Annotated in this window: 222 protein-coding genes, 2 tRNA genes and 1 pseudogene (2 of these 225 running past the window's edge); 124 read left to right on the top strand and 101 right to left on the bottom strand. The window is 34.0% G+C overall.

The window, feature by feature from the left end; genetic code table 11:
* The 5 genes from HM990_RS14730 to HM990_RS14710 all read left to right on the top strand — a co-directional run.
* A protein-coding gene (locus HM990_RS14730; RefSeq protein ID WP_178989800.1) for an adenylate kinase crosses the window boundary here: on the top strand, positions 1-302 show its final stretch. It extends 808 nt beyond the left edge of the window; only the last 302 of its 1,110 coding nucleotides appear in the window; the start codon falls outside the window, past its left edge; its stop codon occupies positions 300-302.
* A gap of 96 nt (positions 303-398) precedes the next feature.
* Entirely contained in the window at positions 399-1,397 is a 999-nt protein-coding gene (gene obgE / locus HM990_RS14725; RefSeq protein WP_178989798.1) for a GTPase ObgE, read from the top strand.
* Positions 1,398-1,412: 15 nt separating this feature from the next.
* Entirely contained in the window at positions 1,413-2,126 is a 714-nt protein-coding gene (locus HM990_RS14720) for an ion transporter (protein WP_178989796.1), read from the top strand.
* A 50-nt stretch (positions 2,127-2,176) separates the two neighbouring features.
* Positions 2,177-2,704: a DUF4136 domain-containing protein gene (locus HM990_RS14715; RefSeq protein ID WP_178989794.1), complete on the top strand. Its 528-nt coding sequence runs from the start codon at positions 2,177-2,179 to the stop codon at positions 2,702-2,704.
* 83 nt (positions 2,705-2,787) lie between these two features.
* Positions 2,788-3,513, top strand: coding sequence for an SDR family oxidoreductase (locus HM990_RS14710; protein WP_178989792.1), 726 nt, complete (start codon positions 2,788-2,790; stop codon positions 3,511-3,513).
* Between the two features lie 226 nt (positions 3,514-3,739).
* Here HM990_RS14710 and HM990_RS14705 read toward each other — a convergent pair whose 3' ends face one another.
* Entirely contained in the window at positions 3,740-4,198 is a 459-nt protein-coding gene (locus tag HM990_RS14705) for a GAF domain-containing protein (protein ID WP_178989790.1), read from the bottom strand.
* Positions 4,199-4,290: 92 nt separating this feature from the next.
* Here HM990_RS14705 and xrtF point away from each other — a divergent pair, with 92 nt between their 5' ends.
* The 6 genes from xrtF (at position 4,291) to HM990_RS14675 (ending at position 9,625) form a co-directional block, all read left to right on the top strand.
* On the top strand, positions 4,291-4,842 hold the full coding sequence (xrtF, locus tag HM990_RS14700; RefSeq protein WP_178989788.1) for an exosortase family protein XrtF: 552 nt from the start codon (positions 4,291-4,293) through the stop codon (positions 4,840-4,842).
* Positions 4,835-5,263 (top strand): exosortase F system-associated membrane protein, encoded by a 429-nt coding sequence (locus tag HM990_RS14695; protein ID WP_178989786.1) that lies wholly within the window; start codon positions 4,835-4,837, stop codon positions 5,261-5,263. Before xrtF ends, HM990_RS14695 begins: the two co-directional genes overlap by 8 nt.
* A 398-nt stretch (positions 5,264-5,661) precedes the next feature.
* A complete protein-coding gene (locus HM990_RS14690; protein WP_178989784.1) occupies positions 5,662-6,075 on the top strand; it encodes an HYC_CC_PP family protein in 414 nt (137 codons plus the stop codon).
* 76 nt (positions 6,076-6,151) lie between these two features.
* Positions 6,152-6,886, top strand: coding sequence for a heavy-metal-associated domain-containing protein (locus tag HM990_RS14685; RefSeq protein ID WP_178989782.1), 735 nt, complete (start codon positions 6,152-6,154; stop codon positions 6,884-6,886).
* A complete protein-coding gene (locus HM990_RS14680) occupies positions 6,883-9,117 on the top strand; it encodes a TonB-dependent receptor (RefSeq protein ID WP_178989780.1) in 2,235 nt (744 codons plus the stop codon). The genes HM990_RS14685 and HM990_RS14680 overlap by 4 nt, the downstream gene beginning before the upstream one ends.
* A 136-nt stretch (positions 9,118-9,253) precedes the next feature.
* On the top strand, positions 9,254-9,625 hold the full coding sequence (locus HM990_RS14675) for a heavy-metal-associated domain-containing protein (protein ID WP_178989778.1): 372 nt from the start codon (positions 9,254-9,256) through the stop codon (positions 9,623-9,625).
* Between the two features lie 201 nt (positions 9,626-9,826).
* Here HM990_RS14675 and HM990_RS14670 read toward each other — a convergent pair whose 3' ends face one another.
* From HM990_RS14670 to miaB, 9 genes are all read right to left on the bottom strand, one after another.
* Positions 9,827-10,465 carry a DUF6090 family protein gene (locus HM990_RS14670; protein WP_178989776.1) on the bottom strand — a complete coding sequence of 213 codons (639 nt, stop codon included), beginning with the start codon at positions 10,463-10,465 and terminating at the stop codon, positions 9,827-9,829.
* A 518-nt stretch (positions 10,466-10,983) separates the two neighbouring features.
* Positions 10,984-12,612: a chaperonin GroEL gene (groL, locus tag HM990_RS14665; protein WP_178989774.1), complete on the bottom strand. Its 1,629-nt coding sequence runs from the start codon at positions 12,610-12,612 to the stop codon at positions 10,984-10,986.
* Positions 12,613-12,827: 215 nt separating this feature from the next.
* Complete coding sequence (locus HM990_RS14660) at positions 12,828-13,103, bottom strand: co-chaperone GroES (protein WP_178989772.1); 276 nt, start codon at positions 13,101-13,103, stop codon at positions 12,828-12,830.
* A 299-nt stretch (positions 13,104-13,402) separates the two neighbouring features.
* A complete protein-coding gene (gene secG, locus HM990_RS14655) occupies positions 13,403-13,747 on the bottom strand; it encodes a preprotein translocase subunit SecG (protein WP_178989771.1) in 345 nt (114 codons plus the stop codon).
* Positions 13,748-13,749: 2 nt separating this feature from the next.
* Entirely contained in the window at positions 13,750-14,721 is a 972-nt protein-coding gene (locus HM990_RS14650; RefSeq protein WP_178989769.1) for a hypothetical protein, read from the bottom strand.
* A gap of 3 nt (positions 14,722-14,724) precedes the next feature.
* Entirely contained in the window at positions 14,725-15,228 is a 504-nt protein-coding gene (locus HM990_RS14645) for an LptE family protein (protein ID WP_178989767.1), read from the bottom strand.
* Positions 15,229-15,426 (bottom strand): hypothetical protein, encoded by a 198-nt coding sequence (locus tag HM990_RS14640; protein ID WP_178989765.1) that lies wholly within the window; start codon positions 15,424-15,426, stop codon positions 15,229-15,231.
* 89 nt (positions 15,427-15,515) lie between these two features.
* Complete coding sequence (locus HM990_RS14635; RefSeq protein ID WP_178989763.1) at positions 15,516-16,781, bottom strand: sigma-54 interaction domain-containing protein; 1,266 nt, start codon at positions 16,779-16,781, stop codon at positions 15,516-15,518.
* 43 nt (positions 16,782-16,824) lie between these two features.
* Positions 16,825-18,270 carry a tRNA (N6-isopentenyl adenosine(37)-C2)-methylthiotransferase MiaB gene (miaB, locus tag HM990_RS14630; protein ID WP_178989761.1) on the bottom strand — a complete coding sequence of 482 codons (1,446 nt, stop codon included), beginning with the start codon at positions 18,268-18,270 and terminating at the stop codon, positions 16,825-16,827.
* 269 nt (positions 18,271-18,539) lie between these two features.
* Here miaB and HM990_RS14625 point away from each other — a divergent pair, with 269 nt between their 5' ends.
* The 9 genes from HM990_RS14625 (at position 18,540) to HM990_RS14585 (ending at position 29,704) form a co-directional block, all read left to right on the top strand.
* The gene (locus HM990_RS14625; RefSeq protein ID WP_178989759.1) at positions 18,540-19,331 is read left to right on the top strand and encodes a hypothetical protein; all 792 of its coding nucleotides are present in this window, start codon (positions 18,540-18,542) and stop codon (positions 19,329-19,331) included.
* 47 nt (positions 19,332-19,378) lie between these two features.
* Positions 19,379-19,813 carry a hypothetical protein gene (locus tag HM990_RS14620; RefSeq protein ID WP_178989757.1) on the top strand — a complete coding sequence of 145 codons (435 nt, stop codon included), beginning with the start codon at positions 19,379-19,381 and terminating at the stop codon, positions 19,811-19,813.
* Positions 19,814-19,973: 160 nt separating this feature from the next.
* A complete protein-coding gene (topA, locus tag HM990_RS14615) occupies positions 19,974-22,505 on the top strand; it encodes a type I DNA topoisomerase (RefSeq protein WP_178989755.1) in 2,532 nt (843 codons plus the stop codon).
* Between the two features lie 6 nt (positions 22,506-22,511).
* Positions 22,512-23,678 carry a formimidoylglutamase gene (locus tag HM990_RS14610; RefSeq protein WP_178989753.1) on the top strand — a complete coding sequence of 389 codons (1,167 nt, stop codon included), beginning with the start codon at positions 22,512-22,514 and terminating at the stop codon, positions 23,676-23,678.
* A 165-nt stretch (positions 23,679-23,843) separates the two neighbouring features.
* The gene (gene porK / locus HM990_RS14605) at positions 23,844-25,193 is read left to right on the top strand and encodes a type IX secretion system lipoprotein PorK/GldK (protein ID WP_449489503.1); all 1,350 of its coding nucleotides are present in this window, start codon (positions 23,844-23,846) and stop codon (positions 25,191-25,193) included.
* 86 nt (positions 25,194-25,279) lie between these two features.
* Positions 25,280-25,909: a type IX secretion system motor protein PorL/GldL gene (gene porL, locus HM990_RS14600; protein WP_178989749.1), complete on the top strand. Its 630-nt coding sequence runs from the start codon at positions 25,280-25,282 to the stop codon at positions 25,907-25,909.
* A gap of 45 nt (positions 25,910-25,954) precedes the next feature.
* Positions 25,955-27,529 (top strand): type IX secretion system motor protein PorM/GldM, encoded by a 1,575-nt coding sequence (gene porM, locus HM990_RS14595; protein WP_178989747.1) that lies wholly within the window; start codon positions 25,955-25,957, stop codon positions 27,527-27,529.
* 59 nt (positions 27,530-27,588) lie between these two features.
* Positions 27,589-28,500: a type IX secretion system ring subunit PorN/GldN gene (gene porN, locus HM990_RS14590; protein WP_178989745.1), complete on the top strand. Its 912-nt coding sequence runs from the start codon at positions 27,589-27,591 to the stop codon at positions 28,498-28,500.
* 148 nt (positions 28,501-28,648) lie between these two features.
* The gene (locus HM990_RS14585) at positions 28,649-29,704 is read left to right on the top strand and encodes an NAD(P)/FAD-dependent oxidoreductase (RefSeq protein WP_178989743.1); all 1,056 of its coding nucleotides are present in this window, start codon (positions 28,649-28,651) and stop codon (positions 29,702-29,704) included.
* A 78-nt stretch (positions 29,705-29,782) separates the two neighbouring features.
* Here HM990_RS14585 and HM990_RS14580 read toward each other — a convergent pair whose 3' ends face one another.
* Positions 29,783-30,184, bottom strand: a complete 402-nt coding sequence (locus tag HM990_RS14580) for a DUF983 domain-containing protein (RefSeq protein WP_178989741.1) — start codon at positions 30,182-30,184, stop codon at positions 29,783-29,785.
* Between the two features lie 84 nt (positions 30,185-30,268).
* Here HM990_RS14580 and HM990_RS14575 point away from each other — a divergent pair, with 84 nt between their 5' ends.
* The 10 genes from HM990_RS14575 to HM990_RS14530 all read left to right on the top strand — a co-directional run bounded on the left by HM990_RS14575 (position 30,269) and on the right by HM990_RS14530 (position 41,914).
* Positions 30,269-32,179 carry an ABC-F family ATP-binding cassette domain-containing protein gene (locus HM990_RS14575; RefSeq protein WP_178989739.1) on the top strand — a complete coding sequence of 637 codons (1,911 nt, stop codon included), beginning with the start codon at positions 30,269-30,271 and terminating at the stop codon, positions 32,177-32,179.
* A 65-nt stretch (positions 32,180-32,244) separates the two neighbouring features.
* The gene (locus HM990_RS14570) at positions 32,245-33,381 is read left to right on the top strand and encodes an efflux RND transporter periplasmic adaptor subunit (RefSeq protein ID WP_178992008.1); all 1,137 of its coding nucleotides are present in this window, start codon (positions 32,245-32,247) and stop codon (positions 33,379-33,381) included.
* Positions 33,381-36,581, top strand: coding sequence for an efflux RND transporter permease subunit (locus HM990_RS14565; protein WP_178989737.1), 3,201 nt, complete (start codon positions 33,381-33,383; stop codon positions 36,579-36,581). The genes HM990_RS14570 and HM990_RS14565 overlap by 1 nt, the downstream gene beginning before the upstream one ends.
* Positions 36,571-37,890 carry a TolC family protein gene (locus HM990_RS14560; RefSeq protein ID WP_178989735.1) on the top strand — a complete coding sequence of 440 codons (1,320 nt, stop codon included), beginning with the start codon at positions 36,571-36,573 and terminating at the stop codon, positions 37,888-37,890. Before HM990_RS14565 ends, HM990_RS14560 begins: the two co-directional genes overlap by 11 nt.
* A gap of 12 nt (positions 37,891-37,902) precedes the next feature.
* Positions 37,903-38,085 carry a CPXCG motif-containing cysteine-rich protein gene (locus HM990_RS14555; RefSeq protein WP_178989733.1) on the top strand — a complete coding sequence of 61 codons (183 nt, stop codon included), beginning with the start codon at positions 37,903-37,905 and terminating at the stop codon, positions 38,083-38,085.
* 130 nt (positions 38,086-38,215) lie between these two features.
* Positions 38,216-39,052 (top strand): leucine-rich repeat domain-containing protein, encoded by an 837-nt coding sequence (locus tag HM990_RS14550; protein ID WP_178989731.1) that lies wholly within the window; start codon positions 38,216-38,218, stop codon positions 39,050-39,052.
* A gap of 168 nt (positions 39,053-39,220) precedes the next feature.
* Positions 39,221-39,293: transfer RNA gene (locus HM990_RS14545), tRNA-Met, on the top strand.
* Positions 39,294-39,346: 53 nt separating this feature from the next.
* Positions 39,347-40,489 (top strand): tyrosine-type recombinase/integrase, encoded by a 1,143-nt coding sequence (locus HM990_RS14540; RefSeq protein WP_178989729.1) that lies wholly within the window; start codon positions 39,347-39,349, stop codon positions 40,487-40,489.
* Positions 40,490-40,682: 193 nt separating this feature from the next.
* Entirely contained in the window at positions 40,683-41,378 is a 696-nt protein-coding gene (locus HM990_RS14535) for a hypothetical protein (protein WP_178989727.1), read from the top strand.
* A gap of 23 nt (positions 41,379-41,401) precedes the next feature.
* On the top strand, positions 41,402-41,914 hold the full coding sequence (locus HM990_RS14530) for a hypothetical protein (RefSeq protein WP_178989725.1): 513 nt from the start codon (positions 41,402-41,404) through the stop codon (positions 41,912-41,914).
* A gap of 596 nt (positions 41,915-42,510) precedes the next feature.
* Here the strand turns inward: HM990_RS14530 and HM990_RS14525 are convergent.
* The 4 genes from HM990_RS14525 to HM990_RS14510 all read right to left on the bottom strand — a co-directional run bounded on the left by HM990_RS14525 (position 42,511) and on the right by HM990_RS14510 (position 44,146).
* Positions 42,511-42,810 (bottom strand): hypothetical protein, encoded by a 300-nt coding sequence (locus HM990_RS14525; protein ID WP_178989723.1) that lies wholly within the window; start codon positions 42,808-42,810, stop codon positions 42,511-42,513.
* Positions 42,811-42,961: 151 nt separating this feature from the next.
* Complete coding sequence (locus tag HM990_RS14520; protein WP_178989721.1) at positions 42,962-43,414, bottom strand: hypothetical protein; 453 nt, start codon at positions 43,412-43,414, stop codon at positions 42,962-42,964.
* Between the two features lie 214 nt (positions 43,415-43,628).
* A complete protein-coding gene (locus tag HM990_RS14515; protein ID WP_178989719.1) occupies positions 43,629-43,892 on the bottom strand; it encodes a DUF1871 family protein in 264 nt (87 codons plus the stop codon).
* The gene (locus HM990_RS14510; protein ID WP_178989717.1) at positions 43,889-44,146 is read right to left on the bottom strand and encodes a hypothetical protein; all 258 of its coding nucleotides are present in this window, start codon (positions 44,144-44,146) and stop codon (positions 43,889-43,891) included. Before HM990_RS14510 ends, HM990_RS14515 begins: the two co-directional genes overlap by 4 nt.
* Positions 44,147-44,535: 389 nt before the next feature.
* Between HM990_RS14510 and HM990_RS14505 the strand changes: the two genes are divergently transcribed.
* Positions 44,536-45,507 (top strand): IS110 family RNA-guided transposase, encoded by a 972-nt coding sequence (locus HM990_RS14505; RefSeq protein ID WP_178989714.1) that lies wholly within the window; start codon positions 44,536-44,538, stop codon positions 45,505-45,507.
* A gap of 48 nt (positions 45,508-45,555) precedes the next feature.
* Here the strand turns inward: HM990_RS14505 and HM990_RS14500 are convergent, their stop codons facing one another.
* The 39 genes and pseudogenes from HM990_RS14500 to HM990_RS14310 all read right to left on the bottom strand — a co-directional run bounded on the left by HM990_RS14500 (position 45,556) and on the right by HM990_RS14310 (position 78,579).
* Entirely contained in the window at positions 45,556-46,284 is a 729-nt protein-coding gene (locus tag HM990_RS14500) for a hypothetical protein (RefSeq protein ID WP_178989712.1), read from the bottom strand.
* Positions 46,285-46,430: 146 nt separating this feature from the next.
* The gene (locus HM990_RS14495; protein ID WP_178989710.1) at positions 46,431-46,922 is read right to left on the bottom strand and encodes a hypothetical protein; all 492 of its coding nucleotides are present in this window, start codon (positions 46,920-46,922) and stop codon (positions 46,431-46,433) included.
* A gap of 201 nt (positions 46,923-47,123) precedes the next feature.
* The gene (locus HM990_RS14490; RefSeq protein WP_178989709.1) at positions 47,124-47,534 is read right to left on the bottom strand and encodes a lysozyme inhibitor LprI family protein; all 411 of its coding nucleotides are present in this window, start codon (positions 47,532-47,534) and stop codon (positions 47,124-47,126) included.
* Between the two features lie 187 nt (positions 47,535-47,721).
* Positions 47,722-48,216, bottom strand: coding sequence for a hypothetical protein (locus tag HM990_RS14485; RefSeq protein WP_178989707.1), 495 nt, complete (start codon positions 48,214-48,216; stop codon positions 47,722-47,724).
* A 645-nt stretch (positions 48,217-48,861) separates the two neighbouring features.
* Complete coding sequence (locus HM990_RS14480; RefSeq protein WP_178989682.1) at positions 48,862-49,716, bottom strand: aldo/keto reductase; 855 nt, start codon at positions 49,714-49,716, stop codon at positions 48,862-48,864.
* A gap of 167 nt (positions 49,717-49,883) precedes the next feature.
* Entirely contained in the window at positions 49,884-50,522 is a 639-nt protein-coding gene (locus HM990_RS14475; protein ID WP_178989705.1) for a hypothetical protein, read from the bottom strand.
* A gap of 165 nt (positions 50,523-50,687) precedes the next feature.
* Positions 50,688-51,167 (bottom strand): annotated as a pseudogene (locus HM990_RS14470) (dihydrofolate reductase family protein).
* A 250-nt stretch (positions 51,168-51,417) separates the two neighbouring features.
* Positions 51,418-51,807, bottom strand: a complete 390-nt coding sequence (locus HM990_RS14465; protein WP_178989703.1) for a nuclear transport factor 2 family protein — start codon at positions 51,805-51,807, stop codon at positions 51,418-51,420.
* Between the two features lie 70 nt (positions 51,808-51,877).
* On the bottom strand, positions 51,878-52,768 hold the full coding sequence (locus tag HM990_RS14460; RefSeq protein ID WP_178989701.1) for an MBL fold metallo-hydrolase: 891 nt from the start codon (positions 52,766-52,768) through the stop codon (positions 51,878-51,880).
* 88 nt (positions 52,769-52,856) lie between these two features.
* Positions 52,857-53,435: a Crp/Fnr family transcriptional regulator gene (locus HM990_RS14455; protein WP_178989699.1), complete on the bottom strand. Its 579-nt coding sequence runs from the start codon at positions 53,433-53,435 to the stop codon at positions 52,857-52,859.
* Positions 53,436-53,597: 162 nt separating this feature from the next.
* Positions 53,598-54,179: a hypothetical protein gene (locus tag HM990_RS14450; protein ID WP_178989697.1), complete on the bottom strand. Its 582-nt coding sequence runs from the start codon at positions 54,177-54,179 to the stop codon at positions 53,598-53,600.
* Positions 54,180-54,328: 149 nt separating this feature from the next.
* The gene (locus HM990_RS14445; RefSeq protein ID WP_178989695.1) at positions 54,329-54,655 is read right to left on the bottom strand and encodes a hypothetical protein; all 327 of its coding nucleotides are present in this window, start codon (positions 54,653-54,655) and stop codon (positions 54,329-54,331) included.
* Between the two features lie 4 nt (positions 54,656-54,659).
* Positions 54,660-55,115 (bottom strand): hypothetical protein, encoded by a 456-nt coding sequence (locus HM990_RS14440; protein ID WP_178989693.1) that lies wholly within the window; start codon positions 55,113-55,115, stop codon positions 54,660-54,662.
* Positions 55,116-55,242: 127 nt separating this feature from the next.
* Positions 55,243-56,058 (bottom strand): IS3 family transposase, encoded by an 816-nt coding sequence (locus HM990_RS14435; protein WP_229719274.1) that lies wholly within the window; start codon positions 56,056-56,058, stop codon positions 55,243-55,245.
* A 58-nt stretch (positions 56,059-56,116) separates the two neighbouring features.
* Positions 56,117-56,602, bottom strand: coding sequence for a helix-turn-helix domain-containing protein (locus tag HM990_RS14430; protein ID WP_178989692.1), 486 nt, complete (start codon positions 56,600-56,602; stop codon positions 56,117-56,119).
* Positions 56,603-56,712: 110 nt separating this feature from the next.
* On the bottom strand, positions 56,713-57,378 hold the full coding sequence (locus tag HM990_RS14425; RefSeq protein ID WP_178989690.1) for a hypothetical protein: 666 nt from the start codon (positions 57,376-57,378) through the stop codon (positions 56,713-56,715).
* A 509-nt stretch (positions 57,379-57,887) separates the two neighbouring features.
* Positions 57,888-58,295, bottom strand: coding sequence for a DUF3997 domain-containing protein (locus HM990_RS14420; RefSeq protein ID WP_178989688.1), 408 nt, complete (start codon positions 58,293-58,295; stop codon positions 57,888-57,890).
* A 152-nt stretch (positions 58,296-58,447) separates the two neighbouring features.
* On the bottom strand, positions 58,448-59,335 hold the full coding sequence (locus tag HM990_RS14415; protein WP_178989686.1) for a hypothetical protein: 888 nt from the start codon (positions 59,333-59,335) through the stop codon (positions 58,448-58,450).
* A gap of 147 nt (positions 59,336-59,482) precedes the next feature.
* Entirely contained in the window at positions 59,483-60,031 is a 549-nt protein-coding gene (locus tag HM990_RS14410; RefSeq protein ID WP_178989684.1) for a hypothetical protein, read from the bottom strand.
* A 167-nt stretch (positions 60,032-60,198) separates the two neighbouring features.
* Positions 60,199-61,053 carry an aldo/keto reductase gene (locus tag HM990_RS14405; protein ID WP_178989682.1) on the bottom strand — a complete coding sequence of 285 codons (855 nt, stop codon included), beginning with the start codon at positions 61,051-61,053 and terminating at the stop codon, positions 60,199-60,201.
* 167 nt (positions 61,054-61,220) lie between these two features.
* Positions 61,221-61,799: a hypothetical protein gene (locus HM990_RS14400; protein ID WP_178989681.1), complete on the bottom strand. Its 579-nt coding sequence runs from the start codon at positions 61,797-61,799 to the stop codon at positions 61,221-61,223.
* A 164-nt stretch (positions 61,800-61,963) separates the two neighbouring features.
* Complete coding sequence (locus HM990_RS14395) at positions 61,964-62,407, bottom strand: DUF4262 domain-containing protein (RefSeq protein WP_178989679.1); 444 nt, start codon at positions 62,405-62,407, stop codon at positions 61,964-61,966.
* 7 nt (positions 62,408-62,414) lie between these two features.
* Positions 62,415-62,798: an FEKKY domain-containing protein gene (locus HM990_RS14390; protein WP_178989677.1), complete on the bottom strand. Its 384-nt coding sequence runs from the start codon at positions 62,796-62,798 to the stop codon at positions 62,415-62,417.
* A gap of 792 nt (positions 62,799-63,590) precedes the next feature.
* On the bottom strand, positions 63,591-64,247 hold the full coding sequence (locus tag HM990_RS14385) for a pentapeptide repeat-containing protein (RefSeq protein ID WP_178989675.1): 657 nt from the start codon (positions 64,245-64,247) through the stop codon (positions 63,591-63,593).
* A 167-nt stretch (positions 64,248-64,414) separates the two neighbouring features.
* Positions 64,415-64,738, bottom strand: a complete 324-nt coding sequence (locus HM990_RS14380) for a hypothetical protein (protein ID WP_178989673.1) — start codon at positions 64,736-64,738, stop codon at positions 64,415-64,417.
* Positions 64,739-64,898: 160 nt separating this feature from the next.
* Positions 64,899-65,105, bottom strand: coding sequence for a hypothetical protein (locus HM990_RS14375; protein WP_178989671.1), 207 nt, complete (start codon positions 65,103-65,105; stop codon positions 64,899-64,901).
* Positions 65,106-65,332: 227 nt separating this feature from the next.
* Positions 65,333-65,710, bottom strand: a complete 378-nt coding sequence (locus HM990_RS14370) for a hypothetical protein (protein ID WP_178989669.1) — start codon at positions 65,708-65,710, stop codon at positions 65,333-65,335.
* Complete coding sequence (locus HM990_RS14365; RefSeq protein ID WP_178989667.1) at positions 65,697-67,532, bottom strand: ATP-binding protein; 1,836 nt, start codon at positions 67,530-67,532, stop codon at positions 65,697-65,699. Before HM990_RS14365 ends, HM990_RS14370 begins: the two co-directional genes overlap by 14 nt.
* Before the next feature lie 3 nt (positions 67,533-67,535).
* On the bottom strand, positions 67,536-68,744 hold the full coding sequence (locus HM990_RS14360) for a hypothetical protein (RefSeq protein ID WP_178989665.1): 1,209 nt from the start codon (positions 68,742-68,744) through the stop codon (positions 67,536-67,538).
* Between the two features lie 654 nt (positions 68,745-69,398).
* Complete coding sequence (locus tag HM990_RS14355) at positions 69,399-69,953, bottom strand: hypothetical protein (protein WP_178989664.1); 555 nt, start codon at positions 69,951-69,953, stop codon at positions 69,399-69,401.
* Entirely contained in the window at positions 69,950-70,792 is an 843-nt protein-coding gene (locus tag HM990_RS14350; protein ID WP_178989662.1) for a TIR domain-containing protein, read from the bottom strand. The genes HM990_RS14355 and HM990_RS14350 overlap by 4 nt, the downstream gene beginning before the upstream one ends.
* A 233-nt stretch (positions 70,793-71,025) precedes the next feature.
* Positions 71,026-71,463 (bottom strand): PaaI family thioesterase, encoded by a 438-nt coding sequence (locus HM990_RS14345; RefSeq protein ID WP_028284032.1) that lies wholly within the window; start codon positions 71,461-71,463, stop codon positions 71,026-71,028.
* A 171-nt stretch (positions 71,464-71,634) separates the two neighbouring features.
* Entirely contained in the window at positions 71,635-73,089 is a 1,455-nt protein-coding gene (locus tag HM990_RS14340) for a hypothetical protein (protein ID WP_178989659.1), read from the bottom strand.
* 172 nt (positions 73,090-73,261) lie between these two features.
* Positions 73,262-75,073 carry an AAA family ATPase gene (locus HM990_RS14335; RefSeq protein ID WP_178989657.1) on the bottom strand — a complete coding sequence of 604 codons (1,812 nt, stop codon included), beginning with the start codon at positions 75,071-75,073 and terminating at the stop codon, positions 73,262-73,264.
* A 164-nt stretch (positions 75,074-75,237) separates the two neighbouring features.
* Complete coding sequence (locus tag HM990_RS14330; protein ID WP_178989656.1) at positions 75,238-75,612, bottom strand: hypothetical protein; 375 nt, start codon at positions 75,610-75,612, stop codon at positions 75,238-75,240.
* A 2-nt stretch (positions 75,613-75,614) separates the two neighbouring features.
* Positions 75,615-75,806, bottom strand: coding sequence for a hypothetical protein (locus tag HM990_RS14325; protein ID WP_178989654.1), 192 nt, complete (start codon positions 75,804-75,806; stop codon positions 75,615-75,617).
* 153 nt (positions 75,807-75,959) lie between these two features.
* The gene (locus tag HM990_RS14320; protein ID WP_178989652.1) at positions 75,960-76,607 is read right to left on the bottom strand and encodes a hypothetical protein; all 648 of its coding nucleotides are present in this window, start codon (positions 76,605-76,607) and stop codon (positions 75,960-75,962) included.
* Positions 76,608-76,851: 244 nt separating this feature from the next.
* A complete protein-coding gene (locus HM990_RS14315) occupies positions 76,852-77,646 on the bottom strand; it encodes a cation transporter (protein ID WP_178989650.1) in 795 nt (264 codons plus the stop codon).
* A gap of 165 nt (positions 77,647-77,811) precedes the next feature.
* The gene (locus HM990_RS14310; protein ID WP_178989648.1) at positions 77,812-78,579 is read right to left on the bottom strand and encodes a hypothetical protein; all 768 of its coding nucleotides are present in this window, start codon (positions 78,577-78,579) and stop codon (positions 77,812-77,814) included.
* A 322-nt stretch (positions 78,580-78,901) separates the two neighbouring features.
* Here HM990_RS14310 and HM990_RS14305 point away from each other — a divergent pair, with 322 nt between their 5' ends.
* Positions 78,902-79,348 carry a hypothetical protein gene (locus tag HM990_RS14305; protein ID WP_178989647.1) on the top strand — a complete coding sequence of 149 codons (447 nt, stop codon included), beginning with the start codon at positions 78,902-78,904 and terminating at the stop codon, positions 79,346-79,348.
* Here HM990_RS14305 and HM990_RS14300 read toward each other — a convergent pair.
* The 5 genes from HM990_RS14300 to xerA form a co-directional block, all read right to left on the bottom strand.
* Positions 79,334-79,534, bottom strand: coding sequence for a hypothetical protein (locus tag HM990_RS14300; protein ID WP_178989645.1), 201 nt, complete (start codon positions 79,532-79,534; stop codon positions 79,334-79,336). The two genes, HM990_RS14305 and HM990_RS14300, sit on opposite strands and share 15 nt — an antisense overlap.
* A 154-nt stretch (positions 79,535-79,688) precedes the next feature.
* Positions 79,689-80,525 carry an HNH endonuclease gene (locus HM990_RS14295; RefSeq protein ID WP_178989643.1) on the bottom strand — a complete coding sequence of 279 codons (837 nt, stop codon included), beginning with the start codon at positions 80,523-80,525 and terminating at the stop codon, positions 79,689-79,691.
* 324 nt (positions 80,526-80,849) lie between these two features.
* Entirely contained in the window at positions 80,850-81,929 is a 1,080-nt protein-coding gene (locus HM990_RS14285) for an HpaII family restriction endonuclease (RefSeq protein ID WP_178989639.1), read from the bottom strand.
* Entirely contained in the window at positions 81,926-83,191 is a 1,266-nt protein-coding gene (locus HM990_RS14280) for a DNA cytosine methyltransferase (protein ID WP_178989637.1), read from the bottom strand. The genes HM990_RS14285 and HM990_RS14280 overlap by 4 nt, the downstream gene beginning before the upstream one ends.
* A gap of 252 nt (positions 83,192-83,443) precedes the next feature.
* Entirely contained in the window at positions 83,444-84,571 is a 1,128-nt protein-coding gene (xerA, locus tag HM990_RS14275) for a site-specific tyrosine recombinase/integron integrase (protein WP_178989635.1), read from the bottom strand.
* Between the two features lie 87 nt (positions 84,572-84,658).
* Between xerA and HM990_RS14270 the strand changes: the two genes are divergently transcribed.
* The 9 genes from HM990_RS14270 (at position 84,659) to HM990_RS14230 (ending at position 100,902) form a co-directional block, all read left to right on the top strand.
* A complete protein-coding gene (locus HM990_RS14270) occupies positions 84,659-85,042 on the top strand; it encodes a hypothetical protein (RefSeq protein WP_178989633.1) in 384 nt (127 codons plus the stop codon).
* A 497-nt stretch (positions 85,043-85,539) separates the two neighbouring features.
* Positions 85,540-88,260 (top strand): hybrid sensor histidine kinase/response regulator transcription factor, encoded by a 2,721-nt coding sequence (locus tag HM990_RS14265; RefSeq protein WP_178989631.1) that lies wholly within the window; start codon positions 85,540-85,542, stop codon positions 88,258-88,260.
* A 357-nt stretch (positions 88,261-88,617) separates the two neighbouring features.
* Complete coding sequence (locus HM990_RS14260; protein WP_178989629.1) at positions 88,618-89,946, top strand: sugar porter family MFS transporter; 1,329 nt, start codon at positions 88,618-88,620, stop codon at positions 89,944-89,946.
* 4 nt (positions 89,947-89,950) lie between these two features.
* Complete coding sequence (locus tag HM990_RS14255) at positions 89,951-91,570, top strand: glycoside hydrolase family 32 protein (protein WP_178989627.1); 1,620 nt, start codon at positions 89,951-89,953, stop codon at positions 91,568-91,570.
* An 11-nt stretch (positions 91,571-91,581) separates the two neighbouring features.
* On the top strand, positions 91,582-94,728 hold the full coding sequence (locus HM990_RS14250) for a SusC/RagA family TonB-linked outer membrane protein (RefSeq protein ID WP_178989625.1): 3,147 nt from the start codon (positions 91,582-91,584) through the stop codon (positions 94,726-94,728).
* A gap of 13 nt (positions 94,729-94,741) precedes the next feature.
* Positions 94,742-96,484: a RagB/SusD family nutrient uptake outer membrane protein gene (locus tag HM990_RS14245; RefSeq protein WP_178989624.1), complete on the top strand. Its 1,743-nt coding sequence runs from the start codon at positions 94,742-94,744 to the stop codon at positions 96,482-96,484.
* Positions 96,485-96,596: 112 nt separating this feature from the next.
* Positions 96,597-98,255 (top strand): glycoside hydrolase family 32 protein, encoded by a 1,659-nt coding sequence (locus HM990_RS14240; protein WP_178989622.1) that lies wholly within the window; start codon positions 96,597-96,599, stop codon positions 98,253-98,255.
* A gap of 59 nt (positions 98,256-98,314) precedes the next feature.
* The gene (locus tag HM990_RS14235; RefSeq protein ID WP_178989620.1) at positions 98,315-99,820 is read left to right on the top strand and encodes a DUF4960 domain-containing protein; all 1,506 of its coding nucleotides are present in this window, start codon (positions 98,315-98,317) and stop codon (positions 99,818-99,820) included.
* A 200-nt stretch (positions 99,821-100,020) separates the two neighbouring features.
* The gene (locus HM990_RS14230; RefSeq protein ID WP_178989618.1) at positions 100,021-100,902 is read left to right on the top strand and encodes a carbohydrate kinase family protein; all 882 of its coding nucleotides are present in this window, start codon (positions 100,021-100,023) and stop codon (positions 100,900-100,902) included.
* A gap of 54 nt (positions 100,903-100,956) precedes the next feature.
* Here HM990_RS14230 and HM990_RS19980 read toward each other — a convergent pair whose 3' ends face one another.
* The 3 genes from HM990_RS19980 to rho all read right to left on the bottom strand — a co-directional run bounded on the left by HM990_RS19980 (position 100,957) and on the right by rho (position 104,208).
* Entirely contained in the window at positions 100,957-101,166 is a 210-nt protein-coding gene (locus tag HM990_RS19980) for an HAD hydrolase family protein (RefSeq protein ID WP_394351756.1), read from the bottom strand.
* Positions 101,167-101,616: 450 nt separating this feature from the next.
* The gene (locus HM990_RS14220) at positions 101,617-101,775 is read right to left on the bottom strand and encodes a fasciclin domain-containing protein (RefSeq protein ID WP_178989616.1); all 159 of its coding nucleotides are present in this window, start codon (positions 101,773-101,775) and stop codon (positions 101,617-101,619) included.
* A gap of 720 nt (positions 101,776-102,495) precedes the next feature.
* Positions 102,496-104,208: a transcription termination factor Rho gene (gene rho, locus HM990_RS14215; protein WP_178989614.1), complete on the bottom strand. Its 1,713-nt coding sequence runs from the start codon at positions 104,206-104,208 to the stop codon at positions 102,496-102,498.
* 217 nt (positions 104,209-104,425) lie between these two features.
* Here rho and HM990_RS14210 point away from each other — a divergent pair, with 217 nt between their 5' ends.
* Positions 104,426-104,836 (top strand): DUF4293 domain-containing protein, encoded by a 411-nt coding sequence (locus HM990_RS14210; protein WP_178989611.1) that lies wholly within the window; start codon positions 104,426-104,428, stop codon positions 104,834-104,836.
* Positions 104,837-105,045: 209 nt separating this feature from the next.
* Here HM990_RS14210 and HM990_RS14205 read toward each other — a convergent pair whose 3' ends face one another.
* On the bottom strand, positions 105,046-105,537 hold the full coding sequence (locus HM990_RS14205; RefSeq protein WP_178989609.1) for a metallophosphoesterase family protein: 492 nt from the start codon (positions 105,535-105,537) through the stop codon (positions 105,046-105,048).
* Between the two features lie 197 nt (positions 105,538-105,734).
* Here HM990_RS14205 and truA point away from each other — a divergent pair, with 197 nt between their 5' ends.
* Both truA and HM990_RS14195 read left to right on the top strand, forming a co-directional pair.
* Positions 105,735-106,478 carry a tRNA pseudouridine(38-40) synthase TruA gene (gene truA / locus HM990_RS14200; protein WP_178989607.1) on the top strand — a complete coding sequence of 248 codons (744 nt, stop codon included), beginning with the start codon at positions 105,735-105,737 and terminating at the stop codon, positions 106,476-106,478.
* A 72-nt stretch (positions 106,479-106,550) separates the two neighbouring features.
* A complete protein-coding gene (locus tag HM990_RS14195; RefSeq protein WP_178989605.1) occupies positions 106,551-108,317 on the top strand; it encodes an ABC transporter ATP-binding protein in 1,767 nt (588 codons plus the stop codon).
* Positions 108,318-108,668: 351 nt separating this feature from the next.
* Here the strand turns inward: HM990_RS14195 and HM990_RS14190 are convergent, their stop codons facing one another.
* The 4 genes from HM990_RS14190 to folP form a co-directional block, all read right to left on the bottom strand.
* Positions 108,669-109,460 carry a DUF3667 domain-containing protein gene (locus HM990_RS14190; RefSeq protein WP_178989602.1) on the bottom strand — a complete coding sequence of 264 codons (792 nt, stop codon included), beginning with the start codon at positions 109,458-109,460 and terminating at the stop codon, positions 108,669-108,671.
* Positions 109,460-110,242, bottom strand: a complete 783-nt coding sequence (cdaA, locus tag HM990_RS14185) for a diadenylate cyclase CdaA (protein WP_178989601.1) — start codon at positions 110,240-110,242, stop codon at positions 109,460-109,462. The genes HM990_RS14190 and cdaA overlap by 1 nt, the downstream gene beginning before the upstream one ends.
* 274 nt (positions 110,243-110,516) lie before the next feature.
* Positions 110,517-111,257: a hypothetical protein gene (locus HM990_RS14180; RefSeq protein WP_178989599.1), complete on the bottom strand. Its 741-nt coding sequence runs from the start codon at positions 111,255-111,257 to the stop codon at positions 110,517-110,519.
* Positions 111,258-111,307: 50 nt separating this feature from the next.
* Positions 111,308-112,132 (bottom strand): dihydropteroate synthase, encoded by an 825-nt coding sequence (gene folP, locus HM990_RS14175; protein WP_178989597.1) that lies wholly within the window; start codon positions 112,130-112,132, stop codon positions 111,308-111,310.
* A gap of 247 nt (positions 112,133-112,379) precedes the next feature.
* Between folP and HM990_RS14170 the strand changes: the two genes are divergently transcribed.
* The 12 genes from HM990_RS14170 to HM990_RS14115 all read left to right on the top strand — a co-directional run bounded on the left by HM990_RS14170 (position 112,380) and on the right by HM990_RS14115 (position 127,893).
* Positions 112,380-112,922 (top strand): DUF1599 domain-containing protein, encoded by a 543-nt coding sequence (locus HM990_RS14170; RefSeq protein WP_178989595.1) that lies wholly within the window; start codon positions 112,380-112,382, stop codon positions 112,920-112,922.
* Positions 112,923-112,928: 6 nt separating this feature from the next.
* On the top strand, positions 112,929-114,029 hold the full coding sequence (locus tag HM990_RS14165) for a BT_3928 family protein (RefSeq protein ID WP_178989593.1): 1,101 nt from the start codon (positions 112,929-112,931) through the stop codon (positions 114,027-114,029).
* A gap of 102 nt (positions 114,030-114,131) precedes the next feature.
* Positions 114,132-115,208: an ABC transporter permease gene (locus HM990_RS14160; protein WP_178989591.1), complete on the top strand. Its 1,077-nt coding sequence runs from the start codon at positions 114,132-114,134 to the stop codon at positions 115,206-115,208.
* A gap of 190 nt (positions 115,209-115,398) precedes the next feature.
* Positions 115,399-116,148 carry a triose-phosphate isomerase gene (gene tpiA, locus HM990_RS14155; protein WP_178989589.1) on the top strand — a complete coding sequence of 250 codons (750 nt, stop codon included), beginning with the start codon at positions 115,399-115,401 and terminating at the stop codon, positions 116,146-116,148.
* A gap of 64 nt (positions 116,149-116,212) precedes the next feature.
* A complete protein-coding gene (locus HM990_RS14150; protein WP_178989587.1) occupies positions 116,213-117,340 on the top strand; it encodes a helix-turn-helix domain-containing protein in 1,128 nt (375 codons plus the stop codon).
* A gap of 91 nt (positions 117,341-117,431) precedes the next feature.
* The gene (locus tag HM990_RS14145) at positions 117,432-118,991 is read left to right on the top strand and encodes a T9SS type A sorting domain-containing protein (RefSeq protein WP_178989585.1); all 1,560 of its coding nucleotides are present in this window, start codon (positions 117,432-117,434) and stop codon (positions 118,989-118,991) included.
* 12 nt (positions 118,992-119,003) lie between these two features.
* Positions 119,004-120,923 carry a tail fiber domain-containing protein gene (locus HM990_RS14140; RefSeq protein ID WP_178989583.1) on the top strand — a complete coding sequence of 640 codons (1,920 nt, stop codon included), beginning with the start codon at positions 119,004-119,006 and terminating at the stop codon, positions 120,921-120,923.
* 313 nt (positions 120,924-121,236) lie between these two features.
* Positions 121,237-123,933, top strand: a complete 2,697-nt coding sequence (locus HM990_RS14135; RefSeq protein ID WP_178989581.1) for a tail fiber domain-containing protein — start codon at positions 121,237-121,239, stop codon at positions 123,931-123,933.
* A gap of 65 nt (positions 123,934-123,998) precedes the next feature.
* Entirely contained in the window at positions 123,999-125,936 is a 1,938-nt protein-coding gene (locus tag HM990_RS14130) for a tetratricopeptide repeat protein (RefSeq protein ID WP_178989579.1), read from the top strand.
* Positions 125,926-126,561: a response regulator gene (locus HM990_RS14125; RefSeq protein WP_178989577.1), complete on the top strand. Its 636-nt coding sequence runs from the start codon at positions 125,926-125,928 to the stop codon at positions 126,559-126,561. Before HM990_RS14130 ends, HM990_RS14125 begins: the two co-directional genes overlap by 11 nt.
* A gap of 162 nt (positions 126,562-126,723) precedes the next feature.
* A complete protein-coding gene (gene prmA / locus HM990_RS14120; protein WP_178989575.1) occupies positions 126,724-127,560 on the top strand; it encodes a 50S ribosomal protein L11 methyltransferase in 837 nt (278 codons plus the stop codon).
* Between the two features lie 60 nt (positions 127,561-127,620).
* Entirely contained in the window at positions 127,621-127,893 is a 273-nt protein-coding gene (locus tag HM990_RS14115) for an ATP-dependent Clp protease adaptor ClpS (protein ID WP_178989573.1), read from the top strand.
* Positions 127,894-127,944: 51 nt separating this feature from the next.
* Here HM990_RS14115 and HM990_RS14110 read toward each other — a convergent pair whose 3' ends face one another.
* The 7 genes from HM990_RS14110 to HM990_RS14080 form a co-directional block, all read right to left on the bottom strand.
* Positions 127,945-128,217, bottom strand: coding sequence for a heavy-metal-associated domain-containing protein (locus tag HM990_RS14110; RefSeq protein WP_178989571.1), 273 nt, complete (start codon positions 128,215-128,217; stop codon positions 127,945-127,947).
* A gap of 6 nt (positions 128,218-128,223) precedes the next feature.
* A complete protein-coding gene (locus tag HM990_RS14105; protein WP_178989569.1) occupies positions 128,224-128,427 on the bottom strand; it encodes a YgaP family membrane protein in 204 nt (67 codons plus the stop codon).
* 35 nt (positions 128,428-128,462) lie between these two features.
* Positions 128,463-129,869, bottom strand: coding sequence for an MBL fold metallo-hydrolase (locus HM990_RS14100; RefSeq protein WP_178989567.1), 1,407 nt, complete (start codon positions 129,867-129,869; stop codon positions 128,463-128,465).
* Between the two features lie 71 nt (positions 129,870-129,940).
* Complete coding sequence (locus HM990_RS14095; protein WP_178989566.1) at positions 129,941-130,741, bottom strand: sulfite exporter TauE/SafE family protein; 801 nt, start codon at positions 130,739-130,741, stop codon at positions 129,941-129,943.
* Complete coding sequence (locus tag HM990_RS14090) at positions 130,742-131,158, bottom strand: DUF6691 family protein (RefSeq protein ID WP_178989564.1); 417 nt, start codon at positions 131,156-131,158, stop codon at positions 130,742-130,744. It abuts the gene before it with no gap.
* A 2-nt stretch (positions 131,159-131,160) separates the two neighbouring features.
* The gene (locus tag HM990_RS14085) at positions 131,161-131,718 is read right to left on the bottom strand and encodes a YeeE/YedE family protein (RefSeq protein ID WP_178989562.1); all 558 of its coding nucleotides are present in this window, start codon (positions 131,716-131,718) and stop codon (positions 131,161-131,163) included.
* A 58-nt stretch (positions 131,719-131,776) separates the two neighbouring features.
* On the bottom strand, positions 131,777-132,412 hold the full coding sequence (locus tag HM990_RS14080) for a Crp/Fnr family transcriptional regulator (protein ID WP_178989560.1): 636 nt from the start codon (positions 132,410-132,412) through the stop codon (positions 131,777-131,779).
* 85 nt (positions 132,413-132,497) lie between these two features.
* Here HM990_RS14080 and HM990_RS14075 point away from each other — a divergent pair.
* Positions 132,498-132,574 (top strand) — tRNA-Arg (locus HM990_RS14075).
* A gap of 336 nt (positions 132,575-132,910) precedes the next feature.
* On the opposite strand, the gene HM990_RS14070 is transcribed toward HM990_RS14075, so the two are convergent.
* Entirely contained in the window at positions 132,911-133,498 is a 588-nt protein-coding gene (locus HM990_RS14070; protein ID WP_178989558.1) for an RNA polymerase sigma factor, read from the bottom strand.
* A 112-nt stretch (positions 133,499-133,610) separates the two neighbouring features.
* Between HM990_RS14070 and HM990_RS14065 the strand changes: the two genes are divergently transcribed.
* The 14 genes from HM990_RS14065 (at position 133,611) to HM990_RS14000 (ending at position 154,239) form a co-directional block, all read left to right on the top strand.
* A complete protein-coding gene (locus HM990_RS14065; protein ID WP_178989556.1) occupies positions 133,611-134,774 on the top strand; it encodes a FecR family protein in 1,164 nt (387 codons plus the stop codon).
* A gap of 214 nt (positions 134,775-134,988) precedes the next feature.
* Positions 134,989-138,369 carry a SusC/RagA family TonB-linked outer membrane protein gene (locus HM990_RS14060; protein ID WP_178989554.1) on the top strand — a complete coding sequence of 1,127 codons (3,381 nt, stop codon included), beginning with the start codon at positions 134,989-134,991 and terminating at the stop codon, positions 138,367-138,369.
* Positions 138,370-138,379: 10 nt separating this feature from the next.
* Positions 138,380-139,750 carry a RagB/SusD family nutrient uptake outer membrane protein gene (locus tag HM990_RS14055; protein WP_178989553.1) on the top strand — a complete coding sequence of 457 codons (1,371 nt, stop codon included), beginning with the start codon at positions 138,380-138,382 and terminating at the stop codon, positions 139,748-139,750.
* Complete coding sequence (locus HM990_RS14050) at positions 139,737-141,077, top strand: YdcF family protein (protein WP_178989551.1); 1,341 nt, start codon at positions 139,737-139,739, stop codon at positions 141,075-141,077. Before HM990_RS14055 ends, HM990_RS14050 begins: the two co-directional genes overlap by 14 nt.
* 19 nt (positions 141,078-141,096) lie before the next feature.
* The gene (locus HM990_RS14045; RefSeq protein WP_178989549.1) at positions 141,097-143,016 is read left to right on the top strand and encodes an outer membrane protein assembly factor BamB family protein; all 1,920 of its coding nucleotides are present in this window, start codon (positions 141,097-141,099) and stop codon (positions 143,014-143,016) included.
* Positions 143,017-143,207: 191 nt separating this feature from the next.
* Entirely contained in the window at positions 143,208-144,608 is a 1,401-nt protein-coding gene (locus tag HM990_RS14040; protein ID WP_178989547.1) for an outer membrane protein assembly factor BamB family protein, read from the top strand.
* Positions 144,609-144,684: 76 nt separating this feature from the next.
* Positions 144,685-145,581 (top strand): DUF6528 family protein, encoded by an 897-nt coding sequence (locus HM990_RS14035; protein WP_178989545.1) that lies wholly within the window; start codon positions 144,685-144,687, stop codon positions 145,579-145,581.
* Positions 145,582-145,599: 18 nt separating this feature from the next.
* Positions 145,600-146,553: a glycerophosphodiester phosphodiesterase family protein gene (locus tag HM990_RS14030; RefSeq protein ID WP_178989543.1), complete on the top strand. Its 954-nt coding sequence runs from the start codon at positions 145,600-145,602 to the stop codon at positions 146,551-146,553.
* A gap of 88 nt (positions 146,554-146,641) precedes the next feature.
* Positions 146,642-147,946, top strand: a complete 1,305-nt coding sequence (locus HM990_RS14025; RefSeq protein WP_229719273.1) for an MFS transporter — start codon at positions 146,642-146,644, stop codon at positions 147,944-147,946.
* A 263-nt stretch (positions 147,947-148,209) separates the two neighbouring features.
* Complete coding sequence (galK, locus tag HM990_RS14020) at positions 148,210-149,358, top strand: galactokinase (protein WP_178989541.1); 1,149 nt, start codon at positions 148,210-148,212, stop codon at positions 149,356-149,358.
* A gap of 19 nt (positions 149,359-149,377) precedes the next feature.
* Entirely contained in the window at positions 149,378-150,397 is a 1,020-nt protein-coding gene (locus tag HM990_RS14015) for a UDP-glucose--hexose-1-phosphate uridylyltransferase (protein ID WP_178989539.1), read from the top strand.
* A gap of 107 nt (positions 150,398-150,504) precedes the next feature.
* Positions 150,505-152,151, top strand: coding sequence for a sodium/sugar symporter (locus tag HM990_RS14010; RefSeq protein ID WP_178989537.1), 1,647 nt, complete (start codon positions 150,505-150,507; stop codon positions 152,149-152,151).
* Positions 152,152-152,189: 38 nt separating this feature from the next.
* Positions 152,190-153,224, top strand: coding sequence for a UDP-glucose 4-epimerase GalE (galE, locus tag HM990_RS14005; RefSeq protein WP_178989535.1), 1,035 nt, complete (start codon positions 152,190-152,192; stop codon positions 153,222-153,224).
* Between the two features lies 1 nt (position 153,225).
* Positions 153,226-154,239: a LacI family DNA-binding transcriptional regulator gene (locus HM990_RS14000; RefSeq protein WP_178989533.1), complete on the top strand. Its 1,014-nt coding sequence runs from the start codon at positions 153,226-153,228 to the stop codon at positions 154,237-154,239.
* 282 nt (positions 154,240-154,521) lie between these two features.
* Here the strand turns inward: HM990_RS14000 and HM990_RS13995 are convergent, their stop codons facing one another.
* The 10 genes from HM990_RS13995 to HM990_RS13950 form a co-directional block, all read right to left on the bottom strand.
* On the bottom strand, positions 154,522-155,712 hold the full coding sequence (locus tag HM990_RS13995; protein ID WP_178989531.1) for a primase-helicase family protein: 1,191 nt from the start codon (positions 155,710-155,712) through the stop codon (positions 154,522-154,524).
* A gap of 2 nt (positions 155,713-155,714) precedes the next feature.
* Positions 155,715-156,029: a hypothetical protein gene (locus HM990_RS13990; RefSeq protein ID WP_178989530.1), complete on the bottom strand. Its 315-nt coding sequence runs from the start codon at positions 156,027-156,029 to the stop codon at positions 155,715-155,717.
* An 8-nt stretch (positions 156,030-156,037) separates the two neighbouring features.
* Positions 156,038-156,262: a hypothetical protein gene (locus tag HM990_RS13985; protein ID WP_178989528.1), complete on the bottom strand. Its 225-nt coding sequence runs from the start codon at positions 156,260-156,262 to the stop codon at positions 156,038-156,040.
* 251 nt (positions 156,263-156,513) lie between these two features.
* Positions 156,514-156,849, bottom strand: a complete 336-nt coding sequence (locus HM990_RS13980) for a helix-turn-helix domain-containing protein (protein WP_178989526.1) — start codon at positions 156,847-156,849, stop codon at positions 156,514-156,516.
* Positions 156,850-157,042: 193 nt separating this feature from the next.
* Positions 157,043-158,020, bottom strand: coding sequence for a hypothetical protein (locus HM990_RS13975; protein ID WP_178989525.1), 978 nt, complete (start codon positions 158,018-158,020; stop codon positions 157,043-157,045).
* Positions 158,021-158,022: 2 nt separating this feature from the next.
* On the bottom strand, positions 158,023-159,267 hold the full coding sequence (locus tag HM990_RS13970; RefSeq protein ID WP_178989523.1) for a tyrosine-type recombinase/integrase: 1,245 nt from the start codon (positions 159,265-159,267) through the stop codon (positions 158,023-158,025).
* Positions 159,268-159,441: 174 nt separating this feature from the next.
* Positions 159,442-161,046 (bottom strand): recombinase family protein, encoded by a 1,605-nt coding sequence (locus HM990_RS13965; RefSeq protein ID WP_178989521.1) that lies wholly within the window; start codon positions 161,044-161,046, stop codon positions 159,442-159,444.
* Positions 161,047-161,050: 4 nt separating this feature from the next.
* Positions 161,051-161,224: a hypothetical protein gene (locus HM990_RS13960; protein ID WP_178989519.1), complete on the bottom strand. Its 174-nt coding sequence runs from the start codon at positions 161,222-161,224 to the stop codon at positions 161,051-161,053.
* Between the two features lie 124 nt (positions 161,225-161,348).
* On the bottom strand, positions 161,349-161,627 hold the full coding sequence (locus tag HM990_RS13955) for a hypothetical protein (RefSeq protein WP_178989518.1): 279 nt from the start codon (positions 161,625-161,627) through the stop codon (positions 161,349-161,351).
* Positions 161,624-162,319: a hypothetical protein gene (locus HM990_RS13950; RefSeq protein WP_178989517.1), complete on the bottom strand. Its 696-nt coding sequence runs from the start codon at positions 162,317-162,319 to the stop codon at positions 161,624-161,626. The genes HM990_RS13955 and HM990_RS13950 overlap by 4 nt, the downstream gene beginning before the upstream one ends.
* A gap of 515 nt (positions 162,320-162,834) precedes the next feature.
* Between HM990_RS13950 and HM990_RS13945 the strand changes: the two genes are divergently transcribed.
* From HM990_RS13945 to HM990_RS13895, 11 genes are all read left to right on the top strand, one after another.
* On the top strand, positions 162,835-164,076 hold the full coding sequence (locus HM990_RS13945) for a replication/maintenance protein RepL (protein WP_178989516.1): 1,242 nt from the start codon (positions 162,835-162,837) through the stop codon (positions 164,074-164,076).
* A 3-nt stretch (positions 164,077-164,079) separates the two neighbouring features.
* On the top strand, positions 164,080-164,565 hold the full coding sequence (locus HM990_RS13940; protein WP_178989515.1) for a hypothetical protein: 486 nt from the start codon (positions 164,080-164,082) through the stop codon (positions 164,563-164,565).
* Entirely contained in the window at positions 164,565-164,837 is a 273-nt protein-coding gene (locus HM990_RS13935) for a hypothetical protein (RefSeq protein WP_178989514.1), read from the top strand. Before HM990_RS13940 ends, HM990_RS13935 begins: the two co-directional genes overlap by 1 nt.
* Positions 164,837-165,988 (top strand): glycosyl transferase family 2, encoded by a 1,152-nt coding sequence (locus HM990_RS13930; protein WP_229719272.1) that lies wholly within the window; start codon positions 164,837-164,839, stop codon positions 165,986-165,988. The genes HM990_RS13935 and HM990_RS13930 overlap by 1 nt, the downstream gene beginning before the upstream one ends.
* 264 nt (positions 165,989-166,252) lie before the next feature.
* Positions 166,253-168,997, top strand: coding sequence for an N-6 DNA methylase (locus tag HM990_RS13925; RefSeq protein WP_178989513.1), 2,745 nt, complete (start codon positions 166,253-166,255; stop codon positions 168,995-168,997).
* Entirely contained in the window at positions 168,994-169,419 is a 426-nt protein-coding gene (locus tag HM990_RS13920; protein ID WP_178989512.1) for a hypothetical protein, read from the top strand. The genes HM990_RS13925 and HM990_RS13920 overlap by 4 nt, the downstream gene beginning before the upstream one ends.
* Positions 169,412-173,671 carry a strawberry notch C-terminal domain-containing protein gene (locus HM990_RS13915; RefSeq protein WP_178989511.1) on the top strand — a complete coding sequence of 1,420 codons (4,260 nt, stop codon included), beginning with the start codon at positions 169,412-169,414 and terminating at the stop codon, positions 173,669-173,671. Before HM990_RS13920 ends, HM990_RS13915 begins: the two co-directional genes overlap by 8 nt.
* Positions 173,672-173,884 (top strand): hypothetical protein, encoded by a 213-nt coding sequence (locus HM990_RS13910; protein ID WP_178989510.1) that lies wholly within the window; start codon positions 173,672-173,674, stop codon positions 173,882-173,884.
* A gap of 2 nt (positions 173,885-173,886) precedes the next feature.
* Positions 173,887-174,837, top strand: a complete 951-nt coding sequence (locus HM990_RS13905; protein ID WP_178989509.1) for an AAA family ATPase — start codon at positions 173,887-173,889, stop codon at positions 174,835-174,837.
* A 156-nt stretch (positions 174,838-174,993) separates the two neighbouring features.
* Complete coding sequence (locus HM990_RS13900; RefSeq protein WP_178989508.1) at positions 174,994-176,577, top strand: hypothetical protein; 1,584 nt, start codon at positions 174,994-174,996, stop codon at positions 176,575-176,577.
* Positions 176,574-178,265, top strand: coding sequence for a hypothetical protein (locus tag HM990_RS13895; protein ID WP_178989507.1), 1,692 nt, complete (start codon positions 176,574-176,576; stop codon positions 178,263-178,265). The genes HM990_RS13900 and HM990_RS13895 overlap by 4 nt, the downstream gene beginning before the upstream one ends.
* Positions 178,266-178,373: 108 nt before the next feature.
* Here HM990_RS13895 and HM990_RS13890 read toward each other — a convergent pair whose 3' ends face one another.
* On the bottom strand, positions 178,374-178,655 hold the full coding sequence (locus HM990_RS13890) for a hypothetical protein (RefSeq protein ID WP_152556246.1): 282 nt from the start codon (positions 178,653-178,655) through the stop codon (positions 178,374-178,376).
* A gap of 136 nt (positions 178,656-178,791) precedes the next feature.
* Between HM990_RS13890 and HM990_RS13885 the strand changes: the two genes are divergently transcribed.
* From HM990_RS13885 to HM990_RS13860, 6 genes are read left to right on the top strand one after another with little or no spacing between them, the layout of a single operon-like run.
* Positions 178,792-179,805 (top strand): DUF7192 family protein, encoded by a 1,014-nt coding sequence (locus tag HM990_RS13885; RefSeq protein WP_178989506.1) that lies wholly within the window; start codon positions 178,792-178,794, stop codon positions 179,803-179,805.
* Positions 179,798-180,124: a hypothetical protein gene (locus HM990_RS13880; protein ID WP_042269993.1), complete on the top strand. Its 327-nt coding sequence runs from the start codon at positions 179,798-179,800 to the stop codon at positions 180,122-180,124. The genes HM990_RS13885 and HM990_RS13880 overlap by 8 nt, the downstream gene beginning before the upstream one ends.
* 3 nt (positions 180,125-180,127) lie before the next feature.
* Entirely contained in the window at positions 180,128-180,442 is a 315-nt protein-coding gene (locus tag HM990_RS13875) for a hypothetical protein (RefSeq protein WP_178989505.1), read from the top strand.
* Positions 180,443-180,451: 9 nt separating this feature from the next.
* Positions 180,452-181,072: a hypothetical protein gene (locus tag HM990_RS13870; protein WP_178989504.1), complete on the top strand. Its 621-nt coding sequence runs from the start codon at positions 180,452-180,454 to the stop codon at positions 181,070-181,072.
* A 2-nt stretch (positions 181,073-181,074) separates the two neighbouring features.
* Positions 181,075-181,320 (top strand): hypothetical protein, encoded by a 246-nt coding sequence (locus HM990_RS13865; protein ID WP_042269991.1) that lies wholly within the window; start codon positions 181,075-181,077, stop codon positions 181,318-181,320.
* A gap of 4 nt (positions 181,321-181,324) precedes the next feature.
* Positions 181,325-181,801, top strand: coding sequence for a hypothetical protein (locus tag HM990_RS13860; protein ID WP_042269989.1), 477 nt, complete (start codon positions 181,325-181,327; stop codon positions 181,799-181,801).
* Positions 181,802-181,871: 70 nt separating this feature from the next.
* Here HM990_RS13860 and HM990_RS13855 read toward each other — a convergent pair whose 3' ends face one another.
* The 10 genes from HM990_RS13855 to HM990_RS13810 all read right to left on the bottom strand — a co-directional run bounded on the left by HM990_RS13855 (position 181,872) and on the right by HM990_RS13810 (position 196,603).
* A complete protein-coding gene (locus HM990_RS13855) occupies positions 181,872-182,444 on the bottom strand; it encodes a GIY-YIG nuclease family protein (RefSeq protein WP_178989503.1) in 573 nt (190 codons plus the stop codon).
* 164 nt (positions 182,445-182,608) lie between these two features.
* Positions 182,609-183,262: a DUF4391 domain-containing protein gene (locus HM990_RS13850; protein WP_178989502.1), complete on the bottom strand. Its 654-nt coding sequence runs from the start codon at positions 183,260-183,262 to the stop codon at positions 182,609-182,611.
* Positions 183,263-186,490: a helicase-related protein gene (locus HM990_RS13845; protein ID WP_178989501.1), complete on the bottom strand. Its 3,228-nt coding sequence runs from the start codon at positions 186,488-186,490 to the stop codon at positions 183,263-183,265. It abuts the gene before it with no gap.
* 3 nt (positions 186,491-186,493) lie between these two features.
* Complete coding sequence (locus HM990_RS13840) at positions 186,494-188,920, bottom strand: AAA family ATPase (protein ID WP_178989500.1); 2,427 nt, start codon at positions 188,918-188,920, stop codon at positions 186,494-186,496.
* Positions 188,910-189,104 (bottom strand): hypothetical protein, encoded by a 195-nt coding sequence (locus HM990_RS13835; RefSeq protein WP_178989499.1) that lies wholly within the window; start codon positions 189,102-189,104, stop codon positions 188,910-188,912. The genes HM990_RS13840 and HM990_RS13835 overlap by 11 nt, the downstream gene beginning before the upstream one ends.
* A gap of 6 nt (positions 189,105-189,110) precedes the next feature.
* Positions 189,111-189,566: a hypothetical protein gene (locus tag HM990_RS13830; RefSeq protein ID WP_178989498.1), complete on the bottom strand. Its 456-nt coding sequence runs from the start codon at positions 189,564-189,566 to the stop codon at positions 189,111-189,113.
* A gap of 3 nt (positions 189,567-189,569) precedes the next feature.
* Positions 189,570-192,695 carry a type III restriction-modification system endonuclease gene (locus tag HM990_RS13825; RefSeq protein ID WP_178989497.1) on the bottom strand — a complete coding sequence of 1,042 codons (3,126 nt, stop codon included), beginning with the start codon at positions 192,693-192,695 and terminating at the stop codon, positions 189,570-189,572.
* A complete protein-coding gene (locus HM990_RS13820) occupies positions 192,695-194,461 on the bottom strand; it encodes an RNA-binding domain-containing protein (RefSeq protein WP_178989496.1) in 1,767 nt (588 codons plus the stop codon). Before HM990_RS13820 ends, HM990_RS13825 begins: the two co-directional genes overlap by 1 nt.
* Positions 194,462-196,315: a site-specific DNA-methyltransferase gene (locus HM990_RS13815; RefSeq protein ID WP_178989495.1), complete on the bottom strand. Its 1,854-nt coding sequence runs from the start codon at positions 196,313-196,315 to the stop codon at positions 194,462-194,464.
* A 9-nt stretch (positions 196,316-196,324) separates the two neighbouring features.
* Positions 196,325-196,603 (bottom strand): helix-turn-helix domain-containing protein, encoded by a 279-nt coding sequence (locus HM990_RS13810; protein WP_042269972.1) that lies wholly within the window; start codon positions 196,601-196,603, stop codon positions 196,325-196,327.
* Positions 196,604-196,723: 120 nt separating this feature from the next.
* Here HM990_RS13810 and HM990_RS13805 point away from each other — a divergent pair, with 120 nt between their 5' ends.
* The 12 genes from HM990_RS13805 to HM990_RS13750 all read left to right on the top strand — a co-directional run bounded on the left by HM990_RS13805 (position 196,724) and on the right by HM990_RS13750 (position 211,022).
* On the top strand, positions 196,724-197,344 hold the full coding sequence (locus HM990_RS13805) for an alpha-ketoglutarate-dependent dioxygenase AlkB family protein (protein WP_178989494.1): 621 nt from the start codon (positions 196,724-196,726) through the stop codon (positions 197,342-197,344).
* Positions 197,344-199,845, top strand: a complete 2,502-nt coding sequence (locus HM990_RS13800) for an Hsp70 family protein (protein WP_178989493.1) — start codon at positions 197,344-197,346, stop codon at positions 199,843-199,845. The genes HM990_RS13805 and HM990_RS13800 overlap by 1 nt, the downstream gene beginning before the upstream one ends.
* Positions 199,846-199,858: 13 nt before the next feature.
* A complete protein-coding gene (locus tag HM990_RS13795) occupies positions 199,859-201,025 on the top strand; it encodes a 3'-5' exonuclease (RefSeq protein ID WP_178989492.1) in 1,167 nt (388 codons plus the stop codon).
* A gap of 12 nt (positions 201,026-201,037) precedes the next feature.
* Positions 201,038-202,600 carry a hypothetical protein gene (locus HM990_RS13790; RefSeq protein WP_178989491.1) on the top strand — a complete coding sequence of 521 codons (1,563 nt, stop codon included), beginning with the start codon at positions 201,038-201,040 and terminating at the stop codon, positions 202,598-202,600.
* A complete protein-coding gene (locus HM990_RS13785; RefSeq protein ID WP_178989490.1) occupies positions 202,593-202,970 on the top strand; it encodes a hypothetical protein in 378 nt (125 codons plus the stop codon). The genes HM990_RS13790 and HM990_RS13785 overlap by 8 nt, the downstream gene beginning before the upstream one ends.
* Positions 202,960-203,976, top strand: a complete 1,017-nt coding sequence (locus tag HM990_RS13780) for a hypothetical protein (RefSeq protein ID WP_178989489.1) — start codon at positions 202,960-202,962, stop codon at positions 203,974-203,976. The genes HM990_RS13785 and HM990_RS13780 overlap by 11 nt, the downstream gene beginning before the upstream one ends.
* Before the next feature lie 8 nt (positions 203,977-203,984).
* On the top strand, positions 203,985-205,562 hold the full coding sequence (locus HM990_RS13775; RefSeq protein ID WP_178989488.1) for a hypothetical protein: 1,578 nt from the start codon (positions 203,985-203,987) through the stop codon (positions 205,560-205,562).
* Positions 205,559-208,252 carry a phospholipase D-like domain-containing protein gene (locus HM990_RS13770; RefSeq protein ID WP_178989487.1) on the top strand — a complete coding sequence of 898 codons (2,694 nt, stop codon included), beginning with the start codon at positions 205,559-205,561 and terminating at the stop codon, positions 208,250-208,252. Before HM990_RS13775 ends, HM990_RS13770 begins: the two co-directional genes overlap by 4 nt.
* 3 nt (positions 208,253-208,255) lie before the next feature.
* Positions 208,256-208,513 (top strand): hypothetical protein, encoded by a 258-nt coding sequence (locus HM990_RS13765; RefSeq protein WP_042269959.1) that lies wholly within the window; start codon positions 208,256-208,258, stop codon positions 208,511-208,513.
* Positions 208,514-208,613: 100 nt separating this feature from the next.
* Positions 208,614-209,066, top strand: a complete 453-nt coding sequence (locus tag HM990_RS13760) for a hypothetical protein (protein ID WP_178989486.1) — start codon at positions 208,614-208,616, stop codon at positions 209,064-209,066.
* Between the two features lie 4 nt (positions 209,067-209,070).
* Positions 209,071-210,093 (top strand): hypothetical protein, encoded by a 1,023-nt coding sequence (locus tag HM990_RS13755; protein WP_042269957.1) that lies wholly within the window; start codon positions 209,071-209,073, stop codon positions 210,091-210,093.
* Positions 210,093-211,022 carry a zonular occludens toxin domain-containing protein gene (locus tag HM990_RS13750; RefSeq protein WP_178989485.1) on the top strand — a complete coding sequence of 310 codons (930 nt, stop codon included), beginning with the start codon at positions 210,093-210,095 and terminating at the stop codon, positions 211,020-211,022. Before HM990_RS13755 ends, HM990_RS13750 begins: the two co-directional genes overlap by 1 nt.
* Position 211,023: 1 nt before the next feature.
* Here the strand turns inward: HM990_RS13750 and HM990_RS13745 are convergent, their stop codons facing one another.
* Positions 211,024-212,061 carry a hypothetical protein gene (locus tag HM990_RS13745; RefSeq protein ID WP_178989484.1) on the bottom strand — a complete coding sequence of 346 codons (1,038 nt, stop codon included), beginning with the start codon at positions 212,059-212,061 and terminating at the stop codon, positions 211,024-211,026.
* Positions 212,062-212,141: 80 nt separating this feature from the next.
* Between HM990_RS13745 and HM990_RS13740 the strand changes: the two genes are divergently transcribed.
* The 24 genes from HM990_RS13740 to HM990_RS13625 all read left to right on the top strand — a co-directional run bounded on the left by HM990_RS13740 (position 212,142) and on the right by HM990_RS13625 (position 224,617).
* A complete protein-coding gene (locus HM990_RS13740) occupies positions 212,142-212,312 on the top strand; it encodes a hypothetical protein (protein ID WP_178989483.1) in 171 nt (56 codons plus the stop codon).
* A 73-nt stretch (positions 212,313-212,385) separates the two neighbouring features.
* Positions 212,386-213,297: a hypothetical protein gene (locus tag HM990_RS13735; RefSeq protein ID WP_042269951.1), complete on the top strand. Its 912-nt coding sequence runs from the start codon at positions 212,386-212,388 to the stop codon at positions 213,295-213,297.
* Between the two features lie 102 nt (positions 213,298-213,399).
* Entirely contained in the window at positions 213,400-214,041 is a 642-nt protein-coding gene (locus HM990_RS13730; RefSeq protein ID WP_178989482.1) for a hypothetical protein, read from the top strand.
* Positions 214,031-214,669: a hypothetical protein gene (locus HM990_RS13725; RefSeq protein ID WP_178989481.1), complete on the top strand. Its 639-nt coding sequence runs from the start codon at positions 214,031-214,033 to the stop codon at positions 214,667-214,669. The genes HM990_RS13730 and HM990_RS13725 overlap by 11 nt, the downstream gene beginning before the upstream one ends.
* Position 214,670: 1 nt before the next feature.
* Positions 214,671-215,231: a hypothetical protein gene (locus HM990_RS13720; RefSeq protein ID WP_042269947.1), complete on the top strand. Its 561-nt coding sequence runs from the start codon at positions 214,671-214,673 to the stop codon at positions 215,229-215,231.
* Positions 215,206-215,433, top strand: a complete 228-nt coding sequence (locus tag HM990_RS13715) for a hypothetical protein (RefSeq protein ID WP_042269945.1) — start codon at positions 215,206-215,208, stop codon at positions 215,431-215,433. Before HM990_RS13720 ends, HM990_RS13715 begins: the two co-directional genes overlap by 26 nt.
* A 9-nt stretch (positions 215,434-215,442) precedes the next feature.
* Positions 215,443-215,916, top strand: coding sequence for a hypothetical protein (locus HM990_RS13710; protein WP_042269944.1), 474 nt, complete (start codon positions 215,443-215,445; stop codon positions 215,914-215,916).
* Complete coding sequence (locus tag HM990_RS13705) at positions 215,913-216,671, top strand: hypothetical protein (RefSeq protein ID WP_042269943.1); 759 nt, start codon at positions 215,913-215,915, stop codon at positions 216,669-216,671. The genes HM990_RS13710 and HM990_RS13705 overlap by 4 nt, the downstream gene beginning before the upstream one ends.
* A complete protein-coding gene (locus HM990_RS13700) occupies positions 216,664-218,253 on the top strand; it encodes a YncE family protein (protein WP_178989480.1) in 1,590 nt (529 codons plus the stop codon). The genes HM990_RS13705 and HM990_RS13700 overlap by 8 nt, the downstream gene beginning before the upstream one ends.
* Positions 218,237-218,674 carry a TIGR02594 family protein gene (locus HM990_RS13695; protein ID WP_042269937.1) on the top strand — a complete coding sequence of 146 codons (438 nt, stop codon included), beginning with the start codon at positions 218,237-218,239 and terminating at the stop codon, positions 218,672-218,674. The genes HM990_RS13700 and HM990_RS13695 overlap by 17 nt, the downstream gene beginning before the upstream one ends.
* 10 nt (positions 218,675-218,684) lie before the next feature.
* Positions 218,685-219,179, top strand: coding sequence for an N-acetylmuramoyl-L-alanine amidase (locus tag HM990_RS13690; protein WP_178989479.1), 495 nt, complete (start codon positions 218,685-218,687; stop codon positions 219,177-219,179).
* Positions 219,180-219,368, top strand: coding sequence for a hypothetical protein (locus HM990_RS13685; RefSeq protein ID WP_042269933.1), 189 nt, complete (start codon positions 219,180-219,182; stop codon positions 219,366-219,368).
* Positions 219,368-219,814 carry a hypothetical protein gene (locus tag HM990_RS13680; protein ID WP_178989478.1) on the top strand — a complete coding sequence of 149 codons (447 nt, stop codon included), beginning with the start codon at positions 219,368-219,370 and terminating at the stop codon, positions 219,812-219,814. The genes HM990_RS13685 and HM990_RS13680 overlap by 1 nt, the downstream gene beginning before the upstream one ends.
* Entirely contained in the window at positions 219,811-220,299 is a 489-nt protein-coding gene (locus HM990_RS13675; RefSeq protein WP_178989477.1) for a hypothetical protein, read from the top strand. Before HM990_RS13680 ends, HM990_RS13675 begins: the two co-directional genes overlap by 4 nt.
* Positions 220,300-220,327: 28 nt before the next feature.
* Positions 220,328-220,822, top strand: a complete 495-nt coding sequence (locus HM990_RS13670) for a hypothetical protein (RefSeq protein ID WP_081908501.1) — start codon at positions 220,328-220,330, stop codon at positions 220,820-220,822.
* Between the two features lie 9 nt (positions 220,823-220,831).
* Complete coding sequence (locus HM990_RS13665; protein WP_178989476.1) at positions 220,832-221,335, top strand: peptidoglycan-binding domain-containing protein; 504 nt, start codon at positions 220,832-220,834, stop codon at positions 221,333-221,335.
* Positions 221,335-221,838: a hypothetical protein gene (locus tag HM990_RS13660; protein ID WP_178989475.1), complete on the top strand. Its 504-nt coding sequence runs from the start codon at positions 221,335-221,337 to the stop codon at positions 221,836-221,838. The genes HM990_RS13665 and HM990_RS13660 overlap by 1 nt, the downstream gene beginning before the upstream one ends.
* The gene (locus tag HM990_RS13655) at positions 221,816-222,064 is read left to right on the top strand and encodes a hypothetical protein (RefSeq protein ID WP_042269925.1); all 249 of its coding nucleotides are present in this window, start codon (positions 221,816-221,818) and stop codon (positions 222,062-222,064) included. Before HM990_RS13660 ends, HM990_RS13655 begins: the two co-directional genes overlap by 23 nt.
* Positions 222,061-222,384, top strand: coding sequence for a hypothetical protein (locus tag HM990_RS13650; protein WP_042269923.1), 324 nt, complete (start codon positions 222,061-222,063; stop codon positions 222,382-222,384). Before HM990_RS13655 ends, HM990_RS13650 begins: the two co-directional genes overlap by 4 nt.
* On the top strand, positions 222,384-222,734 hold the full coding sequence (locus HM990_RS13645) for a hypothetical protein (protein WP_178989474.1): 351 nt from the start codon (positions 222,384-222,386) through the stop codon (positions 222,732-222,734). The genes HM990_RS13650 and HM990_RS13645 overlap by 1 nt, the downstream gene beginning before the upstream one ends.
* Positions 222,735-222,753: 19 nt before the next feature.
* A complete protein-coding gene (locus HM990_RS13640) occupies positions 222,754-223,059 on the top strand; it encodes a hypothetical protein (protein ID WP_178989473.1) in 306 nt (101 codons plus the stop codon).
* The gene (locus HM990_RS13635) at positions 223,059-223,592 is read left to right on the top strand and encodes a hypothetical protein (RefSeq protein ID WP_178989472.1); all 534 of its coding nucleotides are present in this window, start codon (positions 223,059-223,061) and stop codon (positions 223,590-223,592) included. Before HM990_RS13640 ends, HM990_RS13635 begins: the two co-directional genes overlap by 1 nt.
* Positions 223,593-223,634: 42 nt before the next feature.
* Positions 223,635-223,967, top strand: a complete 333-nt coding sequence (locus HM990_RS13630; protein WP_178989471.1) for a hypothetical protein — start codon at positions 223,635-223,637, stop codon at positions 223,965-223,967.
* Positions 223,968-224,086: 119 nt separating this feature from the next.
* On the top strand, positions 224,087-224,617 hold the full coding sequence (locus HM990_RS13625; protein WP_178989470.1) for a D-Ala-D-Ala carboxypeptidase family metallohydrolase: 531 nt from the start codon (positions 224,087-224,089) through the stop codon (positions 224,615-224,617).
* 3 nt (positions 224,618-224,620) lie between these two features.
* Here the strand turns inward: HM990_RS13625 and HM990_RS13620 are convergent, their stop codons facing one another.
* The 4 genes in view from HM990_RS13620 to HM990_RS13605 are tightly spaced (at most 10 nt apart) and all read right to left on the bottom strand, a layout consistent with a single transcriptional unit that may run on beyond the window.
* Complete coding sequence (locus tag HM990_RS13620; protein ID WP_178989469.1) at positions 224,621-226,186, bottom strand: sigma 54-interacting transcriptional regulator; 1,566 nt, start codon at positions 226,184-226,186, stop codon at positions 224,621-224,623.
* A complete protein-coding gene (locus HM990_RS13615) occupies positions 226,176-227,720 on the bottom strand; it encodes a phospholipase D-like domain-containing protein (protein WP_178989468.1) in 1,545 nt (514 codons plus the stop codon). Before HM990_RS13615 ends, HM990_RS13620 begins: the two co-directional genes overlap by 11 nt.
* A 10-nt stretch (positions 227,721-227,730) precedes the next feature.
* Positions 227,731-228,789, bottom strand: coding sequence for a hypothetical protein (locus HM990_RS13610; protein ID WP_178989467.1), 1,059 nt, complete (start codon positions 228,787-228,789; stop codon positions 227,731-227,733).
* 4 nt (positions 228,790-228,793) lie between these two features.
* Positions 228,794-230,686, bottom strand: the 3' portion of a protein-coding gene (locus tag HM990_RS13605; protein ID WP_178989466.1) for a DEAD/DEAH box helicase. Its footprint extends 777 nt past the window's final position; 1,893 of the gene's 2,670 nt are visible here — the last part of the coding sequence; its start codon lies off the right edge, out of view; the stop codon is at positions 228,794-228,796.

Below are 230,686 nucleotides of genomic sequence, written 5' to 3'. Positions count from 1 at the left end.
ATGCACAAGCCAAAGCGTTAGATGAATTAATGGATAGCAAAGATTCCCAAATTAATGCCATGGTAGCGTTGGAAGTTGATGATGAGGTACTTGTAAAACGTTTACTCGAAAGAGGAAAAACCAGCGGAAGGGCAGATGATGCTGATGAAAGCATTATTAGAAATCGAATTAAGGAATACTACAATAAGACAGCGATTCTGAAAGATTATTACGACAAACAAGATAAATACTTTGGTGTTGATGGTGTTGGGAGTATTGAGGAAATTACGGTACGATTAAGTAAGGTTATCGATAAGCTTTAATTCTTCACCTGCCTGAGTTCAGAGAGGCAAATCAATAATCCAAATGAATAAATCTTAGATTTTAATTAAAAGGATTCCCTTTTTAGGGAAGTAAACATGACTGAAGGAAATTTTGTAGACTACGTAAAAATGCACGTGACATCCGGAAATGGAGGTAAAGGCTCTTCGCATTTACATCGTGAAAAATATATTGCTAAAGGCGGACCAGATGGAGGCGATGGTGGACGAGGTGGCCACGTAATTCTTCGTGGAAATTCTAACCTGTGGACACTGATTCACTTAAAGTTTAAACGTCATGTTAGAGCTGGCCATGGCGAACATGGTAGTTCAGGTAGAAGTACAGGAGCCGACGGTGAAGATATGTATGTTGATGTCCCTTTAGGAACTGTAGTTAGAGATTCTGAAACCAATGATATCCTCTTTGAAATTACAGAAGATGGCGAAGAAAAAATTGTGGTCGAAGGTGGTATGGGAGGACGAGGTAACTGGCATTTTAAAAGTTCAGTAAATCAAACGCCACGTTATGCACAGCCAGGTATTCCACATGAAGAAAGAGATATTACTTTAGAGCTTAAAGTTTTGGCAGATGTGGGATTGGTTGGTTTTCCTAATGCGGGAAAATCGACGTTATTATCTGTTTTGACGTCTGCAAAACCTAAAATTGCCGATTACGAATTTACCACGTTAAAACCGAATTTAGGCATTGTTGAATATCGCGATTTCCAATCGTTCGTTATGGCAGATATTCCCGGGATTATTGAAGGTGCAGCCGAAGGCAAAGGTTTAGGCTATTATTTTTTAAGGCATATAGAACGGAATTCAATCCTCTTATTTTTGATTCCGGCAGATGCAAAGGATATTGTTGAACAATACGAAATTTTAGAAGACGAGCTAAGACGTTACAACCCTGAAATGTTGGATAAAGAACGACTCGTTGTCGTTTCAAAATCCGATATGTTGGATGAAGAGTTAAAATCTGAAATATCCACAATTTTAGACAAAGATTTAAAAGCTGATTATATGTTTATTTCATCTGTGGCGCAACAAGGACTGACAGAATTGAAGGATAAACTTTGGAAGTTGTTGAATGATTAATCTTTCATCCTTAATATGAAAGCATACCTAAAAAACCTCGTGGAGCTCAACGATAATAAGCGAAGCAGACGATTTGCTTATTTTATTCAGTTTCTCATTGTTTTTTCGGTCATTACCTTTTCTATTGAAACTTTACCAGACTTGAAACCCAAAACAAGGGTGGTTTTAAATGCTATTGAAGCATTTTGTGTGTTCATTTTTACCTTTGAATATTTAGCCCGAATCTATGTGGCAGATCACAAACTGAAATTTATGTTTAGTTTTTTTGGTATCGTAGATTTTTTGGCAATTCTTCCTTTTTATTTAGCATTCGGTATTGATTTAAGATCTTTACGTTTACTTAGAATGTTCCGCTTATTTAGGTTATTCAAGTTAGTTCGTTATAATAAAGCGATGCGCCATTTTGCGAATGCTATGATGATGGCGAAGGAACAAATTATATTATTTATGATTATAACCATAATGCTCATTTACTTCACAGCAGTTGGCATTTATTATTTTGAAAACGAAGCACAACCAGAACATTTTTCTTCCATATTTTCTAGCCTTTGGTGGTCTATCGTTACGTTAACAACGGTTGGTTATGGCGATGTGTATCCGATTACGGTTGGAGGTCGTATATTTACTTTCTTTATGTTGTTGATAGGTTTGGGTGTTGTAGCCATTCCAACAGGTATTATTTCGTCATCTTTGACGAAGGCTGTAGAACCTAATGAGGAAGAGGAATAGTTAAAATACACTTTTAGGTTTCAATTTTTTTATACCTTTAAAATAAAAAGATGAAAAATTTAAAATTTCTAGTTGTCGCATTTTTGATGACTTCCTGCGGCACAATAGTCCACTACGATTACGAAAAGTCAACTGATTTTTCAACTTACAAAAGCTACAATTATTATGATGATATGAAAACGGGTTTAAGCCAATTGGATACCAAACGCTTAATCAGAACCATGGATTCCAAACTTAAAACTATAGGTTTAACAAAATCGGATACTCCAGATTTCTTCATTGATATTCAAAGTCGAGATATTCAAAATCGAAACAACAGCAATGTGGGTATTGGCGTAGGTGGAGGAGGAGGCCGAGGTTTTGGTGGTGTTTCTGTAGGTATTCCTGTTGGTCAGAACAGTCACACACGAGAAATCATTATTGATTTTGTTGATGATAGTAAAGGTGAGAAATTATTTTGGCAAGCTGTAGCTGAAAGTAGTTATAATGCTAATGCAACACCAGAAAAACGTGAAGCCCAATTTGTTAAAATCATTGAAAAGGTCTTTGCTGCCTATCCGCCGAAAAACACTAAGTAATTTTATAATTTTCATAACAGTTTAAAATGCCACTTTCAGTTCATGTTTTGTAAATTTGGTAGGAACCAAAAAAAAAGAACAATATGGATGATTTAAAAGGAAAAGTAGCATTGATAACTGGAGGTACTAAAGGCATTGGGTATGGTGTTGCAGAAGCGTTGCTTAGTCAGGGTCTAAAAGTGGTCATAACCAGTCGTGATTTAAATGCGGCCAATGAAGCAGCAAAATCACTAGCTTCCAAAACCAATACAACAGGCTCCGTGATTGGCGTAAAGGCTGATGTAAGACAGTTGAGTAGTCAGAAAGAAGCTGTAAACCAAGCCATAAGTACTTTTGGGAAATTGGACATTGTCATTGCCAATGCAGGTTTGGGACATTTTGCAAGTATTGAAGATCTGACCGAAGACCAGTGGAATGATGTTATTGATACCAATCTCACAGGAGTTTTTAATTCCATTAAAGCAAGTGTTGACGCACTCAAAATATCAAAAGGCTATTATATTACCATTTCGAGTTTAGCTGGCACCAACTTTTTCACAGGAGGTTCCGCCTACAATGCGAGTAAATTTGGGGTTACCGGTTTTACTCAAGCCGTGATGTTAGATTTAAGACAATACGGTGTAAAAGTGAGCACTATTATGCCTGGTTCCGTTTCCACCCATTTCAATGGCAACGAACCCAATGAAAAAGGCGCATGGAAGATTCAGATTGAAGATATTGGCGAATTGGTAATCGACCTTTTGAAAATGAATCCAAGAACCTTACCAAGTAAAATTGAAGTGCGACCAACGACGCCTCCGAGTAAGTAAGAAATTCCATGTCTAAAATTTTAAATTCTTGTAATAACTCTTTTCCCTGCCTAAGAGCTAGCTCTTTTTAGTGAAAAGTGTAAAGTAAGAAGTCTGAAATAGAAAAGTTCCATTTGACCTTTATTAGTCATTTTGGAACTTTTTGCTATAGCTTAAATATAAAGCAATGAGGATTTCAAAAGAAAAAATTTTAACCGAACCCACTTGGAATTTTAATTATTGGAATTTATGAAATAAGCGAAGCGACTTGAGTACAAACAAACTCCAAAAACCGTTCATCGTCCGCTGTAAAAGGATCAGGCGTATTGGAATCAATATCGATTTGCCCAATGTTTTCCTCATTCACAAAAATCGGAACCACAATTTCTGCCTTTACCGTAATGCTACAAGCAATATAGTTATCCTGAGCGGTCACATCGGGAACTACGAAATTTTGATTGCTAATAGCCACCTGTCCACAAATACCTTTTCCAAAAGGGATTATAGTATGGTCGGTTGGCTCACCAACGTATGGTCCTAGTTTCAATTCGTTTTTATCGCCATTTTTAAAATAAAAACCAACCCAATTGTAATACGCTATTGTCGTTTCGAGAGTTTCACAAATTTTGAGCAATCGTTCGTCAACAGTAAGATTATCATTCGAAATAATGGATTTTATTTTGGGTTTTAAGTCTTGAAATGTCATAAGTGTAAATAAGTTTTGGTAAAAGTATTTAAAATGCGCTATTTTGAATTACTGTTTTTATAAATTTAACACGAACTTAGTTTCCAGATGACTTGAGAGCACTTTTAGTAAAATACAAATCCGTAATTCGTTTTATAGTCACATTTCTGGTAGTATATGGAGTGATGACCACTGGTTATAACTTTTATTTGAATGGTTCTGATGGGTCTAAATTTTATCCAGATTACTTAACCAATTTAGTGGCCGAGCAAACCAAGGCGTTATTAAATGGTTTTGGTTATGAAACGAAGGTATTGCCACATCCCAATGAGCCTTCTATGAAAATCGTCATAAACGGAAAATATGTAGCTCGCGTAATTGAAGGCTGCAATGCCATAAGTATTATCATTTTATTTATTTCATTTATCGTCGCCTTTGCTGGTAGATGGAAGTCAACACTCTTTTACTGTCTTGCGGGCAGCATTCTTATTTATGCTTTTAATCTGATTAGAATCGTTATTCTTTCCGTTGGATTATACCATTACCCTTGGCGACAGGAAATTATGCATACCGTGATTTTCCCTATGCTCATTTATGGTGTGGTTTTTTTACTTTGGATGGTCTGGGTCAATCGGTTTTCTAAAACTATAAAGTCTAATGCCTAAATTAACCAGATACATATGCGTCGTTTTTATGTTTCTACTTTTGGTGGCGATTAGAGGTTTTGAAGATGAACTGTTCTACGATCCCTACCTTCAGTTTTTCGAAAACGATTATTTATACATGGATAGTCCAAGACGGGAAATAGCGAAGCTGGTTTTCAATACCACATTAAGGTTTGCTTTTAATTCCGCGATTTCCTTAGGCATATTATATCTTATTTTTAACGACAAGAATATCATAAAATTTTCTACCATTATCTATGTTACTGCTTATATTCTGTTGATTATTCCGTTTTTATATTTTGTAATCAATCCAACGCAGGAAGATTATTATATGTTTTTTAATGTGAGACGGTTTTTAATCCAGCCCATTGGATTAATATTGCTGTTGCCAGCTTTCTATTACTATAAACTGAATCGTTGAGATTTTTTTTAGACACGAATTCCACGAATTAGCACAAATTTTCAGAACCTATGTTTTTTTATTGTTGAATTTAGTACATAATAAAAGGGCCCTCAATTTTTGTTTCGTCAGGGACTTTATATAGGTAAAACCTGCAATGCTTGTGTTAAAGTGTGCCTTTCGGTTCACCATAAGCAATTACAATTTAAAAAAAATAGGTTAATCAGGATAAGATATTTTTTTAATGTTCTTACGCTTATGGGCTCATTTTTAAAGTGCTAACCCTAAATTAAAATAAACTTAATTTATCAATTAGTGTGTAATAGTGAAATTAGTGTTTTGACATTTTTAACGGATTTTTGGTGTTAATAGTTTATCAATTCCTCCGCAACAAATCAGGAATTTCGTAACTTTGCATCGTGAAAATTTCAAACACACATAAAATCTTTTCCATCGCACTATCATTTTTGGTATTGTTTTCAACATTGTCATTAACGATTGAGAAGCATTTTTGTGGCGATACGTTGATAGATGTGGCTATATTTTCTGAAAGTGAAAAGTGTTCCGATGATATTTCTTATAGCGACAATGATAGTATCATGGAAAAGAGCTGTTGTAAAGATGAGATTGATGTCATTGAAGGCTTGTCTAACGTGACCCTTAATTCGTTTGAAGACTTAGATCTTATTCAGCAATATCTATTATTTGCTTACAGTTATTCCTATATTAACCTTTTTGAGGACTTATCGAACTCGATTGTTCCGCATAAGGATTATTCTCCACCAATACTCATCAAGGATCTTCAGGTTTTAGATGAAACTTACCTTATTTGATTTTATTTGAAATTCTATGATTTTAAGCATCGCAATTTTTGATGCCAATTATTAATATTTCAAATTTAAATTTAAAATGACACACACCTATAGAGTTTCAGGTATGACTTGTAACGGTTGTAAAGCTTCAGTTGAAGAATCACTTTCAGCATTACCAAATGTTGATATTGTTTCTGTTGATTTAGAAAGCAAAACAGCCACTATAAAAATGAAAACCCATGTTGAAGTGGACACCCTTCAAGATGTATTATCCGATAAATATAAAATTTCAGAACAAAAGGAGACCAACGTATTTAATTCGGTTTCTACTGAAACTAATGAAAAAAAGAGCGAGCTAAAACAACTGTTTCCGTTGTTTCTAATCTTTGGTTATATCATTATAGCTTCCATTTTATTAAATTATAGGCCTTGGGATTCCTCTAGCTTTATGCTCGATTTTATGGGCTTGTTTTACATTGTTTTTAGTTTTTTCAAATTATTGGACTTAAAAGGCTTTCCAGAAAGTTTTAGAATGTACGATCCTTTGGCAAAGGCAGTTCCAGCTTATGGTTGGATCTATCCTTTTATTGAGCTAACCTTGGGCTTAATGTTTTTAATGCGCTTTCAAATTAATATCGCGCTAATTGTAACACTTATAGTTTTAGGGATTACAACTGTTGGAGTAACCAAAGCATTGTTTAGTAAAACAACCATTCAATGTGCATGTTTGGGTACCGCCTTAAAATTACCAATGACCAAAGCGACTTTTATTGAAAATTCCATTATGCTTGTAATGGCCTTCATAATGTTATCTAAAACCATTGCGGCATGAGAAAGTTCATAATCTTAATAGTACTTTGCCCTATATATCTATTCTCGCAAGACCAATTAAAAGGAATTGTTTTAGAAGCGAGTAGTGCTAAAGAAATGCCTTTGCCTGGGGCAAATGTGTATTGGTCAGGATCTTCAGTTGGAGCCATCACAGCAGATGATGGCACATTTTCGCTACCTTATAAATTCTCATATAATGAATTGGTAATTAGTTATGTGGGTTTTAAAACGGATACGATTACGGTTAACGAAAACAAGTATATAAAACATGTACTTGAGGCTTCGGATGAACTAGATGCTGTGGTGGTAAAATCGAGAAATCAAGCCACTTCAAAATCATATTTAAAAGCGACCAACACCCTTTTTGTGAGTAGTGACGAACTGTTAAAGGCGGCTTGTTGCAACCTTTCCGAAAGTTTTGAAACTAACCCGTCTATCGATGTGAATTTCGCAGATGCGGTTTCTGGAACACGTCAGATAAAAATGTTGGGTTTAAACTCACCTTATATATTAATTGCGACTGAGAATATTCCGGCAATTCGTGGTGCTTCACAGGCATATGGATTGAGTTTTATTCCTGGAACTTGGGTAGAAAGTATTCAAATTACCAAAGGCACGGGAAGTGTGGTCAATGGTTTTGAAAGTATTGCTGGCCAAATCAATGCTGAATTGGTAAAACCTTCCACAGACAATCGCTTATTCGTAAATCTATATGGAGCATCAAGTGAACGTTTGGAGTTGAATACGCACCTAAATACAAAAGTTTCCGATAAGTGGAGTACAGGTTTGTATTTGCATGGCAACACGCATCAGCAAAAACATGATGTCAATGACGACGGATTTTTAGATATGCCATTATACAATCAAATCAACGTTATGAACCGTTGGCAATATACCAATCCTGAAAAAGGGGTGGTTAGTTTTATTAATTTTAGATATCTCAATGACGAAAAACAAGCAGGACAAGTCAATTTTGATCCAGAAAGAGATAGAGCAACTACTAATTTTTGGGGAAGTGAAATCAATACAGAACGTTTCGAAGTGACCACTAAACTCGGTTACGTAAATCCTGAAATCCCCTACCAAAGTATTGGTTTTCAGACCGCGTTTAGCCATCATAAACAAGATTCGTATTTCGGTTTGAACCTGTACGATATTCAACATAATAGTTTTTATTCCAACTTGGTGTATAACACGATTATTTCAGATTCTCGGCATAAAGTAAAAACAGGATTGAGTTTTACCTACGATCATTATGATGAGTTGGTAAATACAGATACCTACGAACGTACCGAAAATTCAGTCGGAGGATTTTTTGAATATGCTTATGATAATTTAGATAAACTGACCATGACAGCTGGTGTGCGCGTCGATCAGCATAACAGACTTGGATTTTTTGTAACGCCACGTTTACACGTGCGTTATACGCCTTGGGGGAAATCGGCGTGGCGATTTTCTGTCGGTCGCGGGAAACGAAGTGCCAATATTTTTGCAGAAAACCAAAATATGTTTGCGAGTTCTAGACAAATCAATATTTTGAATTCAGGTGGAAAAATTTATGGTTTAGATCCTGAAATTGCATGGAATTATGGAATTAGTTATTTACAAGGCTTCAATTTATTCGAGAGAAAAGCAGATATCACTTTTGATTTTTATAGAACCGATTTTAAAAATCAAGTAGTTGTCGATTGGGAAAATCCTTATGAAATTAATTTTTATAATTTGGAAGGCGATAGTTATGCCAATAGCTTTCAGTTTGAATTTAATTATAATGTTTTTGAGCATTTTGATATTAGAACTGCTTATAAATATTACGATATTAAAACGGATTATAATTCTGGCAAATTGGAAAAGCCGTTAATTCCAAAACATCGGTTGTTTGCCAATGCCTCTTATGAAACAAATCAAAAAGAAAATGGTGCTCAATGGAAATTTGATGCGACTTATAATTGGTTGGATTCGCAGCGTTTTCCGAGTACGGATTTAAGTCCTGTAGAATTTCAGCTAGATGATTATTCGCCAACCGTTGGAACATTGAATTTACAAGTCACGAAAGTATTTTCTCCTAAATTTGAAGTATATTTAGGTGGAGAAAACGTGACCAACGTAAGACAAGGCAATCCAATTGTAAGTGCGGAAAACCCATTTGGTTCAAATTTTGATAGTAATTTTGTCTACGGCCCCATTTTTGGAAGTATGTATTACGCAGGATTACGATATAAACTGAAATAATAGTTGTAACGTCATTGCGAGGAAGAATGACGAATCAATCCTTATAATTGAAAAAAAATCAATAAAACTGTAACACTGAGCGCCTGTCTTACGAACAGGCAGGCAGTCGAAGTGTCTTAATAAAAAACAATAAAATATGAAACGTATAATTATAATATTAACCGTATTGCTAACGACAGCAACATTCGCCCAAAACAAAAATGCAAAAGCAAGTATCGAAGTTGATGGTGTTTGCGGTATGTGCAAAGAGCGCATAGAAAAAGCAGCCATTAGAACCAAAGGCGTAAAATCTGCGGTTTGGAATGTGGATACGCATGAGCTTAAACTCATTTTTGATGAGCGTAAAACGGACCTGACCACCATTTCTAAAAAGATAGCCTCAGTTGGTCACGATACCAAAGAAATCAAAGCCACAGAAGAACAATATAACTCCATGCATCCTTGTTGCAAGTATCGTGATGAAGAGGTTCAGAACGATCACAAAAAGGAAAAAGGACAAAGGAAATAAGTTTTGAAGCCTGAATTTAGATTCAGGCTTTTTTATACGCTTAGTTGTCATTCTGAATTTTATTCAGAATCTTATTTAATTGATTTGACTTTCTAAATATTTTAACCAAACTTCTTTATTAGTGCTAAATTTGATTCAGGAATGACTTATGTAAATCATAGAAACTGATTTGTATCATTAAAGACAACAGAGTCAACTCACTTACTCCAAAACCTCCAAAATACTATCACAACTCTTAATCCCAAGTTCAGTAGCTTCTTTCTTAATGATAAAAGAACCACGTATGGATTGCATAATGTTTTTGAGAAGTTTTTCATCTTTAAAAGGGGATTTACCTTCACGAATTAAATCATAATCAGTATTATAAATAAAATAGTTTCCTAAATAGTCTTTGTTGATAGTTTCTTGTCTTTCGTAAGCCTTTGCTATAGCTTTATATTTCGCGTAGTGTTTTTCAATAGCTTTTTTGAGTTCAAAATTATCGATGAGTTTTAAATCTCCAGAATTCACTAAAGCTTGATATGTAAAATCTTTTGGAGTAAAACTAGTGAGTCTGGCAACCGTGTATACACCACGTAATTTAGTTTGTTTTTGTGGGTCGTTAGAACCTAACACGGGAATGAGACTTGCGCTTATTGCAATCTTTTCGTTGATTTGTTCGAGATTAGTTTCCAGTTGTTTTTTGTCTTCATTAATATCTTGTTCCAAATTAGCTAGGTATTGTTTTTTTTGAACAGCATTTTTCGAATTGTCAGCGCATTTATTCATACTAAAGGCAATCGAGATACCAACAATAACTATAAGTATTTCACCAAAGGCGTATATGAGTTTCTTTTTCATTAGTTTGGTTAATTGACTAAAGCTAAGAAAATTATTGTAATAAAAGTCAGGCTCAAAAGATTTAGTCTTACAGGTAAATTAAACGATTGAATATTTTAGTTAAATTTTAGCCAATGAAAGTATCTTAAACCTATATTATAATCTACTTTTAATATGTTCTTTTTAATACATATAAAATTATGGGACAGACAAAGTCAAAAAGTGCGTCTAAAGCGGCTAAACCAGCAGCGAAAAAGACGCCACAGGCTTCTCCAAAGAAGAAGTAATTTGTGGCAGGTTTATCTAAATAAACCACTTTTTTATAGTTTTAATTAATAAGAAAAAATTTTGGTTTGTCATGGAAAACAACCCTAATCCTGATAGTTGTCGACACTCGAGGGGCGTATTCTATATAGAAAGTATTATAATTTTAAAAAGCGAAAGCCTCTGATTCTCATCAAAGGCTTTTCAATTTTAAAATAATTTTTCTCACTAATATTATCCATAACAGTGAGTTAATTGCCTGTCCGTGCTACGGACTACATCATTCCTGGCATTCCACCGCCACCCATTGGCATGGCTGGAGCATCCTCTTTAATATCAACTAAAGCACATTCAGTTGTTAAGATCATACCAGCTACCGAAGCGGCATTTTCTAATGCGATACGTGTTACTTTCTTAGGGTCGATAATACCAGCTTTTAGCATATCTACATAAGTTTCAGTTTTGGCATCATAACCGAAGTCTTTTTTACCTTCCAGTACTTTGTTAATCACCACTGAGCCTTCGCCTCCTGCATTTTCTACGATAGTTCTTAATGGAGATTCAATCGCTTTATTCACAATTTGTACACCAGTAGTCTCATCAAGGTTTTCGGTAGTCAATTTTTCTAAAACCTTTTTAGCTCTTACAAAAGCAACGCCTCCACCAGCAACAATTCCTTCCTCTACTGCAGCTCTAGTTGCATGTAAAGCATCATCAACACGGTCCTTCTTTTCTTTCATTTCTACTTCAGAAGCAGCACCAACATAAAGTACAGCAACACCTCCAGCTAATTTTGCCAAACGCTCTTGAAGTTTTTCTTTGTCATAATCAGAAGTAGTCGTTTCTATCTGAGCTTTAATTTGGTTCACTCTAGCCTTAATGTCTGAAGCTTTTCCGGCACCATTTACAATGGTTGTGTTGTCTTTGTCAATTGTTACCGTTTCGGCAGTTCCTAACATAGATAGATCAGCATTCTCAAGAGAGAACCCTCTTTCTTCAGAAATAACAACACCACCTGTTAAAATAGCGATGTCTTCTAACATAGCTTTACGTCTGTCTCCAAATCCAGGTGCTTTTACAGCCGCAATTTTAAGGCCTCCTCGTAATTTGTTCACTACTAAAGTTGCTAAAGCTTGTCCTTCTACATCTTCAGCGATGATTAATAACGGACGACCGGATTGTGCAACTGGTTCTAAAATCGGAAGAATCTCCTGTAAGTTAGAAATTTTCTTATCGAACAATAAAATATATGGATTTTCTAAATCAGCAATCATTTTATCAGAATCGGTAACGAAATAAGGTGACAAATAACCTCTATCAAACTGCATACCTTCCACCACGTCAACATACGTTTCCATGCCTTTAGCTTCTTCAACAGTAATCACGCCTTCTTTACCAACTTTGCCGAATGCTTGAGCGATTAATTCGCCAATTGTATCATCGTTATTTGCTGAAATTGCAGCTACTTGTTTAATCTGATCAGAATCGCTTCCTACTTTTTTAGATTGTTTGTCTAAATCTTTTACAATTGCTTCAACAGCCTTGTCAATACCACGTTTTAAATCCATAGGATTTGCACCAGCAGCTACGTTTTTTAAGCCTTCTTTTACGATTGCCTGTGCTAAAACTGTAGCGGTTGTTGTACCGTCACCAGCTAAATCGTTAGTTTTGGAAGCGACTTCTTTTACCATTTGCGCTCCCATATTTTCAAGCTCGTTTTCAAGCTCAATTTCTTTTGCTACAGAGACACCATCTTTAGTGACTTGAGGTGCACCAAATGATTTTCCTATAATGACATTACGACCTTTTGGTCCCAATGTTACTTTTACTGCGTTTGCTAAAGCATCAACACCACGTTTAAGGCCGTCGCGTGCTTCAATATCGAATTTTATATCTTTTGCCATTGTTAAATTTTAATTTTAGTATTCCCGTGAAAACGGGAATCTGTTTGTTAATATTTTTTTCAATTGCATTTCGACTACACTCAATGAGACAGTTGAAATACAAGTTTTAATTTTGATTGATAGTTCCTTCCCTCTGCGAAGGCAGCAATCTATTTTATTTAAGTTTGAAATGTTTTGGTCAGATTCATGAGATTCCTGCGAAAGCAGGAATTGGATTAAATAATCGCCAGAATATCGCTCTCACGCATCATCAGATAATCTTTACCCTCTAGTTTAAGTTCAGTTCCACCGTATTTTCCATAAAGTACGGTGTCACCAACTTTTACAGTAATAGGTTCGTCTTTAGTACCTTTTCCTGCGGCAACTACCGTTCCTCTTTGTGGTTTTTCTTTTGCATTATCTGGAATGATAATACCAGATGCAGTTTTAGTTTCAGCTTCCTTTGGTTCTACAAGAACACGGTCTGCTAATGGTTTAATGTTTAAGCCCATTTGTTATATGTTTTTTAGTTGTTTAATTAAATTACGCTTTAGCGTAGTTCGAAAATTATGCCAAGTCAGAAAGTCTGACAAAGTTTCAGACAAAATCATTTATAGTCAGCCCTTGGTCTGTCGAAACAGATGACGTGCGAGTGTATTTAGGTACTCAGAAATATCGAAACAAGTCCAGCACCTGTAAATTAAAGGACTCTGAAATATTGAAACAGGTTCAGTACAGGTAAAATGAGAGTAAATAAAAAAGCCAACTTAAAAAGCTGGCTTAATGTCTTTTGAAAAATATCAATTTGATATTATTCAGATGTACCGTCCGTTGTTGCAGAATCGTCAGTTGCTGGCGCTACTGGAGCTGGCATTTCAGTTGGTTCGTCAGTATCCAATGCTTTTGAATCAATGCTTCCACCAGAACTAATGGTTAAGTTGGATGCTAAGATTAAAACGATCAATGCTGTTGCTAAAAACCAAGTACTCCTATCTAAAAAGTCTCCTGTTTTCTTAACGCCACCCATTTGTTGTGTACCACCACCACCAAAAGATGATGATAATCCTCCACCTTTAGGATTTTGAACCATAACAACTACGACTAGTAAAAAGGCAACGATTACGATTAGTATCAAAAATATTGTAAATGCACTCATTATTATATTGTATTATTAGCTTTTAATTCTTTGACCAATTTTATTTGGTGTGCAAAGAAACTACTTTTTTCTGGATATTTCAAACTTAAAATTTTGTAAGATTGAATTGCTTTATCATAGTTTTTTTGTTCCAAATAAATTCGCGCCAAAGTTTCGGTCATTAAACTGTCAGAAATTCCATCATCATTATTTACCAGCTTTGGTTTAGGAGCATTATTGGATATAGGTTTGATTTTTGGATTTTCACTTATAAATTTATCTATAATATCGAGTTTGCTTTGGAATGGGCTAGTAGTTTCACTTTCTGAAATTTCAGGTTTCGATTCTGTTTGAACTCTATTTTCGATTTCAGATTCAACTTCGAATTCAGCCTCATCGCGCACAATAGGTTTAAAACTTGTGATCTTTAACCATTCTGTAAATGAGTGGTTTTCTGTTTTATCAAACTCTAGAGGTTCGCCAATTTTTAATTGTTTTTCGGCGGTAATGTTTTTAACATCAACAGCTATAATTGAATCTTCTATTTTTGGATCTCGAAGTTCTAATTTTGGTTTTGGCATTGGTTTTACCTCAAACAAACCTGGATCTAAAACACCTTCAGTGGCTTTAATATGCTCTTTTAAAGCGTCGTCTATGGTCACACTTTTGTTAACGGAAATATCGTCAACCTCATTGACTTCAATAGATTTTATATGTTCTATATTTTGCTTTATCTGTTCAGATATTTCATTTTGATTAAACACATCTGATGTGATATAATCAAACAACACACTGCGATCTGCCGTATGTGCCGCTGTAATTTTTAAAGCATTATTATATTTGTAGCTTTCCTTTTGTTTTAGTCCTTTAAGATATAAAGCTCTCAACGATTGAAAATAAGGATATTCCTTAATCGCAGAAGATAGTACTTCGGTTTGCGAAGCTGTAACGGCTTCTGGATGCTCTAACAAATATGTGAGTTCTTGCAGTTGCATAATTTACCAATCGGCTAGTGTAGCGTTCAGAATATCTTGTGTGAGTCGCTCTAAAATTTCTTCAAACGCCGTATCTTTTATAGTCCCATTAAGTTGGGCGTTTGCAGGATAATCATAAAAAAATGAAAAGCGTTGTTCCATATCCTTTTCTTCATCTTTAGTATTGATATAGCGCACATTGACACTCATGGTTAACCTGTTTTCAGCGGCTGTATTTTCTGCCGTTGCAGTCATTGGGGAAATACGATATTCTACGATTTCACCTTCATAAATTACTTCGCCTCCTGAGTTGACCAATTGTGCACTGGTTTGGTTGACTATACGGTCTTGAAGTGCGTTGGTGAATAAACGATCCAATCCTGGTTCTACCAAATCTGCATTATTCTCAAAGAAATTGACTTGAAACGTATCTGGTGTTTCAGTGATGCCTGTAAACGAATAATTCACTTTACAAGCAAAACTTGAAATGCAAATAAAGCCAATTAAGATGTATTTAAAAGTTTTCAATTAATAGGAATTTGGTTTTTTCATGGTTATGAAAGCATAAATGTAGCCTGCATTATCAGCAACGTCAAAATCTACATTTATTAGGCGGTAACCTTTATAGTGTTTTTCGTTTATCATTTCCTCAGCTTCTTGTCTTATAGCTTCAGAACTGTTTCTGGTAAACGACTTTCTTATCATAAATATTTCTACAGCCTTCATCAGTTGTTGCTATAATGTTTTATTGAGGCTTTAATTTAATTAAAACCTTCAAATTTGAATTTTGTTATACGTACAATCCTAATCTTATCTTAAAGATCGAATTGTTTGATTTTTCTATATAAGGTACGTTCACTGATACCAAGTTCGGCAGCTGCTAATTTACGTTTTCCGTTGTGCCGTTCCAGCGATTTTTTAATCAACTCTAGTTCTTTATCATGTAAAGATAGGGTTTCCTCTTCTTCTATTTCTTCAGCAAAATGATATTTATCATCTGCATCTGATCTCTCAGATTCATTTTTTTCTGAATGTTCGGGTATCGATAAAACTTCAAGATCTTCTACAGCTGCTTCAAATTCTTCGTCCTTATCGTCACCGTAGATTTTTTGGATTAAATTCTCGTTATCTTTTTGAACATCAGAAACATTTCCGGTTTCCATGAGCTTCATAGTCAATTTTTTCAGGTCGTTCAGATCACTTTTCATGTCAAATAAAACCTTATATAAAATCTCTCGCTCGCTACTAAAATCACTTTCAGATTTAGAACTGTTGACCACTGCAGGCAAATTACTGCCAGTGTTTGGTAGGTAATTTTGAAGCGCTGCACCGCTTATGGTTCTATTCTGTTCTAAAACAGAAAGTTGTTCTGCCACATTTCGTAACTGACGAATATTACCGTTCCATCTGAATTTTACGAGTAAGTTAACCGCATCGTCCGTTAACTTAACCGTTGGCATTTTATATTTTAAAGCAAAATCACTCGCAAATTTTCTAAACAATAAATGGATGTCTTCTTTGCGCTCTCTGAGTGGAGGCAAATGAATTTCAATAGTGCTCAATCTATAATATAAATCTTCCCTGAATTTTTCTTTTTTAATGGCTTCAAACATATTGACATTTGTAGCGGCTACAATCCGAACATCTGTTTTTTGCACCTTACTGGAACCGACCTTAATAAATTCGCCATTCTCCAAAACACGCAGTAAACGTACTTGAGTGGTTAAAGGTAGTTCGCCAACTTCATCTAAAAAAATAGTTCCACCATCTGCGACTTCAAAATAGCCGGAACGCGTGGAAGTTGCCCCTGTAAATGCCCCTTTTTCATGGCCGAATAATTCACTGTCAATCGTGCCTTCTGGTATGGCACCACAGTTGACGGCAATATATTTGTTATGTTTTCTGTGAGATAATTGATGTATGATTTTTGGAATGCTCTCTTTACCAACACCACTTTCTCCAGTAACTAAGACTGAAATATCAGTAGGAGCAACCTGTATCGCCTTTTCTATAGAGCGATTAAGTTTTGGGTCGTTTCCTATAATCCCGAAACGTTGTTTTATGGCTTGAATAGATTCCATAGTAATTTCCCTTTTAATGGGACAATCTTTTTAAGTTAATACCTTAATTATTTTTTGAATAGCCAACGGCTTTTCCAATGAGCGTTGCACTTGTACAATCCGTAATATGAACATCCACAAAATCCCCAACTTTATAATCTTCTTTTGGAAAAACAGCAACGGTGTTGTCCGAAGTTCTTCCTGACCAATCTAAATCAGATTTTTTAGAGGCTTTTTCTATTAATACTTCTACTGTTTTGTTTAAATGTTGGTGTGTTTTTATGGCACTGTATTTTCTTTCTATCGCTATTATTTCACTTAAACGACGTTTTTTCGTTGCTTCGGGTACATCATCTTCCATTTTCCTTCCAGCTAAGGTTCCAGGGCGTTCAGAATAGGTAAACATATAACCGAAGTTGTATTTTACATATTCCATTAAACTCAAAGTGTCTTGGTGGTCTTCTTCAGTTTCGGTTGGAAAACCAGCGATTAAATCGACACTAATTGAACACTCTGGAATAATCCGTTTAATATTGTCGACAAGCTCAAAATATTCTTCGCGTGTATGGAGACGGTTCATTTCTTTAAGAATACGATCACTTCCACTTTGTACAGGTAAATGAATGTGTTTACAGATATTATCGTACTTCGCCATAGTTTCAATAACATCCATTGTGAAATCTTGCGGATTGGATGTTGAAAACCGAATACGCATTTTTGGTTGTGCTTTGGCACATAATTCTAAAAGTTTGGCAAAATTAACGGCAGTTGCTTTTTGGAATTCTGAAGCATTGTTGAAATCTTTCTTTAATCCACCACCATACCATAAATAACTATCAACATTCTGTCCTAAAAGGGTAATTTCTTTAAACCCTTTAGACCATAGATCGTTTACTTCTTCAATAATACTTTGCGGATCTCTACTGCGTTCTCGACCTCTTGTAAAAGGAACCACGCAAAATGTGCACATATTATCACAACCACGAGTTATGGATACAAAGGCTGTAACGCCATTAGTATTAAGACGAACAGGGGAAATATCTCCGTAAGTTTCTTCTTTAGAAAGGATAACATTGATGGCATCTCTTCCTTCATCAACTTCTGCAAGAAGGTTTGGTAAATCTTTGTAGGCATCGGGTCCTACAACTAAATCTACAATTTTTTCTTCTTCGAGAAATTTAGTTTTTAAACGTTCTGCCATACAACCCAAGACACCCACTTTCATTTTTGGATTCGTCTTTTTTACGGCATTATATTGTTGCAGACGTTTTCTTACGGTCTGCTCTGCTTTGTCTCTAATAGAACAAGTGTTAACTAAAACTAGGTCAGCTTCTTCAAGGGTCTGCGTTGTATTAAAACCTTGTTCGGAAAGTATGGAAGCTACGATTTCACTGTCGCTGAAATTCATAGCGCAGCCATAACTTTCTATAAAAAGTTTGCGTTGGTTGCCCTCTCTTTTATCTAAGACCAAAGTTTCCCCTTGTTTATTTTCGTCTATAATTTTTTCCATAACATTTCCCACAAATGCGGGAATTTCATAATTGTATAGAAAGTTAGCTTTCTATAATAATTCGTAATTTTCAATAAGGATGCAAAGATACTATTATTTTAGAGACTGTGACAAAGTGGCAGTTATAATTTCGTTAAGATTTTGTGTTCAAAATATGTCGATAGCATTGAAATTGAAAAAGAATTTTCTATTTACAGCGGGTTTTTACTTGAATATTTCTAAAAAATAGATTTAATTTGATAGATACTAACCAACCAAATTAATTAAAAATGGACATTACAGAAATACAAAATCGAATTCAGAATGCGAAAGATCTAGACTTTGGAACAATTTTTAATCAATCCATAGAATTGTTCAAGAAAGTATGGGTACAAGGACTGGTAACATTACTGCTCAACATGGTATTGGCGATACCATTTATTATGATTATTTACATACCTCTTATTTTTACTGGTTTTATGGATCTCAATTCAGGATCTTATGATCCATACGAACCTTATGTCCAGTCAGATGTTAGTCCTGTTTTCTTTATCGTAATGGCTGTGGTCTATATTTTTATGATTGTAGCAATGAGCACAATTGGACTTGGTCTTAAAGCCGCTTTTTATAGAATTTGTAAGTTGAAGGATTTAGAGCAAATGGGTAAGGAAGATTATTTTTATTTCTTTAAAAAGCCGTATTTAGGTAAGACAGTTAAGTTAGGACTTGCATATTCAGGTATTTCCGTTTTGGCAACTTTGTTGTGTGTTTTGCCTATAATCTATGCTGTAGTTCCATTATCATTTATGGTGGTTGTATATGCGTTTAATCCAGATTTGTCAATTTCGGAAATCATTAAATTGTCTTTTGATTTAGGTAATAAGAAATGGCTCATTTCATTTGGATTGCTGTTTGTTTCAGGATTATTAGCTGGAATAGTTGGTATGTTAATGTGTTTTGTTGGTATTTATGTTACGGCTTCATTTAGTTATTTGCCTCCATATTTTATTTATAAGGAAATCATTGGTTTCGATGAGGAAAGCGATCAAATGGACCGATTAGAAAAATTATCTGCAATTTAGTGCAACCTTTTTGAGATTTTTTCATCTATTAAGTAAATAGTAATTTTATGAAACTCAAAAAAAATTTAATGCTGTCATTCTTGTGTATAATTTTAATGAATACACAATGCAGTGACGACGATGTTACGATATTAACCGACTGTTCGGAAGTAATAATTGATAATAATGCTTATGAAACAGCCGAATCGGATTATTATAGTGTGGTAAATATTGTTTTCAACGGAGATTGCCTCACCTTAGACCTATCAGCAAGCGGATGTGATGGAAATACATGGGAATTTACCTTAATTGATTCTGGAAATATAGCAGAATCCATGCCTCCACAGCGTTATTTGAAACTGTCGCTTTTTAATAATGAAGCTTGTTTAGCGGTGTTTTCCAGGGAAGAATCTTTTGATTTGACACCACTTAGAGTTGACGGTACAAATGAGGTTTTGTTGAATATTGAGGGATTTGAAGAACCTATACTATATGCATATTAATTAGACTTATAAATTTTTATAAACAGTAGAAGCCTTACAATTCGTAGGGCTTTTTCCATTATATATAGTGAATAAATCACGATAAAACGCGTCGTATTTACGACCAAATTAGGATTGTATCTTAATTTTCATATACATTTGTAAACGCAAAAAATTAAGAATGTCGAAGAATCTAGTAATTGTTGAGTCACCTGCAAAGGCTAAAACCATTGAGAAATTTTTAGGAAAGGATTATAAGGTGGAGTCCAGTTTTGGGCACATTGCCGATCTGCCATCTAAGGAATTAGGTGTAGATGTTGAGGGAGATTTTGAGCCAAAGTATCAAGTGTCGAAAGATAAGAAAGATGTCGTTAAAAAGCTGAGGGATTTAGCAAAGAAGGCAGACATTGTTTGGTTGGCGAGTGATGAAGATCGAGAAGGAGAAGCGATAGCTTGGCATTTAGCCGAGACATTAAAATTAGATAAGAATAAAACAAAGCGTATTGTATTCCACGAGATTACAAAATCTGCCATAAACAAAGCGATCGAAAACCCAAGAAGTATCGATTATAATTTGGTAGATGCACAACAAGCAAGACGTGTTCTAGACCGTATTGTGGGTTATGAATTGTCTCCTGTTTTATGGCGAAAAGTAAAAGGTGGTCTATCTGCTGGGCGTGTACAATCCGTTTCCGTGCGTTTAATTGTTGAGCGCGAACGCCATGTACACGCATTTGAAGCAACGGCGTCTTACAGAGTTGATGCAGAATTTACTAATGAAGATGGAAATTCATTCAAAGCGAAACTGCCAAAGAATTTTGATTCTGAAAAAGAAGCGTTAAAATTTCTAAACGATAATATTGGCGCATCTTACGAAGTTTCGGACTTACAGAAAAAACCGGCAAAAAAATCGCCTGCTGCACCATTTACCACATCAACACTTCAACAAGAAGCGTCACGTAAACTAGGGTTTTCAGTGAGCAGAACCATGACCAATGCGCAGCGTTTGTATGAGGCTGGTCTTATTACTTATATGAGAACAGATAGCGTCAACTTATCTGATGAGGCTAAAAAAGGTGCAGAGAATGAAATTATTTCTGCTTATGGTTCAAAATTTAGTAATCCAAAGAATTATAAAGGAAAATCGAAAGGTGCTCAGGAAGCTCACGAAGCGATAAGACCTACAGATTTTTCAAATCATACAGTGAACGCGGAACGTGACCAAGCTAGGTTATACGATTTAATATGGAAACGTGCCATTGCGTCTCAAATGAGTGATGCCAAATTAGAACGTACCAATCTTAAAATTCAGATTAATTCTAAAAATAAGATTAGTGAGCAATTTACAGCCAATGGTGAAATCATCACTTTTGAAGGTTTTCTTAAGGTTTATTTAGAAGGAACTGATGATGAAGATGCAGAACAGGAAGGAATTTTACCAGATTTGAAAATAGGTGAAGCACTTCAGAATAAGTACATCACGGCAACCGAGCGTTTTACGCGTCCACCAGCAAGATTTACGGAAGCGTCTTTGGTGAAGCAGTTAGAAGAATTAGGTATTGGTCGTCCGTCAACGTATGCACCAACAATTTCTACGATTCAGAATCGGAATTATGTGGAAAAAGGCACACATGAAGGAGACGAAAGAAAATATAAGCAACTCGTTTTTGATGATCAGAAGATAAAGGATAATACACTTTCTGAACAAACAGGTTCAAATAAAGGAAAATTAGTACCTACAGATATAGGGATGATTGTTACTGATTTTTTGGTCAATCATTTTGAAAGTATTTTAGATTACAACTTTACAGCTAAAGTAGAGGATAAGTTCGATGATATTGCTGAAGGCAAGGAAGATTGGCGAGAAATGATGAAAGATTTCTATAAAGGGTTTCATCCGCAGGTCGAAGATGTTCAAGAGAATGCAGAACGCGAATCTGGAGAGCGAGTTTTGGGCACAGATCCAAAATCGGGTCGCCAAGTGAGTGTGCGTCTAGGGAAATTTGGACCAATGGTACAAGTAGGAACCATGGAAGATGAAGAGAAGCCAAAGTTTGCCAGCTTGTCTCCAGACCAACAGCTTAATTCCATTACTTATGAAGAAGCGATGGATTTATTTAAACTTCCAAAAGCTTTAGGGCATTACAAAGATGAAGAGGTAGAAGTTAATAATGGACGTTTTGGACCCTATGTACGATTTGGTAAAAAGTTTGTCTCACTTCCGAAGGGTGTGGATCCCTTAAGTGTAGAGATGGATGAAGCATTAGTATATATTAAGGAGAAGGAAAAAGCAGATGCTCCTATATATATGTATAAAGATTTAGAAGTTACAAAAGGAAAAGGGCGTTTTGGACCATTTATTAAATGGAACAATATGTTTATAAACGTTAATAAAAAGTACGATTGGGATAATTTGTCTGAAGAAGACATTGTTACTTTGATCGAAGAGAAGATTCAGAAGGAAATTGACAAAGTTATCCATAATTGGGAGGACGAAGGCGTAAGAGTAGAGAAGGCAAGATGGGGAAGGCACAATATTATCAAAGGCAAACAAAAAGTGGAGTTAGCCAAAACAGTAGATGTTAGTAAAATGACCTTGGAAAAAGCACTCGACTTGCTCGAAAAAAATGCGCCTAAGAAAAAGGCAACAAAAAAGAAAGCCACTAAGAAAAAAACGACGGCCAAAAAGAAAACTACAACTAAAAAGAAATAGTATCCTATGAATTTTAATTTTCTCACGCCTGTATCAGATGCGGTCTTGGCTCATAATGAACTAACGGCGCAACAATCGTTAGGGAAAAAGATTAAAATTCATTCGCGTCAAAATGGAATTCCAGATTTGGAAGACGTCCAAATGGCAATTATCGGCGTTCAAGAAAATAGAAATGACGTTAATTATATAGGAGCAAAAATTAATTTCGATACCATCCGTAAAACCCTTTATACATTATTTCCTGGTAATTGGCATACTACTTTAGCAGATCTTGGTGATATTGAACAAGGAGAAACTGTAGAAGATACTTATTTTGCTATTCGTACAGCCATAACGGTTTTAGTTGAAAAAAATATCATTCCTATTATATTAGGTGGCAGTCAAGATTTAACTTATGCTAATTATCGTGCTTACGATTCTCTTTTACCTATGGTAAATATTGTAAGTGTAGATACCAATTTTGATTTAGGCGATGCCAATCTTCCTATAAAGAACAATAGTTACGTAGGAAAAGTGATTGTAGAGGAACCTTATAACCTATTTAATTATTCTACAATTGGTTACCAAACGTATTTTAACTCTCAAGAAGAAATAGATCTCATTGAAAAGTTGTATTTTGAGGCCTATCGTTTAGGAGAGATTTCTGGAGACATTAATAAGGTAGAACCATTAATGCGAGATGCACATGTGGTATCGGTAGATTTAAAATCGGTAAGAGCGGCTGAGGTAAGCGATGCTCAAAAGTATTCTCCAAATGGTTTTTCGGGAAAAGAGATTTGTGCCATAAGTAGATATGCAGGTATAAGTAATAAGGTATCGTCTTTTGGTATCTATGAATATAACGTTTCGAAAAACGATAGTGCAACTTCAATGTTGGTGGCACAAATGATATGGTATTTTGTTGAAGGCGTTAATTGCCGTGTTAAAGATGATGAGTTTAATAACGAAAAACAATACCAAAAGTATAATGTATTGGTTGAAGATGACGAGTTAATTTTTTATAAGAGTTTGAAGACAGGACGTTGGTGGATTGAAATTCCTTTTTTGCCAAACGTTAATAATAAATTAAAAAAGCATACGTTATTACCATGCATGCATTCCGATTATGTGCATGCAACCCAAGGTGAAATACCAGAACGCTGGTATAAAGCCTATAGGAAGAACAGCTTCTAAAATGTGCGCTTAATCGGATTTTAACGTTTTTTTTATCGATGAAATGCACTTTATTAGGGTAAAGTGTAAAAAAAAGATAAAAAAAGTTGTTTATTCGGAAATATATAAATATGTTTACGTCCTCAAAATTAATAAGGACTAATTTAACCTAGAGTTACTATGAATATTAAGAAGTTTATTTTACTAACCGCAGTACTAGTTATGGTCGCCAGTTGTAATTCCGGAGATCGGGGACAATTGGTAGGTGTTAAGGGTAAGAAATGGCATCCAGAAAAGCCCTATGGGATGACATTAGTGCCTGGCGGAGCTTTTATTATGGGTAAATCCGATGATGATTTAGCTGGTGTACAAGATGCACCCACAAAGACAGCAACAGTTCGTGCGTTCTATATGGACGAAACAGAAATTACAAATAGCGAGTATCGTCAATTTGTTGAATGGGTAAGAGATTCCACGCTAAGACTAAAGTTGGCTGAAATGGCTGACTTAGAAGGAAAAACAGCAGGCAGTGGAGATATTGGAGAATTTGCTTATGTAGATTCAGATCCAAATAATCTCAATGCTTATGAGAGTTACATGGTAAATACCTATGGTAACGAGCAAAGAAAAATTAATCGTGATGTTGATTTGTACTTTGACACCGATGATTATCCAGATGAATTGTATGCTGAAGTTATGGATGGTATGTATTTACCATTAGAAGAATCCTATAATGGACAGCGTACTTGGGATGTGAAGCAATTCAAATTCCAATATACCTATATGGACATCGCAAAGGCTGCTAAAAACAGAGGTTTAAAGCGTTCTGAAGTTATTATTCAGCAAGAAGTTGAAGTATATCCAGATACAACCGCTTGGATTAGGGATTTTGCTTATTCTTATAATGAACCAATGCATAACGATTATTTTTGGCATGATGCTTATGGTGCATATCCAGTAGTTGGTGTATCGTGGAAACAAGCGCAAGCCTTCTGTCAATGGAGAACTTTATATCACAATGCTGACAGAAAGAAAAGAGGAAGACATGCAGTAAACTCATACAGATTACCTTCTGAAGCAGAATGGGAATATGCAGCAAGAGGCGGTCTGCAAGGTGCATCATATCCTTGGGGAGGTCCTTATACAAAAAATGACAGAGGTTGTTTTATGGCTAACTTTAAACCATTAAGAGGTGATTATGCCGCAGATCAAGCGTTGTATACTGTGGAAGCAGATGCTTATGACCCAAATGATTTCAACTTATATAATATGGCAGGTAACGTTTCGGAATGGGTAAACGGTTCTTACGATCCTGCATCTTATGAATATATGTCCAGCATTAATCCAAATGTAAATGATCCTAACAATACACGTAAAGTGGTAAGAGGAGGGTCTTGGAAAGATGTTGCCTATTTCTTGCAAGTGAGTTCTAGGGATTATGAATATGCGGATTCTGCAAGAAGCTACATTGGTTTTAGAACAGTTCAAGATTATATGGGAACTGAAGTTACTAGACCAAATTCGGCAACTAACTAAAAATTAAACTTAACTTAAACTAAATATTAATCCTAAATGAGCATAACTTAACCAAAAGCTCATTTGAAAACAAAAAAATTAAAATCATGGCAAAAAAGAAATTATCATCAATGAATATGGTCTATGGACTAGGAGCTGCAATTGTAATTATTGGAGCATTATTCAAAATTCAACACTGGCCTTATGGATCATTAATTCTTACCATAGGTATGATTGTTGAAGCTATTGTATTTACGATATCAGCATTCGAAAAACAAGGCGATGACTTAGATTGGTCATTAGTGTATCCTGAATTAGCTGGAGGTCAAACTTTAGGTAAGAAAAAAGTTGAGGCACCTAAAGATGCAGAAGGTTTATTATCCAAAAAATTAGACAACCTATTAAAGGAAGCTAAAATTGATGGAGCACTTATGGCAAGCTTAGGAGATAGTATCAAGAACTTTGAAGGTGCTGCCAAAGGCATTTCTCCGACAGTTGATGGTATCCAAGCTCAAAAGAAATATAGCGAAGAAATGTCTTTAGCAGCAGCTCAGATGGAATCTTTAAATAGCCTTTATAAGGTACAAATGGAAAGTGCCAACCGTCAAGCAGCTATTAACGAAGAAGCAGTTGAAAATGCTACTAAATTAAAAGAACAAATGCAATCCTTAGCGTCTAATCTATCATCATTAAACGGTGTATATGGTGGTATGTTATCTGCAATGAACAAAAACTAATTGGTTTTTAAAATCAAATTAATTAACATTAAAAACTAATTAGAAATGGCAGGAGGAAAACAGTCCGCAAGGCAAAAAATGATTAACCTAATGTATTTGGTATTCATTGCCATGATCGCAATGACCATGTCAAAAGAAGTATTATCTGCATTTGGCTTAATGAACACAAAATTCGTTAACGCAAATGAATTGGCAACATCATCCAATACAGGGATTTTGAATCAATTGGAATCTCAGGCAGAAGAAAAGCCAGAAAATTTTGCAGCAGCGAATCAGAAAGCAAAACAGATCAGTATTATTTCTGATGAATTCTATAAATTTTTAGAAACTGTTAAAGCAAAGGATATCGTTAAAAACGGAGGTTACGAAAGAGAAGAGAACGGAGAATTACCTTACGAAGAGATGGATAAAGGTGATAAACTTGATGAGCTTTGGTTTACAGGAGACCGTTATACTAAAAGAGGTGACGAAATTGTAGAGGCAATTGAGAAATACAAGGCTGATATCAAAGCTGTTTTACCGAATGAGGGTAAATGGCAGCCAGTCATAGAAAGTTTCGAAAGACGCTTTAGTTTAGATCCAGTCGTAGATAGTGAAGGTGCTAAAAAGAAATGGTTAGATTATCATTTTCAAGGCTTTCCGGCTATCGCATCTTACACCAAGTTAACGGCAATGCAAAACGATGTTAAAGCTACTGAAACTAATATTTACAATGGTTTTCTTGGAAATCTTGTAAGTGATGCTACATCTTTGAAGAACTATCAAGCAATCGTATTAGCTGATAAATCGGCATTTTTTGCAGGTGAAAAATTTCAGGGACGCGTTGTTCTAGGGAAGTATGCGAATGTGACACCTACAAAATTGGTTGTAGAAGGTCAAGAGATGGATTTGTCCAATGCTATAGACTCTACAGGAGCAGCACGTTTAGATTTTAAGGTCGGTAATGTCGGTGAACAAAAAATTGAAGGTAAATTTACATTTCTTGAGGATGGTAAACCATTGGATATTCCTATCGTAGGAAACTATGTGGTGGTTCCAAGACCAAACTCTGCAACAATTTCTGCAGATAAGATGAACGTTGTTTATCGTGGTGTGGCTAACCCAATGACTATATCTTTTGCTGGTGTGCCAGATAATAAAGTTAGTGCTAGTGGTGCAGGTTTATCTAAAGCTTCAGGTACAGGAAAATATGTAATGAATCCTGGAACAGGTAGAGAAGTTACTATTAATGTATCTGCTACTTTAGACGATGGTACAAAAGCAAGTGACCAACAAACCTTTAGAATTAAGGATATTCCAAAACCGACTGGTACAATTGCAGGCCAAGATGGTATTGTAAAGTTACCTAAGCGTAATTTAGAAATTGGTACCATTGGTGCTAAATTAGAAGATTTTGTATTTGATTTACCAATAAACGTGACATCTTTTAAAATAAAAGTACCTGGACAACCTACAGTTGCTGTTGCTGGCACTAAAATGAACAGCCAAGCAAGATCAGCTATTGGTAGAGCACGTAGTGGAGATGTAGTTACGATATTTGATATTGAAGCTAAAATACAAGGTAATGCGAAATATCGATTAAAAGGAGTTTCGCCTGTAGCTGTTGAAGTCACCAACTAATTGTTGATTACTACGACAGTATCAAAAAAAGAAAATCCCAAATTATAACAAATTATAAGATGAATTTAAAAAGCTTTTTATGTATAGGAATAGGAGTTTTAGCAGCAAATACTATGTTTGCCCAAGCTAATATCCTAAATGCTAAAATACCAGAAGAAATTGGTATGAAAACTGAAGCACAGTTACTTCTAGATAACGACAAGCCTTTAGAATATGGATATGTTGGAGATCGAGATATCTTATTTTCTAAAATGACTTGGGAAAAGATTGTTTTGGACGAACGTGCAAACTTCCCTTTATATTTTCCAATTGAAGATAATTTAGGTGACGACAGAAAGTCATTGTATATGGTCTTAATGGAAAATGTTAATAATGGAATAATTCCGAAGGTATATGCAGATTCCTATTTTACGGAAGAACGTACCATGGAAGACTTGGCTCCTTCATTAAGGAAGGAAGAGATTACAGATGTAGGAATTGATTGGATGAACGCAGAAGGTGTTTCTGATACGTCTTTAGTTCCTGAGGAGTACGTCATCCGTAGAGAGATTGGACCAGCTGATATCAATTCTTATTTAGTTAAGGGCCTTTGGTATTTTGATAAGCGCCAAGGAGAATTAAAGTATCGGATCTTGGGTATTGCACCAGCAGCTCCAGATGTAAACTTTATTGACTCTGATGATGAGGCTAACAAAGAGCCAATCGGTTTATTTTGGGTGTTTTTTCCAGAAATAAGAGATATCATGCATGAGGCTAAAGCATTTAACAATAAGAACAGTGCTGTACCATTGTCTTTCGATCATTTATTAAACAGCAGACGCTTTAGTGGAATTATCTACAAAGAAGAAAATGTTTATGGTGATAGAGAAGTGAAGGAATATGTAGCTGAAAATGCATTAATGCAGCTTTTAGAATCAGAACGTATCAAAGACAAAATCAGAAACTTTGAACAAGATATGTGGAGTTACTAATTAACTTTACATAAATAATAATAGAAACGCTCACTTATTAAGTGGGCGTTTTGCATTTTTACAGAGCCAGGAATCTCTTCAAATTATTTTCGTACGTGATTAACATTTCAGAATCCTTTGAATCAAAGTTTTATTTACTTTTGCCACAATGAAACAAGTAGATTACATTATTGTAGGTTGTGGATTGGCAAGTATTTCATTTTGTGAGGAATTGCGTGCGAAGAACAAAACATTTGTGGTATTCGATAACAATTCACAGAAATCGTCAATTGTTGCGGCAGGACTTTACAATCCTGTCATTCTAAAACGTTTCTCAGAAGTTTGGAAAGCCAAAGAACAACTCGAAATAGCACTTCCCGTTTATGCTAAAATTGAAAACGAATTAAACATTAAAATCGACCATAAACTTCGAATTTTAAGACGCTTTACTTCCATTCAAGAGCAAAATAAATGGTTTACGTCATCAGACAAACCAAATCTTGAACCCTTTCTTTCAACACAATTAGTTAAAAACACGAATTCAGCAATTGATGCACCTTATGGCTTTGGAGAGGTATTGCATGCAGGTCGTATAGATACTGAAACTTTAATTTCAAATTATAAAACTTTTTTAAAGGAAATTGATTGTTTTGAAGAACGAAGTTTTGAGTACGGCGAGATTCAATTTCAAACAGAATCAATTCAGTATGAAAATATAAAAGCCAAGCAGATTATTTTTGCCGAGGGCTTTGGTGTCAAACAAAATCCGTATTTTAATGATATTCCACTTACAGGCTCTAAAGGCGAAATATTAACTATTAAAGCACCAAATTTAAAAATTGATTACGCCATAAAATCTTCAGTATTTGTTATTCCACTTGGAAGCGATTTGTATAATGTAGGCGCGACTTACGATAACGTGGATAAATCCAATCAACCTACAGACAACGCGAAGGAAGAATTACTTTCAAAAGTAAAATCGTTCATAAAATGTGATTTCGAAGTCGTTAATCATGTCGCAGGAATAAGACCAACGGTAAAAGATAGACGACCTTTAATTGGCCGACATCCAAAACAGAAAAATGTATATGTTTTAAATGGTTTGGGCACACGAGGTGTTATGATTGCACCTTATGTCGCTAAGAAACTCTACAATTTTATAGAAAATAATGAAGCTTTAGGTTCTGAAATTGATGTAAATAGGTTTTTTTTATCTAGAATCTAGAATCTAGAATCTAGAATCTAGAATCTAGAATCTAGAATCTAGAATCTAAAGTCTATAGTTGAATGTAGGGTTGAAAGTTTAACTTTGTTTCACTGCGCCCTTGCGAGCAAGTTCTTTATCATAACTCATAAAAAGATTAATCCAAATATTACGGGACAACCGCATTATTACAGGCATAAACCCAATCAAGGTAGCAATGATAGCAACAAAAGCAACAATTAAAGAAGATTCCAATATATTATAACTAATGATAAAAGCAGCTACTGCAAAAGCAATACCAACACCATAACTCACGTACATAGAACCATAGAAAAAAGAAGGTTCTATTTGATATTTCGTTTTGCAGTGAGAACATGTGTCGTGCATTTTGATAACTTTGGAAAGCACATAAGGGTTTTTATTCACATACATCGATTCCTGGTGGCATTTTGGACAAACACCAAACAGAATACTGTACAATTTCATTCCTTTTCTAATCATATTTAATAGCTTACTTTTGCACTTTTAAAATCAAGAACAAAGATAGCTTTTTAGGTTTGATGTTCTGTAACTTATGTCACATATATGCTTAATATACATAATCTTTCTATTTCGTTTCAAGGAGAATATCTGTTTGAGGAAATTACCTTTAAACTAGGTCTTGGTGACAGAATCGGTTTAATTGGCAAAAATGGCGCTGGGAAATCCACGATGCTTCGAATTTTGTCGAAAGAACAAGAAGCAGATACTGGGCAAATTGCGGCAGACAAAGATTTAAAAATTGGGTTTTTAAAACAGGATATCGATTTCGATTTTGGTAAAACAGTTTTAGAGGAATCCTACGAAGCGTTTAAGGACATTAAAGATTGTGAAGCCAAACTAGAACATATAAACACACAATTAGCAGAACGGACGGATTACGAAAGTGAAGCGTACCATCAGTTAATGGTTGATTTGAATGATGTGCAGCATCAATACGAAATCTTAGGAGGTTACAATTATCAAGGCGAAACCGAGAAAATCCTTCAAGGTCTAGGATTTAAACGTGAGGATTTTGATAAATTGACCGATACGTTTTCTGGTGGTTGGAGAATGCGTATAGAATTAGCAAAACTCCTACTTCAGAATAACGATTTATTACTTTTGGATGAGCCAACGAACCACTTGGATATTGAATCTATTATTTGGTTAGAAAATTTCTTGAAAAGCTACAGTGGCGCCGTAGTCATTGTATCGCACGATAAGATGTTTTTGGACAACGTCACTAACCGAACTATTGAAATTTCATTAGGAAGGATTTATGATTACAACAAGCCTTACACTCAGTTTTTAGCCTTGCGAAAGGAAATGAAAGTGCAACAACTGGCCGCTCAAAAAAATCAGGAGAAGAAGATTGAACAAACTGAAAAACTTATAGAAAAGTTTAGGGCCAAAGCTTCTAAGGCAACAATGGCACAATCGCTAATTAAAAAATTAGATAAGATTGACAGAATTGAAGTTGATGAAGATGATAATAGCGTGATGAATCTTAATTTTCCCGTTTCTGTTACTCCAGGTAAAGTGGTTATTGAACTTGAGAATGTCTCTAAATCTTATGGTGACCTACAAGTATTGCACGACGTGAATTTATCTGTTCCAAGAGATATAAAAACGGCTTTTGTTGGTCAGAATGGACAAGGAAAATCAACATTGGCTAAAATTATCGTTGGTGAAATCAAACACGAAGGGAAATTAAATTTAGGACACAATGTTCAAATAGGATATTTTGCACAAAACCAAGCCGAATATTTAGACGGAAGCAAAACCGTTTTGGACACAATGATCGATGCGGCTAATGAAACTAATAGAAGTAAGGTCCGAGATATATTAGGTTCATTTTTGTTTAGAGGCGAAGAGGTTGAAAAGTATGTTAGAGTATTATCTGGTGGCGAGCGTAACCGTTTGGCTTTGGCGAAATTATTACTACAACCCTTAAATGTGCTTATTATGGATGAGCCTACAAACCATTTGGATATCAAGTCTAAAAATGTGCTAAAAGAGGCGTTGAAAAAGTTTGAAGGTACCTTGATTTTGGTTTCTCACGATAGGGATTTTCTTCAAGGATTAACCGATACGGTTTACGAATTTAAAGACCAGAATATCAAAGAATATTTGGGTGATATCGATTTTTTCCTAGAGCAACGAAATATCGAAAACCTAAGGGAAGCAGAAAAACGAACGATTGTAGCGGAAAAGCCGAAAGAAAGCAATAAGCAGAGCTATGAAGACCAGAAAAAGTTGAAATCATTAAACAACAAATTGAGTAATATCGAATCCAAAATTAATCAACTTGAAAAAGACATTAAGTCAGATGATGTAAAGTTGGCAACCGATTATGATAAAACAGCTTCCGATCCTAAATTTTTTGATGGCTATCAGAAAAAGAAAAAATCTTTAGGAAAACTCATGGAAGACTGGGAAGATGTTCAAGGGCAATTAGATTCGATTAACAATTAAGATTATTTTAACGCCTTAGCATAAGGATATAGGTAAATTTGCAATTTACTGACCATCCCATTATGTTGAGAAAAATTATTCTATCTGTTTTAGGCGTCGCGCTAATTGTGGGCGCTTTCTTATTTGCAAATTATCTTATCGCCAATAAGAATAAGCCAAAACCTGTTGTTCCCAAAGTGGTAAAAACAGTATTGGTAGATACTGTACAGAACACAACCATACCAATTGTCATTGCTGCCAATGGAAATCTTACGGCCAAACAGCGCGTAGAATTATATTCTGAAGTTCAAGGAATTTTTAAAACCGGTTCAAAACTTTTTAAACCTGGGCAAAAATTCAATAGAGGCGAAACCTTGATTCGTTTAGATGCTTCCGAGTATTATGCTAGTGTACAATCTGCCAAAAGTAGTTTGTATAACAATATTGCAGCCATAATGCCAGATTTGAGATTGGATTTTCCAGATGTGTTTCAAAAATGGCAAAATTATTTAAATGGTTTCGATTTAAACAAATCCACACCAGTGCTTCCAGAAGTATCAAACGAAAAAGAGAATTACTTTATTACTGGTCGTGGAATCGTTAGTGCCTATTACAATGTGAAGAACTTAGAACAGCGCTTAACAAAATACAGAATCATTGCACCATTTACAGGAATTTTAACTGAGGCATTGGTTACAGAAGGGACTTTAGTAAGAAATGGACAAAAATTGGGAGAGTTTATTAATCTCTCCATTTACGAAATGGAAGTCGCTATCAGTAAATCGTTTGCTGATGTCCTAAAGGAAGGTGAACGAGTCAGCCTAACAAACTTAGATCATACTAAAACCTATGAAGGCAAGGTGTCTCGTGTCAATGGAAGTATTGATGCCACAACACAGACCATTACAGCTTTCATTGAAGTTAAACATTCCGATCTTAAAGAAGGCATGTACCTTGAAGCGAATCTAAATGCAGAGAAAGTAGAAAATGCCATAGAAATAGACCGGAACTTATTATTGGATGGTGAGGAGATATATGTGGTAAATGATAGCTTGCTCGATGTCATAGCTGTAAAACCAGCGCATTTCTCTAGTGATAAAGTAGTTTTAAAAGATGTACCAAACGGTACAATCATTCTAAGAAAACCAGTTCCAGGTGCTTATGCTGGCATGCATGTGAGAGCAGCTAAAAATAATACAACAACTAATGATTCTATTCAATAATGAGAAAAATAATTGAATATTTTATCAGATATCATGTTGCTGTAAATGTAATTATCATTGGCTTTTTTGTCTTTGGTATTATCGGTGCTTTATCTTTAAAGTCATCTTTCTTTCCGCTAACAGAATCCAAGATTATCAATGTAAATATTACCTATCCTGGCGCATCGCCTCAAGAGATAGAAGAAGGGATTGTGCTTCAAATCGAGGATAATCTTAAAGGTTTAAAAGGTGTTGATAGGGTAACCTCTATATCTCAGGAAAATAGTGGTTCTATTACAGTCGAAATTGAAAAAGGGGAAAATATAGACTTCATGCTGCTAGAAGTAAAAAATGCAGTAGATAGAGTGCCATCGTTTCCTACAGGTATGGAGCCTTTGGTGGTGTCTAAACAAGAAGCTGTGCGTGAAACGATTTCATTCGCTGTGAGTGGTAAAAACATTCCACTGGTTACCCTTAAACAATTAGCACGTCAAGTTGAAACGGATTTAAGAGCTATGGAAGGCATTTCTCAAATTGAAATTTCCGGTTTTCCTGAAGAAGAAATTGAAATTGCCGTAAATGAATTGGATTTATTAGCTTACAATTTAACCTTTGCAGAAGTTGCTGACGCAGTAAGTAGTGCCAATATTTTAGTCACAGGAGGTAACGTAAAAACCAATGCTGAAGAATATTTAATAAGAGCCAATAACCGGGAATATTATGGCAAAGAGCTACTAAATATTATAGTAAGGGCATCTTCTGATGGAAAAGTGATTCGCTTAAAAGACATCGCAAACGTAAGAGATCGGTTTTCTGAAACACCGAATGCGACTTATTTTAACAAGGATTTAGCTGTCAATATTACAATTACAAGTACAAACAATGAAGATTTAATTTCCTCTGCAGATAAGGTCAATGAATATATAGAAGAATACAATCAAAAGTATGATAATGTGCGACTGGATGTGGTGAATGATAGGTCGGTAACCTTAAAACAACGGACCCAATTATTAACCGAAAATGCCATTGTTGGGATGTTTTTGGTATTGTTGTTTTTGTCCATTTTTTTAAACACGAGACTAGCCTTGTGGGTAGCTTTCGGGTTGCCAATTTCCTTTTTAGGGATGTTTATATTTGCGGGTCAGTTTGATGTAACCATTAATGTGTTATCCCTATTTGGGATGATTATCGTTATCGGTATTTTGGTCGATGATGGTATTGTTATTGCCGAGAATATTTATCAGCATTACGAAAAAGGGAAAAAACCGATTCAAGCTGCTATTGATGGAACAATGGAAGTTATTCCACCAGTTGTCTCAGCTATTATAACTACGCTTTTAGCTTTTTCTTTATTCTTCTTTTTAGACAGTAGAATTGGTGAGTTTTTTAGTGAAGTAGCTGTTATAGTGATATTGACTTTGGCTGTTTCGTTAATTGAAGCACTCATTATTTTGCCTGCCCATTTAGCACATTCAAAAGCATTGCGAATAAAAAAAGAGGATTTACATAATAATAAATCTTCAAATAAGTTTTTCTCATTTATGAGAGGTCTAAATAAGTCTGGAGACCGTTTCATGACTTTTTTAAGGGACAAAGCATATACACCAGTTTTAAACCGTGTTTTAAAGTATAAGATATTTTCGTTAGGCGTCTTTATAACCTTGTTGGTATTAACATTTGGTTCACTTGGTGGTGGCATTATTGGTGTCACCTTATTCCCAAGAATTGCAAGTGATACTGCCAACATAGAATTGGTTATGCCAGCTGGAACGAATGTGAAAATAACAGATTCTATCATTTCCTTAATTGAAGAAAAAGCATTCATTGTTAATAAAGAACTGACCGATAAATATCTTAAGGGAACAGGAAAACAACTCTTCGAAAATACTATTGTTGATATTAGCAGCAGCTCTAGTGCTCGATTAAGAATTAATTTATTGCCAGGTGAAGAACGACCAGATGAAATAAAAGCAGATTTGGTAACCAACCGTTTAGAGGAATTGGTTGGTCCAGTAATTGGTACGGAACGGTTGATTTATGGTTCGGGAGGAAATTTTGGAGGAAGTCCTGTTTCAGTTTCCTTATTGAGTAATAATATTGAAGAACTAAAGGCGTCTAAATTAGAATTGAAAAAGTATATGGAATCCAATCCATTGCTTAAGGATATTGGAGATAATGATCCTGCAGGTATAAAGGAAATTAAGCTAGAGCTTAAGGAAAGTGCCTACTTATTAGGATTGGATTTAAGAACCGTAATGACCCAAGTGCGCTCAGGATTTTTTGGAGCTCAAGCTCAACGTTTTCAAAGAGGTCAAGACGAAATTAAAGTTTGGGTGCGTTATGACAAGAACAATAGAAGCTCAATCAACGATTTAGATGCCATGCGTATCGTTACACCAACAGGCGAACGTGTTACGCTAAAGGATATTGCCACTTACAGTATTGCAAGAGGCGATGTGGCCATCAATCATTTGGAAGGTAAGCGGGAAATTCAGGTTTATGCGGATTTAAAAGATCCTAGTACTAGTAATACAGATATTATAGATGATATAAGAACTGTTTTTATTCCAGAGTTACAATCTAAGTATCCTACCATTAATGCCTCTTTTGAAGGTCAGAACCGTGAAGCTGGAAAATTAACAAGTTCATTGAGAGTTGCTGGTCCTATAATCTTATTGTTAATATATATTACTATAGCGTTTACCTTTAGAAGTTATTCACAGCCATTTTTATTGATACTTTTAATCCCATTTAGTTTAACAGCTGTAGCTTGGGGACATTGGTTACTTGATTTTCAGGTTAACATTTTATCACTTTTAGGTATTATCGCTTTAATAGGAATTATGGTCAACGATGGATTGGTATTAATAGGAAAGTTTAACAGTAACCTGAAAGAAGGGATGAATTTTGACTTGGCACTTTCTGAAGCCGGAAAATCAAGATTTAGAGCTATTTTCTTAACGTCATTAACAACAATTGCAGGTTTAGCGCCTTTGTTATTGGAAAAAAGCAGACAAGCTCAATTTTTAAAACCTATGGCCATTTCTATTTCCTTCGGAATTGCTTATGCTACCATTTTAACCTTATTGGTTTTACCTCTATTCTTATCATTTAGCAATAGTATCAAAATGAACAGTAAATGGTTAGCAACAGGAAATAAGGTTACTAAAGAAGAAGTAGAGCGCGCTATAAAAGAACAAAAAGAAGCAGATGAGCATTAGAATTTTTATTACATATGTTTTCATAACCTTGGGTATAGTTGTTAATGCGCAAAAGGTATTATCAACTGATGAAGCTATAACCCTTGCCTTAGAACATAATTATGGAATTAAAATAGCGGATAATACAGTTGAGGTAGCTGAAAATAACAAGGATATTTTAAATTCGGGATATCTTCCGTCACTAACTGGTCTTGCTGGCGGGACCATCGACCTCCAAGATTCTGAAGGGCAACGTGCTGAAGGAAACCCAGTGATTGCTGAAGGTGTTGAAACCCGTCGTTACAACGCATCCATCAATCTTAACTACACCTTATTTGATGGTTTGGGACGATTGTATAATTACAGACGCTTGAAAGAGCAATATCAACTCTCAGAATTAGAAGCTCGTGAAACCATTGAGAACACAATGATTCAGCTGTTTTCAATCTATTATAGCATTGCACAGCTCTCAGAAAATTCAGAGGCTTTAGAAGAAACTATTGCTATTTCAAAAGATCGACTTATCAGAGCGGGTTATCAGTTTGATTACGGTCAAAGTACCAAGTTGGAAGTTCTAAATGCTGAGGTAGATATCAATAACGATAGTATAAATATCATTAACATTAGACAACAGCTCAAAAATACCAAACGGGATTTAAATGTTGTTATGGGTAATTCTTATTTAGAAACCTTTGACGTGGATACTGAAGTGTCATTTTTGATACAACCCAATAAAGCTGAGCTTTTAGAAAAAACAAAGGCTAACAATGTATCATTACTTCAAGCAGAAAGAAATATAGCCATTAGCCAATTTAATATAAAAACAAATAGAGCGCAATATTTACCTGCCATAGGCTTAGTTGGATCTTATGGTTGGAACGAATCTTCAACGGACAATCCATTGGCTTTTACCGTACAGAGTACCACTTCAGGAATCTCTGGAGGTTTGAATCTTACATGGAATCTGTTTGATGGCGGTAGTACCATTACACAGGTGAAAAACTCCAAAATAGCTCTCGAAAATCAACAGTTACAGCGAGAGCAATTAATACTTGATATTGAGCGTAATTTCAATAATTCTTGGGATGATTATCAGAATAAGCTTTTGATTTTTCAGGTACAGGAAGATAATATAAAAACAGCACAGAATAATTTTGAGCGCACGGAAGAAAAATTCAAAATAGGACAAGTAACTTCTATAGAATTTAGGCAAGCACAACTCAATCTGTTGAATGCAGAATTAAGTAGGAATCAGGCGAAGTACGATGCTAAATTGGCAGAATTGACACTTCTTCAAATAAGTGGTGAGTTATTAAATGTTGAACTATAAAAGATAATTATCATGGAAGAATACTTCTTTCAATGTCCATACTGCTGGGAGCAGATTTCAATGCTCGTAGATGTTTCCCAAAATCATCAAAACTATATTGAAGATTGTGAAATTTGCTGTAATCCTATTCAAGTTTCTATTGCGGTAGAACATCAAGAAATTGTCAATTTTCAAGCAGAAAACATAGAACAGTAAAACGCTTTAAAATTCTGAATATTAGAATTTTGTATTTTTTCACCATGTATTTCATCGAAAAAAGTTGCAGTTGGTAGTCAATGTGATTATATTCGTTGTGTTATTGTCCCTCCACAAAAATCTACTAGTTATGAAGACACTAAAAATAACACTACTATTCTGTTTAATCTCAGTACTCTCATTTGCAGAAGTTTCGCCTGAACAAAAAGCAGCACTTACGGATTTATACAATGCTACTAATGGGGAAACTTGGAATCATCGTTGGGATTTAGAGCAACCGGTTTCAAATTGGTATGGAATCACCTTAGAAGATGAGAACGTGGTTGCCATAAATTTAAGTTTTAATGGCTTAAAAGGGAGTCTTTCGGAATCCATTTCAAATTTCACACATTTAAAAGTTCTTAATTTATCTTTCAATAATTTGGAAGGAGAGTTGCCAAGTACTGTAGTCAACTTATCTAACTTAGAGGTTTTAAAATTATTTTCTAATAGCTTTAGTGGAGCAATACCTACAGATATTGGGAATTTAACCAATCTGAAATCTTTAGAATTATTTAATAATGATTTTTTTGGTCAGATTCCTTCGTCAATAGGAAACCTAACTAAACTAGAAAATTTAATATTAAGCAGTAATCAATTGATGGGAAAATTACCATCCAGTTTATCTAATTTAAAGGTATTAAAGGTATTAAGTGTTTTTGATAATAATTTAATCGGTGCAATTCCGTCGTCAATAGGCGAATTAACACAATTAGAAGAATTGGTTCTATCAAATAATGCCTTTTATGGAAATTTACCAGGTGTGCTTGTCGAATTAAAAAGTCTGAAAACATTACTATTAAGCAATAATCAGTTTAAAGGAAACTATGCGGTTTTAAAAGAAAATCTTCCTAATATCGTTGATTTCGATTTAGACGAAGCAAATTTGAAGGGCGCCTTGGTAACTTTAGATAGTGAAGAAGATTAATTTCTTGCCATAATTATTTAGGAATAACGCTTAAATTTATTTTGAGCGTTATTTTTTTGTTTAGTCTTTTGTATTCTAAAAAAAGTGTTATCTTTGCAGTCCTAAAATGATTTAGTCGGCATTATGAACCGAAAGTTAGAAGCTAAGAAAATCATTTTAAGATTACATCGCGGGATAGAGCAGTAGGTAGCTCGTCGGGCTCATAACCCGAAGGTCACTGGTTCGAGTCCAGTTCCCGCTACTAATTACAAAATCAAGTATAATAACGGTTTGGTGTTGCCAAACCGTTTTTTTATGCTTAATTTTAACACTATAATCCAAAATGAATACGAAAGTGCATACGGAAATGCATACGATTTATCTTTGAAACGACAGTTTTCCAAACCAAAAATATACAATGCAAAAGGCGACCTCACTAAACGGTGGTATGTCTATTTCTCTTATCGCGACCCAAAGTCAGGAAAACTAACAAGACAGACTCCCTTTTACGGTAATGCTAATACTTACAAGACCAAGGAGGAACGCTTCGCAGTACTCACAATTTATCGCAACATCATTTATAAATATCTCAATGAAGGGTACGGTCCATATAAGGATAATTCCGAAATAAAATTTAAGGATGTAGAAGAAAGCCAAGATAGCTCGTTAAGGCTAGAAGGTCTGGAAGCGGTCAAGCCCACGGAAACTGTACCGAATACCGATGAGGATTCACAAAACCTAATAAAAGTGGAAAATGCGTTTGAGTCCGTATTAAAAATTAAGCAAAGAGAGCTTAGGGTAAGTAGTCTTAGATCTTTTAAAAGCCATTTGAAAATCTTTAGAGAGTGGCTAAAAAATGAATGTCCTGAAATAATCCACGTTCATGAAATAGATAGGTCAAGTGTCAATTCGTTCCTTAATACCATACAGGTTGAAACATCAGCACGGAACAGGAACAACTACAGGGCGACTTTAAGCAGTGCTTTTGAAAGTCTTTATGATAATGAAATAGTGCCGTTGAACATTGTCAAACAGATAAAGAAGCTCAAGACTAAGCCCACACGACATATAAGATATTCCGAAGAGCAACAACAAGCTATATTTAGTTTTCTTAAGAAAGAAGACCCACTGATACTACTTTATATAAAGTTCATTGCTTATAGTTTTATGAGACCATTGGAGGTATGTCGTTTAAAGATAGGAGATATTGATAAGGAGAAAAAGATTGTGAGCTTTATGCCTAAAAATGGTTCATTGAAGACTAAAATTATCCCTGATATCTTACTCAAAGAAATTCCTGACCTTTCAAAAATGAATAAGCAGGCTTATTTATTTACTGCTGAAGGTATTGGCAAGTTCACAGAGACGAAGCTTGAGAATCGTAGAAGCTATTTTACAGCAAGGTTTAACAAAATCACAAAAGAGCGCTTTGCGTTAGGCCTTGAGCACACCATGTAAAGCTTTAGACATACGTTTATTACCAAACTTTACAGAGCGCTAAGAAAAGGTTATGCTCCTTTCGAGGCGAAGAGCAGATTGATGCACATCACTGGGCATACCTCCATGAAGGCATTAGAGAACTATCTCCGAGATATAGATGCGGAGCTTCCAAAGGATTACTCTAGCATGTTAGACCCTAACACAGATAATAATGGATAGCATCAGTGATTTTTATATGAACATAGGCAATAATTTTATGTGTTCATCAATAGTTTATTTACCAAATACTTTAGTCGAAGAATTTGTGAAACTACAGAACGAGTTTAATGACATGGATTTATTCCAGTATGCTGATAAGGTTTTTGTATTGGATAGTGAGGGGTATAATATAATTCCTGATAAGCAGGATAGTATGAAATATGTGACTACCAAGAACTTGCTTTTAGATGACAACTTATTTTTGCTTTTAAGGAAAAGAGAAGACTATCTTCCTACAACTTTCGATTATATTTTTGAAAAGTACTGCGAATATTTGATAGTGTATCTGTGGTTGGGTGAATGGTTAGACAAGAATTTAAAGACGTATATCAAAAGCGTAGACCAAGACTTGGAGCGTTCCTTTGCCTTTCAAAGAAGGGTATTATCAAACCATAGAAAGGAGATCGGTAAACATTTTAAGGAAGAGCTTGAGCGTCTTGATGATAAATTGAAAGAGCGATTAGGTATTAATGGATTCCAAAAAATAGAGCTTCTCGAGGATTTTGGAGTTATTGAAAAGTTTGTTGTGCCAAAACATGGAAAACAAGAAGTAAAAAAAACCAAAAAGAATAAACTGTTGGAATTGAAGAAATTTACCAAAGGCTACGCGGATAAATTGATTTTAGATAAAATCTTTAATATAAGGTAAAACTGTAACGACAACCATAAATCATGAAAAGGGATAAGATTATAAATGAAGATGTTTCTGTTAACTTTAGGATAGCAAAGCCATTAAAGGCAAAACTACTTAGTAAAGCGTCAGGAAAGAACATGACGTTGTCTAAATACCTTAGAGATGTCCTAGAAGAAATTCACAATGATAAAATAGTTTTGGAAGAATCCATAAGTAGAAATAAGGACATCCTTTTTTCAAAAGAATTCTTTCAGTTTATATTTTGGATTTATAAAAAAAAACGCGACAAAATTAGAGAAGAGAGCGATGATATTGATGGCTATATAAAACTGATAAAACGATTAGGAGAATCTTTACCAGTTGAAATAGTGCAGGAACTGGACAAGGTATTATTTGACCTCATAAGAATAAAATCTGCTTATGGTAGCGATAAGGAGTATTATCAATTTCCTGACAGTTATAGTGATGATATACGATTAGACTATGACAAGCTGGAATATTTTTTTATAGGTCATGATTTTACGAAATATATAGAAATGACAATTAGGTAAAATAGAAATTGAGACGTAATAAATGTTGTAACAAAAATGTGATAAAAAAATATTACATCATTTAAATGTTGATGTATTCTATTGTCAAAATGGTTGTATGCCTTGAAATTTAAGTGATTATTATGATATTGAAAGTTGCAATAAAACCACAATAAAAAATATAGGATGTTTTATTATCTTATTTATGGAGAGACGATTACTCATTGATAGATGATTCTATCGTAATTTCATTTGCGATGCTATACTCAAATTTAGTAGAATTGTTTTTTTTATTCTTGTTTTGAACTTCGATTAGGAATTTTACTGCAATGAGCTATACACGTCTTGGCAAATTGTTTTTATTTTTCAAACCATTCTGTTGTTTGTGGAGAAGGAGGTGGTGGTACGAGTTTGTATTCGTCTGCCCACTTTTTCCGTTGAAACTTTGGTTTATTATAACTGTCCTTTAATGATTGCCACCATTTTTTTAAATCTGAATTTTGGTTTAATATTCTTCTCCGAGTTACTCTAGGTTCATTATTCGAATTGTCATGCTCGATCATTAATTCAACAATATTAAAGTAGTCAATCAGTCCCCAATCAGATTCAGTTTTAATCTATTTATAGCTGTAAATCGTATAGACATATTTATTTATGACAGGATTAAAATATATATCGGAACTTAACTTATATTCTCCACTCTTTGCTTTTTCGCTTTGGATTAATGAAATCAGTATATTTGTTTTATCAGTTTGTCCAAGATCATATTTTAGTTGTGATAATTTATTTTGTTTAATTACTTTTTTTGTTTTTTCACCAAGACTATAACTTGCTCTTATTTCTTCCAGTTTTGCATCTTGACAATTTCCAGTCAGAGAGATATATAAAAAGATAAAGGTTAATGTGTAGTTTCTCATTTCAAATGTTTGCCAACGGTTTCGGCTATGAGTAGTTGCGTGGTTTAGCGGTTTTTTTTGCAAGTACACACCGAGTTGGAAATTCCGCAGGAATTTCCAAAGCAGGCGAGAACAAGCATTTGCTTATAGCCATTGTTGTGTGTTCGTTTTTTTAGTCAAAAGTTATTTTTCCTTTCTTGATTTTGAAACTATACAATACAGAACTGTCTACTTTTTTTCCTTTTAGCTTTCCAGCTTTCCATTCACCTAATGAGTTAAATAATTCTTCGATTTGCTTATCAAGTTCAGCACTCTTTGTTTTATTGTCCATCTTACATTGAACGATTTTCCCTTTACAATTAATTATAAGTCCAATCATTCCTTTATCCTTGAATTTAGGATTGTCCTTTAAAAATTGTATTTCAGAATTTAATCGTTTTAGTATATCATTTTCAGATACTGGACAAATCGCCTTTTCTTGTCCATCAAATGGAAGTAAAGCATATACGTCTTTTTCACTGCACATTCCTTCAATCGCTTCTTTTACTTCCATTTTAGCTACGAACTGAGCGGATGCATTTATGCTAAAAAAGGTAATAAAAACTCCGAAAATTATTCTTTTCATATTGTTTGATTTGAATGACACAACGTTAAATATATGACATGATGGGCAATAAATAAACGATTAATTTAAGCCACAAGCCAAATCTTTTTATTTTGTTTTAATTTTTCTCTTTAATGCCAAATCAAAAGATTTGGCGACTTTGTAAATAGACAACGACCTTTGGTTAAGCACTAATCGCCCAATTTGCTAAATATAGTGTTGTGCTTTCGTGCTTTTATTTTTCATTAAGCATTATGTGGATTTGTTCGGCAATAATTTTGCATTTAACTGGATCGACATGAATTCCAAAAGCTTGGTTTAATACAGAATCTATCATTTTACTTATCTGATCTACCGTATTTTTCTTTTTTAGATGCCAGAGAATATCAGTTGCTTCAGTTTCATAATTATTCAAATCGCTTATTTGAACGGAATTGTTTCCGAGTGGGTTCCATTGAGTTAATAAAACTTTTACCTTAGCTATATGTTCTTTGTTCATTTTATTTTAGATACGAATTGTGAACGGGCTTTTCCGTCAATTTTTAGGTTTCTAGTTTTACAGTATGTTTTTAACTTATCCAAATCGACCACATAATCATTGACAATAATGCCTTTGGAAGTCAAACTACGTTTTGCGTCTAAATATGATTTGTGCCAATCTTCCCAAAACTCATGCATGCCATTTCTGTCGTCAATTATTTTTAAAAATTTTTTCCAATCTTTTTTACGATAATATGCCATATTAACCTCCATAATAAAATTTTATCTCATTTTGCAACATGAAGCACAATGGTTGGGCTATGGTTTGTTGCATGTCTCAGCACTAAGATAGCAAAAAATCACAGACAGATTATTCCTCAAGAATGTTCGTAAGTCAGCAGTGACCAAGCAATGAATTATATACGGCTTAAGTTTACAATTCATTAAATTAGAGCATAAATCAGAAAAGACAAAAGAGAGGAATAAGGTTAATATATACGCAGAAGCTTAAGACTTCGTCAACATTGTAAATCCCCTCTCTTTTCTACACAGATTTCGTACAGTTCCCCGCCTGAACGGACGGGCAGGTGTGAGGCTTTTAGACCTCGATTTTAAGTCGTTGAAACTCGCGTAGATCGTCCTTTCAAAAAAAACATTTTCTTATGAATAAAGATATTAAATATTTTGGAATTGACATTAGTCATTTAGTTTTCGATGTCACCGATTCTGATGGTAATTATTATCAGTTTAAAAACAATGAATTTGGCTTTAAAAAGTTTACGAAACTTTTAAATAATAAGAGTCATTGCGTCATGGAAGCCACAGGTTATTACCATTATCAGTTGGCTTATCATTTACTGGAATCTGGTATAAAAGTATCGGTGGAAAATCCATTGTCAGTGAAACGTTTCATACAAATGGGACTATCAAAAGTAAAGACCGATAAGAGCGATTCCAAACTTATATGTGCTTATGCTGAGCAAGTAGAATTAAAGCTTTGGAAAGGCAATTCCAAGAATGAGATAGAATGCCTCCAAATCGTCAGAACCCTTTCTGTGTATACAAAACAAAGTACTATGCTAAAAAACAAAATACACGGTGAAGCTGTTTTGGGCAATCCAAGTAAGATTGTTGTAACGTCTTTAAAACGTAGCTTAAGGCAACTGACAAAAGAGATAAAAACCTTAGAGGAAATGCTTTTGGTTTTAGTAAAACAATCGCATCAGGATCTGTTTACACGTTTAAAGACCATTCCAGGTATTGGTCCAAAAACAGCTATTATGTTGGTGGTTTTAACAGGAGGTTTTGATCGTTTTACAAGCGCAAGTGAGCTGTGCAGTTACGCAGGTCTGACTCCAGTAATTAGGCAAAGCGGAAGTAGTGTAAAAGGCCGACCGAGAATAAGTAAAATAGGAAACCAGAAACTGAGAAATTTATTGTTTATGTGCAGTTTTAATGCATGTAAATACAACAAGGCTTGCCGAGATCTTTACGAGCGAATTGTGGCCAAAGGAAAGAGCAAAAAACTAGCGTTAATTGCCGTTTGTAATAAGCTGCTAAAACAGGCCTTTGCAATCGCTAAATCAGGATTAATATATGATGGAAATTATAAAAGTACTTTAGTGAAAAATTAATGAGTTTTTACTTGTTTTTTGCCACAGTACTTTGTTGTACACCGTTTTTTATTCATTGTAATCAATTTTATCGAATCCGTTAAATTCTGTTCTTTTCATTTGAACACAATTATTAACTATTAAATCAAATTCGGACGCTTTATTTGTTGGAATAATTAACTCTTGAAACAAACCGTTTTCGCTGTCATATTGTAAATAATAGATGTTCTCATGTTCTGTATTGGTAATTGAAAACATTGCATTTATTTCGCCATTTTCCCTTTTAGCTTTTAATTCAATTTTTATGCCCTCATCTGATAATTTTATTATTTGATTTATTGCATCAGCATGAGATTCCAGTGGACCGTAAAAATAGATTGCATTATTTGTGATTTCTATTCTTTTGTCGATTCCATCACATCTTTGATATAATATAAATTCACCGTTTAGTTTCCTTATTGTTGTCCAAAGAGTAGGAAAATTTTGTAGGTCAATCTCGTTTAAGGTTTTGTTTTTTGATAAAGTATTACGATAAAAGTACATAACATCATTTTTCTCATTTTGAGGTTCCCAAGAAATTAATTTTGTATAGAATTCAGAGTTTCTTGTGGTATCAATAAAAAGCTGATGTTTTGAAAGGTCAAGACTTTGTGGATTATTTCTTTCCACAATTGTATCCAAGTCAATTTTCCAAGCAGGAATTTCAGTCGGTTTATTTTCCGATTGTTGTGGTTCGGTTTTCTGTTTGCAAGAAGCTAGAATTCCAAATATTATTACTATGTAGATTATTTTTCTCAAATGGTGTACAAGGGTTTTGTGAATGATTAGTTGGATGTTTTTAAATAACTAATTTACTAAATAAAGCACCAACGGCGAAATTCCGAAGGAATTTCGCAAGTGAGCTACAACTGGCAATTAATTATACATGGTGTTGGTTACAGAATTTATTTCTTTACCATTTCTTTCAATCCGTTTTTCAAATCCTCATAAACAATCCCATTTTTTGGATTATTTGATTGATATATTATGAAGTCGGATTTTACACTATTCCTTTTGTTTTTTAATGTCACTTCATATTTTTTGTTGTCAACTTCATATTCAAAAAGATGAACATAAAAAGACGACTCTTGATTCGGTTTAACTTTTTCACTCATTTGAAGTTTGCCATGAGTAATTGTTCCGTTTGAGAGAATGTCAATAATCCGTTGTTTTTTATATTCCCATTGTATTAGTGTTCCGATAAAAATTATTTGAAATACTATAGCAATTCCTTTCCAAAAGAAACCTTCTGTAATCAAAAATTTTGGTTGCGAACTAAATAAATCATAATTAATTATCAGGAAAATTATTCCAACAATTATTAGAAGATAGTTATTCCTATTCAGGATTTTTGCGATTTGAGTTTTATTGGATAAGCGTATTTTTCCTGTTTTCAATATTTTGGTTTTAAATTGTTGGCAACGATTTTGTATTTGATATGAGATGTGACGTGTCTCGGCACAGACCTTTCCTGATAAAAATTGATTTTGGGAAATTGTTTCGCCAGTTCGCTTCGCTCGTATCGCAGTCCCAAGGCGTCGGGATTCCAAGTGTGGACTGACCAAGTCATAGCTTATGTACCGTGTTGTACATAGGCTTTAGTTTGTAATAGCATCAATTAAACTCTTCAAATGGTCTGTCCTTTCTTGGTTTAGGGAAAATTTCACTAATCTTCTCTCTACTGGGTAATCTTTAGACATGAAATCTAAAACATCCATAATCATTTTAGACTGCGCATTTCTATACTCAATCCATTTTTCTTGAGAATGTATTACCGTTTGGTTATTATCTGTGAGTTTTAATAATTTCTCATAAGTAGAAATCATCTCTAACTCTGATTTTTTATTAGCTTCTTCTATACATACAAACGCTTTTTTAATATCAAATGGAATTATAGAATCCATACATTCGTTTAATGAATCAGCAATAATAGAGCCTTCTGTTTCTTCTTGGGAAAAGATTAGGGAAGGTAATAGTAAAAGAAGAAGAATGAGTGTTTTAAAATTCATATGGTTGTTTTATTGGTTTTATTCAGCTGTCTTGTGCTACAAAGTTGTTATATATGGTTAATTAGGTGTTTAAGCAACTAATTTAGTAAACAAAAATGAACTCGATAAAATTTTGAAAGAATTTTCCAAATATGCAACGACCCAAGCAATTAAAAATAACCGGTGTTGTAACCTGTTTTTTAATTGTTTAAAACCACAATAAACTTGAAAAAAACAAAGAAATAACAAATAATATAAACCCAATACTTATTAAAACGCTAAGCCTTTTTTTTGTTATCGACCAAGTGTTGAATTCCTTAAAATATTTTAAATACGTGTCATTTTTAAATACAGCGAAATAGCAAATTAAATAAGCTATTATACCAAAAGCAATGAATAAGTATTTAGGTAAAATTAAGTCAGAATTTTTCATCAGAATAATGGTTAAACTGATAAGCATTATAAAAATTAGCCCAACAAGCCAGCCTCCGATATAATGTAAGCTCAATCCGTTTTTTTGATTGGTCCAAAAATCATCCAAATATTCTTTTGTGTTATCTATACCATATTTTGTTTTCATTCTTCTTTTAACAGCTGGTATTCTGTATAATAACAGAGCAGGATTTATTTTGTTAAATAGAAAATGTATTTTTTTCGCAATGAGATAAAGGCAGAAATGTAAAATATTTAATCCTCTTTTCATTATTCAATTACATTTTCTCAAATGGTGTACAACGGTTTAGTATATGGTTTGTTGCGTGATTAAGTCACTAAGTTAGCAAATAAAAACCGAATAGAATATTCCGCAGGAATATTCGTAAGCAGGCTAGAAACTAGCAATAAAATATATGCATTGTTACCAAATGCAACGACAGAGTTGAGTAGGAAGTTTGAGTAAAAAATCCGTTATTAAAAATTTGAGAAGTTCAGTATAGTTTTTACGATTTATCTTTCTTAAAATTCAAAAAAAATCGTGAAAAAAAACCAAACTTTTTTTCGCTGTAATGCTATTCAGAGTTTGAGTGGTAAATTCCGCAAATATACTAAATTCCGTTTGAGTGATAATCCGAGTTTGAGTTATTAAAAATTCAGAGTTTGAGTAAGAAGAAATTCCGATTTATTTAATTCAGAGTTGAGTGAGAAAATCCGGAAATATTCAATGTTTAGTTATCCGTTTGTTTTGGAATACGAATTTCCGAGTTGTTTTTGGTAACGTTTGGTGTATGGACCGTTGCGTGTGATTGCCCGAACCATTCCAAGGACAAATCTACGTGAAAATTCCGCAGGAATTTTCCAGATGGGCACAGACTCCAGCAATGGTTTATACATGGTGTTAGCATCCGTATTTTTAGTTTTTAACATTTAATACATCTGGCCAAATGTTAGGCAATTCTCCGCTAAACCCCATTTCTGGAAGTTCATTTATTTGCTTCATTTCCTCCTTTGATAATTTAAAGTCAAAAATATTAATATTTTCCTCAATTCTTTTTGGTGTATTTGATTTCGGAATAACGATGGTTTCGTGTTGAGTTATCCATCTCAAACAGATTTGAGCTATAGATTTATTGTGTTGTTTAGCGATAGTTTGGATTATTTCATTTCCAAACACTTTTCCTCTTGCCAAAGGTGACCAAGATTCAACTACAATATTATTTTTTTTACAAAATTCCGTCAATTCTGATTGCCAATAACCAGGGTGAAATTCAATCTGATTGATAGCAGGGATTACGTTTGCAGTTTGAAAAAGTGCCTCTAAATGTTCTTGCCAAAAATTACTTACTCCAATGGACTTTATTTTCCCTTCCGCTTGAAGTTCCTCCATTGCACGCCAACTATCTGCATTTGCTTTTTGCCAATCTTTATAGTTTTTTGCATTCGCAGGCCAATGGATTAAATACAAGTCAATGTAATCCAATCCAAGTTTTTTAAGTGATTTGTCAAAAGCTTTTTTAGCTTCTTCATAACCTAAATTTTCACGCCATAATTTTGTGGTTACGATAATTTCTCTTCTATCGATTCCACTTTCATTTATTGCTTTTCCAACTTCTTTTTCATTATCATATTTGGCGGCTGTATCAAACATTCTGTAACCTAGATTTAAAGCATTTTTTATAGATTGAATACCTTCTTCCTCGGTAGATTTGTATGTTCCAAAACCTATAATTGGTAACTTATTTCCGTCGTTTAATACTATTTCTTTCATTTTTTATAACGTTTTTTATTATATGGCTGCTAACGTTTTGTGTATGAGCTGTGGCGTGGGTTCGTTACGGAACATTCCAAACCGATACTTGCTAGAGGAAAATCCGCAGGATTTTCCAGATGAGCGAGGACAAGCCATAGCTTATACACGGTGTTGTACAACGTTTTTTATTTCGTTATTTGTCCGATTAATTCTTTGTCGATTTTTTCGGTGCTTAATTTTATATATCTAAAAGACTTTACTTTTGAGTCGTCAAGTTTAATTATCAGAACTTTATTTTTATTCGAGTAAGCAATTCCATTGTCGAAAGTCAGATAATCATTTCCATATTCCGATTCCAATTCCGTTTTTGAAAGTCCGATTAAATTAGCTTTTCCCAAATCAGAATCCTTATTGTTAATCTTTAATTCAATCAATATTTCAGTTTTATCTTCATAGTTGTGTTGGTTTTTTCCGTGCTTAAAGACAACTATTTCATTAATTTCTAATTCTCTATTTACTGTAGAGATGAAATTATAACTATAAAAAATAGAATCATTTATGTTCGGGTGAAAGTGATATTCCATACCGTTGGTAACAGTCGTTGTGACATCTCTTTTCGTTTTATTTTTAAATTCTTGTAGGTCAATCGGGTTTTCAAGAAAAGAGGTCAGATTCAGTTTTTTCTCATATTTTTCTCTTTCATCTTTATCAGGTTCTGGAACTAATTCAAACCTTTCTGAATTCGTTGAATTTGATTTGTTTTCATTCTCGTTTTTACAACTCAAACAAACTAAAAATAATATGATTAAACTTCCTAATTTCATTTTTTGGTAAATGTTGTACAACGTGTTTGTGTAAGATTAGTTGCGTGTTTTAAACACCTAATTTAGCAAATACAAACCAAATAGAAAATAGAGTGAACCCAAAAGCTTAGACAAATTTATAATTTATTTTGATAATGATGAGTTCGATACTCTATCGGGCTTTTTTCAATTCGTATAATTTAAGACTGTTATTCCGCACTCATAAGCTTTAACATTTTTCAATTTCAATTCACTTTTATAATCAGTTTTTTCAAATATTGGCATTCCGTTACCTAATATCGAAGGGTTAATGAAAAAATAATATTCGTCAATTAACTTTTATTTTATTAATGATGAAACAAATTCGCCACCACCATAAGCTATAATGTCATTTCCTGTTGAGGATTTTAATTCTCTTATCTTTTCTGTCAAATCTCCCTTTTCCAAAATGGTATTTTCCCATTCTGAGTTTGCAAGTGTTTTTGTAAAAACTATTTTCTTTGAATTATTGATTTTTTCAGCACCTTCCAAATCTTTGTTAGATTTCCAATGTGGAATGAATCCTTCTGCTAGTTTTCGCCCCAAAACAATTGTGTCAGTTGATTCCGTTATTTTTGTTACAAAATCTTTTAGTTTATCATCCCAATTCCAAATCATCCAGTCCATTTCTCCATTAGGTCCAGAAATGAATCCGTCAATGGAAAGTTGAATTTGAAGTTTTAATTTTCTCATTTTAAATATTTTTCTTTTGTGTTATGATGTTTTTTTAGCTTGCTTACAACGTGTTTGTGTATGGTTAGTTGCGTGGTTAAGCAACTAAGTTAGCAAACAAATCACAGATAGAAAATTCCAGCGGAATTTTCGTAAGTCGGCAGTGACCTAGCAATTAATTATACACGGTGTTGGGCGTAGTGTTTTAACGTATTGCTTCGTCAACCGATTTACTATCTACAAACTGCTCAAAACTGATAATCTTGCCATTGTTCAGTTTCCATATATGGGCAACTCTTGCTTCAAAATACTTGTTCGTTTTTTTATATGTACCCGAATAGGTGCCATAAGCAACTACTTTGTCTTCATTTGCAATATAATCTTCGGGTGAGAATTTATAATCAATCCACTCGCTACCTAAGCGTTTAAAAACATTTTCAGTAACACTTTCTAAACCAAAATAAGTTCCTGCATATGGAAAGCCTTTAGCTTCTGTCCAACTGATATCTTCAACTACATATTTGGCTAATTTTTTGCCGTTTTCTTCTGATGTTTCACCATCATAGGTACTTTTTATTATGTCGAGATTTGTCATAATTTCTTGTTTAAATGAACAACTTGACAATACTAAAAGCATTGTCAAGTTGATGATTATTATATAGTTCTTACCATTTCATTTCTCCTGTGTTCACTTTTGCTCCTAACATTAAGGCTGTTTCAAAAGTTAAATTTGGATATTTTGATTTTATCATTGCTATTAACGCTTCAGAAGTTTTATTGTTACTCAAAGCTTCTTCATAAAATTGAATATAATTCTTCGTGTGGTTTACAGCATCAATAGTGAAATCTGAATTGGTATTTGCGTGTGCAGGGATTACTATTTCAGGTTTTAATTCGCTGATAGTATTTAAGATCGAGATCCAGTTGTTACGAACTTCTGTTGTTTGTGCATCTGCCATCCACACATTAAATGTTGTGCCAAAAACATTAATTCCGCCTAAAGCTGTTTTAATTGATGGTATCCATACAAAGGTTCTTTTTGGGAATTCGTCTAATCCAATGATTTTAAGTTTTTCGCCTTCTAACTCAATCGAATTTCCTTTTAGAACTTGAGGTAAGACAACGTTAGATGTGATGTTATTGCCTAATTTTTCGCCCCAAACTTCCAATTTCTTTTGAGCTGTTGCCTTAATATGATCTACTGTTGCAGGGGATGCATAGGCTGTTACCTCTGGGAAATATTTTTTGAAGACTTCTAATCCGAAATAAAAATCAGGGTCGCCATGCGAAACATATATTGTAGTTAAGTTCTTTCCTGAGTTTTTGATTTCCTGTGCTACTTTTTCGGCATCTGCCAACGTAAATTGTGCATCTATTAATACCGCATCTTTTTTACCTGAGATAATTACAGATGCCACACCAAAACTATTTTCGGATGCGTTGTAAACTTGAAGTTTAAATTTACTTGTTTCTATTGTTTTAAAACTTTGTTCTTGTGCGTTCATTTTGAATAAAATTAAAATTGTGAATAATACTGTTGAAATAATCGATTTCATTTTTGTCCTGTTTTTAATGATGGTACAAAGATGCAATGATTACCCACTTCAAAACATTGAACAAGTTCAATAAATGAATTTTCTACTATTATTTACTTGCTATTTTTCGTCTTATTTTACTCAAAAACTCGTGGCTTATGCCCAAGTAAGCGGCAATCTGCACGTTGGTTAATCGTTGAAAGAGGTTAGGATATTTTTCAATAAAGTCTATATAACGTTGGTCTGCTGTTTTACTTAAATTATCTATGATTCTTCGTTGTAAAGCAATATGCGTTTTTTGAGTCATGACTCTAAACAGTTTTTCTATCTTAGGGATATTGATATAGGCAAACTCTTTATCCTTTTTTGAGATGAGCAATACTTCACTATCCTCTAACGCTTGTATATAAAGTTGTGATGGTGTCTCATTGGTAAAACTGTCGATATCGGTTATCCACCAATTTTCCTGTGCAAAATAGAGTACTTGTTCAAAGCCATTACTGTCTATGTGATATACTCTAAAAAGTCCTTTTGTAACAAAACCTTCAAACTTGCAAATTTCACCTTCATGCATAAGAAAGTGCTTTTTTTGAACTTCTTTTTGATAGAATAAATTACAAAAGTTATCTAACTCTTTTTTAGAAAGGGTAATATGGTTTAATATATTTCGTGTTAGTAATTCTGTCATATTCGGAGGAGGATTTTTACATTACGCCCAACGGTTGGGCTATGGTTTGTTGCGTGGGTCGGCACTAAGATAACAAAAAATCACAGACAGAATATTCCGCAGGAATATTCGTGAGTCGCAAGTACCTAGCAATAAATTATAGCCGGTGTTGTGAGCAGTATTTTATTCACAGTATTTATTAAATTTTAATGTTTTCAGAGCCTTTATGAATTCCGCTTGTGCTTTATCATTTAAATACCAGCCATAGAAATTGAATCTAATTTTGTTATAATTCTGTTTAGTTCCAGTTAAACTGTCAATATAAACTCCTGTTCCGCCATAGCCTTTATTTCTCGGTGTTATTATTTTAGCTTTAAAACAGTCGATTGAATCATATACAAATTGGTATTGCAAATATTCTTTAAAATCAACATCTGCATAAAATAAATCCTCTATAATTAGATGTTTAGTTTTAGGCAATAATTTAAGTTCCTTTTTTGTCAGTTCAGCAAGTCCAATTGAATCATAAACCATTGGAAAATCACTTTTGCTTAAATCGCCAGAATACATTCCAAAATCAAAGTCCAAAGTATCGTTTGTTTCAGTTACTATTCCGCCAACGTAACTATCAATCCCTTTGGCTTCGTATTTGTTCCAATTTTCAGGTACAGTTATTTCAAATTGTCCGAAGTCAATTGTCTTATATTCTCTTTGCGCACAAGAGAAAAGCAGAAGTAAAATTGATATCGATAACGTTTTTCTCATATTGCTCACAACGGTTTTGTGTATGGTTAGTTGCGTGTTTCAGCAACTAATTTAGTAAACAAAAACGAACGCGAGAAAATTCCGAAGGAATTTTCCAAATAAGCACTTGCCAAAGCAATTAATTATACACGTTGTTGCCATTAGTTTTTTTAATCGGTTAATATTTCAGTTATTTCCGCTTCTCCGATTTTATTAGGTCCTTCGTGAATCCACCAAATTCTTCCCTTTTCAATTAAATCAGCAATGTTTTGGTGTTTTAGAAATCGGACTTTTACATTCTCTGTTTCACTTGGGAAAATCAATTCCTTTTCAAACTCAATTTGTCCAATATAAGTCGTAACAAAATCAGACGAGTTTTCTTTGTATTCAAAAACGTGATTTGGTCGGTAATCAGTTTTGATTCCAGTTTTTCGTCCACCTTTTTCAGTTGGATACAGTGTTAGTTTTGCTTTTATGTCGATTGTGTCCGAATTCATTAAATTAATTTGCTTTTGATTTAACAGGTATTAAAAATTTATGAGTAAAATCCTCTCCATTTTCCACTCTTTCAGTTACTCGTATTTCTAATTTTCCATCCACAAGAGTATTTTCAATCGGCGTAATCGTAAATCGGAAACCATCTTTATCCGCTTGATTTACCATAATTCCTGGTCCAACAATCATAAATCTTTGATTATTTATATTTTCCGTTTCAAAATTGGCTCTCGTCGGTTCTCCAACAACTAAAAATTCCGCATCATTTTCTAAAACAATTTCTACTTTTTTGTTCGTGTTTGAGTAAACAAATCCCAATTGGGTTTCAGTTTTTTTGTCCGACTGATATTCTGTTTTAGAGCTTATTCCGTTGTCTGAATTCGATTCGTTTTTATTTCCACAACTTGCTAAATTCAGAGTGAATATTCCGCAAAATATGTAATTCAGAACTTTGATTTTCATTTAGTTATGGATGTTTTTTAAATTAATGGCAACGTGTTTGTGTATGATTTCGTTGCGTGTTTCAGCAACTAATTTAGCAAATACAAACCGAATAGAAAATAGAGTGAACCCAAAAGCTTAGACAAATTTATAATTTATTTTGATAATGATGAGTTCGATACTCTATCGGGCTCATTCCTTTTAAATTTAGTTTAATCCTGTCCCTGTTATAATAATCTATATACTCCTTTATATCAGTTTTTAACTGGGATATGGATTTGTATTTATTCAAGTAAAACAATTCAGATTTTATAATTCCAAAGAAATTTTCTATTACTGCATTGTCTAAGCAATTTCCTTTACGAGACATACTTTGGGTGATCCCTTTTTCTTGTAATAATCTTTGGTATTGCTTCATTTGATATTGCCAACCTTGATCTGAATGTAATATTAATTCGGTCTGGCCAGGAGTCTCTTTAAAAGCCTTTTTGAGCATTGACACTACCTGTTTAAAATTAGGTTTTTCAGAGAGTTCATAACTTATTATTTCTCCATTGTACAGATCAATTATTGGCGACAGGTATAGCTTATCTTTAAAGACTTTAAATTCAGTAATATCAGTTGCCCATTTTTGATTGGGCATAATGGTTTTGAAATTACGTTGTAATATATTGGGTGCCGTTTCACCAATTTGCCCCTTATAAGATTTATATCTTTTAGCTCTTATACGGCTTTTTAAACCTAGTTCTCCCATTAGCTTGAGTATGGTCTTGTGATTGATCACAAAACCTCTCTTATTGATCTCTAGAGTTATTCTTCTATAACCGTACCTGCCTTTATGACGATGATAAACCTTGCTGATTAGTTGCTTTATCTCTTTATATTTATCTTCTAGATTATTTCTTTTTCGATGATAATAATAACTGCTTCTTGCCATATTGGTATGTTTTAGTAATAGTTCCAAATCATACTTATGCCTTAATTCTGTTATGGCTTGCGTTTTTTGCTTTGCTCTTCTTTAATTAGGCTTGTAACTTTTTAAGCAAGTCCAGTTCTGCCCGTAAGGATTCATTTTCCAATAGAAGTTCTTCCTCTCTAGTTAACGGTTTGCTGGATTTCTTTTTTGCTCTCTTAAACTGCATAGATTTTGGTTTCCCCCTAGATTTATTGTTTAAGCCTTTGATACCTGACTTTTTGTAGGTCTTCTGCCAATTCATAATTACAGATTTAGTAGGAATATTAAACTCCAAACAAGCTTGACTAAAAGATAGCGAATCTTCTTCAATAGCTTCTAAAACTTTGATCTTGAAAGGTAAACTGTAGACTTTGTTTTTTCTTGGTAACAACGCTTTTTTGCCATATTTCTCATAAAAACGAATCCAATCATGAAGTGTTGTGTGATGACAACCATTTAATTCTGAAACAGCTTCCACTGTTTGATGATGATTTAAAACTTGCTTTACGCAACGAAGTTTAAATTCATAACTATACTTAGCTTTTCTTCCCATAAAAACACATTTGAATAGTGTCTAACTTTTTGGGTGCAGTTCAAAATCCGCGAGGATTTTCGTAAGTAGTCTAGAACCAAGCAATTAATTATACACGTTGTTACCTACAGTTATTTATTTCCAAATTTTACTAATTCAGGTTTTATTATTATTAATTCACTTTTTCTCGGAAATTTTCCGTGTTCAAAAGTCAGTTCGACACTATTCGCTTTCTTTTCGAGCGTTTTTATGTCAACATCATAAAAGTCCGAAATCACGAACGTTTTATTTTCATAACCCAATTCAGTCGGTTGGATTAAAATATGAATATCGGTTTTAGAATTTCCGGTTTCCAGAGGCAAACTTTGTCCATTATAAAATGTCATTACTATTACAAAAAAGTCATTTCCATATTCCGATTTGACTTGGTCAAAATCACGAAGGACTGATTCAAATTCCGATTCAGACGTTTGAGTGATTTCAGATGTATGTTTATAAACGAAAAAATTGTCTGATATATCTAAAGTGTCTTTAAAATCCTTTTTATCAATTAATTTCCATTCTCCGCTTTTTAATTTTTCCGCAACATTTATTTCAGAGTCTGAAGTTTCCACGAAGCGATAATAATCCGAAGTTTGTTTGTTTTCTAAATTCTCAATTTGTGTCTGTAAATCCGAAATCTGTTTTTCTTTTTCGGTCAGTTTTTCAGTCAGTTTTTCCAATTCCGATGAAGTTTGTTTTGAATTACAACTTGCAATTAAAATCAATGTTAAAATCAGTAACGGAATGTTTTTCATAATTGTAGGTAACGTGATTGTGTATGGTTAGTTGCGTGGTTAAGCAACTAATTTAGTAAACTTTCACGAACCCGTGAATATTCCGCAGGAATATTCGCAAGTAGGGAAGAACCTAGCAATTAATTATACACGGTGTTGTGTACAGTTTTTTTATTTTCATTCTGTTTTAATATGTAAATCAGATAAGTAATTACAAAAATCAAAAGGGGAATTTGAAAAGCTAAATAATTAAATTTCTCGATTGGTATTTCAGTAATTCGTCTTGCGATTGGTGTAAGCATAAGAACAAAACTTAATATTTTTCCAAGTCTGGACTTACTATGTTTGGTAAAATTCAGAATTACTCCTATTAGTCCAAAAATGGCAAATATTTGGTCACTATTCCCAAACTCAAAACTTGTAAATATCAGCCAAAAAATAAATGGAAGTCCAATCATTTGTCCCATAAGAAATATGAGAGAATATGATGTCAGAGATATTATTTTCAGAGTTTTCCCCATTTAGTGTTTTTATTGTAATTCTTCGTAAACAATGTCAAAGTCCAAATCATTCGGAATATTCAGCTCTTTTCTTTTATTCTCAAATTGTTCCAAAGTCAAATTCGGACTTTGTTCAGGACTTTTTTTGTCCACTTCTATAATATAATAATAGGTCACGCTTTTATCAATTCCGCTTTCAAGATTTTTCGGGTGACTTTTTGCAATAATAAAATCTCCATTTTCTCCAAATGCAAAAACTGTTTCAGGAACAATTAGTCGATTAGAATATTTTTCAGCGTTAAACCAAATACTCATTTCGTCAAGTGTATTATTTGCGAATAACCAATAGTCGTCCGTAATTTCTTTTTCTACTAATCCAGCTCCGAAATAGCAAGATTGTAAAATCAGTAAAAATGCTATTCCTAATATTTTTTTCAAATTATTCAATGTATTTTCGGCTGTTTCTTAAATTGTACACAACGTTTATGTATAAGAATAGTGCGGTTTTGTGTGCGAGGATTTTCCGCAGAAAAATCAGACGTAACAAAAGTGCACGGACTCTTGATTAAGCACTAAACTAAGCATTATTTTTATACGGTGTTGTGCAACGTAATTTTATGTTGTCTTATAATTTTTCCTTTGCTATCTTTTGTTTTACTTTCCTTTAAAAACCCATATTTAGAATAGTAGAATTCTGTTGTTTCTTCCAATTTTCCGTTATTATAATTCCTAATGATTTTAGACTTGATTTGATTTTTGTTGTGATATTCAAAATCAGTTATACTTTTTTTGTCAAACATTTTAGAATTATAACTTTTGTAAATGTTTATTATTCTTTTAGGTTTTTTTATTCTTCCGTATTCAATATCATATTCCGAAACTAATTCACTTTGATTATTGAATTTTTTAATTTTAACGATTCTCTCTTTTTTGTAATCGTAAGTTACAGAATCGGTGATTTCAGGATCATAACTAATTGATTTTATTAACCGTCCATTTTCATAGAACAACGAATCTTGATTTGTTCCAAAATCATAAATGTCAAAATTTGCAATTAATCTGTTTTTATGGTCATAAAAAAATCTAGTAGTGTCGATTGCTTTGTCTTCTCCCCATTTCCAAATTTCAATCGTTTGTTGATTTCGTTTATTGTATTTAAAAATAGCAGTATCACTTTTTTCCGCTTTGTAACTGTGAATTTCTATCTCAGTCAATTTATCAGGATATGTGGTTTTGATTCTCGCAATTGTGTCTCCATTTCTGTCAAATTCATAATCGATTTTGTGTCTCCCTTTTTCGTCAAAAATTTGAATTAAAGAAAGATATGGGTTAGCTCCAGTTGAGTCAATTAGTGTCTTGGTTTCAAGATAGTAATTTTTCAGTTTTGGCTTTTCGCGAGTCATATCCGTATCATAGTATTCTTGCGAAAATGATAGGCTAGTAACTAAGATTAGTAATATGCTAAAAGTTTGTTTCATTATGTTGCACAACGGAATTGTGTATGATTAGTGGCGTGTTTAAGCACCTAATTTGGCAAATAAACACCAGATAGAAAATCCGAAAGGATTTTCGTAAGTAGGCGAGAACTAGCCATTAATTATACACGGTGTTACCACACGTTTTTTTTATTCAGTTAATATTTCGTTTAATATAAAATTCAAGTTTTCTTTTCCAACTTTGCTTAATCCGCCATATTTCATATTCGGTGAAAATGGTTCCGATTCTGTCATTCCACAACCTTCCAAACACAACCAAACTTTTCCTATTTCCTTATTTTCTTTGTTATAAAATCTTAAAATATATTCAGATTCAGATAAACTCCAAGTAGTCTCTGACCAATTGAAATTACTCGGATTATTGAAAAATGTAATCAAATCAGCCTTATTCAATTCCGACACAGTTTTGGAAGTCAAACGACTCGTTAGAAAGTTATTCTTAAACAACTTTATTTTCGCAACGTGTTCTCTTGGGAATTTATATTTTCCAAATCCGAAATTCTTTTCAAACGCCTTTTCTTGTTGTTCAGACGTTTTGTGCATATAAAATTCGTTCAGTTCGTCAGTCGGAATGTGTTTGGAATAAAATTGTCCTCTGTCAGCTATATCCCAAATTATTAGAAATCCGATTATGGCTAAAATTCCGATTACTGATAATATTTTTTTCAGGATTTTCAATTCGTGACGGTTTTTTTTTAAATGTGTGGTAACGTTTGGTGTATGGACCGTTGCGTGTGATTGCCCGAACCATTCCAAGGACAAATCTACGTGAAAATTCCGCAGGAATTTTCCAGATGGGCACAGACTCCAGCAATGGTTTATACATGGTGTTAGCATCCGTATTTTTAGTTTTTAACATTTAATACATCTGGCCAAATGTTAGGCAATTCTCCGCTAAACCCCATTTCTGGAAGTTCATTTATTTGCTTCATTTCCTCCTTTGATAATTTAAAGTCAAAAATATTAATATTTTCCTCAATTCTTTTTGGTGTATTTGATTTCGGAATAACGATGGTTTCGTGTTGAGTTATCCATCTCAAACAGATTTGAGCTATAGATTTATTGTGTTGTTTAGCGATAGTTTGGATTATTTCATTTCCAAACACTTTTCCTCTTGCCAAAGGTGACCAAGATTCAACTACAATATTATTTTTTTTACAAAATTCCGTCAATTCTGATTGCCAATAACCAGGGTGAAATTCAATCTGATTGATAGCAGGGATTACGTTTGCAGTTTGAAAAAGTGCCTCTAAATGTTCTTGCCAAAAATTACTTACTCCAATGGACTTTATTTTCCCTTCCGCTTGAAGTTCCTCCATTGCACGCCAACTATCTGCATTTGCTTTTTGCCAATCTTTATAGTTTTTTGCATTCGCAGGCCAATGGATTAAATACAAGTCAATGTAATCCAATCCAAGTTTTTTAAGTGATTTGTCAAAAGCTTTTTTAGCTTCTTCATAACCTAAATTTTCACGCCATAATTTTGTGGTTACGATAATTTCTCTTCTATCGATTCCACTTTCATTTATTGCTTTTCCAACTTCTTTTTCATTATCATATTTGGCGGCTGTATCAAACATTCTGTAACCTAGATTTAAAGCATTTTTTATAGATTGAATACCTTCTTCCTCGGTAGATTTGTATGTTCCAAAACCTATAATTGGTAACTTATTTCCGTCGTTTAATACTATTTCTTTCATTTTTTATAACGTTTTTTATTATATGGCTGCTAACGGTTTTGTGTATGGTTAGTTGCGTGGTTAAGCAACTAATTTAGCAAATAAATCACAGATAGAATATTCCGCAGGAATGTTCGTAAGTCGGCAGTGACCGAGCAATTAATTATACACGGTGTTGCCAACTGGCTTTATTTTATTATTTCAGTCAGATAAACGATTCCGAAAATCCAACCAACATAGAGTAGAGTATAAGTCAGCGAGTAAACTGCTGAAATTCCAATATCTCCTTTCGTATCTTTTGATTTATTAAAAACAAGTTTCATTGCTCTAAAGAAAATCCAGTAAAGCATTGCTAAAATTATGAATAACGAAAACCAAAAAACGGCTTCCAAGACTATTAATAAAACCACAAACAATATCGACATCGCAATCCATAATACAATCGACATAATAAATCCGCCAATTCCATCTCCGACTGATGGAATTTCCATTGTGGGTCCAGTTCCGCTATGAGCAAGGAAATCACCACTTTTAAAATTCCGAAATTTTGGAAAATTGTCAATCAATCCAATTCCAGTATAAAGTCCGTAAGTCATAAAAAGAAATAAAGCTGTTGCTATAATTCCGAGCGACAAATAGAGATTGGAAGTCAAACTCCGATTGTAATTTATTCCAGTCAGATAAACGGTCAGAATAGTAATTCCGATTACGAGTAATGAAACTATAAAGACGGATTTTCCTTTCAGATATGGTTGTTTGGTTTTCAATTCAGGGCGTTGTTTTTAGCTTGTTGGCAACGGTTTTGTGTATGATTTCGTTGCGTGTTTAAGCACTAAAGTTAGCAAATAAATCACAGATAGAAAGTCCGCGAGGACTTTCGTAAGTAGGCTATAACTAGCAATGAATTATACACATTGTTGTATGCAGTTTTTTATTCTCCTAATATTTCTTGGTCATAATCATATTCTGATTCGTTTGGAAAATGACCATTTAAGTCAGGGAAAATTAATTGTAAATATTTAAATTCTGAATTTTCATAAAATTTAAAAGAACTCAAGGTGTATTCCGTCAGTAATTCGTTTTTAACCTCAATAAAATAAACAGGAAATCGGTCAATTAAATCATTTATTTTTCGATTAATAGGAACTGTTTTGAATTTGTATTTCTCAACATAATTTTCAATCAATTCAGATGTTAGTCCACTTGGAAGACCAGAAATGAATAATTCTGGAATCTCAAAACTATGAAAGATTCCAGTTGAATATCCAAAAGGTGTAAATTCAGTTTCTTCCATTACACAAGTCATATGAAATCCATATTGCTCGATATTTCGATAAACTTTTTCAAAATATTTTTGCTTTTGCTCCTTATTCATCTAATTTTTATTCAAACTGTTTTTTCCACTCTTTCTGTTTTAATTCAGTCAATGAGTCGATTTCTTTTAGATATTTTATTTTCCAGTCAGTTCCGTTTTTGTTGGTCAAATACTTATCAATTTCTGCGTTGTAAATTTCAATTCCATTTAATTCAGTTCCGCTCACAATACATCCAAATCCGACGTTAGTAAATCCGTATTTCTCACTTATTTTGTCCATTTCCATTGGTGAAATCATTAATTCTCCAACTATTATTTTTTGAGGTGAATTATTCTTGATGTCAGATTTAGCGGTTAAGTAATTAAATCGATTAAAAATACCGAAATTCCACAATCCAATTCCGATTAGAATGAATATTATTCCACTAAATATTATTGTTTTTCGATTCATTTCTCAAATTGCATACAACGTAAAGTATATAAACAGTAAGGGATTAAAAAATCAACTACTGTAAGATTTTTGTATAAGCCAATTTAGCAAAAATGTTTAAAATGCTCTAAATATTTTCTTCTAAATTGGCGGCTGTGCTACTCTTAGAGTCTTTAGGTTAGGCACAGCATCCCTTATTGTTTATATACAGTGTTGTGAGCTTTATATTTTAAACCACGACTATATCTGCGCTCTGCTTTTTTAAGTGGTTTAAGAGTCTCATTTCATTAAATTACTGCAAAAAATGAAATGATATAAATGTCAGTTGCTCGGCTTCAGTCCGATTTAAGAAATCCAGGTTGTTTTTATAAATTCCATGAGCTATACATAGCGTGTATGGATCGTTTAATTTAGGCGCATTTGTTCTTAAACTGCTCAAAAAGAGTATGGTAAATCACTTAAGGTACATGATTAAAATGCACTGGGACTTGACTTTCTAATTTTAAACATGTACCTTGGCTATCAAGTTTTATAACGACAACGCTCGTTTGAAAATTCATTTTCACGGCTTTTCCCGCCGAAAACTTGTCCAGCGAATGATCCATTATCATACACTTAGATTTACCAGACTCTAACAGTCCTTTATTTAGCGCAAAAACATTCGAATTAAAAGTCTTAAGGTGAAGCTGAGCAATTGCTTACAACGTTGTTGTGTATGGTTAGTTGCGTGGTTAAGCAACTAATTTAGTAAATAAATCACAGATAGAATATTCCGCAGGAATGTTCGTAAGTCGGCAGTGACCAAGCAATTAATTATACACGGTGTTGTAAGTAGTGTTTTTTTATTTTTAATTCAGTTCCATATAATTTGTGCCAAGTTTCTGCATTGTCAAATTCTCTTGGAATTGTAATTGCAAAATTCCTTTGTTTTGGAATAATTTTATGGAATTCCACTTCAACAATTGGTATTTCAGTTCCGTTGTTTAAAATTAGTAAATCATTGACATTTATATCTCCTTCAATTATTTCTCCAGTCAGAATATTTCCAATTCCGTGAGCATTTGGAAATCCGTTTGTTAGTTTAATTCTCGTATAATTCTCATCGGATTCTTTGAAAATTTTTTCAAAATCTTTTTTATTGACTGTATTTCCATAGCAATAATTTTCCTCAAAAATCAGGTTTTCAGTTTTTGCTCCTTTGAACATTGTTGATTCTACAGAACAATTTTTAATAATTGCATTTGTTAAATCAGAATCTCTAAAATCGGCAGTTTTTATATTACAACCTATAAATTTCGAGTTGGTTAATTTAGTCTTTCTGAAATCTAAAAAAAGGAAACACTTTTCAAAGTAGACGTCAGTTAAATCTATTCCGCTTACAGAAAGTTCTTCGTCAAAATCCCAATTGAGAAAATGTCTTTTTCCTTCTGAATAAGCAGTCAGAAATTCTTCTAATGTTCTGTTTTCCATTTCGTTCATCGCATTATTTACAACGTGCTTGTGTATGGTTAGTTGCGTGTTTCAGCAACTAATTTAGTAAACAAAAACGAACGCGAGAAAATTCCGAAGGAATTTTCCAAATAAGCAACGACCAAAGCAATTAATTATACACGGTGTTGTGTACAGTTATTTTTAAACTATACTTTTCTGTTTTTCTCGCAATAATCCTTTATATCATTGTATGTGTAGGATTCCCAATTAGTTTTGTCAATATTTAATTTTTCTCGCGACTGAATAGAAGATTTATTCTCATCATCTGATTTATAAGATTTAGTCAATGTTATTCTCGCCTTAATTAGATTAAGCATCGCAATTCTAACTTCTTCAGCTTTTTTATTCTTTTTCTCATCTGTTGATTCTAAATCAAGTAATGACAGAAACTCAAAAATTTTATAATTCAGAATTTGATTTTTCTTTGTTGCTGTATTTCTTGGTGGATACGTCGGCATTAATTTATTCAATTAGGTTTAATCGTTTTAATAATTTTTCAATCAATGGTTTTGAATACTTTTCCGCTGGATCAATTTCAATGCTATCAGTTGATCTAATATATTCTCCAGCATCAAAAGCTTCGTAACATTCCCATGAAATTTTTCCGAATTCAAAATTTTTACAATAATGTTAATTTGTGACCCAAAATGTTTGAAGATTGTTCATTATGCAATCTCCATTTTCAAAGTCAGTTTTTTCATTCCAATAATTCAGAGCTGTTTCGATTGATAGATCTTCAACTAATTTGATTGGAAAATCTTTTGGATTATCAAAGAGTTCTGCGACTTCTTTTCCGCTTAAAAGTTCTTGCGATAATTTCTTTAAGATTTCGTTCATTTTAATTGTACACAACGTCTCTGTATATGGCTCGTAGCTTGCAAATTATGAAATTATTTTCGGATGAAGCACGAGCCGAATTTTTTAATTTTTCTTATTATATTTTCTCAATAAGCCAAATTAAAAAATTTGGCGACTTTCCAAATATGCCTTAACTTCGATTAAGCAACTGACTAGCTATGAGCTATATACGTTGTTGTATGCAGTGCTTTTACTAAAATTATTAGTTAGTCAATTTCATTCAATGTTTTTTTATCATAGTCTGAGATTCCAAATTCTCCAGAAATAATTTCATCTCCATATCTATCCCAAATACTTTTAAAACTTGTTCCAATAGAGTCAGCAGTCAAATTGCCTTCTGTGAATGACAAAACAGGTCCTTTGTGAATTCCACAATAGTTTGATGTAACGATAAGCCCATCTTCATTATATTCAACCATTTCTTCGAATATTCCATAAGCCGTATCATAGGCAACTTGTTCATTTTCAAAAGCCGTTCCGATAGGATGCTGACTAGCTCCAATTATCATTCTTGGTGTAAGTCCGTAATAATATCTGTTAAATTTACCTTGATGGTAAGCTTTTAAAATTTTAATCCAATTCATCTTTCCAATTTTCTATAAGCAACATAGTTTTATTGTCAGGTTCAGATTCTGGTTTGATTTTACCAATGTCAATCATAACTGGCACTTGAGCTGAAAGTCCAGCCAAAATACAAGTACCAGTTGGTAAAATTGGTAAAGATTCAAATGAAAGCTTATCTAAATACGACACAGTTCTTTCTACAGCTTTAATATCGTTGTTGTTAATTAATCTATGTAGAAAGAAGTTATGTAATTGAGATATGATTGTAGCAGATATATCCGAAGGTCTTTGACTTGCAATTGTCAAAAATGTTCCAAACTTTCTACCTTCCTTTATTATTTCTTCAAATGTCTCTAGTCTATAATCTTTCCAAGTCTCGCTTTCTCTTTGAGATATAGATGATAAAATATTGTGAGCTTCGTCAATAATTATATTTAGATATTTTTCTTTTTCATTGACCTCTTTTTTCTTTTCGTAAAGTTGCTTGCATATTAAAAGAGGAAGCATTTTTCTCATTTGAATACTAACGTCTCGTAGCGAGATAACAGTGATGTTTTTATCGCTATCCTCTTCGTTAATAACAATAACTTTCCTTAAATCATTTAATCTCGGTGGCGTTCTTTTCAGTAAAGGTGACAAATGTTCAATATTCGAATATCCATTTATTATTTCGTGGTGAAACTGTAGAATAATTCTAATTCTAACCTTTGACAAATAATCATCCTCAATTTCATCAAACTCGATGTTACCAAATAATTCTTCTACATATGGAATAACTCCATCATAATTGTTTGTTCCAATGTAAAAACCGTGTGTTGTGGAATTATAATGTAAGTTTTGTCTTAAATCTAGTACGGTTTGCGAAATATTACTATTAGTAAGACAATCTCCCAATTGTGATAGTAAATCTATTATTTGGGCGATATTAACATTATCATCATTTTTATCGATAATCTTTAATATCAATGATTTTACAAACTCGATTAAGCTATCTCCATCTTGTATCTTTTGAGTAAGAAAATCATTTTCTATGGCTCTTTTAAGAAAAGGCTTTTGAGTTTTTTCTGTTGCTTCAAGAACTAATGACCAAAAATTATAATCTGAGATTTGTTCTTCAGAAATCGGAAATTTATCTTTTTCAGTTCTTGTGTTTAGCGAATAAATATTTTTATAGTCTTTATTTATAATTACATTATCGTTTACGTATTCTCCGTTAAAGTCAATGAAGAAGAATTTTGCGTTGTCTCGAAACTTATTATTCTCTATGTATTTTAGAAAAAGTTCCCGATAAATTTTCGCAAGAGTATAAGACTTTCCACTTCCTGTATTCCCAAAAATCCCAATATGACTAGCAAATAAATCATTGACTCCTACCTTAATCTCTTGATTGTTCTCGTGAGTTAAAGTTCCTAATATTAATGGGTCGTCTTTTTTCTTTACAAAATTGTGTACGTCTTCAAATTCTGGCAAGTCCAAAAGAAAACATTCATTGTTAATCAAAGGAAGCTCTTTTATTCCTCTTTCAAAACCTTTAGGGCTGAAAAAACCAAGCAGAGAAACTTGTAATATGCGTTTGATTTTTTGCTTTTCGTTTGTATATTTTTTATTGCTGAACTGCTTATCTTCAATGATAAATTCTCCTTCAACTTTTCCAATAATTCTAGTAAAACCTTTTGTAATTTTCACAAAACCATTTACAGAAATATTACGCAGTAATTTCCCTTGATATAAGAGGTGAGCAGAATTTTTAGCCTTATCAACTTCAATTTTAATAGTCCTACCTTCTACAGATATGACTTTACCGACCTTAAAAATTGAATCCTTTTGTAGAATTTCATTCATAAATCAGCTATTAGTTTTATTATACTCTATTATAGAATCTCTTAAAGGAAATAACAGATAATCATTAAATTTCCTTAGATTAAAACCATTCTCAGGACAAATGAACTCTACATTTGGAAAACTTTTAATATCGATTAAATCATCAAGGAAATTTGAAATTATATCATCAGCAGTCTCAGTATAAGAAACGATAAAAATTTTAAGCGTTGGATTTGACTTAATTGCACGAATTGTAATTTCTCTGATATGTTCATCTGCCATTGAGAAACCCATAACATATAACACGGTATTTTCTTTCTCTAACTCATTAGCATATAATCTTAATAGCTCGTAATAGTTTTTATTAAACGTAGTATCTTTAAATTTGTCTTTAGTTGGATTTACAATCTGCAATTTTTCATATGAACTTATGAAATCGCCGACATCTGGTTTTGGGTCTATTTTGTCAACTTCCTCTACAATTTCCTCTATAGTAAGATTTCTGTCATCTGAATCCCACTTGTCATCATTCATTTTTTTAATATCTAATAATGATAACTTTGATATTTCGTTGTCAACTTCTTCTACAATCCCAAGGTTTGAAAAGTTGATATTCCCATTTTTCATTTCCCAAGTAACTGAACCGTGAATTTTCAATAAATTGAAGACAGGTATTTCAGAAATATTATCATAGTGAAGACTTTTTTGATAAAATGATTTTTTGAAATTACTTAAACTGAATTTTTTATTAAAAATTCCATTAAATCCGTCATTAAACTGTAAATCTAAATCCTCAAGTAGCTTTTCATTAAAAATATCTATGTTAGTTGTGAACAGATTGATTTGTTTGTTTACAGTGTTACTTCTTCTTTCGTATAAAATATGATTTAGAGTTTTGAAAAAGTCTTTATACGCCTTATAAGTATTATTTAATTTTTCTTGAGGGGTTGTTTCTGCTGGTTCAAATTCATCTTTAGTTATTATTGAACTGTGAATATCAATGTTCCCTCTCATTGCAATATCAAAGTATGTCTTATATAACGTTGATTTTGCTAAAAGATAGTTTTCATCACTTACGGTTTTTTTTGATTTTAAATCTTCAAGACCTTCCAACCAAGTTTCTATATTTCCGAGTGTACCAAAAAATGGATTTGATAATCCTGAACCAATTAGAAAGTTGATGTTACAATCTTGAAATATATTTTTGTGATGATTTAGTTCTTTATCTTCCATTTAGTTTGTTTTTCGGGCATTGCATACAACGGTTGGGCTATGGTTTGTTGCGTGTCTCGGCACTAAGATAGCAAAAAATCACAGATAGAATATTCCGAAGGAATGTTCGTAAGTCGGCAGTGACCTAGCAATAAATTATAGGCGGTGTTAGCAGCAGTGTTTTAATTTATTAGAGTCAGAATTGTGCGCTGAGCTTGTTAGTCCGACTTTATGATTTGATTTTTTAACTACAGAAATGAACGTTCTGTTTGTCAGTCCGACGTAGTAGAGTAGGCGAGCGACGCAGATCGCAACGGCACAAAATTTGGCGGACGAGAAACGAGTCCGATGTCAAAGTTGGTTTTTAGAGTTTGAGTTTTAGAGGTTCACTTTTTCTGATTTATCTGGCTTAAAAGTCAAAAAAAATCTCCGAAAAACAAACTAGGCAAAAATGCAGGAAGGTCATTGCTGCTAACGGTTTTGTATATGGCTCGTAGCGTGTAAATTAGAAAATTATTTTCTGATTAAGCACAAGCCAGATTTTTAAATTTTACTATTTATCTTTTTTATTTTAAATCGTCAAATTTAAAAATTTGGCGACTTTCCAAATATGCCTTAACTTTGATTAATCAACTACTTAGCTATGAGTTATATACGTTGTTGCCATTTCGTTTTTTATTCGTGTTGGATATAAAATCTTTCAATTAAGTCCATTATTAAATCAGATGGGTCTTCATTTCGGTCTTTTATCAATAGCATTTCTTTCAGTTGTTCTTTTGTAATAAAAATGATGACTTTATTGTCTTGATTATAAACTGTATTTCTTTGTCTATGTGCCGAATCGTTTGGAATTTTACTGCAAATCATTATTGATAGTCTGCCCATTGCAGCTGTCATATAATTTCTAGTTTGATTGACTTCTTCGTGTCCTATTTCTGTTGCATCATAGTTTTTAAACTCAAAAAGTATCATTCTTGCTTCTAATTCTAAATAGAGATGATGCCAATTTTTCGAATTTTCGGTCGCATTTGCAGTTATATTTCTATTTGGGATTATAGCATCTCGTCTATTTACTCCTGAATAAGTTCGTCCTTGTCTAGTTGGTTGATTTAATGGTGGAACAAAAAGGAATGCAAGAATTTCTGTGCATAAATTTTCAAATCTAGACCAACCTGCTGTTCCCATTGGACAAGCATCCAACCTCTGTATAAAATCGTTTACTTGGCTCATCTCAAAAAGTATTTATTTAAGAGACGTTTTCTCTTGGTAACTACTTTCTTAAGTTTAATTCCATCAAGAATTTTAATTTCAATATTTCTTTCTCTTTGCGTTTCTTCTATAAACTCTTCTGCTACTGAAGTTAGAACACTATTTGTTATTAGAAGTATTTTTGTGTCTTCTCTATTTATGTATCTGTATAGGTCAATAATCTGATTTAAAGAACTAATACTAAACCTTTGTTCACGATAAAATTTTGCCTCTACCATCCAAACTTCTTTGGTTGGAAAACCGAAAACATCGTTAGAGTATGATTCAGCAATAAAATCAATTCCTCTATCATTGAATGTTTGTTCTCTTTGTATGTTTTTAAATCGAAAGGCTTTTAAAAGGTCAAAAGTGAATTCTTCAAACTCTCTTGGACTAAAATGGTCAAAAGTTATTTCTGGAATAATTTTTAGCTTTTGTATTATTCTTTGAAGCCCTTTATTAAAATCGTTAGTCAAATTAACAATTTCAAATTCTAAAAAATCACTTGGAACTTGGCATTTTTCTATTAAAATGGGAATAATATTAATCTTTCTTTTTCTAGCTTCTTCGAAAAAATATTGCGGAAATTCGTGTTGAAAATAATCAGATGAGAATAATGACCTTGAAAGTAAAACAATAACTGTTTCGCTTGATTCGTACATATATCTAATTTGATTAAATACATTTTCTCCTATGCTAATGTCTTTATAATCAAAAATGACATCTATGTTTTCTCTTTGCAAAGAATCAGAAATTCGATGAGCCATATCACTATCATTATGATTGTATGATATAAAAACTCTATTTCGATTGTTTGTCATATAGTTCGGTTTTCAAAATGAATGGCAACGGTTTGTGTAAGAATAGTAAGGGATTTCGAAGGACTGAACTTTCAATTTATCACTTAGCCAAATTTGCAATTTTTTCTTTAATTAATAGACATGCAAAATTGTAAATTTTGCGGACTTTGTAAAATGCACTTCACTTTGGGATAAGCACTAAAACCCTTATTATTTTTACACTTTGTTACCTGTAGGCTATTTTGTTTCAGTTCCTATTTTTCCGTTGATTTGTTAATTCGTATGAAATTATATACGCCTTTTCCTTCTGCAATTAATTCATCATTCTGAAAGGCTTTCATTTTCGTTACAAGTATTCTATTACCTAACCTAACTATTTTACCTTCCACAATTATTTCAGATGCTTCAGCACCTTTTAAATAATCTATTCTTAAATCAATAGTTACTAATTTATCTTCCAATGACGTAAAGTGAGTGCTTCCTGCAATACCACCAACAGAGTCCATTATTGTAGCAATAATTCCTCCGTGCCACCTGTTTGTTCTCATATCTCCAACAATTTCATCTCTAAAGGGAACTTTAACTTTTACAAACCCTTTTTCAAGTTCCAATAATTTTAGTCCTAAAAATTTATGAACTGGAATACCTTCTTCAATTATTTGTTTAATAAATCCTATGTTTTTTTCTATCATTTATTTTGATTCTAATTATTGTTCTTGGCTTACAGGTAACGTGTTTGTGTATGGTTAGTGGCGTGTTTAAGCAACTAAGTTAGTAAATAAAACCCGAATAGAAAATCCGCGAGGATTTTCGTAAGTAGGCGAGTACTAGCCATTAATTATACACGTTGTTGTGCGCAGTTATTATATCACTTTAAATAAATGTTCTGTAACTTTATCTTCCCAATTCAACTGATGAAATCCACCATAATCAGTAAGATGTCCACTATATCCGCAATATTTTAAAATTAGTGAATTACATAGTGTCAATAATTTTTTAGAGATGTAGGCAATATCATTTTCTTTATTTTCTAAATCTGTCTCCTTAAATGGTGAAGTACCGTGTAAAAATTTATTTCTATGATTTAGAACTAATAATTCAGATTTTGTTAGCTTTAGATTAAGAATCTCAAAAGGTTTAGATAGTTTTTTTGAATTAGTTGGACTGTTTATATTTTCAATCTTAGCTTTCAAAATATCATTCCCATAATCGGATATAAATTCCTCATACTCTGATAAGATTTTATTGAATTTATCAATCATTAAATCCGATAATTTTTTGTCAGGTATAGGTTTTAACTTTTCTTTATTTTCTTTAGATATAAATCCTGTAATTGTTTCTAAGGCGATTGAGTAAATTCCGGCTTTTAAAAGTAATAATTTTGTTTGATTACCCTCAAGAATTAATTTAATACTCCTTGCAAGAGTAACATTCTCAATAATTAACTCACACATACGGGAAAATACTTCTGGTTTAAGTTGAAGGGACATTTTATCTAATGCCTTTTCTTGTCCAAAATGTTTCAAATAATCCCTAAAGTCCATAGGATTGAAAAGACTTGCGTGTGTAATTATTGAAGGCTCGTTTTTATAGTAAGCAGTAGCTTCTGCAATAGTTACATTATCTTCCTTTATGATTTGATAGTAATAATCATCTTGAAACAAATTTCCAGTTACAAAACCAAAAGCCAATAATATGGCAGAAGTATTGGTTTTAAATTCTTCGAAACTATTGTTTTCAAGACTGTCTATTATTAAAAAACTTTCTTTCGTATCATCATTTTTATGTTTGAATAAATGATAATTTTTATTATTTACAACTATCTCTAAAAGTCCACAAAAAGTTGTGCATCCTGAAATATGAATACTTTTACAAGTAAAAACGCCAAATTGAGCTTCTAATTCTGTTGGAACTACTAGACGAAGAATTTTATCATTATAGTCCTCATCATTTAATTGTTGGAAATTATCTACAGTTATACTAATAACTTTCGGACTGCTTAAAGTTACACTTGTTTTCGTAGTTGAGTTAGCATTTATGCAACTAATACGACCGTCATTATTAAAAGTGATTTTCTCATTAATTCCAAATTTTTTGAAATCTCGCATATATTTATAATCAAATATGCCATCAACAAAAAATTTCACTTTGAAATCGCCTTTGTTTTTTTTTGAACTCGTAGCTATGGATTCGTGAATTGGGAAATTTGGCAGATGAGTCTTGTATGCTTTCTCTTTTTTTAGAGATTTGATTGCATCTATTGATAAAGAAACTTGCTTTTCAAAATCGTATCTGTCTATGAGTTTATTTTTTTCCAAATGTTATTTTCGTTACGGATTTTTCTTTAATTGCGCACAACGTGTTTGTATATGGTTTGTTGCGTGGTTTAGCACGTAATTTAGCAAATAAAAACCGAATAGAAAATTCGCGAGAATTTTCGTAAGTAGGCTAGGACTAGCAATAAATTATATACGGTGTTGTAACCAGTACTTATGGCACAATATTTAATAAATCTGCAAACATTTCTGTAAATTCATATCTGTCTGTTCCGTTGTCATTATACATTTCAACTTCTCTAATTTGTTCAGTTGACATTAGTGTCCAATAGTTCTCAAGCACGTTTTGTTTTCTTGAAGTTTTTTCTGCTGCGATTAACACTTTAGCATCACAAGTATCAGTAAAACTAAAAGTATTTCCTGCTGGCAAATTTAATACATCGATATGAACATAATTTTCAGGTTCACGCTTTAAAGTTAAATATGCTTTTATTCCATTATTACGCAATTCTTGAATTTTATCTATGTTTTGCTGTTCTTCATTTGTTCCTTTGTCAGAATCAAGCATTACGCAATAAGGAATTGCGAATTGGTCAATTAACCGAAGAGTAGTCCAATGCTTTAAATTACCACAACCACCAATAGGAACTAAAGCAATTCTTTTGTCTTCAAATGTATGGTTAATATATCCTCCGTTTTTTAATTGGGTAGCTGTGTGATTAACAAATGTCACATCACTTTTGCCTTCTAAAAGCAAAATTGCATTTGCATTTTTTGGAATTGGGTCGGCTAAAATGCCTAATGTATCTGCAATCTTTTCAAAAACATCTTCTGTTCCTAATTCAACTGTTCTATCATTTCCAGTTTTTTGAATGAAACGTAAACTGTCTAATGGAAGTAAACCGCCTAGCGCAGGTGTGTGTGTTGTCAAAATAATTTGTGAATTTCCCGTATTCGATAATTCCATAAATGCTTGAATTAGCATTTCTTGATGGTCAGGATGTTGAGAGGTTTCAGGTTCTTCAAACGCAAATATTATTTGACTTCCTTGATTTTGTGCTCTTAATCTTTCTGCTTCTGCTCTAAAGAAGTTCAGTAGAATTAGTCGTCTTATTCCACTTCCTCTTTTATTGATTGGAATATCTTCTTCTGATTTTATTGTTAGTTTGAACTGTGAGTCAAATTTAGGTTCTGTTTTAAATTCTGGGATTAATTCGTTTGCTAAATCTGGCGACATTTCTTTAAGTTTTGCTAAAGTTCTATTCGCTGTATCAATAGCTTTAATTCTAACTTGTTCTTTTATATGTTCAAGTTCAACAGTCAATTCCGATAAAGCTTGTTGTACCGCAATTTTCATTGGGTCTGTTACTTCTTTATCATCATCTTTACTTTGTCTGTCTGATTGGAAAAGTGCATAAAGAGGTAAATATGATTTTAAAGTGTCATAAACTTTTTTAGTATCTTCTTTATCTACTAACAATTCGGTTTCTTGAAGTTCTAGATTACCAAATGAATCTCTTATTGCTTCTCGAATTGATGAATTGACGTTTCCATTGTAATTTGCAGTTGGGATACCTAATGCAGTAGCTCTCTGTTTTAATTCAGCTTTTTTTAGAGTAAGTAAATCATTTCCATTTGCTATGCTTGGATGATTACAAATAATAAAAACTTTCTCTTTTGGTTTTGCTGCTGTTGCTGCAAAAACCTTTTTTATTTCGAGTTTGTTCTGTGTGTTTAATAAATGTTCAGTTTGTAAAGTTGTAGGGTTTGCAGCATCGATTATTAATTGTGCTGGAAAATCCGAAAAAACACAAGTTATTTCAATTTTGTTATTGTCAGCAGTAATATTTAAATCGTCTTTTTCGCAATTCACTAAAGAGTTGTTGAAAAATATTTCAAGAGCTTCAAGTATTGTAGATTTTCCAGCATCATTTTTTCCGATAAATGCAGTTAAGTTTGAAATTGGAACAATCGTTTCGGTTTGATAACCTCTAAAATTTTTGATTTTTACTGTTTCTAATATCATTGGTTGGGTTTTTCTCGTATTGGTTACAACGGTCTTGTATATGATACGTTGCGTGGTTTAGCACGTAATTTAGCAAATACAAACCAAATAGAAAATCCGCGAGGATTTTCGTAAGTAGGCTAGTACTAGCAATGGATTATATACGTTGTTGGCAATAGTATTTTTTATTCAGTTTGTTTTTCCTTTACAGATTTCAGAGTGTCAATTTTCGGAATTTCTATAATATCAGATTCTCCATCTATTGAGTAAAATTCTAATTCAGTCGGCATTTGGTCAGTTCCGAATATAGATATTCCAATTAATTCTCCGTTTATACCTTTTCCAGTATAGTCAATTTTTAAATTTTCGTTTTCCTGAACTTTAGATTCAAAATTTTTCCCAAACATTATGGTTGGACAATTTCCGCAACCACATCTCGCAATTACTTTCAGATTTTTGATTAAGTCAGTCCATTCTGTTTTTTCTTTTTCAAATAGATAAGTCAGAAACTCAATTTCAGCTTGATTTAATTCTCTTTTGTCTTGAATACTATATTCCATTATCAATCTATTTTTTCGATGGACTTTAAGTCAACTTTTAGTGCTTTGAGAATTGTTTTCGCTAAATCTTTATCATTTTTTTTTGCTTGGTCAAAAATATCCATTAATCCGGAAACATAAAGTCTTTCGTTGACAGTCATTCCGTCAATTCCAATTATTCCACTTGCTTTTTCGTATATCGTTTCGAGCGTCATTTTTATATTATTGCCAACGGTTTTGTGTATGATTAGTTGCGTGGTTTAGCAACTAATTTAGCAAACTTTTACGAACCCGTGAAAATTCCTGCGGAATTTTCGCAAGTAGAGAAGAAAAAAGCAATTAATTATACACGGTGTTACCACACGTTTTTATTCAATTTCTTTTAAAATATAATCTTCTTTTGAATTGCCAAATGTTGATATGAAAATTTCATTTCCGATTTGTTTTTTTAGAATGAAAGGTGCGTAATTTTCGGTAAATAAAATATCAAACCCATTATGATTTACTCGTTCCCACATAAAATGGTCGGAATCTCCGAATTTCCACGAATTGCTGATATAAACTGAGTCATTTATAAATTGGATTGTATCCGTCCACTTTCTGAAATTTCTGATGAATTTTTTTCCAGTAAATTTTATTTTGGGTGTCCTATTCTTTAATGAATCTACCAACCTCTTATAAACTCTATTCTGATTATAATTCTTGAATACAATACTGTCTTTTGTTAATGGGTCAATCATTTCAGATTCATAGTATTCATTTCCAGCAATAACAAAGTAGTCATTTCCAAAATCCACTAAATTTTTCCCTTTTAGTTCAAATTTTTCAGTTCTTTCGTTTCCATAATTAAATTCCTTGTAATTAAAAGTTCCGTTGTCGAATGTAATTAATTCGTTGAAAGGAAAATCTCCGACAACATAATCTTTAATTGTGTCATTATCAGCAAACTTATAAGCAGATATCCAAGTTCCATTCAGTTTTTTTTCATTTTGACAAGAGGTCAAAATAAAAGTCAAAATTATTATGTTGAGTATTTTTTTCAAATGTGTGGTAACGGTCTTGTATATGGCTCGTAGCGTGCAAATTATCAATATTTTTTTCGGTTAAGCACTAGCCGGATTTTTTAATTTTCTTATTACCTTTTTTTCTCAATAAGTCAAATTAAAAAATTTGGCGGACTTCGCAAATATGCCTAAACTTCGATTAAGCAACTGCCCAGCTATGAGCTATATACGGTGTTGTAAGTAGTGCTTTTTTCATTCACTTACTTAATTTCAAAATCCTAAACGCTCCTTGAATTACCAATATAAAAACGATTGTTCCAATAATCAAATCAGGTTTATTAGAACTCAAATAATGCACTAAAATTCCTGCAATTATTACTCCTAAATTTATAATCACGTCATTCGAGGTGAAAATCATACTCGCTTTCATATGTGCTTCTTCTTTACTTTTTGACTTTTGCAAAATATAAAGACAAATTCCGTTTGCGATAAGTGCGAAAATCGAAACGATAATCATTGTCGAAAAATTGGGAAGTTTCTCGTCTCCGAAAAATCTTCTTAAAACTTCTACAAATCCAATAATCGCAAGTATTATTTGAAAATATCCAGCAAGTTTGGCAATCCGTTTTTTCTTTATTACTGTTCCGCCAACCGCAAACAAACTAATTCCGTAAACAAAACTGTCCGCAAGCATATCTAAACTATCGGCAACAAGTCCCATAGATTTTGAGATAATTCCTGTTGTCATTTCGATTATAAAAAACGCAAAATTTATAACGAGTACAGACCAAAGTAGCTTTTTTTGGTTTTTGTTTTCTTTAAATTCCGTTTGGTCGGTTTGTTTAGTCGAGATTTTCTTTCCACCTAAATTTAGTTCGATAACTGACTTTTCGATTTGGTCAATTTCTCCGCTGTGAAAAACGGTCAATTTTCGATTCGGAATATCAAAGTCCAAATTCGCAATGCTTGAAATTCCATCTAATTTCATTCGGATTAGATTTTCCTCTGAAGGACAGTCCATTTTGGTAATTTCAAATATTGTCTTTTTCATTCGGTTTCTGGGTTTTTCGGCATTACTTACAACTTCTCTGTGTATGAGTTGTTGCGTTGGTTTAGCACGTAATTTAGCAAATAAAAACCGAATAGAAAATCCGCGAGGATTTTCCAAGCACACACAGACAAAGCAATGAATTATACACGTTGTTGGCAACTGTAATCATTTCACAAACTCTTTTATTTCTTCTGCAATTTTTAATAGTAAATTATCTTCTACTGCATTACTCAATTGTCTCGTATGGATTACTAATTTTGGTTTTCCTGATTTGTTTTTATGCACCCAAAATTTTAGCTTTTCAGTTCCTTTTTCTTCAGTGAATTCTACGTTAAAAATATTATCAATGTCTCGGATTTTATCATTATTAACTATATAATCGGAACAGGCAAGTACAACTACAGGGAAGTTTTGTATAAAAACAGATTTAAAGAAAGTGTTTTTTCTGTTTTGCAATCTATTTTTGAAATTAACTTTTTTTTGTGCACTGTTCGTAGTTTTTGAAGGAATCTCACTCATTTCTGTTATGAAAAATCCTTTTTGAAAATCAAGCTCTATTTCATTATTTTTTTCTATTTGTCCTTTAAAAATTAGATCATACAGTTTTTGATATTTTTTCCAAGTGTCTGAAGTGTGTTTTTTAATACTTCCTTTGAATGCAAATAGAGGGTTATTATCGACATTCTCTAATTCTAAATTTTCATTAAAAATCCAAGGATTGATATCCTCTTGTTTTACATTTTTTTGAATGTTTTTTATCCAATCACTTGCATTATTTTCAAAACTAATTGTGTTTTGCTCTTCAATAGAATTTGAAGATTCAGCATTAGTGGCAACCTCTTTACCAACTATTAAAATATCACTATTTGGATTTCCTTTTCCAATAAAAGCATTTGATTCAGCAACTTTCTTTAATTCTTCTGAATAATTCATAAGTTCTTTTTTGGATTAAAAACAAAGGTAAATTATGAGTTTCTGTTACCAAACTTGAAAAACGTCTTTTTTAATGTTTTGAGCTAAATTCTTGAATGCAGCACGATTTTTCCATTATTGTTGCCAACGGTCTCGTGTATGGGCAGTAAAGTGTTATATTTACTGACTTTTCGAGCTGTCGTTGTGTTTATTAATTGGTTTTACTTTCGGGCGAAAACCTTTAGCCTTTATTGCTTATACACATTGTTGTGCTTTCGGCTTTTATTTCAACGTTCTGCTTGTCAGTCAGATTTTGTTTGTTAATTTAGTCAAAAATATTTTTATGTCAATTACTCATAACTTAGAAACTCTTTCCGAAAAACAAAAGTCAGATTTAGAATTGGCTAAAACGCTTTCCGATAATATTGATTCTTTAAGGCCTTCTCACGTAAATAAGATAAATCTAACGTATAATGGCGAAAGGTTTCATCCGATTACAGGCTACTTAAATAAGTTTTTAGTCGATGATATTCATTTAGCTATTGAGGCTGATTTTGAAAAACATAAAGCTTTTATGATTGAAACTGTTCGTGAATTTTTCAAAGATTATGATCTGAGTAATAAGTCAGATGTGTCTTCACACCACCTTAAAATAAACACCACTGCCTTTTTAAAATATTATGGTTTTAATAGTGACATAGTTTATCCACTTTATTCAGATAATCCAAACTTTAAACTATATCTAAATGATTTAAACAACTCTATCGAAAAGGGGTTATCCGAGTCTTGATTTTTCTTCTTGTGTTAGTTCTATTGTATTTATAAATACATTCATATTATCAGCGTAAACTATTCCTTTTTCAGGATGTTCTACATAAACTAATCTGCCTTCTGCAAGTTTGTAAAAATCTCTTTGGTTAGGGTCAAGTTTTACTAAATTCTCTAATTTAATTTCTGTTTTTTCTTCTGTACTCATCTGTTTGTTTTAGCTGAAGCACAACGTCTCTGTGTATGAGTTGTTGCGTTGGTTAAGCACGAAAGTTAGCAAATAAAAACCGAAAAGAAAATCCGCTAGGATTTTCCAAGAAAACACAGACCAAGCAATGAATTATACACGTTGTTGTGGTGCGTTATTTTTTTTCTTTCATAAAGTTAGGTGTCAGATTATATCCAAAATGTTTTCCTTTAGAATATAAAGGACTAATATTGTCATTTTCTTTTAACCATTTTTCATAACCCTCAATTGATGAACCTGCCATATTTATAACAAATTCAACACCTTTGAAGGCTATTACAAAATACATTTCTCTATCTTTTGTTCCGAGAAAATCACATTCAAATACCATATCTACAGATTCTCCATTTTTAAGAAAAAATTTTTCATTTTCTTCATAAATCTTCCTAGAGCTGTAAATCCAATTTTCATTTTGTTGATTGAAACGAACATAGTTTCTTATTGGGTCTAATGCTAGTTCTTCTGCAAAAAAATCTTGGTCAATTTTGCTGTTTTCTAGCATTCTTAAGGCCATCATTTCTAGTCCTATTTTTGCTAAGAACCTTGATACGGTTTGGTCGTTTTTCGGAAAATCGGTGTTGAAAGGAAGTATTAGATGCTTTATTTCTCCATTTTTTATAAGTTCAAATGATTCTGTATCTAAGATAATTTCAGTTGGTTTTTTATCATCCTTATCTCGAATTACGTCAGCTTTATATTTAGTCTTTGGAATTATTGCGGTTCCTTTCGGGATTTTTCTTTTCTTAGATTCGATTCCGTTTCGATGTCTTAAACTTTTAAAGTAGTCAGTTTCTAAAACTTTTTTTTCAATTTTTAAGGCGAAATAACTATTACATTTATCACAAACTATTCCTTTTGGCAAGACATTGGTTTTGTTGCCAAGCGATTCAGGAACAATGTGTTCTACACTCTTAGAGTTAGAAGCTTCTTGTTTGCAAAAAATACATTTCATAGTTTTTTCTAATGCACCACAACGGTCTGGTATAAGAATAGTAGGGCAGAAAACATCCGCAAACCATTCGGTTGAGCCACAAGCCCGTTTTTTGTTTTATTGGTTTTACAATTTACATTAATTAAAAGCTAAAACAAAAAACGGGCGACTTTGTAGAGACAAAACGACCTTTTGATTAAGCTAAAATCGCCCTATTATTTTTATACTTTGTTGTACATAGTGCTTTTTCGTTCTGCTTGTAGCGTTGGCAGAGACATACTCTTTTACAGTTTTGGTGATGCTTTGGCTGTAGCGACTGGAAATGTGTATGGCTCTTAGCGTTGGTTATTTTGTGAATCTAATTTGTAAATTCAAATTGAAATAAAGATGTCCTTTTTCTTCATAAATTTCGCCAAATCCGTGTCGAGAAGAACTTGCTGTATCAAGTTTGGTATTATTAAGCAAGTAATCCTCAAACTCGTTTCTGTTGTAAATATGGTAACAAAGAACATCGCCATTTTCTTTAACTATAAGATAGCCACCTGTTGCATCGTATTTTCCGCTCCATACCTTTGATGGCATCATTCCAAGTGCAACATCAGTTAGAAATCGCTTTATCTTGTATTCGTAAAATTTGTGTTCGTTCTCAATATCAAATTCCAAAGGATTTTTCTTGGCTGTTGAGTTAACTAAATCTTTCAAATGAGAGTTATCACTTGAATAAAAGTCAAACACAATTTCCGACAGAATCTGAGGTAATAAACTGTCGATTAAAACAAGATTATTCGAGAAAACCTGCCTTTCAGTTTTCACAAACTCGAATGTTCCGCCTTTTTTTAGAATTTGTGTAATTCTATCCATTATTTTACTTCGTGAAGAAATAGAATTGATTTCCTCAACTTCATTTTTTGATAGATTTACAAAACCAATTTCGTAAATAAAGTTTGTAGTTTTTCCAGCGTTTAATAGAGTAGAAGGACTACCAAGCTGTGATTTAATGCTAAATCCAAGAGTTGGTTGTTGATTTGTTCTTTGGTCGTGAACAACAATTGTAATGTCCGTTTTCGCTGACGAACTTGCTTTCAAAGACATACAATTTATTGATTGCATAAATTCCTCAATCTCTGGAACGGAAAAAGTCCGCTCTCGATTTTCTTTAATTGCATTTAAAAGAAAAAGAGCTTTGGTTTTGAATTCTTCTATTGGGATTTTTAATATTTGTTCGTTTCCAGAAATAAGAATTATCTCATCTTGAATAGAATATTCAAAATCGCCATTATTCTCTGAGCGCAGAACTTTAATAATTGGATAAACTAATCCCTCAAGTTTCTCAATGTCTTTATCTCCAAGAAAAAGTTGTTTGTCGCCTAATAGTTTAAAAAGAGCGTAAATTTCGCTCCATTCGCCTTTGTTACCTGTAATCATTTGCAGTTTAGTTTCTCTATAATTTTTTCCGCTGTTGCTTGAATTGCTGGAACTGCAACTGAATTACCAAATTGCTTATACGCTTGTGCATCTGAAACTACAATTTTAAAGTCGTCTGGAAAGCCTTGAAGTCTTGCCCATTCACGAGGTGTCATTTTTCGAATTCCCTCACGATTTACCTCGCCACTAATATTCGTTACGGGAACGAAGTTTGTCAATCGGTCGTCCAAAACTAAATTTCTTTCTCTGCCCATTCCGCCACACACAACTGCGTTGGCTGTGCCATCATTCGGAATTATTTCGTAACCAAATCCGTTCCCTTTACTTTCGTGCCTTGCTCTGTGGTTTTTCAAGGTTTGAACGTATGTGGTCGATAAATAATATTTTACCGAAACTTCTTCTTGCTCTAAAATATCATCTAAAACAGCATCTTTGTTTGTTGGTTCGGGATATCGAAAGTCTTTTATTCCTAAATCTTTGCGGAAACCAACTATAAAAATACGTTCTCGATTTTGCGGAACTCCAAACTCTTTAGCGTTTAGTATTTGTGGTTCGGGAACGTAATAATTTAAGTCTTCTCTCAAAACGTTTAAAATCGTTTTTAAGGTTTTTCCTTTATCGTGATTTCGAAGTCCTTTTACGTTTTCAAGGAAAATTGCTTTTGGTTGTTTTTCCTTTATGATTTCGGCAACATCAAAGAATAATGTTCCTCTTGTGTCCTCAAATCCGCCACGTCTTCCCGCAATCGAAAATGCTTGACAAGGAAAACCCGCACAAAGAACATCGAAATTATTTGGAATGTAACTTTTAGTTTTCGGTTTTGTGATGTCGCCAAATGGAATTTCGCCAAAGTTTACTTTGTACGTTTGCTTTGAGTATTTATCCCATTCGCTTGTAAACACGCATTTCCCATCGAGATTTTGCAATGCCATTCTAAATCCGCCAATTCCCGCAAAAAGGTCGATAAATTTGAATTTTGGTTTCTGAGGTGCTGGGAAAGAAACAGATTTATTGAGGTCAAAAATCAGATATTGAAGTGCATCTTCTGCGACTTTGTTTGTAATTTGTTCGTTAGGGTATTCCTTAACTAATCTTTCTTTCACAAAAGCAAGTGCATCTTTCTTGTAAAACTGCGAAACTCCGTTTTTATGATTATGTAAGTAGTGAGTAAAAGAAGCTGGTTTAGAATTCTCTGGCTCAACTACTTTTATTTCAAATAGCTGTCCGTCAATGTTTTCTATGTTAATTCTTTCTTTTATCATACCAATGGGAATTCAACTTCACAAGTTAAAAAAGTTTTGTGTAGTCTGTTCGGTTTGTTCGCTTTTTTGTTCACATTCTTTTGTAGATAAAGTTGCTTGAGCGCAAAGGCAGAAACAGCTCTTTTATTTTTTCAGCTTGGATGGTGCGATTGGCAAAAATAAATGTGCTGTTTTCGCGGTGGATTTGCGATGGCCCAGCATTATGTACAACAATTGGATATACGTATTAACTATATCCACATTATATGTGGACTAAGATAACAAATCTTTTATATCCGAAAAAGTACTGTTGGCAACATGGGTATAGATTTCCGTTGTTTTAGTAGAACTGTGCCCCATAAGCAATTGAATATGCCTAAGATCAGTTCCGTTTTCCAGAAGATGTGTGGCGAAACTGTGCCTGAGCATATGTGGTGTCACTTTTTTATGGATTCCCGCTTTTCTAGCTGAAGATTTCACGATATTCAAAACACTTGAAGCACTATACTTTCCTCCCTTTAGGCCATCAAAAAGATAGCTTTTAGGTCTATATGCCTTATAATAAATCCTCAGGTCTTTCAAAAGATTCGGACTCAAGACCGTAATCCTATCCTTATTGCCTTTGGCACCTTTTACGGTAATCACCATGCGCTTACTATCAATATCCTTAGCCTCTAGATTTAAGAGTTCACTGCGTCGAAGCCCAGAGGAGTATAGAAGTCCTATGATACATTTGTGTTTTATATTGTTGGCACAATCTATTATGCGTAAGACCTCTTCTTTAGATAAGATGTCGGGAAGCATTTTCTTTTTTATCGGTCTCTCAATAGAGTAGAAACGATTTGGCATCCCAAGTACAATTTCATAATAAAACTTTATACTGTTTATGGAAAGGTTGACCTGTGAGTTTGAAAAATTGTCTTGAATGAGAAGTTGAAGGTATTTCCTAATATCCAGTTCGTTAATTTCTTCAAGTTGTTTACCCTTGAAATAGTTTATGAATGACTCAAAGCTAGATACATAGTTTTTAACAGTATTAGCCGAATATCTTTTCAGTTCTAGCTTTAGTAGGTACGACTCAGGACAGGCTCTAAACCCTTCTTCATGATTTCGTTTTCTGTACTTGTCAAGCTTAATAACGGGATTACCCTCGTTGACGACTTTATCATGAAAGAAATAGTTGCCATTCACCCAGGCTACACCGTGAAAGGTTTTGAATATTAGATCAAGGTTTGTCTTAATATTAGGAAGATAGTACATACCTAACTCACCACACCATGAAATATTCGGAAGACCTTCTACGAGGGCCTGAAGGACCTTATCGGAATTGAATTGGAGACCAATACATTTCTTCTTTTCTATCAGAATATGTTTAAGGGTTATATTTTTATTAAGTTCCATCTTTTTTTTATCAAATTATATAATTATAAAAACTTAAACGTACCTTATTCGAATAACTTTCGAATAATATACACTTAATTTGAAAAAATGCATAGATTACATCATAATTGCCTAAGTTGTGGCAACAAACTGACAGGCAGAACAGATAAAAAGTACTGCGATCCGCTTTGTAAAAGTTCGCACCAATATCAAAAAACCAAAGAACAACCAGAGCGTTTTTACAACAAGGTGGACAACCAATTAAGACTGAATCGCAGAATATTAAAAGAGTACAATAAAGCTGGAAAAGCTATTGTTAGAGAAACGATCTTGGTTAAAGAGGGGTTTGATCCAAATTTTTTTACTCATTATTGGAAGAACAAAAAGGGTGATGTCTATCTTTTCGTTTATGAATATGGGTTTCTGAAACGAATGGAACACGACATAGAGAAATTTGTTCTTATAAAATGGCAAGATTACATGTCAAAATAGACAAAATATCATTAATTTTGAATAACAAGAAGTAATGTTTAACCACAACATCAAACTGCATACGATTTGCATACGAAAGTGCATACGTTTTTGTAAAATAAACAGCTGGAAAGCCGCATAAACAGGGGGTAGAAATTTTAATCTTCAAACTCATAACCCGAAGGTCACTGGTTCGAGTCCAGTTCCCGCTACTAGAAACATCAAGCCTTTCAATAAATTGAAGGGCTTTTTTTATGGCTTGGGTGCAACGTAGGTACACCAAATTTCTCCTTTGAAATTTTTTTTGTATTCCAATAGTTATTATTTATTTGAATGCAAAAAAATTTTAATATGGGTATTCAAGAGTAAGAACTGTCACTTTAATAAATTCTCTTTTGATTTCTATTACACTATAAAACTCAAAATTAATATTCCTTAAAAAATGCTTTTTATATTTGTGGCATTCTAAATATTTGGGGATGATTTTGATATATTTATAAAAATTCCAATTATTAACGATGTTAAGATTACTATTAATAGTGTTCATTGTATTGAATTTATTTTCATGCAATAAGCTCAAAGATGATAAAAAATTTAAGGTTGGCTTTTCCCAATGTATCAGTACTGATGATTGGAGAAAATCAATGGATCATGAAATGACAGTTGAAGCTTCACTAAATGCAGAAATAGATTTAACTATTTTTCAAGCTAATGGAGACATAGAACTTCAAAATTCACAAATTGAATTCATGTTAAGTAATGGTTTTGATATAATTATAGTTTCTCCGCTAAGATCAGAACCATTAGTTCCAATAATTGAAAAAGCTTATGATAAAGGGATTCCAGTTATTATTGTAGATCGTAAAATTAAATCTCAAAAATTCACCGCATATATTGGAGCCAATAACATTGACGTTGGCCGCAATGCGGCAAATTATATTGCGTCACAAAATGAAAAAAAAATCAATGTTTTAGAAATAAAAGGAGGCGATGATTCTTCGCCCGTTATAGAAAGGCATTTGGGTTTTCATCAAATAATAGACAAGGAGCCTAATATTAATGTTGTATATAGTATTAGAGATGAATATGTTAATCAAAGAATACCTCAAATCCTTGATTCTTTAAATATGAAACAGATTGATTATGTCTACGCATTTAATGATGAAATTGCTTATAATACTTGGAAGATTGCAAAATCTAAAGGGGTTGAAAAAGCTATCAAATTTATTGGTGTAGATGGTTTAAATGGTGATAATAATGGTATCCAATTGGTACAAAACGGGATATTGTCAGCAACCATATTATACCCAACAGGTGGAGATGAAGCGATAAAAATTGCAATGAAAATTTTGCGAAATGAAAATGTTCCAAAAAACAATGTATTAAACACTACTGTAATTGATTATAGAAATGCTGAAATTATGAAAAATCAGTATGATAAAATTAAAAAACACCAAAATGACATAGAAATCCAACAAGAAAAAATAAAGAAACAGGAACAAACCTATTCAACCCAAAGTAACATACTTAAAATTCTTTTAGGGTTGTTAATCACAAGTTTACTCTTGGCTGCCTATAGTATATATTCAGCATACAACATAAAAAAGAGAAAACGAGAGCTTGAACTACGAAATCAAAAAATCACTATTCAGCGAAATCAAATCAAAAAGATAGCAGAAGAAGTGAAAATCAGTAATGAAGCTAAAGTTAACTTTTTCACAGGCTTGTCACATGAGTTTAAAACACCAATTACACTTATTCTTTCTTCAATAGAATCTTTAAACGAAAATAAGGTAATACACGACAATAAATTATTGAATGAAATTGGACTAATTTTTAATAATTCGAAGAGATTACTTCGATTAATTAACCAACTACTAGATTTCAGAAAAATAGAAGACCGTAAGTTTGTCTTAAAAGCTTCAAAAACTAATTTATATCAATTTTCTAATTTGATCTTTAAAGATTTTGAGCGCGAAGCACAAAAGCGGGACATTAATTTTACATTAAGTACCAATAACGAAGATTTATCGGTTTTTTTAGATAGAAACTTAATGGATAAGGTATATTTTAACTTGTTATCTAATGCTTTTAAATTCACCCCAAATAATGGTGTTATTAGCATAGATATTGTAGATGATTTTGATAATAATTTTGTAAAAATTCATTTCAAAGATTCTGGCATAGGTATCCCAAAAAAAGAAATGAATAATGTATTTCAGGCATTTTTTCAAGGATCAAATAATAATAAAGCAAGTTCAGGAATCGGGTTGCATCTGTCCAAAGAATTTATAGAAATGCATAAAGGCACTATTGAAGTTAACTCTAAACATGGTACTGAATTTATCATTACGCTCTACAAGGATAATGCTCATCTAAATTCTGATGAAATAGTTTATGAACCAGATGTTGTTGATAGTGCTATTATAAATTCCAATTCAGCTTTTGAAGACGATGATTTTGATGAACAGTTCGTTCTAAATGATGATGAACATTATTCCGTTTTAATCATTGAAGATAATCCCGATTTAGTAAAGTATTTGAAGGGGAAATTATCTTCAGAATATAATGTTCATATTTCAGATGGGACTGATGGTACTGATAAGGCTATAGAGATAATCCCTGATATTATTTTATGTGACATTAGTTTGCCCGATAAAAGTGGCTTTGAAATATGTGAAATATTGAAGAAAGATTTAAGAACTTCTCACATTCCAACCATTATTCTAACGGCATTAAATAATAAAGAATCTTATATTAAAAGTCTTGAGGTGGGAGCAGATTTATTCTTAACGAAACCGTTTAGTTTCGCAATTTTATCCCAATCCATAAAAACTCTTATTTATAATAGAGAAAAACTTCGTTATTATTTTGTGAATAACGTTCATAATATGGAATCTATCAACAATTTCGGATCTTTGGAGCAAGAGTTTATGTCAAAAGTGAATAAAATAATAGATGAAAATATTGATAATTCTAAATTTTCAGTAGAAAACTTAGCAAGTAATCTTAATATTTCCCGTATTCAGTTATATAGAAAAATGAAAGCGATTATAGGAGTTAATGTAAGCGACTATATTCAGAATATTAGGCTTGAAAAAGCTAAAACATTATTAAATAAAACACAGTTAACAATTTCAGAAATAGCGTATGCAACTGGTTTCTCATCACCAAATTATTTTTCTACAAGCTTTAAAAATAAGTTTAATAAATCACCAAAAGCGTTCAGAGAGGACTAAATGCGATCCTGAAAGACATCTAATACATTGTCATTTTCGTAAATATTAGCCGTTTTATTTATGTAGTTATAATTCTTCCCCTTTAAAAATTTCATTTAAGTAATTTAATAGTCTTCTTTTTACGAAATTGCTAAATGGTATTGCGTCTTGCGTGTAACAATTTTGAAACAATAATGTAACAATTTTGAAACATCTGTTTTTGTTTTAATCTAAAAGACAGCATAAGTACATGAAAAACAAATAGTTGGTAATTAATTAACGCCATCTTAACAATTTTGTTATCATCTGATACAAATCTAAAACACATAAACATTCTTTCAATATATCTTGTGAACACTAAACTAATAATACCATTACATGAACAGAAAGATATTAATCTGGTCTATTACTGCAGCTTTAGCAGGTTTCTTATTTGGATTTGATACCGTAGTTATATCGGGAGCTGAAAAAAAATTACAATTATTATGGGGTTCTTCCGATATGTTCCATGGCATCGTTATTATTGGAATGGCACTTTGGGGAACTGTAGTAGGAGCTTTTTTTGGAGGCATTCCAACTAATAAATTAGGACGAAAAAACACCTTAATATTGATAGGAGTATTATACACTTTATCTGCAATTGGTTCTGGATTAGCAAATGACCCATGGATCTTTTCTATATTTAGATTTATTGGAGGCTTAGGCGTAGGAGCTTCAACTATTGCTGCACCGGCATATATATCTGAAATTGCCCCAGCAAAGGATAGGGGAAAACTTGTTGGTTTATATCAATTCAATATTGTGTTTGGAATTCTAATCGCCTTCTTATCAAACTACTTATTAAACAATGTGGGAGAAAATGCTTGGCGTTGGATGATAGGTGTTGAAGCATTTCCAGCTGCTATTTATACCATTTTCGCATTAACAATACCAAAAAGTCCACGTTGGTTACTTACCAAATTTAAAAATAGTGAGGCCATAGGTGTGCTTAAAATTATAAATCCAGATCAAGACCCAGAAAAACTCATGCTAGAGATAAAGGATGAGATGGAAAATACAGTACCTAATGAAAATATATTCCTTAAAAAATACCGATTCCCTTTAATTCTGGCTTTTTTGATTGCGTTTTTCAATCAACTATCAGGTATTAATGCGTTGTTATACTATGCCCCAAGAATTTTTGAAGAAGCTGGTCTTGGCGAGAGTACTGCTTTATTAAGCAGCATAGGGATAGGTGTTACCAATATGCTTTTTACACTATTAGGTATTATTCTAATAGATAGATTAGGTAGGAAGCAGTTAATGTATATAGGTTCAATTGGTTACATAATTTCATTGAGTTTAGTTTCTGCTGCTTTCTTTTTTAATTGGGGAGGCAGTATAGTACCCATATTACTATTCATGTTCATTGCTGCACACGCAATAGGTCAAGGAACAGTGATATGGGTATTTATTTCAGAAATATTCCCCAACCATTTAAGAGGTTCTGGACAATCATTTGGAAGCTCTGTACACTGGGTATTAGCCGCAGTTGTGCCCTCATTGGTTCCTATATTGTTTTCAACAATAGGAGCGGGAACGGTATTCTTGATTTTTACTGTTATGATGGTGTTACAGTTACTGTTTGTGATTTTTATGATGCCAGAAACTAAAGGAATATCTCTAGAAGAATTAAGTGATAAACTAATTAAGGAACGAAATAAATAAGTGTATGAAACGTATTAATAATTCAAACTTTGTCATAATTATTTTGTTGTTATCATTATTTGTTAGTTGCAAAAATAAGACAGAAGAAAGTCTAATTACAGAAAACAAGTCAGATAAAATAACATACTCAGAAGAAGAGCTTAGTAGACCTAATTTTCATTTTACTCCTAAAAAAGGTTGGATGAATGACCCAAATGGGATGTTCTACAAAGACGGATATTTCCATTTATATTTTCAGCATTATCCAGATGGAAACACTTGGGGACCCATGCATTGGGGGCATGCTATTAGTACAGATATGGTAACATGGAAAGAAATGCCCATAGCCATATACCCTGATGATAAAGGATATATCTTTTCAGGAAGTGCGGTTGTAGATGTTAATAATAGCTCAGGGTTTTCCAAAGATGGTATTGAGCCTGTAGTAGCCATGTTTACATACCATGATATGGATGGTGAAAAAGCTGGTAAAACAAATTACCAATCACAGGCCATTGCATATTCTTTAGACGAAGGTAAAACGTTTATTAAATATTCCGGAAATCCTGTAATTAAAAATCCAGATATCAAAGATTTTAGAGACCCAAAAATGGTTTGGGATTCTATACATGAAAAATGGTTAATGGTTTTAGCTGCTGGACAAAAAATTATGTTTTATAGCTCTTCAAATTTAAAAGATTGGAAACTGGAATCTGATTTTGGCGATAGTATAGGAGGACATGGTGGTGTATGGGAATGTCCAGATTTTTTTCCAATGGTAGTTCAAGGAACGGATGAGGTAAAATGGGTTTTGTTTGTTAGTATTAACCCAGGCGGTCCAAATGGTGGAAGTGCTACTCAGTACTTTGTGGGCGATTTTGACGGTAAACAATTTAAAATAGACCCATCGTTTGAGAAAGACTTAAGTAATACGGAGCATAAATCTATTTGGATTGATTATGGAAGAGATAATTATGCAGGAGTAACATGGGCTAATATCCCAGATACCAATGGACGGAAATTATTTATGGGATGGATGTCTAATTGGGATTATGGGCAAGTAGTACCAACTGAAGTATGGAGAAGTTCTATGACAGTAGCAAGAGAAATTGAACTTCAAAAAGCAGGTGCTAGTTATAGATTATTATTTCAACCTGTAAAAGAATTATCTAATTATAGAAGTACCAAATTTAAAAAAGAATCAATAGCAATAAAAAGAGCTGAAAAAATTATAGATTCAAAAGAAATAGATTTATCAAGTACAGAAATTAATTTTAAAATTTCAGATTTAAACAACAGTGGTTTCGCCTTCAAACTAACCAATAAACAGGGAGATACTTTAGCTTTTGGATATAAACATAGTGATAAAAACTTTTTTGTAGATAGAAGAAAATCTGGTAAAACAGAATTTTCAGAAAAGTTTGCCGATCGTGTTTCCATTGCTAAAAGAACATCAACAAATAAAGATTTTCTTGGTACAATTATTCTTGATAAAACGTCTATAGAACTGTTTTTTGATAATGGAGAAACAGTAATGACTGAAATATTTTTTCCGAACGCACCATTCAGCAAACTAAGTATTGAACCCAAAGACCAAGAATTTACTCTTGGCAACATAGAAATTAACCAACTAAATATTAACTAAAATAATTTAAAATGAAATTAAAGCAACTTTTATGTCTGCCTGTATTTGCTCTTATAAGCATTCTGGCGCAAGCTCAGGTAAAAGGTACTGTTACCTCACAAGAGGACGGGATGCCTATACCTGGCGTATCTGTAATTGTATCTGGCACAACGCAAGGTACCGCAACAGATTTTGATGGTAATTATGTATTGGAAAATATTGATGCCAATGCGATTTTGGTTTTCAGTTACATAGGCTTCAAATCTCAAGAAATTCAAATCAATGGACGTTCAGTAATAGACGTTATATTGGTCATGGATGAGGCTGCACTAGATGAAGTTGTGTTGACGGGGTATTCTAAAGAACGTAAAGTAGATGTTACAGGAGCCATAAGTGTTGTAGACGTTGGTGCCATTGAAGGACAGAGTAGAAGTTCTGGAAATGCTATGCAGGCTCTACAAGGGCGTGTTCCAGGGCTTTTTATTGAAAAGTCTGGAGACCCAACTGGGGCAGCAAGTAATATTTTAATACGTGGCATTACCACGCTAGGAGATAATAGCCCTCTTTATGTGATTGATGGAGTTCCTACCAAGAGACCTGAGGTTTTTGCAAGTCTAAATCCTGAATCAATAGAGTCTATCCAAGTACTAAAAGATGCATCAGCTTCATCTCTTTATGGGTCAAGAGCAGGAAATGGTGTTATAGTAGTTTCTACCAAAAGTGGAGCTAAGGGAGAGCGCGTTACTGTAAGCTTTAATTCAAATTTATCCATGCAATCTGAAAAACAACAACGTTATGAAATGATGAATGCACTTGAAAGAGGACAGGTACTGTGGCAAGCTTCTGTTAATGATAATGCAGATCCAAACGCAGGCTACGGCTCAATTTATAATTTTGATTGGAATGAAGATTTTAACAATCCAGTACTCAATAATGTAAGTGTTCAGCCATTTGTGGGAGGTGATACATCTGTTCCTGTTGGTGATACGGATTGGCAAGACGAAATGTATGACACTGGTTTTGTATTTAATAATGAAGTAACTATTTCTGCAAGTTCAGAAAAATCATCCGTTATGTTGAACTTTGGTTACTTAAAAAACACAGGAATGCTTAAATACACAAATTATGATAGGTATTCTGCAAAAATAAACGCTAACACTAAGTTATTTAATGATAAAGTTAGGGTTGGGGTAAATACACAGTTTTTTACTTCCAATGAAACGTTAGTTTCTCCAGATGTTGGTAGTGCTCCAACTACAGGTTTAGCAATTACTTTGGCACCAACAATTCCTGTTTATGATATTAATGGAGAGTTTGCTGGTCCTATTGGATCAGGTTATTCAGATAGAAATAATCCTTTATTAATGCAATATTTAAACCGTTGGGACAATTCTGATAAAAATAGTTTTTTTGGTAATGTCTTTGCAGAAATTGATCTTTTAAAGGGTTTAACGTTTAGGACAAGTGCAGGTTTAGATTTTAGCGATTTTAAAAGAAAAGACATTGAACGTAAAGTAAACAATGGATTCATTGTTAGGGATAATAACCGTTTAATAATTGATACTAATAAGTTTTCAAGTTTTGTATTTACAAATACATTAAATTATGATTTAGAATTGGGGGAAAATCACCGATTTTCGGCTTTATTAGGTTATGAGTATATAAGAAATGATTTTGATACAGTCGTAGCTCAAGCCGACGATTTTCCGTTTGAGACAGAAGACTTCTTTGTCTTGAATGCAGCCACGGGAGCAAGAACTTCTAGAGGTACATCTACGGCAAATACAACCGTTTCCCAATTCGGAAAAATTAGTTACGCTTTCTCAGATAGGTATTTGGCATCCTTTACTTTGCGTCGTGATGGGTCTTCCCGTTTTGGTCCCAATACTCGATATGGTATTTTTCCTGCAGCGACTGTTGGTTGGAGAATAAGCAATGAGAACTTCTTTCCAGAAAACGATGTTGTTTCTAATTTAAAGTTAAGAGCTGGATATGGGGTTGTTGGTAATCAAGAAATTGGTGATGGTGCGCGTTTCGGTTTATACGAAACAAGATATGGACCTAATCAAAACCTTTATTCACCTGACTTCTTCAATATATATTATAATGTGGGAACGGCTTATGATATTAATGGTAATAATACTGGAACATTGCCATCAGGATTTGTAAGAATTCAATCAGAGAACAATAATTTAAGTTGGGAAGAAACGGCTGAATATAATTATGGTATCGATTTTTCTTTATTCAATAATAATATTACAGGGTCATTTGATTATTATACCAGAGAAACTAAAGGCATTTTGCGTGCTCCCAGAACAATTGCAACACAGGGTGAAGGTGCTAATACCGTATTAAACATTGCTAATACTGAAGGACAAGGTTGGGAGTTTGCAATAGGTTATAACAAAACTTTTGATAGCGGTTTTACGTTTGGGATTACAACCAATATATCTCATTTTGCAGATAAAATAACAAAGCTTAACGAAGGTGGAGAAACAGATTTTGGAGGTACCGTTGATAATTCAATTATTGGACGTTCAGTGTTCTCCATTTTTGGTTATAGAACAGATGGACTTTTTCAAAGTCAAGAAGACGTGAATAATAGCCCAACTCAAGATTTGGCAAGACCAGGTAGTATTAAATATGTTGATATTAACGGAGATGGGATTATAGATGTAGATGATAGAGATTGGATAGGAACAACGCTTCCCGAATTAGAGTATGGCGTTACAATAAACTTAGCTTATAAGAATTTTGATTTATCGTTATTTGGATCAGGTGTAACAAACCGTATTGGTCAAGACCCTTACGTATTTTATAACAATTTTGCTTCGGGCAGAGAAAATGGGGGTGTTGGGCTTTTAAACGCTTGGACGCCAGAGAATACAAATACTGATGTGCCCTCAGCAACTTTAGCATTTAATGATACTAGAACATCAGACTACACCTTTAGAAAAAATTCTTATTTCAAATTAAGAAACCTACAAATAGGTTATTCTTTACCACAAGATATAATTAGTGGACTTGGAGGAATGACAAGTGCTAGGTTTTATTTACAAGGAGAGAATTTATTCTGGATTACACATAAAGACTATATAGGTCCAGATCCAGAGCGTACAGATGTAAATAGAATACCAGTGCCAACAGTCCTTTCTTTAGGATTTAACTTAAACTTTTAAAAAAAAATTGATCATGAAAAACAATAAAACATTTTTAATTTGGCTGTTAGCGATAGCTTTTCTGACGGCTTGTAGTGAAGACGTTCTAGATTATAAACCAGAAGGATTATTATCACAAGATGATGTGAGTACCAATGAGAATTTAGAAGGGTTGGTTATAGCTGCCTATGCAGGTATAGCAAATGATGAAATGGTTGGGCCAATAACGAATCAATGGGTATACGGCAGTGTGCGTGCTGATGACGCTTACAAAGGAGGAGGCGGTATCGGTGATGTAGATGTAATTCATCGTTATGAAATGTATAATCTAACCATTCCAGATTATGGAGATTGGATGACACCTAAAACTTGGGTGAACCATTATAAGGCTATAAGTCGAGCTAATTTTGCCTTAGAATTGATAAATGAAACATCTGAAGCAGATTTTACTACAAAAACGCTAAGACAAGCTGAACTTCGCTTTTTAAGAGCCCATAGTCACTTTATGTTGAAATTGTTATTTAAAAAGGTGCCTTATATAGTTGAAACTATGACGGCTGAAGAAAAAGCTAATGCCACTAATGATATGACCAATGATGAGTTGTGGAATATGATAGCAGAAGATTTCTTATTTGCTTATAATAATTTACCACAAGTTCAAGATGAAGTTGGAAGAGCCGATAAAAATGCAGCTGCAGCTTATTTAGCAAAACTACGTTTATATCAAGCTTACGAGCAAAATGACACTCATCAAGTAACTAGCATAAACCCTGCTAGGTTGCAAGAAGTTATTGATTACGCTGATGATGTTACGGGAGCTTTAGAACCAGATTTTGGAAATAACTTTTTAGATGGATTTGATAATGGACCAGAATCAATTTGGGCAGCTCAATTTTCAATAAATGATGGTACTTTGGTTAGCAGGGTAAGTTTTGTTACAGGGCTTAATTCTCCTCATGGTTCAGTTTTATATGGCTGTTGTGGTTTTCACTTAGCAAGTCAAAATATGGTGAATGCCTTTAAAACGGATACTAATGGCTTACCGCTTTTGGATACATTTAATGATACAGATATTTTTGACTCAGTAGATGGTAATGGTCAAACATCACTTGCTGGTGGAGTTACGTTAGATCCAAGAATAGACCATACCGTTGGTATTCCTGGAAGACCGTTTAAGTACAGAAACATGGTTAACAATGCTGGGGATATGATTTATAACTTTAGTTGGGCTAGAGACCCTGGTGTTTATGGGTATTTTGGAAACATGAAAGAACAACAAGCTCCAGACTGTTCTTGTTATGTAAAAGAGGGGCCGTTTATTGGAACATCAAAAAATGTCGATTTTATTAGATATGCAGATGTTTTATTATGGAAAGCAGAAGCTATGATCCAACTCAATCAAGTGTCTCAAGGTATAGCAATAATAAATCAAATTAGAGACCGTGCAGCTAATAGTACTAACAGACCAATTAATGCTGGTGCTACTGATGTTTATGGTATTGGAACTTATCCATTAACACTTTCAAGTGAAGAAGCGCTTAAAGCGTTAAAGTTTGAACGTCGTTTAGAGTTTGCTATGGAAGGTGCCAGATTTTTTGATTTAGTAAGATGGGGTGAAGCAGCAGAGGTTTTAAATGGTTATGTAGATGTTGAGAAAACAAAAAGAGATTTTTTGGCAAATGCACAATTTACCGCTGGTAGAGATGAATACTATCCAATACCACAAAGAGAAATTGATATAACAGGAGGAATATATATACAAAATCCAGGATATTAATTAAAAGGATAGTTTTTGAGTTAGTTTGGTAATTCCAGAAGAAATTAATTATAAATGGTTTCTTCTGGATATCAAAAGATTACTGATAATCATATAATAAACAAAAGAAGTTATGAAATCGAAAAATGAAATTAAACTTTTTACCACAGTACTTCTGTTAAGTCTTTTTATTTTGGCTAATAGTTGCCAAGTCACAGATGATTCAGTAGATACGATTCAGGGACCTGATTTGACTAATCCAGATGATGATCCAGATACCGACCCTGTGTTTGAAAATTTGCAATGTACACCGCAGATAGAACAATCTGATTATTCAATTTATAAAATAGGATCAAATGGAAGACGTATAGGTGATTTAATGCCTATTTACGATGATGCTTCAAATAAATTTTATATATATTATTTGAAAGATATTTGGAATGATGACTCAAATCAAAGACATCCATGGTATACACTATCTACGACTGATTTTTCATCGTATGATGAGATTAGTTCAGAAATAATAAATTCAAGTTCTGCAGGATGTGACCAAGACTTTGCTATTGGTTCAGGATCGGTTTTTATTGAAGACAACATATATTATGGTTTTTATACAGGGCATAATCCTAATTTCCCATCAAGCTGCGTAACTAAAAAAGAAGGCGTTATGTTGGCAACTTCAAACAATCCTGCAGCTGGTTTTACAAAAAATGAATCATTTACAACTATTTATGCGCCAACAGGAATGCAGTTTGATGAACAAGATAATTTTAGAGACCCATATGTTTTTGAAGATGCGGGAACTTACTATATGCTTGTTAGTGCCAGAGCAAATATTGGTGGAGTTTTTAAAGGTGTAATTGCTTCTTATACATCGACAGATTTATTGTCTTGGACATACGATGATATTTTTTATGATGGAGATAACAGTACTTACTTTATGATGGAAACAGCTCAAGTTTTCAAAATGGGAAGTATGTATTATTTAATCTTTTCTGATATTGATTCACGTAAAGTTATATATAGAAAAAGTAGTTCAGCAATTGGGCCATGGGAACAACCGACTGGTTCAGAATTTCTAGATGGGAATGATTTTTATGCTGCAAAAGCAGTAAGTAACGGAACAGATGCTTTTATAATGGGGTGGACTGCAAGAACTGAGAATAATTTAGATTCTGGTGTTAAAACTTGGGGCGGAAATTTAGTGGCACACAAATTAACACAAGACTCTAATGGTGATTTGATGTTGTCTATACCAGATGCCGTTAGCAGTGGTATGCAAACAGAAATTGCTTTAGAACTAAATAGAGAAATTGGCACTTTTGTAAAAACAGATGCAAACGAAGAGTCTTATGATCTTAGTAGTTCTACTAATAATAATGTTTCGGCGGTTTTTTATGAACCTATTGACGCACCAAGGTATTTAATATCAACTACTGTATCATATTCCCAATCAAATAGGGACTTTGGGTTTTTTCTTGGTGCTTGTGACGAGAATGACGACGTAATAAGTTTACGTTTTGTACCGAGTGAGAATAAAATAAGATTAGATAAAACAACTAGGTCATCTTTATCAAGTTCAACAATTTCGGATAATGAGACTTCTTTCACATTAGAACCAAATGTAGATTATGATGTTAAGATGGTTGTAGAAAATTCCATTGTTGTAATCTATGTAAATAACCAAGTTGCACTTACATCAAGAGTTTATAAAGCACCAAATACATCTTGGGGTGTATTTGCAGATAATAGTTCAGTGTCTTTTAAAACAATAAAAGTAACTAAACCATAAGTAAATTTACTCCTGTAAAGGATGTATTATTTCAAAATAACAAATAAAATAAGAAAATCATGATTAAAATTAAAAGAATATCGATGTTTTTAGTGTTCGGCTTCTTATTAACGCTAACTTCATCCTGTGAAGATTTAGAATTGGACCCAATTACGCCAACCATTGCTCAAAAAGTAAGCGGATTGAGTGTTGATTTAAATGGAGATGATGCCGTTTTAACTTGGACGAATCCGGCAAATGTCAGTAGTGTTTTTGTGTTGCATACAGATGGTACTGGTTCAGTTGAAGGACCTGCTACAACTTGGAGCTATGGTATAATAGACGTAAATAAGGATTATTTTTTCACGGTTAAAACTAAAGATGCAGATGGTAATTTATCATTAGGTGAAACAGTGTACCTAAACAGAGAAGGCCCTGAGGCAGTTAGAAACTTTGCAGCAACTCAAGATGTAAACGACGTAATCCTTACATGGGACTTAATAGAATCTGGTTTGCAAAGTATAAGGTTGCAAATCAATAATGATATAGTCAATTTATCTGGAGATGCTACATCTTATACTATAAGCGATCTTCCTGAAGGAGATTATACTTTTAAAATCAACACTTTTAATGCCGCGAATGTTATTTCACCTTCTAGAATTATTGAATTTCTTGTAAGTTTTGATATTAGAAAAATAGCATTTTTAGGTGCTGCTGCTGAAAACACACCTGTGGCATGGGACGCCTGCAACGGAGGGGATTTTACTGTAGATGATGATGAAACCGCCGCCCAGTGGTTTCCAAATATTGCAGGACCTTTTACAGAAGTTACATATCATTCGTTTACCGATGTAGCCAATGGCGAGGTAGATTTAAGTGTATATCATGCTATTTGGATTCAGTTTGATGGTGGCTGGTGGGGAGATAGGGTAGCCCAATTCCCTAATAATGGTGCTAACTGCATTATTGGTGAAGGCCCTGCGGATGGACCAGCATGTTCAGATTTAGCCGAGAATTTAATTAATAGAGTTACAACATATTATGAAGCAGGTGGAAATATACTTGTAAGTAATTTCGCGGCATTTATTTTAGATGATATTGGTGTAGTTGATGGTAATGGAGTTCCAAATCAAGCTTGGGGAGGTACAGGATATGAGGATTGGGCAACAGGTGATGCTTGGGGTGGTAGTTGGACAGCGGATACTTCTAGCCCTTATTTTACAGGGGTATCTTCTAATGCAGGTGGTTGTATTGGAGCAGATTTTGAGACTTTAGCTGCTGGTACTTTAAAAAAGAATAGAGTTGCTCAATATAATATGGATTTTGGTCCATGGGCAGCTGCGTCATTGGATGAAGCGCGGTCAAATTTTGAAGCTGCTGTAGGTGGTAACATTCTTTGGGGTAACTGTGGAGGTAACGAAGTTTGGGGTGTTGAATGGCCATCAGATGGAATAACTGGTACTGTAGTTTGTGCTATAGGTGGAACTTGGGACTGGGAAGTAGGTGGTGTGCCAAATGGCGATAACATGAAGATTATTACTAAAAATATTTTAAATCATTTAGCAGATTTAGGTCTTTCAAACTAATAAAATTTTTAATAGCAGTGTATTAGAATACACTGCCATTGTTAAAATTATATTTTAAAACTTTGGATGAAAATACTAAAGAGTTATTAAATTATAAAATAGAAAAAAATAAATATTTGAGTTAGTGTTTATTTTAGTTGAATTTTTCCCAGAAGAAGTTAAATTTAACTACTTCTGGGATTTTTTTAAAAAGAAATATTATGGCTAGAATAGTATGTTTTGGAGAAGTGTTATGGGATGTGTTTCCAACCCATAAAAAAATAGGAGGTGCGCCTTTAAATGTAGCAAGCAGATTACAATCATTTGATCATGATGTAGCAATGATTAGCGCTATTGGGAAAGGTGAAAGTGGAGCTAAAATTATCCAATACCTTAAAGATTATGGTATAAATATGAGTTGTATTCAAGTACTTAGCAAATATAAAACCGGGAAAGTAAAAGTGATGTTAAATGATAAAGGTTCAGCATCTTATAACATTAAATATCCTCGTGCATGGGATAAAATAATCGTAACAGAAGCTTCTAAAACTGCTGTAAAAAAGGCAGATGCATTTGTATTCGGAAGTTTGGTTGCTAGAGATGACACTTCCAAAAAAACATTGTATGAGCTTATTGAGCTTGCTAATTATAAAATTTTCGACCTTAATTTAAGAGCACCTTATTATACGAAAGAAGTATTGTTTCATCTTATGAAAAAAGCAGATTTCATAAAGTTTAATGATGATGAGCTTTTTGAGGTAAGCAAGTATTTGGGTTCTAAATATAACTCTTTAGAACAAAATTTAAAATACATAAGTGATAAGACGAATACAAAACATATTTGTGTTACTAAAGGACCGCACGGAGCTGTATTATTCTACAATGATAAACTATTTTACAATAGTGGGTTTCAAATAAAAGTCATAGATACAGTTGGAGCTGGAGATTCCTTTTTGGGATCACTTATTAGCCAATTATTAAACAAAAGTACTCCACAAGACGCTATTAATTTTGCATGTGCTGTCGGTGCTTTGGTGGCTCAAAACGAAGGAGCGAACCCTAAATTAACACTCTCAGATATTCATAGTTTTATGAATCCTTAAAAAAGGTTAGATTTGTATTAATTCAAGGATTTAGAAAATTCAATATCATCCAAATTATGTGCAAAGAGGTAAAAGGCTTAATTCGCTTATTGGATTTTTTGATAAAAATAACTCAGATCTTCCTTCAACACCTTCATAATAGTTGCGAGTGTTAGCATAATCAGATTTTGAAATTAGTTTAGGTTGAGCATTTTTCATAGCAATAGGAGTGTTTGCTACTTCAAATAGGTTAAGATCATTTTCTGCATCACCAAAAGAACAGATGAGTTTATCTTTAATAGTATCTCACTTTAGCTACAATTTTAACTTGCGAAGGCGAAAATTCGGAATCCTTCTGTGAAGCTATTAACTTATTGTTGTCCGCACTCGGAAGTTTTCAGTATAACAATTTTGCAGATATAGTTGTAAAAAATCTAATACGTGTTTGGCGTTTGGATTGCTTGAATCTGGATGTTTCATAACTTTTCAAATTTAACTCTAATTTAATTTTTCAAAAGCTATATAATTCCATTATTAAAATAGCTTTATCGAAAATGCTATTATAAAAAGTAGATAGAAATATCGGTCAATTCCTTTCAAGATAATTATGCCGGCTCTATATAGATCTTTAAGCATGTTCACCGATGATTGCATCATAAGCTTCCGCGAAGTATAACAGCACAAAGCCATTAGAAAATATATTATTCAACCTTTTTTAAAAAAGATTTTTAATATTTATTGGGGAATCAACACTTCAGAAATTCCATGAACTACGCCATTCTCAGCTTCTTGGTCTGGCTGAATGATTTCCGATTGATTGCAGAGTTCATCCGTTATTAGAATGTTATTATCATCCACTGTTAATGCTATATATCCGCCATTGAAAGTTTTCAATCGCAGTGCGTTGTCATTTATTAGAATCGAAGAAATTAGCGCATCAAAATCACTATTCAGATGACGTATAGTGCTAAGAAGCAAAAGTATTTATACATAAAATTATATTTTGTAACGGATATATCTAACTAGACTAATAGAATCTGCGAATTTTTAGTGAATATATTAATGTACGACATAATTATTATTAGACTTCTATAACTTTTTAATTGAGTCATTTAATCTTTTTCGTCGTACGAATTTGAAAAATACTAAGAATGATTTTTTAGATTATAACTGATTTTAATCAAATTGTATCCTAAATAGAGAAACCATAAGGTAACAATTAGGCCTACACCGCGTTCATAGATACCCTCATACTTTTCTGAAATGATGAGAAAACCAGAGCAAGCAACTAAGAACGCAAGACCAAGTCCGACACTAGCCACCGAATTTAATTAGTTTAATTTTGTTCATTATAGTTGTTTTAACACCCGTTATTACATATTGATAAATTGTAAAAATATCTTAGAAGTATGATTTCAATCAAAATTAAGAAATTAAATTTTCTAAATTTCAAACAATAATCGATAGGTTATAATTGCACTAAATAAATATTCTGTGATTTGTTAAGTGTGAAATTTAAGAATAACAAGAGGGCTAAATATTAATAAATAACAAACAAAAAAAACCTTGAATAATCAATTCAAGGTTTTTCAGTAGTATATGTTTCGAGGCGTTTTAGCCATTCATAGAAATCAAAAACTCTTCATTATTTTTCGTTTGCTTAAAACGATCATTGATAAATTCCATAGCTTCCACCGGATTCATGTCAGCTAAGTACTTACGCATTACCCACATTCTTTGAATCGTTGTGTCATCCAATAAAATATCATCACGTCTTGTGCTTGATGAAGTTAAATCAATCGCTGGGAAAATTCTACGGTTAGAGATCTTACGATCTAACTGCAGTTCCATATTACCTGTACCTTTAAATTCTTCAAAAATAACTTCGTCCATTTTAGAACCAGTTTCGGTCAATGCTGTAGCAATTATAGTTAATGAACCACCATTTTCAATATTACGAGCAGCACCAAAGAAACGTTTAGGTTTGTGCAAAGCATTAGCGTCAACACCACCAGAAAGAATCTTTCCAGAAGCTGGTTGAACGGTATTATAAGCTCTCGCCAAACGTGTAATGGAGTCTAATAAAATCACAACATCGTGTCCACATTCTACCAATCGTTTTGCTTTTTCTAAAACGATATTCGCGATTCTTACATGCTCGTGTGCCTCTTTGTCAAAAGTAGAAGCAATCACTTCGCCACGCACATTACGTTGCATATCTGTTACTTCTTCAGGACGTTCATCAATTAATAAAATCATTTGATAAACTTCAGGATGGTTGGCAGCAATAGCATTCGCCACATCCTTTAGTAACATTGTTTTTCCTGTTTTTGGTTGGGATACAATCATACCACGCTGTCCTTTACCAATAGGCGAGAACAAATCCATGATTCGTGTAGAAATGGTCGATTGCTTCTCGGCAATGTTGAATTTCTCTTGTGGAAATAACGGTGTTAAGTGCTCAAAAGCCACTCTATCTCTAACCACATTTGGGTTTTGACCATTAATTTTACTCACTTTAATTAAAGGGAAATATTTCTCACCTTCTTTTGGAGGTCGCACATGACCAAGAACCGTATCACCTGTTTTTAAACCGAACAATCTAATTTGGGATTGAGAGACATAAATATCATCTGGAGATGATAGGTAATTGTAGTCCGAAGATCTTAAAAACCCATAACCATCTTGCATAATGTCTAAAACACCTTCACTTTCAATAATGGCATCGAACTCATAGTCTGGTTCACGGTAGCGATTTCTGCTGTCCTTGTTGCCATTATTCTTTTGGTTATTGTTGTTACGGTTGTTATTGTTATCTTTAGAACGGTTCTGTCTATTGTCGTTAGAACGTCTTTTGTCATCCTTTTTGTCATTGGATTTATTGTCCTGACTTTTATTATGATGCGATTTTTCTTTATTGGATTTATCGTTGTTCGATTTGTCATTAGACCTGTTGTCTTTAGCAGACTTATCATTAGACTTATCGTTGTTCGATTTATCGTTTCTAGGCTTTTGCTGTTTAGGCTTTGTGTCCTCTTTTTTGTCATTGTCAGAAAACTCCATTGTTTTTTGATCTTTGTCGTTTTGAGGCTTTTTCTGAACTCTAGAGCGCTTTTGAGGCGGTTTGCTTTGAGATTGTTTTGGCTCTGGTTTGGTTTCGGTTGCCACCTTAGTTTTTACAGCATCAGGATTGGCCGCTTGGTAATCTAAAATTTTATAGACCAAGTCTAATTTTTTTTGAGTACGGTATTTAGGTACCTTTAGTTGTTTTGCTATCTCCTGCAATTCAGGAAGTTTTTTAGCTTTTAACTGAGAAATTTCAAACATTCTTATGTAGTATAATGTATTATAATTTTGATATTATTAATTCAATATTTTCTAAATGAAATAAAAAGAAAAAAAGTGAGATTAATTTGGAAGATTAGAAGGATGCAATTCAGTATGTTACTTCTTTATATTGCAATAATACGATTTTATTTTAAAACAATTTCTATCTTTTTAAAAAATAAACTGCTAATTTTGCAGAACTTTTTTAGTAAAAGATATGATTCAACGCATTCAAACCCTATATTTATTTCTAGCTGCTGTTATTTCTGCGGGCTTAATATTTGTGTTTCATTTGTGGACTGACAATGAAGGAGCAAAAGTATATGCACTAGATAATTATTTGTATTTAGGTTTATTTTTAGGCTCAGCTTTATTATCTTTGATTTCAATTTTTAGATTTAAAGACAGGAAATCCCAATTCGTTTTGGGACGACTTAATATAATATTAAACTTTATTTTACTAGGAATTTTTGTGTATCAATCTCTAAACTTATCTGGAGAAATTAACGTTTCTGAGAAAGGTATTGGGATTCTTCTTCCTATTTTTTCTATTGTGTGTTTGGTCTTGGCTAACAAGGCTATAAAAAAGGATGAAGATCTCGTAAAATCTGTAGATCGATTGCGATAAAACTAGAATCTTAATTAGTGTGAAAAACCCAAACACTGCCGTTTGGGTTTTTTAATAAATAAGCCCATCCTAGCCTTCTCAAAGGGAAGGAACTCTCAGCATTGCGCAAAAGTATCGGAAAGTCTATGTTTAGAAGAATATTTTCAGATTTCTATTATCCGTCCGAGTAAGAACTCCTTCCCTTTGAGAAGGTTGGGACGGGCTGTTATTTAGGATTGAAACTCAATAACCTCCAAATCATTAATTTTTTTTCCATCAATTTTAAAACGAAGCATGGTTCTTACCTTATGAAATCCATGCTTACCAGCCGCTCCTGGATTCATGTGCAACAAATCTAGTTTTTTGTCTGGCATCACTTTTAAGATGTGCGAATGTCCTGTTATAAAAATATCAGGAGGGTTTAAGTTCAGTTCTTCTCTAACACGTGTGTTATACTTTGGTGGATAACCGCCAATGTGCGTGATCCATACATCAATATCTTCGCACATAAACCTATTGTGGAGTGGAAACTCAGTGCGTGCTTTGGCATCATCTATATTGCCATAAACCGCTCGTAATGGTTTTAATTTCTTTATGCGATCTGTAACTTTTAAATCGCCAACATCGCCAGCATGCCAAACTTCATCGGCTTGTTTTACATGTTTTAGAATAGCATCGTCAATGTAGCTATGGGTATCTGATAATAGTAGTATTTTTTTCATACTATCCTAAATCCTTTCCTAGGGAAAAGACTTTTGTTAAGTTTAATTTTTCGTTCCCGAGAAATCGGGAATCTTGTTAATGTCTTAATTCTTAAACAAAAATAGTTTATATTCTTAATTCTAAATATTCCGTTAATGAGATTCTTGCGTTGGCAGGAATAAAGTATCTTTGCACTTCATCAAAAGTAAGATTTCTATTGCGATTTTTCATCGAACTTTCATTTAATGGTAAAGTCTATCATGGTTGGCAAAATCAGCCCAATGCTATTTCTGTACAAGAAGTATTGGAAAAAGCGCTTTCCACTATTTTGAAAACTGAAATCTCAATTATGGGAGCTGGCAGAACAGATTCAGGTGTCCATGCATCGCAGATGTTTGCGCATTTTGATTTTGAAAATAAAATCGAATCAACAGATTTGATTTATAAGCTGAATTCTTTTTTGCCAAAAGATATTGCCATAACTTCTATTTTTGAAGTAAAACCTGAGGCACACGCTAGGTTCGATGCGCTGAGTAGAACCTATCATTATAAGATCTCGACCTCAAAAAATGTTTTTGATTACGAGTTTGCCTATCAAGTGCAATTGCCTTTAGATGTTGAAGCGATGAACAAAGCCTGCAAAATCTTATTTGAGTATAAAGATTTTCAATGCTTTTCTAAAAGTAATACCGATGTAAAAACGTATAATTGTGACATAAAGGAAGCGTTTTGGGCAAAGAAACAAGGGCAACTTGTTTTTACAATTAAAGCCGATCGTTTTTTGAGAAATATGGTGAGAGCCATTGTCGGAACCATGGTAAACATAGGGTTAGGAAAATTGAAAGCAAATGATTTGCATCAAATTATAGCTTCAAAAAATAGAAGCGAAGCCGGATTTTCAGTGCCTGCACATGGCTTGTATTTGGCAGAAATAGTTTATCCAGAACGTATAAAACTGTAAAAGCGATTCATCGCATATAACAAATTTCCGATTAACAGGAAAATAGATACCACGATCAAGTCGTGGCACAAGATGACAGAAAAAGAAAAGAAAATATTTGATGTTTCGTTGTTCACACGATTGTTGCAGTACATAAAACCGTATCGCACGGTATTTGTGATTTCGTTGGTTTGCGTTATTGGACTGGCATTATTCGGAGCCTTAAGACCTTACGTTTTGAAAGAAGCGATTGATGTCAAAATCGCCAATAAAGAATACAATGGCTTTGTGATGTATATGGTTATCATGCTTGGCTTGTTGATTCTTGAGGTAATTTCACAATTACTGTTCATATATTATGCCAGTTGGTTAGGACAATCCGTCGTCAAGGATATTCGCGTGAAATTATTTAAACACATGCTGAAATTCAAAATGACTTATTTCGATAAATCTTCGGTTGGTGTATTGATTACAAGAGCAGTCACAGATATGGAGCGTATTGCGGATATTTTCGGTCAAGGCCTATTTATGATATTTAGTGATGTGCTTAAAATGTTGGTAGTTGCTGGTTTTATGTTTTACATGAATTGGAAATTGAGTCTCATCGTTATTGTGACTTTACCCATTATTTTATTTGCAACAAAGGTTTTTCAAAAGTATATGAAACGTGCGTTTGAAGATGTAAGAACTGAGGTGTCTAACTTAAATTCCTTTGTGCAAGAGCGTGTGACAGGAATGAAAATTCTACAATTATTCACAAGGGAAGCTACTGAATACAAAAAGTTTAAAGCCATTAACGAGCGCCATAAAAAAGGTTGGCTTAAAACGGTTTGGTATAACTCTATTTTCTTTCCTATTGCCGATTTCATTTCGTCATTGACCATGGGAGCTGTGATCTGGTATGGTGGAATAAATACAGTTGTTGGTCAAACAGCAACCTTAGGAGATTTAATTGCGTTCACCATGTTTATTCCTATGTTGTTTAGACCACTTAATCAAATTGCCAATAAATTCAACACGCTGCAAATGGGAATGGTGGCCGCAGACCGTGTTTTTAAAGTTTTGGATACCACATCTAATATTGACGATTCTGGTACTATTGAAGCTCGACATTTTAATGGTAATATTTCTTTTAAAGATGTACGGTTCTCTTATGTTAAAGATGAAGAAGTCTTAAAAGGTGTTTCCTTACAGGTTGAAGCGGGCGAAACAGTTGCTATTGTTGGAGCGACAGGAGCAGGAAAATCGACCATCATTAATTTATTGAATCGTTTTTACGAAATCAATTCGGGAATTATAAAAGTTGATGATACAGACATTAAAGAAATGACATTGAGTTCACTAAGAAACCAGATTGCAGTTGTACTTCAAGATGTGTTTTTATTTGCAGATACCATTCTGAATAATATTACATTAAATAACGACGATATTACGGAAGATGATGTGGTAAGTGCAGCCAAAGCCATTGGCATACATGAGTTTATTTCAAGTCTTCCAAATGGTTATCATTATAATGTGAAAGAACGCGGTGTAATGTTGTCCTCTGGTCAACGCCAATTGATTTCCTTTTTAAGAGCTTATGTGACTAATCCAAGTATTTTAATTTTAGATGAAGCGACATCTTCAGTAGATTCGTATTCGGAACAATTAATACAAGATGCAACCGATAAAATAACGGAAGGACGAACTTCTATTGTAATAGCGCACAGATTGGCAACCATTCAACAAGCTGATAAAATTATTGTTATGGATGCTGGCAGAATAGTAGAAATTGGTACGCACAAATCATTACTCAAACAAGAAAACGGTTACTATAAAAACCTGTACGAAGTTCAGTTTTTGAAGGCTGAAGCGGTTTAGTTTGCCGATTTAGTTTTGGCTGCCTCTTCGGCCGCTCTTTTGCTAGCTTCAAACATCTCTTGTAACGCTCCTGTAAAGTACATTACACATAGCATAACTATAGTGATGATAAAAAGCGTTAGTCCCAAAACAAAAAAGAATAATAAAGTTCTAACTATTATCTCTAAACGGCTTCAGGTTTTCTGAAAAGTGTAATGAACGTTTTTAAAAGTGTATTGTCGTAATTAAAAAAAGTTTCGCTGATATGCTCAAAAAGATTTTTGAATGTCAAACGATTTCTAATCACTTTACCACCGCAATTTTTAAAGTAGTCATCATATTCTTCTAGTTCGGTATGACAGTTTTTACAGGTCATTTATGTGTAACATATAAATATAAAAATGCTAGAAGGCCACCAAAAATAATAAATACGATCATGGTTAACGCATAAAACACCAATACAAGTAAGGACTCTGCCACTGTTTCCCAAAAACCGTTTTTAAACACACGTTTAAGAACGTAAAATAAATACACGAAAAATGGAATAGTCAACACGGTGGATACAATAACGTAATCTAATCCAAAACATAAAAAAAGTATACTAAATACAGAGGTAATTATTATGGTCTGTGCAGAAAAATACAGGTTAAGAACCAAATGTTCAGTGAAATTGTAAATACGCTGTTTAAGTATATAATAGGCCAGCCAAGTACTTAGAGCATAAAACGGAATCGTAACAATATAAATTAGACCTTGGAAATTTAATATGTTGTTAAAATCAAAATCCTTCAACGGATTTTCCTGTGTTGCTAAAGATGCATTAAACCCTTCGTTGAATCCAGCACCAAAGTCCATAGATTCTTTAAACAAAGTAGTCATAAAAAACACCTGTATACCAGCTAAGGTCAACGAAATGGCAAAATACTGCAAGACATCAATATACTTTTTTCGCGTACCATTGATGTAACCCACAATTACAATTTCGGGTTGTTTGAAAAGATCGATAAATGTGCGTAGAAATTTATTATCAATAGAAATAAACTGTTCATTCACTTGCTGCACCAATACTTTTGGCTTAAGCCGATTCTGTATTACCTTCGCACCACATTCATCACAAAATTTTTGTGTATCTCTAAGCGAATTATTACAGTTTTTACAATGCACTAGCCTAAATCTTCCTTGATTTTTTGAATGAGTTCATCGGTGTCATTGAACATTTCGAACTCGCCATTTTTTATATAAGAAATCTGACCTGTTTCCTCACTTACGCAAAGGGCTAAAGCATCCGTTTTTTCTGTAATTCCAATAGCAGCTCTGTGTCGTAAACCGAATCGTTCTGGAATATTTTTTTCATTATTGACAGGAAGAATAACGCGTGTGGCTTTTACAATATTCTTGTCTATGATTGCGGCGCCATCATGCAACGGACTATTTTTAAAAAAGATACTTTCTATAATAGGTTGAGAAACCAAAATATTCATTTCATCGCCTGTGCTCGTTAAAAAATCTAAGTTGTTGTTACGCTCAATAACGATTAAAGCACCTGTGTTTGATGATCCCATTTTATTACAAGCATTAATAATGGCGTCCACATCCGTTGAGGTTTGGTCGTCGTTTTTAAGGAATTTAAAGTTTTTGAAAACATTACGTTTGCCACCAATATTGGTTGAACCTACCATTAAAAGAAACTTTCTGATTTCGGGTTGAAAGACGACTATTAAAGCAATAATTCCGACTTTCATAAACCCATCAAAAATGCTATAAAGCATCTGCATGTTCAGGTAATCAGTTAATCGCCAAGCAAAATAAATGATCAGAATACCTATAAAAATATTGATAGCAACCGTTCCTTTTACAAGTTTGTAGATATAATAGAGCAGAATAGCCACAAGGAAGACATCCACAAAATCTATAAATCTAAAATCCCAAAGTTGTAAGTTTTCCAAATGGTTGGTGTTTTTGCTAATTTAAGAATTTATGTTTAGTAGGGAAGAAAAAAATATAATTGTTGTCACAGTTCTATTGATTATTAAAAATTCACACCCCTAAAGTCCCCTCGAGGGGACAATTTCCAGAATAAGAATTGAGTAAACTGAAAATATATTGTTCACTCTTAAATTAGATTTTTATCATAAACCTATAAAGTTTATTAGCACGATTGTCCCCTCGAGGGGACTTTAGGGGTGTTTTTCAAAACCTTAATTGTCTAATTTTTTCTGTTTAATAAATGAATTCGTTTATGTCAATTGTGATTTTATCCGATTCAAGTTTTGATAATTCAGATTTTAAAGAAATGTAATCTTGGAACAAGAGACTCTTATTAAAATAAAGTTTCAAAATAAAGAAATCAGTTAATATATTATTCTCAATTAGAAAGTTGACATAATCAGATAATAATTCTCTTTTTATTTTAGTCGCACCAAAATAAATATCATTTAAATCAAATTTTACTTCAAATACTTGAGTTATATCAGGTCCCTTATGAGATGTTTTTGAAAGCTTTTCTATCAGTATTGTATCTCTCTTTATCAAATTTATATCATCAATTATTTCTGATACTCTAAAATCCATTTCATCATTTGAGAAAGTATAATTCACATCCGTAAACTCCAAAAACCCCAAAGTCCCAATACTCGTATCATTACAAGTAAAATAATTCTTCGCATCTTCATTCTTGTGCATTTCTGCATTTCGCTTCTTATCCTGTAAAAATTTTATATGCGGAATGGCTTGTCTCAACGTTAAGCGTTTATCGACATTAACCAACCAATTGGTGGTGGTGATGAGGTTTTTTCGATTTAATAAGGTGGAATCAGGTTGGGTTTCATCGTAAAAGATATAAGCAGGAGATACGTCTAAAACTTCTGTGACTTCGGCATTTTCAATTTCCGGTAATTGTAAAACACGTTCGTTGTTGCAGCTAAAGCAACCTAAAATGAGGAGTATATAAATGTAGCGCATAGTTTGTTTAAAAGTTTCATATTTAAGACCTGCTAGGTTTTGGAAACCTGTTAGGACTTGAGTTGATTGTAAAGTGTGACACATTCCATTGCTTCCTTCACATCGTGAACGCGTAAGATTTTTGCACCTTTTTCCAAAGCAACCATGTGCAAAGCAGTTGTTCCGTTAAGTGCATTTTCGGAATTGGACTTTAAAGTTTTATAAATCATCGATTTTCGAGAGATACCAGCTAAAATGGGCTTTTCTGTTAGTTGAAGCAATTCTAATTTATTCAGCAATTCAAAATTCTGTGCTGTGGTTTTTGCAAATCCAAAACCAGGATCGATAATGATATCGTTGATTTTTTCTCGGTGCGCAACTGCTATGCGTTCCGCAAAATAAGCGATAACTTCTTTGGTTAAATCTTCATATTGCGTTTGTTGTTGCATCGTTTTTGGATTGCCTTTCATGTGCATCATGATGTAGGGCACAGCTAACTTTCCAATAGTAGATAGCATATTGTCATCTAATTTTCCAGCAGAAATATCATTGATTAACGCTGCGCCAGCTTCAATGCTTTGCTTAGCGACTTCGCTTCTAAATGTATCAATAGAAATTAAAGTCTTAGGAAAATGCGTCAAAATTAATTCTACAACAGGGATCACACGATTCAGTTCCTCGGCTTCACTAATATCATCAGCGTTCGGGCGTGAGCTGTAACCACCAATATCAATAAACGTGGCACCATCTTTCAGCATCGTTTCAACCTGATTCAAAATCTCAGTATAATCCTTGTATTTTCCACCATCAAAAAACGAATCAGGAGTCACGTTAAGAATTCCCATCACTTTTGGTGTGGATAGATCAATCAATTTACCTTTACAGTTTATGGTCATATTTATTTGCCGCGAAAGCGGTAAGCTTTTAGATAGAATTTAAAGTTCAAAGTTATTAACATATTCCCAAACTTTAAAGCTGATTTCAAATCATTGAACTCTGAACTTTGAACTTTGAACTAAATAAGCGAAATTTACGCAAAATTTACTCGAAAATCGAGATTTTAGTATAGAGGGCTTTAGGTATATAAAAGTCCTTTATAAACCAAAACTTGTAACTGACTTACGAGTAGCTAATTTTTGATCAATGCAAGACACTTCAAAACAATACGATGCGGTTATCGCCAAATGTAGAGCCCTTTTTGTCAATAAAATGAGTGATTATGGCAGTGCATGGCGAATTTTGAGATTACCATCGTTAACCGATCAGATTTTTATTAAAGCACAGCGCATACGAGGCTTACAGCAAAATGCGGTTCGAAAAGTAGATGAAGGCGAAGTCAGCGAGTTTATCGGAATTATAAATTATTGTTTAATGGCACTGATCCAGTTAGAAAAAGGTGTGGTGGAGCAACCGGATTTAAACACGGAAGAAGCTGCCGAATTATATGACGAAAAAATAGCACTCACAAAACAATTAATGATGGATAAGAATCACGATTATGGTGAAGCCTGGCGAGATATGCGTGTCAGTTCTTTAACCGATTTGATATTGCAGAAATTATTACGCGTAAAGCAAATTGAAGATAACGCAGGAAAAACCATAGTAAGCGAAGGTATTGACGCCAATTATCAGGATATGATTAATTATTCGGTTTTTGCAATGATTCACTTGGGAGAAAGCAAATAAATTTTTATGAAATACATAGTACAAATAAGCAGAATATTCACAGGAATCCTTTTCATCATTTCAGGATTTATAAAACTAAATGATCCTTTGGGGTTTTCATACAAACTTCAAGAATACTTTGGCGCAGACGTGTTGAATCTTGAATTTTTGATTCCATATGCCTTAGGTATTTCAGTAATCGTTGTGGTTTTTGAAGTGGTATTAGGTGTGTTTTTATTGATTGGTTATAAACCTAAATTTACGGTTTGGAGCTTGTTGTTAATGATTGTATTCTTCACATTTCTAACCTTTTATTCAGCCTATTTCGATAAAGTAAAAGACTGTGGCTGTTTTGGAGATGCTTTAAAATTAACACCATGGGAAAGCTTTACAAAAGATGTAATTTTACTGGTGCTTATTTTGATTTTGTTCTTTGGGATGAAAAACATCAAACCTATTTTTACAAAACTTCCAACCACTATAATCGCCCTGTTGAGTTTTTTGATATCGCTTTGGTTTGGCTACCATGTTCTAATGCATTTGCCTGCGATAGATTTTAGGGCTTATAAGATTGGCGCTAATATTCAGGAAGGTATGATAATTCCGGATGATGCTCAAAAACCAGTTTCAGAGTATACTTGGACGTTTATGGTCAATGGCGAAGCCCAAGAATTTGTAACCAACGGAAGCTATCCTAAAGTAGATGGCGAGTATGTCGGTGTAGAAACTGAAGTGATTGACGAAGGTTATATACCACCAATTCAAGATTTTTCCATAGAATCTGATGATGAAGATTTAACCGATTATTTCTTGGAAAAAGATAATTTAGTGATGGTTGCCATGTATAGTATTCCCAAGGCCGAAGCCGAAGCCGAAGGTGTGGCAAAGCTAAAATCATTTACTGACCAAGCCCTAAAAAAAGGATACACGGTCATTGGCTTAACTTCCTCAGGTCCTAGCGACAAAGCGCAGTTAAAAGCTGATTACGATCTAAATTTTGAGTTTTATCTGTGTGATGAAAAAGTTATAAAAACAATCGTCCGTTCTAATCCTGGCATTGTGGTTTTAGAAAAAGGCACAATAACGCAAAAGAAACATTGGACCGATATTGAAGATATTGATCTTTAGTATTCAGTATAAGTTTGTAGGTTAATTAGTTGGAACTTAATGCCAAACGTTATCAGTATTAAAATTGATTTTTTAAAGCTTTAAAATATGAACCCATAAATTGTGATAAGGTATATACTTAATAAATTATTATACGCTTTCATCACCTTAATAGGTGTCATTACCGTCATTTTCTTTTTGTTCACTATACTGCCTGGCGATCCTGCAAAAATGATGCTTGGTCAAAATCAAACGGCCGAACAAGTGCAAGCCGTAAAGCAGAAATACGGATTCGATAAACCTCTTGGTACCCAATTTTTATATTATTTGAATGATTTATCACCAATTTCATTTCATTCTAATACACCAAAGGATTATACCCATTTAAGCCCTAATAAATATACCGCAACAGAAATTTTCACCATAGGAAACACAACTACAGTTTTAAAATTGCCTTATTTGCGTGAATCCTTCACGAAGCAAGGAAAGAAAGTCACAGAGGTTATAGCAGAAACCATTCCAAATACTTTTGTCCTGGCCGTTTCAGCAATTGTTATTGCTATCGTTCTGGGCATTATTTTCGGAATCATTTCGGCATTATATAAAGACACTTGGATAGACAAAGCCATTCAAGTGCTAAGCACATTTGGCATGAGTGTGCCATCCTTTTTTAGTGCGATATTATTTGCTTGGCTATTTGGTTTTGTATTACATAAATATACCAATCTGGAAATGACAGGTAGCTTATACGAACTTGATGATTTCGGTGAAAAAATGACTATTCAATGGAAAAACTTAATTCTTCCTGCAATAGTACTGGGAATTCGCCCTTTGGCAGTTGTAATTCAATTGATGCGAAATTCTTTATTGGAAGTCATGAACCAAGATTATATAAGAACCGCAAGGGCAAAAGGCTTGACTGAATATCAGGTGATAAAAAAACACGCCGTAAAAAATGCATTAAATCCTGTGGTGACGGCAATTTCGGGTTGGTTTGCTTCCATGTTGGCAGGAGCCGTTTTTGTGGAATATATTTTTGGTTGGAATGGTTTAGGTAAAGAAATTGTTAATGCGTTGAATACCTTAGACTTGCCAGTAATTATGGGAGCGGTTTTGGTTATTGCGATTGTTTTTATCACTATCAATATTTTTGTGGATGTTATTTATGCTTGGCTGGATCCGAGAGTTAAATTGTCTTAGTTAAAAGTTTAGGAATTCTTGCTCAATGAAGTCTTGTAAATATTAAAAAGTATTGTCTTTTCTATAACGATTTCGTTGATTATTATTTCTTTAGGGAAAGTTTTGTGTAATCTTTTTACCTTATTTTTGTAATTCAAAATTTAATGTTAACCAATAAAAATCCCTTCCCCTTGGGAAGGTTAGGATGGGAATGAGAAAAAACATAGTAGCAGGAAACTGGAAAATGAATAACGATTTGGCACAGACCGAAACGCTAATTACAACACTAAAAAATCAAACCAAAACATCTGACGCTGAGGTTATGATTGCGCCAACATATACTAATCTTTGGCAGGCCTTTCAAACGTTAAGAGAGAATGATATAGAAGTCATTGCACAAAATATGCACTTTGCGGAAAACGGTGCCTATACTGGCGAAATTAGCGCAAGTATGCTTAAAAGTATTGGGATACAAACTGTGATTCTTGGGCATAGCGAAAGACGTGCTTACTATAATGAAACCGATGAGTCATTGGCGAAGAAAATAGATGCCGCTTTAGAAAATGAAATGCGCACTATTTTTTGCTTTGGGGAAGAATTAGCGGATAGAAAAGCAGGCAACGAAGAAGCTGTTGTAGAAGGTCAGATTAAAAACGCCTTATTTCATTTAGAAGCGGATGCTTTCAAGCATATAGTTTTAGCTTACGAACCAGTTTGGGCCATTGGTACTGGAGAAACAGCAAGCCCGGAGCAAGCACAAGACATGCATGCCTTCATCAGAAAAACATTGGCTAACAAATATGGCAACGATGTCGCAAATTCTGTTTCCATTCTTTATGGTGGAAGTGTAAAGCCAAGTAACGCCAAGGAAATTTTCGGAAAACCAGATGTAGATGGCGGATTAATTGGAGGAGCTTCGCTTAAAGCAGAAGATTTTTACGCTATTGTAAATGCGTTTTAAAAATTGCTTATCTTTTACTTCTCAAATACCAATTTAATGTTGAATTGGTATAACATAGAAGTATTTGAATTTTAATATATACAACAGCATCATATTAGCAGGCGTTATTCAAGGTCTCATATTTGGTGCTGTTGTTTTGTTTTCTAAAAAGTATAATCACAAAAGTGTCTATTTTTTAGTTACTATGATAGTGATCTATTCATTGAATAATCTTCAATATTATTTTGTGGATATAGGTGTATTTGATTATAATGAATTCTTTAAAAATTATTACTTTCCTTGGGCAGAATTGGTACCTGCATTGTTATATTTTTACGTTTTAAGTTTTTTGTTTCCTGAGAAAAAAAACAGTAATAAATCAAGATGGTTGTTGTTACTTTTCGGACTTCATTTTTTGATTAGTGCAGTTTATAAGGTTTTGGTGAGAATTAATTCTAAATTAGAATTTCTAGAACAGTTAAAAGATGGTTTAAGATATTATTCTGCATATTATGCGGAATTAGTCACAGGGCTTTTAGGTATTTGTGTGCTGGTTGTTTTGTTTTTTAAGATAAAAGACTACCAAAAAAAGCATCTTGAATTTCAACGGGAGTACATCAAGTTAGAATTAAATTGGTTGAAAATAACATTACTACTGTTTTTACTATTAACCATATTAAATGTTTCTTTAGTCATAACCGATATGACGCTTTTTGAAGATATATCATATTATCCTGTTTGGATTCTTTTGACCTTAATTATATACTGGTTAGGCCATATTGGTATCTATAAATATGGGATTGTAGAAGAACGAAAACAGATCCGAAAAAAGAAAAAAAATAAAACGGCTCCAATTTTAGAAATAAAAACAAAGCATATTATCATTGAACGTCTAAAACAATTTCTTGAGAATGAAAAACGTTTTTTAGACTCCTCATTAACACTGGAAAAAACTGCCGATGCTTTAGAATTGAGTCAAGGGCATTTGTCTAAAATTATCAACAAGGAATTAGGTATAAGTTTTAAAGACTACATCAATACATTGCGAGTAGAAGAAGCGAAATCCTATTTACAAGATGAGGATTTTTCGAACTATACCTTAGTCGCCATTGGTCTGGAAGCCGGATTTAATTCGAAGTCTGCTTTCAACACCTCTTTCAAAAAAATTACAGGAGAAACGCCTTCCCAATTCAAACAGAAACATAACAATTAGTCTTATTTTTTCATAATCACATAAAACAGCACGCTTGGTATTTGTGGTGAATGTAGTTTTATATCATTGTTAATCAATAAAATATAAGATTATGAAACGAATACTACTATTAATCATTCCACTATTATTTTCAACAACCATCAACGCCCAAGGTTGGGGACAAACGCAAAAAATAGTTCCTGATGATCGGTCCCAATCACAGCAATTTGGGTCAGATGTTGATATAGATGGTAATTTTGCGGTAGTGGGAATGTTGCCTAGTGCAAACGAAACCAATGTTTATATATTTGAAAACGATGGCTCTGGAAATTGGATACAAGTACAAAAATTAGAAAGTCCAGATTATAACCAGTTTGATCATTTTGGGTATTCAGTCGCAATCAGTGGCGATTATATATTTGTTGGAGCTTGGGGTGAAGATCGAGATGCAACAAATTCAAATTTCCTTCAAGCAGCAGGAGCAGTTTATGTTTTCCAAAAACAACCGTCAGGATTATTTGATTTTGTACAAAAAATTGTAGCCTCAGATCGTGAGACGTTAAACGCCTTTGGTTACACAGTTGCTGTTGATGGAGATTATGCCTTGGTAAGTCCGGTAAGACACGATTATGATGAAACTGGAAATAATTTTTTAGACGATGCAGGTGCTGCTTATATTTTTGAGCTTGACAGTGGTGGCACATGGAACGAGGTGCAAAAGATTGTGGCTTCAGATAGAGCGGCTTTTGATTATTTTGGACAGTTAGCAATTGCAGTAAATGGAAACTATATCGCAATAGGCTCTTATGGAGAAGATGAGGATGAAAACGGGACGAACTTAATCCTTAGTGCTGGATCTGCTTACATATTTGAACGTGGTACAAATGGAATATGGAGTGAAACACAAAAAATTGTGGCCTCTGATAGATCACAAGGGGTGTTTTTTGGGTGGTCAATAGGAGTGAATGGAAATCAAGTGGTTGTTGGATCTAATCAAGACAACGAATTTAGAGGTGCTGCTTATACTTTTGAAAGAAACGCCAATGGTATCTGGAATCAAACTCAAAAACTTATTGCGTCAAATGCTTTCCCAGGCGATCGTTTTGGACAAGATGTAGATATTGATGGTAACCGAATTGTTGTGGGATCACATTTAAAACATATTGGAAGTCAGGGAGACGATGGTGCAGCTTATATTTTTGAAGACAAAGCTGGTGTTTGGACAGAAACTGCATTTATTTATGATGCCTTTTATAAATCAAGCGAGTATTTTGGCTTTACCGTAGCGATAAGTGGTGATTTTGCGTTTGTGGGTGCTTATGGCGATGAAGAAGATGAAAATGAAGAAAATAATTTAAATGGAGCAGGTGCTGCCTTTATGTTTGATGTGAATGAACCCAATACGTTAAGTGTTGTTAAGTCTGACTTTGAATCCATAATTAAAGCCTATCCCAATCCTGTTCAAAATGTTCTTAATCTTGATTTAGGACGTTACTACGATAATACTCGTCTTCATGTTTACAACATACTTGGGCAAGAGGTTTTTTCTAAAAATTACAACAATTCAAGAATTATAGAAGTAGAGTTTTATAACCAATCTAAAGGGTTATATATCGTGGAATTAGCATTAGAAAATCAGATACACTCAAGAGTAAAAGTAACTAAGCAATAAAGCGAAAATCTCATGAAAACTTATAAATTGATAATAGTGCTTGTTGTTTTATTTACACAGACAGTGATATCCCAAGTTGGAGTTGGTACAACAAATCCGAATGCCACTTTAGATATTCGGTCGTCTGACCAAGTAGCACCTGCTAATAACGATGGTTTGTTGATTCCAAAAATAGATGAGTTTCCAGTAACCAATCCAACTGCATCCCAAGATGGAATGATGGTTTATGTGACAGGAAATGGAACACCAACAAAGGGGTTTTATTATTGGGATGATGCGCAAACCAGCTGGACAAGTGCTACAGGTGCAAAAAGTATTAATGACCTTGCAGATGGTAAAACTATAAATAGTGGTACTTCACTTTTTCTAGGGATAGGAGCAGGGATTAACGATGATGGAACCAATAACCAAAATATTGGTATTGGATTAGAAGCATTAAATTCTTTAACAACCGGATTTGGAAATGTAGCAATTGGCAATAACGCATTATATAGTAATGTCAATGGTGGTTTTAACAATGCCATTGGCTATAATTCATTATACAACAATACCGACGGTGGTTTTAACGTGGCGAATGGTTATCATGCATTGTATAGCAATACAATTGGAAATGGTAATATTGCCAATGGTTTTAATGCATTATATAACAATACAAGTGGTGGTTCTAATATTGCAATTGGTAGTAATGCTTTGTATAATAATACTACTGGAGCTGCTAATATTGCATATGGATTGCGGGCACTGTATAATAACACTATAGGATTAGGTAACATTGGCATTGGTTATCATTCACTTTTGTTAAATACTTCAGGAAGTTCAAATGTTGCTATAGGGTTGTATTCTCTCGATGATAATACTACTGGTGATTTTAACATTGCAGTGGGTAATGGTGCTCTAGGAGCGAATACAACAGGTGGTTACAGCGTTGCGTTAGGATTTTTGTCTTTAAATCAAAATTCAATAGGTGAGCGAAATGTCGCTCTTGGTTATCATGCTGGTTATAGTGAGACAGGTTCTAATAAGCTCTATATAGAAAACACAAGTAATGCAAACCCTTTAATTTATGGCGAATTTGATAACGATATTTTAGGCTTTAATGCTTATGTAGGTATTGGAAATCAAATCCCAAATGCCAGATTACATGTTACGGAAGAAGGAACTTCTGGTGTGCAAACTATTGTTGCGGGTCTAGCATCCAACACTTCTAATCGTCCCGTTTTACAATTTTCAGAAACTGCCGATATGGGTTTAGCGGAAGGTATGAGCATTGAATATAATGGTGTTGGTCTAGCTGGGGAAAATAGAATGGTTATTAATGGTCTTGGTGGTAATCCATTGATTCAATTTAGAAATGATGGAAATCTTAATGTTCTTGATGGAAGAGTTGGTGTGCAAACCGAATTTCCTACTTGTGCAATGGAAATAAATCATCCTTCTGGGTCAGGAATCGAAGGGTTAAAATTGTCTAATCAAGTAGATACGGATAATTGGCGCTTTTATGTGCAATGGAATACTAATACTTTGGCCTTACTCTACAATGATGTTAATATTGGAAACTTTGATGACGTTTCAGGAGTTTATACCGCTATTTCTGATAGAAATTTAAAAACTAATATTTCAAATATAGCTTCAGTTTTAGAAAAGATCCAAACGCTTCAAGTGGTGGATTATAATTTCAAATTTCAAAACGATTCCAAAAAATATGTTGGGCTCATAGCTCAAGACGTTGAAGCGGTATTTCCACATCTTGTTAATCCACCAAATGAAGAATCAGAAAACTATACTATGGACTATAGTGGATTTGGAGTTTTGGCAATAAAGGCCATACAAGAACAACAAGAAGAAATTAAAGAACTTAAACAACAATTGCAGTTGCAACAAAAAGAAATGGATAAAATTATATTCATTTTAAAAGACTTATTACCTGATTAATAGTCAAGAAACTTTAGATGTAGGGATCTAATGTTGGCATCTTTCAATTTAATAATTGGTTGATGCCATTTTCTTTTTTATAAACTGAAATAGGTTATCTTTTTGGCCTTATTAAAAATACAATTTATTTATAACAGACTATAGCTTTATAGTGTTTCAAATTTCTAAGGGTATTCCCTGAATTTTAATATTCAGAGAATACCCTTGGCTTTTTTATAAGCTATCTGTGTAATTTGCAACTAGTTATTAATCAGTTGGTTTAAAGCTGAAAAGTGTTATTTAGTTTTAGATATTCAAAAAATAGTTGGAACACATGGATAATAAAATGGCTTTCTTATGTATTCTATTACCGTTTCTATGTATAGCTCAAGTGGGTATTAATACCACATCGCCAAATGCAAGTTTGGATATTCAATCCTCTAACCAAACTACACCTACAAATACAGATGGTATATTAATCCCTAAAATAGATGATTTTCCAGTTACAATTCCTACTGCAGCTCAAGATGGTATTCTTGTTTATGTTACTGGAAATGGCGCACCAGCGAAAGGCTTTTATTATTGGGATAATGTGAGTATTTCTTGGATTGCTCTCTCTGGAGCTACAATTCAAAAAATTAATGATTTAAATGATGGCAAATCTGATAATGATGGCTCTGACAATGGATCATCTCTTTTTCTTGGAATTAATTCTGGGGCAGCAGATGATGGCTCTGATAATAGAAATATTGCGGTTGGTTTTGAAAGTTTACATTCAAATACCATAGGCTTTGATAATGTTGCTATTGGATATCAATCTTTATTTAATAATATTGATGGTTTTGGTAATGAAGCTATAGGTTACAGCACACTTACAAATAATATAGATGGCGATGGTAATGTGGCCATAGGACGCAGAGCGTTACAGGATAATTCCTCTGGGTCATTTAATGCAGCAATAGGTTATCGCGCCTTAATTCGAAATACAATCGGCGAGAATAATACGGCCATTGGTAATTATGCTATAGATAATAATAGAGACGGTTCATTAAATACTGGAATAGGATACAATGCGATGTCCAATATGTTTTCAGGAGATGAAAATGTTTCCTTTGGAGCAAATTCATTAGATAGTAATTCTACGGGCAATCAGAATACGAGTATTGGTACAGAATCCTTGTATGACAATACTTCTGGCAGCGGCAATGTGGCTTTAGGATTCCAATCTGGTTCAACCAATACAGGTTCAAATAATATTTTTATAGGGAACAATTCAGGACTAAACTCGTTTGCAGATAATAATAACCTGTATATTGAAAATTTAGGAGGTACAAGTCCTTTAATCTATGGCGAATTTGACAATGATTTATTGCGAACCAATGGCGATTTTGAGGTGGTGAAAACAACCAATTCAACTTTAAAGATAAAAACAAATGATGGCAATTCTTCTTCTATTTCATTATTAGAAGGCGCAGATTACGGTTTTGAATTTTTATATACTGGCTCAGATGATAAATTGAACTTATGGTCCAGAACTTTTTCTGGTAATGAAGCAGAACGTATGACCTGGCTAAAGGATGGAAGAGTAGGTATAAACGATAATGCGCCCAATGCCTCATTGGATATTGAAGCTTCTAATGTAGCAACGCCAACAAGTGTAGATGGTATTTTAATTCCTCGTGTTAATGTGTTTCCTGCAACTAATCCAACAGCGGCTCAAAATGGGATGATGGTGTTTTTAAATTCAAATAATTCATTTTACTACTGGAAAAATAGCACATCGACTTGGACGAAAGTAAATGTTGAACGAATTAACGATTTAGCAGATGGTAAATCAGATAATACAACTTCTTTGTTTTTAGGACAAAATGCTGGTTTATCAAATACATCAGGAACCACGAATACAAGTGTTGGGTATCAAAGTTTGTTTTCAAATACTTCGGGTAACTCTAATTCTGCAATTGGTTATCAAAGTCTGTTTAATAATATTTCTGGCACAGAAAATACGGCATTAGGTGATTCAAGTCTATTGTCTAACACTACAGGAGATGACAATACGGCTATCGGATGGAATAGTCTAAATTCTAATACAACAGGGAATGGAAATACTGCAACTGGGTGGAGTAGTCTTTCTTCAAATAGAACAGGTAGAGAGAATACAGCTATTGGTATTTCTAGTATGTTTTCAAATACTACCGGTCACGGAAATACAGCCTTAGGTTATGAAAGCCTTTATACTAATTCTGGATCAGGTGGTCTTAATGTGGCCATTGGCTATCAAAGTCTCTATTTTAATCAAGGAACATGGAATACAGCTTTAGGTTATCAAAGTTTGTATTCAAATACATCAGGAGGCAAAAACACGGCTATTGGTTACAGGAGCCTTTTTTCAAATATAAATTTATCTGGCAATTTAAATGTCGCAGTGGGTTTTGAAACTTTAGAAAATATAACTACAGGAGGAAGAAATACAGCAATTGGTGCTAATTCGGGTCCTGTAATTGGTGTTTTGAATAACACCACAGCAGTTGGTTATAATGCGGTTCCATTATCCTCGAATACAATTCGTGTGGGAAATGCATCTGTAGCTATAATAGGTGGTTCGGCGAATTGGAGCACGTTTTCAGATAGACGTCTAAAAACAAATATTAGGGAAGATGTAGTGGGCCTTAACTTTATTAAAAAACTGCGACCTGTAAGTTATAACTATAATATGAATGCCATAGCTCATTTTGAAAAAACACCTGATAGTTTACGATTAAAAGATGCTGAGCAATTAAAAGCACAAGAAATACAAACAGGTTTTTTAGCCCAAGAAGTTGAAGCTGCAGCACAAGCTGTTGACTTTGATTTTCATGGTGTGGTCCGTTTTGGTAAAGACGGACTTTATGGGCTTAACTATGCCGAATTTGTGGTGCCGTTGGTCAAAGCCATGCAAGAGCAACAAACTATTATTGAAATACAGCAGGAAGAATTAGACACCCTTCGGAGAGAAATAGAAGAAATAAAAGGACTTTTAAGGCAAGACTAAGATTATTTCAAACAAGTATTGGTAATATTTTAATTAATTTAGAGGGCAATCCAGATTATATGTTTTTGAAGAAAGCACTATTCATATTAATTCTTATCCACCTCTGTTCAATCACTTTTGCACAAACAAAAATCATTGATAGTTTAAAAACACTAACAAAAACGGCTGAAAAAGAAGTTGATAGAGCTGATGCTTTTCAACGTTTAGCTTGGTTGCATATACTAAGAGATTTGGAGACAGCAGAAGCATATAATGATACGGCATATAGTAAATACAGTCAAATCAATAATGAAAGGGGTGTAGCACAGGTCAACTATAAATATGGAGTGATATATCGGTTTTCAGGGGAATACAGCAAAGCTCATAAGAACCTTGATCTTTATAAGAAATTTGCTATCCAGGAAAAAGACAGTATGGCTCAAGCTAATGTAGCTTACCAGAAAGGGGTTGTATATGCGCTTCAAGGTGATTATGAAAATAGTTTAGAATCTTATTTTGAAACACTTCATTGGTATGAGCTTAAAAAGGATACTTCAAGTTATGGGTTTACTTGGAATAGTATTGGAATAGTCCAGAAAAATCTAAAACGCTATAATGAAGCCCTAGAAAGTTTTAAGAAAGCCTTGGATTTTAATCGTATATCGAATAAAAAGGCAGATATAGCTGATACGTACAACAGTATGGCCAGTATTTACTTTTCTAAAAAACAATATACTATAGCCCAAGATTATTATAAGAAAGCCATTGCCATAGATCTCGAAATTGATAATCAATGGGGAATCGCCATGAATTATAATAATTTAGGAAATATAGAAAGAGTTAATGGAAATAAGGAAAAGGCACTTTCATATTTCCAAAGTGCAGCGAAAATTCAGGAATCGAATAACTATGCAAGAGATTTGGTAGGTACTAATATTAGTTTAGCCTCTTTATATAACGAATCCAAAGAGTTTAAAAAAGCGAAAGAAATTCTTGATGCTATACTTCCAATGGCATCAGAATCCATGCAGGATTTAAAGAGTATTCATAAATTAAGTACTGAGGTAAGTGAAGCACTTGGTAATTATAAAGAAGCGTTTTATCATTCAAAAAAGTACAATGAATTTAGTGATGCGCTTGTTAACGAAGAAAATATTAAGTCATTGAACCTGCTTCAAAAGCAATTTGAAACTGAAAAAAAGAATGCTGAAATAAACGCTCAAAGTCTAGAAATAGTAGAACAAAGTAATAGAATTAATAAACAAAAGGTAAAAATGAATTATGCTATAGGTACAGCATTATTATTCTTAATTTTAGCTTTAGCGAGTTGGCTTATTTTTAGACAACGACAGAAACGAAAAAATCAGGAGTTAATTGCAATTAGAAATAAAGCAAAGGTAAATGCACTGGAATCATTAATAGAGGGCGAGGAGAAAGAACGTTTCAGAATAGCCAAAGAATTACACGATGGTGTAAATGGTGATTTATCAGCCATAAAACACAAGTTGTCCTCTTTGTTAGACTTGAATAATAATGTAATCAAAGAGACCATAACTATGATAGATGATTCTTGTAGTCAGGTGAGGGCAATTTCGCATAATTTAGTGCCGCCTTCCCTAGAAAACTTTAACTTAGTTGAAGCTACGGAGAATTATTGTGCAAATTTAAATGCGGTCAATAAAGAAAAAATTGTATTTCAGAACATAGGAAACAACTTACGGATTTCAAAAAAAGCTGAGGTAAATATCTTTAGAATTATTCAAGAACTCATATCAAATGCAATTAAGCATGCAGAAGCTAGTGAAATTACTGTTCAAATAAGTCATAGAGCTAATGAGATTCAAATTACTGTAGAGGATAATGGAAAAGGTTTTGACAGAAATGATGTGGAAATAAAAGGAATTGGCTTAAGTAATATCCAGTCAAGAATAGACTATTTAAATGCCTCTTTAGATTTTATGTCCAATAAAAACGGAACATCTTATACCATTGATATTGATTTAAAAACATTAAATGAAAATTAAAATTGCAATTACGGACGATCACGTTATGGTGCTAAAAGGCATCGAAACGATGTTGGGAAATACTTCGGAAGTTACCATAATTGCATCATACACTAATGCTCAAGAGACTACTGAGGGATTAAAAAAAGCTATTCCTGATGTGCTCTTGCTAGATATTAATCTGCCTGATATAAACGGTATTGATTTAAGTAAGAAACTACTGAAACGCTACCCGGAATTAAAAATTATAGCACTTACAAATTTTGAAGATATCTCCTTTGTAAAACGAATGCTAAAAAATGGTGTTCATGGTTATTTATTAAAAAACACGGATAAAGTTGAATTAATTGAGGCGCTGAAGTCCGTTTTGTCTGGTAACTTGTATATTCAAAAAAGTATTAATGACAAGTTGCTCATGCAAATGTCGTCTTTGTCAACTAACAATGGTTTAGAAATTAAATTAACCAGAAGGGAACATGATGTCCTAGTGGGTATTTCGGAAGAGTTAACAACGAAGCAAATTTCAGAAAAACTATTCATTAGCCCAAAAACAGTGGAAACACATCGAATGAATATTATGAGTAAACTAGGCGCAAAAAATAGCGTTGGGATTATTAAAATAGCTATTGAGAAACAGCTATTATAAGTGAGGCCAATTGAATTTTTTTAATTTGTAAATAAGCTGAATTTGAAACGTAGTCTTTGGTTGTAGGGAACTGAAGCAAAGCATTTATCAAGACTATTTTTGATAAATGCTTTTTTTATAATTATGACATATTGATGTAACTTTGTGGACTAAATTAGTTACATGTCAAATAATATATACATAGGTTACAATTTTATAGTAAAACCATTACAACCAGCTACCGAAATCTTAATAGCAGAACTGGGCTATACAGGTTTTGAAAGTTTTGTGGAAACCGAAGAGGGCGTAAGCGCATACATTCAAAAAGAAGAATGGAACGAAGATATCTTGAGCGATATTCACATTTTAAATTCCGACGAATTCGAAATCACCTATACTTTTGAAGAAATAGAACAAACCAACTGGAACAAAGAATGGGAAAAAAACTTCAATCCTATCATTGTAGATCATTTAGTTTCCGTTCGTGCACCATTTCACGAAAAACCAGATACCAAATATGATATCATCATAGAGCCTAAAATGAGTTTCGGTACAGGTCATCATGAAACCACACACATGATGATTCAACATATTCTGAAAAATGATTTTATAGGCAAATCAGTGTTGGATATGGGTTGTGGTACAGGTGTCTTAGCAATTTTAGCAGAAAAGGTCGGAGCCACAAAACTTGATGCAATCGATATTGATAATTGGTGTTATTTGAATAGTTTAGAAAATGTAGAACGAAACGATTGTAACCATATTTCGGTGTATGAAGGTGACGTAAAATTATTGGAAGGCAAGACTTACGACAGTATCATAGCTAACATCAATCGCAATATATTGCTTCAAGACATTTCAACTTACGCCAAGTGTCTAAATAAAAACGGAATGCTCTTTTTAAGCGGGTTTTACAAAGAAGACATTCCAATTATTGAAGCCGAATGTAATAAACAGATGTTAAAATTGACTGAAACTATACAAAAAGGACAGTGGGTATCGTTAAAATTTATAAATTAGTATAACTAAAGTTTAACCATGGCGTTTTCCCTTAGTGGAAACGTCCGAAGGACAAAGGGGATGACAAAAGAAAAACATTCAGAAGAACTTCTCTTAAAAGAAGAAGTATTAAAAGAAAACGAAATTGTATTATTTAATGATGAGGTCAATACGTTCGATCATGTTATCGACACCTTAATATACGCTTGTGATCACATGCCAGAACAGGCAGAGCAATGTGCATTATTAGTGCATTATAAAGGGAAATGTACAGTTAAAACAGGTTCCTACGACGATTTAGAACCACGATGCTCCAAGCTCTTACAAGCTGGACTAAACGCAGAAATAGTTTAAAAAAATCCCACTTTATGTGGGATTTTTTATTACAACTAAATATTATTTCATTTATTTCGACATTCTGCCAACAGCACAACTCACAAAAGATTTTGCTTTCGTTGGTATGGAATTAGTTTCACCCTTAATAGGATATCCTAAGGTAGTTAGCTTTTGCTTTACCTGTTCAATTTCAAGTTCTGAAATAGCATTAAAACTTACTTGATCTGTATCGTTATTTACAACCACTTCAGAAACACCATTTAATTTTGATAGTTGTGTTATAATTGTATTGGCACAACCACCACATTTTAGGTTTTGTATATAAAATGTATTTTTTTTCATGTTGTTTTATTTGCGTTTGCAAGTATTCCACCCAAATAAGGTGTATAATGGGCAGAAACTGATGAAACTCGTTAATAAAAATATGATGGACACAGCCATTAAAACATAAGCTAATGTGCCTTCAATGACATTAAAATAATAAAGTAAAGCGATGACAATTGCGGCAATTATTCTGACTCCTTTATCCAAAGCACCCATATTCTGTTTCATGATGAATAAATTTTTAAAATCTGTTAGTCAGTTAGTTAAAGCGTAGATGGACAAACAAAATCCGTTGTCTTTAAATCGGTGTTTTTAATAGCACCAAATCCACCAGCAATATCAATTAATTTATCATAGCCTCGTGCTTTCAGGATCGAAGCAGCAATTACAGAACGATAACCACCAGCACAATGTACATAATAGGTTTTGTCCTTACTGACGTCATCCATCTTTTCATTAATAAAATCCAAGGATAAATGTTGGGCATCTTCTAGATGCGACGATAGATACTCACCATCTTTGCGAACATCTAAAACATTTAAGTTATCCTGTTTTGCTCTGTTAGCAAATTCCTCAGCTGAAATTGATTCTAATGTTTCAATATCTTTACCTGCTTTTTTCCAGGCTTCAAGTCCACCTTCTAGAAAACCTAAAGTGTTGTCATAGCCAACACGAGATAACCTTGTAACGGCTTCTTCCGATTTACCTTCAGGAACCACAAGAACGATTGGTTGTTTGATATCCGTTATTAAAGCACCAACCCAAGGTGCAAATGAACCATTTAATCCAATAAAAATAGAATTAGGAATATGGCCTTTTATAAAATCGGATTGAGGTCTTACATCTAAAACCAATGCGGATTCATGATTTGCCAATGCTTCAAATTCTTCAGGATTAAGAGGAACATTACCAGTTTTTAATACAGTATCAAAAGTATCGTAGCCCATTTTGTTCATCATGGCATTCTTAGCGAAATATTGTGGAGGTGGAGGGATACCGTCGAGAACTTCTTTTACAAATTCTTCCTTACTCATATCAGCACGCAACGCATAATTGGTTTTTTTCTGTTCTCCTAAAAGACCAGACGTCTCCTTACTTAAATTTTTTCCGCAAGCCGAACCTGCACCATGAGCAGGATATACAATAACATCATCTGCCAAAGGCATGATTTTATTTCGAAGCGAGTCGAATAGCATACCTGCTAAATCTTCTTTGGTTAAATCGGACTTTATCGCTAAATCAGGTCTTCCAACATCACCTAAAAATAAGGTGTCACCAGAAAAAATAGCGTGGTCTTTTCCATTTTTGTCTATTAATAAATAGGTTGCCGATTCCAATGTATGACCTGGCGTGTGCAGAACCTTTAAAGTTACATTTCCTAGTTTTAATTCTTCGCCATCTTTAGCGGAATGAATATCATATTGAGTCGTTGCACCTGGACCAAAAACGATGGTAGCACCAGTTTCTTTAGCCAAATCTACATGACCAGAAACAAAATCGGCATGAAAATGCGTTTCTAAAATATATTTTATTTTGGCGTTGTTGGCCTTAGCCTTGTCAACATACTGTTGTACTTCCCTAAGTGGATCAATTATGGCAACTTCGCCTTCAGATTCAATATAGTAAGCGCCTTGCGCTAAACAGCCTGTGTATAATTGTTCAATTTTCATATTTAAAACATTACGTAATACAAATTTACAAAACTTCAATTTTTGAAATGTGATATTTATCACAAAGTGTGTTAAAAGAGCTCTCTATAAACAATGTAAATAGCCATTACAATTGTAAAATAACCAAATCCTGTTTTGAGTTTTTTTCCACTTATATATTTTGAAAAATACGAGCCTATAAGAATTCCTATAATTGAAATGAAGGTGAATATCAATAGGAAATTCCAATCAATTGCGATATTGGATACATCACCAAGAAAGCCGAACAACGAATTTACAGCGATGACAAATAATGACGTGCCTATCGCTTTTTTCATAGGTAGTTTGCCTAAAATCACAAGTGTTGGTATAATTAAAAATCCGCCGCCAGCTCCTACAATACCCGAAAAAACACCAATAACTGTAGCTTGAAACGCAATCATGGGATAATTGTGTTTTAGACTTTTTGTTTCTGTAGGAGAGATATTTTTTCTTCCTTTAATCATAGAATAACTCGCCAAGAGCATCACCAGAGAAAAGAAAATCATGATGAAAATATCATTGGTAACATCAAAATCATTAATGGTAAAAACCACATCTGGTATTATAGGGACAAAATACCGTCTTGTAAGATAGACGACTATAAATGCAGGCACAGCAAAAACAATTGCTGTCTTTACATCCACCAAGCCTTTTCTATAATTTTGAAATGCTCCAAAAACGGATGTTATTCCTACAACAAATAAGGAGTATCCAGTAGCTACAATAGGATTTAATCCTATGAGATAAACCATAATAGGAACCGTTAAAATAGAACCACCTCCACCTATTAAGCCTAGTACCAGACCAACAACCAGTGCACCTAAATATCCTAATATCTCAACGAGTTCCATTTAATGCGGCAATTTGTCTCTTAATAATCCGTAAACATAAGTCCCTAATAAGGCAGCTGCAATTACAATGAGAATTGAGAATGCTCCTGTACCAAATAAAATGTACATTGGACCAGGACAAGCGCCACATAATGCCCAGCCCAGTCCAAAAATAGTGCCACCTAATATATAGTTTGTAAAGCCACGTTCTTTTAAAGGTACTCTTAAAGTTGAACCTTTAATGGTTTTTATTTTTTTCATTTTAGAAAAAGCCAATAATATGATGCCAGTTATAACGGCTGTACCTATAATGCCATACATATGAAAGGATTGAAATTTAAACATTTCAAAAATGCGATACCAAGAAACCGCTTCAGATTTTACCAATACAATGCCGAAGAAAATGCCGACCAGAAAAAATTTAATATACTTCCCCATAGTTAAAATAGTATTGGATAAAAAAGGTGAATCATGATTAGTCCTCCCAAGAAAAAACCAATCACGGCTATTAGTGACGGAACCTGTAAACTGCTTAAACCCGTAATAGCATGACCAGAAGTACAACCTCCAGCATATCTTGTACCGAATCCTACTAAAAATCCACCAACAATGAGTATTAAAATACCTTTAATGCTAAACACGGCATCCCAGCTAAATAATTCGGGTGGCAATAAACTCTCACCAACATTTTGAAATCCGAGAGCAGTTAAATCGTTAACTGTCGCTTCGCTGAGGTCTATGTTTATAGGGTTTGACAGCCAATAATGGGCTATGAAGCCACCAACGATAGCGCCAAGGACTACCACGAGATTCCATCGTTGGCTTTTCCAATCGAAATTGAAAAATTCAGTTCTTTTTCCTGCGCCTCCAATGGCACATAACGTTCTTAGGTTTGATGACATACCGAAGGTTCTACCAAAATAGAGCAGAAGAAACATGACTAATGCAATCAAAGGTCCTGAGACAAACCAAGGCCATGGCTTTAAAATGTATTCCATAAAATTAGATTAATGCAAAAATAGGATTCTATGATTTAAGACTGTGTTACAAAAGTGACTAAAAGTCTAAAACAATGATTTTGTTTCTGCCGAGTTCAATTTTTTGTTCGCGTTCCAATTGTTTTAAAAGTCGAGAGATAACAACTCGAGAAGTATTTAAATCTTCGGCAATTTCTTGATGTGTTATTTCGAGACTGGTTGAAGCATTGAGTTTTACTTGGTCAGTAAGATATTTAAACAAGCGCTCATCCATCTTCATAAAAGCGAGTGTATCTATGGTTTCCAGCATTTCGTCAAAACGAACCTGATAACTCTGCAGAATAAAACTTCTCCAGCTATCATTGGAATTAAACCACTTTGTCATATAGGAAATAGGAATCATAATAACGCTAGCATCTTCATCTGCAATAGCACGAATTTTACTAACAGATTTGGCCATACAACAAGTGAGGGACATGGCACAAGTATCACCAGTTTCTAATACATACAATAACAGTTCATGGCCATCATTATCTTCTCGCAACACTTTGATGTTACCTTCTGTAAGTAATGGAATATGAGTTAATTCTTGGCCAATATCTATAATGATATCGTTTTTTTTGAACGTTTTTAATTGTGCGACATTAGAAATATCGTCGATGATAGTTTCATCAAACAAATAACTGAATTGCTCAAGGTTTTCTTTAGAAATCATGGTCCAAAAATAATCATTTTGAAATTTGAAATAAATAGTTTGGTAGATTTTTAATTTATGTAGTATATTTGCATCCCAATAAAAAGGCCTCGTGGCGCAACTGAATAGCGCACTTGATTACGGCTCAAGAGGTTACAGGTTTGAATCCTGTCGAGGTCACCAGTGAAACCAATGCTTTCAAGCGATTTTGAAAGTGTTGGTTTTTTTATTTGCAGAATATTTGCAGAATATATAGTATTTAATTCACTAGTTAGTTCAGTCATATTGCTTATTTAGTGTTTCAAACTGATGATTTAGTAAATGTAAACTAAAAAATACGATTTGAGAGAATTTTCATGATTAGAAGAGAAGAAATCAATAAATTATGTTGAGTAATTGAGTACTATTAGAAACATAATTAAACTACTCATTCACTCACTAAAAAAAATACTATCACATAATTTTATACAAGGCTATGTAAATAAAATAAAAAATAGAATAAGAGTAACCCTATCTCAATTATTCTATTTTGTGCACTCCAAATAATAGAAATAAAAACCCCTGCATTTTTTCACCTAGAACTTTTCGTAATATAGAAAATGCTTTTGTAATATGAGCTTCGACAGATTTAATAGAAACGTTTAAATACTCGGCAATCTCTATATTTGTTAATCCATCTTTCTTGCTTAGCAAAAATGTTTGTTTACATTTAGGAGGGAGGTTTTCAATCTCTTGATTTACTATTGTTATAAGTCGATCTAATGAGTTTTCATCTTCCTCAACAATAGAACTCAAAGCGTCAATATATTTCTTTTCAAGCTCAATAACCGATTTCTTTTTACGATACTGGTCTATAAATTCATTGTATACAGATCTATATAAATAATTTTTTATTGAAAAATCATCCTTAAGCTGTTCGCGTTTCTTCCAAATGTTAATGAAGACGTTTTGCACGATGTCTTCAGAATAATCATGGTCATTTGTAAGTCCGAAAGCATAGATACATAATTTATGATGAAATGAATCGACCAAATGCGTATATGCTTTTGGTTCGCCATTTTTTAATGACTTAATAAAATCCGTGTCATTTTTAAAAACTTGTTGCACTGTGAAGTTGATATAATTTAGTATGATTTAATGCGAAATTATAAAAAAACTTATCAAAAAAGTTAGGGTTGTGCAATTTTGTTTCGTTTTACTTATATACAATGAGATTTCAATGATATCGAAAAACAACCAAAATTTAATTGTTAAATATTTAGTAAACCAAGCCACTTCTCAAGAATTGGATGAATTAGAACTTTTGCTAAGAGACCCAGGTAACGTAAAGGAATTTAACAGTTTTGTAAAAACTAATTATTTAATAGAGTTTAATTTGAAGACATTTGATGCAGATAAAACAAAGAAAAAACTTCATCATCTTATTAAAGAGGATAAAAAAGTTTTAAGACTTAAAACAATACAAAATTATTCTAAATATGCGGCTATACTTGCAGGAATAATACTTTCAATTTACTTTTTCAAAAATGGAATTTATGAAAAACCTGTAGTTGATAATCCGGTAATTGTAAATTCTACAATTGAACCTGGTACAGATAAAGCTACATTGACATTAGAAGATGGTTCTCAAATTGTATTAGAAAAGGGTGAGTCTTATCAAACACATAATGCTAGCAGTAATGGCGAGGAAATTATTTATGAAGCTGAAAAAAGAAATAAAACAGAGGTTGTATATAATTATCTGACTATCCCTAGAGGAGGTCAATTCTTTATTAAACTTTCTGACGGTACACAAGTTTGGTTAAACTCTGAATCTCAACTAGAATATCCAGTAAGTTTTATTGAAGGTGAAGCTCGTAAGGTTGAGTTAGTATATGGCGAAGCTTATTTTGATGTGTCACCTAGTTCAGAACATGGCGGATCTAAATTTAAAGTATTTAATCAATCTCAAGAAATTGAGGTCTTAGGAACAGAATTTAATATCAAAGCCTATAGAGATGAAACCAATATCTACACAACTTTGGTAGAAGGTAAAGTCTCGATAAACTCAGCGATATCTAATCAAATATTAAAGCCCAATCAGCAAACTAATCTTAATCTAAAGGAGAAATCATTAACGATTTCTGATGTTGATGTTTATAATGAAACGTCTTGGAAAGAAGGTGTTTTTAGTTTTCAAAGAAAGCCATTAGGCGATATTATGAAAGTATTATCTAGATGGTATAATATAGATGTACAATTTAATGATGTTGAAATCAAAAATGCTGGTTTTAATGGTGCTATAGGGAAAGACCAAAAGCTTGAAGATATATTAGAAACTATAAAAAACTTTGGTGTTATTAAAAATTATGAAATTGAAAAACAACGAGTAATTCTAAAATAGAAAATAAAAAAGAGGGCGAAGTCAAACATTTTGCGGTGAATCAACTTCGTCCCTCTAGACTGTACTAATTAATATCAATATATAACTAACACAATGTAAATTTATGAAAATTAAATTAATCAAAAGGCGTTCCCTCTTTCGAAAGCGACTTCTATTTCTTTGTATGAGAACCATTATATTCTTTTTATGCACTTCCGTTTTTAGTTTTAATTCTATGGCTTCTTTTTCTCAAGAAATAGTAACTATAAATGTAGACAAAGTAGTTACTGTAGATGAGGTTTTTAAGATTATACAAAAACAAACAAAGTATCGTTTTTTATACCCTCAGGATTTGTTTAAAGATGCACCTACGGTATCCCTTAAAAAAGGAAAAATCGAATTATCAAAGCTTTTGGAGCAAAGTCTTTCTAGTAGCAATCTAAACTTCAAATTTTCTGAAAATAATACAATTGTTATAGAGGACGTAAATTCAACCCATTTAGCAGCAGACCAAAAATCACAGGGTATTGTGATATCAGGTGTTGTTACAGACGAAAATGGGCAACCCTTGCCTGGTGCAAGCGTTTTAGAGAAAGGTAGCACTAATGGTGTACAATCAGATTTTAATGGTAAATTCATCCTAACCGTTACTGATACTAATTCAGAACTTGTTATATCCTACTTAGGGTTTATAACTCAAGAAATTAAAGTGGGCACTGAAAAAATCATTAATGTCCAATTGAATGAAGATACAGCTCAATTAGACGAAGTTGTTGTCGTTGGTTATGGTACACAACAACAACCTAAGGTAACTGGCTCTATTGCAAAAGTCCCGATGAAAGAGCTACAAGATTTCCCGGTATCAAATTTTGACCAAGCATTAGCAGGGAAATTGGCTGGAGTACAAGTTTCCCAAACAACAGGAGAACCAGGTAGAGAACTAACCATTAAAGTAAGAGGTACTGGATCAATCACTTCAGGAGTAGAGCCCTTATATGTTGTGGATGGTGTGCCATTAGAAAGTGGTGGTCAAGCTACAGAGATTGTAAATATGGAAGACATTGAGTCTATTCAAGTTTTGAAGGATGCAGCTTCAACAGCTATTTATGGTTCTAGAGGCGCAAATGGGATAGTTATTATTACTACTAAAAAAGGGAAACTAGGTAAAATGCAGGTTAATATTAATCATTCTACTGGGTTTCAACAAGTATCAAAAAAAATTGATATGATGAACGCCTACGAATATGCTGAACTTTCTAGGGACGGACATAACGCCGCATATTTACAAGATGTTCCTACAGGTAGTGTTAATGACCCTAATAGTGTTAGACCTATTGGTTATCAGAAAATTCCAGAGGAATTATTTCCTTACTTAAATGGAGAAGAAGGACTAACTGATACAGATTGGCAAGATGAAATTTATAGATCGGCTTATCTTCAGCGAACAAATATTTCTGTAAGTGGAGCTTCGGAAAAAGTTAATTATTTTGTTTCTTTAAATCATTCAGACCAAGAGGGAGTCATTATCAATTCAGATTATGCTAAAACTGGTTTGCGAGCCAATTTAGGGATTTCTTCAGGTAAATTTAAGATAGGAGTTAATTTAAGTCCATCTTATACTTTTGAAAATAGAGTGTCTGCTAATAGCCCATATTTCGATGATGGTATTGTTCATACTGCATTATCTTATGCCCCTGTATGGCCAGTATATAACCCTGATGGTAGTTTTAATCAACAAGGAAATGGATTTTGGAGAATAGGAACAGATTACCAACATAATGAAATGGTAAACCCTGTTGCTCTAGCCTTAATACCTCAAAATGAAATAGAACATCTTAATTTATTGAGTAATTTATTTGTGGAATATGAAGTATTAGAAGGTTTAAAAATTAAATCATCATTTGCACTAAGCTTTAATGAGTTTCAGAATGAATTTTATAGACCTGCCTCGTTAGAAACTAGAGGAAGAAATAATGCAGGACGTCCATCTATTCCTAGAGGTAGATTAAGTACCACTAATATTTATAAATGGACATTTGAAAATACAGCTAATTACAAAAAGAGCTTTGGGAATCATAATCTACAATTATTAGGAGGTATTACCGCAGAAAAAAGTAGAACAAAACAACAGCGTATCTCAGCACAGGTAGATCCAAGTACACGAGTAGATAATGCAATACAAGTTGTTAGATCTGCCGCACCAGATGCTGTTAGTTCTACAGGTAGTTTAGGTGAGTGGTCCCTTTATTCACTTTTAGCTAGAGCGCAATATGACTATTCTGGTAAGTATTTGTTGTCAGCTTCTATTAGAGCTGATGCTTCCTCAAGATTTGGAGCGAATAATAAATGGGGATATTTTCCTTCGGTTTCTGCTGGATGGAGAATTTCAGAGGAGGCATTTTTAGATGAAACAGATTGGGTTAATGAATTAAAAATAAGAGGGAGTTACGGAGGCACTGGAAATTTCCAAATTGGAAATTATCAACAAGCTGCTTTATTGGATGTTGACGAATATATCACTGGAATACCTGGGCAATTACAAATTGGTTTTAGGCCATCTCAAGTGCCTAATCCAAATCTTAGTTGGGAATCGAATTATATGTTTAACATAGGTCTTGATGCCAAATTATTTAAAAATCAACTTGGTTTTACATTAGAATATTATAATGGGAATACGGAGGATATGTTATTGAATATTCCAGTGCCACAGACAACAGGCTTTGGAACCGCACTACAAAACATAGGTAAACTCAATAATAGTGGTATTGAAGCTTCAATAAATATAAATCCGGATTTAGGTGAGTTTAATTGGAATAGTAATTTTAATATTTCCGTTAATAGAAATGAAGTAAGAGAATTAGGTCCAGAAGGAACAGCGATAATTGAAACTGCAGGTACAGGAACTGCATTTTTTAAAACTGAAATAGGCCAGCCTATTGGTAATTATTTTTTATTGGTTCAAGATGGTATTTTTTCTACACAAGAAGAGCTTGATCAATATCCACATTTCGAGAATACAACAGTAGGTGATTTTAGATTCGTAGATGTAGATGGAGACGGTGTATTGGATGTGAATAAAGATAGAGCTATTGTTGGTAATTACGCACCAGATTTCACTTATGGTTTTTCAAACTCTTTTAGTTATAAAGGATTTGATTTAAATATTTCATTGCAAGGTAGTTATGGCGGTGAAGTACTGAATTTACTAAGACGTTATGTTGCAAATGGTGAAGGTAATTTCAATAACACAAGAGAATTGCTGGGCAGATGGAGATCCGAGACAAACCCTGGTGATGGTAATACAAACAGAGCCAATAGAAAAGCTAGTGGAAATAACGGACGTACATCTACGTGGCATGTAGAAGATGGATCTTATTTAAGATTGCAGAATGTATCGCTCGGGTATTCACTTCCAAAATCCCTTTTAGACGAGTTTGGTATATCAAAATTTAGAGTATATGTAACGGGTAATAATATTCATACGTGGTCTAATTACACAGGTTATAACCCTGAGGTTAATTTGGCAGGTGGAGGTAATCAATTAACACCCGGTTTAGATTATGGCGTTTACCCACTAGCTACAACATATTCGTTAGGTGTTAATGTATCATTTTAAAATCAAAAACATGAAAAAAATAATATACATAATTTTTATAGTTTCTTTTATCTCTACAAGTTGTAGCGATGATTTTACAGAAATAGCATCAGAAAACGATGTTACTACAGATAGTTTTTATAATAATGCTGATGATTTTAATGCAGCTGTTATAGCAGCTTATGCTAAATTACAAGGTCAAGTTGGTATTTATTTTGAATTAAATGAATGGCGTTCAGATAATCTAGATTTATTAGCGCCAACAGCTGGTACACAAGATAGATTTAATATTAATAAATTTCAGGAAACCTCAGCAAACGAACTCATAAGAAATGCTTGGGCCAATTTTTATAACGGTATTTTTCGCGCTAATTCAGTAACTGATAATATTGGTAGTGTAGATTTTGATGAAACTCTTAAAAAACAATATGAAGCTGAAGCTCGTTTTATTAGAGCATTAACATATTTTAATATAGTTCGTTTATGGGGTGATGCACCTATTGTTTTAAATGTTTTGTCTGTTGAGGAATCTCTTCAAGCAGGTAGAAGACCAGCTAGTGAAGTTTATGAGGCTATTGAAGAAGATTTACAATTTGCCGCTATTAACCTACCGTCTTCTTATCCTGCAGATGATTTCGGTAGAGCGACGTCTGGAGCTGCCAAAGCTTTACTTGGTAAGGTTTACTTAACTCAAAATAGGTTTAGTGAGGCAGTAACCACATTGAATGAGATAGTAGGGCAGTATAGTTTGTTAGATGATATTTCTGACGTATTTGATACAGAAAATAAGAACAATAATGAAATTATATTTTCTATACGGTTTAATAAAGATATTCAAGGAGAAGGACATGGCTTATGGTTTGCTGTTTCGGACCTTTCTATTTCACCGTTTACTACAAAACTGGTAAATGCATATTCTGTCTCTGATGAGCGTAAAGACTTAATAGAATTTCAACCTGTAGGTAATCTTTTTGTTCCTGGTAAATTTTTTGATACCGAATCAGATTTTAGAAATTTTGGAAATGATTATATATTATTAAGACAAGCCGACATACTTTTAATGTTGGCAGAAGCTCTAAACGAACAATCTTACCAATCTAGTGGTAATGCATTTGATTATTTAAATGATGTCAGACAGCGAGCCAATTTACCATTATTAACTTCAGCAGAACTGCCGAATCAAACAAGTTTTAGAGATGCTGTTTTAAATGAGCGCTTTTTGGAATTTCCGTTTGAAGGTCATCGTTGGTTTGATTTACTAAGAACTAACACAGCAGATACAGAAATAAATTCTGGAATTGGAGTTTCTATTCAAGATTATCAATTACTCTACCCAGTACCACAAGTAGAAATTGAAAAAATAAATAACACATCAATATTTTATCAAAATGAAGGCTATTAAATTAATTTATACAACTGTATTCTCGCTATTTTTTTTAGGGTGTTCCTCTGATTCTAATGGAAACTCGGGAAACTCTGATGATGATGGGCAAGAAGTTCAAAATACAGTTATTACACTGTCAGAATTCAACAGAAATTATTCTTTTCTTGAAAGTAATTCTATAGTGAAAGATCGAAATTTTTATTGGGCAACATTAATCGAAAATAATGTAACAATTAAAAATTTTATTAAAAATAATGAAGCGCTATCAGCTTATCTTGAAACTTCAAAGCAGAGATTAAGTAATATAGCCAATCAAAATAATCCAACAGCTGCTCAATACGCAAATGCTTTGAAGTTTTCTAATAATGAGGTTATAGCTATTTCTACAGCAGTAAAAGATGTTGCGGCAACTAATGCCAACGTATTTATAGACTTCAGTAATACGCACATAGGCCCTTCTGGGGCTTTTAATCAATTTAAAGAAATTACTAATGTCGATAGATTACAACAACTTATTTTGGAGGAAATGCTAAAAGGTATAAATCAAATAATCGATACCTATGCTGCAGGTATAGATCCAACATATCCAGATTTAGACGGAGTAAGTTATGATGTAAATAGTGCACAGTACAAACTGTTACTGCGCAACCTAGTCACCGATTTATATGCAAATACAGATCAAATGGAATTGTTTTATCAGCCATTTTTAAATTTTGCATTAGGAGTAATGGAAATAAATAATAGAGATGAAGCTGGACGTTTTATGCCTTTAAAACTAGGCGAAAATGCGGCAGCTTATCAAAATATTCAAACCATTAATTGGGATGACTATCAGTATTCGATGATTGTTGTACTAGGCGACGCTCCAAACTCGTCAGGGGACTTACCAAATATTAGTATTGGAGGAATGCAACGTTCTGATCATGGTGTTGATTTACTTAATCAGGGTCTAGCTCCATTAATTGTTTTTACTGGTGCTAATGTTGCGCCTTTTCAGTCAGAATATCATGAAGCTATTGAAATGAAAAATTATATTATGGATAACTATAATATTTCTGAAAGTAAGATTTTGGTCGATCCACATGCACGGCATACGACTACTAATATGCGTAATGTAGGTAGATTTATTTATAAATATGGAATTCCACATGATAAAAAGGCTATAGTAAGTACGGCAACTTCACAAAGTAGCTATGTATCATCTAGCGTTTTTTTAACCAGATGTACAAATCAAATGAATCATATCCCAATGACACTTCATAATCGTCTATCCGATTTTGATATTGAGTTCACACCAAACATAGAGGTATTACATTTAGATTCATCTGATCCTTTAGATCCTTAAAAAATAAAAAAATAAAAAAATGAAAAAAATAAACTCAGTAATTATTAAATTTTTAGCATTAGTAGTTTTGTTTTCTGCATGTGAAAACGACGATTTACCCAAAGCAAATTTTGATCTTGATGCTGTTACAGTATTTTCTGGTGAGGTAGCTCATGAAAAAGCAAGTCTAATATGGCAAGAACCAACCGGAAACCAATCTCCAGAAAATTATATTTTAGAATGGTCACCAGATGGAGAAAGAACGATTCTTGAAGCAACTACAACCACTTACGAAGTATCTAATCTAACCAATGGTACCAATTATAGATTTACTATACAAGCTGACTATGGGGATAGTGGTATATCTGGCCAGAATGAAATCGAACTAGAGCCATCGGATGAATTAAATTTTATTGTACTACCTGGTAATGAATTGGCGATAGCCTTATGGGATACACCAAATAGAAATGATATTTCTGGATATAGATTGTCCTGGGAACCGAATGGGCAAACAATTGAAATACCTTTTGGAACAAATACATATCAAATTTCAGGATTAACCAATGATGTAGAATATAGCTTTGATTTTCAAATTGATTATTCTGACGGAAATAGCTCAAATGACGTTCAAGCTATTGCAACACCAGGAGAAATATCAGCTTTTTTATTAAGTGTTGAATCTCCAATGGCTACAGAGTTAGTTGGGTTTACATATAATCCTGCATACCTACCAGGAAGTACTGCAGATTCTTGGAATTATGATTTTGGTGATGGCAACACTAGTACGGAACAAAATCCAACACACACATATGCTGTACCTGGAATTTACGATGTTATTGTTCAAATAACAGATGAACAAGGAACAATTTTTACTGACACCAAACAAGTATTTGTATGGGGTGAAAAATGGGCTTATGATCTAGGAAATCAAATTAAACCACAATCTCCAGCTATTGCCGATGATGGTACTATTTATATTGGATCCGAGGATAATACAAACTTTCATGCCATTAATCCTGATGGTACTTTAAAATGGACTTACTCACAACTTGGTGATAATGTATATTCGTCTGCTTCTATAGGTAGTGACGGTACTATTTATGTAGGCTCAAAAGATGATAATTTACATGCCATAAACCCAGATGGTTCACAAAAATGGATTGCTCCCGTGGGAAGTAATGTGATTTATTCTACACCATCTATAGCCTCAGATGGTACAGTTTATATAGGGTCTGATGATGATAATTTATATGCCATAAACCCTGATGGATCACTAAAATGGACATTCAATACCACTGGATTTAATATTAGATCAACCGCTGCAATTGCTGATGATGGAACAGTATATATAACATCAGATGACGATAATTTATACGCGCTAAATCCTAGTAATGGAAGCGTAGTTTGGTCTCTTCCTTTAGGAGGTAATGCCCAGAGTGGTATAGCAATAGATTCAGACGGTACTATTATTGTTGCAGTAGATCAAGGAGGAAGTGCAGGAGCTGTATTTGCAGTAAATCCTGATGGTTCTGAAAAATGGGGTATATCAGTTACTGGAAGAATTTCAGTATGTGCACCAGCAATAGCTAATGGTCGTATTTATGTTGGTACTAAAGAGGGCAATAATTTACTGGCGTTAGATGTTACTAATGGTGGTCAGATATGGTCTTTTGGTACACCAGGAGCTATTCTAAATTCTTCACCGGCAATTGATGTTAATGGTGTTATCTATTTTGGGTCTTGGGACAATCATGTATATGCGGTGAATCCAGATGGTACTTTAAAGTATAAATTCCTAACTGATGGTGATGTTTGGTCTTCACCGGCAATTGGATCTGATGGCACTATATATGTTGGAGGATATGATAATAAACTGCATGCTTTAGAAATGTTTTCAGGAGGATTAGCTAATGATGTTTGGCCAATGTTTGGTAAAAACCAAAAGCATACGAGTAGATAGAACACAATAAGTAACATTTCTTGTCTTGTATTAAATATTTTTCATAGCGTGAATTTCACTATTCACGCAACGTTAAAGAGCTATTGGAGTACACTAATTCTTCGTTTTATTAGTGTAAAATCAAGTTGATAAAACACAAGTTGATAAAACAAGATAATACATATATTAATTAACCTTTAAACCTTTTTATTATGAAAAAAATTACATTATTATTTTGTATAATGATAGTTCAAGTATCTCTTGGACAGACTATTAATTGGTCCTATGATATAGGGTTTCAAATTAAACCTCAGTCACCTGCGGTTGCTAGTGATGGAACTATTTATATTGGTTCTGAAGATAACACTAATTTTCACGCTATAAACTCAGACGGAACATTAAAATGGACCTACGCACTACTCACAGACAACGTATACTCTTCGGCATCAATTGGAAGTGATGGAACTATTTATGTAGGTTCTAAAGATGATTATTTACATGCTATAAATCCAGATGGTACACAAAAATGGAAAACACTTGTTGGAGCTGGTAGTAATGTCATTTATTCGACACCAGCACTAGCAAACGATGGCACTATTTATTTAGGATCAGATGATGATAATTTATATGCTATTAATCCAGATGGGACTCAAAAGTGGGCATTTTTAGGAGGAGCAAACTTTCGTGGAACTCCATCAATTGGAAGTGACGCTACCATCTATGTTGGCTGTGACGATGATAATTTGTATGCTATTAATCCAGATGGTACACAAAAATGGGCATTTCCGGTTGGTGGTAATATACAGGGAGGTGCAGCGATTCAAGCAGATGGTACTATTATAGTAGGTGTTGACCAAGGAGGCTCAGCAGGTGCTGTTTTTGCTGTTAATCCAGATGGTACCCAAAAATGGAGTCAATCTATAGTGGGTAGAATATCTGTATGTTCTCCAGCATTAGCATCTGATGGAACTATTTATGTTGGTACAAAAGAAGGTTTTAACATGTTAGCTTTAAATCCTACCGATGGAACACAAGTTTGGGAATATGTAATGGCTGACGGTGTGAGTATTATTAATTCTTCTCCGGCCGTAGGCGACGATGGTAAAATATATTTTGGCTCGTGGGACGATCATTTGTATTGCCTTAATTCTGATGGAACATTAGATTTTAGAGTTAATTTAAATGATAATATTTGGTCTTCACCAGCTATCTATAACGGGACTTTGTATGTAGGTTCTTATGACAATAATTTGTATTCAATAGATATCCCTTCTACTAACCTAGCAGCTTCCGATTGGCCAATGTTTGGAAGAAACGAACAGCATAACTCTAGCATTGATGGAACTTTAGGGGTTGAAGATTTTAATTTTCAAGATGAATTTAAAGTCTTCTATAGAAATGGTGCATTAAATATTACTTCAAAAGATTATGCTGGAAATGCGCAGGCTATTATTTATAATACTTTGGGTCAGAAGATTAAAGAAGCAAAAATACAATTTTCGAAAAGTAATGTAGAGGAAATACCTTTTGGAGAAAGTGTAGGTCTATATTTTGTAAAAATTGTGAGTAATGAAAATAGATTCACGTTTACTAAAAAAGTAGTAATAAATTAAATAATCCACTAAATAAGAAGCTGTTATTTAAACAGCTTCTTATTTATAATCAAAAAACTTAGTTAATTATAATTGCATGTCTAAAGTCCTATATATTGTTTTTCTTCAATTAATTGTTTTGTCATGTAAGGGGCAACCTGATAAACTAATAGCTTGTGGTAGTGATAAAGTCATTATTATCAGCGCCAATAAGACAAATGAAGATTTAGAATCGAGAATGCTTTGGGAATGGTCACCATATGATGCCAAAAGTTTACCAGAAGAGTACAAAAAGAAATATTTCATTAAAATAGACGAATGTAAACCAACTAAAAACGGAAATCAAATAATGATTACTGCAAGCACAGGTGGTGTTGCAATAATTGATAAACCAACAAAGGATGTGGTTTTTTATAGCTATTTAGCAAATGCGCATTCCATCGAAGAATTACCTAATGACCGAATAGCTGTAGCGGGTTCAAATCATGAAAAAGGGAATTGCGTTGCGATTTTTAATAGACATACTTTTGGAGAAGAGCCTATTACAAAAAGTAAATTATTTGCTGGACATGGGCTTGTTTGGGATAAAACAAAACAATTATTATTTGTTCTTGGAGGAAATGAATTGCAGACCTATAAACTTATTCATTGGGAATCAAAATCGCCTAAAATTGAACTTCAAGAACGATGGGATTTACCTGATGTCGGTGGACACGATTTAATAAGTTATAGTTCTGATGAACTCTTAATAACAACAAATAACAATGTGTGGGTATTCAATAAATCTAATGGAGGTTTTAAAATTTTCACCCAATTAGGTAATCAAAAGTTCATTAAGGGACTATCGGTTTCTAAGGGTGAGAATAAAAGAATAGCTTTTGTTCAAGGAGAGGAAAAATGGTGGTCACATAATATTTACTTAACAAATCCATATTTAAAAATTACTCAACCCTCTATAAATTTTTACAAAGTGAGGTGGTGGAATTACGATTAATCTTTAATAAAATACAAAATGAGAAATAAACTATTCTTTTTAGTTGTTCTATTTACAGTTTTTTGTTCATGTAAAGAGGCACCATCAATAACAAATGTAAATAATTCTACAAAAGATTCTATCTCAAATAACAATAGTATAGAAGATTTATTGAATAATTTAAATAATCCTACTAGCAATAAGATTATGGTTATTTCCCACAGAGGCGATTGGAGAAATGCACCAGAAAATTCGTTGCAGGCCATTCAGAATTGTATTGACCTTGGTGTGGACATGGTAGAAATAGATGTTCGTAAAACAAACGATAATCAGCTAGTAGTTATACACGATTCAAAATTAGATAGAACTACTACAGGAAAAGGCCTTGTAAAAGAATGGACTTTAGATTCACTAAAGACTTTAAGACTCAAAAACGGTACTGGCAGACCAACGCATCATAGAATTCCAACATTACGTGAAGCTTTATTGATAGCTAAAGGTAAAATCCTTATCAATTTAGATAAATGTTATGATTATTTTGATGATGCTTATAAAATAATTGAAGAAACCGGGACTACCAAACAAGTTGTAATAAAGGGTTATAATAAATCGGTAGAAGATGTTCAACGAGATTTTGGAAACAAATTAGACTCTATAATTTTTATGCCAATTATACATTTAGATAAGCAAAAAAACGCAAAATCTATTCTATTCGATTATCAAAATAAAATTAAACCACTTGCTTTTGAAATAGTGTTTTCTCAAGATACATCATCAGTACTCAATGAATTTTCCGAAATTAAAAATAATGGAAGTAAAGTTTGGGTAAATTCTCTTTGGAAAAGTTTAAACGCTGGTTATGAAGATGATATTGCCCTTAATAATAGGGATAGCATTTATGGCTGGTATGTTGATAAAGGTGTAAATATGATTCAAACTGATAGACCAGCCTTATTATTGAAATATTTAAGGAGTAAAGGACTTCACGATTAATAGCATTAATTATTTGTTTAGTTTAAAATGAAATGGCGCGGTGAATTGCTGCGCCTTTTCTAACTGAAAATTTAGCATTCCCAAGACCATGATAAACTATTTCAAAAAATCACATCCCAAAGGAATTACTTTAGAAGAAGATCAACAAAAAGCATATTACAAAAAGCTAAAATGGCAAGTATTTATTTCAGCTACTTTAGGATATGGATTATATTATGTGTGTAGATTAAGCTTAAATGTAGTTAAAAAGCCTATTGTTGATGCTGGTATTTTAACAGAATCTGAATTAGGCATTATTGGGTCAGCATTATTTTTTTCTTATGCTATAGGTAAATTATCGAACGGATTTTTAGCAGATCATAGTAATATTAAACGTTTTATGGCTTTTGGGCTTTTAATTTCTGCTTTAGCTAATTTGGTTATGGGTTTCACAGGAACGTTTTTATTTTTTGTAATCTGTTGGGGAGTTAATGGTTGGGTACAATCAATGGGAGCACCTTCATGCGTGGTATCATTATCCAGATGGTATAAAGATAAAGAGCGTGGCAGTTTTTATGGGTTTTGGAGCACAAGTCATAATATTGGAGAGGCTTTGACCTATATATTAACAGCTGTGGTAGTTTCTTACTTTGGATGGGAATGGGGTTTTAGAGCTGCTGCTATAGTTGGGTTGTTAGGAGCTTTAATGATTTCTCTATTCTTTCATGACACACCAGAAAGCAAAGGTCTTTCGCCAGTAAACGAAGATTTCAAAAAAGAAAAAGTATCAACATGGGATGAACAAAAAGGGGTCTTAAAAAACCCTTATGTATGGATTTTGGCATTTGCCAGTGCCTTTATGTATATATCAAGGTACGCTGTAAACAGTTGGGGACCCTATTATTTTGAAGCAGCTAAAGGATACACCCTAACGGAAGCTAATAGTTTAATAGCAATAAGTGCAGTCTGTGGTATTCTGGGTACAGCTTTTTCTGGATTCATTTCGGATAAATTCTTTAAAGGTAGAAGAAATATGCCGGCATTGATTTTTGGGTTAATGAATGTTTTGGGGTTATGCCTCTTTTTGTTAGGGCCAAAAGATGTATGGTGGTTAGATGCGTTAAGTATGCTCATTTTTGGTTTGGCCATTGGTGCTTTAATTTGTTATTTAGGTGGTTTAATGGCAGTAGATATTGCTTCAAAAAAAGCATCAGGAGCGGCACTTGGTATTGTAGGGGTTATGAGTTATGCAGCTGCTGGCATACAAGATATAGCAAGTGGATATTTGATAGAAAATAATAAGTCAGTAGTAAATGGAGACACACTATATAATTTTGACGCTATTAGTGTTTTGTGGATTGGGGCGGCCATAATCTCTGTAATTCTTGCTTTGTTTACATGGAAAAAAACATAAAATATTAATATTTTAATCCAGTTGGTACTCATGGTTCAGATTTGATAGATGAACTTGGACAAAGCTTACCTCATAATCTCATGACTTAAATAACTCCATCAGTGATAGAGAAGTTGAAACGATTAAAAGTATTTGGAAGTGATTATTTAACTAGAAATAGAAGACATTTGGAGATGACATTCACATTGTAAATTGGGTTGATGCGTATGTTAAGGATATAATTTATTTGATAAAAAATTTAAAATAGCTTACTAGCAAAAAGAATGAATACGGATTTAATAAGTACTATAAAGAAAAGTTTTATCAAAAAGTTCAACAATGAACCGCTCATGATTTTTTCTCCAGGAAGAATAAACATTATAGGTGAGCATACGGACTATAACGATGGTTTTGTATTTCCCGCAGCTATCGATAAAGGCATCGTTGCAGCTATTGCTAAAAGCGATTCAAATGTGTCAATAATATATGCTGAAGATAAGAGAGAAACCTTTGAAGTTACTTTAAAACATATAAAACCACTTTCACAAGGTTTTTGGCAAAACTATATACTTGGTGTGGTTGCAGAACTACAAAATAGAAGCAAAACTATAAGTAATTTCAATATGGTATTTGGGGGTGATATTCCTGGTGGGGCAGGTATGTCTTCTTCTGCTGCATTAGAAAACAGCGTTGTATTTGGACTTAACGAGCTTTTTGATTTAGGACTAACAAAACATGAGATGATATTAATTTCGCAAAAAGCAGAACATAATTATGTAGGCGTTAAATGTGGAATTATGGACCAATACTCTAGTATGTTTGGTATAATAAACAATGCGCTATTATTGGATTGTAGAACTGTAAAATCAATACCTTTTGAAATTGATTTTAAAGACTATGAACTCATTTTAATTAATACCAATGTTAAGCATGGCTTATCAGATAGTGCTTATAATGATAGACGCTCTGTTTGTGAATCTATTGCTAATATGCTTAACGTAAAAGCACTTCGAGATGCTACGGAGTACGATTTGGAAACTATTCAAGACCAAGTATCATCAGAAAACTATCAAAAAGCATTATATGTAATTCAAGAAAACGAACGTGTTATTAACGCTTCAAAAGCAATAAAGAATGACGACTTAAAAGCATTAGGCCAACTCTTATATGCTTCTCATAATGGGTTACAAAATCAATATAAGGTAAGTTGCGATCAATTAGATTTTTTAGTAGAACAAGCAAAAATAAACCCCAACATATTGGGAGCTCGTATGATGGGAGGAGGGTTTGGAGGTTGTACTATTAATTTAATTTCGAAAACAGAAAGTTCTGCTTTTAAAGCCTTTATTTCTAAAGCTTATAAGCAAAAGTTCAATAAAGCATGTTCTATATATTCTGTTAAGCTATCTAATGGAACGCATCTTATAAACTAACTTAATTAAAGTACAGAAAATGAATCCCGATTTACAAGATTATTCTCATAAGCGTTTAAATATTCTCACAGATGAATGGGTTTTAGTCTCACCACACCGTGCAAAAAGACCATGGCAAGGACAGAATGAGGCGGTATCAAACCAGATACGTCCTACATACGAATCTAGTTGTTACTTATGTGCTGGGAATAAAAGAATCAATGGTGAAGTAAACCCCAAATATGAAGATGTATTTGTATTTACCAATGACTTTGCAGCATTACAAAACGACTCAAAATCTTTTCAAATAAACGATGGTTTACTAAAAGCACAAGGTGAAACAGGTATTTGCAAAGTGATTTGTTTTAGTCCTGACCACTCTAAAAGTTTAGCCGACATGTCTTTAAGCGAAATTCAGAAAGTAGTTTTAGCGTGGCAAAACGAGTATAAAGAACTTGGGAAAATTCAAAATATCAATTACGTTCAAATTTTTGAAAATAAGGGTGCAGTTATGGGATGCAGTAATTCTCATCCACACGGACAAATATGGAGTCAGTCCACACTCCCAAATGAAGTTGAAAAGAAAGATAAACAACAAAGGCTTTATTATGATAAAGTTAATAGCAGTCTATTAGGAGATTATCTAAAGCAAGAATTAAAACTGAAGGAACGTATCATTTTTGAAAATGACGCCTTTGTTGTTTTAATTCCGTTTTGGGCCATATGGCCATTTGAAACGATGATTATTCCTAAAAAACAGCAATCAAATATTTTAGATTTAAATAAAGAAGAATCATTTCAATATGCAGAAGCTATTTCTGTAATAACAAAAGCTTATGATAAGTTATTTAATACTTCCTTTCCCTATTCCAGTGGTATTCATCAAGCACCAACAAATGCAAAAGATAATAATCATTGGCACTGGCATATGAGTTTTTATCCACCATTGTTAAGAAGTGCTACCGTTAAAAAATTTATGGTAGGATATGAAATGTTTGGTTCGCCACAAAGAGATATTACAGCTGAGATAGCTACAAAAATGATCCAAGATTTGGTTTAATAAACTTAACTATTTTTTGAGGAAATAGTGGACATTAAAAGGGGGTTATAGTGATCATTCTATTTTAATTGATAAAAAAAAATTAACGAACCAAAAGAAACTAAATTATGACAAACGGATTTGAATTTTGGGATTATGTAGTATTCATCGCATACGCAATTTTAATTTTAGGTGTAGGACTATGGGTGTCTCGTGATAAAGAAGGTCACGAAAAAAATGCAGAAGACTATTTTTTGGCTAGTAAATCTTTGCCGTGGTGGGCTATTGGTACGTCTTTAATAGCTGCAAATATTTCTGCAGAACAGTTTATCGGCATGTCTGGATCTGGATTTGCCTTAGGCTTAGCTATAGCTTCTTACGAGTGGATGGCAGCTATAACATTAATTATAGTTGGTAAATATTTTTTGCCAATTTTCATAGAAAAAGGCCTTTACACGATTCCTGAATTTGTTGAAAAACGATTTTCAACAAACCTAAAAACGATTTTGGCAGTGTTTTGGATTGCATTGTATGTGTTTGTAAACCTAGCCTCTGTATTATATTTAGGAGGATTAGCCATTGAAACCATTATGGGGTTTGACATGATATATGCTGTAATTGGCTTGGCATTATTCGCTGCAGCTTATTCATTATATGGAGGTTTGTCTGCAGTTGCTTGGACAGATGTTATACAAGTTGTGTTTTTAGTTTTAGGTGGTTTGTTTACAACCTACTTAGCTTTGAATACAGTTTCAGGTGGTGAAGGCGTAATAGCCGGTTTTTCAAAAGTTGTCGAAGCAGCTCCTGAAAAATTTCATATGATTTTAGATGAATTTAATAAAGATGGTAGTACTAATGCTAATTATTTGAATTTACCAGGAGTATGGGTTTTAATTGGTGGTTTATGGGTTGCCAACATTTACTATTGGGGTTTTAATCAGTACATAATTCAGAGAACATTAGCTGCAAAATCTTTGAAAGAATCTCAAAAGGGTATTCTACTAGCAGCTGGGTTAAAAATAATTATTCCACTCATTGTAGTAGTTCCTGGTATTGCTGCTTATGTTATGGTAAATGATCCAACTATTATGGCAGGATTAGGAGAAGCAGGTCAATTAAGTTTGCCTTCTAGCGGTCAAGCAGATAAAGCATATCCATGGCTGTTGCAATTTTTACCTACGGGTATTAAAGGAGTGGCTTTTGCAGCTTTGGCAGCAGCTATTGTATCCTCTTTAGCTTCTATGCTAAACTCTACGTCAACTATTTTTACAATGGATATATACACGCAATATATTAATAAAAATGCCGATGATAAAACGACAGTTAATGTAGGTAGACTTTCTGGTTTAATAGCATTAATTATTGCTGTAATAATGGCACCACTTTTAGGTGGTATAGATCAAGCATTTCAGTTTATACAAGAATGGACAGGTGTTATTAGTCCTGGAATTTTAGCTGTATTTATTTTAGGTTTATTCTGGAAGAAAACAACGAACAATGCTGCTATTTGGGGAGCCGTTTTGTCAATTCCAATTGCGTTGCTTTTAAAATATCTTCCAATTGAAGCTTTAAAGCCATGGATGCATCAAATGGGGTTAACAGCAGTACTCACGATGTTGGTAATTATATCTATTAGTTATTTACAGAATAGAGGTGCCGATGATGAAAAGGGAATTCTGTTATCTAAAGAACTATTTAAAACGTCTCCATTATTCAATATAGGCTCAATTATAATATGCATTATTACCGCTACATTATACTGCTTATTTTGGTAAACTATTTGTAAAAACATATTAATTAAACAATGTAAAAAATGAAAAATAGAATTATCATAACAGGAGGTTGTGGGTATATAGGATCTCACACTGTAATAGCATTAATAGAGCATGATTTTGAAGTTATAATAATTGATGATTTATCCAATTCAAATGAACAAGTTTTGGAACGCATAAAAAAAATTACCGGTGTTAAACCAAAACTTTTAAATATTGATTTAAAAAATTCCTTTTTAGCTGAGAATGCCTTTAGATATAATAAAGATATTGATGCAGTGATTCATTTTGCAGCACACAAAGCGGTTTCAGAATCAGTTCAAAAACCACTTATGTATTATCAGAACAATCTTTGTGCCCTTGTAAATACGTTAATGGCAATGGAGAAATACAATATAAATAATTTTATATTTTCTTCGTCAGCGACAGTATATGGGAATCCCAAAACCTTACCAATAAAAGAATCTAATGAAACTCAGCGTCCCTTCTCGCCATATGGCAATACAAAAAAAATGGCAGAAGAGATAATTGATGATGTTGTAAAGGCAAACCCCAATTTAAGAGCAATTTCTCTTCGTTATTTTAATCCTATAGGAGCGCATCAATCTGGTATGATTGGAGAACTACCCAATGGAATCCCTAATAACTTAATGCCTTATATAACTCAAACCGCAATAGGTAAAAGAGATAAACTTATGGTTTTCGGTAACGATTACCCCACAAAAGACGGGACACCAATTAGGGATTACATACACGTGGTAGATTTAGCTGAGGCACACGTGCTGGCATTAAATAGAATTTTTAGTAAAGAGAAAGATCACAATCTTGAGATATTTAATTTGGGAACAGGAGAGGGGTATTCCGTCTTGGAGGTAATTGAAGCTTTTCAAAAGGTTACGAAGCAGAAATTGAATTATGAAATTACTGAACGTAGAGATGGAGATGTTCCAAAACTTTATGCCAATGTCGATAAGGCTAATGATATATTAGGATGGAGAGCTAAAATGGGATTAGAGGATATGATATCTCATTCTTGGCAATGGGAAGAATATTATCATCTGGAAAAAAAGAACTGATATGAAAAAAGAAGTTACTTTAAGACAAATAGCAGAGCTATTAAATCTATCGGTGTCAACAGTTTCTAAAGCCTTGTCTCAGAGTCAAGAAATTAGCTCAAACACAAAGAACCGTGTTAAAAAAATGGCTGACGCTATGCACTACAAACCTAATTACTTTGCTACCAAGCTGAGAGGTGGACATTCAAAGACTATAGGAGTTATTTTACCGACAATTTTAAATCCTTATTACGCTGAGTTGCTAACAGGAATAGAAAAAGTATTAGCGACAAATAATTACAAAATGATGACACTATTCTCTAAAGATTCTATAAAAAGAGAAGAAGAATGTATAAATAACTTAACTGATGGCTCTACTGAAGGAATCATTTTGAGTATTTCAAGGGAGACCCAACTAACCAAAAGTACACATCACTTAACACACAGTAACATATTAGGTATTCCTAGAATATATGTTGATAGATTAGATAATACAATTAATGAGGATCACGTGGTTTCTGATGATTATGATGTTACATATAGTACGTGTCTGCGACTCTTAAAGAATACATCTGCCAAACATATTATTTTTGTCTCTCTTATGGGCGGACTTACCATTGAAGAATTGCGTTACCAAGGGTATAAAACAGCAATGATAGATAATGAATTAGAAGAAAAAATCAAAACCATTCGAACAACAGATCCGCATATCTTGCATCAAGAATTGTTAGTGTTAATACGTCAAGACAAAGTCGATGCTATAATATGTGCTAATGATTCTACAACTCAGAAAGTACTCGATATAATTAATAATGAAGATTCTCTGAGAAACTCTAATGTGCATATTGTTGGTTGTTGTGCTGAACATGTAAAATCGCTTTCGAGATACCCTTTTCTTCACATTATTGATCAATGCGCTGAGGATTTGGGTAAAAAGGCAGCAAAAGCTTTGTTAATTAAAATATCATCAAATGAGCTTACTAAGCCACAAGTTTATCATGTAAAATCAAAAATATCCATGGAAAATATTTCATGATTTACATGCCTTAGAAAAAACAAATTGACTCATAAGGTCATTGGATAATTACACTGAGAACCAAAAGACTTAATATTTTAAACCGAACCGTTTATTACTGTTCTAATGTTGCTTGTTGCTAAATCATTCAAAAGTCAATGTGCTCAAAGATTTAGTTGTAAACGGTTGAGAAACATCTGGTCAACATTTGAAAAATTCTGTTTGTTGCTAAATGGTTGACGATCTGTTTATACTATAAAAGCCAGCTAGCATGGCTTTACAGTAATTAATCAACAAATCAACTTAGTTTTTAAACATGGCTTTTTTAAACGTATAATGACGACCTTTATGAGTTGTTTCACCAACAATGGGCATATCTGTTGCAGATTGTGATATGTGATATTTAGTATATGTACTATTTTTAGGTTCTAGTTGATACATTTTTTTAATTAGTTCTGAAACTTTGAAAGAACTTGTTCTAATATTATGTTTACTCAGTTTTTCAACTAGATCTCCGATAGAATATTTTAGTGTGTCAGTGTCGAACATTAAAAATTCATCAGATAATATTTGCTCTAACTCTTTATTTATAAAAGTTCTATTACCATTCATCAATACGGCTAATGCTCTTGTGTAAATCTGTTCTTTTGTAAACCACATCCTTGTTTTTCTTGGTGATGATATTTCTCTGGTCTTTATGGCATGTATAAAATAAGGTAGTTCTTTTTTTAAAGCGTCTAAAAGATTAGGGTTGTCTGCGGATAAATCAAAAGGAATTATTTTGCGCACCCAATATCTTATTTCGGAATCATCGATATAGACAAAGTTTTCTTCGTTGTTAGAGCATAAAATAAATTTACCGAAAAAGCTACCTTCAGTTTTATCCTTGCCTTTAGCTTCGCTTTTATAGGTTTGTGCTGTTGAAAGGTTTTTTAATCGTTCGCTATCTTCACGTTTATCTAACAATACTTCATCAACGGCAATGATTAGCTTAGATGCCCAATCTGAGTTAAATCGACTTCTAAAATCTTCGTTATTGTTAATGGTCATGTTATTTTGAAATATGAGCTTCATCCAATTTAAAAAAGTTGTTTTACCTGTATTACGCTCGTTACTTACTAGGCATAATATGGGTAGTACTTGAGATGGATGATGCCAAAGAATACTCAAGTAGTCTAAACCTATCTCATATTGCTCGCCAAAAATGTGTTTTAAAAATGCTGTAGTGTTCGGAAATTCACCAGTAATAAACTCATGCTCTAACTTTTCATAGCGATTGTAAAAACCGTCTATTACTTTTTTATAATTGGTGTGGGATGGTATTAAACAGAAACCGTCATATCGAGGAATGCTTTTTATAAAATCCTTTCCATAATCTGTCATTAATTCACTCTTTGACCATTGTACTAATATGTTAATACTGTCTTGACTCAATAATGGTTTTGTGACGTTTTTATAATAGGTTGTACCGATACGTAAATATTTATTTTCCATGATTACACATTTACGATTAAATAAGCCATTTTATTTTTGTCAACATCATCAAACTTCTTGTTGAATAAGATCTGAATATTTACACCGTTTATTGAATTGTCTTCTTTACAAAGATTAATAATTGCGTTTTCAATATCATACAATGGCAGTCTTGGGTTGTACTTTATTATTTCAATAATGATATTAACTTTAGATATTAAGTTATCAATAACTCTAACCTTTAATATATCATTGACTCTAAGTGATAACATGTCTGAATAGAGTGCTTCTAGTCTTTTTAAAATTTCTGATTTATTAAGCGTATTTTGATTTCTCATGATTTTTATTATTTATAAAATAAAATTTGTTGTACTGTATTAAAATATGCTCTAGCACCATCGCTTCTTGCAGGAACATTTTTAACTAAAATATCCTGGTGTAAACCTGTGCCTAGCAGTTTTTGAATATCTCCTTTTGTTGCTGGCTTATTTTCTTCTTTAGTAAAGATGTTTGTGACAATATTTGTTGCAAGCGTTCCCACGGCAGCATTGCCTATACCAGACAAACTCATTTTGTCTTTTTGTGCTGTATCGGACTTATTGACTTGTTGCGGTAAATTTTCGTGTAACTTTTATTTACGCTTAAAAGCGTTTACTCTGCAACTATTACAACAATACTTTTGTTTATATCTTCTCCTAGGAACGTAACTATTGCCACAATAGTTACAATTGTATGTATATCTATCCATTGTTCGTTATTTTAACGTTAGACTAACGATTATTGAAAGGAATTTTTTGGATGTACTGGTGTTTTTTGTGCCCATTACTTTGAAGATTTTTTAATGTTGGACAATAAAGTATTAGCATCAGCTTCAACCTCTTTAATAGTTTTCTGCTTTCCTTCTTTGATCCAAGCTACTATCTCGGATTTAAAGAAGAATAAACGACCGCATTTTTTGTGATGTGGGATTAGGTTTTTTTGACAATACCCATAGATTGTAGCTTTACTATAACCAGTTAAGTTTGCTATCTTATCGATAGGTACTGGATCATCTATTAGATTTTGTGGTTCTGCCTTATTAAGAAGTAAGGCTTTCATTTCTTTTAGGTCTTTTTTGACCTCTGCAACGTCTTGCTGCGTTTGTTCGAATGGTATCATAACTATTTATTTAAAATTATTGATACCTCAAATTTCTGAATTGTTGCTTTTAGGAATTTTCACGAATTTTCACGAACACAATAAACCTATACTAGATAGGGGTTATGTGTAAGTATTTTTTTTTCGTCGGAATTTTGGCGAATCCAGATGACTACTATTCTGGGTTTATACTGTTTAAGGAAAAAGTATTTTTTTAGAGTTTTAATAGTCTTTTAAATTCTCTAGTGTATTTTGGATTAGCACTTGTAAAAGATTTATAGGGTTCTTTAGTGTTTTTATCTATCGAAACATTGAAAGCAGTACAAAATGCATCTCCTAAAACGTTTGGGTCAATTATTTCTGGGTATGCATGATTTTTTAAAGAAATGGATAAACTACTTAGAAGCGCTTTGCCGGATCCGTAGATACTATTTCTTTTGGTAATAATATTTAAATTATCATCCCAAATTTTATTGTCTATTCCTGCTTTTAAAACACTATCTAAAGAGATTTTTGCATTCATCGACCATAAATTTTTTAGCTGTAATATTTTGGGATCTATATTATTATCTCCTGTCTTAGAATTAATTGAATGAGCTTCTTTATAATAATTCATTTTATTTAAGTAGAACTTGTTTGATTTCTCCAATATTTGAGATAAAGAAGTATCTTCAATATCTAATAATAATGTTTGTTCATTGATAACGTTGAGAAGCTCATTTATTACCTCTAAATTCTTTAAAAAGTTATTTCCTAAATCTAGTAATTCTTTGTGATATATTAATTTGTATTTAGCTAGTAATTCTATTGCTTTAATGTAGTTATCATCTTTATGCCAATTAATAAATTCTAAGTCTAGAGAATTAAAAAAATTTATTATCAGTTCTTTTTTTTCACTGTTATTTAGTATTTCGGAAAAGAAGAAAAATTCAATAGATAAAATAACAAATAAAGGTTCAATATCTAAATGTTCTTTACCATCATTGTCAGATGATTCTGTGCTTAAATGCTTTTTAACTTTTTGTTGATATAAAAAATCATCATTTAAATATTCTCTAATCAGTTGTAAATGGATTTTATCATGAGTTATATAAGGATGGGTAAGGATATTATTGATTTTTATATTAAAATTAAGCGGTGTTACTTCTGTTAAAATCAGAATTAATTTATGGAATTTACCTTTGTTATTCATGTTTAAAAATCCATTATCGAGTTTGCAAATTCTTTTTTAGAGTTATCTTCAAAGCCAGCAAAGTAATTTTTCGTGACATGAAGGTCACTGTGATCTAAGGCTTCGCTGATAAATTCCATACTAGCACCTTTACGGACTGCATTTGTAGCAAAAGAATGTCTTGCCCAATATGATGATAAATCTTGTGGCAAATTATTTGCCTTGGCTATTCTTTTAATGTGATCGTTGATATATCTAGTAAAGTTTTTAATTTTTTTATACCGTTTTAAACTATCATCTTTTTGTTCAATAATATCAAATACAAAACCTTCCTTCGATTTATTGCCATAAGTTTCTATGACACCACTTGTAAAGTCTGTTAAATAAATAATGATTTTAGTTTTGTCGGTAGTTTTGTCAAACGTTTTAGCTCTGTAATAGGTGAATCTATCATCCTTAATATCGGAGTATTTCAGTAGAGCAATGTCTTTAATGTTCATGCCATTACAGGCAAAGCTGAAAAACCAGAAATCTTTAGCTTTAGTCTCGTTGTAATTTGTTGCTTCAGCTTTAAATAAAGTTTTAAGTTGATCTGAGTTTAAAGCCTTTTTTACTTTTCTTGTTCTTGGAATTTTATACTTGTTTTTTCCAAAAGGGTAGTGGTCACTATTAAGATCGTTTACTTCGATGGCATTGTTGAAAATTACTCTTAGCGTTCTTAAATAAATAGAGACAGTAGTTAAACTTTTGCCTTTATTTAACATATATTTCTCGTATTCCTTTAACCATTCAGGGGTGATCGATTGGAAGGTTAAATTATTAATAGGGCATTTTTTTTGCTCTTCACTAAATTGAGCAAGGGAATTAAGCGTGTATTTAAAACTCTCTGCAGTACTTATTTTTTCATTCTTTATGTTTTTTTCTATCGCAAGATTAAAGTGGTAATGAATATTATTTTTGTCATTTGATTTTCTAAAAAATTTAAATTCGAATTTTTCAAAGTCAAATACACTCATGGCTTTCGCCTCATCATTTGCTCTATTTTCGATGGCTTGTAATTCTAAACGTAAATCCTTGTTTGTGCCTCTTAAATTTTTATTTTCAGGGTTAATCCATACGGTTTCAAACTCTGTTTTAGTTAAGTCGATGTTTAGATTGTACCATTTTTCTTTTTGAGTGGCTTTTCCGTAAACACGAAGTTTTACTGGATATGTTCCTGAATCTTTCTTTCTTCTCTTATCTAGGCGAATAGATATATTATAACTCATAGTTATATTGTTTCTGCAAATATAAATCATTTGCAGAATATTTGCAGAAAAAATTACTTAATAGATCAATAATAGATAGTAAAAATTAGTAATTATAAAATATAAACCACTGATAACTAGTAAAATTAAGTAATTAACAAGTGGTATCTATTAAGTGCTGTTATTGATTACGGCTCAAGAGGTTACAGGTTTGAATCCTGTCGAGGTCACTGAAAGGGAATTTTCAATTTTATTTTGAAAGTTCCCTTTTTTATTTGTTCCTAACTTATCTGATAAACAGGCTATTTGAGCAAAAATTGAGTTTACTCTAAAAGTTTGAACTCTCTTGTTTTTGAAGTCATACCCTAAACCGTCTGGAAAGACCATATATTGAAGTTTTCTTTTTACTTCAATATCTCCAGAACTCCATAATAGCGGTAGGTTGAGCGCATATTTCAAGGCTATATTAATTGATTTTTTAAGGTTTGAACTATCGAAGCTATGTTTTGATAAATTTTTCTTTTTTTGATTAATTTCTGATACCAACTTAGTTCTGAATCTATCATATTGAGACTTATTTATTTCTTCAAAGACATAGCGCTCTTCTAAACGATCTAACTTCATTTCAATAGCGACTATGCCACTTGATAGTTCTTTGGTTTCTTTTATAGCCTCTTCATTCATACTAACAAAGGTGTCATAGACCATTTCTTTTAATGGTGCTACAAATTTCTTGTCCTCTAGTTTGTAAGTCTCTAAAAGCTCTAAAAACTCTTGATGCAGTTTCTTAGCACTTCTATTCTCCTTACTTCCCTTACGACGATTTTTATAATAGTAAAGCCCTTTTTTCTTTACGATAAACCCTGTGTAAGGAGTCCCACAAGTTGTGGACTTCAGGAAAGTTTTTAGAGGCAGGTTTTCGTCATCTACGCAGTACTTTCTGGTCTCAGTTCCTGTATTCAATAAGTTATGAATTTTAAGAAATAAATCTTTAGTTATCATTGGCTGATGATTGCCTTCAATAACTTCTCCTGGTATGAGGCTATTTACAATAAGTCCACAATAGAATGGATTTCTAAATAAAACGCTCAATCTCTTATCATTTATTTTAAGCCCTTTCTCCTGTAATTTATTTGCGATTTCAACGTGAGACATATTGCTGTTTGCTTTCCACAAGAAAGCCTGCTTCAATAGCCTTCCTTCTTTTGTAATAACAAATTTGGGAGTTTTTCCTTTTCCTGGATTGGCATTTGTGTAACCAAACGGATATGCGCCTGTCCAATGTCCTTTGCGAAGTTTCTCTTGCATTCCAGACACTGATTTATCTCTTCTCAATTCATTATCAAACTGAGAAAACATATAGTAAAGGTTCTGTTGGAATGATCCTGCACTTGTAGAAGTATCGACCTCTTGGGTAGCTGATATTGTGACAATACCTTGTCTTTTTAACTGATCACTTATGTAAGCACCATTTGCTCCAGTTCTTGAAAATCTATCGTAAGAATAGACAATGATATAGCCTACATTACTTCTTCGCTTTACATAATTAAGCATCTTTTGAAATTCCTTACGCTCATCACTTTTAGCTGACTCATAGGTTCCTCCAAAATACTCACTTACCTCAAGTCCTTTTTTATTTGCAAGATCCTTACAGTACTTTAATTGAGTTTCTAAACTGGCGTTGTTCTCTGCTTGTTCTTTGGTAGATACTCTTGTGTATATAACAGCTTTGCCATCTGTTCGTAATTTTTGTCCTTTACCTTTTTTGGCAAACTGATCAAATATTGTTTGGTCTTTCATATACTTAACTACTATTTTGAAGATGCTCACAAAGTACTTTTGCAAATTCTTCTAATTGGTTTATTGTCTCTTCTGCTTTCTTATCTGAATAATCTTTGAAGCCATCAAACTTTTGAAGCCATTCAGCATCATATTTCTTAAAAGTAGGTTTTTCTTCTACTGCAATTGAGTTAGACATCTTTTTTTTCTTATCAATTGCTCCATTACTTATTGGTTACAATTGAATCTGAAATAGTGATCCTTATGATCTCTTAGCATAGCTTCGGTATTTCCGATGACTATACTCAGTCGCTTTAATTGGTTTACTTAACCTTTGTTTTTACAGTTCTGTTAATCAAGACGATTCTGCCATCGCTTTGCTTAATTTCAATATTCTGATAATCGTGTTGTTTAAGGATATCTACTATTTTAGTTCTGTCCTCAATACGCTCAACTCCTTCAATCATATCAATTCGACCGTCACGTTTTACTATTCTCAATGATTGAAACTTTTGATTTCTTGTCATTTCAATTAACTGAAGTTCTTCTGGACTAAAATCATCTAATGACTTTAAATCCTTCTGTTCTATAATTAAGCTCATTTCCTTTCGTTTAATAGCTCTCTCAATAAATCCACTTCTCTTTTAAGAGAAATATCAAGTTTCTCACGCGTTTCTTTAAGCTCTTCTCTTAGCTCACCCATTTCTTCTTTAAATGAAATACGCATTTCTTTTATTTCTTCTGATTTCTCTATTAAAATACGTTCCAATTTTTTTGATGAAGATTTGCTCTCCACTTGTATTTTTGAGATAATAGTCAGGAACTGTTTTACTCGTTCACCGTCTATTTGAGAAATGAAGTTGTTAATCATTGTATTGACTTCGACAACTTCTACTAAGGTGTTTTTTGAGCCAGCTTCCGCATTATTAATCCCTTTTATCTTTCCATTACCTGCGTGAATGTTAGTAGCATTATTTCCTGTACTACTTATTCCGTTTTTCTTTACAGTAATATTTGTGATGGTTGGTGGCTGATATTGCAATGGGGTTTCATTGTAGAAATAATTCATATCTATATTAAAACGTTTAGCAAAATTGATGAGCGCTAAATGCGGAATATGCTTCGATCTACTTCTTACCGCAGAAACTATACTTCTATTAGTGGGATATACCTCTTTACCGATTGAGCTGTCATTATTAGGTTTAATACCTAATTCCGAATTTACAGCAATCACTTCATCTACTGCATTTACAAATTTGAGATCTATCTCGTCATACTGGGGATTTTCTTTCATCTATATCTATCTATTTATCAATACTTTATTTACTTTATTCTTTTTAAAACAACATTATTTTAGATTATTATGTTAATTGAAATGCAATATTAAGTATATTTGGCATCAAATAAAGTATAAATGATGTTTTATTTGTATTTTATTTACAATATGTTGTCAATTAATTTACTAAACATTTAATTAATGTACCTAACAGAAGATATCAAAAAGGTGGTTCTCAGGATGGAGAAGCTTTATGATAGTCCCGTGAACGTCATAAAAAGTAAAACACAATTATCACGCCCCACGATTACCAAGTTTTTTAGACTACAATCTATCAGACCCAGTAGTGTAGAAATTATTTATGAATTGTGCCTTGATCTCATTGAAGAAAAAGAAGAAAAGCGATCTTCTATTAAGAAGCGAACAGAGATACTATTCTACGAGGCTTAAAAATTAAGATGCTTAAACGGGCACTTCACTCAAATTACCAGTACAGACAGCAAAAAAGCTGATTACTGGCTATTGTCTCAACAATGGCCATCATACAATACTCAACCGCATTTAATGCTTTAGAAGGTTACGTTAACCAGCATAATGCAAGCACAAAAGACCTCTCTTCGCATGTAAGACAGGCAATGATCTTAACCACTCAAGAGATCATCAAGATTTATTCTATATCCTTACTGAAGGCAAATAGTATAGCTGCCATAGATTTACAGAATTTACCTCCATTAAAGACTAATAACGTACAGCTAGCCAAACGTGCCAAAGCAAGCACAAGAACCATCCAACGACACCTCAAACGTCTCATAGAAGCTAATATCATAACTAAAAAGATATGGCACGGTTCCAACTCTGGATACGAGCTTTTTATCAACCCAAATATATTGTTGATAGGTGGTGTAAAAGCCGTTAATAAGCCTGAAAATGAGCTTCAAACTGAAAAATCAAAAACTACTGATAATCAGTTTTTTAAAAATTCTAAAACGACAACTTGTCCTCATACAGATACTAGTAACAATGGTTACATAAATAATATAATAATAGGCGTTGATAAGTTGAAGACTAAAGCGAGTTCGTTACCACTCACGAAGGGTTATGAGTCACGCAACGCTACTAGTAACACTTTTACAGGATACACAGGAAAAATAGACCCCAAAAAAAATAATGATGCAGGGGAAATAGAGCGGAAATCACGAGCCACAGATCAAACTGGCGCCGAAATTTCAGGCGTCGATCAGGCTCGTTCCGCTTCCCTATCATTTTACGTCAAGTCCTTTTGGAAACTGGCGCGAAATACCATCTACAAAGACCATTACCTTACACAAAGTCAAGAGAAAACCGCGCTGAAACTGCTCCATTTGTGGTACGAGCCTGTCTCTGACAAACAACTGCAAAACGTCCACGAGGTTTATGTTAGCCGATTAGGAATTGTACAAAAATATATTGCAAAAGACCCAACAAAACGATACGTCCAGCTTCCAGATAAATACTTTGACCCAAAAAATCCATCAGGTTTTACGGGAACGAGAATCTGGTACCAAAAGCAGAAGAAAAGAGAATACGAGGTGCGGTTAAAACTGATTTTACAAGCTCAAATTCGTCGTTTTCTCAACAATGAGAAAAAAGAAACTGCAAAGCAAAAACCTCGCCTTGAGCTATTTAGGTCTTGCGAAACCAGAATCAGCAAATTAGGTCAACCAGAATTGTTGAACACTTTTCACGCTTCTGTTTTGAATCACTCTACACACAAATATTTACAACTTAATACTTAAAAAATGAATCCATTTAAAAAAAATGATGCGTCTTTGAGCAAAAAACTCAAAGGTGCATTAACCGATTTGACGGTTGATATTTTTGGTTACGAAAAGATGGTAACTAAAACTATCACTAACCGCACCAACTACATTTCCAACAGACTTCAAATCCCAAAGGATCGTCTCTACATCAGGATTTTTCAAAAAGATCACATCATACGTTCATTTTTATACAATCAGAGTAAACCTGTGAGCGCTATACCTACTCAAGAGCTCACGTATTTCTTTATGGAAGAGCAATTAGCACAATTGGATAACGTACAGAATAAAGTTGCCTTCAGCATCAAACAATACCTCAAAGAGTTTGCAGAAGCCAATCGTATTGATGAAGAAAGCGTCCGTATTTGGATTCACCTCAAGGACGATAAAGTCCAGGTTAGAGCTTTTCAAAATGAAGAGTTTATAAAACAAATCCCACTTAATTCACTAATTAAATATTTCAAATAATGGCACAAAGCAAAGGATGGAAACTAGGACAAGATTCATTTTCAAAAATGATTGTCTGGTTTAAAGACGGTAACGTAAGAACAATGTATTCAATAGATTGGAAGCACAAATTATCAAGAACACGCAGCAAAGAAACTGGTATGGAACGTTTCAGAAAAAAGATAAAACAATATGGTCCATTAGCTGGTACCATTGAGATTTATGACAAAGCAACCGGACAACGCATTGCAAAATTTTACGAAGGGATTGAGAAATCAGTTGAAACTATATAATGAGAACAATTAAAGAATTACAAGCGAAGCTCAATCCTAAAAACAATTTTGACCAGCGATATAACATAGAGGCAGATGATAAAATTCATCTGCTTTATGTGAGTCCCAAACTCAATGCGACAGGTTATTACAGGATGATAACACCTGCATTAGAAATCAATAAAACAGATACGCATAAGGCGATTATTACCAGTATCGAGACCAATGACTTCTCGATGAAACTTTCTGATTTTGTAAATCAGCTGGATGAGCGCTTAATTACCTGGGCAGATTACATCATTTTCCCTGCCCTGTTTAGTGATGTTAGCTATTTGATGCAGGCTATCAAAACGCTTAATCCTTCGGTTCAATTAGTGATGGACTTAGATAGAAATTATTTTGCGATACCTGTTTCTATTCCGCTTTCGCGAAAGCTAACTAATGACAAACTAAAGTGCATAGAAAATAATTTGGGTCTAATGGATATCGTGACTGTTGCAAATGAAGCTTTTCAAAAGTTCTTGCAGCGATTCATTGACGACCGCTTAGAAAACGCACATACATTTGTGCAATACCTTCCCAGTTTAGTCTCGAGATATGGCTATGAAGAAATGCCACCACTTACAAGAAACACTTCAGAGAAATTACGAGTAGGCTTAATAAAATCAACCGAAGAAGATTTGCTATCTCTTAAGGAAGTACTTTTTAAAATGAGAAAAAATTTTGGAGATCAAATTGAGTTTATTTACTTCGGGAAGCCCTATTCTGTATGGGAAGTAGAAAAACTTTTTAAAGAATATAAAGTAGAAATACATCCTACCGTTTCATTCTTAGATTATTTTGAAAAGTTGAACAGCTTACAACTCGATGTAGTTTTACTACCTGCTTTAGAATGTCTTTTTAATAGGCATCAAAACTATCAGCTTTTTATGGAGCTTTCAACGTTTGGGATTCCTGTAGTTGCATCATCTCACCATCCAGTCAAAAAATGGATTCACAATGCAGAAAATGGATTTTTAGCGAGTGAAGCTCCTGAGTGGTTAGAAGCTCTTGAAACACTTGTAAAATATGATAAAGAGAAAAATTTTTCTTCTAGTCTCATAAAGAATATCTGGAATAATAACAGCTTTGCAAAGACATCTATTGATAAAATAACTTCCTTATATATTTAATCAATCAATATCCCTGAACTTAAAATGAAAGTTCAGGGATATTACTTTAGAGTACCTTCTAAAATTATTGAATTTATCCCACCCATAAATTCAAAACCCTTACCGTTACTACGATTACCCATTTCAACCTAATTTCAAAATAATCCCAATGTACCGAAGTACATTTCCGTAAGGTCAATCGACCGACTCTCAAATCTATATTTATCCTAAATCAAAGAGAAAACGAGCTTCCTATAGCGATGAGTTTTCCTATTCCCGATACAGATGCAGGTAACGATTACAGAGAACGAAGAGAAAAACGCAATTGAATTGCTATTCAGTGAAAACCTACCCAAAGAGTTTTCGACCTTCCTATTAGAATTAGGCTTTCGCGAGGTTTTTAAGAAGAAAAATACTTGGTATTCTGATGCGCATCCAGCCTATAAAAGTTTTGCTACTTCCTTAAGAGATGCGTTTTCTCGTGGAGACGATTGGAAAACGGTTTCGATGTATCCATCGTTTCAACCTTCCTTAGAAAACATTGATAAAAGCAAATTTAGTTTTGTTACTATTTCATACAGAGGTACAGAAAAGGCAGAAACGAAGGACTATGTTTTATTCGATCCCTATAAGAAGGTCGCTACAGAAATAGCAACTCAATATGCCATTACCAAATATGGAGACGATTTGCAAAACGTCGAAGTCTCTCCCAGAAACTATAAACGGAAAGCTCGCATTATATATGACAAAGGGCAAATTATAAATCGTTTTAAAGTCGATGAGATAACGGAAATAGAAAACGAACCTACTAAGGAAGTAGAAAACTACCTTCCTATAGAGGATGGCAAAGCTCAAGACAAACCTACTCTTGAGACAACAAACAACGAAAAGCAAATCAAAATAGAAAACGAACTTCCTATAGAAGATAGTAAAACTGAAAACGAAGAGACCCTTGAAGAAGTGCCTAAAGAAAATGAGTCTGGTTACAAGACCGATAAAGAGCGTAAAATTTCTACTCGTGAGATTTTAAGCGAAGTGATTAGCAAACTTGTAATTTTAGAAGAGAGTCTTGAAGGTGAAGATGAAACCATCATAGCCACCACCATTTTAGATTTAGAAGATGCGCAGGAACAATCCAGCGAACTACGTTTTAAGAACGAACTTTTAAAAGCGCTACAAAACTTTAAGGATTGGATTTTGGATTTGACTTTCTCATCGCGCACAATGGCGTTAATGGAAATCAATCGCTTGAACCTATCGCTAGACTTACCTCTTTTCCATCTGAAAGAAGAGGTCGCTAGAACGCTATCTGTATCAAAAGATATTTTCAATCGCGATCATATTGTTCCCAATGTTTTAGTCCCAACAAAAGCTGGCGAACCTTTTCAATCTGGTGGACTCAATTTAAGTGATGCCAACTTTATGAGAATGAAGTTCAAGCGACTCTACAACATTACAGATGATACCATTGAACAAGCCTCTGGATTAGATTTATTTCGTCTGTCTCAAATGGCACATCCTAATGATTATGGAATTAATGTAAATCGTTCTACAGTTCTTCGTGAGTGGGAAAGTCGCGGTCTGGAAGCGTTTGAAGAAATCGGCTATCCTACAGATTTAGATTATCCTTATGTGAACGTTCATACTGGTTATAAAAGTGTCTCAACTTTAGCTTCTCAAATTGGCGCATACGATGACAGGCATCAATGGTGGTCTGCGGTCGAACATTCCAGACCTATTGCAGATTTAGCAAAGGGAATTGTGATTATGGATTCCTTATTAATGGAATTGGTTGAAAAGAAATTGGAATTAGTCAACCCAAAATCCAACAAACCCAGAACCGATAAGCAGTCCAAAGAAGCTTTCAATGATATTGAATGGGAAATAAGCAGATTGGAAAGATCCAAACTGGTCATTCAGGATTATATGAACAAGGATTTAGAGGTCGAAGAATCACTTCCAGAACCCAAGCCTAAAAAAGAAAAACATCAAGAACCCAACGACTATTTAGATAAGGTCATAGCTATTCTGCATACCGCTTTCGCGAAAGCGGAACGCCTATCAAAAAAGAAGATAGAAAAGCTTAGAGAAGAAACCAATGCACCAACGATGGGCGCACTTTGGGAAGCGGTAGAATTGAGTTGGTTGTTATGGTACAAGATGCTCTACAGAGAACCTATCCCATTTGAAGCACGACTGAAAAAGATGGTGTTGTTTTGGAATAAAGTGCAACCTACCTATGCGTATTCTGATAGTAGTAAAGAACTCTACAAACAGTATTCCACGCCTTGTCCTATTGGAGCCATCATCGCGCAATACACCCAAATGGATGAAGCCGAGTTCATCTTTGAGCCAAGTGCTGGAAATGGGTTGCTACTCGTAGGAGCGAATCCAAGAATCACTCACGTCAACGAGATAGATAAAAGCCGAAAACAATCTTTAGAGCATCAAGGTTTTGGTCGTATTACATCAGATAACGCAGCAGAACCATTTCCAGAAATGATGCACAAAGTTCACGATGTGGTCGTGACCAATCCGCCATTTGCAAGTTGGGATGATTCTAAGTTTGATAAGGAGCGAATTATACAGAAATACTTCAACAAACATCGCGGATTAGCAAACCATATTCGCCTAGAACACTTGATGGCTGGATTGGCGCTTTACACGATGAAAGATGATGGCAAGGCAGCAATTATTATAATGGGACACGTCTATTTTGGAGACGACGGACTTTTTGCAAAATACCGTCCGTTTTTCAACTGGCTGTATCGTCATTACAAAGTAGACGATGTGATTAATATGAATAGTTACAAGCTCTACAATAAACAAGGAGCGGTTACAAAAACAATGCTCATTCTCATTGGTGGTCGTAAATCAAAACCTTATGGAGTAGCACCAAACAAAAGCGAACAACCACATTTAGAAGATATGGTAGAGACGTTTGAAGATCTCTGGAAGCAAACCAAATCGCACATCAAACCAAATATCGATACCATCATAAAACAGCTTAAAACCGCAAGAACAAAATGATCTATTTCAATAATCAATTAATGCCTAACGACACGAGTACAAAACTCTTTATGGTCACAAACACCAAATCATTTGAACGCTATGAAGACCACGAAGCAGCACTTTACATTCAATTACATCTACTGGTGGAACACGCTTTCGCGAAAGGTGAAAACCCAATTGCTCTTATTGAAGATTATCTGGAGTTGGTCTACACCGAAGGGAAATCGGTAGCAGAAATAGCCGACTTTCTTGCCAATACAGATAAGATGCAACTCGCACTCTGGACACTCAAAGAAAGTTGGGATAAACTGGACGAAACCGCACCTCAAGATTCATTGCTTTATGGAAGTGGTATGGATAAAGAAGAGGCCATTCAGTTGTATTTAGAAATCACATTACGAACTTATTTAGAAGCATTAGCCCAACACAAGAATGAGTAACCAAGAATTAGAAATAGAACAGGCAGATTTTAAGCAAGATGCCGAAGAGGTCGCAAAACTTGCCACGCAAGAAAGTGCTTTAGTGGAATACGTCCCAAAGTCAAAAGCGCCATACCGAATGAATACGCTCATTCCGCGTAATATGGCATTTGAGGTTCAAAAGTCGCTCAATAGCATTGTGAAGACAAAAGGGAATATTGATAATTATGTGCGTAATCAATTAAAGTATGAATCCACCAAACAACTTTGGAGTGGATTGGGTGCAGAACAAGTGGATGCGGTTGGTTTGTATCTCAATCAATTTGAAAATGAGCAAGGCATTATTATAGCAGATCAGACAGGAATAGGAAAAGGTCGGCAGGCTGCTGCGGTGATACGACACGCAGTTATGAACGATTATATTCCTGTCTTTTTTACCAAGAAACCAGACTTGTTTACAGATATGTATCGTGATCTGAAAGCGATAGGTTTTGAGAACATCAGGCCATTCATAGTCAATACAGATACCAATGCAAAGATTAAAGATGCCGATGGTAATGTGGTGTTCAGTCCGCTGAGTAGTTCTGCGCAAGCTGACCTGATTTCAAACGAAATTGAATTTCCAACGGAGAGTCCAGAGTCTATTGAATACCATAAAAAGATTGGGAAGAAACTACCTGATCCTGATAAAACACCAACTATTAAAATTCCATTGACGCTCGACCATTTACCATTGGGTTATGATATGATTTTTGCTACTTATTCTCAAGTGCAATCTGCACATCCCTACAAACGTATGTGGATTGAGAAAATGGTAAATAACGGAATCGATGGAAGTAAAAAATATAAGAAGCTCATCTTCATTCTCGATGAGTCGCATATGGCTGGCGGTTTCGATTCCATCATCGGTACCTGGATGCGCGAAGTCTTGCCGCAAACTAAAGCTTGTTGCTTTTTGAGTGCTACGTTCGCCAAATATCCAGAAGTGATGCCTTTCTATGCGAAGAAAACCGCCATCGCTGAAACAGGATTGACCGACTCAAATTTTGTGCGTTCAATGACCAGTGGCGGATTAGCATTACAGGAAATTGTGGCATCCAATCTTTCAGAAAGTGGTCAGCTTATTAGACGTCAGCGTTCCAACGAAGGTATCAATGTAGATTACATAACACTGGACGCCGAACCACAACGCAGTAAAAGTCGAGAAAGCGTCAATCGCATCATCAGTTTAATGAATGACGTAGTGGCTTTTGAGCAGGAATTTGTGGCGCCATTATTAGCAGACGTTCACGCTTCCGCGAAAGCGCAAGGCGAGCATATGTCTTCTAAACCGAGAGGACTTGGCGTAAAACAATCGCCATACTTTTCTCGTGTGTTCAACATCATTGACCAAATGCTATTTGCATTGAAAGTCAAAGATGTGGTAGCGCACACCATCAAATTACTGAAGGAAGACAAGAAAGTAGTCATTGCATTTAAGTCCACAATGGGTGCATTCTTGAAAGATTTGAATTTGGTAAGTGGCGATGTGATTCCAAATGAACAAATGGACTTTGTTAGAACTTTAGTCAAAGGACTCGATGGAATATTTAACTACAATTATGTGGCGATTGATGGCGAAAAAACCAGAGAACGTATTCAGTTAGAGGAATTGCCTCAGAATGGGATTGAGAAATACAACGACATCAAAAAACGAATGTTATTAGAAAGCTCTGGACTATCTATTTCGCCCATTGACGAGTTGATTCATTTACTGCAGACTGAAAAGAAGCCCAAACATTTAGGCGGTCATTCTGATATGTATTTCAAAGTAGCCGAAGTAACAGGTCGTAATCAACGTATTGATTTAACTGATGATGAAGCGGTTGTAGAATCTTTTCGTAGCAATACAGAACGCTCTTTTAGAATGTTTAATAGTGGCGATTATGATGTGCTGCTTATTAATCAAAGTGGTAGTACAGGATCTTCTGCGCACGCGAGTAAAGATTTTAAAGACCAACGCCAGCGAGCGATGATCGTACATCAGTTCGAGCTGGATATAAATACTGAAGTTCAGAAAAGGGGACGCATCAATCGTACTGGTCAAGTGAACTTGCCAGAGTATTATTACATCACAAGTGACATTCCGACCGAAAAGCGTTTAATGACGATGCTTAAAGCAAAATTAAAATCGCTGGATGCTAATACCACAGGCTCGCAAAAGACAAATGATGATACTTTAAAAAGTGCCGACTTCCTAAACAAATATGGTGACATCGCAGCGTGGAATTGGGTAGATGAAAACCAAGAGATGATGGAACAATTGGGTTATCCAACATATCAAAAGAAAACCGATAAACGAGGCTTCATTTCTTATGAACGTAATGGTTTTAAAGAAGGTGCTATCCGTCAATTAACTGGAAGAGCTGGATTACTTAAAGTGGAAGATCAAGACGCGTTGTACGATGATTTATTAGAACGATACGACCATCAAATCAAATTAGAAAAACAGCAAGGCACGTATGATCTGGAAACTGAATTTTTACCACTCGATGCCGAAGTAAAAAAGCGTTTCCTGTTTCAAAAAGGTCAAGGTGGTCGCACACCATTTGGTAAAGATACGGTACGGGATATTACTATAGTAAATAACCTAAAACGACCATTTACCAAACAAGATATTGATCAGCGCATTCAAGATGCGCTTGATGGAGAAAAACCAGTTCAAGTGCGTTTGAAATTAGAAGATCAAATCAATGAAGCTTATCCTAAACTTTTAGAAGACCGAAAAGCAAAACGTTTTAAGGTCATAGAAAAATTAAAAGAAGATCGGGAAGTATTACCACAAAGAGGCAGCGGAGAAACCGAAGAAGAGAACGAAAAGATTCTATCGGACTGGAACAAGTTGGAAGCGCTTATCAATCAAAAGACTTCACAGCTCGCTACTTATATCGCTGGATTAGAAAACATTCAAAGCATCATTTTACGCTATACCAATATGTGGAATATTGGCGATGTGATTCGTGTTCCGTTTATTGGTACGACCATAAAACCATCTTGGGGAATCTTCTTGGGTGTGAGCGTCGGGAAATCTGGTAAGAACCCATATACGTTGAGTAATATCAGTTTAAAATTTGGTGTTACAGATTCCCGTAAGATTTTAACATACAGTTTACAGCCTGCCGAGCAGAGTTTCATTAGCCAGGTATTTACAGAGAGTCGTGGCATTACCGATGTCGACATACAAATGGTTAATTTGGAATGGAACGAGCTGATTAAAAAGGCTTCTTCAAAACGCGAACGTCGTCACATTTTGACAGAGAATATCGTAGGTGCTTCAGGTCAGATTGGTACTCAAAACAAACTGATTAAGTACAATACCAAAGAAGGTACCATCAAAAATGGAATCCTATTGCATAGAGACTTTGGCAAAGAAGGCGAGGCAGATTCGGCATTGCTTCCAGTTTCTGAAGCGTATCCAATAATTAGCAAATTGGATTTAGATGACTTCTTTGCAGATCACAAGTTAAGTTTTCGAGCAAAGCGAATAAGTGATAATTATTATCAAGTCTATTTAGACAAAAAGGATTTATACCCAGCGGTAATTGACGAAAAACTACGTTCGTTATTAAGACGAGAATCTGGTCAATCACAAGATGAATTGCCAGACTTTGTACAAAATGCTGGCGATATGACTGGCGCATTGCATTTGGAAAACCTGCAACCGTTTCTAAATCGATTGGATGCTTTTCAAGTGCAGTATATGGGCAAAGCTCGTGAACTCGAAGATTGGGAAATTGAAAATGAAACCGATTGGAAAGCACAGACCAAACAGAAAAAAGGAAATTTTAAGTATCAATTAGGACGTGCTTATGGCCAAGGAAGTAATCCCACCATTGGTTTTGTAAGCTATGAAGAACCAACTGCAGATTACGAATTTGGTCTTGTGATTTACAATCGCCCACTTACTGACAAGGAGAAATACAATTACTCGCTGATTCCCATTTTTAAGAACGTTGAAGAACCTTACCAAGATTGGAAAACGACTATCCTCCAGACAGAAATTAAAGATGATTTTAATGCCATTATTGAAGAAGTAAGAGACTTGCCATTACACGAAGCGATTGAGGCAATGGGTTATTTTATTTTGAATAACCTACACGAAGATGGTAATGCAGAATTTGTATTTGGAAAGTACACTGCTCTAGATTTAGGACGTGTCTTTTATGAGGATACGATTGCTCAAATAGCATCTATCGATGAACTAATTAACCAACTACAAATTGCTTTGAAATAGATGAAAGTCAATCCCAATAAAATGTACATCGTGTACACGCCATTCTATCGAACTCGAAAATCCATATTTGATGGTCAACCTACAACTATGCAAGAACTCAAAAATAAATTTAGGCGTGGTATGGATGCAGATGTAATCGATAGTATTTACTCAACCAAAAAAGAAGCTAACGAAGCTGCTGACAAGCTATTCAAAAAAGCAAAAAGAAATTAAGAATGAACAACAGAAAATTAGACATACCAGAAGTACAGCAGATTCCGCAGTTTATGAAAATTATGGATGATTTAAGCGTTGGAAATAATCCGTATTTGGTAGGAAGCGCCGGAACAGGAAAAACAACCATTGGAGAAAAGGTCGCTTACGCTATAAAAGGTCGCGCAGAAAACGATGGGCAAGAATTGCCATTTACTATTGTGAACTGCAATCAATGGACATCGCCTATTGACATTAAAGGTGGACAGACTATTTCTGGTTACAAAGAAGGTGCGCTTATTGAAGCTTGGCGTGATGGCAAGGTTTTAATCCTGGACGAAATGCCAAAGCTGGATGCCAATACCGCAGGATTATTAAACGATGCGTTAGCAAAAAGCGCTCGTGAAGATGCTATCATTTTTAATGGAAATAATGAGCCAATCAAAAAACATAGAAACTTTGGTTGTATTGCTACTGGTAACGTTATTGGTAAAGGTGCAAGCGGAAACTATGTTGGAAACAATAAGCAAGATGCGTCCTTATTGGATCGTTTTAGTGGTTGTATTTACCGTATAGGTTTTAATGAAACCTTGGAGCGCCAACTCGTTTATCCAGCTGTAGTGGATATCTGTTTGACTATTCGTAAATCTATTTTGAAATATGAAGGAAAAGAAGCTGGCGATGACGATACTGAAGACATTATGACACTTCGTACAATGCTCAACTTTGAACGTGCCTACGAGCTTGAAATGAAGCGAGAAACTGGAATGAAAGATGAGTTTGGCAAGACCTATCGAAAGATGCCCAACGGTAAAACCCTAAAGGATTCTCTACACAGCTACTTCATAGCTATGACGAAGGAAAAAGCAGAACACATTAAGACGGAAATCAATCTTGAAGGTTTTTTAAATTCTTATAAAAGTAGCGGAATGAAGCAGGCTTTTATTGTTGAGTTTAAAAGGCGGATTGGATGATGGACATCAACCTTCATCTAATTAAATTGATTTACAAAACTAAGTACTTCTTCAACAAATATTTTTAATTCTTAATATTTCCTAAATAACTTATTGCGCTTAATTCTTTTATTCTCGATTTAAAAAGTTTCTTTGCAATCAAATAGTTGATTGTAAATGAAGGAAGTAAAACAATTTTTAAACAACATCAATAATGAAGAGCCAATAGAAAGGTTTTGGTCAAGTTATAATGATTTTTGTAATAATATAGAAATATTTACAATTACTGAATTGTTGGATTTATTACCTAGATTGACTGCTAGATTACAAAAAGAAAATCAAAGTAAGCACTTATTTCAAAAAGGGATAGAAAGAGTATCCTCCACTAATAAATCTTTTGGAAATGACTTTTACAACATTATTGTTAAGTCTGGAAAAAATCTCGAATTACTCAGTGATATTGTTGCGGGATTATCTGTTTCTGATAAAGACTCAGCAATTTTAATAGTAAAAGACTTAATCGCAAGCGATGAACAAATAAATATTGTGCAAGCTATTTCTTCTGTTGCTCGATTTGAATTAGACAAATCTGGTTTTGAAGACTTAAAAGAATATCTAATTGATACTTTTTCAAAGTATATCAATGAAGGTAGATCTATTGAAATATTAACAGCTATTCTCTTCGTTTATAGAGTACATAGGAAGCACTTTTTGAAACTCAATAGTGATGTTCTAATAGTTACAAAACGAGAGGAAAAGGAGATAAAAAGTTATCTGATTGATATCATTCACTACAGCGTAGATATTAATACTGAGCAAGAATTTTATTTAACGATTTTAGACTCTTTGGTAACATTTGATGCTTCCCAATTAGGCTATCATAGTATGTTCGGCTATATGCTCAGTAATTTAGTTGACAAAAACTTAGTTATTGTCAAAAACTACATAAATCAATGGATTGTTCAAGATGACCACTATAATAAGATAAAAGTATTTGAATCTGTCTTCAGTAAAATATATGATCAACACCCAGTAGAATTTCAAATCCTAATCACGGAATGGTTAAACGAAGATAATCACAAATATCAACTAGCGATGTTCAATGTGATACGAGAAATGAGCTTCGCTAGTAATTCAACTTTTGAACTATCACCATCATTATTAGCAACATATAATGTTAATGATATTGAATATATAACTCAAAAAATTGTGGGGTATGTTTATGATAGAAAAGTGTCTAGAGTTATGCTATTCTCTATACTCAAGTATAGATATCAAAATAAAGATATCACTCAACTTGTAGGCAGATTATTTGTAGACTATCTGATTTTTAATTACTACTCTACTATTGATTATCTAAAAGACCAAAACAAAAGTGCCGACAGAAAACTTAAAAAGATTATTTCAGATATTATTTCTGAAGGTGAACGCTATTACAAAGCATATTCTGACTTAGATATTCTTAAAGAATTTCAGCCATCTACAGAGCGACTTAGGTATATGGATAAAATTCAGAATAAAAAAATGAATAAAATGCGCGATGAGAGTGACAAAACCGACAATTCATTTTTAAGTATGGTTACTACTCTTCAGTTTAGAACTGGTAAAAAAGCATTCGGAAAATTCAATGGTCAGTATAGTCAAGAGATGGAACCGAAATTATTCTCTGTTAGTGAAGAATTGCCTCGTGGAGAATACATTGACCCTGTTGCGCAAAGTATTTTGCGATTAGAAGGACAAAATTTTATAAGAAGAAGATGAGATTTATACTAAGTGAATACATTACACTTCTTAAAGAAGATGGCGAGTTGGATACCTTAATCACAGATCTACTTGTAGGAATGAAAATAACACCTATATCTATACCTCAGAGAGGTAGACAACACGGTGTAGATATCGCAGCTGTTGGTATTGATCCCGATGATGGTAAGAAAAAAATGTTTTTGTTTGTTGTAAAACAAAAAAATCTAACACGCTCTAACTGGGATAGTGGTGTAAATTCTGTAAGACAAAGTCTAAATGAAGTAATAGATGTTTACATACGCACAATGCTGGATAAAAGGTATAAAAAACTACCCATAAAAATCATAGTAGCGACCAACGGAGAGATAATGCAAAGCGTACTAATCAATTGGAAAAATTATGTAGATGAGCACACTAAAAAGAAGAGAAGCTATGAATTCTGGGGAACAGGAGAGTTAGCTGGTAAACTAGATAAATATCTTAGTAATGAAAAACTATTCCCTGCTGAATATCAATCTTATTTGAGAAAAACACTTGCTTTCCTTGATTTACCGGATTATAATTACACTCATTTCTATCAGCTGATTGAGGAGATTTTAAACAAACCTGAAAAGCAGAAACAGAAAATCTTGAAGAGATTACGACTAGTTAGATTGTGCACAGGCATTATCTTTAAGTGGTCAGAAGACATCAACAACTTAAGACCAGCCCTTATAGCCAGTGAAAGATCTTTACTGTTAACCTGGGATTGGATATCTAAACATAAGCATACCGAAAAGAACTATGTAAAGGCTGAGTTTTATACTTTATTTCAATTAAAAAGAAAGATAGGAGTTCTCTATTTCAATAAGACAGTTAATCACTACCAGACACAGCATAGTCTTTATAGGTATGGAAGAAATCGTATAGAATACAGTTTAAATACTTGGGAAGAATTAGGATTGATTTCCATAATTGGATTAGGCGAAATCCAAGAGTGGAATTTTTATGCTCAACTCAATAATAAAGAAAATGTTGATATCTATTCTAAAAGCGCTATAAATATTTCGAATGCTTTGGTCTCTTTTATTTTTAATAATCCGCCTTTAAATTACCCAGAGTATGACGAACACTCTATCGAAATTTCACTAGCACTTCAATTGTTGTGTCAAACAGGAAATTCAAAATGGGCTCTAAAGTGGATGAACAACGTTACTGTTGGCTTTTATAATAGCTACAAAACGCATAAGTTTTTCCCATTATTCAGAACAAATTTTGATAAACTTGTAGATATTCATAATGGGGATGATTTGTCAGAAGTGGACTCTACAATGATACTGCCAATTATAGCGGAATACGCACTTTTGATAAATGACGATCAACTTTATCAAGACGTAAGAACTCTGATAAACGACACTTTTCCTAAAGTCAACCTTCAGCTATGGTTTGCAACAGAGGACACAGAGGAATGTTTCTGTAGAACAAATTATAGCGCACAAAAAGGAAAGCTAAAGCACTCCATAACGCTCTATGAAAATATGAAGGATTACGAAAAAGAAATTATAGAAGAAATCGATTTATTTATAAAAGAAGTGACTTTTGAGGTTTATAAAACAGGTTTCAATTTCCTACCGCATCTAGCAAGTCGACACTTCAGGGCACAACCATTTCCTGCATTCTGGCGATTACCTATTAAAAGAAGTTATGAATTAAATCAAAACAAGTAAATATAAAAACGAGATCAATAGACCTTGATGACCTTTTAAATTCTTACAAACGTCGCGGTATGAAACAAACTTTTTATTATTTAGTCTAAAAGGAAGGTTGGGTAAATCCTACTTTCCATCAAAGACGGCAAAATAAATATAAGATATTGGACTGTTTTTTTCAGTATAGTCTTTAGAGCTGTAGATATAATATCTACCTAATTCTAAACCATAAAAGTTTTCGAAAGTATCTTTAGCCTCCTCATCCATAAGTTCAAAAATGCTTTTGTTATAATTAAAGAAACCATCTACTTCAGGAAGAGTTTCAACATCGAACTGATGGTAAAAACTTGGTCCATTATTTTTTAAATCGTATAAATTCTTGTAAAGTGTAAATTGAATTTTTGTCATAATTGTTTTTTCAGTAAAGTTACGAGAATAGGTTCCCTGAAAAAAAAGTATTAAAATTTTTGTGACATTACACGTCCCAAACTACAATTCCACACCGTAACTCACACCACCTCAAAAATTACTTTTATGAGCATACGTGAGCGCACCAAAACAACATACCCTTAAAAGTCCTAATGGCAAATACAACTATCTATTATTTGATAGTGTCTTTGCTTTCAATGCTTTTGTAGATGATGAGACTAAAAATCTATCATCTGCAAATCAGTCGCGTTGGAATTTTATTGAAGAAAGTACCGATAGTCAGCTACAAAGTGGAACGGATTGGTACGGCACACCAACACCTAAAACAGTTAAGGAGCTTAACGAACATCGTACCTTTTTAGGGATGTCACTTGTCGCTAAAATTCAGCCAAAAATCAAGGAGAAACTCATACATTATTTGCAGTATATCAACGATTCTGTAATGCCAAAACCAAAGATGGCTTACAATGATCGTGGTCTTGGCGTGTTCTCTTTCGAGCGTGCTGCGATGGGAATGTATCAACAGTTTCCTATTAATACGACTTCGCCACTCAACACCTCTGTAAGTCAGATGAATATTGAGTTAGGAAACAAGAAAGTGCTCACTTCGGTGAAGAGTGTATTTGCCTATTTCAAGGACAAGCAAATGTCGTATCCATCGCTTCAATTGTACATTATGGCTGGTGCAAATGCCCACGTAAAGGGTAACGATTTGCTTTATGTAGGTCTCGCCTGTGCAGAGCTTGTAGAGTTTATGGAACTGCGTGGCATTTCGGTTGAAGTGAATGTGATGTTGGGCACTTCTTTCAATAACCAGGTCACGATGGGTTGTGTGCGCGTAAAACGCTTTCAGGATAAACTGGATAAAAACCAATTGCTATTGATGAGTAGTGATCCACGTTATTTCAGGTTTCGTGGTTTTAAATCTTTGGTGACGATGAGTAACTATTTCGGTCTCACGATTCCTTCTGGTTTGGGAACTATTTCGGCTAGTATGGGTGCCGCTTTCGCGAAAGCGATAAACCCTAAAGGCTTCGTTTTTGAACAAAGTTATTCGATGGATTCGGCAGTAAAAGAGGTCTCACAAATCATTACCAATTATAAAAATCAGTTGCAGCCAAATGGATAAGAAAACCTTAAAGCAAAGCGTCATTCACAAGATAATGGACAGAGCGATTGAGATCAATAAAGCTTGTAAAGAACGATGTACAGATTTTCAGATTATGCTTTCGCGAAAGCGTAAAAACACACTCATCCTGCGATGGACGACCATTGATATTTCAAATGAAGATAATCCTGTGCAATGCTATCGATACGAGTGTTTTAAAACCGATGGAACGTCGCAGTTGTGTTCTATTCACTATGCAGACCAGGAAGAAGCTAATGACTTTATCTGGTCGCTGGAACCGCTGTACCATCAACAATATGCCATAGATCATAAATTATAGAAAATGTATAAAACAAAGAATATAACCAAGGATGCGCTCAAGGCGTTGAAGATTAAAAACCAAGATGAAATTGTAGATCTCACTGGTAGTAAACTTGATCCTGTAAAGGCTTGGGAAGTAATTAAATCAACTTCTGAAGATTTTAGCAAGTCTGACGTAAAAGCCCAAGAAGCAGATGTGCTTTTATATGAGATGCTGCATCCTAAAATGCAACAGAAAGATAAACGTAGCGATGCTAAAGAAATCATACGCCTTCAAGAAAAAGAACGTGCCAGAGCGTTAGAATTACTGGAACTAGAATTATTAATCGCAGCTTAAAAATAAACGATGACCATACAACAATTACAAGCGCTCGATATGAGCAACGTGCAACCTGAAGCATTACAAACTGCTGTTCAGGACATAATGGATGACTACAAAGAAACCAATGATAAAAAGGCTTTTGAAGAGATTGCCAAAGAAAATATTGAAAAGGTTTTTCTGTTAGTGGAACGTCTTGCTCCTAATGCTATAAAAGCTGAGAAAGCGGAAAAGAAGGAATCTAAAGAGACGTCTAAAAAGGAATCTGCTGAGTCTAAAAAGGATGCTCCAAAAAAAAACAAAGCACCTACTAAAACCGTTAAGAAAGAACTGGATAGTTTGAGTAAAGACATCAAGGCGTGTCGGTTAAAAATCAAACGTTTCAACGAAGAAAAGCGCAAGAATGAGTCTAAGAAGCCTAAGCCGATGCGCCACACCAAAATCAAGAATCATTTTATTGCGATTGCTAATTTGATTCCGCCAGCGCATAAGGATAATGTGAAGATGCAGAAAGAAGCCGAGAAGATTCTGCTGCGAGCGCACAGAGGGATAATGAATACCTACGGAATCAACTTTGTACGTGCCGAAGCTGGCGAAAAAGACATTAAAGCCAAGTATGATAAAATGGAAGAAAAAGCCACCAAATAACTATGAATAAAAAAGTATTAATCATTACAGGCGCTGGACTCGCAATAGGTTTTGCCGAAGCGCTTATCTATTACAATTTAGGTAAGAATGACCCATCGAAGGAGTTCAAACTACAAATACCAAAAGGTGCTGAACTTTTAAAGACAACCGGTATCATCATCGTGACCTCTCTGGCGACAGCAGCGCTATCTAATGTTTTAGAAAATGCTATTGCAGATAAACAGGAACTCATCCCAATAATAACATAAGATTATGAAGAAAATAGAACATCAGGTTTTCCTGAAGAATAACAAGTTGGATAAGAAATTGCTATTACAACCCATTCAAGAAAAAATAGAAATTTTTGATAGAATGTATAAACTGCTTGGAACGGTTTCAGATTGTGAAAAAGGGAGTTTATACGAACAGCTTGAGGAACTGGATTTAGAAATCCTTGAAGACATAGATGAAGAATATGCCGATAAACTAGAGTTCAATGAAATTGAAGATGCACTAGAAGAACAACCAGAACTTGAAAAAATAGCACTTAAAAAGGAAGCTGCAAAACCTGCTAACGACGAGGCTATTTTAGAGGAGTTAGTAAGAATGGGACGTGTCCGAAATATTGCTGGTTCGACATTTCGAGATTTGGGTGTAAAAACTCAGTTGGGTTGGAATACTGTAATTGGAAAATATCGTGTGGTAAGGACTAGTGTTTTTAGGTATCGGTATGAGGTGGAGCGGATATAAGGTAATGGTGTGTTCAATAAAAACCTCTGTTCAGTGACAATGAACAGAGGTTTTTATTGAACATTTATCTCTAACGTTCTGAGTCCACATTGAACCACGGTTTGCCTTTTCCTATGGCAAGATCCTCTGCGAAGAACCGATTTCCCAATCCCTCTAGTGGTATATATGTAACTTGAATTCGCTTTCGTATAAAATCCAATCCAAGGATACTAGGTTGGATATTGCCACTAAGTAAATGCTCAATGCCGCTTCTTAATTGACAGGAAGTTGTCCGTTTATAAGGACTTGTTTTGTCTTCTGGAACTACCCAAGTAAAAGTCTTTAGTTTTAGATGTTGCGATAATCTGCTCCTAAACGTAGTCGTTTTACCAATATAAAGTAATATGTGTTTTTCATTCACATTCCAATCCCAAGTAAATTTGTAAGATTTGTTGCCTGGTCCTTTTATTTCTAAAGAACGATTAAGTGTTTCTACAATACCATCATTATTCGTTAACCAAAATGCATAAAGACCCAATTCATTTTCTGGAATATTAGAGTATCTTATTTTATTCCCGTTAAAAATAACGTAGTGAGATAACGGCTTTGAAGTGTTAAAATCTAATAATTGATCTACAACTGCATCGATTAAATTCTCATTCATAGGCTAGATTATTTTTTTACACCGCTCACATATATCCATCATTTGAGCATTTTTAGGAAATTTACATAAACACGCAGGGTAGCGATATCTTGTTGTTTTGAATATTAAAATTTTTATTTTTTCTTGAAACTTCATCGAATTAGAAGATTCGTTATAATAACAACTCAGGTTGACGAGATTAATTTGTTTAATTGATTCTTGTAATCATTCAATTCCATATTCATCTCTATTTTTTTATTGAATTGCTTACTCTTTTTTATTTGTGATTCTAGTTTTTCTATTGAAGTGGTTAATTCTTTTATCTTGCTTTGATATTCAATCATTTCAGTAATAGAAGCAAATCTTTTTTCATTACCGCTAATTAAGGAACAAAAGTCTTGATACGTAGCGTCAATACACCCTTTTAATTGAAGAGAAAATATACACTTTTCTTTATTTATCCAGTGTGAATAGAAAACCCAATCTATTACTGAATTATCTGGGTTGATAGGATGTGGATGTTTTTTTGCTGAACGAATTAGAACTTCTTCTTCAAAATTGAGAATAAAAATTATGTGATAAGGAATAGACTTATCTATCAAATCTAACAAGTTATTAATGGGTTGTTTTTCTTTTAAAATAATTTCAAACAACTGAATTTCTTTAATATCATCTCCAGATAGATTTACTGTTTCTTGAGAAATTTTGTGTTTCCAAGTGATCTTGGAAACATAGTTAGTAAAGTCTTTCTTCTGCCTTGAATTTGCATATTCATCAAAAGAATTTTTAGGAATATTCCTGTTTACTAGAGTAGACTGAGGTAATTTATATATTTCCAACTATTTGATAATTAAAAATGAAACTAAACTAAAATCTTCAATTCCTTTGATTTTATCCTTTAGAGCAGTTGTTCCGCCTGACCTAAATAAACTTTGTACATCTTTTTCTTTTTCGGTTTTTAATATGCTTGCAATGCTATCTTTTAAAAGCAGAGAATAATCATCCATTTTAGAATAATCATTGGTCTCCAGTGATAGTTTTTTACATAAGTCTAAAAGAGGTTCTTCTTTACCTTTGGAAAGCATACGCATTGCATCTAATATCTTTTTTGACTCAATATGGCCTAATAAAACCTCGTTGTTTTCGGTCATATAAACAAGATAAAAAGGATGCAGCCTGTTGAGCTTATCAATATTAACACTTGTATTAATGTTCTTAAGAACGAAAATTACACCAGGCTCCAAATTTTGACTAGACTCAACAACTGCGTGTAAACCTTCTGGAACATTTTTCAACTGACCATATCGCTTGATTAGATTTGACAAATCAACTCTAAAGTCATTTAGACCTAAATCTGTGATACTTACGCCTTCTCTCAAATCTTCAAGATCTATAACTTCTTCTTTAAGTTTTTCGAGCTGAATTTTTCTATACTCTAAATCCTTTTCATCTACGTTTAATATGTTGTCATCTCCTGTGCTCGCCATATTACTGATGAGCATCTTGTTTTCTACACGCTGTTTTAAATTGATATAGGAATCTAGCGTTACGTCTGGCCAGAAATTAACCATTGTAATACTATCATTTTTTGAACCTATCCTGTCGATTCTACCAAATCGCTGTATAATTCTAACAGGATTCCAATGGATGTCATAATTTACTAAGTAATCACAATCCTGTAAGTTCTGACCTTCGGAAATACAATCTGTAGCAATTAAGATATCTATAGAATCTTTTATAGACGGATATAGTTGTTCTTTGTCTTTAGAAATAGGAGAAAAGCAACTTAACATCGTGTTCAACTGGTTAGGTATATCTTTAGTAGTTGACATGCGTTTAGAACCAGTTATAAGAGCCGTGTTTAAACCAAAAGATTTTTTGAGATGTTTTCCTAAATGCGTGTAGAGATAGTTTGCGGTATCTGCGAAGGCAGTAAAAATAATTACCTTTTTATTATTTTCATTTTTAGGGTTCTCTATTTTTTCTTCTATCCTTTTTCTAAGCGATTGAAGTTTTAAATCTTTTTTGCCCTTTAACTCAGAAACCGAAGTGTGCAGACTTTCCAGAATAAATAAATCCTCACTTAAATCTTCACTCCATCTTGCTGTGTCAATATCTGCAACGTGAACTTTAATCTTTTTACCGATAACACTTTCTTCATCTCCCCAGTTTGCTTCCCAATCAAACTCCTCATTTTCAATTTTAGCCTGAATACCAGAATATGCCTCATCTTTTCCGTTTTCTATAGCCTTGAGTGCTTTTTTAATTTGCTTTATAACACCATCCAGAGTAATTCTAAAAGAATCAACAGAGCTTTCTAAACGCTTCAATAAATTGATGCGCATTAAAATTTGCAAACTCTTTTCGCGATCCATTTGTGTGAGTCGTCCGCCTTTTACTGTCTTATCATAAAGGTCAGCATAAAATTGAAGCTTGCTTGGCAGTATGTAGTTTAAAGGCGAATAGATAGACAGGTTTAAAAGTGTGAGCTTTTCGGCAATTTCAGTGTATGTGACAGATCCGTCATCCGTAAGTGGACTTTGAATAGATATTGGCTTATCTCTCTTCGGGAACTCTCCAATATCAGTAGTGTCATAATATGTTGTTATATGCTTACGAGATCTTGCTATTGTTAATGAATCTAGAATTTCAAAGAAATCAAAATCCAGCATACCTAATAGCTTCTCAGTTGTTCTTTCTTCTGTACTGTATTTAGACCATACATTGAAAGCTTGTTGTGCTCTTCTGAAAATAATATCAATTCCTTTGTCTGTATTCAGCTTATCATCAATTTGGGAAGCCTCTCCTTCATAAGCCAGCGCTAGCTGGTTTCTTAAATCGTTAAATCTATTATTCACTGGCGTTGCAGAAAGCATCATTACTTTGGTCTCAATGCCTTCTTGAATTACTTTTCGTAATAGTTTTTGATATCTGTTCTCTTTTCCAACTACAGTATTGTTATTTCTAAAATTATGTGACTCATCTATAACAATAAGCCCATAATTACCCCAATTAACACTTTCTAGATTACGTCCATTACTCATTCCTCGATCGCGCGACAAGTCAGTATGAAAGAGTACATCATATCCAAAACGGTCTGCTGATAGAATATTGTTTTTATCGTTATGTCTAAAAGTATTCCAGTTGGCTTCTAGTTTCTTAGGACATAGAACCAGTACATCCTTATTTCGCATTTCATAATACTTGATAACGCCAAGTGCTGAAAAGGTTTTACCTAATCCTACACTATCTGCGAGAATACATCCTTTGTATTTTTCAAGTTTATTAATTGCTCCAATGACTGCATCTTTCTGAAAATTATACAGTTTACTCCAAATGACAGAATGCTTAAATCCAATCTGGTCATTAGGTAGGTTGTCCATTGAAATATCATCAAGGAAATCATTGAAAATATTATAGAGTGTTATGAAGTAGATGAACTCTGGACTATTTTCTTTAAAAGCGTTTTCAAAATATTCTTGTACCTGAGAGGTTACATCTTTTAAGTCCTCTTCGTTTTCCCATATCTGATTAAAGTATTCCAGATATGCACTACTTTGAGGGAATTCAGATTTTTGAATAAGGGTAGGAAATCCTTTTTTATGTGTAATTCCTAAGTCGGACGAAGTAAAGCTGCTTAGCCCAGAGTATGCTGCGCCATCTGAAGCTCCATTATCTAAATGTATCATTCCATTAATAGCGTTACCGCTATCTATGTTAGATTTGAATGTCACTTTATCTTTTACCCACTTAGAACATTCTCGTGCAATAGCTCTCTGATTCAGTTCACTTTTTAATCGAAGCTCAAAATCTCCACCACATAAATCTGCCTCTTGAAAAATATGAGGAATATAGAACTGACGAGCGTGTTTCTTGAATTTTTCTTCTATAAAAGTAGGAGTGCTAAAAATGAAACGCATTTCATCAATACGACCTAATTCTTTTTTTAGAGCTTCATAAGCATAGATGGAAAAGGAGCTTGCAGCAATACTTAATTTACTTCCCTTTCTTATTTCTTGCTTCAAGTCTTCCCCTAGACGATAGTTTACGTTATCTATTAATTTCATAAATTATTTCCAATCATATTTAGTCCTACCGCATCCTCCACATCTAATTTCCTTAGTTACTGTATCTAGATTCCTAAAAGAAACTGCCCGTTTGGTACAATCTTCTTCTTGACAATAAAATAATCTTTCCATTTCTTGTACATCAGACCAAAACGCTTTTAAATCTCCTAACTTGGGATTGAATGGGTTATCGTGAGAAAGCAAATTCCCTAAAATGGATGAGCTAGCAACTCTCTCAATAATTGGAAATTGATCTATTAAACCAGCACTTTTTTTTGCCTTTGCCCTAGACTTGAGTTCATTAATTAATTCGTCGGGCATTCTTTTTTCATTTACCTCATTGGGTCTATAACTAACCTTAACATCAAGATTTATACATATTTCTTTTAATGAAGATTCCAAGTATTGTCTTATTGGGTTTCCAAGACTATCTATATCAGATGCTGCCAACTTGGCTTCGATTCTAGCTTTCAAATCCCCTTTCGACTCTTCAAAGTGAGTCCCTTTATCTTCAGTCCATTTTATTTCGTTGACCAACCAGTTTTTTCTTTTTGCAAGTGGTTTTACAAAGTTTCTAAACCATTCCTCTTCGTGCGTCAATAATATGATTTGCCTATCAGAAAATTTTTCAAATAGTAGCTCGGCAAATCGTTTTCTGTGGTTGGAATCAAAACTGGAGATTACATCATCTAAAACAATGAATTCGTTAATATCATTAAAAGCATCAACTGAAGCTAAAAAGAATGATATTCCAAAACAATTAAGATGTGATTCACTAAAGTATTTTTGAGGAGGCGAAACCCAATTTCCGTTGTATTTATACTCAATGGTGATTCCATTCAATTCGTCTTCTTCTCCCATCGTTACTATCTTAATTTCCTGAAAAGGCTCGTCAGGATTCATATATTGATAGTACTCATTAATTTTAGCAGAAAATGTGTCTATAAAATTTTCTAAACCTTCCTTTTGAACCTTTACAAACTCATTGTACACGATAGATAACGATGCACTTTGATTGTCTAATATAGCTCTTTCCTTCTCGTATAATTTTATCTTTTGGAAGGCGTCCTTTGCGGCAGATATATTGGAATAAATTTCTGTTACGTTATCCTTCTTGATGGTTTCTTTTAGCTTTTTAATTCTAGTAGCGAGGTCATCTAAGAACAAAAAATCAGACACTCCAAACGCGATATTTTTAGAATCTGCGATTTTGTCTCCAGAAGATGCTCTTACTTTGCTAGCTGCTTGCAAAAGCTTTATCTTACTAGAAATCGCATCTATATTCTTTTTAAGCTTTTCATTTTCGAGCGTTTTAAAAAGTGGTTCAGACAAGAGATTATCTAGTCTTCTAATTCTTTCTGTAGATACAGTTTGAACAAGTTCTTGAGCGTCCTTGAATACTTTTAGTTTTTTCTCGGCTTCTTTTGCCTCCTCAAGTCGTTCTGCTATCTCCTTCAATAAATCATTCCGATCTTTTTCCTCAAGGCATAAAGGGCAAGAATCTTTTTTATGAAACTTATTTAATATCGTAGTTCCAGACTTTAAAAGCTCTGCAACGTATATTTTCATTATGCCTTCTACATCTGCTGCAATCTTTTGAAATTCTGAATAATACGTATCGTACTCGTTGTTTATACTGATAACTTCTGCTTGCAACCCAGAAATTGAAGTCTGGACTTTTTCTAAAAAAACATTTTCTTTTACTAGCTTCTCGTTTGTCGCAGTTTTTAGATGCTTTAGTAACGCATCTAAGTCGTCCATACTGTTGACTTCCAACTTCAGTTTCAGGGAAGCAATTTTTGCTTTTACAACTTTAAATAAGTCTTCTTCCTTACTTACAACTGCTTCTATTTTATCAATAAGCGTTTTTTTCTCTGAACCTATTAAACCTTCAAAATTCTGCTTTTTGATTTCTGTTTTAACTGATGTGAAAGCTTTTCTCAAAACCTCCTTTTTTTTGGTTACTTCAGAAAAACCTATGATATCTGAAAGATATTTTAATTTATCACCTTTAGTGTCATCGACAAATTTGTTAAGGCTTTTATACCTCAATAACAAATTCTCTTCCTTAGATTGAACGAGGTAGTCTCTTATAGGATCTGTTTTTACAGTAAAATCTTGGTCTAGCGAACCTCTCTTGTTGAATAAGGTTTTTGCAGTATTATAATCAGATTTACCTTTAAAAATAAGTCCTACTTCAGACACAAAATCATCATCAACTGTAATGTTTCTTAGGGCATCTTTTAAATCAATCTCAGTTCCTTTAAGGTGGTCAACTCTATTAGTATAGAACCATTCAATAGCATCAGATATGCTACTTTTTCCCATACCATTGTCTCCGTACAGTACAATGGATTTACCATTTAATTCAAGAGAAATAGAATCCTTGACACCTCGAATCCCTTTTATGTCGATTTGTTTAAGCTTCATCTTTATTCCTTTCTTGAATTCGTAATTGCTCTAGTTCATTCTTTATCCTAGCCTCAGTGAGTGTTCCCTCACTATAAAGATCTGATATTAGTTTTGAAATATTAGGATCAACACCTTCAATAGATTCAATGGTGGCGAAGAAATCATCGAGAATTTCTTGACCTGACTTTACCTTATTACTCATAGGTTACTATTTAAAATATTCCCAGTCTATTTTAAAACTGGTAATCAATTCGTTTTTTAATATTTCGTATCCTGTTTTGTTGTTACAAATAGGGTACACTCCATATTTATCTACAAAATCAAGCAAAAAATAACTTTCTAAATCTTCAACTCTGAAATCCCAAATGCTGCGCAACATTTCAAAATTGATATAAGTGAAAAAAAGCGGTTCAACTGCTCTATAACTAGATAGCCCAACGTTTTTCGATTTGCCGTCATAATGGCCAATAAGTCTGCTACCTATACTATTTGTCTTTTTCTCACTCATCCCAATGTAGAGTAACTTAGAAACATCAAACGGATAGTTAATATCTATGGATTTACTAAAAATGAAGTACAGTCCCGCAATACCATTGAGCGGTCTTATATTCTCAGGAACAAAATCCTTTGGACTGTCAAAATAAATAGTTACTTCATTTGCCATATACTACCTTAATTCTATAATTTCTAACAATTTATCATAGCTACTCACTCTATCAAAAGTCACTTCTTTGTCACTTATTTCATTAAAATGTACCTTCGCACAATGAATTTTTAAGCGTTCAATCTCCCTTAAATCTTGGTCTGAATCTGATCCTTTTGTTTCTGCAACAAAATATATCTCACGTACTTTTTCCTTATCAAAAACGATAGCCCAGTCTGGACTGTAGTTTGCTACTGGCGTTGTGATGTAAAAGCTCTTGGGTAATTTTGCATACACAGTAACTTCAGTGCTATTTTCTAGCGCAGCTGCAAATCGTGTTTCTACACCAGAATCTGTAGTTAGATAATCGTAGATATGCTTAGTAAGTGGATCTGACTGACGCATACTGTACTTATCGTTAGTAAATACTGTTTTAGAATCGTGGCGCTCTTCGGTTTTATGATAGACGATATTATTGATAATCATACTTGCTTTCACCTCATTTATGAGCTTCCCACATTTTGCGATAAACTCTTCTGGATTCTTTCTAACCAGCACAAATTTTTCTTGTTTTATAGATTTTAGAATGGCTACAACTGTTTTTCTAGTAAGATTTGTAGCGTTTACTATTTCACCCACAATGTCATAAACTGTGTCCGTATAAATATTTGTTTTAATTCGATTATTCTCGCTATTAATTTCCTTAAACAAAGTTCCTTCTTTCATATCGGCCATAGAGCCGTCTTCTAGTTCTCCTGTCTTAACTTGGTAAATGCGGTCTGCGATATGTAAGTCTGCATTAATTTTAATAGTGCTATCTGTAATGAGCTTCTCACTATTAAATTGAACCTCGTAAATAGTTTTGAGATTAATTTTGTTCCACAGTTCCTGGAATTCTTTTTTCTTAAAGTTCTTATTGGTTCGCACCACAATAGTTTCTCTGTCGTTTTCGGGCATTAAAGCCTCGCCTGTATAGACTGCTTTTAATAATTGTGTTACGCTTTCGCGAAAGCTTTCTAACGCTTCAGGCAATGGGACTTTACCTTGTTCTATAAGTTCTCGTCCTTCCTTAGTGATTTTATCGTCGTCATCAAGAATGTCATTCTTGTAAAGAAATTTATTGAGTTGTTTTGCTTCTAAATCATCTATTCTATGTTCATCTCCTTTTTCATTTTTCACCACTTTACCTAGGAAGTATTCCACTTCGGCTTTTTGTGGTCTTCCTTTTAAAGTTGCTGCAATTTCTGATTGTAACCCTTTCGCGAAAGCTTCATAACTCTCTGATGCGATTACGGTTAATTTATTGATATCGTGTACTTGCTCGCCCACGGTATCAAAATCTTGACGTATTCCATTTTTATTAACGCATAAACGCATACCACGTCCTACTTCTTGACGACGTCTTATTGTGGCATCACTATGTTTTAATGCACAAATTTGAAATACATTAGGGTTATCCCATCCTTCCTTTAAAGCAGAATGCGAGAATAAAAAACGTGTAGGTTCTTCAAAACTAAGCAGGCGCTCTTTGTCTTTCATTATAAGATCGTATGCCGAAATATCATCTGAGTCTTCCTTGCCACGTTTTACCGTAGGATCTACAAACTTTTTCTTTTTATCAATAGAGAAATAGCCATCGTGTACATCCTCAGCATTATCTCGTTTAAGATAAGCACCAAAGGTTCCTGGCATATAACCTTTATGAACTGCACTAGGATTGGTGTCTTTTAAATAATCGTTGTATTCCTGATTAAAAAGATCTAAAAACTCACTACGCGCATTATTATATTCTTCTTCAAAGATTTGAGCATATTCTCCTAAAAGCTGCTCGCCTTCATCATCATAGACACGGTATTTGTCTACAGAATCTATAAAGAACAGTGACAATACTTTTATGCCACTCCCAAAAAGGGCTTTCTCCTTTTGTAAGTGCGAGTAAATGGTTTCTCTTATTTGAATACGTCTAAAATCTTTTTCGTCCAGATCGCCTACAGCGTCTCCAGCATAAATATCTTCTCCATTTACTACAATCTTATTAAAATAACCGTCTACTTCTTGAATGACACAGTTTTTATACTGTGGCATATCTCCAGAGAGCTCATATAAGTTGGCCCCTTTTTCTAATTTTTTACGCACTCTTTTTACTGCTGTACCACTGCGTTGTTCATATTCTACGAGTGCTACAGGCGGTTTAGAATTACTCAATGAGATTTGTTCTACATAGATATATCCAGTAGTTCCTGTAGAGCCTTTTAAGTTGATTCCTTTTACCTGAATTTTCTTTACCAGTTTTTTCTGGTATGCATCTAGCGCATCTAAGCGATATACTTTATTATACTCCACCTTATGAGTCGCAGAATACCTCAAGGTAAACAGCGGATTAAAATCCTGCATACTCTCTAACGTGCGCACACCATCTACAGATTGTGGCTCGTCTATGATGAGTATAGGATTAGTTTGCGCTATAATCTCGATAGGCTTTCTGGTTCCGAAATCATCCAGCTCTTGATAAATACGTCTTGCATCTTTACCACGCGCATTAAATGCTTGGGTATTAATAATCATAACGCTTATGCGATTATCTGACGCAAAGGTTTCTATATCTTGGGGACGACTAGAGTTGTAAATGAATGGCTTTATTTTATGGCCGAACTTCTCTTGAAAGTGTTCTTGAGTAACCTCAAAAGATTTGTAAACGCCTTCTCGTATGGCAATACTAGGTACTATGACTATAAACTTACTCCAGCCATATTTTGCGTGAAGCTCATACATTGTGCGTATGTAGGTGTAAGTTTTCCCAGTACCTGTCTCCATCTCTATAGTAAGATTGTACCCTAATTTTACTTTTTTAGGTCGTTCTATCTGCTCACTTTCTAGCAACTCATTACGTTGCTGTACCGCATTAATGTTTTTAAGCATCTGCGATTCTGTAATTTGTATAGTGCTGTTACGATAGCCTATGGCTTCATCCAGTTCTGACTCTAACTGCAGTGTCATTTCTGTACTACTGGCTTGTTTTGCCTTGCGCAGGAGCTCCTTACTTTTTTCTAATGTAAATGTATTTGTCTTGAGAGCTTGACCTTCAAAACAATCTACCACTGCTTTTACAGCGTTTACCTGAAACTGTTGTTCTTTAAATTGTAATTTCATTATGCTGTTATAAGGTCTAAAATTCGTTTTCCTGCTGCGGTTATTTTATAGCGTTGGTTAGGATGTGTCATATTATCCGGGAACTCTATTTGTATCCATCCAAACTCAAATAATGGGTCTAAATATTTTTTACGATTCCCTGTTCGATTCGTTAAGCCTATGCTATCAAATAATTCGGTTCTTTTAGTCCATTGCTTTACTGCAGTAAGTATCGCAACAACTTCTGTATGAACTTGGTCATTAAGTATTTTAAGAGCTCCGTCTCGAGCTCCGTCCCGAGCTCCGTCTGTAAGATTTCTTAAATCAATAGAATCCTCACTATCACTAGCTTGAGCTCCGACACTAGCTCCGACACTAGCTTGGTCATTAACTTGGACAGTAGCTTCACCTTTAGCTTGGTTACTAACTTGGTTACTAACTTGGTTACTAAAAGCAATAATATCTTCTATTGTATTGAAAACAGGAACTTTAACTTGGTTAGTAGCTTCATTAGTAGTAGGAGTTTGTTCTTGGTCACGAGCTTGGTCATTTACTCGTGCAGGAAGTGTTACAAGCACATAACTTTCATCATCTGTTTCAAACGTAGGTGCAGGACTGCCATTTTCTTCCATTGCATTATATATAGAAGGAAAACCAGTTCCTCTACCTTCAGTAAGTCTTAACTCTTTTAGAAAATCACCTATGCGTCTATTTCTATAATCTCTGGCAACTATACGTTTTTTAGTTTCTAGTACTTTATTAGTAACAGGTGGTACTGGCGCAGGATAGCTTAATATTTCTATTTTGTCTTGCCATATCTGTACCTCGATAGGACTACCTATCTCATAGCTTTTATGATAGACCGCATTAGATAACGCTTCTTCAATAGCGGTATATGGGTAATTCTCAAAACGATCTGCCTCAGCTTTGTCTTTATGTTTTACAATTTGCTCACTTAAAATGTTGTTTTTTATAAAAGATAGCGCGTCACGTAACTGTACGTGCAATGGTCCATTAAAAATATGTTCTTTAAAAGACTTGCCTGTATCATCCTTATGAACCACAATTTCTATTTGGGTTCTCGGGAAAAAAGCTTCAGGTGTTTTAGAGAAGAAAAGCAATCCCACATTAACAGGACGTATCGCTTCGTCTGGACCTTTTGCAATGCGCATTGCACGCGCGACTTCTGTAAGTGACATACTTGTGCTCTCTGCATATAAGTCACTCTTAACTTCTTGTAAATACCCTTGTATGGTTGCAAGATCCAGATTATCTATACTCGCTTGATTATTAATACGATCATCAAAAGGAATACGCGCCGCAAGCTCTGTAAGTTGTACATCTAGTACACCTCTTGCGACAATACTGCGCGAACCTGAGCGTACATACCTATGGCGTTGCGCCTTACCACCTTGAGTAGATGGTGCCGTGTAAGGTCTGTTATCTCCCGCAGGACACCATAATACTAAAATGTGCTGCCCGTCTATAACATACGGTTGACTTATAGGGAAATAATTGGGTTGTAGCTGATGGGCTAACCTCACAATCTCACCTTGTATCTGGTCTAACTGATTTTGCTGTAAACCTGCAGGTGGCAACACAGGCTGTCCTGCATTTTCTGTAATACCGACTATAATGTAACCGCCACCCCAATTATTAATATCATTTGCAAATGCGCAAATAGTATGTACAATCTCTTCTGGATTCCAGCCTTGTTTAAACTCTAGGCGTTCCCATTCTACGGTTTGCCCGTGTACTAAGTCGTTTATGTTTATAGGTAACGCCATTTATAATACTTTCATTTCGGTATCTGGACTCAATTGTTTGAGTAGTTGTTTTACATTTTCTTTGGCGGTATCATTTTTAAAGCCACTGTCTTTAAATACAATGCGCAATGGTTTTTCTTGGGCTACCGCTTTCGCGAAAGCTTCATCTATACCAGTATCAAAACACGCATAGAGTGAGTTGCTCGCTACTTTAAATACGTGCTTGCCTTCAATGGTCACTTGCTCAATAGGTAAGGATAAAGGCAAGCCCCAATCTAGTAGTATTTGTACCAGTAAGTCGTCTGAGCTGCGGTCTGGTTTTACATTATCTGAGAACGCATCCAGCTGCCCTTGGTCATACTCCTGTGGTTTATAATACACATCTTGCATATTACTCTCATCAAGTCTGTAGACTCTAAAGCCGTAATCTATATTTGCTTTGGTTTTTTCTTTAATCTGTTTGGCTGCTCTGCGGATGCGCTCTTTCCCAATATCACAAATACTACGATATCCTTCCGAGTATGCTTTACCCTTTGTATCTATTGCCTCAGGTAATTGGACTTGAATAAACTTACGATTACCGTTATCATTTGAATTGATTGAAACTACAGAATGTGCCGACGTAGAAGATCCTGCAAAAAAATCTAGTACAATATGATTTTCTGAATTTTCGGTGGTTTGAGATATTAAAATTTCAATCAAATCTTTAGGCTTTGGAAAATCAAAATATTTGTCACCAAAAAGCTCATCAATATCCTGAGTGCCATTTCGTGTATAAATTCCTTCGCCAATCATCGATGTGAAATTTGGTAATTCTTTACTAACATCGGCTAGAAAAACTTTACGTCTAGGTCTACCATCAACATTTTCAGGCCATAAAATTCTTTTTTCTTCTATTAGCCTAGACATTGTTTTCTGATCATATCGCCAACCCATTTTAGGCTTATCATAAATAATCCCTGTCTCAGGATTCAATAATTCATAATGACAATTCGGACGTTGAGCTTCAGGTAATAGTCCAACCATATTTCCGCTAACCCATTTTCCTCTAGGATCTTTATCAGGATTCTTATATTGTTCTGTTTTTCTTTCTGTTCCCTTGAAAACTCTAACATCACTACTTCTAGAATAGACAAGGATATATTCGTGATCTGAAGAAAGACCATTAATATTTCTATTATCCTTGTTTTGACGACTTTTCCAAATTAATTGCCCTATGAAGTTCACATTTCCGAAAGTTTCATCACAAAGTTTTCTAAGGTTATCAACCTCATTATCATCAATGGAAATGAAAATCACGCCATCATCGGTTAGTAAATTTCGCGCAAGCTTTAATCTTGGGTACATCATTGTGAGCCAGTCACTATGGTATCGTCCTGAGCTTTCTGGATTGGGTACAAGACGTCTTCCATACTCATCACGTTGCCCACTTTCTTCTTCGTGCTCGGTTTTATCGCCCGTAAAATTATCTTTATAGACAAAGTCCTTACCTGTGTTATATGGTGGATCTATGTAAATCATTTTAATCTTACCCAAGTAGCTTTCTTGCAGCAGCTTTAATACTTCCAGATTATCACCTTCTATATACAGGTTTTCTGTATTGTCAAAGTCTACAGAGTCCTCACGTATAGGTCTTAGGGTTTTTGTAGTAGGTAAGTTTGCGGTTACAATGGCTTCACGTTTACCTGGCCATTCTAGGCGGTAGCGTTCTTTGTTACCTTCTATGATGTCGTGACTTAACTCTTGTTTTAAAAGGTCAAAGTCTATGGCTTTTCCTGTAGCACTTTCGGTCACACAGTTAGGGAATAGTTCTGCTAGTTTTTCAAAATTGGCGTTAACAAGGTCTGGGCTTGTCATATCTAGTTTTTCACTCATACCTGTATCTTAATTATCAAACTGGTCAATAGCCAGTTGTAATGCTTCTTTTTTGTAGCGTTGGTTTTCTGTAGTTTTTAAAATCTTGTCTGCTAGCCATAGCGTAAGGAGTTCTTTCTTAGGCTGTTTAAAGATTTTTGCAAGTGCATCTATATCTTCTCTTCTAAAGGAACGCTCGCCACGTTCCATCTTGCTCAACATTGCTTGATCCATCTCTAACTTTGCAGCCAGCTGCCGCAATAGGATATCATTAGCTTCTCTCAGTGTTCGTATGTGTTCACCTATCATCTTAGTAAAGTTTTCATTAAAAGACTTGACAAATATTGGACAATTTAAGGAATATGTGTGGAATATTTATTACTTTGTTCTCTTAAATTTTAGATATACCAATTAACCTAGTATTGCTTTATGGATTTATTTAATCAGACGCCAAAAGAACGAGAGTTCAAGAAAATAGATTTATTGGATGGCGAGATTTGGTATATGGAAAATTTTATACCTCTTGACAAAGCTAATAGCTATTTCAAAAAATTTGTGGAGACTATTAACTGGCGACAAGAAGAGATAAAAATGTATGGTAAAACCTATCCTGTGCCGCGCAAAACAGCTTGGTACGGTTATGAAGGTTTTAACTATAAATACTCAGGAATTTTATGTAATCCAGAACCTTGGACTAAAGAATTGCTGGGTATTAAAAGGGTTATAGAAAGTTTTTTGCCCGAGTCAGATTTTAATAGTGTACTGCTTAACTTATACAGAGACGGCAGTGATAAAGTAAGCTGGCACGCAGATGACGAAAAAGGCCTAGGTATAAACCCATTGATTGCATCAGTAAGCCTAGGTGCTACTAGACGTTTTGACTTAAAACACAAATCAGATCCTAATCAGAAACTTCAATTAGAGTTGCTTCCAGGTTCTTTAGTCATTATGAAGGGTGCTTTACAGCACAATTGGCTGCATCAAGTTCCTGTTCAGAAAAGAATAACTGATTCAAGGATAAATCTAACGTTTAGAACTATTGTAAGCTAATGAGTGTTTACAATAAAATTGTGGAAGCCATAGATGAATTAAATGATGAGCAACTAGAAATTAAGGATTACTTACAATCTTTAAAGCCAGACGTTAGACAGTTACGAGCTTCCTATAGAAAACCGCCACCTGTTTACGTAGATTATGCAAAACAGAATATTCAAAGTGCTTATTTAATCACCTATTTGCCTCATTATTATCAATTAATTTATAAGATACTTTTAGAGCAAGATTTGCAGTTAATGAAATCTAAAGCAGATTTTTCTGCTGTTTTTATTGGTGGAGGTCCAGGGTCTGAAGCCTACGGAACCGTAAAATATATTCTTGAATATTGCCCTAATATTAAAAACATCAACATTGATATTCTAGATATTAATGCCGGTACTTGGAATTATAGCCATTCTGCTTTAACTGGATTTTTGTTACCAGAATTAAATAGGTTTAACGATGTCTCATTGCACTGGAATAGTCATCAATTTGATCTCGTTGATTCAAATGTTGTAAGCGCAAATAGAACGCTGTTTGATAGCGCGGATTTAGTTGTAATTCAAAATTGCATAAATGAAATCGCTCAAAATGAATATCAAGTTTTAGAAAATAATATTCTTGATATTTTTAATTTTATCCCAAACGCTTCGTCGCTACTATTGGTTGACTTAACAACTAGTGTGAGATCGCAAATAGCGCAGTTAGAAAAGGCGGTTGAAGCCAAATTTCCGGACATTAACAAAAACACTACCTCTGGAAACAGAAGTGCTTCTGCAGTTACTTCAATTAATTATATTCCTTCTCAAATTATAAGAGAGAATTTATTAAATAAAACAGATGGTTTGTGGCCTCGCAAACATCTTAAATATGACTTTTCGCTTTTGAACAAGAATTTGCCAAAAGAGAAGCAAGAAGTCAATAAAATAGGAATTAATGCTATATACCGTCCTTTAGACAATTTAAAAGACTCAATACAAAATCTAACAGATCGTTCATTTATTGGAATAGACTTCGGAACATCTAGTTCTGTATGCTCCATAGCTTATGTTCAAGATGACAAGCTAAAAGTGGAATTGCTTGAAATTGAACAAAAAGATCATTTAGGAATTGCCTTTAGTAGTACCATAGTTCCTTCGATCATTGGAATAATAAACAACCGATTTTTATTAGGTAAATATGCTAATGAGAGAAGAGCCGATTTGACTTTAGGCACTGATGGCTGGTATGGCTTCAAAGAGAATCTAATAGAATTGAAAAGTTATGCTTACCCAACTTCAAAACTCTATGATCACGCTGAGTTTCCCATTAAAAATGCCGCTGATGCTCTAATTGTCTTTTTAAAGAGATTGAAAGCTGAGATTGATAAAATTATAAACGATAAACAATTACCTTTTGAAAAGCGTTATTCTTTTAGCACTCCAGCTAATTATGGATTAAAAGAAAAAGAACTTCTTGAAAGCTATATTATACAGGCAGGCTATGAAGAAGGAACATTTGCTTTTATAGAAGAGCCTGTTTCTTCTCTTTTAGGAACCATCCATCAAGAAAATCTTGCGTTAGATTTAGAGGATGACCTAAATATTTTGGTAATTGATGTTGGTGCAGGAACGGTTGATTGTTGCGCCATTCGATTAGTTAAAGACTCTGACAACGTCATTGCGGAAAATTTAGCTATCTACAGAAATAGTAATATGGGTGGTAATCTTATTAATAGACTAATCGCTAACAGGCTATTTGAGAAGGACAATAGTCTAGTTATTAATGATGATTTTATTTCAAAAAATTGTGAAGATTTAAAACTTGAATTTTGTAAATCGGTTAGGACGGACGCTCAAGTACATTATGCTTTACCTGAATTATCTAAATCAGAAATAAATAAGCAATGTAATACTCGTGATTACGGTAATTACAATTCGATTGATATTAGTTATTCAGAGTTTAATGATGTAATGACTAATTATTTTAATGGAAACGAAAATTTTAAGGGATTTAAAAGTAGTATCGATAAAACAGTAAACGAGGCTAATTTATCAAGAGATGATTTTAACTATGTCATTATATCTGGAGGTGGAGCAAAAAACCCTTACTTGAGATCACTATGTGCTGATTATTTTGAGGTAGACAAAATAGTTATGCCTAATAATAGCCAAGAACAAGTAGGGTTCGGAAATGCAATCCAATCTTTTGTTTCCAATGCATTTGGAAAACAAATTATTGAATCAGTTCTTAATGGAGGTATCTATATATACAAAAACGATAACCATACCCTAATATTTGAAAAAGGTGAAGTGCTGCCTACTTTGGAGTATGAGAGTATGATTGATGCTGGCACATATTCAATTATCTTATACTCTGACGTCACTGACGAAAAAGTTCGATTTGATTGGCAACAGCATATAAACTCGAACCCATTAAAATTTATCTTGAAAGTAAATCAAGAATCAAGAATCATTTGTGATTTAGTTACAGACAAATCAATCATTAGATTAAAGCCAGAAATAAACAAACAATAAAAGTATGCAGTGGATGATAGAAGAAGCCAGGTTAGGTCCTGAGCAAAGAGAAATAATTGATGAAATACACGATTTACAAGGGAAACCTATTTGGATACAAGGTCACGCCGGATCTGGCAAATCTATTGTACTACTTCACGCTTTAACAGATTATGTTATAAGAAACCCTAAAGCCAGTATTGTAGTAGTTGTTTTTACACACGCCTTAATTGATTTACTAGCCTCAGGTTTGAGACAAATTCCTGCTTTAAATGGAAAACGGATTCCAGTGATAACAATCTATGATGTCAATAAGCGCCTTTATAAAGGAGAAAAGTTTGATGCAGTATTTTGTGATGAAATACAAGATATACCAACTGTTCTTTTAGAAAGAATGAAAAAAGGATGCGATCAATTAATTATAGCTGGTGATGCAGCACAATCTATTTATTCTTCTGTCCCAAACTTTAATGAAAAGCCCGCTACTAAAGAGGAAATTGTAGCACAACTGAATCCAGTAGAGAGAACGACTACCACAATCTATCGATTAACAAGAACGGTAATAGGTGTTTTAAAAAATGTTTACACAAATCTATTTGCAGATATGGTTCACATAGGTAGAGAAGATTCTGATATAAGGTTATTCAAAGCAAATAACTACAAGGAAGAAATAAAGTTCTCTTGGAACGAGTCTAAGCAAATTAATATTGATAGATCTGGAGAAGTTAACGCGGTATTGTTTTTTAAGAAAAATGATATGATAAAGTATGTCGATACCATATTAGAATTGGAAGGGAAACAAAAGTGGTCTGAAGGTACGTATCCAGATTATGCTTTGTCAAGTAGAAATTTTGAAGCTATGAATACATACTTGAATAACCAAGATATTCCATTAATGTACGTAGGTAATGGTACTGGATCTTTAGAGAGAGCTAATATTGAGAACAAAATTGTTTTGATTACCTATCATTCATCTAAAGGACTTGATTTTGATGCTGTTGCTTTGCCTGGTATTCAAACTGATTTAGGAGAAGCGGATAATGAAAACGCTGTAATCCTTGTTGCTTTATCTAGAGCTAAAAGAGATTTATTAATAACCTTTACTGGTTCTATGTATTCAGGGTTTAAGAGGTTTTTATTAAGCACTAGGGTAAGAGAAATAAACAATTTAGAATCTGATAACGACGAAGTCGTTTTTTAATAAAGAAAACAAATGAAAAATATAATTATCGTTCTATTTCGTTCAGAATTAAATTACCTAATTAAATATGATAGGTTAAGAACGTCATCAGATAGAATCATTCACTTATCATATTACGAATTTGAAAAGCTGTCTGAAGATAGACAGGTAAACTTCTTACAAAATTCAGTTCCTATTTATGAGCAAGAGCACGAGGTATTGCTAATCGAATACAGCAGGAATTTAGACTATGACAATGCTCCGTTATTAAAATTTAAAGGAATAAAGTCTATTATACCTTTATCAGATATTGGTTCAAGGCTGCTTTCATCTAAGCTTAATAACGATTTTAGAATAGCGGAACCTCTCAATCCATCAGTTTACATATCATTTACTAATTACCGAAGCCATATTTTAAGAAATAAGGCAGGTACTGAGCTTTGCTCAATATATGAACTTGAGGTACCAAAAGATGATTTTATAAGTGATTTTAAAGCTGCAACATTATTTCAATTAAATAATCAAAGTCCAGGAAAGAACGATTCAACTCTAGCCCACTTAGTAGATTTTAATACCACGCCAAGCTTTATACCAGAAGGAAATATTGAAGCTCTAATAAAGTCCGCCTGTATAGGAATGAGAAAATTAGGACAGGATGTTGAAAAAATTACCAAAAGTGCTTTTTACAACTTCGTAATTCAGAGAAAATCAGAAATAAACCAAAAGAGCCTATTTAAAGCAGTTCAATATATTGATAAGAATACTATAGATGACGATGAGCTTAAAAGATTTAATAAGCTAAAAGATACCTTATCTGAAAATGATAAGTATCCAAGCGCATTCTTATTATTTACCTATTTCTATTATCTAAAAAGACTAATGGAAAAAAATCATTATAATATTGAAATTATTAAGGAGAATATTCTGGAATTGAAATATTATGATTCTGAATCAGCTTCAAAAGTTCTCTTTATACTTGGTTATACATTTTCTATTCAGACAATCTCTAAATCGTTACAGTCATTTTCAAGTACTCCGTTGTTGAAAAATACAAAATCTTTGGATTTAGATTGGAAACCAAAGGTTACAAAAGAATTTAGTAATGAAGTATTTGCAAATAGTGAATCAAATAAAGAGGAGGCTGAAAGTGAAAATAGAAACAATATACCTAATCAAAATAATTACAACGAAGAAACTGAACAGCCAATACAAGTTCAGCTTAAAGTAGAAAGTAAACCAATAAATACAGTAAAAAATATTGAATCAAAAATTAATGATGGTTCTGAAAAAGAGTTGATTGAAACTAAAGCAAAACCAGGTCAAGTTAATAATGATTTATTTTCAAATACTTCTTTAATAAATAACACTTCTGATTCCATATTCACTTTCAAAGAATTTCAAAACAACTTAAAAAAAAGAAAGGCATTTTTATCTAAAATACTTAACGAACTGAAGTCCACAAAAATTGATGAAAATCAAATAACCAAAGACGTACTTATAAAATGTCTAAAAAATATTGATGAATACGAAAAACAGAAAGGTGGGTTGAAAGTCGCTGCAGTAGACGCTCTAAAAATCTTTGATAAAGATGAATGAAAATAAATTACAAGTTAATCTACAAAAAGCAATTAACTACATCGCAAAACTATCAAGTTCAAAAAAGGAAAAATTGATGGCTATTTTGAAGAAAGTGAAGGACGTTCAATCTTCAGATCTAACGACCAAGGAAAAAACAAAAGAAATAAAGCGAATTATGTGGAGTGATCAATCCACTAATAATAAGCTTTTTATTGGAGCTTTTTTAGGTGCTATAACAGGCTTATTCGTCTTTGGAACTGGTGGAATTGGCATTGCGGCTTTAGGAACAGGTGTTGGTATTTGGGGTTGGTTGGCGACTGCTGCTGGTGGAGCTTTCATTTCTTCATTAATACAGAATTACGAGAAGAAGGAAAAGAATGAAGATTAATTCAATAAACAAAATTACTAATGCCATCAAAAACTTCGATATAGCCTCTCTAAAAGAACTACTCGATGATGATAAGCCTTATCAAGATGTGTCTAAATCTCTTTTTCTTGAAAAATTAGAGAAGAAATTTAAGCAAGCTAAACGTGATGATTGTCATTCATTCGACGATGTGTTTTTTGGCATTTGTGAATCTTGCAATAAGGGCTGTGAAGGAATGACCTTTCTATCTAATTCTGGATACTATTTAGACTTATTTATTGAAAGTAAAGATGGAGAAACAGCAGATGACATCTACGTATGCAATAAGCTTACTAATTTTACAGAGCTTGAAAAATCAATAGACCTAGGTTTTAGTTTTAACAAAGATGAATACCACGACTTTAAACCTACCACAGAGTATCTCATTATAAAAAAGGAATACGATGCGTTGTTGAATCAAATAAGTGAGATCGATGAGCCTATTAAAGTAGATGAGTTAAAGAATTGGTATTACGACAACTTCAATTACTTAAGCAAGACAATTAACGGTTTTGGTCCATTTGAATGTTTTGACTACAATTTATATAGCGATGCTTATAGTTTAACTAGTCAAGTAGAACGTGTATTTGAGATGTCTCAAGTTCAAGACCAGGCCACTGAAAGTCTTATTGAATATCAAAATTGCAAAACGGAAAGAGAAAGATTGATTTGGTTCTTCAAAAACCAAAAGTATCATTACGGCTCCATTTATTATGAGTTTCCAGACAATTGGAAAACAGATTCAATCATATCCTACAGACAGAAACAAGTTGAATTGGAATTAGACATTTCAGGATATGAATTTGTTATGGATTACTTTTTAATACTAGATAAGCTCTATGATGAACTCATAGAAAAATACAAACCCTTACCAGAGCACTTTGAGGCTTCAGAAAATGGAAGTGTTCAGTACTCGTTAGAGAACTATTTGAGATTGCATAATAAGCATATCGATGTAGTGAAGGAGTATGGAAGAAAAGGATATTAAGTCAAGATATGAGCATAAGACAATTTGAAGCCGCACAGGTAAAAGCACCATTTTTAGGTAAACCACATTACCCAATATCAGGTCTAGATCAACTAGGGTTGAATCTTACAAGTGAACGTATTTTCGACTTACTATTGCCTGGACTTAATAACGTAACTGGTCGCATACGCTACTATTCTTTTTATTGTTGGTTTTTTGATTGGTATGCTTCTCAAGTTCGAACAACATCGAGGAGTAAGCAAAATAGTTATTTAAGGCGAGCAGAATTTTTACTATCACTAGTAGCTGCACATAAAGAATTAAGTGGTGTTCCTGGTATTACAAAAGCGTTGACAATTTATGCTGAGAGTGATGAAATAATTGATTTGACAAAAGGCACTCAGGAAGGGTCTAAAAGTGAAGGGTCGTACTGGAAAAATCCACGAGGAGTTCTTGGTCAGTATTATATCAGTTCTATAAAACAAATGGGCGTTCTTGGCGATCAAGGCGATAAGGAAGGATTGTATGTTCGTACCGATTTTCAGCACGAAACTAAAATTTCTGGTAAGCAATTAGCCGATGCTTTTGGGTTAAATATTTCTAATACATCTCACATTTTCGCGAAAGCGATAGAAAACAATGTAGTTACTAAAACAGAGCTAGAGCTATTGAGTAGTGAGTTTAATATGCTTAACATACCAAATGATAGTGAGGAGCAACAGCTATTATGGCAGCTCTTTTCTGGCGTAGATCGACCTAAAGAAAAGGACGAAACTTATTTCAGAAAAGACACGATAAAGCTTCTATTGTCTAATGTAGATGAGATTGATAGCGAGACAAAATACGAGCAATTAAACGTTCCTTTCTCCATTTATAATAATGGCTGGAATAATGATTACTCTACCTCACAAAAACTCTGGTATTTCTTTATTGTTGAACAGTTTTGGAGTGTTTCAAGTACCGGTTGCTTAGATTCTTTTCTTAAAATTTTAGATGAACAGTCCAAAAATAACTGGATAGACGAGATTGAATTAGTTGACCAGATCATCCTAAAAGTTATGGAGTTGTTTCACAAAGATGGTTTTGATGAAGAGTCAGATTTGTTTTTTGAATCAACGTTTACTCAAGAGTCTATTCAAGAGTTAGTATTTCTTTCAAAGAATGAGCAGAGTCCTTACATCAAAATACAATATGCGCTTCTCGCAATCCAGAAGTTAGCAATAGAAAATAGCGCAAGCAACGCTGACCTATTAGAAATATCTAATAAGTTCAAAATACATACAGCCAGTAGTTTTCTTGTTTCTTATGATGACTTTAAATCAAGACAAGACCTAACTATAAAAGAGTTCGTAAGATACTTTCTCACACGTAATGTAATAAACAGACATCACTTTGTAGCGTTAAGAAAATTAAATGCTACACAGAACAGCGCAAAGTTCTATAGAGAAGACGGTATGATACGTTTAGTAGATCATTTTATGTATGATTACTCTTCCCCACGAATCCATACACTCGTTGACTTTATGCGCGATTTGAGTATTATAGATACAGATAGTACAGCATTAACTCAAAAAGGTCAAGAACATTTAAAAATGCTTGCCGAATGAAAATAGAAAGGTCTAACATTTTAGAGCTTATAGGTACAGGAAAGAACAAATACCATAGTTGCGTTATTACTAGCTACAGTATTGACCTTGCTTTTTTTGAACAACTCATATTACCAAGATTACGAGGAGCAGGAATTACTAATATTAATCTATTTGTAGATGCTTCAATGCTAGAAAAATATCTCGCATCACACTTGGGCGATAGTATTAAAAAATTCAATGCAAATTACAGTATTACACCAGTTAGTATTTCAGGAGCATTTCATCCTAAGATGCTATTTTTAGTAGGAAAGGATAAGGGATATCTTTCAATAGGTAGTGGTAACATTACTTCGAGTGGACTTCTCTATAATGATGAGATATGGTCATCGTTTTACACGTCAAAAGAACGATTGGATGCGCAGCCTATTTTTAAATCTGCTTGGCAATATATTCAGTCACTATCGTCTCATAGTTTGGGAATCAATGTTACCAAAATCAATTGGATTGCACAACATTCACAATGGATATCAGATTTAGAAAATAATCAAGGTAGTAGTACTGTTATTAAGGATATTGAGTATAGTATGTTTTATACTCAAAGTACAAAGTCTTTGTATAGTGAGGTTATAAGTACGCTTTCGCGAAAGCCAAAAAGTATCAAAATTATAGCACCTTATTATAATAAGTCTGGAGCCTTTTTGAAAAAGCTTATTGATGACTTAGCACCTGAAGAAATACACTGCGTTGTTGATACTAGCAATGGCACATTACCTGTGGATTTCACATCAAGTATTTGTCAGTTTTCTGACTGGAAAGATGTTATTAATACTGAAAACTCTAAAAGCATACAGCGACTTCACGCAAAGATTATTCAGATTGAATATAATGAGGAGACTATATTTATTTTAGGAAGCGCCAACGCAACATTAGAGGCTTATGGAATAAGTAATAGAGCTTTTAAAAACGACGAAGCTGTTGTTACACTTCGTACTAAAAAGCATAAAGACTTTATAAAAGAGTTGGGTATTCAAATTCCTAAAAATGGATCACTTGATATTAAAAACACTATAAACGCAGAGTCAGAAAATCAAGAAATTATCGAAGGTCTATTAAAAATCAAACACGCAGAGTTGAGTGATGGCATCGTTGAAGTTTCATTAGATAAAGAGTTTAATAGCAAATGTGCGCTGAAAACGTTTGACAGTAATAATGTTCTACTTGAAAATATAAATGTTACAGTTAACTCTAAAACAATCCAGACACCACTTAAAGTGACCGAAAGCATTTTTAAGGTCGCTTTATATGATGCAAGTTCACAAGAACGTATTTCAACCTTTGGACTGATTCAAAATGTAAATGCCCTCAAAAAATCTAATCCAGATGAACGCCTAGCTAGATTGCAAAGTTTTGAACACTTAGACATATTTAGTTCTTTAAACTATGAGCTGGTATTAGATTTCTTAGATCAAGAGCAAGTCTTTAAGGATAGCTCGACATCTCAAGCTCCTTTATTGGTAAGTAATGAAAATGTAGAAGATGAAGGCGAAGTCATTTCTGAAAATGAATACAATAAAAATGCAAGTTTAAGCCTTGATGAACGAGTAACAAGCGACAACATAACTTCAATGGTTGAAGAATTTCTTGATGTTCTTAAAATTAGAGAGAATCCTGAAGAACTCTCAGATAATGCAGAAGAGCTTGCTACTGAAGCTGGCGATGATGGTATGGACGAGGAAATAAGTTTAAAACATACGCAATCGTTTATCAATGCAAGTGAAGGTCAACGAATAGCTCGTAAAATTGAGAAAACAATTAAAGCGGTTACCACTCTAATCGATAGTCGAAGGATTAATAAAGTATCACAGGACACAAAAAGTCTTAATGCGCTCTTTGTGGGATTTCATATTCTCTTACATTTTTGGGACGAAGTCTATGTTGAAGAACTATCTCAAGTCAAAGTTCACTATAAACAGCTAGATGAATTGCACAAATTGGAACGTAAATTTGGGTTGAAACGATTAGAATCACAAATCAACTCATCAAATTATGAAGTAAGTTATTATGTCGATTACGCGCTACTAAACACATTTATCCTATTCGTAGAAAATAGTAATAAAGCCTTTAAATTAGTTGATACTCCATCAGAACCAATAACTTTTAGACATTCAATTATATCAAATAAGTACATTCAAGATTACACATCTAAGAATTGGTTACTTGATTTTATAGATTTAGGCTTGAGTCAAATTATGATTTCATTAAAATCTTCTGAATTTACTGTTGACGAAGCTCAAAAACTAAAGTTAATAATTTTGAGTAACCAATTAATTAATAAGTTAGTATGGAATAATAAGTTCAGTTACTGGAAGGAATTGGTATTACTCAATGTCTATAATACATTCAATCTGTCTTCATTACATATTGAACATAAAGACCTACCTGACAAATTATTAGACTGGAGCTTTTGCAACGACTATCTGAAATTTGAGAAAGGTTTAATTGAAGCCTCAATAAAAGGTACGGAAGTCAATGCTCAACTGGTTAATAGTATTGTGTATAGTAAAGTAATGGGCTTCGGAATGATACGTAAAGTCTTAAAAGATGCAAAATTGGAATTCTATTCGCCTATTTTAAATAGGGATTTAAAAGAAGATGACGGAGGTGTTTATAAAGAAGTTTATATTAGTAAAAAAGTAAAGATATTTTAAAAAATGAGTTTAATAATCGGTAATTACATAGACAACATTAAGTGTGAATCTTTCTTAGATAAAGAAACAAATAGAATTCGTGTAAGACCATTACCAAATCAAGAAGTCCCAATTACAATGGTTATTGAGTGTCTTAAAAAATTTAGAGAACAATATCCTCTTGGGACTAAATTTATTGCTGAAAATGTAAAAGTTTGCAAGAAAACGAACGGTAGATTATACCTTAGAGCTAAAAATCAAATACTGCAAAAAATTGATTAAAAAGATTTTACATCAAAGTAAATCTTCTATAAACTTTTTGTAAATAAATTGAAAAACAACTTTTAGTAGTTTGCCTGTCAAACAATTCGGCACTTGCCCAATGAAAAAGACAGCACACGATTATCACGATTTACAGCAGAGTATAGATTCCTTAATTGGAAAATTTGGACTTCAGAAAACCATTGAGGTTATTGATAGTTTAACCAGCAATACAGAGCTTACCACTCAAGACAAGGAGAAAGTAAAACTTCTTCTGGTTTTTATTATTTCACGAAGCATTGAAGTCTTTGATTTGAAAGAAGAAAACTTCTACACCAGCAGCGTTCAAGAGTATCGTGAGGCTCGTATGTCCTGTTATTATTTACTCAAAAAATATACAGATTCTAGTTATGCAAAGATTGGCGAAAGCTTTAGCCAGTCCAAACGTGCCATACTATACAATTACCACAAGTGCGATGAGATTCTTTCCATCCCTCAATTCTACAAGCCTTTTGTAGAAAAATTCAAAATCCTCGAAAACAACATTATCAATTTTATCGCAAAATTGAACTAAGCCTATGCAAGACAAAATCGCTCAAGAGGTACAAGATGCCCTTACCGCAACTCCAGAAGAAATCAATTTTGAACAACTTCAAAACGAAGATAGTAGTCCACTTAACCAACCTGTAATTGAAAAAGACATAGGTGGCGAGCGTCCTGTTGAAGCCGATGAAGAAAAACAAAAAAGCTGGAACGTTTGGAAACCAGAACAAGAGCATAAAACCCTTGATGAACTAGAACCTGGACGCAGTGGAAACACCCAAACCGATTTTAGAACTAAGGTTGAAGCTAAGGTCGAAAAGGAAAAAGCCCAAGAACCACTTGATGCTCCAGAACAAGAAATTAACGGAAACGGATTTGATACCGAAGCTGATGAAACCGTAACCGACCAAGATTTTGAAGTACCGCTCGCACAAGCAAATCAAGCAGCCGATGCGATATTGGGAATGTCTAACAATGTTCTTGCAGTTGGCGGTGGTTATTTCGTAAAAATCAGAAAGCATCAAGAGTTCTATGAGTTTGAAGAAATCATTCAAGTTGTAGATCAGCAGAATGATAAAAATGTTGAGCGTATCAAGCTTGATAAAGAAGATCAAGCGCTCTTAAGGCCATTACTCGCTCAAGTCCTGCGTAAGAAAGCTAAAAAGCTTACGCCAGAACAGCAATTAATGGGTGCGGTTATTTCTATTTTAATGAAAAAGGCACAAGTCGTTATGGAAGTACGTGCCGAAAACAGTCTACTTGAAAATCGCATTCTGGACATCGTTCGTCAGGAAAAAGGAGAAACAGAAATTGAAGATATTAAGGAGGAAGATGAAAATAAGGACGATACAGATAGTTCTGATTACGCTTTCGCGAAATCGAGCGTGCGAGATTCACGACCGCAGGGAGAGCGCAGCGTTAAAGCGCAACCAGAACAAAAGCCATTTAAAGAAAAAGAAATTAAACCAGAACCTACCATTCAAGATATAGAAGTCGAAGAAGTCGATGATGATATTCCCATCATAGATGTTGCCGAAGAACCACAAAACAATTCGTAATGTCAGGAACTACATCTAATCGAGGTCGTAAGCCTATAAGCTATAAGAAAGAAGATTTAGAGCGCCAACCGATGATTATGCTGGTTTGTGGAGAAACTGGTGTTGGTAAAACCTATCGCAACAAACAAGAGATCAAACACTATATGATGGATCATTTAGTGATAGGAAAGAAAGGTCGCAAAGTTTTAGCTTTTGACACTAATGATGATGATTACCCACAATTCAGAACCGTAAGCCCAAATCATTTAAAAGCACTTACCAAAGTATCTTCACGCAGAATTAGACCATTTAATAGTGATGGTTCGCCTATGGATAATGACGAAAAGAAAGAAGTCATTACTAAGATTATGAAACACTATAAAAATGGTCTCGTAGTCCTAGACGATATTGACCATTATATGACAGGTGCAAAAGGACAGTCTATGATTGGTGCACTTTGTACAGTGCGTCATAAAGGGATTGATATTGTGCTTACACACCAATCTGTAGCAAAAATCACAACCTCTGAATGGCAAAACTGTACGTGGTTGCGCTTACATCATCAAGTGGATGATGTCACTCGCTATAGAGAGCGTATTCCTAAATATCAAATGGTACGCATAGGTCAGCTTATCGTAGATGAGCAGTATGAATTATGTTCTAATGCCTTTGCAATGGGTAAGATTACTGAGCTTGAATATAAAATCCAGAAGAGTTTTTTTGTGTACGTGAATATGCGAGAGCAACGCATTAAAGGTTGCAGTCGTGCTGCATTTATAAGAGCTTGTAAAAAGTTCATCGATCAGGAAGAAAGCAGAAAAGTAAAGATGCTTTTAAACGAACAGGATTTTGATGGAAATAACATTTACAAAACTAAGAACGAGGCTATTGTAAAAATGATTTCTGAAAAGTTACGTTATCACGAGGATGGGTTGAGTAGTCCAATTTAGATTAATTTATTTCTTTTTTTAGATAATCTATAAAAAGACAAAAATCTTGATGTTGTCCTGAAAGGACTTTTGTTTTATACTTTACATCTAACTCTAATTCAATTATTTCAGATTTGCGCTTTTTATCTGTAAACAAAACATCTGAAATTGGCAATCCTGTTGAAATTCTGGATATATCAATTTGGTCTCCGAAATCTTCAGTCTTGTTATAAAGTGAAATCAAAGCTTTTAAGGAGTGTCGAATATCTAAAGTAGGAATACTATCAAAACCTGTTCTCTTCAATTGGGCTTTTAGATGGATGATATCCTTTTTTTTGAATTTATGAACATTTAAAAGTCTCCATATTATCGAATCAATCCAATTGGGGATTTTAGTATTGCCCATTTGGTCTCCCCTTAAAACGGTTTGCCCTTTTTTTAACAAATCGTCTAAACGTTCTATGAATTTATCAATGGTAAGTTTTTTGGTTAATAAATATAAAGTTCTTTTAGTTTTAGGATCAACTCTATTGCTGCCAACCGCTTTTCTTATTTGATTAACGTCATTAACACCGAAATTCATTAACTCTTTGCTCTGAATATTATGAGTAAAAAGTTCATCGTACGTCTTTTTATTTGACAACACTTCTTTTGTATTGAAATGAAAAAAAGTATTAAGTGTCTTATTGTTTTTTCTTAGTCTACTTGAAATAAGTTGAGTAACAACAAGCAATTCGGACTTATATGTTAAACCATCAGATAGGCTACTCAAAAACCCATCGTGATCTGAAGCGTCTAAAAAACCTTTAGGTACTGTTTCAATAAGATGCTCAGAAGAAGTTGGGCATACGATTTTACCAGCTTTGTAAGCTTTCAATAATAATTTTTTTATCTCTTTCCATTCAACATTAGAATTTCTATCCATCATTTCACTTACAGCAAATTGGTCGAGGTAGATGATTTTCTTTTTTGAGATACTATTATCCATATTACAATCAGCAATATAATTATTTCTTCCTCCGTCCCAAAGTCCCTTTCGCGACAGCGGAAAAACTACCATTCATTCTCAACTTCGCAGTCAATCAAGGTTTAGAGACCTCGCCAAGTAATTCAAAACGAAATCAATCAATAATTAAACGAATGGCAAACAAGAACGACATCGCCTGGACACCAATTCTGTATTGTGTGGGAGCAGGCGTCGCTGGAATCGCATTAGGAACTTTTTTAATTGCTCCGATGATGCAAAAAATGAAAGCTAAAAAATTAGCTGAAGCAAAGAAACCAGTAACTGCAAGTCCAACTAAAAAATAGTGTTTAGAGACACTTTTGGACACCAAAACAAAAGTATCATCCTGTTTTTTGAACAGGCAAACAATGAAAACAAATGAAAGATTATAACGACGAATTAATGCGTTACGAGGAAGCTGCTGAAGATCAGTATGACGACTACGATAACGACGAGATGTACGACGATGAAGAAGACGACTTCGATACTGGATTTGAAGGTTTAGAAGATGGTTACGACGAAGAGTACGAAGATGAATATGATGATTACGACGACTACGCTGATGAAGGCGAGTACGACGATGATGCCTATGATGATTATACAAAATCGAGCATTGGAAAAATAGATCCTAACGACAGAACCCTTACGGTAGTCGTGACTAACAAGTCTGGTGCTCGTGCAGAGGCAGTCATCTTTGGTGGTAATGCAGAAGCTGCTCAGCCTAACGGATTAACCGTTGAGATTGAAGAGTCCAGCCATAAGGAAGTACGTGAAGAGAGTAAATCAAATCCGTTCAAGATTGCGGGAATGAAATACTCTGTGAGTAACGCACTGCAATTTGATAATGTGCTACGTATAGATCGTAGAACCGCTTCCGGATCTAAAACGACCAGAGTGTATCAACCACGTAATGCGACCTCGCCTCAAAACTTTACCCAACAACTCATTGACGATGACAACTTCGAGATGGATGTTACAGGTCAGGATTCCCTGCGTGTATCTGTAGAAGATGGTGTGACGGCAGTATTCACATTTACGATTAAAGCGAGAGCAAATCTGGGTAACCTTTTAAAAGGCACTAACGTGGCAGAGCTTTCAAGAGCACCACGTACCACTGGGCTTCCACAGTTGGATTTAATCCGAAGAAAAAGACCGACAGCATTAGGTGTGCGTCCTAGACGTAGAGTGGTGAGACGTCCTACTCGTAGAGTTGTAAAACGTCGTAGACTAGTCAGAAAACCGGTGGCGAGACGTCCAGTTTCTCGATTGGTAAGACGTCGTAGACGATAGTCCTGTAATAAGGAACTCGTCCAGACTTTGTACCTAATACCAGACAGCCAGAGTCGGTTTTCCCCTAAACCATAAACTCTGGCTGTTCTTATTGAAAACAAGATGAAAAACTCAAAACAAACACCTTCACTAGCTCAAAATAGAATCGATTATATCGTCTATCACAATACAGATGATGTGTCAAAATTGTTATTTGAGTATGGTTTTGAAGCGCCCGAAGATCCTAAACACCTCGCAGAAGCTATAAAAGAACTTGCCCGTAAAAAAGGGCGTAAAGTTATTAAAGAGCTCATACAATTACATCCCGATAAGCAGGCCATTTTAAAGCTTAGCCAACCCAAAGAAGACAACTTTTGTGGTGCTTGCAGCAACGACTCTTATAATACAGAAAGTAATTTCTGCAAAGCTTGTGGGCATTCTAATTATTCAGGGACAGGCGATGAAGTCAGTTTTCTTAACCAGTTTGAGAGCTATTCTGACAAGGACTTAGAACGCTATTACCAAACCATCGTAAAACGATCTAACGCTCAAGCAGATGACAAGAATCTTGCGCAGGAAGTGCAAATGGTTTGGAACGAAGTGCGCATTCGTAAAGAAGCAAAGAAAAAAGAAGAAGAACCTAAACCACAACCGCATAAAACCTTCAGCGTGACTAAAGATGAACTCCTACTTTTTGGAGTGGTTTTCATTGCAGGCGCATTGGTCGGACACGGTTTAAAATTCAATTTTAGCAATGTCAAATAAACAATCACAATATAATCAGGCGATTGACAACCTTACTTATTTGGTTCTCAATTATCCAAAACCTGTTCAAGAATTACTTGCTAAAAGCAATGTGTTCTTTCAAGGTAAACCATCAAAAGAGCAACTCGTAAATGAGGTGGTTGACCTATTAAAAGATGGAGATTACGCTTTCGCGAAAGCGTTAGAAAATTTAATCGCTCGATTCTCATCACAAGAGAACGATCAATTTTGGGGAGCGATTGCCAAAGGTGCTGTAGGCATTATAGGTGGACTCTTTAAGAAAAAGAAACGTGGAGGTTCATCTAATAATGGCGCAGCTCAAGCAACTGCACAAGCAAGAGCATCTGCCCAGGCTGCTGCGGCTAAAAGAGATATGGAAATGCGTATGCAGCGTATGCGCGAAGAGCAAGAACGCAAACGTCGTGAGGCAGAAGAAAGACGCAGACAAGAGGAAGCGCGTCGTCGTGAGGAAGAAAAGAAGAAAGCCGAAGCTGCCAAAAAGAAAACCAATATGATGCTAATGATAGGTGGCGGTGTGGTCGTCTTAGGTATCGGAGCGGTAGTATTAATGAAATCGGGACGTCCACCAATGCCTTACGGACAGCCACCGGTGCCAATGCCGAGATAAAATGACAAACACCTACGCACTTACAGATTATGATGTTTATCAGGACGAAGACTACGATAACTTCGGAGGCAGACGTCGTCGTAGCAGAAAGAAACGCCGTACGCGAAAACTTTTAAAACGCAGACGGTCTTCTAAACCAAAATTAAGCAGACCACCTGTAAGAAGTCGTCCCAGAGTAGTTCGTGGTCGTCCTATGAAATTACCGCCTATTCGAGTCAAAACCATTCCTGTGATTCGTAAGAAAACGGTACAACCGAAAAAAGCGGTCATCAAAACTAAAAAACCACCAGTCAAAGTAAAGACACCCATAAGCCACTTGATTAAAAAATTAAGTCCTGCGGTTGTCAAAACACCATTATCTGCTATTGCAAAAGCCGAAGTCAAACAACTTCAAGCTAACCAAGTAGAAGCCAGTAAAAAGACAATGAAGTCTGACAGTAAGGTGAGCAAAGTGGTTAAAGTAATTGCTGTCGTGGGAGTTGCAGGTGTAACAGGATTTGGGATTTATAAATTCATTCAAAACAAAAAATTACAAAATGGACATATTAGCACAAGTAAATGAAATAGACACCACGGTCTCAGGAGAAATCAGTGATGGGTTTTTGAGTGCCTCAATTAAAAACGTCGGAGAAGGAAAAGCTTTGGTTAATGGAGTGGTTTTATTTCCAGGCGAAGCAAAGGGTTATCCTTTTGTGGGTAAAGGTTATAAGAAAATCACCTACGATCCTGGAGCCTCGACCTTAAGAATAATGCAAATTATCTAATACCCATTTATGATTTTAGGAGAAACAGAAAGCATTTTAAGTCGCCATCTACAAGATGAGGATTACGATGACTTTTTTGGAAATAAAAAGAAACGTAAAGCAAGACGTGCCAAGCGAAAAGCAAAACGTGTCGCCAGAAGAACGGTAAGAAGATCTGCTCCAAAACGAATAGAGCGCAAAGCAAAGCGCACAAAGTTCTTTAAAGATGTAGGACAGATTTATAAAGAAGCTGGAGGCGCTACAGCGATAGGTCAAGTAATCGATTCGTTTACTACACCAAAACCTTTAGATGGATATGGCACTAACACAGAACTGCCTTCAGACTTCTCTGTAGACTTAGGAGCTCCAGAAGTTCCAGAAGAAGAGAAAAAAGGGATTCCTACCATCGTTTATGTTTTGGGTGGCGTCGTAGTTGTCGGAGTGATTGGACTTGCGGTAATGAGTAGTTCTAAAAATAAGCAATACCAACACTCTCCTCAGTGATAACAACCATACCATCAAATAGAGAACGCTTTCAGATAAAACTGACCATTATGGCTTTGATGCCTTTTGAGTTGGGAATTCGTGTGTATGATCCTGAGCATCCTAACAGCTATTATTTTAGGAGAAAAGCCGCTTTCGCGAAAGCGAACTCAAAACGAGAATTTGTGATCGCATTGCCAGTCTCTCCAGAAGTACTGGAAATGGAAGTCTTTGATAAAAACCACTCAGATGACGATGCTTTTGAAATCGTCAATGTGAAAATTGAAAAAATGCCAGCACTTGCGGTTTGGGCGACTGACGACCAACATCGTTTCTTAGAATTTGCAATTCAGTTTGCGCAAAAAGCAGGATATGTACCTCCTGGTTTTTATGAAAGCACCGACAACGAATTTCTGTTTCAATATTTAGATAAGATTACAGATCCTTTTGGCGCAGAGCTTATCACACCTGCGAGAACGCATCGAAAAATGCCGAGAGTACAGATTTCTCAACGTTTGTTTAAGTCTTATACGATTCCTATTCGTGTGGCGATTTTGGCACACGAAGGCTGTCATTGGTTCTTAAATACACGCAGTCAAACTACCGCAGATTTATGCGGTATGAAACAATACCTCGATTATGGTTTTCCCACCATTGAAGCCGTGTATGCAGTAACAAAAGTGTTTGGTAAAAATCCAGAAATAGTCGGTGCTTCACAAATTGAGCGTACCAAAGATATTATCAATTTTATAGAAAATTATAGAGCCAATGAGTAGAGCAATATATACTTGGTTAGACAAGCAGGCAAGTTTAAAACGTTTCTACGCACAACTTCAAAAAGAGAATGATGTTGTACAAGTAACGGTTACAAACCATACGAAGGATATTAGAAAAGTATGTCTTTGGGGTGCGATTGCTTGCACACCTCTTACTGACCCAATGTTTATAAATGAAGAAGGAATAAAAAGTGTAATCGTAGATAAGCAACCACAAGAGCTGGTCTATAATGTTGTTACAGACTTATTTTATGTAGTGAATCAATTAGGCGATTCTGTCTCGGTGGTTAATCCTTCAGGAGAACTTGTCACTACAATTGACTTGTTGCAAGGTAATTCTCAGACTGATAGTGGATCTGGAATTGGCGAAAGAAGAGCTGTCAATCCGACAATTTTAAGCGTTCCAGGTAGTATCAGTCCAGTTGCTTTAGCGGTAAATACATCTGCTAATAGTGTTGAATACGGAGTAGTTGCGGTAGCTTGTTCAGTTTCAAACGAAGTCGTTTTTATCAATAGAGATTTTTCAATTTTAAGAAGAGAAGCTGTTGGTAATCGCCCAGTAGATATCGTTTACAATCCTGTGGATCAATGTTACTATACAGCAAATTTAGTTTCAGGGACAATCTCTAAAATTTGCATCAATCGTAGAGTAAATAACCTGCCTTTAGTACCTGGAGCAAGAACACTTGGGGTTGATACCGACTCAGGCGATTTATACATTCATAATATAGTGGATGGTGCCATCAATGTATATGATCTTCAAGGCAATCAAAAAGGAAGCGTAGGTTCTGTGGTGGCAGATATTGTTTCGTTTCAATTCCATCCAGTGACCAAGAATATGTATATGGTACTGAATAATTCAAATTCTGTTTCGGTTTTAGACACCGTAAGATTTGGAGCCATCACTAAATTAAGTGTTGGAAAAGATCCTGTGGCTATTGCTTATAATCCGCATAATGGATTGATGTACGTAGGGAATCGAGGCGATCAAACGTTTAGTAGAATTAGCCCAAAGCATCAAGTAATAGATACTATTAAAACTGAAAGTTTTGGACTTGGGTTAGCAATTAGTTCTAAGGAAGATATTATAGGCGTGAGCAACTCTGCAGATGATACAGTTGGCATTTCGGGATTACAATCAGGTCCTACCGTAACAGTAAACGAAGAATATTATGAAGATCGTGAAGACTTCCAGCATAATCCTGCAATGGTTGGTCACGTCAAGCTGGTTGCTTCTGGAGAAGACCGCATCAATGCACTACAGATTACAGAAAAGTCCGTCACTGGTACCGAAATCTGTAAAACCATCTCGTTGAGTAATAGTCAGAGTCCTCAAAACTTTGCTAACGTGTCAGAAGTATTTGACTTTGATGGAAACTTAATAGATGGACACGTGACGTGGTGTTTTAAAATTAATCCGTTCCAGCAAGTGACTTTTCTAATTTATTACAATCAAATCGAGATGTATAATATGCTTCCCGAAAAATCAAGAATATCTACTGGTGTCCAAATGAGTAAGGGCATTCCAGTATCGTGGCTCGATAACCCTAAAGACGAGCCACCTAATGAGTCAACTTATTAATATAGCCTTAAGCCAATACGGTGTAACCGAAATTGTAGGCAAAGAGCACAATCCCATTGTTCTAAATTACTTCAAAGAAATAGGACACACTTGGGTCACAACCGATGAAACTGCGTGGTGTTCTGCGTTTATCAATTGGGTAGCACTCAAGGCGAAAGTAGAACGAACTAACAAACTCACTGCTCGTTCTTGGCTGCAAGTTGGTACCGAAATCAAAGAACCCAAACTCAACGATGTGGTCGTCTTATGGCGTAGTAAAAAAGCCAGTTGGAAAGGTCACGTAGGTCTATTCATTAGCTATTCAGAAGACAAAAAATACATCTATGTCTTGGGTGGTAATCAGAAAAATCAAGTCAACATCAAAATATATCCTGTCTATCGCTTATTAGGCTTTAGACGCTTATCAGCTATAAACTCTTAAATCACAGAAGATGCAAAAAGTAGATTATCTCATTATACAAAGTACCGACACCAGCGAAGCGAAAGACTTCGGTAAGGAAATTATTATCAATCAACATACGCTTCCTAAAGATAAAGGCGGCTTTGGTTGGAATCGTCCAGGCATTGATTACCTCGTACTTCAAGATGGTGTTTTACAAACCATCATAAGTGAAGAAAGCCCAACAACTACAGATTTATGGGGAATCTCTCACGGTCAAAACGGTATCACGGGAATTGCCAAACACATTGCTTATGTAGGTGGCAGAACACTCAAGGAAGCTTGGGACAAAGACACGCGTACCGATGAACAAAAAGCGGCACTTGAAGCGATTGTAAAGTTCTATATACTGCGCTTTCCAGACATCATTATTGCAGGTTTTAATGAAATCCCTACCAAAGCAGATGAAGATAGTCCAGGATTTGAAGTAGCAGAATGGCTCAGAGAATTAGACATTCCCGAGCATAATATTTATAAGAGAAAGTAGATGAAAACGATTTTGACATTAGGTGTTGGTTTTTGGTTGGGCAGGCAGCTATATATCAATTACGATAAGCGCACCGCTTTAAAAAAAGAAGCGCAACTCAAAGCTCGCCTTCAGCAATTTTTAGAAAAGAACGATTTCAGTAAAACCGATAGCAAAAAACACAGTAATACCATTTTCAGAAGTAATTAATGGCTATACAAGTAAACATAGATAACCGCATTTTTTTAGTTCCAGAAGCAGACGATCCGTGTGATTTCTGGACAAGCTATTTCGCCAAATTGAAAAGCGAATTAGGTCAAGAGAATGCAAAAATGATATGGCTCATTACTTGGAAATCTAATGGTTCAGCAACTTGTACGACGAGTCCCAACTTTAACAAATGGCTCCATCAAAACAACCTTGATGTTTCCAATATGGCAACCAGAACAATTGCCGATTTATCTGAGATACGTGGAAATATTTTTGGCTTGGGAAAAAGTTTGACGAAAGTATTATCGATTGGAGTGCCTGTGATACTTGCAGTTGTGTTGGTTGGAGTTATCGTACTTCTTAAAAATTCAGCAAAAAATGCGGATGTATCAGATTTAGCAATGCTCACACCTGCAGGTCGTGGCTTAAAATTGTTGGGCAAATGAGTATGACGTATAAAATTATAGGCGCCAGTGTGGGAACACTCTTTATAGGAACCACGTTTTTCTCAATGAGAAAGCGTAGTCGTGACTTACGCACCAGCAAATTACTGACTGCTATTCAAGCACAAATTCAACCAATTTCAAGTGGACTGACCTCGCAAAATGCTTTTGATATTCATTTTTTGAATAAGGTGTTACAGACCGTAAATCGCGAAGTATTGGTAGTAAAAACAAGTACGGCTTCTCGCTATGCAGACCAGATTCACAAAGCTTGGGGAAGCTGGTATCAAGGTGGCGATGATGAAGAACAAGTCTACGGAGTCTTCCGCAAGATGAAAGATAAAGTTCAGGTGTCACAAGTAGCAAAAGCCTACCAAGAAACCTATTCAAAAAACCTAATTGACACGCTCAAAGACCGCTTTGACAAGGAAGAAATAACCATAGTGCTCAACATCGTGAAGGCGCTACCTAATTACAGAACAGCTTAATATGGAAATCTCAAAAACAGGATGGTGGATGATAGGTGGCGCGGGACTTGGCGTTATCGGGATAGGTGTTTTTGTTACGCTTTCGCGAAAGCGTACAAAGCAACAAGCACTTAAATCCACAACAACCGCATCTGTTGGAACTGGCGTGCAAGTCACTACTGGAAACGTAGGAACGACCAAACAAGAGCCGAACTGGAACAGTCCATTTGATATGAACTACCTAACTGACGTTCAGAAATGGGTAGCGCCCAAAAGCATTCAAGTACTGGACGATGCCTCGGCTAAGAAACTGGCTAAAATCATTAAGGATGCGAAAGGCACTTTTAATGATGATGAAGAGGCCATCAAAGATGTTTTTGGTAAAAAGTTGCGTGATAAAACGCAAATCGCCAGTCTTTCTAAAGCATATTATCAACTCTACAAAAAAGATATGTGGCAACACTTGAATAGCTTTTTAAGCCAAAGTGAAATGAAGGAATACGTCTCAAATTATGTGCAACGCCTTCCTAATTATCAATCGTAAATCGAACCAATGAAACAGAAATCAACAGCAACAAATCCATCATTTATGGCTAAGAACAAAGACCTTTTAGTGGTAGGTGGTGTTATCGTGGTACTCGCAGGAGCAGCCACCGCGTATTATTTTATGACCAAAAAAAAGGAGAAAAAAGAAGCTGCATTAGCGAGCGCTTCTTCGTCAGGAATTACAACAGTACCAAGTAGTTCATCCAGCTATCAAACGCCACCTTTTATTCCGAGTTCTTCAACATCATCAAGTTCAAGTACGAAACCAGTTATTACTAAAACAGGCTATCCTATCAAATATGGAAGCCGTCATCCTGATGTGAAAATATTACAGCGTTACCTGAAAATCTACAAAGAAGATTTAGGTAAAACGGGACCAAAACGAGATGGTGTGGATGGACAATTTGGACCTAAAACTTCACGAGCTGCGCAAAAGCGATTAAAGAAAACAGTATTCACACAAGCCGATATCGCTGGAATGCGAAAAGCGCTGTCAAGTCTTGGGAAATAATGAGCGAACAAACGATGCAAAAAGGATTACTTATCGCTGGTGGGCTTTTGGGATTAGGATTATTGGGTTACGTCCTCTTTAGAGATAAAGAACAAACTGTTGAGGATGCTGAATTTACCATTGTTGAGGAATCAAAATCTGAAAAAGAAGATAAACCAATACCTGTTAAAAAAGTGATTCCTGTTGTAGAAATAAAGCCTATTGTTTCCTTAGAAAAAGAAAAGAAAGCAATTGTCAATAAGCCCGAAGTACTGCCAGAACCCAATGATGATTTCCCTTTAAAATTAGGAAGCAAAGGAGAACGCGTCTATCAACTACGTGTGTATCTCTTGAAAAATCACGGAGCAGCAAAAGGCATAATTACTGATGAGTTTGATGCCATTACTGAAGAACGTGTTTTAAGACTTTACAAAGTAAAAGAAGTGTCAGAACAGCTATTTAACGAACGAAAAATGGGTAAGATAAAAAAGCAACAAAAAGATGGCAGAAAAGAGAAGCATTAAAGATTTAATAGACGGTCTGGTAGATAAAGATGGTATCAAAACAGAAGTTACAGTCACACTTACCAATCAAACATTAACCAAGATAATTCTTGCGCTATTAGCTTCTGGAGCAACCATAGTTTTAGTAGCACATTTGACTAAGAATCTATTTCCTAATCATCAAATAGTAGCGTTACAAGCAGATATTAAAAGCATAAAATCAACCCTTAAAACACAATTAAAATGATAGAAATTTTAGCACACATATCCAATTATTTAAACAGTCTGGACTGGGCTTATATACTCACCTTTATAGTGATTGCTTATGGTCTTAATCATTACCGCTCAACCAACTTTTTCTATGAAGTCTTTAAGCTCAAAATTGCGACTCGTTATCGTGTGCTCATAATTGGCATTATTTACGGCGTTGCGCTGTTTTTCTTGAGAGGTTATCAAATAAAAATGATTGAGTGTTTATTACAGTCTTTTGCTTTTGCATTGGTCTTTCATAAACTCTTATTAGAGAAGTTTTTGAACAAGCTATTTCAAACGAAACCCAAAGAGTAATGAAGTTTTGGAAACCTTTTTTATTAGTGCTTTGGATTGCAGGGATTATTGTCTTGCTCATCTTTTACATCATTCCGCACGAAGAAGCTTTGAACAATGACACTATTCAGAAATTAGAAGAGGAAAACGAACTACTCTCAATTGAGAATGTAACCCTTGATGAAGAAATAAAAAGGCTAAAAAAGCAAACGGATAGCTTAACTGGTAAAATAGTCTCAAGCCATAAAACGATAGAAAATTTACAAAATGCACTGGATGAAAAAATTAATACTATTGATAGGATGTCTGCTCTGGACTTGTATGAGTATTTCTCAGGATTTACAGCCGATAGTACAAGATATAAAGAGTAAAAAATACTTCTGTTTTGATTTGTCACAATCCAAGTATCTGGCAAAGCGATTAGAGTTCAGTGTTTACCAAGATAGTATTATAGACACGCTGCAATTACGGAACTATAGATGGCAGTATCTCACTCAAAAAAAGGATACGATCATAGTTAAGTTGGAGCGTAAAGTTGAAAACCTTGTTATCATTCAAGATAATGATGAGTCACATATTCAAGAGCTGAACTTGACCATTAAAAGACAGCACAAACAAATAAAAAGAGGTAAGCTGGAGCGCTGGTTTTTTGGCGGAGGCTTACTCATACTAACCGGAATAATAATAGCACAATAATGAGTATAGTAGGATATCAAAGTAATGTAATAATCAAAACACAAGGTGGCGGATTAATAGCAAACACTCAGCGTGAGCTGAGTGTGCCATCTAATCAATTAAATGCAGATATGTTGCACTCACCTGGACGTAATATTTATGCAGTGATTAACGAGAATATCGTCATTGGCAAAGACATTAGATTGCGCTCCAGATCTGGAAGAAAGGAAATTGCGGGCTGGCAGTTGAGTCTACCAGCACCAATCAACAAAAACCAACAAGGCGAGCATACAGGAACACTTTTGAGCCGTCAAGGAAAACCATTTTACTATGCAATAGATGATGACGGTCGTGTATTTGTAAGTGGCATTTTTAACGATCCAGAAGATGAAATCATCTTTAATGTTAACCCTTATGTGGCTGAGCTTCCACTGAAATTCAGACCGTTCTCAGGTGGAATATTTGTATTGCCTCCAGATGTCATCGAGAGAGATGAAATCGAAGAATCTGAGCCAGTAATTGTAAGAAGAACACGAGTTTCTAAAACGCTGTAATAAAAATAATGATGCTTTCGCGAAAGCGTAATCTAAAAAGTAATGGATTTAATCAAAATACTTGCAATTGTACTGGGTGCTACTGGGTTTTGGAAACTCATTGAAGTGCTATTGCAATATGGGACGCAAAGACGTCTTAAAAGTGCGGAAATACGTAACCTAAACGTCCAGGCCAATAGTCTTGTAGTGGAAAACTATAAGCTATGGTCTGAGAATATGGAAAAGCGTTTAAAACAACTGGAGAGCAAGAATACCTTGATGAATAAAACGATAACTAAACAACGAGATCGTATCACTGATCTTGAAAAGTATATCGAGCAGTTAGAAGAAGAAATTCAAATTTTTAATAAGCAAAAAAGCAATGAACGTAGATAAAGGAAATAATACATTGAACTATATTTTTGGAGCGTTTATACTATTAAGCGCTGTAAAAATAAGTTCCGACCTATTCTTGAGATACAAGAAAAGTAAAGAGTCTGTAAAAGGATGTGGTTGTGGTAAAAAATAACAATCAACATATCTATGTTGGATTAGGCACCTTGTCAATTTTGATGATAGGTGCTTTTGCTATTTATAGAAAATCAAAAGTAAAATCGGTTAAAAATCAAGTGGTACAAATCAATCGACAACCTATCGACTTGTCGGTTTTTGACAGTCCAGATATTCCTGGTTCTGGTAATTGTATGGATAGGCAATTAATTTTTATGCTTCAGCAACTGGAAGCCAGAACAGGCTATCCCATTTTTCAATGGATCAACTCTGGAGCTCGTAGCCCATCACACAACAAAAAAGTGGGCGGTGTTTCCAGTTCGTCTCATAAAATCCCTACGTGTAAAGCTGTAGATATAAAGGCTCAAACTACATTTATCCGAAATCACTTAGTCTCTGTGGCTCGCGATGTTGGTTTTAAGCGCATAGGAGTAGGTAGAACCTTTGTACATCTTGATACTGATGATATGAAGTCGCAGTATGTTGCTTGGGGTTATCCAAGTGGGACGCCTGCGGAGGTTAATCCTTTTGTTTGACACTTACCTCTTAAACAACCGTTCCATACTTTTATCCTTTCTTAATGCACTTTCTGAACGCTTCAGCACCTTACTTACCTTTTGCAGTGTGCCGTAGTTAGATTCAGCCCAGAGAACTAGTTCCTTATTGAAATGAGCAATAATGTGATTATAATCTTTACCATCTATAAAGAAAGTATCACTCGATTTGTTTGGTTGCTGTTTAGTTGACCATTTTTTGAATTCTGAAATAGCCTCCTTTACGGCAACTTTTTGATTCTTATGTGATAAATAAAACGCACCTACAAGTGCTGCAAGTCGTTGTAAATCTCTAAAGTTTCCGAAAAGCGGATCTTCAGTTAAAAACTTATCAAGCGCGGTTGTATTAATCAATTTTAGACCATCATCGCTATTATGAACGCTTTTCCAAGCTTCGCTCCAAAATCTTAATAGATCCTCTCTCGACTTTCTCAGCGGTGGTATTTCCACTATAAAATGAGCAATTCTATCTATAAAATCTAAATCTAAATATGTGTCGTTTAATTCTTGAAAGCTCTTGTTACTAGCAGTAATCAATCTGAATTTGGCGGTTCTAGGTTCATTAGATCCTAGAGGATAGTACTGACCAGTTTGTAGAACTTGAATAAGCTGGCGTTGTAAAGGTTTTGATAAATCTTGAATTTCATCCAAAAATAGAACACCTCCTTTTTCAAACTCAGCTAATATGCCGTCTTTGTCCTGATTTGCTCCTGTAAATGCGCCTTTGATATATCCAAAAAGTTCTCCTCTAAGTAGTTCTTCGTTAAAAGTTCCGCAAGCCAATTCTTTATAAGGTAAATTAGTATGTAAAGGAGCAATCACCTCTCTGACATAAGTGGACTTTCCTGTTCCACGTTCACCTAAAAGCATTATAGGAACATTTAATAGATGCGCAAAAACTTCAATACGTTTCTCTGCTTCCATTCGTAATCCAGATTGAGTGTCATTAGGATTTATTAGCGGAGTAAATATGTCATTAAACTTACGTTTGAGAACTTCACTTAGGTACGTTTTAGGCTTAAATTTTATTTCATTTATTGCATAACTATCATCTGCTTTCGACCATTGACTAGACCATAGTCTAGTGTTCTCTGGAAGATAACCACTCGCATTTAACATTAGCCATACTACGTGCATTTGAGGTGTTCCTGGAGAAACATTAATATGTAAATTACCTGAATAGGTACTGAAATCAGATTTAAGTAATTGTACCAATCCATCATATATGGATTGGTAATGTGTCACACTTTTTATTGTGATTCCCTTATTTCTGAATATAGGGAGCGGTCTTTCTTGTAGTTCAAATTGATCTCTTACCCTTTTTACTTTGGCTAATCTGTCCTTATCAATCAGAATTTTAGCATCTAGCTCTTCTTTAAAGAATACCTTTCTTTCTGCTATGTTTAGATCAGTTAATGGCTGGTTATGCAAATACAAGACTTCATTTATCAAAATATTTTCATTCTCCAATAAACCAAGAATAGTTCTAGCAGTAACAATGAAACCGTGATTGTAGGAATCCCAGGTTAAAAGACAGTTTTTAGTTTCCATAAAGCTCCATATTTTTATATTCCGACCATTTTGAATTAATGTATTGCATTAGCTCTTCTTTATTTGACTTTACCCAATCGATATTAATAACTATTTTATTGGCAGCTATCCATTTAATCTCTGATTCTTGAGGTTTCTTTTCTCCCTTCTTCATTTTAGAAGTGTTCACTTTTTTAATCAATACCTTAGAAAGTACTTCGTCAATAGGTTCTAATCTCGCTGATTCGTTTTCTACAAATCCTTTTAATGTAGCGACCTTATCGACTTCTAAATTTTTATGTTTTTCAAAATTATTTGTTCCATTAGTATCCTTAAAAAAAGTAGCTAAGTCTAATAGCTTCGTAATCTCTTTTTTCAGATTGACTTTTTTAGTTTCTGAAATTTTATCAGTTACTAGTGCTTTGTTTTTGAACGTATTGTAGTTGCTAATTTCTTGTACACTTTTTTGAGAGTGAAATGTCAACGGAAAATCCTGTTTCCATTTATTATGTATTCCTATCAAATCTTTGGTTTGTCTATTACTAAGAAGCATACCAACCTCAAATCCAGTATCCATTCCGTGCTTTTCAAAGTTTGCTGTAAAAACATACGCTTCTTTATCGTCCACAATAATACTTTTAGCGTGTATTAATGGATGGCAGAATACTTTTGCGCCAGCTTTTTGTAATTCCGAAATATGATTTACAATAGTTTTTTCTCTTGGTCTACAGAAGATGGTCACTTCAATCCCTGATTTAATTTTACTTAAGATCTCTTTCGCTAACTCGTGCTCAATATCTAAACCAAAAGTTGAAAATGATATACTCTCTTGAGTATTACTAATGCTGGTAATTAACGTGCTCTTTAGATTAGACAAGCCCGCATTTGGAGATGTGCAAAGAATGTGATCTAGTTGTGGTGCTTGGAATTTATTTGCTGGTCGAACTTTATCAAATGTTTCGGTGTCATTCTGCTCATCTGTAGTATGTTCCCAAAAATGATATACAAATAACTTAAATAGCTCATTAGTTTGTCTCTCATCAAGTTCAACACCTAATTCTGGGTTTTCTTTAAAAGGCTTTTCATTAAAGTTACCTGTAAATAGATATCCATTGGCATTGTTTGATTTTGGATCAATCAAAATAAATTTTGCGTGTAGATTTTCTGCTTGACGATGTACAAAATGTCTTCTAAACTTCTTGTTTATCATTTCTTTATACTCATCAGTAATAAAATTATCATCCTCTGGGTAAGCCTGTGTTTTTAATCGTGTCTCTGCAGCATCTAAGATAAAAACCTTAACATCTCTTTGACTTGCTTCAACTAATGCGTCTATGATACTTGTATCTTGAATAAGAAAAGATTGTAAGCAAATCATCTCTTCAGCTTGCTGGATGTGCTCTATTATGTTCTGAAAAAGCACTTGTTTTGGTCCTGATTCAATTACTGATAACTGCTGCTCTTCTGTGCTTTGCCATTGGTTAGTAGTTAGTATAAAGACATTATCAAGAATCTCTTCATTGCGGAATGTTTGTTTGAAATTTATAGTATGCATTTGATAGTCTTTAATGATTAAGGTAATTGATGGTGTCTAGTTTTGCTTTGATATAAAAACCAGCGGGCTTGTTATGTAATTTATTTATTAACTCCATTCTGGATATTGAGTTAGTTAAACCTTGCTTATACACAACAAACTTTTCAGCAATCTCTTTTGTATAAACATTAAACTCTTCATCAGAGAAAAAATAATTTTGAATACGTGAAACAACTAGTGCAGTAAACCATTGTGCTGCTTCCTGATCATCCAATGGACTTATTTGTACAGGTTCTTCGAGTTCAATTTTATTAAAGTAAAGACCGTCATATTGTGGATTATCTATAGAAATATTTCTTTTTAATGAGAGGTCTGTATGGTTAAAAGGCATCCTAATTAATTGTTGTTCTTCATCATAAGCACTCTGGTATTTATTAATCAAAAGTTCTGCTATCACTTTGCTTTTAGAAATTTTAACTGTTTTTGAAAAATCTAGTAGTTGAGATGTATAACTCTCCTCACTGAAATTAAAGGTGTAATCTTGCTCTTTTTCTTCATCAAGAGCATAAGTGTTTTCAATATGTTTTAATTTAAAAGTGCCATTCTTTAAATGCTGACTTTCATTAATGAAATTATTGAATTCGCGTTTAGCATTACTTTTAGTGTTTTCTTGATCTTGAAATTCGTCTTTGCTTAAAGGCTCTAATTTTACGATTATTGGATCTGCATTTTTAGGATAAGCAATGGTCAGTGCTATAATACCTCTTTTTTCTTCTTCAATTTTTCCATCAAGACAAACATTAAGTCCCATTTGGGTTAACTCATAAGACGTCTCATTGTTTGAAAATATCCAGTCATCAGCTTCTTTTTCGATGCTTTTCAAATAATCAAGACTTTCTAATCTAAATAGTAAATTCGATACAGCGTTATTATTTAATGGTTTCAAGAAGTCTTGTAATTCTGAAACATTAAAAACGCCAATCTCTTTGCAAACTTTTAAAATAGAAATAAGTGGCGATTCTTTACTAATTTCTGTATAGTCCGTAAGTACTTGATAGGTTATGGTAGGTGTATGTTGTGTAAGTTTCATTGCTTTAGTTTCTTGATTTGTGACTCGTTAATCTGGTATTAATCTCCGTTGCCATCTTTTTGAGAGCTGGAAGACCTGCTCCCTTTTTTAATCGTTCTGGATTTCCAAATAGCACAAGTTTATAACGTGCTCGAGTAATGGCCACATTCAATCGATTAGGGCTGTTATAGTGAGCGCCTGCTGTAGCCTTTGCAAAAGACAATAACACCATATCTGCCTCGTCACCTTGAAATTTATCTACCGTGCACAGGGTTATTTTAATATTTCCTAATGTGAAAAACTTATTTTTTCGATATTGCTTCGTAAGCTCTTTAAGCATTTCTTTTAGTTTAGCAACTTGATCATTGTAGAAAGAAAGTACTGCTACTTCATATACTTGTTCTGACCTCGCTTTCGCGAAAGCGTGAAAAGAAATTAGTTCTTGTTTTATGTGATTTACTTCTTCTGGATTAGTAATACGTTGTTTGCCTTTATTGTTATATTTAATTTGATATCCATTTGGCATCCACATAACAGAATTTTCACTTTTATTATATTCTCTAAGTGGATTATCTCTAATTTGTAATACAGTATTTGCAGTCACTAGGTTATTACCGTCATAAAAATGTTCTCGAGAGTATCTGGCAATATCATCTTCCATACGATGCTGATAGCTTAAGGATTGAAACTTCAATTCTTTCACTTTGGTCATATTGTCAAAACCAGAATAAAGTATTTTCTCTACATTATAAGTTTTACCGTCTTTTGTGGTGCGATCTTTTTCTCCTACACCTATTTGTAAGAGTTCTAGTATAGAAGGCAGGGCGACTCGTCTTAGGCCTTCTACTTTCTGCTCAATAGAAGAAGGAACTAGTATGTCATATTCTATTTTCTTATTCTTTTCTAGCTCTGGCTCAAAACGGTATTGATACATCTGCTCAAGACTCCTACCTACTAATTCGCCCCAGTTCTGATCTTTATCTAGTTTATAGGAATAGTTGTTAATCCAAGCTTTTCTTCCGTTTTTGACTTTGTGACAATGGTTTTGATGATGGATTAGTAATGCGTTTTTAGGTCTATTACCGTAAAACTTTGCTTTAAATTTTAAGTGTTGAGCAAGGAGCGTTTCATTTTCTATTGAAGGCTGTGCTATTATTATATCTACACTATTTAATAACCAGTGTCCAGAATTAGTTGATAGAGAAGATTTCTGGGCGTCTAAATGAAATACTTCTAAGTTGCTTTCTTTTAAATTACTGAAATGCTCCTGATCTCTTTTAGTAAATAATACGTGAACTACTTTTTCTTTGTTTCTCAATTTCAAATCCTTTTGAAGCTCAAAGGTCTCAGCTATAAGATTTTGTTGGTCTTTATCTAGTAATTTATTAAGATGCTCTGTAACAATATCTCCTTCTGTGTATGGAGAGAGTTGGTTTACATCACCTACTAAAACCCACTTTTTTGCGTGTAGTGCGGGAACTAAAAAATCTAAGAATGTCACTTTTGAAGCCTCATCTACAATCATTACATCAAAAGGTTTACCTACTCCAGACTTAATTCCAGGATGTTGTAATATTCCAATTGCTGTGCCACCTACCAGATTTGCTGAATCCAATATAATTTGATCAAAGTTGGAACTTGAATTCTTAGAGTTGAGGCTTTCCTTTAGAGCTTTTATTCCAATAGAATCTTGTTTCTTATTCAAGTTACTGAGCATTTCTTTTTTGGTATGCTTGATAAGCTGCGTTAAATGATATGACTCGACACTTTCTTTTCTTATCACTCCAGGGCTAGATGCTATACGCATAGGACTTACTAAACCTTCTGTATGTTTTTTATACTTGCCTATTATTCTGTCAATAACATTATCTACTGCAACGTGTGTAGAGGAAACTAACAACACGCGCTGTCCTTTTAA

The organism is Winogradskyella schleiferi (assembly GCF_013394655.1).
Taxonomy (GTDB): Bacteria; Bacteroidota; Bacteroidia; order Flavobacteriales; family Flavobacteriaceae; genus Winogradskyella; species Winogradskyella schleiferi.
The sequence above is the reverse complement of the archived record's forward strand: the minus strand, read 5'-3'. Positions and strand labels throughout refer to the sequence as shown.

Bases quoted from the DNA above. Each gene is read 5' to 3' on its own strand.
- HM990_RS14060 (WP_178989554.1), top strand. From the start codon at position 134,989: ATGGCTTCTTTTTCTCAAGAAATAGTAACTATAAATGTAGACAAAGTA.
- miaB (WP_178989761.1), bottom strand. From the start codon at position 18,270: ATGGAAAAAATTATAGACGAAAATAAACAAGGGGAAACTTTGGTCTTA.
- HM990_RS13845 (WP_178989501.1), bottom strand. From the start codon at position 186,490: ATGAAATTAATAGATAACGTAAACTATCGTCTAGGGGAAGACTTGAAG.
- HM990_RS14210 (WP_178989611.1), top strand. From the start codon at position 104,426: ATGATTCAACGCATTCAAACCCTATATTTATTTCTAGCTGCTGTTATT.
- HM990_RS14100 (WP_178989567.1), bottom strand. From the start codon at position 129,869: ATGAAAATTGAACAATTATACACAGGCTGTTTAGCGCAAGGCGCTTAC.
- HM990_RS13785 (WP_178989490.1), top strand. From the start codon at position 202,593: ATGAATGAAAATAAATTACAAGTTAATCTACAAAAAGCAATTAACTAC.
- HM990_RS13945 (WP_178989516.1), top strand. From the start codon at position 162,835: ATGGCCATCATACAATACTCAACCGCATTTAATGCTTTAGAAGGTTAC.
- HM990_RS13800 (WP_178989493.1), top strand. From the start codon at position 197,344: ATGAGTGTTTACAATAAAATTGTGGAAGCCATAGATGAATTAAATGAT.
- HM990_RS14535 (WP_178989727.1), top strand. From the start codon at position 40,683: ATGGATAGCATCAGTGATTTTTATATGAACATAGGCAATAATTTTATG.
- HM990_RS13740 (WP_178989483.1), top strand. From the start codon at position 212,142: ATGGCAAACAAGAACGACATCGCCTGGACACCAATTCTGTATTGTGTG.
- HM990_RS14285 (WP_178989639.1), bottom strand. From the start codon at position 81,929: ATGATTACAGGTAACAAAGGCGAATGGAGCGAAATTTACGCTCTTTTT.
- HM990_RS14695 (WP_178989786.1), top strand. From the start codon at position 4,835: ATGCCTAAATTAACCAGATACATATGCGTCGTTTTTATGTTTCTACTT.
- HM990_RS14055 (WP_178989553.1), top strand. From the start codon at position 138,380: ATGAAAAAAATAATATACATAATTTTTATAGTTTCTTTTATCTCTACA.
- HM990_RS13950 (WP_178989517.1), bottom strand. From the start codon at position 162,319: ATGAAAGAAAATCCCCAGTATGACGAGATAGATCTCAAATTTGTAAAT.
- HM990_RS14035 (WP_178989545.1), top strand. From the start codon at position 144,685: ATGTCTAAAGTCCTATATATTGTTTTTCTTCAATTAATTGTTTTGTCA.
- HM990_RS13870 (WP_178989504.1), top strand. From the start codon at position 180,452: ATGACCATACAACAATTACAAGCGCTCGATATGAGCAACGTGCAACCT.
- HM990_RS13980 (WP_178989526.1), bottom strand. From the start codon at position 156,849: ATGATACCATTCGAACAAACGCAGCAAGACGTTGCAGAGGTCAAAAAA.
- HM990_RS14325 (WP_178989654.1), bottom strand. From the start codon at position 75,806: ATGACGCTCGAAACGATATACGAAAAAGCAAGTGGAATAATTGGAATT.
- HM990_RS14720 (WP_178989796.1), top strand. From the start codon at position 1,413: ATGAAAGCATACCTAAAAAACCTCGTGGAGCTCAACGATAATAAGCGA.
- HM990_RS13895 (WP_178989507.1), top strand. From the start codon at position 176,574: ATGAGATTTATACTAAGTGAATACATTACACTTCTTAAAGAAGATGGC.
- HM990_RS14360 (WP_178989665.1), bottom strand. From the start codon at position 68,744: ATGGAAGATAAAGAACTAAATCATCACAAAAATATATTTCAAGATTGT.
- HM990_RS14395 (WP_178989679.1), bottom strand. From the start codon at position 62,407: ATGAATAAGGAGCAAAAGCAAAAATATTTTGAAAAAGTTTATCGAAAT.
- HM990_RS13725 (WP_178989481.1), top strand. From the start codon at position 214,031: ATGTCAAATAAACAATCACAATATAATCAGGCGATTGACAACCTTACT.
- HM990_RS13645 (WP_178989474.1), top strand. From the start codon at position 222,384: ATGAAGTTTTGGAAACCTTTTTTATTAGTGCTTTGGATTGCAGGGATT.
- HM990_RS14085 (WP_178989562.1), bottom strand. From the start codon at position 131,718: ATGGAATACATTTTAAAGCCATGGCCTTGGTTTGTCTCAGGACCTTTG.
- HM990_RS14525 (WP_178989723.1), bottom strand. From the start codon at position 42,810: ATGAGAAACTACACATTAACCTTTATCTTTTTATATATCTCTCTGACT.
- HM990_RS14465 (WP_178989703.1), bottom strand. From the start codon at position 51,807: ATGACAAATCTCGACATAATAAAAAGTACCTATGATGGTGAAACATCA.
- HM990_RS14685 (WP_178989782.1), top strand. From the start codon at position 6,152: ATGACACACACCTATAGAGTTTCAGGTATGACTTGTAACGGTTGTAAA.
- HM990_RS14635 (WP_178989763.1), bottom strand. From the start codon at position 16,781: ATGGAATCTATTCAAGCCATAAAACAACGTTTCGGGATTATAGGAAAC.
- HM990_RS14620 (WP_178989757.1), top strand. From the start codon at position 19,379: ATGAAACTCAAAAAAAATTTAATGCTGTCATTCTTGTGTATAATTTTA.
- HM990_RS14000 (WP_178989533.1), top strand. From the start codon at position 153,226: ATGAAAAAAGAAGTTACTTTAAGACAAATAGCAGAGCTATTAAATCTA.
- HM990_RS14575 (WP_178989739.1), top strand. From the start codon at position 30,269: ATGCTTAATATACATAATCTTTCTATTTCGTTTCAAGGAGAATATCTG.
- HM990_RS13620 (WP_178989469.1), bottom strand. From the start codon at position 226,186: ATGGAAACTAAAAACTGTCTTTTAACCTGGGATTCCTACAATCACGGT.
- HM990_RS13910 (WP_178989510.1), top strand. From the start codon at position 173,672: ATGAAAGTCAATCCCAATAAAATGTACATCGTGTACACGCCATTCTAT.
- HM990_RS13630 (WP_178989471.1), top strand. From the start codon at position 223,635: ATGGATTTAATCAAAATACTTGCAATTGTACTGGGTGCTACTGGGTTT.
- galE (WP_178989535.1), top strand. From the start codon at position 152,190: ATGAAAAATAGAATTATCATAACAGGAGGTTGTGGGTATATAGGATCT.
- xerA (WP_178989635.1), bottom strand. From the start codon at position 84,571: ATGGAACTTAATAAAAATATAACCCTTAAACATATTCTGATAGAAAAG.
- HM990_RS14295 (WP_178989643.1), bottom strand. From the start codon at position 80,525: ATGAAATGTATTTTTTGCAAACAAGAAGCTTCTAACTCTAAGAGTGTA.
- HM990_RS14550 (WP_178989731.1), top strand. From the start codon at position 38,216: ATGAAGACACTAAAAATAACACTACTATTCTGTTTAATCTCAGTACTC.
- HM990_RS13860 (WP_042269989.1), top strand. From the start codon at position 181,325: ATGAAGAAAATAGAACATCAGGTTTTCCTGAAGAATAACAAGTTGGAT.
- porL (WP_178989749.1), top strand. From the start codon at position 25,280: ATGGCAAAAAAGAAATTATCATCAATGAATATGGTCTATGGACTAGGA.
- HM990_RS14195 (WP_178989605.1), top strand. From the start codon at position 106,551: ATGACAGAAAAAGAAAAGAAAATATTTGATGTTTCGTTGTTCACACGA.
- HM990_RS14480 (WP_178989682.1), bottom strand. From the start codon at position 49,716: ATGAAAGAAATAGTATTAAACGACGGAAATAAGTTACCAATTATAGGT.
- HM990_RS13665 (WP_178989476.1), top strand. From the start codon at position 220,832: ATGAAACAGAAATCAACAGCAACAAATCCATCATTTATGGCTAAGAAC.
- HM990_RS14475 (WP_178989705.1), bottom strand. From the start codon at position 50,522: ATGAAATTAGGAAGTTTAATCATATTATTTTTAGTTTGTTTGAGTTGT.
- HM990_RS14260 (WP_178989629.1), top strand. From the start codon at position 88,618: ATGAACAGAAAGATATTAATCTGGTCTATTACTGCAGCTTTAGCAGGT.
- HM990_RS14330 (WP_178989656.1), bottom strand. From the start codon at position 75,612: ATGGAATATAGTATTCAAGACAAAAGAGAATTAAATCAAGCTGAAATT.
- HM990_RS14365 (WP_178989667.1), bottom strand. From the start codon at position 67,532: ATGAATGAAATTCTACAAAAGGATTCAATTTTTAAGGTCGGTAAAGTC.
- HM990_RS13855 (WP_178989503.1), bottom strand. From the start codon at position 182,444: ATGAATGAGAATTTAATCGATGCAGTTGTAGATCAATTATTAGATTTT.
- HM990_RS14560 (WP_178989735.1), top strand. From the start codon at position 36,571: ATGAGCATTAGAATTTTTATTACATATGTTTTCATAACCTTGGGTATA.
- HM990_RS14335 (WP_178989657.1), bottom strand. From the start codon at position 75,073: ATGATATTAGAAACAGTAAAAATCAAAAATTTTAGAGGTTATCAAACC.
- secG (WP_178989771.1), bottom strand. From the start codon at position 13,747: ATGAGTGCATTTACAATATTTTTGATACTAATCGTAATCGTTGCCTTT.
- HM990_RS14450 (WP_178989697.1), bottom strand. From the start codon at position 54,179: ATGAGAAAAACGTTATCGATATCAATTTTACTTCTGCTTTTCTCTTGT.
- HM990_RS14520 (WP_178989721.1), bottom strand. From the start codon at position 43,414: ATGAAAAGAATAATTTTCGGAGTTTTTATTACCTTTTTTAGCATAAAT.
- HM990_RS14555 (WP_178989733.1), top strand. From the start codon at position 37,903: ATGGAAGAATACTTCTTTCAATGTCCATACTGCTGGGAGCAGATTTCA.
- HM990_RS14105 (WP_178989569.1), bottom strand. From the start codon at position 128,427: ATGAAACAGAATATGGGTGCTTTGGATAAAGGAGTCAGAATAATTGCC.
- HM990_RS13650 (WP_042269923.1), top strand. From the start codon at position 222,061: ATGATAGAAATTTTAGCACACATATCCAATTATTTAAACAGTCTGGAC.
- HM990_RS13775 (WP_178989488.1), top strand. From the start codon at position 203,985: ATGAGCATAAGACAATTTGAAGCCGCACAGGTAAAAGCACCATTTTTA.
- HM990_RS14300 (WP_178989645.1), bottom strand. From the start codon at position 79,534: ATGAGTACAGAAGAAAAAACAGAAATTAAATTAGAGAATTTAGTAAAA.
- HM990_RS14505 (WP_178989714.1), top strand. From the start codon at position 44,536: ATGAATAAAGATATTAAATATTTTGGAATTGACATTAGTCATTTAGTT.
- rho (WP_178989614.1), bottom strand. From the start codon at position 104,208: ATGTTTGAAATTTCTCAGTTAAAAGCTAAAAAACTTCCTGAATTGCAG.
- HM990_RS14455 (WP_178989699.1), bottom strand. From the start codon at position 53,435: ATGACAGAATTACTAACACGAAATATATTAAACCATATTACCCTTTCT.
- HM990_RS13765 (WP_042269959.1), top strand. From the start codon at position 208,256: ATGAGTTTAATAATCGGTAATTACATAGACAACATTAAGTGTGAATCT.
- HM990_RS13955 (WP_178989518.1), bottom strand. From the start codon at position 161,627: ATGAGCTTAATTATAGAACAGAAGGATTTAAAGTCATTAGATGATTTT.
- HM990_RS13735 (WP_042269951.1), top strand. From the start codon at position 212,386: ATGAAAGATTATAACGACGAATTAATGCGTTACGAGGAAGCTGCTGAA.
- HM990_RS13635 (WP_178989472.1), top strand. From the start codon at position 223,059: ATGAGTATAGTAGGATATCAAAGTAATGTAATAATCAAAACACAAGGT.
- HM990_RS13695 (WP_042269937.1), top strand. From the start codon at position 218,237: ATGAGTCAACTTATTAATATAGCCTTAAGCCAATACGGTGTAACCGAA.
- HM990_RS13760 (WP_178989486.1), top strand. From the start codon at position 208,614: ATGAAAAAGACAGCACACGATTATCACGATTTACAGCAGAGTATAGAT.
- HM990_RS13685 (WP_042269933.1), top strand. From the start codon at position 219,180: ATGAAAACGATTTTGACATTAGGTGTTGGTTTTTGGTTGGGCAGGCAG.
- HM990_RS13900 (WP_178989508.1), top strand. From the start codon at position 174,994: ATGAAGGAAGTAAAACAATTTTTAAACAACATCAATAATGAAGAGCCA.
- HM990_RS14205 (WP_178989609.1), bottom strand. From the start codon at position 105,537: ATGAAAAAAATACTACTATTATCAGATACCCATAGCTACATTGACGAT.
- HM990_RS14670 (WP_178989776.1), bottom strand. From the start codon at position 10,465: ATGAAAAAGAAACTCATATACGCCTTTGGTGAAATACTTATAGTTATT.
- HM990_RS13720 (WP_042269947.1), top strand. From the start codon at position 214,671: ATGACAAACACCTACGCACTTACAGATTATGATGTTTATCAGGACGAA.
- HM990_RS13795 (WP_178989492.1), top strand. From the start codon at position 199,859: ATGATAGAAGAAGCCAGGTTAGGTCCTGAGCAAAGAGAAATAATTGAT.
- HM990_RS13875 (WP_178989505.1), top strand. From the start codon at position 180,128: ATGTATAAAACAAAGAATATAACCAAGGATGCGCTCAAGGCGTTGAAG.
- HM990_RS14485 (WP_178989707.1), bottom strand. From the start codon at position 48,216: ATGAAAAGAGGATTAAATATTTTACATTTCTGCCTTTATCTCATTGCG.
- HM990_RS13805 (WP_178989494.1), top strand. From the start codon at position 196,724: ATGGATTTATTTAATCAGACGCCAAAAGAACGAGAGTTCAAGAAAATA.
- HM990_RS14540 (WP_178989729.1), top strand. From the start codon at position 39,347: ATGCTTAATTTTAACACTATAATCCAAAATGAATACGAAAGTGCATAC.
- HM990_RS13975 (WP_178989525.1), bottom strand. From the start codon at position 158,020: ATGAATAACAAAGGTAAATTCCATAAATTAATTCTGATTTTAACAGAA.
- HM990_RS14250 (WP_178989625.1), top strand. From the start codon at position 91,582: ATGAAATTAAAGCAACTTTTATGTCTGCCTGTATTTGCTCTTATAAGC.
- HM990_RS13660 (WP_178989475.1), top strand. From the start codon at position 221,335: ATGAGCGAACAAACGATGCAAAAAGGATTACTTATCGCTGGTGGGCTT.
- HM990_RS14165 (WP_178989593.1), top strand. From the start codon at position 112,929: ATGAAATACATAGTACAAATAAGCAGAATATTCACAGGAATCCTTTTC.
- HM990_RS14385 (WP_178989675.1), bottom strand. From the start codon at position 64,247: ATGGAAAACAGAACATTAGAAGAATTTCTGACTGCTTATTCAGAAGGA.
- HM990_RS14025 (WP_229719273.1), top strand. From the start codon at position 146,642: ATGATAAACTATTTCAAAAAATCACATCCCAAAGGAATTACTTTAGAA.
- HM990_RS14715 (WP_178989794.1), top strand. From the start codon at position 2,177: ATGAAAAATTTAAAATTTCTAGTTGTCGCATTTTTGATGACTTCCTGC.
- HM990_RS13730 (WP_178989482.1), top strand. From the start codon at position 213,400: ATGAAAAACTCAAAACAAACACCTTCACTAGCTCAAAATAGAATCGAT.
- HM990_RS14375 (WP_178989671.1), bottom strand. From the start codon at position 65,105: ATGAACGAAATCTTAAAGAAATTATCGCAAGAACTTTTAAGCGGAAAA.
- HM990_RS13925 (WP_178989513.1), top strand. From the start codon at position 166,253: ATGCAGGTAACGATTACAGAGAACGAAGAGAAAAACGCAATTGAATTG.
- HM990_RS14460 (WP_178989701.1), bottom strand. From the start codon at position 52,768: ATGAAATCGATTATTTCAACAGTATTATTCACAATTTTAATTTTATTC.
- HM990_RS13745 (WP_178989484.1), bottom strand. From the start codon at position 212,061: ATGGTAGTTTTTCCGCTGTCGCGAAAGGGACTTTGGGACGGAGGAAGA.
- HM990_RS14235 (WP_178989620.1), top strand. From the start codon at position 98,315: ATGATTAAAATTAAAAGAATATCGATGTTTTTAGTGTTCGGCTTCTTA.
- HM990_RS13790 (WP_178989491.1), top strand. From the start codon at position 201,038: ATGAAAAATATAATTATCGTTCTATTTCGTTCAGAATTAAATTACCTA.
- HM990_RS13815 (WP_178989495.1), bottom strand. From the start codon at position 196,315: ATGAGTGAAAAACTAGATATGACAAGCCCAGACCTTGTTAACGCCAAT.
- HM990_RS14675 (WP_178989778.1), top strand. From the start codon at position 9,254: ATGAAACGTATAATTATAATATTAACCGTATTGCTAACGACAGCAACA.
- HM990_RS13965 (WP_178989521.1), bottom strand. From the start codon at position 161,046: ATGAAAGACCAAACAATATTTGATCAGTTTGCCAAAAAAGGTAAAGGA.
- HM990_RS14305 (WP_178989647.1), top strand. From the start codon at position 78,902: ATGTCAATTACTCATAACTTAGAAACTCTTTCCGAAAAACAAAAGTCA.
- HM990_RS14355 (WP_178989664.1), bottom strand. From the start codon at position 69,953: ATGAGCCAAGTAAACGATTTTATACAGAGGTTGGATGCTTGTCCAATG.
- HM990_RS13915 (WP_178989511.1), top strand. From the start codon at position 169,412: ATGAGTAACCAAGAATTAGAAATAGAACAGGCAGATTTTAAGCAAGAT.
- HM990_RS14705 (WP_178989790.1), bottom strand. From the start codon at position 4,198: ATGACATTTCAAGACTTAAAACCCAAAATAAAATCCATTATTTCGAAT.
- HM990_RS13880 (WP_042269993.1), top strand. From the start codon at position 179,798: ATGGATAAGAAAACCTTAAAGCAAAGCGTCATTCACAAGATAATGGAC.
- HM990_RS13840 (WP_178989500.1), bottom strand. From the start codon at position 188,920: ATGAAGCTTAAACAAATCGACATAAAAGGGATTCGAGGTGTCAAGGAT.
- HM990_RS13865 (WP_042269991.1), top strand. From the start codon at position 181,075: ATGAATAAAAAAGTATTAATCATTACAGGCGCTGGACTCGCAATAGGT.
- HM990_RS14510 (WP_178989717.1), bottom strand. From the start codon at position 44,146: ATGGAGGTTAATATGGCATATTATCGTAAAAAAGATTGGAAAAAATTT.
- HM990_RS13710 (WP_042269944.1), top strand. From the start codon at position 215,443: ATGATTTTAGGAGAAACAGAAAGCATTTTAAGTCGCCATCTACAAGAT.
- HM990_RS13690 (WP_178989479.1), top strand. From the start codon at position 218,685: ATGCAAAAAGTAGATTATCTCATTATACAAAGTACCGACACCAGCGAA.
- prmA (WP_178989575.1), top strand. From the start codon at position 126,724: ATGTCAAATAATATATACATAGGTTACAATTTTATAGTAAAACCATTA.
- HM990_RS14585 (WP_178989743.1), top strand. From the start codon at position 28,649: ATGAAACAAGTAGATTACATTATTGTAGGTTGTGGATTGGCAAGTATT.
- HM990_RS14265 (WP_178989631.1), top strand. From the start codon at position 85,540: ATGTTAAGATTACTATTAATAGTGTTCATTGTATTGAATTTATTTTCA.
- HM990_RS13680 (WP_178989478.1), top strand. From the start codon at position 219,368: ATGGCTATACAAGTAAACATAGATAACCGCATTTTTTTAGTTCCAGAA.
- HM990_RS13820 (WP_178989496.1), bottom strand. From the start codon at position 194,461: ATGGCGTTACCTATAAACATAAACGACTTAGTACACGGGCAAACCGTA.
- HM990_RS14145 (WP_178989585.1), top strand. From the start codon at position 117,432: ATGAAACGAATACTACTATTAATCATTCCACTATTATTTTCAACAACC.
- HM990_RS14115 (WP_178989573.1), top strand. From the start codon at position 127,621: ATGACAAAAGAAAAACATTCAGAAGAACTTCTCTTAAAAGAAGAAGTA.
- HM990_RS14440 (WP_178989693.1), bottom strand. From the start codon at position 55,115: ATGAAAATCAAAGTTCTGAATTACATATTTTGCGGAATATTCACTCTG.
- HM990_RS14625 (WP_178989759.1), top strand. From the start codon at position 18,540: ATGGACATTACAGAAATACAAAATCGAATTCAGAATGCGAAAGATCTA.
- HM990_RS13960 (WP_178989519.1), bottom strand. From the start codon at position 161,224: ATGTCTAACTCAATTGCAGTAGAAGAAAAACCTACTTTTAAGAAATAT.
- HM990_RS14345 (WP_028284032.1), bottom strand. From the start codon at position 71,463: ATGATAGAAAAAAACATAGGATTTATTAAACAAATAATTGAAGAAGGT.
- HM990_RS14270 (WP_178989633.1), top strand. From the start codon at position 84,659: ATGCATAGATTACATCATAATTGCCTAAGTTGTGGCAACAAACTGACA.
- HM990_RS14080 (WP_178989560.1), bottom strand. From the start codon at position 132,412: ATGATTTCTAAAGAAAACCTTGAGCAATTCAGTTATTTGTTTGATGAA.
- HM990_RS13830 (WP_178989498.1), bottom strand. From the start codon at position 189,566: ATGGCAAATGAAGTAACTATTTATTTTGACAGTCCAAAGGATTTTGTT.
- HM990_RS13985 (WP_178989528.1), bottom strand. From the start codon at position 156,262: ATGAGTTTGTCTGGTATAGGCAATGCTGCCGTGGGAACGCTTGCAACA.
- HM990_RS14390 (WP_178989677.1), bottom strand. From the start codon at position 62,798: ATGAATCGAAAAACAATAATATTTAGTGGAATAATATTCATTCTAATC.
- HM990_RS14610 (WP_178989753.1), top strand. From the start codon at position 22,512: ATGAATTTTAATTTTCTCACGCCTGTATCAGATGCGGTCTTGGCTCAT.
- groL (WP_178989774.1), bottom strand. From the start codon at position 12,612: ATGGCAAAAGATATAAAATTCGATATTGAAGCACGCGACGGCCTTAAA.
- HM990_RS13890 (WP_152556246.1), bottom strand. From the start codon at position 178,655: ATGACAAAAATTCAATTTACACTTTACAAGAATTTATACGATTTAAAA.
- HM990_RS14125 (WP_178989577.1), top strand. From the start codon at position 125,926: ATGAAAATTAAAATTGCAATTACGGACGATCACGTTATGGTGCTAAAA.
- HM990_RS14030 (WP_178989543.1), top strand. From the start codon at position 145,600: ATGAGAAATAAACTATTCTTTTTAGTTGTTCTATTTACAGTTTTTTGT.
- HM990_RS14140 (WP_178989583.1), top strand. From the start codon at position 119,004: ATGAAAACTTATAAATTGATAATAGTGCTTGTTGTTTTATTTACACAG.
- HM990_RS14240 (WP_178989622.1), top strand. From the start codon at position 96,597: ATGAAATCGAAAAATGAAATTAAACTTTTTACCACAGTACTTCTGTTA.
- HM990_RS14350 (WP_178989662.1), bottom strand. From the start codon at position 70,792: ATGACAAACAATCGAAATAGAGTTTTTATATCATACAATCATAATGAT.
- tpiA (WP_178989589.1), top strand. From the start codon at position 115,399: ATGAGAAAAAACATAGTAGCAGGAAACTGGAAAATGAATAACGATTTG.
- HM990_RS13715 (WP_042269945.1), top strand. From the start codon at position 215,206: ATGGACATATTAGCACAAGTAAATGAAATAGACACCACGGTCTCAGGA.
- HM990_RS13920 (WP_178989512.1), top strand. From the start codon at position 168,994: ATGATCTATTTCAATAATCAATTAATGCCTAACGACACGAGTACAAAA.
- HM990_RS14245 (WP_178989624.1), top strand. From the start codon at position 94,742: ATGAAAAACAATAAAACATTTTTAATTTGGCTGTTAGCGATAGCTTTT.
- HM990_RS14010 (WP_178989537.1), top strand. From the start codon at position 150,505: ATGACAAACGGATTTGAATTTTGGGATTATGTAGTATTCATCGCATAC.
- HM990_RS13700 (WP_178989480.1), top strand. From the start codon at position 216,664: ATGAGTAGAGCAATATATACTTGGTTAGACAAGCAGGCAAGTTTAAAA.
- HM990_RS13940 (WP_178989515.1), top strand. From the start codon at position 164,080: ATGAATCCATTTAAAAAAAATGATGCGTCTTTGAGCAAAAAACTCAAA.
- HM990_RS13655 (WP_042269925.1), top strand. From the start codon at position 221,816: ATGGCAGAAAAGAGAAGCATTAAAGATTTAATAGACGGTCTGGTAGAT.
- HM990_RS13780 (WP_178989489.1), top strand. From the start codon at position 202,960: ATGAAGATTAATTCAATAAACAAAATTACTAATGCCATCAAAAACTTC.
- HM990_RS14135 (WP_178989581.1), top strand. From the start codon at position 121,237: ATGGATAATAAAATGGCTTTCTTATGTATTCTATTACCGTTTCTATGT.
- HM990_RS14430 (WP_178989692.1), bottom strand. From the start codon at position 56,602: ATGGGAAGAAAAGCTAAGTATAGTTATGAATTTAAACTTCGTTGCGTA.
- HM990_RS14515 (WP_178989719.1), bottom strand. From the start codon at position 43,892: ATGAACAAAGAACATATAGCTAAGGTAAAAGTTTTATTAACTCAATGG.
- HM990_RS14045 (WP_178989549.1), top strand. From the start codon at position 141,097: ATGAAAAAAATAAACTCAGTAATTATTAAATTTTTAGCATTAGTAGTT.
- HM990_RS14040 (WP_178989547.1), top strand. From the start codon at position 143,208: ATGAAAAAAATTACATTATTATTTTGTATAATGATAGTTCAAGTATCT.
- HM990_RS14580 (WP_178989741.1), bottom strand. From the start codon at position 30,184: ATGATTAGAAAAGGAATGAAATTGTACAGTATTCTGTTTGGTGTTTGT.
- HM990_RS14110 (WP_178989571.1), bottom strand. From the start codon at position 128,217: ATGAAAAAAAATACATTTTATATACAAAACCTAAAATGTGGTGGTTGT.
- HM990_RS14230 (WP_178989618.1), top strand. From the start codon at position 100,021: ATGGCTAGAATAGTATGTTTTGGAGAAGTGTTATGGGATGTGTTTCCA.
- HM990_RS13990 (WP_178989530.1), bottom strand. From the start codon at position 156,029: ATGAGAAATCAAAATACGCTTAATAAATCAGAAATTTTAAAAAGACTA.
- HM990_RS13970 (WP_178989523.1), bottom strand. From the start codon at position 159,267: ATGAGTTATAATATATCTATTCGCCTAGATAAGAGAAGAAAGAAAGAT.
- porN (WP_178989745.1), top strand. From the start codon at position 27,589: ATGAATTTAAAAAGCTTTTTATGTATAGGAATAGGAGTTTTAGCAGCA.
- topA (WP_178989755.1), top strand. From the start codon at position 19,974: ATGTCGAAGAATCTAGTAATTGTTGAGTCACCTGCAAAGGCTAAAACC.
- HM990_RS14565 (WP_178989737.1), top strand. From the start codon at position 33,381: ATGAGAAAAATAATTGAATATTTTATCAGATATCATGTTGCTGTAAAT.
- HM990_RS14180 (WP_178989599.1), bottom strand. From the start codon at position 111,257: ATGCGCTACATTTATATACTCCTCATTTTAGGTTGCTTTAGCTGCAAC.
- HM990_RS14660 (WP_178989772.1), bottom strand. From the start codon at position 13,103: ATGGGCTTAAACATTAAACCATTAGCAGACCGTGTTCTTGTAGAACCA.
- HM990_RS14315 (WP_178989650.1), bottom strand. From the start codon at position 77,646: ATGAAAAAGACAATATTTGAAATTACCAAAATGGACTGTCCTTCAGAG.
- HM990_RS14090 (WP_178989564.1), bottom strand. From the start codon at position 131,158: ATGGGGAAGTATATTAAATTTTTTCTGGTCGGCATTTTCTTCGGCATT.
- HM990_RS14015 (WP_178989539.1), top strand. From the start codon at position 149,378: ATGAATCCCGATTTACAAGATTATTCTCATAAGCGTTTAAATATTCTC.
- HM990_RS14680 (WP_178989780.1), top strand. From the start codon at position 6,883: ATGAGAAAGTTCATAATCTTAATAGTACTTTGCCCTATATATCTATTC.
- HM990_RS14530 (WP_178989725.1), top strand. From the start codon at position 41,402: ATGAAAAGGGATAAGATTATAAATGAAGATGTTTCTGTTAACTTTAGG.
- HM990_RS14490 (WP_178989709.1), bottom strand. From the start codon at position 47,534: ATGAATTTTAAAACACTCATTCTTCTTCTTTTACTATTACCTTCCCTA.
- HM990_RS13770 (WP_178989487.1), top strand. From the start codon at position 205,559: ATGAAAATAGAAAGGTCTAACATTTTAGAGCTTATAGGTACAGGAAAG.
- HM990_RS14255 (WP_178989627.1), top strand. From the start codon at position 89,951: ATGAAACGTATTAATAATTCAAACTTTGTCATAATTATTTTGTTGTTA.
- HM990_RS13750 (WP_178989485.1), top strand. From the start codon at position 210,093: ATGTCAGGAACTACATCTAATCGAGGTCGTAAGCCTATAAGCTATAAG.
- galK (WP_178989541.1), top strand. From the start codon at position 148,210: ATGAATACGGATTTAATAAGTACTATAAAGAAAAGTTTTATCAAAAAG.
- HM990_RS14415 (WP_178989686.1), bottom strand. From the start codon at position 59,335: ATGAAACAAACTTTTAGCATATTACTAATCTTAGTTACTAGCCTATCA.
- HM990_RS14280 (WP_178989637.1), bottom strand. From the start codon at position 83,191: ATGATAAAAGAAAGAATTAACATAGAAAACATTGACGGACAGCTATTT.
- HM990_RS14445 (WP_178989695.1), bottom strand. From the start codon at position 54,655: ATGAATTCGGACACAATCGACATAAAAGCAAAACTAACACTGTATCCA.
- porM (WP_178989747.1), top strand. From the start codon at position 25,955: ATGGCAGGAGGAAAACAGTCCGCAAGGCAAAAAATGATTAACCTAATG.
- HM990_RS13930 (WP_229719272.1), top strand. From the start codon at position 164,837: ATGAGAACAATTAAAGAATTACAAGCGAAGCTCAATCCTAAAAACAAT.
- HM990_RS14405 (WP_178989682.1), bottom strand. From the start codon at position 61,053: ATGAAAGAAATAGTATTAAACGACGGAAATAAGTTACCAATTATAGGT.
- HM990_RS14095 (WP_178989566.1), bottom strand. From the start codon at position 130,741: ATGGAACTCGTTGAGATATTAGGATATTTAGGTGCACTGGTTGTTGGT.
- HM990_RS14050 (WP_178989551.1), top strand. From the start codon at position 139,737: ATGAAGGCTATTAAATTAATTTATACAACTGTATTCTCGCTATTTTTT.
- HM990_RS14370 (WP_178989669.1), bottom strand. From the start codon at position 65,710: ATGAATTGGATTAAAATTTTAAAAGCTTACCATCAAGGTAAATTTAAC.
- HM990_RS13675 (WP_178989477.1), top strand. From the start codon at position 219,811: ATGAGTATGACGTATAAAATTATAGGCGCCAGTGTGGGAACACTCTTT.
- HM990_RS14170 (WP_178989595.1), top strand. From the start codon at position 112,380: ATGCAAGACACTTCAAAACAATACGATGCGGTTATCGCCAAATGTAGA.
- obgE (WP_178989798.1), top strand. From the start codon at position 399: ATGACTGAAGGAAATTTTGTAGACTACGTAAAAATGCACGTGACATCC.
- HM990_RS13615 (WP_178989468.1), bottom strand. From the start codon at position 227,720: ATGCATACTATAAATTTCAAACAAACATTCCGCAATGAAGAGATTCTT.
- HM990_RS13905 (WP_178989509.1), top strand. From the start codon at position 173,887: ATGAACAACAGAAAATTAGACATACCAGAAGTACAGCAGATTCCGCAG.
- HM990_RS14065 (WP_178989556.1), top strand. From the start codon at position 133,611: ATGATATCGAAAAACAACCAAAATTTAATTGTTAAATATTTAGTAAAC.
- HM990_RS13825 (WP_178989497.1), bottom strand. From the start codon at position 192,695: ATGAAATTACAATTTAAAGAACAACAGTTTCAGGTAAACGCTGTAAAA.
- HM990_RS14640 (WP_178989765.1), bottom strand. From the start codon at position 15,426: ATGAAGGCTGTAGAAATATTTATGATAAGAAAGTCGTTTACCAGAAAC.
- HM990_RS13610 (WP_178989467.1), bottom strand. From the start codon at position 228,789: ATGAAACTTACACAACATACACCTACCATAACCTATCAAGTACTTACG.
- HM990_RS13835 (WP_178989499.1), bottom strand. From the start codon at position 189,104: ATGAGTAATAAGGTAAAGTCAGGTCAAGAAATTCTCGATGATTTCTTC.
- HM990_RS13810 (WP_042269972.1), bottom strand. From the start codon at position 196,603: ATGATAGGTGAACACATACGAACACTGAGAGAAGCTAATGATATCCTA.
- HM990_RS14710 (WP_178989792.1), top strand. From the start codon at position 2,788: ATGGATGATTTAAAAGGAAAAGTAGCATTGATAACTGGAGGTACTAAA.
- HM990_RS13755 (WP_042269957.1), top strand. From the start codon at position 209,071: ATGCAAGACAAAATCGCTCAAGAGGTACAAGATGCCCTTACCGCAACT.
- HM990_RS13670 (WP_081908501.1), top strand. From the start codon at position 220,328: ATGATAGGTGGCGCGGGACTTGGCGTTATCGGGATAGGTGTTTTTGTT.
- HM990_RS13995 (WP_178989531.1), bottom strand. From the start codon at position 155,712: ATGGAAAATAAATATTTACGTATCGGTACAACCTATTATAAAAACGTC.
- HM990_RS14650 (WP_178989769.1), bottom strand. From the start codon at position 14,721: ATGCAACTGCAAGAACTCACATATTTGTTAGAGCATCCAGAAGCCGTT.
- HM990_RS13935 (WP_178989514.1), top strand. From the start codon at position 164,565: ATGGCACAAAGCAAAGGATGGAAACTAGGACAAGATTCATTTTCAAAA.
- folP (WP_178989597.1), bottom strand. From the start codon at position 112,132: ATGACCATAAACTGTAAAGGTAAATTGATTGATCTATCCACACCAAAA.
- HM990_RS14425 (WP_178989690.1), bottom strand. From the start codon at position 57,378: ATGAAAAACATTCCGTTACTGATTTTAACATTGATTTTAATTGCAAGT.
- HM990_RS14310 (WP_178989648.1), bottom strand. From the start codon at position 78,579: ATGAATTATTCAGAAGAATTAAAGAAAGTTGCTGAATCAAATGCTTTT.